Consider the following 228,213-nt stretch of genomic DNA (forward strand, 5'->3'; position numbering starts at 1 on the left):
TGACGTCCTTCGTCCTGCTGCTGACGGCCGTCGGCACCCCGTGGGCGGTCATCACCCTGATCGGCTTCGCCCGCTGCCGGGGCGTGTACGACGCGGACGCCCTCCAGGTCTTCAACCGCCGCGCGCGAGGCGGGATCTACTGGTACCGGTCCGGCTGGAACATCCCGGCGACCGTGTCCTGGGCCCTGGGCGCGGCGGTCGGCCTGCTCGCCGTGTCCCTGCCGTCGTACGAGGGTCCGCTGCTGTCCCTCACGGGCGGGGTGGACTGCAGTTTCCTGCTGTCGGGCCTGGTGGGCGGCGTGGCGTACGCGGTGCTGGAGCCTCGGGCCCAGGAGGCACCGTCTTCAGCCCGTCCGGCGCTTGAGGACAAGGCCGTTTAGGCCGAAAGCGGGGGCCCGGGGGCGGCAGCCCCCAGATCCCCGCCTCAGCGCCGAGCACAGGTCAGCCCAGGCGATGCATCCACCCGTGCCGGTCCACGGCGGTGCCCCGCTGGATGTCGAGAAGCGCCTGGCGAAGCTTCAGCGTGACCTCGCCGGGCTCCCCGTCGCCCTGCCGCCACGCGGCACCCGTGCGCTTGACGAAGCCGACCGGGGTGATGACGGCCGCGGTGCCGCAGGCGAAGACCTCGGTCAGGGTGCCGTTCTCGGAGTCGCGCTGCCACTGGTCGACGGAGACACGGCCCTCCTCGGCCTCGTAGCCCAGGTCGCGGGCGACCTGGAGGAGGGAGTCACGGGTGACGCCCTCCAGGATGGAGCCGGTGAGGGAGGGCGTGACGATCTTGTCGCCGTACACGAAGTACAGGTTCATGCCGCCGAGCTCCTCGACCCACTTGCGCTCCACCGCGTCGAGGTAGCAGACCTGGGCGCAGCCCTCGGCGGCCGCCTCGGCCTGGGCCAGCAGGGACGCGGCGTAGTTGCCGCCGGTCTTGGCGTCGCCCATGCCGCCCGGCACCGCGCGCACGTGGTCCTCGGAGACCCAGATGGACACGGGCTTCACGCCACCGGGGAAGTAGGCGCCGGCCGGGGAGGCGATGACGATGAAGAGGTACTCGCCGGCGGGCTTGACGCCCAGGCCGACCTCGGTGGCGAACATGAAGGGGCGCAGGTAGAGGGACTCCTCGCCGCCGTGCGCGGGCACCCAGCCCTCGTCCTGCGCGACCAGCGCGTCGCACGCCTCGATGAAGGTCTCGACCGGCAGCTCCGGCATGCCGAGCCGGCGGGCCGAGGCCTGGAAGCGCCGGGCGTTCTTCTCGGGACGGAAGGAGGCGACGGTGCCGTCGGGCTGGCGGTAGGCCTTGAGACCCTCGAAGATCTCCTGCGCGTAGTGCAGCACCATGGTGGCCGGGTCGAGGGAGAGCGGCGCGTACGGCACGAGCTCGCCGTCGTGCCAGCCGCGGCCCTCGGTCCACTTGATCGTCACCATGTGGTCGGTGAAGTGGCGGCCGAAACCGGGGTTGGCCAGTATCGCCTCGCGCTCTGCGGCGGCCAGCGGGCTGGCGGAGGGCTTGAGCTCGATCGTGGGCGTCGTCATGAGTAGGTGTCCTTCACCGGTGAGGTTGTGGCGGGCCGCGCTCACGCCAGTACTGCCCGTGGTCAGTGCTAGGACGTCCGAGCATTCCCTCATTCCGCGGCTCCGCGTTCGATTATCGCAAGCGGCAGCCGTGGAAGAAATCGGCGTGTTCGGCGTGATCGGCGAGAAATCGTGACCCGGGGGTCGATGGTGCCACCCGGCGGCGGACATGTGGAAGCCGCCGGGGGCGAAGTGACCCGGCGGCTTCGAAGCTTCGAACAGCGCGGCGGGTCAGCCGGCTACGCGTACGGCCAGCGCGTCGCCGATCTCCGACGTGCTGCGCGCGGGCCTGCCGGTGCGCTCGGCGAGGTCGGCCGAGACGGCGTCCTCGATGCGGGTGGCCTCGGCGTCGTGGCCGAGGTGGCGCAGGAGCAGGGCGACGGACAGGACCGTGGCGGTCGGGTCGGCCTTGCCCTGGCCGGCGATGTCCGGGGCCGAGCCGTGGACCGGCTCGAACATGGACGGGAACGCGCCGCCGGGGTTGATGTTCCCGCTCGCGGCGACGCCGATGCCGCCGGAGACGGCCGCGGCGAGGTCGGTGATGATGTCGCCGAAGAGGTTGTCGGTGACGACGACGTCGAAGCGCTCGGGCTGGGTGACCAGGTAGATCGTGGCCGCGTCGACGTGCATGTACTCGGTGGTGACCTCGGGGAACTCCTCGGCCACCTTGTTGAAGATGTCGGTCCACAGGTGACCGGCGAAGGTCAGCACGTTGTTCTTGTGGATCAGCGCCAGCTTCTTGCGCGGGCGGGCCTGGGCGCGGGCGAAGGCGTCCCGGACGACGCGCTCGACACCGTAGGCCGTGTTCACGGAGACCTCGGTGGCGACCTCGTGCTCGGTGCCCTTGCGGATGGTGCCGCCGTTGCCGGTGTACGGGCCCTCGGTGCCCTCGCGGACCACGACGAAGTCGATCTCGGGCTCGCCGGCGAGCGGGGTGGCGACACCCGGCAGGAGCTTCGAGGGACGCAGGTTGACGTGGTGGTCGAAGGCGAAGCGGAGCTTGAGCAGGAAGCCGCGCTCCAGTACGCCGGACGGGACCGACGGGTCGCCGATCGCGCCGAGCAGGATGGCGTCGTGCTGCTTCAGGGCTTCGAGGTCGGCGTCGGTGAGGGTCTCACCGGTGGCGTGGTAGCGCCGGGCGCCGAAGTCGTACTCCTTGGTCTCCAGCTTCACATCCTGCGGAAGGACGGCGGAGAGGACCTTCAGACCTTCGGTCACGACCTCCTGGCCGATGCCGTCACCGGGGATCACTGCGAGATTGAGGCTGCGAGACATGTCGGCACCCTACTCCTCGTCCCATGGAATGACATGCGGTGTCCGCCATGCGGACAGCCGGACGGGGGAAGGCTCCTGCGCTTCAACCGGCGTTCACCCGTATGCAGGGCGGGTGTTGGTCGCCGCTGGGAACTTTCCCCTCATGGACATCCCCGACTTCGGCATCCCTCCGCAGCTCGCCCGCCGTATGAGCATGGCGGAACAGCACGAGTACCTGCGCACCAAGCTGACCCGGCGCCGCACGCTGGTGACCGCGGGCGCGGTCGCGGGCGGGCTGCTGACGGGCTGCTCGGGGTCGGACAAGCCCGCGGGCACGGCCGGTACGCGGCCCTCCCCGTCCGTGTCCACCAAGGTGCCGGGCTCCGCGGTCGCCCCGTTCGGCCGCCATCTCGCCTTCGGCGCCGACCCGAAGTCGCAGATGCGGATCTCCTGGCAGGTACCGGCCGCGGTGCGGAAGCCGTTCGTCCGGATCGGCCTGCGCCCCGATGACCTGAGCCGCCGGATCGACGCCGAGATCCGCGACCTGTACACACCCGAACTGCAGGGCATCCGCGCGGCGTTGGAGCAGTACTACGTCCACGCGGCGCTGGACTCCCTGCGCCCCGGCACGACGTACTACTACGGCGTGGGCCATGACGGCTTCGACCCGGCGGCACCGAAGAACCGCGCGACGATCGCCTCCTTCCGCACGGCTCCCGCGAGCCCGGAGACCTTCACCTTCACGGCCTTCGGCGACCAGGGCGTCAGCGAGGCGGCCGCCACCAACGACAAACTCCTGCTGAGCCAGGATCCCGCCTTCCACCTGCACGCCGGCGACATCTGCTACGCCAACGTCAAGGGGTCGGGCGAGGAGTCGGACGCCTACGACCCCGGCTTCTGGGACGGTTACCTCAAGCAGACGGAGTCGGTGGCCAAGTCGGTGCCGTGGATGGTGACGACCGGCAACCACGACATGGAGGCCTGGTACTCGCCGGACGGCTACGGCGGCCAGCTGGCCCGCTGGTCCCTGCCGGACAGCGGCTTCGACGCCCGTACGGCCCCGGGCGTGTACTCCTTCGTCTACGGCAACGTCGGCTTCGTGGCGCTGGACGCGAACGACGTGTCGTACGAGATCCCCGCCAACCGGGGTCACACGGACGGCCGTCAGACCAAGTGGCTGGACGAGCGGCTCGGTGAGCTGCGGGCGGCCAAGGGCGTGGACTTCGTCGTCGTCTTCTTCCACCACTGCGCCTACTCGACGTCCTCGCACGCGTCCGACGGGGGTGTGCGGGCCGAGTGGGTGCCGCTGTTCGCCCGGCACCAGGTGGACCTGGTGATCAACGGGCACAACCACGTCTACGAGCGGACCGACGCCATCAAGAACGGCGAGGTCGGCAGGCAGGTGCCCATCGGCGCCTCGACGGACCCGACGCGGGACGGCCTCGTGTACGTCACGGCGGGCGGGGGCGGCAAGGAGCTGTACGGCTTCCCCGCGGGCGTGGAGGAGAGCTACGAGGGGCAGGTGACCGAGCGGGAGTCGGTCGACACCTTCAGGTGGACCAAGTCACGCAACACCAAGGCGGAGAGCGTGCAGTGGTCGCGGGTGCGCTATCGGGGCTTCTCGTTCCTCACCGTGGAGGCGGAGAGCGGAGCGAAGCCCCGGCTGAAGGTGTCGGCGCTGGCGCAGGACGGGCAGCGCATCGACCACTTCGAGGTGCGGCGCGGGGCGTGAGCCCGCACGCCGCACCTCGATCGGGTGCGGCTCCCGGCATGAGGGGTGCGCGGCGCCGGCCTGCTGCGGCTCAGGCCGCCTGGTGGCCGGTGATGCCGCCGTTGTCCCTGCGGTCGAGGGCGCGCTGGAGGGCGGCGGCCGCGTTCTTGCGGTCGGACTCGTTGGTACGGGAGATGTGACGGACTCGACGGCGGGCGGTCGTCTCGGCCATGGGAAATCGACTCCTTCGATAATCCGGGAGTGACACAAGGGGGTTTCGAGACGCCGGGTGGGGCGGGGAGCGGTGCCGCAGGGGTTGCCTGCACGGGGCCCGGCTCACGACCGCCATTCGCTTGATCGAGCGAGACGTTCGGCTCCTACAAAACTAAGGGAGGACGACGCGTCTGTCTCCACAATTACTCGGACTTCCTACTATCTGAGACGGCGGACTGGGTCACACCCCACTGACCTGGTCTTTCCGTCGTCGCCCCGTCAGAGCACGTCGCCGTCCCGCCAGTCGAAAACCAGCTCCGACGCGAGGTCGAGCGCACCGGCGAGCGCGGGCCGCACAAAGGTCGTGCCTTCCTCGTCCGGCAGATGCACGACGCCCTCGGGCCCCAGCGCGCAGACCCGCCCGCGCCACACCGCCCAGCCGCGGGCGGCGTACAGCGCGGCCCCCTCGTCGCTCGCGGACAGCATCCCCGCGTCGTAGGCCCGGTCGACCACCCGCTCCAGCTCGGCCATCACCCGGCCGCCCAGCCGGGTGCGCCGCGCGTCCGGCCGTACCGCGACCGCCTCGACGTACCCGACGCGCAGCCACCGCTCCCGGTGCCGCACCCGCCGCATCACCACCGACCCGTGCGCGACGAGCAGCCCGGCGTCGTCGTGCACCAGGGCGTGCATGCCGCCGAGGCCGTGCTCGAAGTCCTCGTCGGAGAAGTCGCCGTCGAAGGCGTCGTCCAACAGGGCACGGATCGCGCTCAGTTCGGCCGGGGTGAGGTCGGCGGTGTGCGCGGTGCGCGGCGTGCCCGCCGGTGCGTCGATGGTCATCGCACCAGTATCGGTATCGCCCACTCGGCTGATCCTCCGCGCCGCCCGGGAGACGGGGTCGCGTCGAGGGGAACGGTGAGGTCATGAACGACACGTCGAAAGTGTTCCTCCAGGGCGGCCCCGAGGACCTGCCCGAGCGGATCGTCGGGACCCCGTCCCCCGGTCCTGATGTGAAGATCAAGCTCCGCGGCGGATACGAGCACTTCAGGCCGACCTCGCGCCAGGAGAACACCCCTCAGGGCGCGCTGCCGGTCTACGAGTGGTGGGAGCGGACGGAGATCGCCGAGTAGATCGCCGAACAGCGCACGCTCCGCGCACGGCGAAGGGCCGGGTCCGTCAAGACCCGGCCCTTCGCGTTGGGTTGATGTGTCAGCCCATGTGCGGGTAGCCGTAGTCGGTCGGCGGGACCAGCGTCTCCTTGATGGCGCGGGTCAGCGTCCAGCGCATCAGGTTCTGCGGGGCGCCGGCCTTGTCGTTGGTGCCGGAGGCGCGGCCGCCGCCGAAGGGCTGCTGGCCGACGACGGCACCGGTCGACTTGTCGTTGATGTAGAAGTTGCCGGCCGCGTAGCGCAGCTTCTCCATCGTGTACGCGGTCGCGGCGCGGTCGGCGGAGATGACCGAGCCGGTCAGCGCGTAGGCCGACACCGACTCCATCTGGTCCAGCATCTCGTCGTACTTGTCGTCCTCGTAGACGTGCACGGCGAGCACCGGGCCGAAGTACTCGGTCGTGAAGACCTCGTTCTCCGGGTCGCTGCACTCGATGACGGTCGGGCGGACGAAGTAGCCGACCGAGTCGTCGTAGGAGCCGCCCGCGACGATCGTGCAGGAGTCGTCCTGCTTGGCGCGGTCGATGGCGGCCTTGTTCTTGGCGAAGGCACGCTCGTCGATGACGGCGCCGATGAAGTTGGACAGGTCGGTGACGTCACCCATGGTGATGTAGTCGACCTCGGCCGCGAACTCCTCCTTGAAGCCGGAGTTCCAGATCGACGCCGGGATGTACGCCCGGGAGGTCGCCGAGCACTTCTGGCCCTGGTACTCGAAGGCACCGCGGGTCAGGGCCGTCTTCAGGACCGCCTTGTCGGCGCTCGGGTGGGCGACGACGAAGTCCTTGCCGCCGGTCTCGCCGACGATGCGCGGGTAGGAGCGGTACTTCTCGATGTTGTTGCCGACCGTCTTCCACAGGTACTGGAAGGTCTTGGTCGAGCCGGTGAAGTGGATGCCGGCGAGGTCGCGGTGCTCGAGGGCGACCTTGGAGACCTCGATGCCGTCGCCGGTGACGAGGTTGATGACGCCCTTGGGCAGCCCGGCCTCCTCCAGGAGCTGCATCAGCAGCACGGCGGCGTGGGTCTGCGTCGGGGACGGCTTCCAGACGACGACGTTGCCCATGAGAGCCGGGGCGGTCGGCAGGTTGCCGGCGATGGCCGTGAAGTTGAACGGCGTGATCGCGTAGACGAAGCCCTCGAGCGGGCGGTGGTCGAGGCGGTTCCACACGCCCGGGGAGTTCGCCGGGGGCTGCTCGGCGAGCAGGTCACGGGCGTACTTGACGTTGAAGCGCCAGAAGTCGACGAGCTCGCAGGGGGTGTCGATCTCGGCCTGCTGGGCGGTCTTGGACTGACCCAGCATGGTGGAGGCGGCCAGCGTCTCGCGCCAGGGGCCGGCCAGCAGCTCGGCGGCGCGCAGGATGATCGCGGCGCGGTCGTCGAAGGACATCGCGCGCCAGCCCGGCGCGGCGGCCAGGGCCGCGTCGATGGCGTCCTGGGCGTCCTGCTGGGTGGCGGTGCCGTAGGTGCCGATGCGGGCCTTGTGGTTGTGCGGCTGCACGACGTCGACGCGCTCGCCGCCGCCCATCCGCTTCTCGCCGCCGATGGTCATCGGCAGGTCGATCGGGTTCTCGGCCAGCTCCTTGAGCTTGACCTCCAGGCGGGCGCGCTCGGGCGAGCCGGGGGCGTAGCCGTGCACCGGCTCGTTGACGGGGGTGGGGACCTGGGTCACAGCGTCCATGAGATCCGTAACTCCTTGAACTTGAGCGGGTGTTCGGGCTCAGCCCTTGCTGATCATCGAGCGGGCGAAACTGTGCTTTCCCGGGGGACGACCCCCGGACCCCCGGCAGAAAAACCTCTGCGTGTGCGACATTTCTCAACCTCGGGTGAGCATGCTGCGGGCGAAGAAGCGCAGGTTCGCGGGCTTCTCCGCGAGGCGCCGCATGAAGTAGCCGTACCAGTCGGTGCCGTACGCCGTGTAGACGCGCATGCGGTGGCCCTCGGCGGCGAGGCGCAGGTGCTCGTCGCTGCGGATGCCGTACAGCATCTGGAACTCGTACTCGTCCAGCTTGCGGCCGGCCGTGCGGGCCAGTTCCTGGGCGATGGAGATCAGGCGGGGGTCGTGGGAGCCGATCATCGGGTACCCGGCGCCCTCCATCAGAATCCGCAGGACCCGGACGTACGCCTTGTCGATCTCGTGTTTCTGCTGGTAGGCGACCTCGGCGGGCTCCTTGTAGGCGCCCTTGACGAGGCGGACGCGGCTGCCGCTGTCGGCGAGGCGGCGGGCGTCGGCCTCGGTGCGGAAGAGGTAGGCCTGGATGACGCAGCCGGTCTGCGGGAAGTCCTTCCGCAGCTCCTCGTGGATGGCGAACATCGAGTCGAGGGTGGTGTGGTCCTCGGCGTCGAGGGTGACGGTGGTGCCGATGGCGGCGGCGGCCTCGACGACGGGGCGGACATTGGCGAGCGCCAGCTCGTGGCCGCCGTCCAGCGCCTGTCCGAACATCGACAGCTTCACGGACATCTCGGCCCGGGTGCCCAGCTCCAGCTCCCCCAGCCGGTCGATGAGCGCCAGGTAGGCGTCCCGGGCGGCGGCGGCCTGCTCCGGGCGGGTGATGTCCTCGCCGACGACGTCCATCGTCAGCTCCAGACCCCGGCCGCTGAGGTCCTTGATGATCGGCACGATCTCGTCGACCGTCTCGCCCGGGATGAAGCGGTCGACGACCTGCTTGGTCACCGGGGCCGCCGAGATCAGGCGTCGCATCCGGTCGCTGCGCGACGCGGCAAGAATCACGGGACCCAGCACGGGGCACCTCCACAGGAGCAGAAAAGCAGCCGAATCCCAACCATTCGGGTACGGCACGGAGAACCACCGTGAAACCTAAGGATCCCTCCGATCCTCTGCCATCGACAGCTGTCACGCATCCGTGCCACAGATCTCAGACAGATGTATGAAGCGCCTCGAAAAATGCGGGAGAATGCCCGGGTGACGTCGGAATTCAAGGGTGACTACCAGGAGCTGGTCGACGAGATCTCGGAGCTCCTGGGCGCCCCCGCGACGCTGGAGAACCGCGACTTCGAGCTGATCGCCTTCGGTGCCTACGACAGCGAGGACGAGCTCGACGCGTCGGCCCTGGACCCCGTCCGTGCCCGCTCGATCCTGACCCGCCGCTCCACGTCGACCGTGCGGACCTGGTTCGAGGGCTTCGGCATCACGCGCGCCACGGGGCCGGTCCGGATCCCGCGCACCCCGGAGGCGGGGGTGCACCGCGGACGAATCTGCCTGCCGGTACGCCACCGGGGTGTCGTACGGGGTTACGTCTGGCTCCTGGACGACGATCCGGGACCCACGGACCAGCAGCTGGCGGCCGCGATGGAGGTGACCGCCCGGATCGGCGCGCTGCTCGCGGACGAGGCGCAGCACGGGGCGGACCTCAGCCGGGAGCTGCGGGCCGCGCTGACCGCCGAGCGGGGCTGGCAGGGCGACATGGCGATCGCGGAGCTGCGTACGGCCCTCGGTCCGCGCGCGGACGGCGTCCACACGGTCGTCTGCGTGGCGCCGTGGCCGTCGGCCGACCCCGACGACGCCCCGTCGGTGCGGACGGTGCCGCACGCGACCGCGCTGTGCACGCTGCCGTGGGGCCCGTCCGGGCAGAGCCTCGCCGTGCTCGTACGGCTGCGCTCGTCCGAGGTGCGCACGGCCGCCCAGGCGGCGGCGTCCCGGCTGCTGAAGGACGGTCCCGCCGCACGCGCGCCCAGGGCGGGCCGGGCCCGGGTCGCGGCCGGCCTCGGCGAACCACGTACCGGTCTCGCCGAGCTGGGCACGGTCTGGCAGGAGGCGTCGGCCGCGGCCCGCGCCGCGCTCGCCGAGCCCCGGCTCGGCCCGGTGGCCCAGTGGTCGCACATCGGCCCGTACCGTCTGCTGACCTCGCTCTCCCCGCAGACGGTCCACGACCCCGTGGTCGCCCCGCTCCTCTCCCCCGCCCAGCAGGAACTCGCCCGCACCGCCGAGGTCTACCTCGACTGCGCGGGCCAGGCCGGCCGCACCGCCGCCGAGCTGGGCATCCACCGCCAGACCCTGTACTACCGCCTCTCCCGCGTCGAGCAGCTCACGGGCCTGGACCTCGACGACGGCGAGGACCGGCTGCTGCTGCACATGGCGCTCAAGGGGGCGCGGCTGTAGTCCGCCGGGTCAGCGTGCGGTGACGGCGGCGAGGGCGTCGAACAGCGTGCCGTCGCCCGGCGGTCCGTCGCTCCAGCGGGCGGCGATGTGGCCGTCGGGGCGCACGAGCAGCGCTCCCCGCGGGGGCAGGTCCCACTGGTCGGTGTGCTCGGCGGGCAACGGCTCGACGCGCAGCGGCCAGGGCGGGGTACCGGGTGACTGCCAGTCGGCGGGGGCGGAGGTGAGCAGGGTGAACCACTCGCCGAACGCGTCGAGGGTGGAGCGGCCGTCGGTGAGCCACAGATGCGGCACCCGGTGGCCCGGTTCGGCCGTGGGGACGTACGTCGTGCCCGTCTCGGGCGGCATCGTGGACCTGCCGTCGCCGGTCAGGACGGCATCGGAGCGGTAGGCGACGCCGAGCACCAGGCCGAGTTGCGCGAAGTACTGTTCGGACCAGGGCGGTTCGACGTGCTCCGGCACCCGTGCCGCGCCCGCGCCGAGCTGCTCGCGGCGCACGTCCTGGACCTGGAACATCATCTTGGAGTTCTCCACCGCCTGGCCGAGCGTGCGGTGGGCGACGGGCCGCCGTTCCCTCTCGTAGCTGTCGAGCAGCGCGGGCCCGGCCCAGCCGCGCAGCACGCCCGCCAGTTTCCAGCAGAGGTTGTGCACATCGGCGACGCCGAGGTTCATGCCCAGTCCGCCGGCGGGCGGGATCGCGTGCGCGGCGTCGCCGGCCAGCAGGGTCCGGCCGTGCCGGAAGCGGTCGGCGACGAAGGCGTTCACCACCCAGTGCTGCACGCGCAGGACGTCGACCGTCGCCTCCGCCCCGAGGGAGCGCACCACGAGGCCGGGCCAGTCGGCGCCGTCGGGGTCCTCGGGCGTGGGCACGAACAGGGCCCAGCCGCCCTCGGGGTACAGCGGCAGGAACGATCCCTGCGAGGTGAGATAGACCCCGGCGGGCTGCCGGGCGGACCACGGTCCGAGGTCGGCGTCGAAGACGACGGTGGTGACGCGGCCGACCGCGCCGGGGCCCTCGGTGCCGATGCCCAGCAGGTCCCGGACGGTGGAGCCGGCGCCGTCGGCGGCCAGTACGTAGCGGGCGCGGACGCGTGTGCGCCGGCCGCTGCCGTGATCGGCGAGCAGGGCCACGACGCTGTCGGCCTCCTCGGCCAAGCCGACGAGTTCGACACCGAACCGCACCTCGGAGGCGGCCGCGCCGAGCAAGGTCGGCTCCAGCCGGTCCTGGGAGGTGACCGCGCCGGTCACCGGGCTCTCCGGCACCGGCCCGTTGACGCCGATCATCGCGGCCGAGGCGAAGTCGGGGGCGTACAGGGTGTCCCGGAAGCGGATCCGGCCGTACTCCGGAGCGAACGCGGCCGCCGTGATCCGTTCGGCGAGTTCGAGCTGCCGGAAGATCTCCATGGTGCGCACGTTGATCAGCCGGGACCGTGGGAACGGCGACAACTCGGTGTGCTTCTCGACCAGCAGGGTCCGCACGCCCCAGCGTTCGAGCAGGGCCCGGGCGGTGAGCCCGACGGGCCCGCCACCGACGATCAGTACCTCCGCCCCGGCCTGCGCCGCGGGCATCTCGGGCTGCATGGCTCCCATCATCCGCACCGAGCGCACGACCGCAACGACAGGCGGCGGCCGCGGCCCGTGAACCCGGCCCGGGTCATGCCCTCGTGGCCGCCTCGAACACCTGGCGCAACCCCTCGGTGAGCTGTTCCGCGCGCGGGGCGGTCTTCGGGTCGAAGTGCCACTGCGCGATGAGCCCCGTCATCAGGGTCACGTAGAACACGCCGAGGGTGTCCACGAGCTCCTCCGGGACGTCCTCCTCGCGTCCGCCCATGAGCAGCGGAATCAGTCCCCGCGCGGCCTCGCGCTGGGCCAGGGCCAGATGATCGCGGAGCTCGGGCATCCGGTCGCCCATGACGACGATCTCCATGCTGAGCCGCCACATCGAACCGGGCTCCTGCATGGTGGCGATGATGTTCGACCACACCTGCTGGAACCGTTCGAAGGAGCCCGGTGCGGCGGTGATCCCGGCGCCCCCGTCACCGTCGAAGGCGTCGCTCATCCCCTCGACCAGCGCCACGTACGCCTGCGCCAGCAGGGCGTCCTTCGAGCCGTAGTGGTAGCCGATCGAGGCGAGGTTGGTCCCCGACTCCTTGACGATGTCCCGCGCCGTCGTGCGCGCGAAGCCCTTGGCGAGCAGGCAGCGCTGGGCGCCCTCCAGCAGATCCTCACGGTGTCCCATGCGACCACCCTACCGCCGATCCATACAACCGTCCTATACAAACGTTCTAGACAAGCGTTTAAGACGCGCGTACATTCACCGTCATGACAACGAACCCGAGCACCGCCACCCCGCCGCCGGCCCGTGCCGGCCGCCGCGAATGGACCGCTCTCGGCGTGCTGATGCTGCCGCTGCTGCTGGTCTCCATGGACGTCTCGGTCCTCTACTTCGCGATCCCGGCGATCAGCGCGGACCTGGAGCCGAGCGGCACCCAGCAGCTGTGGATCTTCGACATCTACGCCTTCGTCCTGGCCGGCCTGCTGATGACGATGGGTTCGCTCGGCGACCGCATCGGCCACCGCCGGCTCCTGCTGATCGGCGCAGCGGCCTTCGGCGCCGCGTCACTGGCGGCGGCGTACGCGAACAGCGCAGAGATGCTGATCGCGGCCCGCGCGGTCCTCGGCATCGGCGGCGCGACCCTGATGCCGTCGACGATGGCCATGACCCGCACGATGTTCACCGACCCCGCCCAGCGCGCGAAGGCGATCGGCCTGTGGTCCGGCGTGATGACGGCCGGGATCGCACTCGGCTCGGTGATGAGCGGGCTGCTGGTCGAGTACTTCTGGTGGGGCTCGGTCTTCCTGGTCAACCTGCCCGCGATGGCGCTGCTGCTGGTCCTCGGCCCGCTCCTGCTCCCGGAGTGGCGCAACCCCGAGCCCGGCCGCTTCGACCGGCTGAGCGTCCCGCTGTCCATGGCGGCCGTGCTCCCCGTGATCTACGGCCTGAAGGAGATCCCCTCCGAGGGCTGGAACGTCCGCTACGTCGTCTCGATCACCGTCGGTCTGCTGTTCGCGGCCCTCTTCGTGCACCGCCAGCGCACGGCGGCCTCGCCGATGATCTCCCCGGCCCTGTTCCGCAGCCGCGGCTTCGCCCCCTCGGTCGCCCTGAACCTCGTCTCCGCGTTCGGCATCATGGGCTCGGCCTACTTCACCACGCAGTACCTCCAGTCGGTGCTCGGCAAGAGCGCCCTGGAAGCGGCCCTGTGGGCGCTGCTGCCCTCGGTGCCGATCGGTGCGGCGGCGCCGGTCGCGACCCAGCTGGTGCAGAAGGGCGTCAACCGGGCCTACGTGGTCACCGCGGGTTTCCTGATCGCCGCGTCCGGCTTCGGGCTGCTGTCCCTCGCGGGGACGGACTCGATGGTGCTGGTGCTGGTGGCGTGCGCGGTGCTGGCCGTCGGCGGTGTCGTGGTGATGTCCCAGATCATGGACCTGGCGATGGGCACGGCCCCGCTGGAGCGGGCGGGTTCCGCGTCCTCCCTGATGGAGACCGGCGCGGAGTTCGGCGGCGCGCTCGGCATGGCGGTGCTCGGCTCGATCGGCACGGCCATCTACCGCCACGAGATCCCGGACTCGGCCCCGGAGGCCGCCCGCGAGACGCTGGGCGGAGCGCTGGCGGTCGCCGACGGCACCCCGGGCCTGGCCACGGTCGCGCGGGAGGCGTTCACCAGCGGGATGCAGGGGGCGGCGATCGCGGGGGCGGTACTGCTGGCGGGGGCGGCGGTGCTGGCGGTGGTCACGCTTCGGCGGGTCGAGGTACGCGAGCAGACATGCGAAACGCCGGACGAGCCGAGTCACCTCAGCCCGTCCGGCGTTTGAGGACGAGGCCCGTTCAGGGCCTATGTGGGGGGTCCGGGGGCGGCAGCCCCCGGAAGGGGCGCGGGGAACTGCGCGACCAGCCCTCACGCACCCGCAGCCGAACGACGCCCTCAGGTCAGGTTCACCGCGCGAGCGGACGTCGCACCGATCTCCTCCGCCACCTCCGCCAGCACCCCGGCGGGCACCGTGTCGTCGACGGTGAGCACGGCCAGCGCCTCGCCACCGGCGACCGCACGCGAGACCTGCATGCCGGCGATGTTGATCCCGGCCTCGCCGAGAATCCGGCCGACGGTGCCGACGACACCGGGACGGTCCTCGTAGCGCAGCACGGCCATGTGCTCGGCCAGCGCGAGGTCCACGTCGTAGTCGCCGACCGCGACGATCTTCTGCAGGTGCTTGGGGCCGGCCAGCGTGCCGGAGACCGACACCTCCTCGCCGTTGCCGAGCGTGCCGCGCACGGTGACGACGTTGCGGTGGTCGGTCGCCTCCGAGCTGGTGGTCAGCCGCACCTCGACGCCGCGCTCCTGCGCGAACAGCGGGGCGTTGACGTACGACACCGTCTCGTCGACGACGTCCTCGAAGACACCCTTGAGGGCGCTGAGCTCCAGCACCTTCACGTCGTGCTGGGTGATCTCGCCGTACACCTCGACGTCGAGGCGGACCGCGACCTCGCCGGCGAGCGCCGTGAAGATACGGCCCAGGCGCTCGGCGAGCGGCAGCCCCGGCTTGACGTCCTCGGCGATGACGCCGCCCTGGACGTTCACCGCGTCCGGGACCAGCTCACCGGCGAGCGCGAGGCGCACCGAGCGGGCGACGGCGATACCGGCCTTCTCCTGCGCCTCGTCGGTGGAGGCACCGAGGTGCGGGGTGGCGACGACCTGGTCGAACTCGAACAGCGGGGAGTCCGTGCAGGGCTCCTTCGCGTACACGTCGAGGCCGGCACCGGCGACCCGACCCTCCTTGAGGGCGGAGTACAGCGCCTCCTCGTCGACGATCCCGCCGCGCGCGGCGTTGACGATGCGCACGCTCGGCTTGACCTTGCGCAGCGCCTCGTCGCCGATGAGGCCGACGGTCTCGGGGGTCTTGGGCAGGTGGACGGTGATGAAGTCGGAGACCTCGAGCAGCTCGTCCAGCGACAGCACCTTGACGCCCATCTGCGCGGCGCGCGCGGGCTGGATGTAGGGGTCGTAGGCGACGACCTTCATGCCGAAGCCGGACATCCGCTGGGCGACAAGGGCACCGATGCGGCCCAGACCCACGACACCGAGGGTCTTCTCGGCGAGCTCGACGCCCGTGTACTTGCTGCGCTTCCACTCGCCGTTCTTCAGCGCGGCGTTGGCCTGCGGGATGTGGCGGGCGGTGGCGACGAGCAGACCGCAGGCCAGCTCGGCGGCGGTCACGATGTTCGAGGTGGGGGCGTTGACGACCATCACGCCGGCCTTGGTGGCGGCGGAGACGTCGACGTTGTCCAGGCCGACGCCGGCTCGCGCGACGACCTTGAGCTTCTTGGCCGCGGCGATGGCCTCGGCGTCGACCTTGGTGGCGGAGCGGACCAGGATCGCGTCCACGTCGGCGATGGCGGGCAGCAGCTCGGCCCGGTCGGCGCCGTTGCAGTGCCGGATCTCGAAGTCCGGACCAAGGGCGTCCACGGTCGCGGGCGACAGCTCTTCAGCGATGAGTACGACGGGTTTCGAGCTCACGTGAGTCCTCACAAGTCCAATGCGGACGGCCGTCCCGACGGCCGCAGGCGGTGGAGGGTGTCGCGACCCGGAGGGCCGCTTGAGCCGCGTGGAAGACGCACGACGCTGTGGGCCTGACGCGTATGTAGTACGGCAGTGTAGTGGCGCTGCGGTAGTCGTCCTGCGCCTCTTCGGAAGGATCACCCGTCCGTGATGCGACGGGATGGACAACGGGACCGGAGCGCCATGCTCCGGTCCCGTCGGCCGAGGCTTACGCGTCCTCGTTGACCCAGCTCATGAGCTTGCGCAGCTCCTTGCCGGTGGTCTCCAGCAGGTGCTCGGAGTCCTGCTGCTTGTACTCGTTGTACTTCTTCAGACCGCCGTGGTACTCGTCCATCCAGGCCTGGGCGAACGTGCCGTCCTGGATCTCGGCGAGGACCTGCTTCATCTCGGCCTTGGTGGCGTCGGTGATGATCCGCGGGCCGGTGACGTAGTCGCCCCACTCGGCGGTCTCGGAGATCGACCAGCGCATCTTCTCCAGGCCGCCCTCGTACATGAGGTCCACGATCAGCTTCAGCTCGTGCAGGCACTCGAAGTACGCGATCTCCGGCTGGTAGCCGGCCTCGGTCAGCGTCTCGAAACCGGCCTTGACCAGGGCGGCCGTACCACCGCAGAGGACGGCCTGCTCACCGAACAGGTCGGTCTCGGTCTCCTCGGTGAAGGTCGTCTTGATGACGCCGGCGCGGGTGCCGCCGATGCCCTTGGCGTACGACAGGGCGAGCGCGAAGGCGTTGCCCGACGCGTCCTGCTCGACGGCCGCGATGCAGGGAACGCCGCGGCCCTCCTCGTACTGGCGGCGCACCAGGTGGCCCGGGCCCTTCGGGGCGACCATGCAGACGTCCACGCCGGCCGGGGGCTTGATGAAGCCGAAGCGGATGTTGAAGCCGTGCCCGAAGAACAGGGCGTCGCCGTCGTTCAGGTTCGGGGCGATGTGCTCCTCGTAGACCTGGCCCTGGATCGGGTCCGGCACCAGGATCATGATGACGTCGGCCTCGGCGGCGGCCTCCGACGGCGTCACCACGCGCAGGCCCTGCTCCTCGGCCTTGGCCTTGGACTTGGAGCCCTCGTGCAGACCGACACGCACGTCGACACCCGAGTCACGGAGCGACAGCGCGTGGGCGTGGCCCTGGCTGCCGTAACCGATGACCGCGACCTTGCGGCCCTGGATGATGGACAGGTCGGCGTCGGCGTCGTAGAACAGCTCGGCCACTTTGGGTTCTCTCCTTGTGTGCAGGTGTTGCGTCCCACCGTATGACGGCGGGGGGAAGGGAAGTTTCGGGGTCTCGCCATACGGGCGGGATCCGGACGGCCGGTGTCACCCGACCGTCCGAACGCGCCCTATGCCGAGCGGTCGAGCGCGCGCAGCGAGCGGTCCGTGATCGAGCGCGCGCCGCGGCCGATCGCGATGGTGCCGGACTGGACGAGCTCCTTGATGCCGAACGGCTCCAGCATCTTCAGCATGGCCTCCAGCTTGTCACTGGAGCCGGTGGCCTCGATGGTGACGGCCTCCGGGGAGACGTCGACGGTCTTGGCGCGGAACAGCTGGACGATCTCGATGATCTGGGAGCGCGTCTCGTTGTCGGCGCGCACCTTCACCAGGACGAGTTCGCGCTGAACGGCCGAGCCCGGCTCCAGCTCGACGATCTTCAGCACGTTGACGAGCTTGTTGAGCTGCTTCGTCACCTGCTCCAGCGGCAGGTCGGCGACGCTCACCACGATGGTGATGCGGGAGATGTCGGGGTGCTCGGTGACGCCCACCGCGAGCGAGTCGATGTTGAAGCCGCGGCGGGAGAACAGGGCGGCGATCCGGGCGAGGATGCCCGGCGTGTTCTCCACCAGGACGGAGAGCGTGTGCTTGGACATGGTCTTTTACGTCTCTCTCGCTCAGTCGTCTTCGTTGTCGCCGAAGTCGGGGCGCACGTCCCGGGCGGCCATGATCTCGTCGTTGGAGGTGCCGGCGGCGACCATCGGCCACACCATGGCGTCCTCATGGACGATGAAGTCGACGACGACCGGGCGGTCGTTGATGGAGTTCGCCTCTTCGATGACCTTGTCGAGGTCGGCGGGGCTCTCGCAGCGGATCGCGTAGCAGCCCATGGCCTCCGACAGCTTCACGAAGTCGGGGACGCGGGTGCCGGCGCTCGGCTGCTTGCCGTCGGCCTCGGGGCCGGAGTGCAGCACGGTGTTGGAGTAGCGCTGGTTGTAGAAGAGGGTCTGCCACTGGCGGACCATCCCGAGGGCGCCGTTGTTGATGATGGCGACCTTGATCGGGATGTTGTTCAGGGCGCAGGTGGTGAGTTCCTGATTGGTCATCTGGAAGCAGCCGTCGCCGTCGATCGCCCAGACCGCCCTGTCCGGCACGCCGGCCTTGGCGCCCATCGCGGCCGGGACCGCGTAGCCCATCGTCCCGGCGCCGCCGGAGTTGAGCCAGGTCGCGGGCCTGTCGTACTGGATGAAGTGCGCGGCCCACATCTGGTGCTGGCCGACGCCGGCCGCGAAGACCGTGCCCTCGGGGGCGAGTTGGCCGATGCGCTCGATCACCTGCTGCGGGGACAGCGAGCCGTCCTCGGGCTGGTCGTAGCCCAGCGGGTAGGTGTCCCGCCAGCGGCTGAGGTCCTTCCACCAGGCGCTGTAGTCGCCCTTGTGGCCCTCGGCGTGCTCCTTCTGGACGGCCTGGACGAGGTCGGCGATGACCTCGCGGGCGTCACCGACGATCGGCACGTCGGCGTCGCGGTTCTTGCCGATCTCGGCCGGGTCGATGTCGGCGTGGACGATCTTGGCGTACGGGGCGAAGCTGTCCAGCTTGCCGGTGACGCGGTCGTCGAAGCGGGCTCCGAGGGCGACGATCAGGTCGGCCTTCTGCAGCGCGGTGACGGCGGTGACCGCACCGTGCATGCCCGGCATTCCCACGTGCAGCGGGTGGCTGTCGGGGAATGCGCCGAGCGCCATCAGGGTGGTGGTGACGGGCGCTCCGGTGAGTTCCGCGAGGACCTTCAGCTCGGCGGTGGCGCCGGCCTTGATGACACCGCCGCCGACGTACAGCACCGGCCGCTTGGCCGCGGTGATCAGCTTGGCGGCCTCGCGGATCTGCTTGGCGTGCGGCTTGGTGACGGGCCGGTAGCCGGGCAGGTCCATGGTGGGCGGCCAGGAGAAGGTGGTCCGCGCCTGGAGGGCGTCCTTGGCGATGTCGACCAGGACCGGGCCCGGGCGGCCGGTGGAGGCGATGTGGAACGCCTGCGCGATCACCCGGGGGATGTCCTCGGCCTTGGTGACCAGGAAGTTGTGCTTGGTGATCGGCATGGTGATGCCGACGATGTCCGCCTCCTGGAAGGCGTCCGTGCCGATCGCCTTGGAGGCGACCTGCCCGGTGATCGCCACGAGCGGCACCGAGTCCATGTGCGCGTCGGCGATCGGCGTGACCAGGTTGGTGGCGCCCGGTCCGGAGGTCGCCATGCAGACGCCGACCCTGCCGGTGGCCTGCGCATAGCCGGTGGCGGCGTGACCGGCGCCCTGCTCGTGGCGGACCAGGACGTGGCGCACCCTGGTGGAGTCCATCAGGGGGTCGTACGCCGGAAGGATCGCACCACCGGGAATGCCGAATACCGTGTCGGCGCCGACCTCCTCGAGCGAACGGATGAGGGACTGCGCACCCGTGACGTGCTCAGGGGCGGACTGTCCTCCGGATCGGGGCCGCGGCTGCGGATGATGGGCCCCGGTGGCCTGCTCGGTCATCGGCATTCTCTTCTCGATGCTGAGGGTTTTTGCGAAGTTTGAGCGGAGTTTCGATGCTGCACGACTGGTGCCTGTGCAACAAAAAACCCCTCGTGCCGTAAGGCAAGCGAGGGGAGCGCGTCGGTGGTGGTCGCTGGGAGTTCCGGGTCTGTCCGGACGTCACCAGCTTCAGCCGACGCGCTTTCCAAGTACGAGAATTCGGGTGCGCATGGCACTGACCCTCTCCCCGGCGCGCACCCGGTGTCAAGTGGGTGGGACGGGAGTCTCATTATGTGAGCGTAGGGCACTGCCGCCGCCGAGAACAGCGGGCACACCACTGGTGTACACCCCCGCACCTCCTCCTGCGAACACCGGCTCCGCCGGCCCGTGCGGTACCGGATAGTGGCCGGAACTGAGCGCCCGCCGCAGCCGGTACTCGTCCAGTGGCCCGGAGAACGCCATGCCCTGCCCGTGCGTGCACCCCATCGCCCGCAGGGCCACGACCTGCTCGGGCAGGTCCACGCCGTCGGCCACGGACTGGAGCCCGAGGTCGCCGGCGATCCGCAGCAGCCCACTGGTGATCTTGTGCAGCCGAGCGGACTCGACGACTCCCTCCACCAGCCCGCGGTCGAGCCTGAGCATGTCGACGGGGAGCCTGCGCAGCGCGGTGATCGCCGCGTAACCGCTGCCGAAGCCGTCGAGGGCGACCCGGACGCCGAGTCTGCGCAGGCCGCTCAGGCGGCGCTCCAGATCGTCCAGCGAGATCCGGGGGTCGAGGTCGGACAGCTCGATGACCAGCGACCCCGACGGCAGCCCGTGCCGGGTCAGCAGTGCCTCGATCGAGCCGAGCGGCATCGACCGGTCCAGCAGCCTGCGCGCGCTCATCCGGACCCCGACGGGCACGGCGAGGCCGGTCGCGGTGCGCTCGGCGGCCTGCTCCACGGCCTCCTCCAGCATCCAGCGGCCCAGCTCGGCGGTCTTGTCGCTGTCCTCGGCCACCCGCAGGAACTCGGCGGGCGTGAACAGCACCCCTTGCGAGGACCGCCAGCGCGCCTGGGCGGCGACCGAGGTGATCCGGCCGTCCTCCAGGCACACCACCGGCTGGTGCAGCAGCGCGAACTCGCCGTCGTGCAGCGCGGCACGCAGGCGCGTGGCCAGCTCCGCCTTGCGGACGACGTCCTGCTGCATCTGCGGCTTGTAGAGCTCGACCCGGCCCTTGCCGCCCGCCTTCGCGCGGTACATGGCCAGGTCGGCGTTGCGCAGCAACTCCCCCGCGCCGAGGCCGGGTTCGGCGAAGGCGACGCCGATGGAGGCGTTGACCCGGACATCGTTGCCGTCGATGAGGTACGGCTGTGACAGGGTCACCCTGAGACGGTCGGCGAGCTCCAGGATGTGCCGTTCACGGGCCGTGCGGTCGCGGGTGGTGTCCCCGACGATCAGGGCCGCGAACTCGTCGCCGCCCAGCCGGGACGCGGTGTCGCCCTGCCGGACCGCCTCCTGGAGTCTGCGGGCGGCCTGGACCAGCAGTTCGTCGCCGGCCTGGTGCCCGATGGTGTCGTTGACGCCCTTGAAGCCGTCGAGGTCGATGAACAGGACGGCCGTGTTGCGCAGGGCAACACCCCGGTCGGAGGCCCGGCGGCCGGACAGGGCGTGCTGGACGCGCCTGGTGAACAGGGCGCGGTTGGGCAGGTCGGTGAGCGGGTCGTGCTCGGCGTTGTGCTGGAGCTGCGCCTGGAGGCGCACTCTTTCGGTCACGTCCCGGCTGTTGAAGATGAGGCCGCCGTGGTGCCGGTTGACGGTCGACTCGACGTTGAGCCAGCCTCCCCCGCTCTCGGCTTCGCTCGAACGGGAGGTGCCCCCATCGCCGGACCGGAACCGGCACTCGATGCGCGTAGTGGGTTCCTCAAGTGGGCTGGCGGCGAGGAAGCGGCGCACCTCGTGCACCACGCAGCCCAGGTCCTCCGGGTGGATGAGACTGGCCAGTTCCGAACCCACCAGGTCCTCGGCGGAGCGGCCGTAGACCCCGGCGGCGGCCGGGGAGACGTACCGGAGGATGCCGTTGGGCGCGGCGATCATGATGACGTCGCTGGAGCCCTGCACCAGGGAGCGGAAGTGGTTCTCCTTCTGCGCCAGTTCCTGGGTGAGGGTGATGTTGTCGAGCAGCATGATGCCCTGGCGCACCACGAGGGCCAGGACGACGGTGCCGCCGGTGAAGAGCACCACGCGGTCGACGCTGCGGCCGTTGAGGACGTTGTAGAGGATCCCCAGGGTGCACACCGCGGCGGCGAGGTACGGCGTGAGCGCGGCCAGCGAGCCCGCGATCGGCCGGGTGACCGGGTACCGGGTGTGATCACCTCCCGGCGCGGGGGTGTGGTGATGGCTCACGCCCCGCTGTCCGGGCAGGTGCTCGTGCACCACGCGTGTGTGCCCCGCCGAACCGTGCCGGTCGACGTCCTCCTGACTGCCCCGGGGCGCGGCCCAGGGGGCGTACGCGAGGAGCAGTGAACCGGCGAACCAGCCCGCGTCGAGCAGCTGGCCGGAGCGGTAGCTGTTGTGCAGCAGCGGCGAGGTGAACAGGGCGTCGCACATCACGGTCAGGGCGAGCGCGCCGATCGCGGTGTTGACCGCGGTGCGGTTGGCCGAGGAGCGCCGGAAGTGCAGCGCGAGCACCATGCTGACCAGGGCGATGTCGAGCAGCGGGTAGGCCAGCGAGAGCGCGGTGTGCGCCACGCTCGTCCCGCTGCCGGCGTCGATCTTGGCGGCCTGGGCCAGGGCCAGGCTCCACGCCAGCGTCAGCAGCGAGCCGCCGATCAGCCAGGCGTCCAGCCCCAGGCAGACCCAACCCGCCTTGGTCACCGGGCGCTTGGCGAGCACCAGGAGTCCCACGATGGCGGGCGGCGCGAAGCACAGGAAGAACCCGTCGGCGTACGAGGGGCTGGGCACGGGACGCTCCAGGACTACCTCGTACCACCCCCAGACCAGGTTGCCGAGGGCCGCCATGGCCGAGGAGAGGGCGAACAGCATCCATGCCGGTCGAAAGCGGATACGGCGGCTTCGGGCGTAGCGGAAGCAGGACACCGCGGCCGCTGCCGCCGCGGCCGCCAGCCCGAAGTCGCCCATGATCAGCGCCAGTTGCTGCGATCCCCAGCCGAGCGCGGAACCGACGGCGTATCCCGCGCACACCAGGGCCAGAGTCAGTTGCGGAAACAGTCCCGAGCCGTTGCCGCTCGACGAGGGACGAGGCAGCGTCACAGCCGACGGCCGCTGTGCCCGCAGCGCTCCGTCGAGCGTCGTCGTGGGGGGCGGTGGCGAGCTCACCGGTCCCTCCCGGTCCGTGCCGCTCGCGGGTCCCGAGGGTCCCGCCCCGCTGGATGCGCCTGCCGCCTGCGGCTGCTGTGCCTGCGCTGGTGATGGTTGTGACGGCAGCCGTGGGTGCCGTGGTGGCCGCGTCTGCGCGCGGCCGCTCGCCAGGGTCGCCGCCGCCGACCCCGTCGCGTCGGATCGCTCGTCCATAGGCCGTGCATCGCCCGTCGCCCCCCTCACAAATCTGAAATGTCCATCCCCGGCGCCCAAAGGTGCCCGGCGCTGCCCCTGTCGGGACGATACACCAGTCTCGTCACTCAGGGACATAGCACCTCTACGCTCCGTAACGACCAGCGCATATGCGAGTACGGACCGCTTCCGTGAGGTTGCGGACGGTACTCGAACCGGATTATGGGCCTGTTGCGCGCGACACGCGCGGCACCCGCGCGATACTCAACCCGTGAGCGTCACGCCTGCGTCGCGCCCGTCGTAAGGATCACGTTGCGCAACGGCTCCCGGTTCACGTAGCGGCTCAACTGGTCCACCAGCAGCCGCTTGGCGCGCGGCAGGAACGCGGATGTCGGACCGCCGACATGAGGGCTGATCAGCAGGCCCGGCGCGCGCCACAAGGGGTGCTCGCGGGGCAGTGGTTCGGGGTCGGTGACGTCCAGGGCCGCGGTGATGCGCCCGGTCTCCAGTTCGGCCAGCAGCGCCTTGCTGTCCACGACCCCGCCGCGGGCGACGTTGACGAGCAGCGCGCCGTCCTTCATGCGGGCGAGGAAGCCGGCGTCGACCAGGTGACGCGTGGTTTCCGTCAAGGGCGTGGACAGAATGACGACGTCGGCTTCCGGAAGCAGAGCGGGCAGTTCGGTGAGCGGATGCACTTCGCCGCGCGCCGTGGTGCGCTGCGAGCGCGCGACGCGCGCCACCCGCGCGACCTCGAACGGAGTGAGCCGGTCCTCGATGGCGGCACCGATCGAGCCGTATCCCACGATGAGGACGTTCTTGTCCGCCAGCGCGGGGCGGAAGCCGCCGAGCCACTCCCCTCGGTCCTGCGCCCGCACGAAGTCCGGGACGCCGCGCAGCGAGGCGAGGATCAGGGTGAGCGTGAGCTCGGCGGTGCTCGCCTCGTGCACCCCGCGCGCGTTGCACAGGCGTACGCCGGGACGCAGGTGCTTGAGGCCCGGCTCGACGTGGTCGGTGCCGGCGGAGAGCGTCTGCACGACCTCCAGGTGCGTCATCTGCGGCAGGGGACGCTGTCCGAGCCCGGGCGGCTTCATGTACGGGACGACGTAGAAGGCGCACCGGGCCGGGTCCGCGGGGAATTCCTCGGCGCCGTTCCAGAAGCGGTAGGCGGGGCCCTCGGGCAGACCTTCGATGTCTTCCGGCGGGATGGGGAGCCACACGTCAGCAGTCATGGTCAGGAGGCTAGAGCCTTCCGGCGGGTCAGGCCGAGGAAAGGTATCGGCACCCGATCGTCGCTGGTGAGCGGGACGGGGTGCCCACGGCCCCGGCTGCACCCGTCGGTCGGGCCCTAGGTCGGGCGAACCGGAGCGCAGAGGTTAGGTTGGGGTGCCGGAAGAGGGAGGGTCACGGCCAGGTGGAGCGCAGGACGATCGGCGCGGCGGCACTCGCGGTGGGAGCCGTCGGGCTCGGGTGCATGCCGATGAGCTGGGCCTACAGCTCGTCGCGGCAACGGGGCGAGGAGTCGGTCAGAGCGGTGCACCGGGCGCTCGATCTGGGCTCGACGCTGCTGGACACCGCCGACATGTACGGCCCGTTCACCAACGAGCTGCTGGTGGGGCGGGTGTTGAAGGAGCGCCGGCAGGACGCGTTCGTGTCGACCAAGGTCGGTCTCCTGGTCGGCGAACAGCACATCGTGGCCAACGGCCGCCCCGGCTATGTGAAGCGCGCCTGCGACGCCTCCCTGCGCCGCCTCCAGACGGACGTGATCGACCTCTACCAACTGCATCGCGCCGACCCCGAGGTCCCCGTCGAGGAGACCTGGGGCGCGATGGCGGAGCTCGTCCGGGCCGGCAAGGTAAGGGCGTTGGGGTTGTGCGCGGTGGGCGCGCGGGGCGGCCGCCGCCTCGGCTCGCGCCTGCACGACGCGACGATCCGGCAGCTGCAGCGGGTGCAGCAGGTCTTTCCGGTCAGCGCGGTGGAGGCCGAGCTGTCGGTGTGGTCGCCCGAGGCGCTGGAGGCGCTGCTGCCGTGGTGCGCGTCCCGCGGCATCGGCTTCCTGGCGGCGATGCCGCTGGGCAACGGCTTCCTCACCGGCACGCTCACCCCCGGCCAGGGCTTCGAACCGGACGACGTACGGGCCCGGCACCCCCGGTTCACCGCCGAGATGATGGCGTCGAACCAGTCGATCGTGGCCGGTCTGCGCCGGGTCGCGGCCCGGCACGGGGAGCAGGTCACGCCGGCGCAGGTGGCGCTGGCGTGGGTGCTCGCCCAGGGCCGGCACGTCGTCGCGATACCCGGCACCAAGCAGGAACGCTGGGTGACGCAGAACGCGGGCGCCGAGGCGCTGCGGCTGTCCCCGCAGGACCTGGCCGAGGTGGCGGAGCTGCCGGGAGCACAGGGATCCTGGGACTGAGGCCACGAGGGTTTCCACGGCCCCGGGTGGAACGGCCCGGGGCGATGCTGATTCAAGGTTCATGGATCGGGAACCTCTGAGGCGCGAGCGGTGTAAGAACAGTAGAACCCGCCGCATCGAAGGGACCGTGATCGTGCAACGTCGAGCTGTGTCGGCCGTATTGGCCGCGGCCGCACTCCTGCTGACGGCCGGCTGCTCCTCCGGCGACGGGGACACGCCGGGCAAGGGCGGAGACAAGGCACCGAGCAGGACCACGGCCTCACCCACCGGGCAGGCGGCCGAGACCCCACCCGCACAGGGCACGGTGAAGGTGCTGCGCACCGTCGCCGAGGGCCTGAACAGCCCCTGGGGCCTGGCGCCGCTCCCGGACGGCGACCTGCTGGTCTCCTCCCGTGACGACGCCACGATCACCCGCGTCGACGGGGAGAGCGGCAAGAAGACCGAGCTGGGCGAGGTGCCCGGGGTGTCACCGGCGGGCGAGGGCGGCCTGATGGGTCTGGCGCTCTCCCCGGACTTCGCCTCCGACCACATGATCTACGCGTACTTCACCTCGGCCTCGGACAACCGCATCGTCCGCGTCCTCTACGACGAGCAGCGGGCGGCCGGCGACCAGCTCGGCGCACCCGACACGATCTTCAAGGGCATCCCCAAGGGCTACATCCACAACGGCGGCCGGATCGCCTTCGGCCCGGACAGGATGCTGTACGCGGGTACCGGCGAGAGCGGCGACACGGGCCTGTCCCAGAAGAAGGAGTCCCTGGGCGGCAAGATCCTTCGTCTGACACCGGAGGGCGAGCCGGCGCCGGGCAACCCCTTCCCCGACTCCCCCGTGTACTCCTACGGCCATCGCAATGTGCAGGGCCTGGCCTGGGACTCCAAGCAGCGACTGTTCGCCTCCGAGTTCGGCCAGGACACCTGGGACGAGCTGAACGCGATCAAGTCGGGCGACAACTACGGCTGGCCCGAGGCCGAGGGCAAGTCGGACGACAGCGCCTATCGCAACCCGTTGGCCCAGTGGGGCACCGACGACGCCTCTCCCAGCGGCATCGCCTACGCCGAGGGCTCCGTCTGGATGGCCGGTCTGAAGGGCCAGCGCCTGTGGCGCATCCCCCTGGACGGCACGGAAGCCTCCGCGGACCCGCAGGCCTTCCTGGAAGGTGAGTACGGCCGGCTGCGGACGGTCGTCGCGGCGGGCGGCGACAAGCTGTGGCTGATGACCAGCAACACGGACGGACGGGGTGACCCCAAGGACGGCGACGACCGGATCCTGCAGCTCCAGGTGACCTGAGCGGGATCGGACGGCCGGCTAGTCCCCGCCGTCGCCCCTGTCCTCCCCGTCGCCCTCCTCGTGGGGCGGATCGGGCGGCCGTACGACGACCTTTCCGGACGCCAGATCTATCGGCCCGCGTCCGGGGTCGGCGTCGCCGACGTCCTCGCGGGTCAGTTCCAGGCGGTTCTGTTCGTCGCGGGTGTGCTTGCGGCCGGGCGCGAAGAGTTCCTCGAACGCGTTGAACACGGACCCTCCCAGAGCCGACGTCCCTTACAGCGTATGCCTCAGCCGCTCGTCCCGGAGGTGAGCGTCTCGGCCGGGAAGAGGCCCAGGCGATGCGCCACGGCGGCGGCCTCGCCCCGACCCGAGACACCGAGCTTGCCGAGGATGTTCGACACATGGACGCTGGCGGTCTTCGGGGAGATGAAGAGCTCCTCGGCTATCTGGCGGTTGGTGCGGCCGACGGAGACCAGACGCAGGACGTCCCGTTCGCGGGTGGTGAGGCCGAGGGAGTCGGCGGGGTCGGCCGTGGGCGGGGCCGCCGTGAGGCTGAGACGGGCCCGCTGGGCGAGCCGGGCCGCGGCGTCGGCCAGCGGGCGGGCGCGCAGGTGGGCCGCGGCGGCCCGGGTGAGGCGGAGCAGTTCGGTGGCGCGGGCGCGTTCGTCGTCGCCGCCGACGGCGAGCAGGGCCTCGGCCAGACGGTGGCGTACCCGGGCCAGGTCGTAGGGCCGCTCCAGGGCCTCGAAGGCCGTGACCACGTCCGACCAGGCGCCAGGGGCGGTCCGGCCGTCGGCCCGGTCGAGTTCGGCCCGGGTCCACTTCTCGTACGCCAGCCACAGGGGCGCACCCGTGGTCAGCTTGCGGACGGCCTCGAAGAGCCGTTGCAGGAAGGCGGCGCGGCCCTCCTCGGCGGTGGGCAGGGCCTGGGCGCGGGCGTCGGACTCGGCGACGGCGGCGGCCAGCAGCAGCGGCCAGGCATAGCGGTGGGTGCCGGGCGGGAAGCCGGCGTCCAGGGCCCGGTCGGCCTCCGCGCGGGCGTCGAGAAGGCGGCCCTCGGCGGCGGCTGTGCCGAGGGCGAGGAAGGACATCGGCAGGTTGTTCTGCGGCATCGGGTCATGGGTGCCGTAGGAGGCGCGGGCGGCGGCGAGGTGACGGGCGGCCTCGTCGAACTCACCGCGGGCGAGGGCGACATGGGCGAGCTGATTGGAGGCTCCGCCGCGCGGCTTGGCGGACTGGCCCGTGCGCTGGGCGTTGACCGCGGCGTCGGCGGCCTCGTCCCAGTGGCCGAGGGAGACCAGCGACTCGGCGAGGTTCGTCCACATCCACGCCTCGGAGTCGCGCAGGCCCCACTCCTGGGTGAGGCGCAGTCCCTCACGCAGGATGCCGACGGCGTCCTGCGAGCGGCCGATGCCTTCGAGCGAGGAGGGCAGGTTCACATGGCTGCGGCCCACCACCGTGGTGAGGCCGCGGGTCAGTACCTCCTGCTTGACCTCGTACATCTGGGCGAGTCCGGCGTCGATGTCGCCGGCGTCGACCATGAGTCCGCCGAGGGTGAGGCGCGCGTTGAGTTCGATGTCCTCGGCGCCCACCATGCGGGCGTACTCCACGGCCCGCTCGGCGGCCGACATGGCGTCGGGGCCGGGGGCGCGCAGCATCGACCAGTTGGCGGCGGTGGCCAGCACCTCGGCGTGCACCTCGGACGGCGGCAGGCCGCGCACCAGTTCCTGGGCGATGCCCAGTTCCTTCCAGCCGTCGCCGCGGGCCATGGCCTGCATCAGACGGGAGCGCTGGACCCAGAACCAGGCGGCGCGCAAGGGTTCGCCGTCCTCCTCCAGCAGGTGCAGGGCCCGCTTGGTGATCTTCAGGGCGCGTTCGCGTTCCCCGCAGCGCCGGCCGGCGACGGCGGCCTCGGCCATCAGGTCGAGATAGCGCAGGGGTGTGGTGGCGGGGTCGCGGCCGCTGGGGGTCCCCCCACGCCTTTCGGACAGTGGGGGAGGGTAGACCTCGGTGTAGTCGACGGGGCGCAGGGTGGCGCGGATGTCCTCCGGGGCGGAGTCCCACAGCTCCATCGCGCGTTCCAGCAGCCGCAGTTGCTCGGAGTGGGCGTGCCGGCGGCGGGCGGTGACGGAGGCGTCCAGGACGGCGGGCAGGGCCTTCGCCGGGTCGTGGGAGTGGTACCAGTAGCTGGCCAGTCGCATGACGCGCTCGCCGGCCGGGACGAGTGTCGGGTCGGCCTCCAGGGCCTCGGCGTAGCGGCGGTTGAGGCGGGAGCGCTCGCCGGGCAGCAGGTCGTCGCCGACGGCCTCGCGGACCAGGGAGTGCCGGAAGCGGTAGCCGTCGTCGCCGGGCGCGGCGATGAGGATGTTGGCGCCGACGGCGGCCCGCAGTGCCTCGATGAGGTCGTCCTCGGCGAGCTGGGCGACGGCGGCCAGCAGCCGGTACTCGACGGTGGAGCCGCCCTCGGCGACGATCCGGGCGACCCGCTGGGCGCTCTCGGGCAGTCTCTCGACGCGGACCAGGAGCAGGTCGCGCAGCGAGTCGGTGAGGCCGGTGCAGCTGCCCTCGTGGGCGGCGACGGCGAGTTCCTCGACGAAGAAGGCGTTGCCGTCGGAGCGTTCGAAGATCTCGTCGACCTGGGCCGGGTCGGGTTCGCAGGCCAGGATGCCGGCGATCTGACGGCCCACCTCGGCGCGGTTGAAGCGGCCGAGTTCCAGGCGGTGGACCGTGCGCAGCCGGTCGAGTTCGGCGAGGAGCGGGCGCAGCGGGTGGCGGCGGTGGATGTCGTCGGAGCGGTAGGTGGCGAGGACGATCAGGCGCCCGGTGCGCAGGGTGCGGAAGAGATAGGCGAGGAGGTGGCGGGTGGAGGCGTCGGCCCAGTGCAGGTCCTCCAGGGCCACGACGACCGTGCGGCCGGCGGCGACGCGTTCCAGGAGGCGGGCGGTGAGTTCGAAGAGGCGGGCCATGCCCTCCTCGTCGGAGCGGTCGGGTCCGCGGGAGGGGGCGTTCTCGCCCAACTCGGGAAGCAGCCGGGCCAGTTCCTCCTCCTGGCCGGCGGCCGCGGCGGCCACTTCGTCGGGCAGTTCGCGGCGCAGGGCGCGCAGGGCGGTGGAGAACGGGGCGAACGGCAGGCCGTCGGCGCCGATCTCCACGCAGCCGCCGAGCACGACGACGGCGCCCTCGCGGGCGGCGGCGGTGGCGAACTCCTCGACGAGACGGGTCTTGCCGACGCCGGCCTCACCGCCGATCACCCATGCCTGCGGCTCGCCCGCGGCGGCACGGGCGAGCGCGTCGTTCAGCGTCTGCAACTCGGCCGTACGGCCGACGAACACGGGACTTACGGACCTGCTCTCCACGGGGGCGAGCATGGCACGTGGCGCTGACAGTACGGCAGCGGTTTTCACCGGGGCCGGCACCGGACGAGCCGGCGCCGGCCACCCTGCACCGGCCGTCACGCGGCGCGTGGGTGCCGGTGCCGGCGGAGGCGGGACGTATGTGACTCCGTCTCCTCGGTGCCCTGGCCGGCACGTTGCGCGCGGCGGGCCGCGCGGCGGCCTCGGACGACCTCGCGGACCAGGCGCTCGTGCTCGGCCCTGCGGATCAGTTCGGCGGATCGGATGTGGTGGAGTTCGTACCCGTACATGGTCGGTTCCTCGATTTCCCTGGTGAGAGGTGGTTTCCGGCGTCGCTTTCCGCGATGCCTCAACCTTCCTCTCCCAGGGGGGTCCGCCACATCGGGAGAGTTCCGCATCTTCGCCCCGGGGCGGGGCCTTAGACAGGCGTAAGGGGCCTCAGGGCGCCGTCTAAGGTGCTTACGGCGGCTCTGAGACCCCTCGGGACCTGCGGCGACTCAGCCTGCCGAGGGCAGGCCGAGCAGCGCGTCGGTGTACTTGAGGACGGCGAGCAGGAGACCGATGACGCCGAGCGCGACACCGCCCCAGGCGACCGACTTGATCCACACGGCCTGCGGCTTGCCGGGCGTCCCGAACGCGGGACGGGCCAGCACCACGACGCCGACGATCAGCGCGGCCAGCGCGAACACGCCGGCCCACAGCGCGGAGGTCTGCCAGGCGTCGCCGTAGACCTCCTTGATCTGCTGGGCGACGCTCGCGTTGGACGCGGTCCCGAGCTGGCCGATGAGGGTCTCGCGCGCGGCGGCGACCGTCCCGATCCAGCCACCGGTAAGGGACACGACGCCGAGCGCCGCGGAGACGACCGCTGCGGCACCCTGGCCGACGCCGGTGGGCGCTGCTTCCGTCGCCTCGGCGGCCACCTCCTCGTCGGTCTCCTCGGTCTCCGCCGCCCGGTCGGCAGCGGTGGAGTCGGTGGTGTCGGCCGTCTTGGTGACGTCCACCTTCTCCTCGTCGTTCTTCGCCTCGGTGCCCGTCTCGGCTCCGGTCTCGTCCACTGTCTTCGTTCCCATGCCTCGCACCGTACGGACGCTGTCTGAGAGCTTTCTTAATGTTCCTTGTGAGCGGCACGCGCGCGTGCCTCACGCCACTCGGGGGCCAGGATCGACCACACCTCGAGGTCGTGCCGCACCCCACGATAGGGGTAGCTCTCCCTCCGCACGCCCTCACGGGTCAGGCCGAGCCGTCGTGCCACGTTCAGGCTCGGCGTGTTGCCGGCGGCGGCGATCCACTCGACGCGGTGGATGCCGCGCCGCTCGATCGCGAAGTCGATGAGCACGTGCATCGCGCGGGTCACGAGCCCGCGCCCGGTGCCGGCGGGTTCCAGCCAGCAGCCGACCTCGCAGTTGGCGTTGGCGGCGTCGAAGTTCAGGAACAGCACCCCGCCGACCAGTTTCCCGTCCAGCCACAGGCCGTGCAGGGAGCCGGTGTCGGCGGCGCGCATGTCGGCGTAGCGCTGCAGGGCCTCGCGCGCGGAGTCCACGTCGGTGGCCTGCGACCCGAAGGGGATGTACTGGTTGATGAACTCCCGTCCACGCTCCAGGTGGGCCAGGAACTCCTCGGCGTGCCAGGGCTCCAGGGGGCGCAGTTCGGCCCCGTCACCCAGCGATATCGCGTACATCCCGCTGTCGCTCCTCCTCGGCCAGCACGTCCGCCACCTCGGCGTCCGTCGCGGCGGCCAGCCTCTCATGGGCGGCGCGGGACTCGGGCGGCTCGATGCTGATGCGGGGCATGCGCCGGTCGAGCCAGCGCGGCAGCCACCAGTTGGCGCCGCCGAGCATGTGCATGAGGGCGGGGACGAGGAGGGTGCGCAGGACGAAGGCGTCCAGGGCGACGGCTGCGGCCAGCGCTATGCCGAACATCGCGATCACGCGGTCGCCGCTGAGGACGAAGGCGAGGAAGACCGAGATCATGATGACCGCGGCGGAGTTGATCACCCGGCTGGTCTCGGCGAGCCCGACCCGCACGGCGCGCCGGTTGTCGCCGGTCTCCAGCCACTCCTCGTACATCCGGCTGACCAGGAAGACCTGGTAGTCCATGGAGAGGCCGAACAGCACCGACACCATGATCACGGGGAGGAAGGGTTCGATCGGCCCGGCCCGGCCCAGTCCCAGCAGTTCGCTGCCCCAGCCCCACTGGAAGATCGCGACGACGACTCCGAAGGCGGCGGCGACGGCGGCCACGTTCATCGCGGCGGCCTTCAGCGGGATGCCGACGGACCGGAAGGCGAGCAGGAGCAGCAGACAGCCCAGGCCGATGACGACGCCGACGAACAGCGGCAGCTTGCCGACGATCACGTCGGCGAAGTCGTCGTAGCCGGCCGTCATGCCGCCGACGTGCACATCGAGCGAGGTGCCGGTCTCGGCGCGGGGCAGGACGTCGCCGCGCAGCCGGTCCACCAGGTCGCTGGTCTGCTGCGACTGCGGGGAGGACTCCGGTACGACGGTGAGGTACGCGGTGTCGCCGCCGGCGTTGTAGGTCACCGGGGTCACCGACGCGACACCCTCGGTGTTGCGCAGCGCGGTGTCGAGGTTGTCCAGGGCGAGCTTGTCGTCGCCGCCGTCGACCTGGGTGACCAGGGTGAGCGGGCCGTTCACGCCGGGCCCGAACCCGTCGGCGAGGAGGTCGTAGGCCTGCCGGGTGGTGGAGGTCTCCGGGCCGTTGCCCTGGTCCGAGGTGCCCAGGCGCAGGCCGAGGGTGGGCAGCGCGAGGACCGTGATCACGGCGAGGGCGATGGCGCCGAGCGCCTTGGGGTGGCGCTCCACGAACGCGGACCAGCGGGCGGCGAACCCGGTGGGCACCTCGGGTTCGGGGCCGTGCTCGGCCAGCCGGCGCCGTTCGCGGCGGCTGAGGGCGCGCATGCCGATGAACGACAGCAGGGCGGGCAGCAGGGTCACGGAGGCGGCGACCGTGAGGACCACGGTCAGCGAGGCGGCGATCGCGACGCCGTTGAGGAAGCTGAGCTGAAGGATCAGCATCCCGAGGAGGGCGATGCACACCGTCGCTCCCGCGAACACCACCGCTCGTCCGGTGGTCGCCACGGCGTTCGTGATCGACTCGGCGACGGGCAGCCCGCGTTTGAGCCCGCGCCGGTGTCTGGTGACGATGAACAGGGCGTAGTCGATGCCGACGCCGAGGCCGATGAGCATCCCGAGCATCGGCGCGAAGTCGGCCACCGTCATGGCGTGTCCGAGCAGGGCGATGCCGGCGTACGCGGTGCCGACACTGACCAGCGCGGTGGCGATGGGCAGCAGCGAGGCGGCGAGCGACCCGAAGGCGAGGAACAGCACGACCGCGGCGACGGCCACGCCGACGATCTCGGCGATGTGTCCGCCGCTCGACTCGGTGAGCCCGACGGCGCTGCCGCCCAGTTCCACCTGGAGCCCGTCGGCCTCGGCGTCCTTGGCCGCGTTCACGACCGCCTGCGCCTCGCCCTGGTCGATGTTCTCGGCGCTGTCGTCGAAGGTGACGACGGCGTACGCCGTGTGGCCGTCCTCGCTGATCTGGGCGGAGCCCGGCTTGTCGTAGGGGCTGCCGACGGCCGCGACGCCGGGCAGTTCGGCGATGTCGTCCAGGGTGCGCGTCATGGTCTGTTCGACGTCGGCGGCGCGGACGGTGCCGGACGCGGTGTGCCACACGACGGTGTCGCTGTCACCGCCCAGACCCGGGAAGCCGTCCTGCAGGAGCTGGGTGGCACGACCGGACTCGGTGCCCGGGACCTCGTAGTCGTTCGAGTACGCGGTGCCCGTCACGGCGGCGGCCGCGGTGACCCCGCCGAAGGCGAGGAGCCAGAGCAGTACGGCGACGAGGCGGCGTTGGACACACCAGCGTGCTAGAGCTGCCACGAACGTGCTCCCGGGGGACGATTTATGGATCTTTGACCGGGATCAGTCGTTCAGAAAGTGAACAGCCCGCAAAGAACGCATGAGCGATGTGAAGCAAACTCTCGCAGGCAGGGGAGATCGTTTGCCCCGTTCGTGGGCTTATTCACAGGAGTGGGAGGCAGATCACAGGACAGTAACGGTCACTCTGTCGTTGCCGAGTGGCGCCTGCCACATCAGTCGAACTGGTCTCCGAGCGCCATCACCATCACTCCGGCCACGAGCAGCCACAGCGCCCGCCGGGTGCGCCCCCGCGAGCCGAGGAACGCGGCGAGAGCGCAGAAGCCGGCACCGAAGGCATAGGCGGCCGGGACCAGGGCCGGGGCCGAGCCGGTGACCCGCAGCAGCGCGGCGGCCAGCCCGGCGAGGGCGAGCAGCGCACCGGCCCCGGCAGCCGTCCAGCGGGCCCGCCGCGCCACGTACTCCGGATCGTCGGGGTCCTCGAGATCCTCAAGGCCGTCGACGCCCTCGACGTCCCCCACGTTCTCGACGTCCTGGGCACTCTCGGTGTGCTGCTCCTCCCCCGTCCCGGATATCTCGGAATCACCGCGTCCACTCATGGCGGGCGAGCGTAGCGCGTCGCTCCGGGAAACCCGATGCGGGGCCCCGCGTCCCGCTGCCGGCGTCCGAAGGTCGACCACCCCGCGGCACACCGCCGCCGACCTGGGCAGGTGCATGGTTTGAGCGTCGGACCGAGCTCCTCCGTATCCTTTTCCGCCTCCCCGGACTCAAGGAGCCCGTACACCGATGCCGGACATCACCCCGAGGACCTCGGACGAGGATCTCGCCAAGCGGCTGACCCACCCCGGCCGCCCGCTCAGTAACGGCTACGACCCCCGCTGGGTCGTCGAGAACCAGATGGGCCCCAACGCCCTCTGGCTGCTGGAGTGGCTGGCCCCCGCCCTCGGGCTGGACGCCCTGCGCCCGTGCGCCCGCGTCCTGGACCTGGGCTGCGGCCGGGCGATGACCTCCGTCTTCCTGGCCAGGGAGTACGACGCCCAGGTCACCGCCGCCGACCTGTGGATCGCACCCGACGACAACGCCCGGCGCGTGGCGGAGGCCGGTTTCGCCGACCGGGTGCTGCCGGTGCGCGTCGAGGCGCACGACCTGCCGTTCGCCGACGGCGGCTTCGACACGATCGTGAGCGTCGACGCGTACCAGTACTTCGGCACGGACGACCTCTACCTGCCCACGCTCACCCGGCTGCTGAAGCCGGGCGGCCGGATCGGCGTCGTCGTGCCGGCGCTGCGCGAGGAGCCGGAGGGCGTGGAGCCGCCGGAGCACCTCGCGCCGTGGTGGGAGCCCGACTACTGGTGCTTCCACTCCGCCGGCTGGTGGCGCCGTCACTGGACCCGCAGCGGGGCCGTCGAGGTGGAGACGGCCGACTGGCTGGACGACGGCTGGCGGGACTGGCTGCTGTGGTGCGAGGTGGTCGCCGAGGAGAGCCCGGAGGAGTTCCATCGCACGATGGCCCGCCGGGTCGCCGAGATGCTGCGGCAGGACGAGGGCCGCGCGCTGGGCTTCGTACGGCTGGTGGGCCGCCGCCCGCGCTGACGCGCCGAGGGGGACGCATCACGGTCGATGCGTCCCCCTCGGGGTGTACGGCTACCGGCTCAGCCCTCGCTGACGCCGAGCTTCTCGAGGATCAGCTCCTTGACGCGGGCCGCGTCGGCCTGGCCGCGCGTGGCCTTCATGACCGCGCCGACCAGGGCACCGGCCGCGGCGACCTTGCCGGAGCGGATCTTGTCGGCGATGCCCGGGTTGCCGGCGATGGCCTCGTCGACGGCGGCACCCAGCGCGCCCTCGTCGGAGACGACCTTCAGACCGCGCTTGTCGACGACGTCGTCCGGGGTGCCCTCGCCCGCGAGGACGCCCTCGATGACCTGTCGGGCCAGCTTGTCGTTCAGGTCGCCCTTGGAGACCAGCTCCGAGACACGGGCCACCTCGACCGGGGTGATCGACAGCTCGTCCAGCGACTTGCCCGACTCGTTGGCGCTGCGCGCCAGTTCACCCATCCACCACTTGCGGGCGGAGGCGGCGTCGGCACCGGCGTCGATCGTGGCGACGATCGGGTCCAGGGCACCGGCGTTGAGGATCGCCTGCATGTCGAGGGCCGTGATGCCCCACTCCGCGAGGAGCCGGGTACGACGGGCCAGCGGCAGCTCGGGCAGGGCCGCCCGGATCTCCTCGACCCACTCGCGAGAGGGGGCCACCGGAACGAGGTCCGGCTCGGGGAAGTACCGGTAGTCCTCGGCCTCCTCCTTCACGCGGCCCGAGGTCGTCGACCCGGTGTCCTCGTGGAAGTGGCGGGTCTCCTGGATGATCGTGCCGCCGGACGACAGCACCGCCGCGTGCCGCTGGATCTCGAAGCGGGCCGCGCGCTCCACGGACCGCAGCGAGTTGACGTTCTTCGTCTCCGAGCGGGTACCGAACTTCTCGGTGCCGTTCGGGCGCAGCGACAGGTTCACGTCGCAGCGCATCTGGCCCATCTCCATACGGGCCTCGGAGACGCCGAGCGCCCGGATGAGCTCGCGCAGCTCACGGACGTACGCCTTCGCCACCTCGGGGGCACGCTCGCCCGCGCCCTCGATCGGCTTGGTGACGATCTCGATGAGCGGGATGCCGGCGCGGTTGTAGTCGAGCAGCGAGTGCGAGGCGCCGTGGATACGGCCCGTCGCGCCGCCGACGTGCGTCGACTTGCCGGTGTCCTCCTCCATGTGGGCGCGCTCGATCTCCACGCGGAAGGTCTCGCCGTCCTCCAGCTGCACGTCGAGGTAGCCGTTGAAGGCGATCGGCTCGTCGTACTGGGAGGTCTGGAAGTTCTTCGGCATGTCCGGATAGAAGTAGTTCTTCCGGGCGAAGCGGCACCACTCGGCGATCTCGCAGTTCAGCGCGAGACCGATCTTGATCGCCGACTCGACGCCGGTCGCGTTGACGACCGGGAGCGCGCCGGGCAGGCCGAGGCAGGTGGGGCAGGTCTGCGTGTTGGCGTCCTGACCGAGCTCGGTCGAACAGCCGCAGAACATCTTGGTCTTGGTGCCGAGTTCGACATGGACCTCGAGGCCCATGACGGGGTCGTACGACGCGAGAGCGTCCTCGTACGACACCAGGTCGGTCGTGGTGGTCACGGTGAAACTTCCCTCTCAGCCCAGCAGGACGTCGTCGTCGCCCAGCCGCTTCAGCTCGCGGTAGAGGATGGCGAGGCCGGTGGCGATGGCGGCGGCGGACACGGCGGCGTCGATCAGGCGCAGCGTGTCGCTCTCCACGCGGGCCTTCTTGGCCTGCTTGGCGACGCTGACCGCACCGAACGCGGTGGTGGCCATGGACAGGTACAGACCGGACTTGGACTTCTTGAAGTCCTTGGCCTTCGACAGCTTGCTCACAGCGACGGTGCCTCCTCCAGGAGCGGGTGCCCCCACTTTTCCACGAAGGCCGCCTCGACGGCCGCCCCGACCTTGTAAAGACGGTCGTCCTTCAACGCCGGGGCGATGATCTGGAGACCGACGGGGAGGTTGTCCTCCGGGGCGAGACCGCACGGCAGCGACATGGCCGCGTTGCCCGCGAGGTTGGTGGGGATGGTGCACAGGTCCGCGAGGTACATCGCCATCGGGTCGTCGGCGCGCTCGCCGATCGCGAAGGCGGTGGTCGGGGTCGTCGGGGAGACGATCACGTCGACCTGCTCGAAGGCCTTCTCGAAGTCGCGCGTGATGAGCGTGCGGACCTTCTGGGCGCTGCCGTAGTACGCGTCGTAGTACCCGCTGGAGAGCGCGTACGTGCCCAGCATGATGCGGCGCTTGACCTCGGGGCCGAAGCCCGCCTCACGGGTGAGGGAGGTGACCTCCTCCGCGGAGTGCGTGCCGTCGTCGCCGGTCCGCAGGCCGTAGCGCAGGCCGTCGAAGCGGGCGAGGTTGGAGGAGCACTCGGACGGCGCAATCAGGTAGTACGCCGACAGGGCGAGGTCGAAGGACGGGCAGTCCAGCTCGACGATCTCGGCGCCCAGTTCCTTCAGCACCTCGACGGACTCGTCGAAGCGCTGGATGACGCCGGCCTGGTAGCCCTCGCCGCGGAACTGCTTGACCACGCCGACGCGCATGCCCGCGACGCTGCCGTTGCGGGCGGCCTCGACGACCGGCGGGACCGGGGCGTCGATGGAGGTGGAGTCGAGCGGGTCGTGCCCGGCGATGACCTCGTGCAGCAGGGCCGCGTCCAGGACCGTACGGGCGCAGGGGCCGCCCTGGTCGAGGGAGGAGGAGAAGGCGACCATGCCGAAGCGGGAGACCGCGCCGTACGTCGGCTTCACGCCCACCGTGCCGGTGACGGCGGCCGGCTGGCGAATGGAACCGCCGGTGTCGGTGCCGATGGCGAGGGGGGCCTGGAAGGAGGCGAGCGCGGCGGAGGAGCCACCGCCCGAACCGCCGGGGATCTTGGTGAGGTCCCACGGGTTGCCGGTCGGGCCGTAGGCGCTGTTCTCGGTGGAGGACCCCATGGCGAACTCGTCCATGTTGGTCTTGCCGAGGATGACGACGTCGGCGGCCTTGAGGCGCTTGGTGAGCGTCGCGTCGTACGGCGGGATCCAGCCTTCGAGGATCTTCGAACCGACGGTCGTCGGAATGCCCTCGGTGGTGAAGATGTCCTTCAGCGCGAGCGGGACGCCGGCCAGCGGGCCGAGCTTCTCGCCCTTGGCGCGCTTGTCGTCGACGGCACGGGCCTGGGCGAGCGCGCCCTCGCGGTCGACGTGCAGGAAGGCGTGCACCTTCTCGTCGACGGCCTCGATGCGGGCCAGGTGGGCCTCGGTGACCTGGACGGCCGTGAGCTCGCCGGAGGCGATCTTCTCGGCGGTCTCGGCCGCGGTCAGCTTGATGATGTTGACGTTGTCCGTCATGGCGATTAGTCCTCCCCCAGGATCTGCGGCACCTTGAAACGCTGCTGCTCCTGGGCCGGGGCGCCGGAGAGCGCCTGCTCGGGGGTGAGCGACGGACGGACCTCGTCCGCCCGCATGACGTTCGTCAGCGGGAGCGGGTGCGAGGTCGGCGGTACGTCTTGGTCGGCGACCTCGCTGACGCGTGCGACCGCGCCGATGATGTCGTCCAGCTGTCCCGCGAAGTGCTCGAGCTCTTCGGGCTTCAGCTCCAGACGCGCCAGCCGGGCGAGGTGGGCGACCTCCTCGCGCGTGATGCCAGGCATGCAGCGATCCTCTGGGGTGAGTGTGTGTGGTTTGGGGCCAATCCTATGGGGCGGGGACGTGTGGCCGTGAAACGGTTTCCCCGCCCCCGCTCGTGGTCGCCGGCGGCGCCCGTCCCGGACCTCGCTCTTCATGACGTGGGGAACCGCGCGACGAAGGGCGGCATGTCGCGCACCCGCGGCGCGAGATCGGTGCGGTGCTCAGACGAGGAAGAGCAGGACGGCGCTGATGAGGACGACGACCGCCGTGGCGAAGTGGATCCCGAAGGCCACCGCCTTCGTGCCGCCGTGCCGCAGCACTATCAGCGTGTCGAAGAGCGGCACGAGCGCCACGGCGAGCATGAACCAGGCCTCCGCGCGGACGCCGGTGAAGAACAGCAGGGCCAGGCCCACCAGGCCGAAGGTGCCGTCCCGCAGGCCCTTGACGGCGAGATAGGCGCCGGCATCGCCCTCCGGCCGGGCCGGGACGCCGTAGCCGGTGGCGGCCGCGGCGGGCTGGAACAGGAACCGGTAGCCGAGGAACACGCAGAACAGATTGAGCACGACGGCCAGGGTGTACGCGGTCACGGTCATGACTTGACTCCTCGCTAGCATTGCTAGGGACAAGAGCGAAGCTAGCAGAGCATCGACAATCACGCTAGCACTGCTAGAATTCCTGCATGTCGATTCAGACGCGCAAGGAGCGCGAACGAGCGGAACGCGAGCGGCTGATCGTCACGGCCGCACGGGAACTGGCGGAGGCGGAGGGCTGGGACGCGGTGACGACCCGCCGGCTCGCGGCGGAGATCGAGTACAGCCAGCCGGTCCTCTACAGCCACTTCAAGGGCAAGGACGCGATCATGGCGGCGGTGGCGGTGCAGGGCTGCGCCGACCTGGCGGACGAACTGCGCGCGGCCCGTACGGCGGCGAAGGGCACGCGCGCGGCGCTCGCGGCGGTGGGCGAGACGTACACGGGGTTCGGCCGACGGCGACCGGCGCTCTACGACGCCATGTTCACGTACCGGGTGGACCTGCCGTTCGCCACGGAGGAGGCCCCGGAGCCCCTCAAGCGGGCCTTCGGGGAGATCGCGGCGGCGGTGGAGCCGATCGCCGGGGAGGGCGAGGACCTGGGGGTCCTGACGGAGACGTACTGGGCGGGCCTGCACGGTCTGGTGACCCTGATGCGCAGCGGACGGCTACCGGAGAGGGACCACGACCAGAGGCTGGCCCTCCTGATCGGACACTTCACAGCAGACGCGCCCCACTGAACCACTCAGATGCAGCGCGCCCGCCCCCCAGGGGGCGCGGGGAACTGCGCGACCAGCCACGACGACACCGCAACCGAACGACGGCACGTCACCCCTCGCGGCACCTGCCTACTCGGCCGCCGGCAACGCCGCCCGCGGGCGCTGCCACCCGCGCGACCCTCGCGCCAGCAGCCACGCCGTCGTCTCCTCCGGCGGCATGGCCGCGGCCACCAGCCACCCCTGCACGGCGTCGCAGCCCAGGTCGCGCAGCCGCTCCCAGGTCTCGTCGTCCTCGACGCCCTCGGCGACCACCAGCAGGCCCAGCGAGTGCGCCAGATCGACCGTGCAGCGCACGATCTCGGCGTCCTCGGTGTCCACCGCCAGTCGGGCCACGAACGACCGGTCGATCTTCAGCTCGCTCACCGGCAGCCGTCTGAGGTGCACCAGGGACGAGTAGCCGGTGCCGAAGTCGTCCAGCGACATCTTCACGCCGTGCCCGGTCAGCCCGGCCAGCGTGTCCGCGGCCCGCTGCGGGTCCTCCAGCAGGACGTGTTCCGTTATCTCCAGTTGGAGCGCTCCCGCCGGGACACCGTGCCGGGCCAGCCGCGCGGCGACCGAGCCCGCGAAGCCGGGGGTGTGGACGTCACGCGGCGAGACGTTGACGGCGACCGGCACGTGCAGCCCCTGGGCCCGCCACCGGGCGACCTGCCCGAGCGCCGTCTCCAGCACGTACTCCGTCAGATGCGGCATCAGCCCCGACGACTCGGCGATCGCTATGAACTCGTCCGGCGGCACCTTCCCACGCTCCGGGTGCACCCACCGGACCAGGGCCTCGAGCCCCGCGACCTGGCCGTCGAAGCGGACCTTGGGCTGGTAGTGCAGTTCGACCTCTTGGGCGTCGAGCGCTCGGCGCAGATCCCCCAGCAGGCCCAGCCGGTCGGGGGTGTTCGAGTCGCGCTTGGACTCGTAGACCTCGACGCCGGTGCGGTCCCGCTTGGCCTGGTACATCGCCACGTCCGCACGCCGCAGCAGTCCCTCGGCGTCGAGAGCGTGGTCCGGGAAGACGGCCACACCGGCGCTGGCTTCCAGGACCAGGGTGAGGCCGTCGAGGTCGAGCGGGGAGCTGAGGGCGGTCACGAGACCGCGGGCGACCCGGGTCGCGGACGTGGTGGAGTCGGCGACCGGCAGTAAGACGGCGAACTCGTCGCCGCCGAGCCGCGCGGCCTCCGCCCCGCGCGGCAGTGCCAGCCGCAGCCGGTCCGCTATCTGCAACAGCAAGCGGTCACCGGCCAGATGACCGAGTGTGTCGTTGACCGATCGGAACCGGTCGAGGTCGATCAGCATCAGGGCGGACCGGGCGCCGATGCGCTCGGCGTCGTCGAGCGCGGTCCAGATGCGTTCCAGCAGCCACTGCCGGTTGGGCAGCCCGGTCAGCGGATCGCGCAACTGCTCCTCCGCCCGGGCCCGGGCTATCCACAGGGTCGAGTCGAGGGCGACGAGCGGAATGGCGAACAGCGGCAGCAGCAGGGGCTTGGCGATGGCGACGACGCACACCAGCGGTGCGATGCCGAGCAGCGCGACCGCGACCAGGCCCTGCCGGACCAGCGCGGTGCGCTCCACGGTGGGCAGGCCGCCGCGCGGGGCCTGGAGGTACCACAGCAGGACCCGGGTGACCGCGAGATAGGCGGCGGCGACGAGCACCACGCCGGGGGCGGTGTAGAGCGTCCAGGTGTCCGGATTCCAGGGGTTCTCGACCGTGGGCACCCGGCCGAAGGCGGCCAGCACCACGGCGCCGGCGGCGATGCCGAGGATGTCCACCGCGCCGTGCAGGACGCCCTGACGCCAGCGGTTGCGGCGGGCCACCCCGACCAGGACGACGACGGTGAGGCTCACCATGCCGGCCGGCACCCAGCCGTACAGCATCAGCACGGCGAGGGTGAGGGCGGCGCCCGAGCCGGTGCCGCCCCACCAGCGGGCCCGGCCGAGGGCGACCAGATGGCCGACGATGACGCCGGTCAGCACGGCCAGCGACCAGCCGACCGTGCCCGACGGGAAGAGGGCGTGGTGGTCCGTGAACGCCCGGTAGAACCCGGCGCCGAGGACGAACCCGGCCGCCGCGACGACCGCCGCGGGCAGCGCGGGCCAGGACAGGTGGCGTTCGTGGTCGGGGTGCGCCGGCCCGGTGGTGGGCTCGACGCCGATCTGTACGGTGGTGCGGGCGTCCGGCACGGTGCGCGCCCCCGCGGCGCCCCCCGCGACTCTTTCCGCCCGCGAACGCTCCGCGGTCCGCACCGCCCACCCTCGCCATGCGCCGGTCAGCCGGCGCAACCGTGAGTGGGGGGCGGCGCTCTCGGTCGGTTCCATTCCCGTCCCTCTCACAGCCGGCGGTGCCCACGCCACGCGGCCCGATGCCCGAAATCGACCTTCAACGGCACCGCGTTGGAAAGCCCTTCCCCTCACCCTCCAAAGCCCTTCAAGAGCAAGGGGATGCCCCAACCGCAGCTGGGCACGGCAGGCGCACATCTCAACAGTAGGCCGCAGAAGGCTTCCACGGGCAGCGGTCGTCGACGGTTGCCCGAATGCGCCCCAGCCACCCGTATGCATCTGGTATGCGTCGATCGGGGCGCCTTCAACCGTTACTCCTCCACGGGGAGGGCAACTTCGGCCGCCGCGTCCGGCCCCTGCTCCAGCAGCACATTGAAGCCGTCCTCGTTCAGAACAGGCACCTTGAGCTGCATCGCCTTGTCGTACTTGGACCCGGGGTTGTCACCCACCACAACGAAAGATGTCTTTTTCGAAACGGAACCGGTTACCTTCGCTCCGCGGCTCTGGAGCGCGTCCTTGGCGCCGTCGCGCGTGAAGTGCTCCAGTGTGCCGGTGACGACGACCGTGAGCCCCTCCAGCGGACGCGGCCCCTCGTCCTCCCCGGAACCCTCCTCCTCCATGCGGACGCCGGCCGCCCGCCATTTGCGCAGGATCTCCTGGTGCCACTCCTCGGCGAACCACTCCTTGAGCGAGGCGGCGATGATCGCCCCGACGCCGTCGGTGTTCGCCAGCTCCTCCTCGCTCGCCTGCTCGATGCGCTCGATGGAGCGGAACTCACGGGCCAGCGCCTCGGCGGCGACCGGACCGACATGACGGATCGACAGACCGGTGAGGATCCGGGCCAGCGGGCGCTCCTTGGCGGCGGCGATGAACTCCAGCATCGAAACCGCGTTCTTCTTCAGCTCACCCTGCTGGTTGGCGAAGACCGTGGCGATCTTCTCCTCGCCGGTCTTCGGGTCGCGCTTGGGCAGGCCGCTGTCCTGGTCGAGGACGTACGCCTTGATGGGCAGCAGCTGCTCGGGGCTCAGGTCGAACAGGTCACCCTCGTCGACCAGCGGCGGATCGGCGGGCTCCAGCGGCTTGGTGAGCGCCGCCGCGGCGACGTAGCCGAAGTGCTCGATGTCCAGCGCCTTGCGGCCCGCGAGATAGAACAGCCGCTCACGCAACTGGGCCGGGCAGGAGCGGGCGTTCGGGCAGCGCAGGTCGACGTCGCCCTCCTTCATGGGCCTGAGCGCCGTACCGCACTCCGGGCACTCGGACGGCATCACGAACTCGCGCTCGCTGCCGTCGCGCAGGTCGACGACCGGTCCGAGGATCTCCGGGATGACGTCACCGGCCTTGCGCAGCACCACCGTGTCGCCGATCAGGACACCCTTGGCCTTGACCACGTCCTGGTTGTGCAGGGTGGCGAACTCGACCTCCGAGCCCGCGACCGTGATCGGCTCGACCTGCGCGTACGGCGTGACCCGGCCGGTGCGGCCGACACCCACGCGGATGTTGACGAGCTTGGTGTTGACCTCTTCCGGCGCGTACTTGTACGCGATGGCCCAGCGCGGGGCACGCGAGGTCGACCCCAGACGGCCCTGGAGCGGGATCTCGTCCAGCTTGACGACCACTCCGTCGATCTCGTGCTCCACGGAGTGGCGGTTCTCGCCGTAGTAGGCGATGAACTCGCGGACGCCGTCGAGGTCGTCGACGACCTTGTTGTGCGTGGAAGTGGGCAGGCCCCAGGACTTGAGCAGGTCGTACGCCCCGGAGAGGCGGGACAGGCCCTCGAAGCCCTCCAGGGCGCCGATGCCGTGGACGACCATGTGCAGCGGAAGGGTCGCGGTGACCTTCGGGTCCTTCTGCCGCAGCGAACCCGAGGCGGAGTTGCGCGGGTTGGCGTACGGCTTCTCGCCCGCCTTCACCCGGCGGGCGTTGAGCTCCGCGAAGGCCTCCATCGGGAAGTAGACCTCGCCGCGGATCTCGACCAGCCCCGGAACAGGGTCGCCGGTCAGGCGGTGCGGGATCTCCGCGATCGTCATCACATTGGGTGTGATGTCCTCACCGATCCGGCCCGTACCACGGGTGGCCGCGCGCGTGAGCCTGCCGTTCTCGTACGTCAGGTTCACCGCGAGGCCGTCGACCTTGAGTTCGCACAGGAAGTGGTACCCGGGGGTGCCGACGTCCTTGTGCACGCGCTCGGCCCAGGCGGCGAGCCCGGCGTCGTCGAACACGTTGTCGAGCGAGAGCATGCGCTCGCGGTGCTCGACCTCGGCCAGATCCGTCTCGAACTCGATGGACACCTTCTGCGTCGGCGAGTCCGGCGTGCGCAGCTCCGGATACTCGTCCTCCAGCGCCTCGAGGGTGCGCAGCAGCTCGTCGAACTCCGCGTCACTGACGACCGGAGCGTCCTTCACGTAGTACCGGAAGCGGTGCTCCTCGATCTGCTCAGCGAGCTTCGCGTGCTGCTCCCGTGCCTCGGTGGGCACCGTCGTCTCCGCTTGCTTGTCGCCGGCCACCGTGTTTCCTCCCGTTACTCTGGGTTGTCCGCGAGGGATCTCGCCGCCCGGACGCAGTGGGCGAGAGCCTTGCGCGCGTACTCGGGAGAGGCCCCCGCGAGTCCGCACGACGGCGTGAGCGTGACCGCCTCCGCGAGAAGCCCCGGAGCCAGCCCCAGCCTGCGCCACAGCGTCCTGACACCCATGACGCTACCGGCCGGGTCTGACAATGGGCCGTCCGTGCCGGGGACGACACCGGCGAAGAGCCGGGTGCCCGATTCCACCGCCTCGCCGATCGTGTCGTCGTCACGCTCGGTGAGAAGGGAGAAGTCGAAGGAGATCGCCGCCACGCCCGCCCGGCGCAGCAGGGCGAACGGGACGTCCGGTGCGCACGAGTGGACCACGACGGGGCCGCCGCCGTGAACCCCGACGACGTCGCGGAGCGTGGCCTCCACGATCTGCCGGTCCACGGCGCGGTATGTCCGGTATCCGCTGGCGGTCCTCACCTGCCCGCGCAGCACGGCGGTGAGGGAGGGCTCGTCGAGCTGCAGCACGACCCGGGCGCCGGGGATGCGGCGGCGGACCTCGGCGAGGTGCTGCCGCAGCCCCTCGGCGAGCGAGGCGGCGAGGTCGCGGCAGGCGCCGGGGTCGCCGAGCGCGGCCTCGCCGTTCCTCAGCTCCAGCGCGGCGGCCAGCGTCCACGGCCCCACGGCCTGCACCTTGAGCAGGCCCTCGTAGTCCTGGGTGAACTCCTCCAGCGCGTCGAGGTCCTCCCCCAGCCAGGACCGGGCCCGCCGGGTGTCCCGCCCCGGGCGGTCGCCGATCCGCCAGCCGCTGGGCTCCACGCGCGCGTACAGCTCGACGAGCATCCCGGCGGTCCGCCCGATCATGTCGGCGCCGGGCCCGCGGGCGGGCAGTTCGGCGAGGAACGGGAAGTCCTCGAAGGACCCGGTGACGGTCTTGGCGGCTTCCCTGGCGTCGCCGCCGGGCATGGAACCGATGCCGGTGGCGGGGGCGAAGGTGGGGTTTGCGTTCACGCCCAGAAGCCTATGTTTTCCGCCCCCGCCGCCCCTACCCGTCCCGTCCTTCCGGGGCTCCGCCCCGGACCCCGCTCCTCAGAAGTGGGAGGGGCTGAAAACGGCAGACGCCGGAGGGCTGAAAACAGCAGACGCGGGAGGGGCTGAGGCATTGAGCCCGTCCGGCGTTTGAGCACGAGGCCGTTCAGGCCGAAGCGGGGGGCGGCAGCCCCCGTGGATGGGACAGGTAGGGACGGTGGGGGCGGGAAGGTCAGCGGCCCGGGCGCACCGTCAGGTCGTTGACCTCGGCGTCCCGCGGCAGGTCAAGGGCCATCACGATCGTCGTCGCCACCGACTCGGGGTCGATCCACTGCGCGGCGTCGTACTCCTTGCCCTCCTGCTGGTGGACCTTGGCCTGCATGGGGCTCGCCGTACGGCCGGGGTAGACCGAGGTGACGCGGACGCCATTGCCGTGCTCCTCATGACGGAGCGAGTCCGCGAGAGCCTTCAGACCGTGCTTCGAGGCGGCGTAGGCGGACCAGTCGGCGTGGGCGTTGAGGCCGGCGCCGGAGTTGACGAAGATCACATGACCGCGGGTGGTGCGCAGCTGCGGCAGGAAGTGGCGGGTCAGCTCGGCCGGAGCGATCAGATTGACGTTGAGCTGGTGGCGCCATGACTTCGGGGTCAGGTCGCCGACCGGCCCGAGGTCCACGACGCCGGCGATGTGCAGCAGGGAGTCCACCCGGTCCGGCAGCGACTGGTGGGAGAAGGCCCAGGACAGCTTGTCCGGGTCCGCCAGGTCGCCGACCAGCGTCTTCGCGCCGGGGAACTGTGCCGCCAGTTCCTTCGCGCGGCCCGCGTCGCGCGCGTGGAGCACGAGTTCGTCCCCGCGCGCGTGCAGGCGGCGGGCGACGGCCGCGCCGATGCCGGAGCCGGCTCCGGTGATCACATGTGTAGCCATGCCCGCCATGCTCGCATCAGCGGAGGTTCACTCCACGCCCCGGCTCTCCTCCAGGTACGCCAGTGCCCCGACCGGCTCCTCGGCGAAGAACACCAGGTCGGTCAGCGGGCGGGGCAGGAAGCCCTCGTCCTCCATCCGGCGGAACTGCTCCTTCAGGCCGTCGTAGAAGCCCGCGGTGCTGAGCAGGACCACCGGCTTGTCCGTGTGGCCGTGCTTCTTCAGCTCCAGGATCTCGGTGGCCTCGTCGAGCGTGCCCGTGCCGCCGACCATGATCACCACGGCGTCGGCCTTCTCCAGCAGCAGGCGCTTGCGCTCGGCGAGGTCCTTGGCGATCACCATCTCGTCCACGCCCGGACGGACCTTGGCGGACAGGAACTCCACGGAGACCCCGACGAGCCGGCCACCCGCCTCCTGCACCCCGTCCGCGACGACCTTCATCAGCCCGACGTCGGAACCGCCCCAGACGAGCGTGTGACCGCCCTTGCCCAGCAGCTTCGCGAACTCGCGCGCGGGGCGGGTGTAACGGTCGTCGAGGTCGGCGGCGGAGAGGAAGACGCAGATTCGCATGCAGCCACCGTACGCGGGAAGAACCCGGCGCCCGCGCGCGCTATCCGGATATGGCTGATGGACACACGATCACGATCGAGCAGGCCACGCGACGCGTGCGGGCCGTTCACGGCGACCAGGTCCTCGCGGAGAGCGACCGCGCCCTGGTCCTGCGCGAGACGGGCTGTCCCGCGCGCTACTACATCCCCGCCGAGGACGTACGACTGGAGCTGCTGACGCCCTCCGAGACCCACACCTACTGCCCCTTCAAGGGCACGGCGTCCTACTGGTCGCTGCCGGACGCGGCGGACCTCGTCTGGTCCTACCCGGACCCGAAGCCGGACGTCACCGAGATCAAGGACCACCTCTGCTTCTACGAAGTCGAAGTGTCGTGAGCGATTAGTTCCGCGTCGTACGGCAATCTCCACAGACATGGATAAGAACACCAAGTCGGCCGACGGTACCTCCATCGCGTACGAGACCAGCGGTGACGGCCCGGCGGTGATCCTCGTCAGTGGGGCGATGTCCACCGGGGGCACGGTGGCGCCGCTGGCCGTGCCCCTGTCGGAGCACTTCGAAGTGGTCGTGTACGACCGGCGGGGACGCGGTCAGAGCGGTGAGGCGTCGCCGTACGCCGTGGAGCGCGAGGTCGAGGACCTCGCGGCGCTGATCGACGCGGTGGGCGGCGAGGCGGCGCTCTACGGCACCTCCTCGGGCGGCGCGCTCGTGCTCCACGCCGCGGCGAGCGGGCTGCCGGTGCGTCAGGTCGCGGTCTACGAGGTGCCGTTCGCGGTGTACGAGGGCGGGGCACGGGAACGCGCCGAGTACACCGAGCGGCTGACCGAGGCGCTGGGCGAGGGCCGCCGCGGGGATGCCGTCGAGCTGTTCCTGCGGCTGACCGGGATGGCCGAGCAGATGATCCAGGGCGCCCGTCAGTCCCCCATGTGGGCCGGGATGGAGACGATCGCGCCGAGCCTGGCCCACGACAACGCCGTGATGGGCGACGGTCTGGTGCCCCGGGACCGGCTCGCGTCGATCAGCGTGCCGGTGCTGGCCGTCGCGGGCAGCGCGAGCCCCACGTGGATGCACGAGGCGGCACGCGCGGTCGCAGAGACGGTGCCGGGCGGGTCGTACCGGAGCCTTGAGGGGCAGACCCACATGGTGGAGCCGGATGTGCTCGCGCCGGTGCTGACGGAGTTCTTCGCGAAGTGACCGGGCGGAACCACCGGGGCGCGACGTGAGCGGGCGGGACCGCCGGGCCGGAGTGAGCGGGTCGGACCACCGGGCGCGACGTGAGCGGGCGGGTCCGCAGTGTCGCGAGGTGACCGGGTGGAACCGGAGTGCCGCGAAATGACCGACCCGTGGGGACCGCAGCGCCGTGACGTGGGCGGGCGGTCCCGTCGGGGTCTCAGACGGTGGTCGGCGTCGCCCGCACCGTGGACGCGATCGTCGCCGAGCCCACCACGCGCGTGCCGTCGTACAGCACGATCGCCTGGCCGGGAGCCACGCCGCGGACCGGCTCGGTGAAGGTGACCTCCAGGGAGCCGTCGATCAGCTCGGCGGTCACCTCGGTCTCGCCGCCGTGGGCGCGCAGCTGGGCCGTGTAGGTGCCCGGGCCGGTCGGGGCCGCGCCGCACCAGCGGGGCTTGATCGCGGTCAGCCCGGTCACGTCCAGGGAGGCCGCCGGGCCGACCGTCACCGTGTTGTTCACGGGCGAGATGTCCAGGACGTAGCGCGGCTTGCCGTCGGCGGCCGGGGTGCCGATGCGCAGGCCCTTGCGCTGGCCGATGGTGTAGCCGTACGCGCCCTCGTGCGTGCCGAGCTTGGCTCCGGACTCGTCGACGATGTCGCCCTCGGCCTTGCCGAGGCGGTCGGCGAGGAAGCCCTGGGTGTCGCCGTCGGCGATGAAGCAGATGTCGTGCGAGTCGGGCTTCTTGGCGACCGCGAGGCCGCGGCGCTCGGCCTCGGCGCGGATCTCGTCCTTGGTCGTCAGGGTGTCGCCGAGCGGGAACATCGCGTGCGCGAGCTGCTTCTCGTCCAGGACGCCGAGGACGTACGACTGGTCCTTGGCCATGTCGGAGGCGCGGTGCAGCTCGCGGGTGCCGTCGTCGTTCAGCACGACGGTGGCGTAGTGGCCGGTGCACACGGCGTCGAAGCCGAGAGCGAGCGCCTTGTCGAGCAGGGCGGCGAACTTGATCTTCTCGTTGCAGCGCAGGCACGGGTTCGGGGTGCGGCCGGCCTCGTACTCGGCGATGAAGTCCTCGACGACGTCCTCGCGGAAGCGGTCGGCGAGGTCCCACACGTAGAACGGGATGCCGATGACGTCGGCGGCGCGGCGGGCGTCGCGGGAGTCCTCGATGGTGCAACAGCCCCGCGCGCCCGTGCGGAAGGATTGGGGGTTCGCCGAGAGCGCGAGGTGGACGCCGGTGACGTCGTGGCCCGCTTCGGCCGCGCGGGCGGCGGCGACGGCGGAGTCGACCCCGCCGGACATGGCGGCGAGGACGCGGAGGGGGCGGGAGGGCTGCGCGGTGTCAGTCATAACCCTTCCAGGGTACGGGGGCGCGGGAACCAGGGCTGCCGAGTATCCGTTGACGATCACATGGGACAGCGGAAGGCTCCGAAGGACGGCGACCGGAAGGTCGGGCGTCGTGCGTTGCTCATCGGCGGGACGGCGGCCGCGGTGGGCTCGGCCGTGCTGGCCCGCGACGAGCTGGCGCGCCTGTGGTGGCGGGTGCCGGGTGTGGAGAAGCCGCGCAAGGAGGGCGAGGTCGACTTCGCGGGCGCCCGCTGGGTGGCGGCGTCGGACGCGAACTGGCGGCGCGCGGACCGGCCCGACGACTACGGCATAGACATGGTGGTCATCCATGTCACCCAGGGCAGCTTCGACAGCGCGGTGAAAGTGTTCCAGGACCCGGAGCACGGGGCGGCCGCGCACTACATCGTGCGCAAGGACGGCCACATCACGCAGATGATCCGCGAACTGGACGTGGCGTACCACGCGGGTAACCGCGACTACAACGAGCGCAGTGTCGGCATCGAGCACGAGGGGTTCGTGGACCGGCCGCAGGACCTCACGGACGAGATGTACGAGGCGTCGGCGCGGCTGACGGCCCGGATATGCGCGCGCTACGACATCCCGGTCGACCGCGAGCACATCATCGGGCACGTGGAGGTGCCGGGGACCGACCACACGGACCCCGGCAAGCACTGGGACTGGGACCGGTACATGAAGCTGGTACGGGCGGCTCGTACGGCGAAGGCGTAGCCGCTTACGTCAGGCCGGCCGCCCTTGCCCGCTCCACCGCCGGGCCGATCGCCTTGGCGACCGCTTCGACGTCGGCCTCCGTGGAGGTGTGGCCGAGGGAGAAGCGCAGGGTGCCGCGGGCCAGGTCGGGGTCGGTGCCGGTGGCCAGCAGGACGTGGCTGGGCTGGGCGACGCCCGCGGTGCAGGCGGAGCCGGTGGAGCATTCGATGCCCTGGGCGTCCAGGAGCAGGAGCAGGGAGTCGCCCTCGCAGCCCGGGAAGGTGAAGTGGGCGTTGGCGGGGAGCCGGCCGCCGGGTTCCGGGTCGCCGCCGAGGATCGCGTCCGGGACCGCCGTACGGACCGCGTCGACCAAGGCGTCGCGCAGGGCGCCGATCTCGCGGGCGAACCACTCGCGCTGTTCGGCGGCGAGGCGGCCGGCGACCGCGAAGGAGGCGATGGCGGGGACGTCGAGGGTGCCGGAGCGGACGTGGCGTTCCTGGCCGCCGCCGTGCAGGACGGGGACGGGGGTCTGGTCACGGCCCAGCAGCAGGGCGCCGATGCCGTAGGGGCCGCCGACCTTGTGCCCGGAGACGGTCATAGCGGCGAGGCCGGACTCGGCGAAGTCGACGGGGACCTGACCGAATGCCTGGACGGCGTCGGCGTGCAGCGGGATGTCGAACTCCGCCGCCACGTCGGCCAGTTCGCGGATCGGCATGACGGTGCCGATCTCGTTGTTGGCCCACATCACGGTGGCCAGGGCGACGTCGTGGGGGTCGCGGGCGATGGCCTCGCGCAGGGCGTCGGGGTGGACGCGTCCGTGGGAGTCGACCGGCAGGTACTCGATCGTGGCGCCCTCGTGCTCGCCGAGCCAGTGGACGGCGTCGAGGACGGCGTGGTGTTCGACGGGGCTGGCCAGGACGCGGGTGCGGGTCCGCGCCGGGTCGGCGTCGCGGCGGGCCCAGTACAGGCCCTTGACCGCGAGGTTGTCGGCCTCGGTGCCGCCGGAGGTGAGGACGACCTCGCTGGGGCGGGCGCCGAGTGCTTCCGCGAGGGTCTCGCGGGCCTCCTCGACGGTGCGCCTCGCGCGGCGGCCGGACGCGTGAAGGGAGGAGGCGTTGCCCGTGACGCTCAGCTGGGCGGTCAGCGCCTCTGCCGCCTCCGGGAGCATGGGGGTCGTCGCGGCGTGGTCGAGGTAAGCCATGGTGGCCACGATTCTAAGGGGCGCCGGTAAGGGGCCTTGTGTCAAGGTTGGCCGGCCGCGGCCAGGGGTGCTCCCCAAGCCTTCCCCGCTGGAATCGGTGCCCTCGTCGACCTGTGCGACGACCGCCCTAGAAGCTCCAGGACAGCGTGCTGTCCATCTGCATGAACGCCAGCAGAACCAGCAGGTCGGCGACGCCCAGCCCCATGCCCAGGTACGCCCGGCCCTTGCGGCCGGTGCCACGCCACAGGGACGCGGCGGCCAGGACGATGGCGGTCGGGCCGAGGAAGAGGTTGAAGACCAGCAGGCCGAGCAGTCCGAGGATGAAGGACGCCACGGCCATGCCGTCGGCGTCGCGGGTGCGGCCGCGCGCGCCGGGGCGGGCGGTGGCCGGTGCGGTGAGGTGCATGAGTGTCAGCTCCTGGGATGTCGGTCGGATTCGGTCGGATCCGGTCGGTGAGGTGGGCCGGTGGGTCAGTTGCGGCGGGCGTGACGCTCGCGGGCGGCGAAGACGGCCAGCCAGACGGCGATCACACCGGCGGCGACGACGGTGAAGGCGAGCGGGGCGTGGGCGACGGCGCCCAGCACGACGCCCAGCAGCAGGAGCGCGGCGACGAGGAACAGCATGGGTCGGATCCCCCTCCGAGATCTCTTGTGGCGATCTCTCTCGTTACGTTTCGGTGAACAGTTGTAGTAACAGTTGTTCACTGACTCCAAGTCTAGCGCGCCCTGCGGCTTTTCAATTCCAGAGAACAGTTGTTAACTGCATGGTATGAGTCACACCCTCGGCCTTCGGCAGGCCCAGAAACAGAAGACCCGACAGGCGCTGCTGGACGCGGCGTTGGGACTGCTGGAGGAGCAGAGCCTGAGCAGCCTGGGCCTGCGTGAGGTAACCCGCGCCGTCGGCGTCGCGCCGACCGCCTTCTACCGGCACTTCCGCTCCACGGCCGACCTCGGCGTCGCCCTGGTCGAGGAGGCGCTGGGCAGTCTGCACCCCATGATCCGCACCATCGTCTCCTCGGTCGGCGACAGCGACCGACGCATAGAGAGGGCCGTCGAGTTGATCGCCGGCCATGTCGAGACGCATCCGGCCCATGTGCGCTTCATCGCGCGCGAGCGGCACGGCGGGGTGCAGTCCGTGCGGAAGGCGATCCAGGACCAACTGGCCCTGTTCGCCGAGGAGGTGAAGGAGGCGCTCGCCAAGGACCCGCTCTCCGAGGGCTGGAACGACGACGACCTGCTGATGCTCGCCCACCTCTACGTCGACCAGATGCTCATCACCGCCTCGCTGTTCCTGGACGCCCTGGATTCCCCGCAGGACGAGCGGCACCGCGTTGCCCAGGCCGCGACCCGGAGGATGCGGCTGATCAGCATCGGCCGGGAGCACTGGCTGGACTGAGCGCCGGCAGCACGAACAGGGCGGCACCCCCGGTCATCGGGAGTACCGCCCTTATCCGTGCAGTACCGCGTCGCGCGTCAGCCCTCGGTCGCGGAGGCCACCGCGCTCGGCGCACCGCTCGGGGCACCGCTGGGCGCGACCCCGCCGCCCTGGCCGCCACCGGGACCACCGCCGCAACCGCCGCCCGGTCCCCCACCGGGACCACCCTGACCCCCGCCCGGAGCACCACTCGGCGCACCGCTGGGAGCACCGCTCGGCGCCCCCGACGGCGCACCGGAGGCACCGGCCGCACCGGCCGCACCGGCCGAGGGCGCACCGGCCGAGGGCGCACCGCTCGGCATGCCGGAGGGCGCGCCCGACGACTGTTGGCACGACTGCTGCTGCCCGGAGCCGCCGCCGTTCGACGTCGACGACGAGTCGCCGGACCCGCAGGCCGCCAGGGCCAGGGGTGAGAGCGCCAGCAGGGCGACGACGGGGAGGAGACGCGCACGCTTCATGAGAGACCGCTCCATGGAAGATGAGAAAGTCCTGGAGCGGGAACTCAACCAACCCCGGTTAGGGCCCACTTGAGGATCCGCTGTCGGCGGCCTGTGCACCCGGCGGGCGGCCGCGATCGCGCGGGGCGCTTCAGCGCGCGAGCCGCACCCGGGCCAGCTGCCTCGACTGGGCCACCAGCCGGTCCGCGCTGTCCCAGACCTCGGCGTCCTCCTCCAGGAAGCCGCCCGCCAGGTTGCGGGTGGTGATCGACACCCGCAGCGGGCCGGGAGCCGGACGGCAGCGTATGTGGACGGTCAGTTCGACCGTGGGGACCCAGCCGGAGATGCCGATCTCGAAGGCGGTCGGGGGCAGCGCGTCCACGGCGAGGAGCAGGGAGAAGGGGTCGGCGTCACGGCCGTCGGCCAGGCCGAACCAGGCACGCATCTCGCCCTTGCCGGAGGGCTGCCCGAGCGCCCAGCCCAGGGTGGAGGGGTCGAGCTTGAGCATCAGCCGGTCGGCGATGGCCGAGCTGCCGTCGACGGGGGCGGGGCCGTCCTCGGGGCCGAAGCAGTGTTCCATCGGCGGGATGGCGGGCGGCCGGGCCGTCGTCCGGACGTCGTCGGGAAGGGCGTCCAGGTCGCCGTAGGAGGCGAGGACGCGGATCCGTTCGACCTCGCGGCCCTGCTCGTCGTACTGGAGGAGCGAGGCCTGCCCGGTCGACAGGGTCCGGCCCGTGCGCACCACGTCCGTGCGGACGACCGCCGGGCCCGGCTGGGAGGCGGTGAGGTAGTGCGCGGAGATCGTGAACGGGTCGGCGTGCGGCAGGGCGTCCGCGAGGGCGCGGCCCAGCACGGCCAGCAGATAACCGCCGTTGACGGCGCTGATGATGGTCCAGCCGGCGGAGAGGTCGATGTCGTAGACGCCGGGTTCGCGGCGGGTGAGCGCGGTGTCGCGGTCGAACTCGCTGTCGCCGATCGTGGCCCGCCGGGCCGTCGTGGCAGAGGCTGCTTCTGGCATGGATGAACGGTACAACAGCTAACTACTAAGCGGTAGCTTTGGAATCTGGTGAGATCCGGGCAACTTTTCGGCAAGTGTCCGGCTCGCCCGAAACCCGAGGCCCGATCTCCCCCTCTATCAGGACATGAGTCTCACCGGGACCCCGTTCCTCTACACGCTCGTCGTGCTGTGCGTCGTCGCCGTGGTGCTGCCGCTCGCCCTGTGGTCACGCGTGGGCGGACCCAGGGTCGTGCGGGCCGCCGCCCGGGTGCTGATGGTGCTGTTCGCGCAGGGCACGGCCGTCGCGCTGGTCTTCACGCTGGTCAACAACTCCAACCAGCTGTACGACAACTGGGGCGATCTGCTCGGCACCAGCGACCATGTGCACGAGGCCGCCGACCTCGGCGCCAGCGGCACCGGCGGGATCGCGCTGGAGAAGCTGCCCAAGGTCCGGCAGACCTTCAAGCAGGCCAAGGGGCCGGGCATGCGCGCGGAGGGCGGCGTGCTCGTCACCCACCTCAAGGGCCGGGTCTCGGGAGTGCACGCCGAGGTCAACGTCTGGCTGCCGCCGCAGTACCACGAGAGCGCCTACCGCGACCACAGGTTCCCGGTCGTCGAGGTCCTGCCGGGCTATCCCGGCTCGTCGAAGGCCTGGTACGGCACGATGGACGCGCCCCAGCAGCTCGCGCCGCTGATGCGCAGCGGGCAGATCGAGCCGTTCATCATCGTCTCGCCGCGCACCACCCTGCTGCCCGGCAAGGACACCGGCTGCGCGAACATCGCGGGCAAGGTCAACGCCGACAGCTGGCTCAGCGTCGACGTGCCGAAGATGGTCAGGGACAACTTCCGCGCCCAGGCCGCGCCGGACGGCTGGGCGGTGGCCGGGTACTCGGCGGGCGCGCACTGCGCGGCGAAGCTCGCCGTCGCCCACCCCGACCGCTACCGGGCCGCGGTCAGCATGTCCGGGTACAACGACCCCGCCGCGGTGCCCCAGTCGCTGGCCGGCAAGACCCCCGCGCTGCGGGCCGCGAACAACCCCTACGAACTGCTGAGGGCCGCCCCGGTCCCGCCGCGCGTCGCGCTGTACCTGTCGGGCCAGCCCAACGACGGCTACGAGGCGGCCATGGCCATCGAGCGGATCGCGAAGCCGCCCACGACCGTGAACGTGGTGTTCGTCCCGACCGACGCCGGCGGCCACACCATGGCGCTGTGGAAGCCGCAGGTCGTGCCCGCGTTCCGCTGGCTGTCCGAGGTGATGGGCGGCGAGCACCGGGCCCGAACGGCGCCCGGGACTACTCCTCTCGCACCGTCGACCGCCGGTTCCAGGCACGCGGAGCTCGCCAGTGGAAACGCATCGCCAGCAGACGCAGCACGAAGGCCGTGACGGCCGCGAGCGTGCTGGTGAACGGGGTCAGGGCGTCGTAGTGGATGCACAGGACCGTCATCGTGGCGCCGACGATCGCCGGGACCGCGTACAGGTCGCGGTCCCAGCGCAGCAGTGAGGGCACCTCGTTGGCCAGGACGTCGCGCAGCACACCGCCGCCCACGGCGGTCGCGAGGCCCAGGGCCACGGACGCGGTGAGGTTGAGGCCGTAGTCGTACGCCTTCGTCGTCCCGGCGACGCAGAACAGGCCGAGGCCCGCCGCGTCGAAGACGTTCACGCCGGTCTGGATGCGCTCCACGTGCGGGTGGAGGAAGAAGACCAGGAGCGCGGCGAGCAGCGGGGTGAGGAAGTACCCCAGGTCCGTGAACGCGGCGGGGGGCACCGCCCCGATGACCACGTCCCGGAACAGCCCGCCGCCCAGCGCCGTGACCTCGGCGAGGACGGCGATGCCGAAGACGTCGAAGTTCTTGCGGACGGCCAGCAGGGCGCCGGAGATCGCGAAGACGAAGATGCCGATCAGGTCGAGCGTGTGCTGGACGGACGGACTGAACAGTTGCTGGAGCACCCGTACATTCTCGCCCAGCACCGAGCCCCCGCCTTGCAAAGGAAGGCGGGGGCTCGTTTTGGGTTACTTCTCGGTGCTTTCGGAGGTCGAGTCTCCGGTCGCCTCGTCGGAGGTCGCCGCAGCCTCGCCGGCGGCCTCCTCGGACGCGGTCTCCGGGACCGGGTCCGGCTCCGGGACCGGGTCCGGCTCCGGCTGCGGCTGCGGCGCGGCCTCCTCGGGAGCGGCGCCGTCGGCCTCCGCCTCCGTCGCCTCCGGAGTGGTCTCCGTCGCCTCGGCCGCCACCGCCGCGACCGCCGCCGAAGTGGTGGCCGACTCCGCGAGCACCTCGTCGGCCACCAGCTCCGCCGCCTCCTTGGCGACGGACAGCAGGACGGTGTCCTGCGGCTGCTGGTCCTCGAAGCTCTCGGGGTGGTGGCACGCCACCCGCTGGCCGGGCTTCAGCTCCAGCAGCGGCGGCTCCGTCGTCCGGCAGACCTCCGTCGCCTTCCAGCACCGCGTGTGGAAGCGGCAGCCGCTCGGCGGGGAGATCGGCGAGGGCACGTCGCCGCGGAGCAGGATGCGCTCGCTCTTGACGCCCCGGCGCTTGGGGTCCGGGATCGGCACCGCCGACAGCAGGGCCTTGGTGTACGGGTGCATCGGCGCCTTGTACAGCGACTCGCGGTCGGCGAGCTCGACGATCTTGCCGAGGTACATCACCGCGATGCGGTCCGAGACGTGCCGGACGACCGACAGGTCGTGGGCGATGATCACGTACGTGAGGCCGAGCTCCTCCTGGAGGTCGTCCAGCAGGTTCACCACCTGCGCCTGGATCGACACGTCCAGCGCGGAGACGGGCTCGTCCGCCACGACCAGCTTCGGGTTGAGCGCGAGGGCGCGCGCGATGCCGATGCGCTGGCGCTGACCGCCGGAGAACTCGTGCGGGTAGCGGTTGTAGTGCTCGGGGTTCAGACCGACCACCGACAGCAGCCGCTGGACCTCCTTCTTCACCCCGCCCTCCGGCGTGACGCCCTGGAGCTTGAAGGGGGCGCCGACGATCGTGCCGATGGTGTGCCGGGGGTTCAGCGAGGAGTAGGGGTCCTGGAAGATCATCTGCACGTCACGGCGCATCGGGCGCATCTGCCCGACGCCGAGGTGCGTGATGTCGCGGCCCTCGAACTCCACCGAGCCGCCGGTCGGTTCGAGCAGCCGGGTGATGAGCCGGCCCATCGTCGACTTGCCGCAGCCCGACTCGCCGACGACGCCCAGCGTCTCGCCCTTGCGGACCTCGAAGTCGATGCCGTCGACCGCGCGCACCGCGCCGGTCTGCCGCTGCAGCAGCCCCTTGCGGATCGGGAAGTGCTTCTGAAGGCCCTTGACCCTCAGCAGGACATCGCCGTCGGCGCCGTCTTTCGTGAGGTTGTCCTTCTGCGCGGGGATCTTCACCGCTTTTTCGTCGCTCACAGCTTCGGCGCAATCTCTTCGGTCCAGATACGCTCCCGCTGCTCGGTGCTCATGTGGCAGGCGGCCCAGTGTGCGCCGCCGACCTCGGTCAGCTCGGGGCGGACCGTGCGGGTGACGTTGTCCTTCGGGATGTCCGCGTACGGGCAGCGCGGGTTGAAGGCGCAGCCGGACGGGATGTTGATCAGGGAGGGCGGGGACCCCTTGATCGGGATGAGGCGGTCCGTCTCCTCGCGGTCCAGCCGCGGCATCGAGCCGAGCAGGCCCCAGGTGTAGGGGTGGCGGGGCTCGGAGAAGACGGAGTCCGCGCGACCGCGCTCGACGGCCCGGCCGCCGTACATGACCAGCAGGTCGTCGGCCATCTCGGCGACGACACCGAGGTCGTGCGTGATCATGATGACCGCGGAGCCGAACTCCTTCTGCAGATCCCGGATCAGGTCGAGGATCTGCGCCTGCACGGTGACGTCCAGGGCGGTCGTCGGCTCGTCGGCGATGAGCAGCTCGGGGTTGTTCACCAGCGCCATGGCGATCATGGCGCGCTGGCGCATACCGCCGGAGAACTCGTGCGGGAAGCCGTCGACGCGCTTGTTCGGCTCGGGGATGCCCACCCGGTCCAGCATCTCGATGGCCCGCGTGCGGGCCACCTTCTTGCTGACCTTGTGGTGGACCCGGTACGCCTCGACGATCTGCTGCCCGACCGAGTAGTACGGGTGCATCGCCGACAGCGGGTCCTGGAAGATCATCGCCATCTTGCGGCCGCGCAACCGGCGTACGTCGTCGGGGTCGGCGGCGATCAGCTCCTGGCCGTCCAGCCAGACCTCGCCGGTGACCTTGGCGTTGGCCGAGCGGTGCAGGCCCATCACGCCGAGCGACGTGACGGACTTGCCGGAGCCGGACTCGCCGACGATGCCCAGGGTCCTGCCCCGCTGCACGTCGAAGCTGACGCCGTCGACGGACTTCACCAGACCGTCGTCCGTGTTGAAGTGGATACGCAGATCGCGTACCGAAAGGAAGGCGCCGTCCGTGTCGGACGGGGCGGCAGCGGCGGGTTCGCCGAGGGCCGCTTTCTCGAGCTTGCTCACGAGTACCTCACCCGGGGGTCGATGGCTGCGTACACCAGGTCGACGACGAGATTGCAGAAGACGATGAAGAACGCGGCGACCAGAGTCACGCCCATCACGATGGGCAGGTCGTTGTCCTTGATGGACTGGACCGCGTAGGCACCGATGCCCTGCAAGGAGAAGACGGTCTCGGTGAGTACGGCGGAGCCGACGAGGGTGCCGAAGTCCATGCCGAAGATGGTGACGATCGGGGTCAGCGCGGCGCGCAGGCCGTGCTTGGCGACGACCGTGGACTCCTTGAGGCCCTTGGCCCTTGCCGTTCTGATGTAGTCCTCGCCCATCGTCTCCAGCATGCCCGCCCGGGTGAGTCGGGCGTAGAGCGCGGAGAAGAGGAAGGCGAGGCTGACCCAGGGCAGGATCAGATGCCAGGCCCAGTCGGCCGGGTTCTCGGTGAACGGGACGTACTCGATGGCGTCCCAGATGGGGATCTCGTACACGAACAGGGCGTTGAGCACCTGGCCGGTGAAGAAGATCGGGAGGGAGACGCCGGCGAGGGCGATGAACATCGAGATGCGGTCGATGGGCTTGCCCTTGCGCAGCGCCGAGATGACGCCGGTCGTGACACCGAAGATCAGCCAGATCACGGCGGCACCGACGGCCAGCGAGAAGGAGACCGGGATCCGCTCCGTCAGCTGGGGCCACACCTCGACATGGCTCTTGAAGGAGTAGCCGAAGCAGGGGGCGTCGCAACGGGTGGCGTCGGGACCGAACTTGTAGTCCGCGCCCACCACGAGGCCCTTGATGTAGTCCCAGTACTGGACGGCGATGGGCTGGTCCAGCCCGAGGTTCCGTTTGATGGCGGCGACGGACTCGGGGTTGGCGTCCTTGCCGACATACTGAGTGGCCAGCTGGTCGGCGGTCTGGCCACCGAGCCGTGGCACGAGGAAGAAGATCGCGAAGGTGACTGCGCTGACCACCAGCAGCAACAGCACCGCGCCGAAGACGCGTCGGATGATGTACGCAGCCACAGCTGTACGGCTCCGGGCGGCCGGGGCGGGTTGTGCCCGCCCCGGCCGTCCGGTGCCTTCACCTGCCTTTCGGGGAATCCGGCCTGTCGGCCACTACTTGGTGGAGCTCAGCAGCGTGTAGTCGTACATGCCGAGGTAGGCCTGCGTGACCGTGACGTTGGCCGCGGACTCCGGACGGAACAGCAGGTTCTTGCGGTAGATCAGCGGGACGACGGACGCGTTGTCCATGACCATCTTGTCGATGTCGCCCCAGGCCTTGGTGCGGGCCGCGGAGTCGGTGTTGGCGATCGCGTCCGTGAGGGCCTTGTTGATCTTCGGGTCGTTCAGTTCCATCAGGTTGTTGCCGCCGGAGGGCTTGATGGCGGCACCGTTGATGATCTGGTCGAGGAAGCCGTAGCCGGTCGGCCAGTCAGCACCCCACGCCATGGAGAGCATGCCGAGCTTGTTGTCGTGGACGTAGCTCGGGACACCGGCGAAGTTGGAGAAGTACTTACCCGACGGGAACTGCTTGATCTCGACGTTGATGCCGACCTTCTTGAGCGAGGCCTGAACGGCCGTCGCCGAAGCAACCTCGGCGGGACGGTCGGAACGCGCGGTCAGGATCGTATCGAAGCCGTTCGGCTTGCCACACGCCTTCAGAGCTTCCTTGGCCTTGGCCACGTTGCCCTTGTTGCCGTCCGTCGCATAGGTGTCGAACTTGGTGTAGCCGTTGACCGACGGCGGCAGCAGCGTGCTGGCCACGTCACCCTTCGGCGAACCACCGATGGCGTCCTGCACCGACTTCTTGTCGACGGCCCACTGCACGGCCTTGCGGCAGTCGGCGTTGTCGAACGGCTTCACGTTCACGTTCAGCGCGATGTACTGCGTCGCACCGGCGTAGGCGGCGTCCGTCTGGGCGACGTTCTTGCCCGTCAGCACCTTCGGCTGGGTCGCCGGCTGGACACCGGTGCCCGCCGCGTCGACCGTGATCTTGTCGGAGAGCAGGTCGTTGTCGACCGTCACCGGGTTGACCTTGAACTTGATCGTGACCTTGTCCGGCAGCGCCTTGCGGATCGGGTCCGTCTTGGCGTCCCAGTTCTTGTTGCGCACGAGGGTGGCGCTGCGGCCCTCCTCGTAGGACTCGAACTGGTACGGGCCGGAGGACACGATGTTCTGGACGTACTTCGCGCCCGTGTCCTTGGCCTGCGGCACCGGGGCCGTCTGCGAGAACGTCGCCAGGTAGTCGAAGTCCGCGAAGGGCTGCTTCAACTTGAAGACGATCGTGCTGTCGTCCGGCGTCTCGATGGACTTGATGCCGTCCGCGGACTTGTCCTTGTAGGGGCCCTTGTACTTGTCGCCGCCCTCAAGGTACGCCTTGAAGTACGTCGGGCCGTTGGACAGCGCCTCGGGCGCGAAGTTGGAACGCTCGATGGCGTACTTCACGTCCTTGGACGTGATCGGCGTGCCGTCCTGGAACTTCACGCCCTGCCGGAGCTTGTACGTCCAGGTCTTGGCGTCCGCGCTCGGCTTGCCCAGGGACTCGGCCAGGTCGGGAACGACCTCGAGGCCCTCCTTGCCGGCGGCCGGCTTGAACGTCGTCAGCGCACGCGCATAGAGGCGGGAGAAGTTCTGCACCCAGCCGTAGTACGTGTTGCCCGGGTCCAGGGAGTCCGGAACGTCCGAGTGCTCGTACGTGACCGTCCCCCCCTTCTTCGTGGACGCGTTGACGATGGAGGACAGCGCGGCGTCCTTCTTGCCGTTGCCTCCGCCGTTGCCGTCACTGTCATCCCCGCCACCACATGCGGCAGCACCCAGCGAGAGCGCCAGGACCGACGCGATCGCGGCGGTCACCCTTCTCGTCTTCACCTGAGGAAAGCCCCCTCTATCGATGGATCACTTGCTGCGAGGGTCGAGGGCGTCACGCAGCCCGTCACCCAGCAGGTTGAAGGCCAGGACGGTGATGAAGATCGCCAATCCGGGCACGAACATGTACTGCGGATCTGCTGTGTACAGATCGACAGCGTTGCTGAGCATGCCGCCCCAGGAAGCCTGCGGCGGAGCGATGCCGACTCCGAGGAAGCTCAGCGCGGCCTCGAAGAGGATGTTCGTCGGGATGATCAGCGTCGAGTAGACGAGGATCGGCGCGACGAGATTGGGGAGCAACTCGCGGAACAGGATGTACGGACCGCGTGCGCCGAGGCTCGTGGAGGCCTCGATGAACTCACGCCTGCGCAGGGTCATGGTCTGCGCGCGCACGATGCGGCCGATGTACGGCCAGCTGAAGAAGCCGATCACGAAGATCAGCACGCAGATGCGCAGCGGAAGCCCTTCGAGCCCGAAGAAACCGTCCTGCACGGAGGCGGAGATGGAGATCGCGAACAGCAGCAGCGGGAAGGCCAGGAAGGTGTCCATCAGCCGGCTGATAACGCTGTCGATCCAGCCGCCGTAGTACCCGGCGACGACGCCGAGCACCGTGCCGATGGCCACGGAGAGGACCGTGGCGCCTCCCGCGACCAGCAGCGAGACCCAGGAGCCGTCGATGATGCGGGCGAGCATGTCGCGGCCGTACTGGGGGTCGACGCCCAGCGGGTGATCCCAACTCATTCCGCCCCAGCCGCCCTTGGGGGCGAGCAGGGCCGGGTCGATGAGGTCTTGGTTGAACTCGTTGGGGTCGAGGCCGAAGACCCACTGGATCGGCTTGGAGAGCACGGCCATCAGCACGAGGCAGAGGACGACAACCCCGCCGGCCATGGCGACCTTGTCCCGCTTGAAGCGCATCCAGGCGATCTGGGAGAGCGAACGCCCCTCGATCTGGCTCTTCTTGACTCCGGTGAGCACGGCCTCGGGCTGCGCTTCAGCCTCCGCTCCCGTTGTCTCGATCGGTGCGGTCACGGTGAGATTGACCCCTCTCGGCCGACGGTTGCCGACCCCATGGCTGCCGCTGTAGCGGTTGCATTTCTCGTACACAGGACCGACCGGCCCGTGTCTTGCGGGGAGTCTTCAACGCTTTGGCGATCTGTTGCCAGAGGTGACCGGGAAAGTATGCGCAACCGTGATGCTGTCTGGGGGGTTCCGTTATCCGAACACGGGGTAACGCCCGTCGGACGCGAGCCAGTTGGGGCGTATGAGGGCGGACCGGGACCTTCCGATCGCATCTACGCGCGGAGATTCGCCTATGAAACCGCAGTGAACGCCCCTGCGCACCTACGAAGTCGGGTTACCGACCGAACGGAAGGTGAGCGCGTTCCAAGATCAGTAACGACCCTGTGCCGGTGGGTAACCATAGCCGCCGGCGGGGGCCTGAGCGGGTGCGGCGTGCGCCTCGCGGTCGTAGAACGGACGGGCGCTCGCGCGCATCCACATGGCGATCGGATCGTCCTCGTCGGACATCGCCACGGTCGACACCGGCAGCCCGTCCGGGACCGCGCCGATCGACTGGAGCATCATCGAGCGCACCGAGTCCACCGCGGACGGGCTGGTGTCGTACACGTCCAGTCCGATGGCGAGATACGGCGCCCCGAGCGCCGGCTGCACCCAGGCGCGGCGCAGCGAGCGGACGGCCGGGGTGCGGTGGGCGTTCTGCGCGAGCAGGGCGTAGAACTGCGGGATCTCGATGCCGGGCTCCGACAGCCTGAGCGGACCGGCGGGCTGGCGGTCCAGGCCGGTGGCGATGCGCCGCAGGTCGAGCCACGGGATGCCGACGCCGCCGCCCGGGGCGTGCGGGTTCAGCCAGAGGCCGTAGTGGTCCGGGTAGAGGGTGCGGGCCACATCGACGCCGTCGACCACCTCGTAGCTGCGGTTCCAGCCGCTGGCGGACAGCTCCTGGGCGGAGGTGACGCACGGGGCGTAGCCGTACCCGTCGACGTCCATGTTTCCGTACTGGGCGTCCGGGGACCCGGACTGGCCGTGCCACAGCAGCATCCAGACCTGGCCGGTGGAAGGGGTGGCGAGGGCCCGCAGGAGGGCCTCGTAGGCGTCGTAGCGCCCGGGCGTCACCTGGCGCAGCATGTGCTCGACCTGTCCGGTCGAGGTTGTGCCGCTCGCGCTCACGATTTACCGCCCCTTCGGGAAACATGGCTTGTGAGCCCAGCTTAGGCGCTCCGCCGGGAGAGCCGTGGAGAGCTCGGGACTTGAGGTGGGTCTTCTGCCTGCGGGCCGGTGGGGGCTGGTCGCGCAGTTCCTCGCGCCCCCAGGTTCTCAGAGTTCGCGCGTGTAGAAGGGCCGTACCTTCGCGCGCATCCACTCGATCACCGGGTCCTGGGCCACGTCCAGGAGGACCAGGTTGACCTGCCAGGGGACCGGGGCGCGGCCCAGGGCCTGGGCGAGGGCGGTCGTGGGGGCGGCGCGCAGGTCGCCCTCCCAGTGCGTGAGTTCCACGCCTACGAACATCACGGGGGCGGCCGTCTCGATCGCCGCCAGGCAGCGGCGTGCCGTCGCGACCACGCCGGTCGCCGCGAACTCCGCCGACGCCGCGGCGAGGAAGTCGACCGGATCCTCCTGCCAGTCCGGCTCGTAGAGCTTGACCCGGCCGCCGGAGGCGGGGCCGTCCAGCTGAGTGCGGCCCGACCGGCACAGCTCGGCGACGGCCGCCGGGGGCAGCGGGACGCCGACCACGCCGTCGGGGTTCAGGGCGATGCCCACGTGCGGCGGCAGTCCGCGCGCGAACTCCACGGCCGGGGCGACGGTGAACGCCATGTGGGAGCCGACGACCTGGCGGAACTGCTCCTCGGAGGTGAAGACCGGGACGTACCCCTGGCCCCCGATCTCCATCGTGGGCAGGTCCAGCGGACCGCTGTGCGGGCCGCCGCCGTTGGGCAGGGGCACCCAGACGAAGCTGCGGCCCAGCACCTCGACGATGCGGGCGCCCGCCGAGGGCATGCCGAGGGAGGCGGAGAGCACCTCCTCCAGTTCGTTGCCGGGCCAGCCTCCGTGGGTGTGGAGGTGGGCCCGGGCCGAGAAGTCCGCGGGAAGATCCGCTGGGAAGTCCATCTGTCTGACCGCCTGCTGTGAACCACGTCTGAGGCCCAAAAGGCTAGCCGGTGTCCGCCCGGCACAGGTCTACGGGCGGTCCGCTCGCGCACGGCCGGGCCGGACCCCGCGGACCCGGCCCGGCCGCCGTACGCCCCCGGGTCAGCCCGTGAAGCCGATCCGGCGCAGGACGTCCGCCGCGTCCCGGTCGATCAGCACCGCCGAACCACAGCCCTGCGGCAGAACGCCCTTCGCCGCCGAGCGCAGCAGCCGGGAGGCCGCCGTGCGGTGCCGCAGGAAGGCGTACCGCGAGACGCCCCGGCCGCGCTCGCGCTGCCCCTCCAGGGCGGTGCCCGGCGTCACGTCGAGCAGCAGCAGGTGCAGGGTGCCGCCCCGGCGCCGGGCCGCGCGGGCCAGCCAGCCGCGCACCCAGGCCTGCGTGCCGCAGTCGTGCACGACGACGCCCTCGCCGCTGCGCAGCGCGCGCCGCAGCCCCGCGTAGTGCGCGAGGCGGACCAGGGGGCGGTAGACGGCGTAGGGGAGGAAGCGGGGCATGCGGGCGTCCCAGTGGTCCCGGGTGTCCTGGGAGTCGATGCGCAGGCCCTTCACCGTCCGCTTCATCAGCGTCGACTTGCCGCTGCCGGGCAGGCCGGTGATCACGACGAGGTCCTTGGGGCCGAAGAGCAGCGCGTGCGGGCTGTGCCCGGAGCGTTCTCGCAGATCGCGGACCACGGGCGCGGGGCACAGGGCGCGGGCTTCGACAGAGGGGGCCGTGGGCTGCTTGGGCAGCGCCAGGCCCGACGTCGTGGCGTACGCCGTGGTGCGGTTCACCGTCATCGTCCTCCTCCGGGGGTCAGGATTCCCCATCCCCACTGAGCGTAAAGAGAAGGTAATAGAGGATCTCTCGTATTTTCGTTCGCTTCCTGCCACAAGCCGGTTACAGACATGGCCCTGCCGCCGACGAGCCGGGCATGCAATGATGGCGGCGCCAACTGCATACCGGCCGTTTGAATCCGCGCGGGAGAGTCCCCAGCAGTGCATCGCTGGGGCGCCGAAGGAGCAAGTCCCTCCCTTGAATCTCTCAGGCCCCGTTACCGCGCGGGCGAGGCACATCTGAAAAGCGGGTCGCCGCGTGCGCGGTGGCTCCACCCAAGGTGCAAGCCATGATCACCGTCTCCGGGATCATGGCGAACCTCTCAGGTTCCGATGACAGATGGGGAGGAACGACCTCGCCCGTCATGCCTTTGGGAGACAACGGACCGATGAGCAGCACCGACCCCTCCGAGAAGCGCCGTACCGCGCTCGACGCCCTGCATCGCTCGCTCGGCGCGACCATGACCGACTTCGCCGGCTGGGACATGCCCCTGCGCTACGCCTCCGAGCGCGACGAGCACAACGCCGTACGCACCCGGGCCGGCCTGTTCGACCTCTCCCACATGGGCGAGATCACCGTGACCGGGCCGCAGGCGGCCGGGCTGCTGAACCACGCCCTCGTCGGCAACATCGCCTCCGTCGGCGTCGGCCGCGCCCGCTACACCATGATCTGCCAGGCCGACGGCGGCATCCTCGACGACCTGATCGTCTACCGGCTCACCGAGACCGAGTACATGGTCGTCGCCAACGCCTCCAACGCCCAGATCGTGCTCGACGCCCTGGTGGAACGATCCGCCGGCTTCGACGCCGAGGTCCGCGACGACCGCGACGCCTACGCGCTGCTGGCCGTCCAGGGCCCCGAGTCCCCCGGCATCCTGAAGTCGCTGACCGACGCCGACCTCGACGGCCTGAAGTACTACGCCGGCCTGCCCGGCACCGTCGCCGGCGTCCCCGCGCTCATCGCCCGCACGGGCTACACCGGCGAGGACGGCTTCGAGCTGTTCGTGAAGCCGGAGCACGCCGTGGAGCTCTGGCAGGCGCTGACCGAGGCCGGCGAGGGCGTCGGCCTGGTCCCCTGCGGGCTGTCCTGCCGGGACACGCTGCGCCTGGAGGCGGGCATGCCGCTGTACGGCAACGAGCTGAGCACCACCCTCACCCCCTTCGACGCCGGGCTCGGCCGGGTGGTGAAGTTCGAGAAGGAGGGCGACTTCGTCGGGCGCGAGGCGCTGACCGAGGCCGCCGAGCGTGCCGCCCAGAACCCGCCCCGCGTGCTCGTCGGCCTGATCGCCGAGGGGCGTCGCGTCCCGCGCGCCGGGTACCCGGTCGTCGCCGGCGGCGAGGTCATCGGCGAGGTCACCTCCGGTGCGCCCTCCCCCACCCTGGGCAAGCCCATCGCCATGGCGTACGTCGACGCGGCGCACGCGGCGCCGGGCACCGCCGGGGTCGGCGTGGACATCCGCGGCAGCCACGAGCCCTACGAGGTCGTGGCACTGCCGTTCTACAAGCGGCAGAAGTAACGCCACAAGAAGAGACTGACAGCGGCACGTGCGTGACCCTGCGCACATTTCCGCTGATCACACACGTATCCAGCCGTCCCCCATTCACCACCACTCCCGCGCGTACAGGAGAATTCAGGCCATGAGCAACCCCCAGCAGCTGCGCTACAGCAAGGAGCACGAGTGGCTGTCGACCGCCGAGGACGGCGTCTCGACGGTCGGCATCACGGAGTTCGCGGCCAACGCGCTCGGCGATGTCGTCTTCGCCCAGCTCCCCGAGGTCGGCTCGACCGTGACCGCGGGTGAGACCTGCGGTGAGCTGGAGTCGACCAAGTCCGTCTCCGACCTGTACTCCCCCGTCACCGGCGAGATCACCGAGATCAACGAGGACGTGGTGAACGACCCGTCGCTCGTGAACTCCGCCCCCTTCGAGGGCGGCTGGCTGTTCAAGGTACGCATCACGGAGGAGCCGGCCGACCTGCTCTCCGCCGACGAGTACGTCGCCCACACCGCCGGCTGAGGAGTCGTATCCCTTATGTCTGACACTTCTGACAAGTCGCTTCTGAACACCCCCCTGCATGAGCTGGACCCGGCGATCGCCGCGGCGCTGGACGCCGAGCTGGAGCGTCAGCAGTCGACGCTGGAGATGATCGCGTCGGAGAACTTCGCTCCGGTCGCGGTCATGGAGGCGCAGGGCTCGGTCGCCACGAACAAGTACGCCGAGGGCTACCCGGGCCGGCGCTACTACGGCGGCTGTGAGCACGTCGATGTCGCCGAGCAGATCGCGATCGACCGGGTCAAGGAGCTGTTCGGCGCGGAGTACGCCAATGTGCAGCCGCACTCGGGTGCCTCCGCCAACCAGGCGGCGCTGTTCGCGATCGCCCAGCCCGGCGACACGATCCTGGGCCTGGACCTCGCGCACGGCGGGCACCTCACCCACGGCATGCGACTGAACTTCTCCGGCAAGCAGTTCAACGTGGTCGCCTACCACGTCGAGAGCGACACCGGCCTGGTCGACATGGCCGAGGTCGAGCGCCTGGCCAAGGAGCACCGCCCCAAGGTGATCATCGCCGGCTGGTCGGCGTACCCGCGGCAGCTGGACTTCGCCGCGTTCCGCCGGATCGCCGACGAGGTCGGCGCCTACCTGTGGGTCGACATGGCGCACTTCGCCGGCCTGGTCGCGGCGGGCCTGCACCCCAACCCGGTCCCGCACGCCGACGTGGTCACCTCCACCACCCACAAGACCCTCGGCGGCCCGCGCGGCGGCATCATCCTGGCCCGCAGCAAGGAGTTCGCCAAGAAGCTGAACTCCTCGGTCTTCCCCGGCTTCCAGGGCGGCCCGCTGGAGCACGTGATCGCCGCGAAGGCGGTCTCCTTCAAGGTCGCCGCCTCCGAGGAGTTCAAGGAGCGCCAGCAGCGCACCATCGACGGCGCCCGCATCCTGGCGCAGCGGCTGACCGCGCCGGACGCCCGCGAGGCGGGGGTGAACGTGCTCACCGGCGGCACCGACGTGCACCTGATCCTGGTCGACCTGCGCGCCTCCGAGCTCGACGGGCAGCAGGCCGAGGACCGCCTCCACGAGGTCGGCATCACCGTCAACCGCAACGCCGTGCCCGACGACCCGCGCCCGCCCATGGTCACCTCCGGCCTGCGCATCGGCACCCCGGCCCTGGCCACCCGCGGCTTCACCGCGGAGGACTTCACCGAGGTCGCCGACGTCATCGCCGAAACCCTGAAGCCGGTCTACGACGCCGACGCGCTCAAGGCCCGGGTCAAGGCACTCACCGACAAGCACCCGCTCTACCCCGTTCTGAACAAGTAGTTCCTTTCCCCGGGGTGTCCCGCACACTGGTCAGTGAGCGGGCGGGGCACCCCGCGGAAGCCTTCTGCACCACCCCGTATTGAGGAGTCCCCGTGGCCATCTCGGTCTTCGACCTGTTCTCGATCGGCATCGGCCCGTCCAGCTCCCACACGGTCGGCCCGATGCGCGCGGCACGCATGTTCGCCCGCCGCCTGCACAACGACGGCGTCCTGCCCGCCGTCACCTCCATACGCGCCGAGCTCTACGGCTCGCTCGGCGCCACCGGCCACGGCCACGGCACCCCCAAGGCGGTGCTGCTCGGCCTGGAGGGCGACTCGCCCCGCACCGTCGACGTGGAGACCGCCGACGACCGGGTCGAGAAGATCAAGTCGTCGGGCCGCCTGAGGCTCCTCGACGAACACGAGGTCCCCTTCGACTTCGACAAGGACCTCGTGCTGCACCGCCGCAAGGCGCTGCCGTACCACGCGAACGGCATGACGCTGTGGGCGTTCGACGCCTCCGGCGAAGAGCTCATGTCCAAGACGTACTACTCCGTCGGCGGCGGCTTCGTCGTCGACGAGGACGCGGTCGGCGCGGACCGCATCAAGCTCGACGACACCGTCCTGAAGTACCCCTTCCGCACGGGCGACGAGCTGCTGCGCCTGACGCAGGAGACCGGGCTGTCGATCTCCGCGCTGATGCTGGAGAACGAGCGGGCCTGGCGCACCGAGGAGGAGATCCGCGAGGGCCTGCTGGAGATCTGGCGGGTGATGCAGGCGTGCGTGTCCCGCGGCATGGCGCGTGAAGGCATCCTGCCGGGCGGCCTGAAGGTCCGCCGCAGGGCCGCGAACACCGCCCGCAAGCTGCGCTCCGAGGGCGACCCGAAGGCCCTCGCCATGGAGTGGATCACGCTCTACGCGATGGCCGTGAACGAGGAGAACGCCGCCGGCGGCCGCGTCGTGACGGCCCCGACGAACGGCGCGGCGGGCATCATCCCCGCGGTCCTGCACTACTACATCAACTTCGTGCCGGGCGCCGACGAGGAGGGCGTGGTCCGCTTCCTCCTCGCCGCGGGCGCGATCGGCATGCTCTTCAAGGAGAACGCCTCCATCTCCGGGGCCGAGGTCGGCTGCCAGGGCGAGGTCGGCTCGGCCTGCTCGATGGCCGCGGGCGCGCTGGCGGAGGTGCTGGGCGGCAGCCCGGAGCAGGTGGAGAACGCCGCCGAGATCGGCATGGAGCACAACCTCGGTCTGACCTGCGACCCCGTCGGCGGACTCGTCCAGATCCCGTGCATCGAGCGCAACGGCATGGCCGCGGTCAAGGCCGTCACGGCGGCCCGGATGGCGATGCGCGGCGACGGCAGCCACAAGGTGTCCCTGGACAAGGTCATCAAGACCATGAAGGACACCGGCGCCGACATGTCCGTCAAGTACAAGGAGACGGCGCGAGGGGGGCTGGCGGTCAACATCATCGAATGTTGACAATTCCACGTCAGGAACGCGTCAGCCGTGCCACGGTGGGGCATACACCCAGTCCAACTCCTGTCCCCCCACCGGTACATCAGGGAGTCCCCCCATGCTGCGCGGCATCGACGTAAGCGCGTACCAGTCTTCCTCCTACGACACCGACGGCCTCTCCTTCGTCTTCATCAAGGCGACGGAGGGCCGTTCCTACATCAACCCCAAACTCGCCGCCCAGACCAAGCGCGCCCGGGACGCCGGCCTGGTCGTCGGCTTCTACCACTTCCTGTGGCCCGGCAACCTCTCCGCCCAGGCCGACTACTTCGTCAGCAAGGCCCCCGAGAAGGCGGGCGACATCCTCGCCGTCGACTGGGAAACCACCAGCGAGGGCACCCACGCCAGCAACGCGGAAAAAGACCTCTTCATCCGCAAACTCAAGGAGAAACGACCGAACAACCCGGTCATTCTCTACGCCAACCGGCATTACTGGCTGAATGTCGACAGGACCTCGTACGCCGGCGACGGCCTCTGGATCGCCGACTACGTCACGGCGGGCAAGCCCCGCATCCAGGCGAAATGGCGCTTCCACCAGTACACGGACGACCCGCTGGACAAGAACGTCGCGAACTTCTCCAGCAAGGCGGCACTTCGGGAGTGGGCCGAGAATGCCTGACGCTCATCCCCCGGCCGCGCCGATCGCCGCTCTGAGCCGCTTCGCGGGCGGATCAGCGAGATAGTCGTTCAGCAGGGCAAAGGTACGAAGCTCGAGCGGCAGGGCTTCGTACCAGGCGAGTCCGAGGAGATTGCAGTTGTTGCAGACGAGGCCGCGCACGCAGTCACCACAGCTTCCCTGCGCACAACACGCGTGATCGTGATCGAGATGCATGGCTTTCCCGCCGGTGTGGGCTCTGCGGCACACGGCACACCGATCCTGCTGAAATCGCGCGAGCAGGCTGACGAATTCCCTAGTCACCTTGTAGTTGTTGAGGCGCACCCGCTCGGAGTTGCAGGGTTTACAGTAGGGTCTCGGCGCACCGGAGGCGTTGACCGCCGAGAAGTCCGAGCGCGGTTTACCGAGGCCGCACCCCAGGCATTCGACGATTCCACGTTCGACCATCTCTCGGACGGCGCCGTTGGCCCTCTTCGGGCGCAGTGGCGAGAGCGGCTGCCCCTTGCTCCTCTGCTGATAGTGAGCCGTACAGAGCCCTCGGGCGGATACCGCTCTCCCGCACTCACCGAAGCCGCACATCCGGCTCTCCGCGGTAGCACGATAGGCATCGATAGGTGCCATGCCTCGACCCCTTCGGCTTTGCATGTAATGGGTCTTGCACAGCCCTTTCGTCAATGGGTACCTGTCGGACGACCGGCCGCATGCCCATGCGTCCCCGCCCGCTTTGCACACCTTCATCCAGTCCCTCAGCGCAGGATCGTCTTCGACACATCATCCGATCAACGAGCGCATCGAACGCAGGTCACGACGGGGCACACGGATACGACGCCCTGAGTGCGTCCGTGGCGGACACGGCAAAGGGGCGCTTTCCTCCGGAGGAGAGCGCCCCTTTGCTGGATCCCACTACTTGTTCAGGTACGCCCAGAACTCGTCGAAGGACAGGAGCTTGTCGCCGTTGAGGTCGCGGCTCTTGATGATCGCCTCGGCGACGGCCTCGGTGACGTTCCAGTCGCCGCCCTGCGCCAGGGCGGACTTGAACTCGGCGGCGGTGATGGTGCCGTCACCGTCCGCATCGATGCGCTCGAACTGCTTGCGTGCTTCCTCGATGTCGATGTGCGCCACCGGTCCGCCCCTTTACTCGCGTCTACTCGCGTCTGTCGTGTTTGTGCTGGCCTGCTGCCGCAGGTCACATTAGCCGCGGTCAGATTAACCGCCCACGCGCGCCTTCAGTGCGGCGACCACCCAGGCGAACTCCGCGCGGTACGCCGACTCGGGCCCGCGGCCCTTCACGACGGACAGCAACTCGCGGTAGCGGGCGACCTCGTCGCTCACGCTCGACGTCAGGCGTTCCAGCACCATGGCCGGATCGGCGTCTCCGATCAGGTCCCGCAGGATCCGCTCGGCCTCGGGCGACTCGGGCTCGACGCCCCGCCCGAGCGCCTCGGTGGCCAGGAGAACCAGCTTCCGTGAGAACCACATCGACGCCCCGGCGGGCGTCTCCGGCCCGCGCCCGGCCGCGTTGAACTCGGCCACCTTGCGCATCCGCGCCCGGAACCGCGGATCCTGGATCAGTTCGGCCAGCTCCACCCAGGCGTCCACCTGCTCGGACGTCGGGTCGTCCGGCAGGTCCACGGCCATCTCCCGCATCCGGTCGCGGACCACGGGGTCCGCCGTGTCCAGCCCATGGAACATCTCGTCCACGAACTCCTCCAGGACCCGCCGCCGCTCGGCGGCCGACAGTCGCGCCAGTCGATTCATCAAGGTCATCTCCTCGGTGGTCGAACCGCGTCGCGCCACGGTCGACAGCACCGCACGGGTCACCTTCAGGGAGCTGATCTGGGCGTCCAGGGCGGCGACATGCGTGGCCGCCACCGACGCCACGTCCTTCTCGCCGCTGACCACCTTCCGTACGTCGTTCAGGCCCAGCCCCAGTTCGCGCAGGGTGCGGATCAGCTCCAGGCGGGCGACGGACTCGGCGTCGTAGAGGCGATAGCCCCCGGAGGAGCGGGTGACCGGGTGCAGGACGCCCTCGTCGGACCAGTAGCGGATGGTCCGTACGGTCAGTCCGGTGGTCCGGGCCAGTTCGCCGATGGTGAAGAGGCCGGTGTCGTCGTGCGGGGGGTCTGGGGGGTGTCCCCCCGGATGGCGCAGCATGTCTGCGAGTGTGGGCCTTCCAGTGGGTGGAGGCTCAAGGAGCGGGACGGGAGACGGGGGCTGTGGTGGAAACCCTGCGGGAGATGCTCGACTCGGTGGCGCGGGGCGTCTTCCCGCCCGCGGACGGCCGTACGACGGTCCTCCCCCAGCCCTCTTCTCGCGACGCGGGCGTCCTCGCGTTCACCGCGCACTCCGTCGTCCTCATCGACGAGGACCCGGCGTGGGTGTACGACACCCTGCGCGAGGTGGACTGCGACGCGCTGGCAGCGCCGATGAACCCGCGCTTCCTGGCGGCCCTGATGGAGCGGACGGGGCGGGCGGCGGAGACCGTCGACGCGGTCCTGGTCGCGGCCCCGCTGCCGGGCGGGCCGCCCCTCGCGCTGCGGGAGATCGAGGACGCCGGTCACTCCCGCGTCGGCTATGCCCGACGGCGACGGGACGACGTGCGCGCGTGGGCGGCCGACGGCGGGGTGCTGGTGACGGGGCGCGGGGTCGCCGGGCGGCTGGAGGTGTCGGTAGAGGTGGACGAGGGGGTACGGCACCGGGGGCTGGGGCGCCTGCTGGTGACCGCGGCCCGGCATCTCGTCACGGAACCGCTGTGGGCGCAGGTCACGCCGGGGAACGCCCGCAGTGCGCGGACGTTCCAGGCGGCGGGCTATCGGCTGGTGGGTGCGGAGTTGCTGCTGCACACCCGGTAGGCGATGCCGGTCGGTGCGGGGCGGGCGTCCAACCGGCCGTGGGCTAGCGGAAGATGCCGGTGTGGCCGAGGGAGTAGCGCCCCGGCTGCGGGTACACGGCGAGGCCGTGCGGGCCCTCGCCCACCTGGATCCGGGCGAGTTCGGCACCGGTGCGGGTGTCGAGGGCGTACACCTCGGAGTCGTAGCGGCCGGACAGCCACAGCACCTTGCCGTCGGCGGAGACGCCGCCCATGTCGGGGCTGCCGCCCTCGGGGAGGTGCCATTTCCTGGTGAGCTCGTTCCGGGTGAAGTCGAAGACGGAGACGGTGCCTTCGCCGCGGTTGGAGACGTACATCTCGCGGGAGTCGCGGCTGACGTAGAGGCCGTGGGTGCCCTTGCCGGTGGGCAGCAGCGTGGGGGTGGAGAACGTGTCGCCGTCGAGCACCCACATGCCGTCGGCCATCATGTCGGCGATGTAGAACCGTCTGCCGTCCGGGGAGACCTTGACGTCCTGTGGCATGGCGCCGTCGAAGGGGAGTTTCTGCTGCCCGACGACCTTCATCTTCTCGGTGTCGACCTTCAGCAGTTCGCCGCTGAACTCGCAGGAGACGATGAAGTAGCGGCCGTCGAGGGAGAAGTCGGCGTGGTTGACGCCGTAGCAGGTGACCGGTTCGGTCTTGATCCGCTTCATGGTGTGGGGGTCGCGGAAGACGAGTTCGCGGTCGAGGGAGGCCATGACGACGGCGTACTTGCCGTTGGGTGTGAAGTAGAGGTTGTAGGGGTCGTGGACCTCCACCTCCTCGCCCGCCTTGCCGGTCTTCGGGTCGATGGGGGTGAGGGTGTGGCCGCGGTTGTTGTTGACCCAGAGGGTTTTCAGGTCCCAGGACGGGACGACGTGCTGGGGCTGGCGGCCGACGGGGATGGTCTCGATGACCTCGTACGTCTTCGGGTCGATGACGGAGACCGTGTCGGACTCGCTGTTGGGGACGTAGACGCGGGACGGGAAGTCCTTGACGACCGGGGAGAGCTTGTTCGGGCGGTCGGCGGCGTAGACGTCCTCGGGGTCGAGGACGGGCGGCATGCCGGGAAGGCCCTTGACGGTCTCCTCCTTCAGCGGGGCGGGGACGGCGGCCCGGGTGCCGTGGGGTGTCTCGGTGCGGTCCTCGCCCTCGGGTGAGTCGGTGCCGCAGGCGGCGAGCGCGAGGAGGGCCAGGCAGGCGAGGAGGGTGCGGTGGGTGTGGGTCATCGGCAGTTCTTCCGGTGCGGCGGGGCGAGGTGGGGACGCCGCACTATTTAATGAGGATTACGCCGGAAACCATGCGATTTACCCGATTGGCCCGATCACGGGTCGCCGTGACCTGACTGGGGGTCATATCGCCGGGGAGGCCCGCCCGCTAGCGGTCCGCCACCCTCATCTCGAACCAGGTCGTCTTGCCGCGCGGCAGCAGGTCCACGCCCCAGCGGTCGGCGAGCTTGTCGACGAGGAACAGACCCCGGCCGCTGATGTCCATCTCCTGAACGGGCATCAGACAGGGCAGGCCGCGGGACGGGTCTCGGACCTCGATACGGATCCAGCCCCGGCGGCGGCGCATCCGCAGACCGAAGACACGGGCGCCGGTGTGGCGGACGGCGTTGCCGACGAGTTCCGAGACGAGCAGGACCGCGTCCTCGGTCATCTTCGGGGTGAGGCCCCACTGGCGGAGAACCACCACTTGCGCGAGCCGGCGCGCCGTCGCGGCGGACTCCGGGCGGGAGGGGAGCGGAACCTCCGCCTCCGTAGGATTACCGAACAGTTCCAGCGCCTTTGAGGCAGCTTCGTCCTCGACCGCCGGCGACCAGCGTGCAGCAGTCACACGGCCGTTTCCCCGCGGGTGTTCGACACCCTCCAGCCCCGCCATGCCCCCATCATGGCCGCCCGCGGGGCCCTCCGGGGCCGTTCCGGAGGAATACACCCCCCGGAAGCGTTCATTCCGCACCGGTCGAACGGCATATGACAGTGGCAGTTCGGAGCTCTCCACAGCCCGTCCGACCTGCGACGAAGGGTCTGCTGGAGGCAATCGACGGGCTCCCTCGACAAGACACGCTTAAGGTTGCCTTAAGGCTGCCATAAACCGCCCCATCGAGGGACCCGGATCAGACACCCCGTCAATTGCAAGCCCTTCGGGCGAGTTTCAGGGGTGATGTTCCACGCCCGGGTGAGCGGCCGTCAGAGGAACTTGGCCTTGCCCGGGCCCTCCTCCACGAAGCTCCGCATGCCCCGCTCCCGGTCCTCCGTGGCGAACAGTCCGGCGAACCAGCCACGCTCCACGGCGAGGCCCGTCTCGATGTCCGTCTCCAGACCCGTGTCGATCGACTCCTTCGCCGCGCGCAGCGCGATCGCCGGGCCCTGCGCCAGCCTCGCGGCCCAGGCGTGCGCCTCGGTGTAGACCTGGTCGGGGGCGACGACACGGTCCACGAGGCCCAACTCCCGTGCCTCGTCGGCCTTGACCATACGGCCCGTGAAGATCAGGTCCTTCGCCTTGGAGGGGCCGATCAGCCGGGCCAGCCGCTGGGTGCCGCCGGCGCCCGGGATCAGGCCGAGCAGGATCTCCGGCTGGCCCAGCTTGGCGTTGTCGGCGGCGATGCGGAAGTCCGCGCACAGCGCCAACTCGCAGCCGCCGCCGAGCGCGTAGCCGGTCACGGCAGCCACCACCGGCTTCGGGATGCGGGCCACCGCGGTGAACGACTCCTGGAGGCCGCGGGCCCGCAGGACCATCGCCGTGTGGTCCATGGCCTGCATCTCCTTGATGTCCGCGCCCGCCGCGAACACCTTCTCCCCGCCGTAGATCACCACGGCCCGCACGTCGTCACGCCGGGTCGCCTCCTCGGCGAGCTCCTTGAGCCGGTCCTGGGTGGCGACGTCCAGCGCGTTCATGGGCGGGCGGTCGAGGCGGAGGGTACCGACACCTTCGGCGACTTCGAGATTCACGGTCATGCGAGCAGGTTAACGGGGACTAACGGCACGGTCCGGCGTGCGGTCGGTCACACACGGCCGGGGGTCTGGGGGTCGCCCCCAGACAGACACAGCACCGCGACCAACGGCACGGTCCGGCGTGCGGTCGGTCACACACGGCCGGGGGTCTGGGGGTCGCCCCCAGGCAGACACAGCACGGGGACCAACGGCACGGACCGGCGTGCGGTCGGTCACACACGGCCGGGGGTCTGGGGGTCGCCCCCAGGCAGACACAGCACCGCGACCAACGGAGGCGGCCCCGGTGCCGTACCTCACATGAGGCCGTGCACCGGGGCCGCGCGCCCGTGGGGAGGCCGTTACGCCTTCCACTTGTCCCAGGACATGTTCCAGCCGTTGAGGCCGTTCTCCGGCGCCACCGTGGCGTCGGCGGAGTTCTTCACGACCACCACGTCCCCGACCATTGAGTGGTTGAAGAACCAGGCGGCCGGGGTGCTCTTGTCCCACGCGCCCTTGACGTCGCGCAGGCCGATGCAGCCGTGGCTGGCGTTGTAGTTGCCGAAGGCGCCGCCGCCCCAGTAGTTGCCGTGGATGAAGGTGCCCGAGTCGGTCAGGCGGGTGGCGTGCGGGACGTCCTCGATGTCGTACTCGCCGTCGTAGCCGACCGTGTCGCCGTTCATCCGGGTCTCGACGAACTTCTCGGTCATGACCATCTGGCCGTTCCAGGTGTCGTACCCGGGCTTGCCGGTGGTGACGGGGATCGTCTTGACGACCTTGCCGTCCTGGGTGACCTTCATCTTCTTGGTCTTCACGTCGACGACCGAGACCTGGTTGCGGCCGATGGTGAAGGTGACCTTCTTGTCCTGCTCGCCGTAGACGCCGGGGCGGCCCTCGACGCCGTCGAGGTTGAGCTCGACGGTGACCTTCGTGCCGGACTTCCAGTACTTCTCGGGACGGAAGTCGAGGCGGTCGTTGCCGAACCAGTGGCCCGCGACCTCGACGGCCGGTTCGGTCTTGACGGTGATCGCCTTCTCCACGGCCTCGGGGCTGGTGATGCCCCGGTCGAAGCGCAGGGAGAACGGCATTCCGACGCCGACCTTCGAGCCGTCCTCCGGGGTGAACCGGCCCAGGAAGGTGTTCTTCGGCGTCAGGGTGGTGAAGTCGGCCTCCTTGGCGGCCTCCAGGCCGTCGGCGTCCTTGGCGACCGCGTGCACCGTGTACTTCGTGGCGGCGGCGAGGTGCGTGGACGGAGTCCACGTGCCGCCGTCGCCGGATATCTTCCCGTCTATCGCGTTGCCCTTGGCGTCCTTGACCTCGACGTCCGTGAGCTTGCCCTCGGCCGCGGTCACCTTCAGGGCTCCGCTGGTGTCGACGGACTTGGCGCCGTCGCCCGGCGCTATGGTCACGACAGCCCGGGACTTCTTGGACTCCGCCGTGCTGGAGTCCCCGCCCTTGCCGTCGCCGGCACCCGAGTCCGATCCGCCGCCCCCGCCGCACGCGGTGACGGCGACCAGCAGGACGCCGGCCAGTGCCGCAAGACCGGTGCGTCCGCGCCCTCCGCGCCCGTCAACCGACGCCCCCGATATCGGCCGCACGTTCAAGTCGTTCTCCCCTCCCCGGGCCTGGTCAGGCCCGCACCCCCGCGCGTCAGCCGCGCGCATCGGCGCATATTAACCACATGGCCGGTCGCGTCGGCGCTCCGCGTTTGTCACCGTTCCGTTCCAACATCGCCGGGCGGCCGACCGGTCGAGCGGCCCGGCGCAACTCACCCCCCTGTCCGATTACTTCACCGCACTCCCTGCCTTCCACTCCTTCCAGCCCATATTCCATCCTCCGAGGCCATTGTCGGGAGCGACCTTTTTGTCATTGCTGCGGACGACCTCGACGACGTCCCCGACCAGGCTGCGGTCGAAGAACCAGCCCGCGGGCGTCTCGGATCCGCCGCCCTTGACGTCCCTGAGGCCCACGCACCCGTGGCTGACGTTGCTGTGCCCGAAGATGGACGAGTCCGCCCAGTAGTTGCCGTGCAGGAAGGTGCCGGAGTCGGTCAGGCGCATGGCGTGGGGGACGTCGGGGATGTCGTACTCGCCCTTGCCGTTCTTCTTCTTGAAGCCGACCGTGGCGCCGTTCATGCGGGTGAGTTCGAACATCTCGGTGACCACCATCTTGCCGTTGTAGGTGGTCATCTTCGGGGCGCCGGCCGTGATGGGGACGGTGGCGAGCAGTGCGCCGTCGCGGCGGACCTCCATGGTGTGCTCGGCGGCGTCGACGAGGGAGACCTGATTGCGGCCGACGGTGAAGGAGAAGGTCTTGTGCTGGAGCCCGTACACCCCGGGCGCTCCCTCGACGTCCCGCAGCTTCAGGGCGACGGTGACCCGGGTGCCGGGCCGCCAGTAGTCCCGGGGGCGGAAGTCGAGGCGGGACTTGCCGAACCAGTGCGGGCGGATGTCCACGGCCGGCTCGGCGGTGACCTCGACGGCGCGTTCGACGGCCGCCCGGTTCTCGATCTCGCGGTTGAACTCCAGGGACACGATCATTCCGGTGCCGACGGTGGCGCGGTTCTCCGGGGCGACGTACCCGATGAACCGCTCGTCGGGGACGTACGTGGTGAAGGTCGTGTGCCGTGCGCTGCGGCGCCCGTGGCCGTCGAGGGCCACCGCGTCGATGGAGTACTCGGCGGCGAGCGCGAGCCGGGGGTCCTCGGGCTCCCAGCGCAGGCCGTCCTTGGAGATGTGCCCGGGCACCGGGGTCTCCTGGGCGTCCTGCGACTTGACGACCTTCACCGACTCCAGGCGTCCGCTGGGCACGCGGACGAGCAGTCTCTCGTCGGGGCGCGCGCCCTTGGAGCCGTCGTCGGGGGTGACCCGGATGACGTCCTCGGGCGCCGGTGCCTTGCCCAGCATCTGGTCCATGCCGCCGCCCGTGGTGCATCCGGCGGCCCCGGCCAGCAGCCCTGCCCATGTCAGTACGGCGGCCAATGCGGCCCCCGCGCGCCGCGCGCGCCCTTGTACGTGCCTCACGAAGACCCCAACGACCGGGGCGGCCCTTGGGAAACGTGAGTGCGAGCCACGCTGTGGGCAGAACATGTGGGAGGACGACGCGACGGGGAGCCGCGGTCAGGGACGACCGCGTGCTCTCCTTCCACGTCGTGTGGTCCGTGAGCCGTGGGAGGCCACAGGTGTCGAGCGCAGCCGAGCAGGAGGCGGTGGCCGGGGCGGTCGCCGCTGAGGAGGGGCGCCCGGCCGCCGTCGTGAACGGCGCCCGGCTCAAGGCCCCCGGGGTGCCCGTGTGGCCGGGCACTCCCGTGCCGCTGGGCGCCCGTTTCCGGGTCGGCCCGGACGGGGTGGCGGGCACCAACTTCGCGTTGTGGGCGGGCGGGGCGGAGGCGGTGGAGCTGTGTCTGTTCGACGAGCAGGGCCGGGAGACGCGGGCCCGGCTGAGCGAGCTGACGCACGAGATCTGGCACGGCTTCGTACCGGGGGTGATGCCCGGTCAGCGCTACGGCTACCGGGTGCACGGCCGCTGGGACCCGTGGACCGGCAGCCGCTGGAACCCGGCGAAGCTGCTCCTGGACCCGTACGCCCGGGCGGTGGACGGCGACTTCAGTCTGCCGCCGGAGGTGTACGGGCACGTCCGCGACTGGCCCCAGCAGCATGTCGCGGACACCGTGCGCGACGAGCGGGACTCGGCGCCGTACGTCCCGAAGGGGGTCGTCGTCCACGATGACGACGACTGGGCGGACGACCGCCGGCCGAAGACGCCGTGGGCCGACTCGGTGATCTACGAGCTGCATGTGCGGGGGTTCACGCAGCTGCACCCGGAGATCCCGCGGGAACTGCGGGGGACGTACGCCGGTCTCGCGCATCCGGCGGCGATCGAGCACCTGGTGAGGCTGGGCGTGACGGCGGTGGAACTGCTGCCGGTGCACCAGTTCGCGCACGAGGACCATCTGCTGCGCAAGGGACTGCGCAACTACTGGGGCTACAACTCCATCGGCTACTTCGCCCCGCACGCCGCCTACGCCGCCGCCGGTACCACGGGTGAGCAGGTCGGCGAGTTCAAGCGGATGGTCCGCGCGCTGCACGCCGCCGGCATCGAGGTCATCCTCGACGTGGTCTACAACCACACGGCGGAGGCGGGCGAGCTGGGGCCGACGCTGTCGCTGAAGGGCATCGACAACCGGGGCTACTACCGGTTGCAGTCGGACGCGCGCCGGTACGCGGACTACACCGGCTGCGGCAACACCCTCCACGTCGTCCAGCCGCACGTCCTGCGGCTCATCACCGACTCGCTGCGCTACTGGGTGACCGAGATGGGCGTGGACGGCTTCCGCTTCGACCTGGCCGCCGCGCTGGCCCGCTCCATGCACGACGTCGACATGCTCTCGCCGTTCCTCGCCGTCATCGCGCAGGATCCGGTGCTGCGGCGGGTGAAGCTGATCGCCGAGCCGTGGGACGTCGGCTCGGGCGGCTATCAGGTGGGGGCGTTCCCGTCGCTGTGGACCGAGTGGAACGACCGCTACCGCAACGCCGTACGGGACTTCTGGCGGGGCGCGCTGCCGGACGTACGGGATCTGGGGTACCGCCTGTCGGGGTCGAGCGACCTGTACGCGTGGGGCGGGCGCCGGCCGTACGCCTCGGTGAACTTCGTGACCGCGCACGACGGGTTCACGCTGCGGGACCTGGTGTCCTACGAGCGCAAGCACAACGAGGCGAACGGCGAGGGCAACCGGGACGGCTCGAACGACAACCGGGCCTGGAACTGCGGGTCCGAGGGCGAGACGGACGACGAGCGGGTACGGGCGCTCCGGCGGCGGCAGCTGCGGAACCTGCTGACCACGCTGCTGCTGTCGACGGGCGTGCCGATGCTGGTCGCGGGCGACGAGATGGGGCGCACGCAGCGCGGCAACAACAACGCCTACTGCCAGGACAACGAGATCAGCTGGCTGGACTGGAGCCTGCTCCAGGACCCCGGCTGGAAGGCCCTGTCCGAGCTGACCGCCCGGCTGATCGAGCTGCGGCACCGGCACCCGGTGCTGCGCCGCCGGGCGTTCTTCTCCGGGCGGGCGCACTCGGCGGACGGGCTGCGGGACCTGGCCTGGTTCACCCCGCGGGGCTCGGAGATGACGGAACGGGACTGGTACGCGCCCGCCGCCACGCTGGGCATGTATCTGTCGGGGCGGGACATCCCGGGCCGGGACGAGCGCGGGGCGCCGATCGTCGACGACAGTTTCCTCGCCGTCCTGCACGCCGGGGACCGGCCGGCGAGTTTCGTCCTGCCGGGGCCGCCGTGGGCCGAACGCTACGAGGTCGTCGTCGACACCTCACGGGAGGCGCAGGGCGAGGCGCCGGGCGAGCAGCACGGGGCGGGATCGGCGATCACGGTTCCGGGGCGGACGGTGCTGCTGCTGCGGGCCGTTCCGGGCGCCGTCCCGGTTCGTTGAGGGGGCGTTGCAAGGTCGTGAACTCCGCGGCGGATTCCTGGCCATGAGGCCGGTGCGCTGATCGACTGAGCCGCATGCCCGAGATATCCCGCCGTGCCTTCGGTGGTCTCGTCGGCGGTGGCGCCGTGACCACCGTCGCCGGTACGTCCACCGCCGCAGCGGCCCCCGCCGAGCGTCCCTCCGAACGGCCCTTCGAGGCCCGCCCCGGCTCCTCCGGCAGGCGGCCCAACTTCCTCGTCGTCCTCGGCGACGACCTCGGCTGGGCCGATCTGTCCTGCTACGGCGCCCCGCACATCAGGACCCCCCACCTGGACCGGCTGGCCCGGCAGGGCGTGCGGTTCACCGACGCGTACTCCGGCTCGGCGACCTGCTCGCCGACGCGGTTCAGCCTGTACACGGGGCGGTATCCGGGCCGTACGCGGGGCGGGCTCGCCGAGCCCGTCGGCAACCGGACCCAGGGCCTCGACCCGAACCACCCCACCCTCGCCTCCCTGCTGAAGAAGGCGGGCTACGACACCGCGCTGATCGGCAAGTGGCACTGCGGCTGGCTGCCCGATTTCAGCCCCACCAGGTCGGGCTGGGACGAGTTCTTCGGCAACTTCGGCGGCGTGCTGGAGTACTTCTCCAAGCTCGGCCAGCTGGGCGAGTACGACCTGTACGAGGGGGACGCCGAGTACAAGGACCTGCGGTACTACACGACCGTGGTGACCGAGCGGGCCGTGGAGTACGTCGGCCGGAAGCACGACAGGCCCTGGCTCCTCAACCTCAACTTCACCACCCCGCACTGGCCGTGGCTCGCGGAGGGCGACGCGGAGACCGGAGCCGGGATCGCCGCGAGGATCCGCTCCGCGACGTCCCAGGGAGAGGTCGTCGCCGCGCTCAACCACTACGACGGCGGCTCCGTCGAGAAGTACACGGAGATGGTGCAGAGCCTGGACGCGGCCGTCGGCGAGGTGCTCGACGCGCTGCGCCGCTCCGGTCAGGAGGAGAACACCCTGGTGCTGTTCGCCAGCGACAACGGCGGCGAGCGCTACTCCTACAACTGGCCCCTCAGCGGCGAGAAGTTCGTGCTCCTGGAGGGCGGCATCCGGGTCCCGGCGATCGTGCGCTGGCCGGCCCGCGTCGACGGCCGGCAGGTCAGTCACGAGCCCCACTTCTCCCCGGACTGGACGGCGACCCTGCTGGAGCTCGGCGGCGCCCGCCCCGACCCGGCGTACCCGCTGGACGGGACCAGTCTCGCCGGGTATCTGCTGCGCGGCGAGGCCCTTCCGGAGCGGGATCTGTTCTGGCGGGTGCGGGCCAACCGGGCCCTGCGGCGCGGCGACTGGAAGTACTACCGCGACGCGGACGGCGTGGACCATCTCTACGACCTCGGCGCCGACCTGCGGGAGCAGGCGGACCGTGCTCGGGACGAGCCGGAGCTGCTGGCGGAACTCAGGGCGTCCTGGGAGAGGACCGCTTCCGGGCTGCTCCCGTACCCGGCCTAGCCCAGGATCCGTCGCTCGTACGCCGTCGCGACCGCCGCCGCGCGGTCGTTGACGCCGAGTTTGGCGTACAGGTGGGTGAGGTGGGTCTTCACGGTCGCCTCGCTGATGAAGAGTTCGCGGGCGATCTCGCGGTTGGAGGTGCCTTTGGCGACCAGGGCGAGGACCTCCCGTTCGCGGGCGGAGAGCGGCTCGTTGCCGGGGGCTCTCGGGGTGCGTACGGCGGAGACGAGGCGGGAGGCGACGGCCGGGGAGAGGACGGTGCGGCCGTCGGCGGCGGCCCGGACCGCGGTGAACAGTTCGTCGCGCGGGGCGTCCTTCAGGAGGTAGCCCGTCGCGCCCGCCTCGATGGCGGGCAGTGTGTCGGAGTCGGTGTCGTACGTGGTGAGCACGAGGACCTTGGCGCGGGCTCCGGTGCGGGTGAGGTGGGCGATGGCCGCGACCCCGCCGCCGCCCGGCATGCGCAGGTCCATCAGGATCACGTCGGGGTCGAGGGCGGCGGCACGCTCCAGGGCCTCCTCGCCGCTCGCCGCCTCGCCGAGCACGACGAAGCCCGGCGCGGACTCGAACATGCCGCGCAGACCGTCCCGTACGACGGGGTGGTCGTCGACGATCAGCAGGGAGATGGACGAGGCGTCGCTACTCATGGCGCACCAACGGTACGCGAGCCGACAGGGCGGTGCCGCGCCCCGGCTCGGACTCCACGGCGAGGCAGCCGGCCATGCGTTCGGCGCGGGCACGCATGCCGGGCAGGCCGAAGCCGCCGGTGCGGCTGCGCTCGGGCAGGGCGAGCGGGTCGAAGCCCGCGCCGTCGTCGCGGATGTCGAGGATGACCTCGTCGCCGAGGAAGGACAGGGTGACGCCGACGCGGGTGGCGCGGGCGTGCCGGGCGGCGTTGGACAGGGCTTCCTGGGCGATCCTCAGCAGGGTCGCGGAGACCTCGTCGTGGAGCTGTTCCGCGGTGCCGGTGACGGTGAAGTCGGCCCGTACGCCGGTGCGTTCGGACCATTGCGCGACGGTGCTCTTCAGGGCCTGCGGCAGCCCGTCGTTCTCCAGGGCCACGGGTGCGAGGTTGTGCACCGAGCGGCGGGCCTCGCCGAGGCTGTCGCGGGCGAGGGCGGCGGCGCGGTCGAGGTGGGAGCGCGCGGTGGGCAGGTCGGGGGCGTTCGCGACGACCTGGAGCTGGGCGATGATGCCGGTCAGCCCCTGGGCGATGGTGTCGTGGATCTCGGCGGCGAGCCTGCGGCGCTCGTCGGCGACGCCGGCCTCGCGGGCCTGGACGAGAAGCTGGGCGTGCAGGGCGGCGTTCTCCTCGAGGGCCTGGTGCAGGGCCGTGTTGGTGCGTTCGAGCTCGGCGATGGTCTCGGCGCGGGCGCGGGAGCGTTCCTCCTGCTGGCTGGTGAGATGACCGACGACCGTGAGGATGACGTTGTTCACCACCAGGAGCCCCGCGAACACCGCCCACTGCGCCGGCTCGTGGAACGGCAGTCCGCCGGCCTGCGAGCCCGAGACGGCGATCGAGCAGGCGAACGGGCCGAGCAGACGCAGCCGCCGGTGCGCGATGAGCTCGTCGGCGTCGAAGTAGCCGGTGACGGCGTAGAACGCGAAGAACGGGTTCAGCCAGGTCAGCACGAAGCCCAGGGCCCAGCGCAGCGTGTAGTAGACGGTGCCGGCGGTGGAGGGGCCCGGGCGGGTGCGGCTCGCCCGGCCCCACCACAGCTGGAGCGCGAATCCGGCGCCGACCAGGACCGCGACGGCGGTCCGCTCCGCCTGGCCGGGCGTCAGTTCGGCGGTGGCGACCGAGAGCAGGGTGGCGACCGCGAGCAGCCCGTAGGGCCCCTTGCTGCGGATGAGTTCCCAGCGCCGCTCGATGTCTGCGTCCGCCGCGGTCATGCCTCCAGTCTGCACGGCCGGCCGCCTACTCCCAGCGGAACCAGCGCGCGGCCGCCGCCGACAGCGCGACCGTCCAGACCGCCATGACGCCGAGGTGGGACCAGCCGGGCCAGTCGCCCGTCATGGCCGCGTTCAGGGCCTGCGCGGCCGCGCCGAACGGGGTGAACCCGATGATGTCGGCCATCGGATCGGGCATGGCTTGCACCGGCAGCCACACCCCGGCGCAGAACAGCATCGGGAAGAACACCGCCGTCCCCACGGCCCCGGCGATCTTCACCGTGCCGGACACCGCCGAGATCACCGAGCCCAGGGCGAGCGCCACGAGGACCGCGAGGACCAGCGCGAGGAGGTAGCCGTACGGCTGTCCGGGCAGTCGTACGTCGTAGGCGAGCCGTCCGACCGCGAGGGCCAGCAGCGCGGAGAGCAGCGCGGCCAGGGCGTGCACCAGCATCTGCGCGGACAGCAGCGCCGCCGGCCGGACCGGCGTGGTGGACATCCGGCGCAGGATGCCCTGTTCCCGGTAGCCGGTCAGGCCCACCGGCATCGACTGCACCCCGGCGACGATCATGCCGACCAGGACGGTCACGGGCACGTAGGTGTCGACGACGCGCAGGCCGCCGAGGTCTTCCTGGTGCTCGCGGAAGGCGGGGACGGCTCCGAGGATCGCCAGCAGCAGGGGCGGGAAGGCCAGGATCCAGAAGAGGCTGCCCGGTTCGCGCGCGAGCAGCCGGGCCTCGGTGCGCAGTACGGCGGTGTTCATGGCGTGCGCTCCGTCATGGGGGTCTCCGTCATGGGGGTCTCCGTCAGGTCCAGGAAGGCGTCGTCCAGCGTGGCGTCGCTGACGCGCAGTTGGCGGGCGGTGATGCGGTGGCGGGCGAGCAGCGTGATCACGGCGTTGACGGTCTCGTCGCTGCCGGTCAGGGTGATCCGGCCGTCCCGGTGCTCGACGGAGGCGAGCGCGGGCAGCGCGCCGAGCTCGGACTCGTCCAGCGGCTCGGACGGTGTGAAGGTGATGACGGTGGCGCGGGCGGAGCGGCGGATCAGTCCGGCCGGGGTGTCCAGGGCGGCCACCCGGCCCTGGTCGATCACGGCGATCCGGTCGCACAGCCGCTGCGCCTCCTCCATGAAGTGGGTGACGAGCAGGACGGTGACGCCGTTCGCGCGGACGTCCTCGATGAGCTGCCAGGTGTCGCGGCGGGCCCGTGGGTCGAGGCCGGTCGTCAGCTCGTCCAGCACGACGATGCGGGGGTTGCCGACCAGGGCGAGCGCGATGAACAGGCGCTGCTTCTGTCCGCCGGAGAGCTTGCCGAACCGGGTGCCGAGCCGGTCGGTCAGACCGAGGCCTTCGGCGAGCGGACGCCAGTCGGCGGGGGCCGGGTGGAAGGAGGCGTACAGCTGGAGCGCCTCGCGCACGGTCAGTTTCTCCTGGAGGCGGCCCTCCTGGAGCTGGGCGCCCAGGACGTGGGAGACCCGGTCGTGGTCGGCGACGGGATCGAGGCCGGTGACCCGCACCCGGCCCGCGTCGGGGACCCGCAGGCCCTCGACGCACTCGACGGTGGTGGTCTTGCCGGCTCCGTTGGGGCCGAGGACGCCGAAGATCTCGCCCTCCTCGACGGCGAAGGAGACACCGTCGACGACCGTGCGGCCGCCGTAGGACTTGCGCAGGTCGGTGACTTCGATGACGGACATGGCACCAGGGTCCCGGCGGGGCGCGGGGCGCGGCATCGGCCGTCGCGCTCGAACGGACATCCTCCGATCGGTCGATGGCGGCCGTACGACCCGTCGCACTTCCCCAGGTCGTAGGACCAGCGACCGATCGCGACCCGGCCAAAACTCGGTGGGCAGTGTCAGTGGCGATCCGTAGGCTCGCTGCTGATGGTGACGACACGTGCAACCGCCGAGGACACATCCGAACGATCCGCCGTACGTACGCTGCTGCGCCTGTGGCCGTACGTGCGGCCGGTCCGCGTGCGGCTGTTCACGGCCGCGGGCGTGGCGGTCGTCGCCTCGTGTCTGTCGCTGGTCATCCCGCTCGTCCTGAAGTGGATGGTGGACGGGCCGGTCGCCGACCGGGATCCGGCGGGGGTGTGGCTCGGCGCGCTGTTCCTGCTGCTGCTCGGGTTCGGGGAGGCGTTGCTGTTCGGGCTGCGGCGCTGGCTGGTGGCCCGGCCGCTGGCGGGCGTCGAGGCGGGGATGCGGGCGGATCTGTACGGGCGGCTGCAGCGGCTGCCGGTGGCGTTCCACGACCGGTGGGCGTCGGGGCAGTTGCTGTCGCGGGGCACCACGGATCTGATGCTGGTGCGGATGTTCCTCGCCTTCCCGCTGACGTTCCTGCTGGTCAACAGTGTGACGATCCTCGTCGGCGTGATCATCATGCTGCTCCAGGACTGGACCCTGGGACTGGTGATCCTGATCCCCGCCGTGCCGGTGATGATCACCTGCGTGATCTTCGAGAAGCGGTACGCCGAGGTGGCGCGGCGCGCTCAGGACCAGGTCGGCGATCTCACGACGGTCGTCGAGGAGAGCGTGCTCGGGATCCGGATCATCAAGGGCTTCGGGCGGCATCGCAGTCAGGCGCGGGCGTTCCGGGAGCTCTCGCGGACGCTGCGCGGCACGGAACTGCGCAAGGCCCGGCTGCTGGCGACGATCTGGGGCGTCATCGTGACGCTGCCGGAGGTGGCCATCGGGGCGGCGCTGGTGCTGGGTGCCGTGCAGGTGGCGGACGGGGAGCTGTCGGCGGGCACCCTGGTGGCGTTCCTGTCGACCGCGCTCGCGCTCCGGTGGCCCGTGGACTCGATCGGGTTCCTGCTGGCGATGAGCCAGGAGGCGGCGACGGCGACGGAGCGGTATTTCGAGGTCATGGACGAGGAGCCGGAGAGCCACGCAGTCACGAAGGCGACGGAGGACCGCGGGGACCTCGGACTGCGGTTCCACGACGTGCGGTTCCGCTACCCCGACGCGCCCGTGGACTCACTGCCCGTCCTCGACCACATCGACCTGCACATCCGCCCCGGCGAGTCCATGGCCCTGGTCGGCACGACGGGCAGCGGCAAGACGACCCTGACCGCCCTCGTCCCCCGCCTGCACGAGCTGACATCCGGCCGCATCACCCTCGACGGTGCGGACATCACCGCGATGACCCGCGAGGAGCTGCGCTCCCTGGTCGCCGTCGCCTTCGAGGAGCCCACGCTCTTCTCGGCCAGCGTGGCGGACAACGTTCTCATGGGGGCCGCGCAGGACGCCGGCGAGCCCGATCTGGAGCGGGCGCTCGGGGTCGCGCAGGCCGCGTTCGTGCACGACCTGCCGCACGGGACGCAGACCCAGGTCGGCGAGCAGGGCCTCAGTCTCTCCGGCGGCCAGCGGCAGCGCCTCGCGCTCGCCCGCGCGGTCGTCGGCCGGCCCCGGTTCCTCGTCCTGGACGATCCGCTGTCCGCCCTGGACGTGCACACCGAGGCCGCCGTCGAGGCGGCCCTGCGGGACGTGCTCGCGCAGACCACCGCCCTGATCGTCGCCCACCGCCCGTCCACGGTGCTGCTGGCCGACCGCGTCGCCCTGCTCTCCGGCGGCCGCATCACGGCCGTGGGCACCCACCACGAACTGCTGCGCGACAACGCGGAGTACGCCCATCTGATGGCGGGGGCGGGCGACGCCGACACCCAGGTGAACCGGGCCGGCCGCGCGGACGGCCTCAGCCCGGCGGACGAAGCGACCGGAGCACACGAGGAGGCCCGTCGATGACCGCGCCCGCCACCACCACCGCTCCGGCCGGGACCGGCCCCGGCGGTCGGCCCGACGGCGCGGCCGTGGACCCCTTCGACCACGACGTCCTGCCCACTCCCCCGGGCGCCACCGGTGCGCTCCTGCGCTCGCTGCTCGCCCCGATGAAGGCCCGTGTCGCCCTGACCACGCTGCTGCTGTTGCTCCAGCAGGCGGCGGTGCAGGCAGGTCCGTTGCTGGTGGCGTACGCCATCGACTCGGCGGTGCCGGCGTTCCGGCGGGACGACCTCGGACCGCTGATCGCGGTCGGCGTCGGCTATCTGCTGTGCGCGGTCGTGTCCGGCACCCTCCAGTACGCGTTCATCCTGGTCTCCGCCCGCGTCAACCAGGACGTGCTGCTCGACCTGCGCGGCCGCATCTTCCGGCACGCCCAGGCCCTGAGCGTCGACTTCCACGAGCGCTACACCTCGGGACGGCTCATCTCCCGCTCCACCACGGACGTGGAGTCCCTGCGCGAGCTCCTCGACGAGGGCCTGCAGGAACTCGTCACCGTGATCCTCTCCTTCGTCTACATCTCGGCGATGCTGCTGTGGCTGGACCTCGGCCTCGGGGCGGTCGCCGTGGCCTCCTTCGTGCCGCTGTATCTGCTCGTACGGCTCTACCGGCGGCGTGCCGCCCGCGTGTACACGCTGCGGTCCACCGCCATCGCGTCCGTGATCGTCAAGTTCGTCGAGACGATGAACGGCATCCGCCCGGTGCGCGCGTTCCGGCGCGAGGCCGCCAACGACGCCGACTTCCGCGTCCTGAACACCCGGCACGAGCGCACGAACGGCGACGCCCTGCTGGAGATGGCCCGCTATGTCGTCGGTTCCCGGCTCGTCGCCAACACGGCCGTCGCGGGGATCGTGCTGTGGGGCGCCTACCGGGTCGCGGGCGGCACGCTCGCCCTCGGTGTGCTGGCGGCCGCCGTGCTGTACCTGCGCCGGCTGTACGACCCGATCGACCGGCTCGGCATGTTCCTGAACTCGTACCAGTCGGCGGCCGCGTCGCTGGAGAAGATCGCCGGGCTGCTCGCGCAGACGCCGTCGGTCCCCGAGCCGTCCACGCCCCGCCGCCTCCCCGCGCCGCCCTCCGAGCACCCGGGCCGCGAGGTCGTCTTCGACGACGTCCGGTTCGGCTACCGCACCGGCGGCGAGGTGCTGCCCCGCTTCGACCTCACGCTGCCGGCCGGGCAGACGGTCGCGGTCGTCGGCTCCACCGGCGCCGGCAAGTCGACGCTGGCGAAGCTGCTCGCCCGGTTCTACGACCCCTCCGCGGGCCGGGTCCTGCTGGACGGCGTCGACCTGCGCGAGCTGCCCGTGGCCGAACTGCGGCGCGGGGTGGTGATGGTGACGCAGGAGGCGTTCCTGTTCTCCGGCACGATCGCCGAGAACATCGCCATCGGCCGCCCGGACGCCACCCGCGAGGAGATCGAGCAGGCCGCGAAGGCCATCGGCGCGCACGACTTCATCAGCTGTCTGCCGGACGGCTACGACACCGACGTACGCAAGCGCGGTGGCCGTATCTCCGCCGGTCAGCGCCAGCTCGTCGCGTTCGCGCGGGCATTGCTCGCGGACCCGGCCGTGCTGATCCTCGACGAGGCGACCAGTTCCCTCGACATCCCGGGCGAACGGGCCGTGCAGCGCGCGATGACGACGGTCCTGCACGGCCGCACGGCCGTCGTCATCGCCCACCGCCTGTCCACGGTCGAGATCGCCGACCGGGTGCTGGTCATGGAGCACGGGCGGATCGTCGAGGACGGCACACCGGCCGAACTCGTCGCCGGGACGGGCAGGTTCGCGGATCTGCACCGGGCGTGGCGCGACAGCCTGGCGTAGCAGAGCGGCGAGCAGGACGACGAACGGGGCACGGGGACGATGATCGACGCGTACGAGGATCCGGGCGAGCCCGACTGTCGCGGCGGCGCACGCTATCTGTGGTGGCTGGTGACCCGGCAGGCGGGACGCTCCGCGCTCGGATCCCTGATCTCCGCCGTGTGGATGGTGCTGCTGGCGGCGGCGCCGTATCTGCTCTCGCGCGCGGTGGACGAAGGGCTCGCGCCGGGTGATCCGGCGGCGCTGGTGGCGTGGACCGGTGCCCTGGCCGTGGTGCATGTGTTCAACGCCTGGCTGAGCATCATGCGGCACCGCACGATGACACGGGTCCGGATGGACGCCCTCTTCCGCACGATCAAGGTCCTGGTCGGGCAGTCGGCGCGGCTGGGCGCCGCGCTGCCGCGCCGGATCGGGGCCGGGGAGGTCGTCACGATCGGCGTGGGCGACGTGCAGACCATCAGCGTCGCCCTGACCGTCATCGGGCCGGGGTTCGGCGCGATCGTCGCCTATCTGACGGTCGCGGTGCTGCTGGTGTCGGTGTCGGTGCCGATCGCGGTGACCGTGCTGCTTGGTATGCCGGCCATCGCCGTGCTCGTCGGGCCGCTGCTCGGCCGGTTGCAGGGCGCGGAGACGGAGTACCGGGAGCGGCAGGGCGTCCTGACCGCGCGGATCGCCGACCTCGCGGGCGGACTGCGGGTCCTCAACGGCCTCGGCGGCAAGGACCTGGTCGCCGACGCCTTCCACCGTGACTCGCAGCGGCTGCGCGCCCAGGGGTACCGGGTGGGCGCGGTGACCAGTTGGGTGCAGGCCCTCGGGCTGGGGCTGCCGACGCTGTTCCTGGCGGTGGTGACCTGGCTGGCGGCCCAGGGCGTCATCACGGTGGGCGAGTTGGTGTCCGTCTACGGCTATGTCGCGGTCCTCGTCCGCCCGGTGGCCTTCTTCGTCGAGTTCGTCTACATGGCGTCCCGCGGGGTGGTGGCGGCGCGTCGGGTCGTGGGGTTCCTGCGGCTGGAGCCGATGACCGACACCGGCACCCGTGACGCGCCCGCGGAGCCTTCCGTACTGCACGACCCGGAGTCGGGGGTACGGGTGGCGCCCGGCCGTCTGACCGCGCTGGCGGGGGCGTCGCCGGCGGACACCACGGCCGTCGTGGACCGTCTCGGCCGCTACACCCCCTCGACGGCGACGTGGGGCGCGGTGCCCCTGACCGAGATCGCGTTACCGCAGATCAGACAGCGCATCCTGGTCGCCGACCACGAGGCCGACCTGTTCGCGGACACCCTCCGGGAGCTGATCTCGGGTTCCGCCGACCGGGACGAACCGGCGATCGCGCAGGCCGTGCGGACGGCGGTCGCCGAGGACATCGTGCGCGCTCTCCCCGACGGCCTGGACAGCCCGATCGACGCCCAGGGCCGCAACCTCTCCGGCGGGCAGCGCCAGCGCGTCCGCCTGGTCCGCGCCCTGCTGGCCGACCCCGAGGTGTTGCTGGCCATCGAGCCGACCTCGGCCCTGGACGCGCACACGGAGGCACGGGTCGCCGAACGCCTGCACGCGGAACGCCAGGGCCGCACGACGCTGGTGACGACGACGTCCCCGCTGGTCCTGGACCGCGCGGACACCGTCCACTTCCTGGTCGACGGCAAGGTCACGGCTACGGGCACGCACCGCGAACTGCTGGACGAGGAGCCGGCGTACCGAGCGCTGGTGGCCCGGGACGAGGATGCCGAGGAGATCGTGAAGTGACGGATCGTCAACGCCGCTCCTCGGGGGCTCGGGGAACTGCGCGACAAGCCCCGACGCACCGGCCCCCGGCAGCCGAACGCAAGCCCCGGACTCTGCCCCGTACCACCCTCCCCATCGCAACGCCCAAGGACGTCCGCCGGGCCACGATCCGCCTCGTCCGAGCCGACGCCAGGGCCTTCACCGCCGTACTCGCCCTGAACTCCCTCGCAGCGGTCGCCGGCCTCGCCGCGCCCTGGCTGGTCGGCCGCATCATCGACGAGGTCCGCGCCGGCCACGGCGTCGCGGCCGTGGACAGACTGGCCCTGGCGATCCTGCTCGCGGCCGGGGCCCAGCTGCTGCTGGCCCGCTGGGCCCGCTACGTCGGCCACCGCTTCGGCGAGCGCACCCTGGCCCGCATCCGCGAGGACTTCGTCGACCGCACCCTCGCCCTGCCCGCGAACGTCGTGGAGCGCGCCGGCGCCGGCGACCTCACCGCGCGGGGCACCGCGGACGTCGCCCTGGTCGGCACGACCCTGCGCGACGCCGGCCCGGAGTTGCTCATCAGCTCTGTGCAGGCGGTGTTCCTGCTCGCCGCGGTCATCACCCTGGACCCGCTGCTCGGGCTCTGCGGAGTGCTCGGCTTCGGCGGTATCTGGTGGGCGCTGCGCTGGTACCTGCGCCGGGCGCGCGACGGCTATCTCGCGGAGGGCGCGGCCACCTCGGACATCGCGGAGATCGTCGCGTCGACGGCGACCGGTGCCCGCACCATCGAGGCCCTGCGCCTCGAACGGCGCCGGGTGGCCGCGAGCCGCGACGCGCTGGAGACGTCCCGGCGCACCCGCCTGTACACCCTGTTCCTGCGCACGGTGTTCTTCCCGGCCGTCGAGGTGTCGTACCTGGTCCCCGTGGTGACGGTCCTGCTGCTCGGCGGCGTGCTGCTGGAGCGCGGCGCGCTGAGTCTGGGCTCGGTGGTGGCGGCGGCCCTGTATCTGCAGCGGCTGGCCGAGCCGCTGGACGAGATCCTCATGCGGATCGAGCAACTCCAGAGCAGCGGCGCCTCGTTCGCCCGCGTGGAGGGTCTCGCGCGGGCTCCGCGGGCGAGGGAGACCGAGTCCCCCGCCCCCGCCGACGACCGGATCGACGTCACCGGCGTGCGCTACGCCTACGACCGCGGCGGCGAGGTCCTCAGCGATGTCGACCTGACCGTGCGGCCCGGGGAACGCCTCGCGGTGGTCGGTCCGTCCGGCGCCGGGAAGACGACCCTGAGCCGGCTGCTCGCGGGTGTGGACGCGCCGACCGCCGGCTCGGTGACGGTCGGCGGTGTGCCGGTCGTCGCGCTCGGCCCGGAGCAGCTGCGCCGCCAGGTCGTGCTGGTCACCCAGGAGCACCACGTCTTCCTCGGCACGGTCCGCGACAACCTCCGGATCGCCGAGCCGTCCGCCACGGACGACGACCTGTGGGCCGCGCTGACCGCGGTCGGCGCCGACTCCTGGGTACGGCGGCTGCCCGACGGCCTGGACACGGCGCTGGGCGACGGCGGCCGTGCCACGGACGGCTCGCAGGCACAGCAGCTCGCGCTCGCCCGGGTGGTGCTGGCCGACCCGCACACCCTGATCCTCGACGAGGCGACGGCGCTGCTCGACCCGACGACCGCCCGGCACACCGAGCGCGCGCTGGCCGCCGTGCTTCAGGGCCGGACCGTCATCGCCATCGCCCATCGGCTGCACACCGCCAGCGACGCGGACCGTGTGGCCGTGATGGAGAACGGCCGGCTCACCGAGCTCGGCACCCATGACGAGCTGGTCGCGGCGGACGGGGCGTACGCGGCGCTGTGGCGGTCCTGGCACGGGGAGCGGTCCGCCTGAACAGGCGATCTATGCTCGTTGCCGTAGGAGATCCCTGGCACGCTGAAGCAAGCCACAGTAGAAAGCCGCAGTGCATTGAACTTCTGGTCGCTCTACCAGCACGGCTTCGCGCGGGTCGCCGCGTGTACGGGCCACACCGTCATCGCCGACCCGCTCGCCAACGCGGAGGCGGTGCTGCGGCAGGCGCAGGCGTGCGCGCGGGACGGCGTCGCGGTCGCCGTCTTCCCCGAGCTGGGCCTGACCGGCTACTCGATCGAGGACCTGCTGCTGCAGGACGCGGTGCTCGACGACGTGGAGCAGGCTCTCGGCGCGGTGGTGGCCGGGTCGGCGGACCTGCTGCCGGTGCTGGTCGTGGGCGCGCCGCTGCGGCATCGCCACCGGATCTACAACTGCGCGGTGATCGTGCACCGCGGCCGGATCCTCGGTGTGGCGCCGAAGTCGTACCCGCCGAACTACCGCGAGTTCTACGAGCAGCGGCAGATCGCGTCCGGTCACGACGAGCGCGGCGGCACGATCCGGGTCGGCGGCGCGGAGGTGCCGTTCGGGGTGGATCTGCTCTTCGAGGCGCAGGACGTCCCGGGACTGGTGCTGCACGCGGAGATCTGCGAGGACATGTGGGTGCCGGTGCCGCCGAGCGCGGAGGCGGCACTGGCCGGCGCGACCGTGCTCGCGAACCTCTCCGGCAGCCCGATCACGGTCGGCCGGGCCGAGGACCGCCGGCTGCTGTGCCGGTCGGCGTCCTCGCGCTGCCTGGCGGCGTACGTGTACTCGGCGGCGGGTCTGGGCGAGTCGACGACGGACCTGTCGTGGGACGGCCAGACCATGATCTACGAGAACGGCCTGCTGCTGGCCGAGACGGACCGCTTCGCGCTCGGCGACCAGTACGCCGTCGCCGATGTCGACCTGGACCTGCTGCGGCAGGAGCGTCAGCGGATGGGCACGTTCGACGACAACCGGCGCACGCACGCCGGGCGCACCGGTGATTTCCGGCGGGTGGCGTTCCGGCTCGACGCGCCGACGGCGGACCTGGGGCTGAAGCGCCGGGTGGAGCGCTTCCCGTTCGTGCCGGCCGACGCGGACCGGCTCGCGCTGGACTGCTACGAGGCGTACAACATCCAGGTCGCGGGCCTGCAGCAGCGGCTGGGCGCGATCGGCGGTCCGAAGGTCGTCATCGGGGTGTCGGGCGGGCTGGACTCCACGCACGCGCTGATCGTCGCCGCCCGCGCGATGGACCGGGCCGGGCGTCCGCGCAGCGACATCCTGGCGTTCACCCTGCCGGGCTTCGCAACCAGCGACCACACCAAGGACAACGCCCACAAGCTGATGAACTCGCTCGGCGTGACCGCGGCCGAGCTGGACATCACGCCGACCGCGCGGCTGATGCTGAAGGAGATGGGCCACCCCTTCGCGGCCGGTGAGCCGGTGTACGACGTCACCTTCGAGAACGTCCAGGCGGGCCTGCGCACCGACTACCTGTTCCGGCTCGCGAACCAGCGCGGTGGCATCGTGCTGGGCACCGGCGACCTGTCGGAGCTGGCGCTGGGCTGGTCCACGTACGGCGTGGGCGACCAGATGAGCCACTACAACGTCAACTCCGGTGTGCCGAAGACGCTGATCCAGCATCTGATCCGCTGGGTCATCGGCAGCGAGCAGTTCGACGAGGAGACCGGCAGGACCCTGGCCGCGATCCTCGACACCGAGATCAGCCCCGAGCTGGTGCCGGGCGAGGAGATGCAGTCCACCGAGTCGAAGATCGGGCCGTACGCCCTGCACGACTTCACGCTCTTCCACGTCCTGCGGTACGGCTTCCGGCCGTCGAAGATCGCGTTCCTGGCGTGGCACGCCTGGCACGAGGCGGACGCGGGCGCCTGGCCTCCGGGGTTCCCCGAGGCGAAGCGGGTGGCGTACGACCTGGCCGAGATCCGGCACTGGCTGGAGGTCTTCTGCCGTCGCTTCTTCGCGTTCGCACAGTTCAAGCGCTCGGCGATGCCGAACGGTCCGAAGGTCTCGGCCGGCGGTTCGCTCTCTCCGCGCGGCGACTGGCGGGCACCCTCCGACGGCAACGCGGCCGCGTGGCTGCGCGATCTCGGCCGTATCGACGCCTGAGTCAACAGGTCCGTTTATCGAACGTGAACTCCCGGACAACGAACGATTTCCGGCCAACTTCCTGACGCGGTCCTGACAGAAACCGCAGTCACCTGCCACTCTTCCCACGGCCGCGACACAGCAACCCCACAGCACCGTCACACGGCGGTGTCCGCGGCCAGCTCCCGCACGCGCACGTCGTTCTGCGTACCACCCGATCTGCCCGGACGGCCCACCCGCCGACCGGTCTCCCCTGGCCGCGTGATCCGCGGCCGCGCAGAAGGAGTCAGTGTTGAGAGACAGTTCCTCCCACAGACGCACCCCCCACACGACGCACCGCCGGGCCGCCGCTGTCGCCCTGGTCGGCGTCTCCGCCCTGATCGCCGCGGCCGTCCAGACGGGCGCCGCCACCGCAGCCCCGGAGAAGGCACCGTCGGCCGCGGGCAAGGTCATACCGGGCGCCGAGGCCGTCAAGCTGTCCCCCGCCCAGCGCGCCGAGCTGATACGCGACGCCAACGCCACCAAGGCGGACACCGCCAAGGACCTGGGCCTGGGCGCCAAGGAGAAGCTGGTCGTCCGTGACGTCGTCAAGGACGGCAACGGCACGGTCCACACCCGCTACGAGCGGACCTACGACGGCCTGCCCGTCCTGGGCGGCGACCTCGTCGTCGAGACCACGAAGTCCGGCGCCACCAAGGACGTCGTGAAGGCGACCCGCGCCGCCATCGCGCCGGCGACCACGACCGCCGCCGTCCCCGCCGCCAAGGCCGAGAAGCAGGCGCTGGCCGCGGCGAAGGCCGAGGACGCCAAGAGCCCGGACGTCAACAAGGCGCCGCGCAAGGTGATCTGGGCCGCGAAGGGCACGCCGACCCTGGCCTACGAGACCGTCGTCGGCGGCCTCCAGGAGGACGGCACCCCGAGCGAGCTGCACGTCGTCACCGACGCCGCCACCGGCGCCAAGCTGTACGAGTACCAGGCCATCGAGACCGGTACCGGCAACACGATGTACAGCGGCACGGTGACGCTCGGCACCACGCAGTCCGGGTCGACGTACAACCTGACCGACGGCGCGCGCGGCGGCCACAAGACGTACAACCTCAACCGCGGCACCTCCGGCACCGGCACCCTCTTCTCGGGTCCCGACGACGTGTGGGGCAACGGCACCGCGTCCAACCTGGAGACCGCGGGCGCCGACGCGCACTACGGTGCCGCGCTGACGTGGGACTACTACAAGAACGTGCACGGCCGCAGCGGCATCCGGGGTGACGGCGTCGGCGCCTACTCCCGCGTCCACTACGGCAACAACTACGTGAACGCGTTCTGGTCCGACAGCTGCTTCTGCATGACGTACGGCGACGGCTCGGGCAACGCCAACCCGCTGACGTCGATCGACGTGGCCGGCCACGAGATGACCCACGGCGTCACCTCCAACACCGCGGGCCTCATCTACAGCGGCGAGTCCGGCGGCCTGAACGAGGCGACCTCCGACATCTTCGGTTCGACCGTCGAGTTCTACGCCAACAACTCCTCCGACGTCGGTGACTACCTCATCGGCGAGGAGATCAACATCAACGGCGACGGCACCCCGCTGCGCTACATGGACAAGCCGAGCAAGGACGGCGCGTCCAAGGACGCCTGGTACTCGGGCATCGGCTCGATCGACGTGCACTACTCCTCGGGCCCCGCGAACCACTTCTTCTACCTGCTGAGCGAGGGCAGCGGCACCAAGACCATCAACGGTGTCACCTACAACTCGCCCACCTCGGACGGCCTTCCGGTCACCGGCATCGGCCGCGACAAGGCGGAGAAGATCTGGTTCCGCGCCCTGACCACCAAGTTCACGTCGAACACCAACTACGCGGGCGCCCGCACCGGCACCCTCGCGGCGGCCGGTGAGCTGTACGGCACCACCAGCGCCGAGTACGCGGCGGTGCAGCACGCCTGGGCCGGCGTCGCGGTGGGCTCGCGTCCCGGCGGCGGTGGCGGTACCTCCTTCGAGAACACCGCCGACGTGGCGATCCCGGACCGGGGCGCGGCGGTCACGTCGCCGATCACCGTCTCCGGGCGGACCGGCAACGCGCCCTCCAACCTCCAGGTCGCCGTGGACATCGTCCACACCTACATCGGTGACCTCAAGGTGGATCTGCTGGCCCCCGACGGCACGGTGTACACGCTGAAGGCGTACGGCACCGGCGGGAGCGCGGACAACATCAACACCACCTACACGGTGAACGCCTCCTCGGAGGTCGCCAACGGCGTCTGGACGCTGCGCGTCCAGGACAACGCGGCCATCGACACCGGCTACATCAACAGCTGGAAGCTCACCTTCCCGTAGGCCCGATGACGGTCCGCCACTGACAGGGCGTCGTCTCGGTGGGTTCAACTCCCGCCGGGACGACGCCCGTTCACGTTTCTGAAACATTCACCCTTCAGTCAAATCTTGGCCAACATCACCGAGCACTCCTGACATGTACGCGTCCCAGGTGACACGCTTCCCCCACCCGCCGCACCAGCACCAATGCACCTCCCCCACAAAAGGAGCTCGTGTGACCCCCCTCTACGCGCGTCGCAAGCGCACCACCCTGGCCATCGCCACCTCCGTGGCCGCCGGGGCCCTCCTCGCCACCGCCCTGACCACCGGTGGTTCGGCCGCCGCGGCCCCCGCCGGCACGCAGGCCACCCCGCTCGCCGTACCGGTCGCGCTCGCCCCGGCCGCGCGCACCACGCTCATCCAGGACCGCCAGGCGAAGGCGGCCGACACCGCCGACGAGATAGGCCTCGGCGCCCAGGAGAAGCTGGTCGTCAAGGACGTCGTCAAGGACGCCGACGGCAGCGTCCACACCCGCTACGAGCGCACCTACGCGGGCCTGCCGGTCCTCGGCGGCGACCTGGTCGTCCACGAGTCGGCGTCGGGCGCGAGAAGGGGCGTGACCAAGGCGACGTCGGCCACCATCAAGGTCGCCTCGCTGAAGCCGGCCATCACCGCGGCCAAGGCCGAGGGCCAGGCGGTCTCGCTCGCCAAGTCGGCCGGTTCGAAGAAGACCGAGGCGGACAAGGCGCCCCGCAAGGTGATCTGGGCGGCGAACGGCAAGCCGACCCTCGCGTTCGAGACGGTCGTCGGCGGTCTCCAGGACGACGGCACCCCGAACGAGCTGCACGTCATCACCGACGCCGCCACCGGCAAGAAGCTCTTCGAGTACCAGGGCATCGAGACCGGCACCGGCAAGAGCCTGTACTCGGGCACGGTCACCCTCGGCACCACCAAGTCGGGCTCGACGTACCAGCTCTACGACACCACGCGCGGCGGCCACAAGACGTACAACCTGGCCCGCAGGACGTCCGGCACCGGAACGCTGTTCACCGACGCGGACGACACCTGGGGCACCGGCACGGCCTCCAGCTCCTCCACCGACCAGACGGCCGCCGTCGACGCGGCCTACGGCGCCCAGGAGACCTGGGACTTCTACAAGAACACCTTCGGCCGCAACGGCATCAAGAACGACGGCAAGGGCGCCTACTCCCGCGTCCACTACGGCAACGCCTACGTCAACGCCTTCTGGGACGACAGCTGCTTCTGCATGACGTACGGCGACGGCGAGGGCAACACCAACCCGCTGACCTCGCTGGACGTGGCCGGCCACGAGATGACCCACGGCGTCACCTCCAACACCGCGGGCCTGAACTACAGCGGAGAGTCGGGCGGCCTGAACGAGGCCACGTCCGACATCTTCGGCACGGCGGTCGAGTTCTACGCCAAGAACTCCTCCGACGTCGGTGACTACCTCATCGGCGAGGAGATCGACATCAACGGCGACGGCACCCCGCTGCGCTACATGGACAAGCCGAGCAAGGACGGCGCGTCCAAGGACAGCTGGTCCTCGTCGCTGGGCGGCCTGGACGTGCACTACTCCTCGGGCCCGGCGAACCACTTCTTCTACCTCCTGTCGGAGGGCAGCGGCGCGAAGACGATCAACGGGGTGAGCTACAACTCCCCGACGTCCAACGGCTCGACGGTCACCGGGATCGGCCGGGACAAGGCCGCCGCGATCTGGTACAAGGCGCTGACCGAGTACATGACCTCGACCACCAACTACAAGGCCGCCCGCACGGCGACGCTGAGCGCGGCGTCCGCCCTGTACGGCGCCACCAGCACGGAGTACAAGACGGTGGCGGCCGCCTGGTCGGCCATCAACGTGAGCTGACGCGCACGTAGTCGCACGGGCGGCACCCGGGACGAAGGCATCCCCGGGTGCCGCCCTACTCTTGGGACCCATGTCCTTCACCTACGAAGACGTCGGCGCGACCCGGGAGAACGGCTTCTGCCCGCCCGGCTTCCACCCCCTGCACGTGCGCACCCGCATCGGCGAGGGCGAGGACGTCTTCCGCAGAGCCGCCGAGGCGGTCATGACCTGGGAGATGCACCGCGAGCTGGGCGTGGGCATCGAGGTCTCGGCGGAGCGCGCGGCCCCCGACGTGGACGTCACGGTCACCCTCGCCGGCGTCATCAAAGCCCCGTGCCGGGTGGTCTGGACGGCGGACGAGCACCGCCGCGTCGGCCTCGCCTACGGCACCCTCGCCGGCCACCCCGAGTGCGGCGAGGAGGCCTTCCTCGTCGAACGCACCGGCGACGGCACGGTCTGGCTCACGGTCCGCGCCTTCAGCCGCCCGGCCAAGTGGTACACCCGCGCGGGCGGTCCGGCCGCACGGGGGTTGCAGCATGCCTATGCGCGGCGGTGCGGCCATGTGCTGCGGCAGCTGTGCGAGCGCGAGGTCAAGGAGTACTGAGGAGGCACCCGGTCCTCCCGGGGCCTCGCGCCCGCGACGGCGTCACCGCATCAGCAGCCCCGCGCCCTCCCCCAGGTCCTCGGCGGGCACCGCCACCAGCCCCAGCTCCGCGCTCGACGCCAGCAGACGGTGGGCCGGCAGGATGCGGACGGTGTAGCCGTAGGGTCCCGTGCGGTCCAGGGACAGGGGGCCCTCGTAGGTCCAGCGGCCCTCGATGTCGGGGCCGCCCGTCGGTTTCAGGGGCACCGTCGAGGCGTCCGCGATGCGGTCCTCCGGGTCGACGCGGCCGGAGACCGCCTGGACCTCCACGTCGTCCGGGGCGAGGTCGCCCAGGCCGACGCGGACGTGCAGGGTGAGGGTCGAGCCGAGTTCGGCCGTCGCCGTCACCGTGGACACGGACGTCTCCACGTGGTCGACGCTGACGTCGTGCCAGGCGGAGCGCACCCGCGCCTTCCACACGGCGAGTTCACGCGCCGCGTCCGCGGTCATCGCGCGGTGCGCGTGCGCGGCCGGCGTGTAGAGGCGCTCCACGTACTCGCGGACCATCCTGCCCGCCAGGACCTTCGGGCCGAGCAGGGTGAGGGTCTGGCGGACCATCTCGATCCAGCGGTCGGGCAGGCCGCTCTGGCCGCGCTCGTAGAAGCGGGGCGTGACGCGCTGTTCCAGCAGGTCGTACAGCGCCGCGGCCTCTATGTCGTCCCGGCGGTCCGGGTCCGTGCCGGTGCCGTCCGCGGTGGGGATCGCCCAGCCGAAGTCGGGCTGGAACCACTCGTCCCACCAGCCGTCCAGGACCGACAGGTTGAGGCAGCCGTTCAGGGCGGCCTTCATGCCGGAGGTGCCGCAGGCCTCCAGCGGCCGGAGCGGGTTGTTCAGCCAGATGTCGCAGCCGGGGTAGAGCTTCTGGGCCATCGCCATGCCGTAGTCCGGCAGGAAGACGATGCGGTGGCGCACCCGCGGGTCGTCCGCGAAGCGCACCAGCTCCTGCACCAGGCGCTTCCCGCCGTCGTCGGCAGGGTGCGCCTTGCCCGCCACCACGATCTGGATGGGCCGCTCGGGATGCAGGAGCAGGTCCATCAGCCGGTCACGGTCGCGGAGCATCAGGGTGAGGCGTTTGTACGAGGGAACCCTGCGCGCGAATCCGATGGTGAGGACGTCGGGGTCGAGGACACCGTCGATCCAGCCCAGCTCGGCCGTCCCCGCCCCCCGTTGGCGCCAGGACGCGCGCAGCCGCTCCCGCACCTCCGTCACCAGCTGCTCGCGCAGCACCCGCCGCAGTTCCCAGACGTCCTGGTCCGGGATCTCCCCGACCGCGTCCCAGCGGTCCGAGCCGCCCACCGTCAGCGCGTCCTCGGTGCGCTGGACGCCGATCTGGCGGGCGCCGAGGCGGAAGACCTCGGGGGCGACCCAGGTCGGGGCGTGGACGCCGTTGGTGACCGAGGTGATCGGCACCTCGTCGGGGTCGAACCCCGGCCACAGGCCCGAGAACATCTCGCGGCTGACGTTGCCGTGCAGCAGCGAGACCCCGTTGGCCCGCTGCCCCAGGCGCAGGCCCATCACGGCCATGTTGAAGAGGTTCGGCTCGCCGCCGGGGTAGGTCTCCATGCCGAGCTGGAGGATCCGCTCGACGTCGATGCCGGGGAGCTCGGCGTCGGGGCCGAAGTGGTGGGCGACCAGCTCACGGTCGAAGCGGTCGATGCCGGCCGGGACGGGGGTGTGGGTGGTGAAGACCGTGCCCGCGCGGACGGCCTCCAGCGCGGGCTCGAAGTCCAGCCCGCCGGCGGCCAGCTCGGCGATGCGCTCCAGACCGAGGAAGCCGGCGTGTCCCTCGTTGGTGTGGAACACCTCGGGCTCGGGGTGACCGGTCAGCCGGCAGTACGTCCGCACCGCCCGTACCCCTCCTATGCCCAGCAGCATCTCCTGGAGCAGCCGGTGCTCACTGCCGCCGCCGTAGAGCCGGTCGGTCACCCCGCGCTCGCCGGGGTCGTTGTCCTCGACGTCGGAGTCGAGCATCAGCAGCGGCACCCGGCCGACCTGGGCCAGCCAGACGCGGGCGTGCAGCGACCTGCCGCCGGGCAGGGCGAGGGAGACCTGGGTGGGGGTGCCGTCGGGCTCCTTCAGAAGCGCCAGCGGCAGCTCGTTGGGGTCCAGGACGGGGTAGTGCTCCTGCTGCCAGCCGTCCCGGGACAGCGTCTGGCGGAAGTAGCCGTGCCGGTACAGCAGCCCGACTCCGATGAGCGGCACACCGAGGTCGCTGGCCGCCTTGAGGTGGTCCCCGGCGAGGATGCCGAGGCCGCCGGAGTACTGCGGCAGAGCCGCCGTGACGCCGAATTCGGGTGAGAAGTAGGCGACGGCGGCGGGGAGTTCGGCGGACTGGTCCTGGTACCAGCGTCCACCGGTGACGTAGTCGTTGAGGTCGCCGGCGACCACGGTCAGCCGGCGCAGGAAGCGGCGGTCCTCCGCCAGTTCCGCGAGGCGTGCGGGCGAGACGCTGCCCAGCAGCCGTACGGGGTCGTTGCCCGTGGCGGCCCAGCACTCGGGGTCCACGGACTGGAAGAGGTCGCGGGTCTCCGCATGCCAGGACCAGCGCAGATTGCGCGCCAGGTCGCTGAGGGGCCGGAGGGGTTCGGGGAGGACAGGTCGGACGGTGAATCGACGGATCGCCTTCACGGTTCACCTCGGGCAGCACGTGGCAGGGGACACACGGCGGTGTGGGTCCCGTCATCGCCCCCGACGGTATCGGTATGCGGGGCTTCGTCACCACAGGGCGTTTTTGCGGCTGTCAAGCGAAGAGGGGTGAGCACCTCCGTCCGAAATCGAGCGCAACCTTTACGGATCCCCCATAGACGATATGGCCGATTCCGCCCCCGTAGGCGTCCTTGTGGCGACTTCTCACCTCACGAGAGGGTGACAGTGGCGCACCGGCCGGGCCGGGTGCACCCGGTGATTCCCGGCCGCCGCGCGCCGAGTTGAGGAGGGGAACTCACACCATGGCACGGACGCGTACACGGCGTCTGCGCCGGGCGGGTGGTCTGACCGCGGTGACCTGTGTCGTCGCGCTTTCGGCCGCCACCATGCCCGCGCACGCCGTACCGGAGGGGCAGATACTCGGCGCCGGGGACCCCGGCTCCGTCAGCGGCAGTTACGTGGTGACACTCAAGGGGGAGACGAAGGCACCGTCGGCGGCCGGAAAGAGCCTCGCCGAAAAGTACGGGGCGAAAATAAGCCACACCTACGGCACGGTTCTCAACGGCTACGCCGTCCGGGCCGACGAGAGACAGGCCAAGCGGCTCGCGGCCGACCCCGCGGTCGCCTCCGTCGTCCAGGACACCCGGGTGACCTTGGAGCACACGCAGAAGAACCCGCCGTCCTGGGGTCTCGACCGCATCGATCAGGCCAATCTTCCGCTGAACAAGCGGTACACCTGGCCCGAGTCCGCGGGCGCCGGGGTGAAGGTCTACGTCATCGACACCGGCATCCGCATCTCGCACAAGGACTTCGGGGGCCGGGCGAGCTACGGCTGGGACTTCGTCGGCAACGACAAGGGGGCCGGCGACGGCAACGGCCACGGCACGCATGTCGCCGCCACCATCGCGGGCCGGCAGTACGGCGTGGCCAAGAAGGCCGAGGTCGTGGCCGTACGCGTCCTGGACAACGCGGGCGGCGGCACGACGGCACAGGTCATCGCGGGCATCGACTGGGTGACCAGGCACGCGAGGAAGCCGGCGGTCGCCAACGTCAGCCTCGGGGGCGGCCGCAACGCGCAGCTGGACGCCGCCGTTCGCAACTCCATCGCCGCCGGTGTCACCTACACCGTGGCCGCGGGCAACGACGGGCTGCCGGCGGGGCTGTACTCCCCCGCGGGGGTGCGGGAGGCCATCACGGTCGGGGCCACCGACAAGAAGGACGCACGGGCCGGTTTCTCCAACATCGGGCCGGCGCTGGATGTGTTCGCCCCGGGCGTGTCGATCACCTCGGCGTCCCACGCGAGCGACACCGGGCGGGCCACCTACTCCGGTACGTCGATGGCATCACCGCACGTGGCGGGGGTGGCCGCGCTCTATCTCGCGGACCATCGCAAGGCGTCGCCGGCCCAGGTCTCCAAGGCCCTTGTGACACAGGCCGTTTCCGGCAAGGTATCCGGCCGCGGGCTCGGCTCGCCGAACAAACTCCTGCAGGTACCGGGCTCGTAGCGGCCACTTCACGGCGAAGTGCGGACACCGGCCCCGTTCCTGAGGAACGGGGCCGGTCTTGTGCGTAGACATACGCGTGAGTAGTTAACAAAGTGCCGGATTGCCCACACGAATAGGGTGGGAAGGCTCCTCCGGTACACCCCACCGTGCGCCCCCGGGCGTACACCCCCACGCGGCCCCGGCCGCACAGCGACACAGTCACCACGCAGGACCCACCTCCCCACAGCCATCCGCCCACCAACGTTGACGCGGACAGGAGCGGTCATGCCCGCCATGCACCACCAGTCGTCCACACCCCCGACGCCTCGCGCCGCAGCACCACCAGTCCCCCGCGCCACCGCCGCCGAGACCGGACCGCCGGCTCCGGAGCGACCCTCCACGACCGACCCGGCCGGCGGTGTCGGGCGCATACCGGTTCTCGACGTCCGCCCGGTCGTCCAGCAAGGACGCAGGCCCGCGAAGTCCGTCGTGGGCGAGACCTTCGAGATCTCGGCGACCGTGTTCCGCGAGGGACACGACGCCGTGGCCGCCAATGTCGTACTGACCGATCCGGACGGCCGACCCGGCCCCTGGACCCCGATGCGTGAACTCGCCCCCGGCACCGACCGCTGGGGCGCCGACGTCACCGCCGGCGAGCCGGGCAACTGGACCTACCGTGTGGAGGCATGGGGCGACCCCATCAGCACCTGGCGGCACCACGCCGAGATCAAGATCCCCGCCGGGATGGACACGGACCTGGTGCTCGAGGAGGGCGCCCGGCTGTACGAGCGGGCCGCCGCCGGGGTGCCCGAGGGCGAGGGGCGGCCGGTGATCCTCGCGGCCGCCGAGGCCCTGCGGGACGAAAGCCGCCCGGCGGCCTGGCGGTTGGCGGCCTCCCTGACGCCCGAGGTCGACGCGGTGCTGGGGCGTCATCCGTTGCGGGATCTGGTGACGTCGTCGGATCCGTTGCCGCTGCTGGTGGAGCGGGAGCGGGCGCTGTACGGGTCCTGGTACGAGTTCTTCCCGCGTTCCGAGGGCACCGCGGAACGCCCGCACGGCACGTTCGAGTCGGCCGCCGGCCGGTTGCCGCAGATCGCGGCGATGGGGTTCGACGTGGTCTATCTGCCGCCGATCCATCCGATCGGCACGACGTTCCGCAAGGGCCCCAACAACACGCTGTCGGCGGGGGCCGGCGATGTCGGGGTGCCGTGGGCGATCGGTTCGCCCGAGGGCGGTCATGACGCGGTCCATCCGGACCTGGGCACGATCGAGGACTTCGACCGGTTCGTGGCGCGTGCCGGGGAGCTGGGTCTGGAGGTGGCGCTGGACTTCGCGCTGCAGTGTTCGCCGGATCATCCGTGGGTGGACAAGCATCCGGAGTGGTTCCATCACCGTGCGGACGGCACGATCGCGTATGCGGAGAACCCGCCGAAGAAGTACCAGGACATCTATCCGGTCGCGTTCGACGCGGACATGGACGGTCTGGTCGCCGAGACGCTGCGGGTGCTGCGGCACTGGATGGACCACGGGGTGCGGATCTTCCGGGTGGACAATCCGCACACCAAGCCGGTGGTGTTCTGGCAGCGGGTGATCGCGGACGTGGGCCGTACCGACCCGGACGTGATCTTCCTGGCGGAGGCGTTCACCCGGCCGGCGATGATGCACACGCTGGCGCAGATCGGGTTCCAGCAGTCGTACACGTACTTCACCTGGCGCAACAGCAAGCAGGAGCTGACGCAGTACCTGACGGAGCTGTCCGGGGAGGCGGCCGCCTACATGCGGCCGAACTTCTTCGCCAACACCCCCGACATCCTGCACGCCTACCTGCAGGACGGCGGCCGGCCCGCCTTCGAGGTCCGCGCGGTCCTCGCCGCGACCCTGTCACCGACCTGGGGCATCTACAGCGGCTACGAACTGTGCGAGAACACCCCGCTGCGCAAGGGCAGCGAGGAGTACCTCGACTCGGAGAAGTACCAGCTGCGCCCGCGCGACTGGGCCGCCGCCGAACGCGAGGGCCGCACCATCACCCCCCTGCTCACCCGCCTCAACGCCATCCGGCGCGAGAATCCGGCCCTGCGGCAGCTGCGCGACCTCCACTTCCACCAGGCGGACCAGGAAGCGGTGATCGCGTACTCCAAGCGGCAGGGCTCGAACACGGTTCTGGTGGTCGCCAACCTCGACCCTCACCACACCCAGGAGGCCACGGTCTCGTTGGACATGCCGCAACTCGGCCTGGACTGGCACGAGTCGGTGCCGGTGCGCGACGAGCTCACCGGCGAGACCTATCACTGGGGCAGGGCCAACTATGTGCGCCTTCTGCCTGGCGGCGCGCATGTGCTCGTCGTCGGCCGGGGGTCCGGGGGTTATCCCCCGGATGGGCACAGCCGTGTTCTGCGACCGTCCACCCCGCAGATCGGAGGGTCACCCACAAAATGATCGTCAACGAGCCCGTTCAGGACACCTTCGAGGACACCCCTGCCAAGGATCGTGACCCCGACTGGTTCAAACGCGCGGTCTTCTACGAGGTCCTGGTCCGCTCCTTCCAGGACAGCAACGGCGACGGCGTCGGCGACCTCAAGGGCCTGACCGCCAAACTCGACTACCTGCAATGGCTCGGCGTCGACTGCCTGTGGCTGCCGCCCTTCTTCAAATCACCGCTCCGCGACGGCGGCTACGACGTCTCCGACTACACCGCCGTCCTGCCGGAATTCGGCGACCTCGCCGACTTCGTGGATTTCGTGGACTCCGCCCACCAGCGCGGCATGCGGGTCATCATCGACTTCGTCATGAACCACACCAGCGACCAGCACCCGTGGTTCCAGGAGTCCAGAAAGGACCCCGACGGCCCCTACGGCGACTACTACGTCTGGGCCGACGACGACAAGGCCTATTCCGACGCCCGGATCATCTTCGTCGACACCGAGGCCTCCAACTGGACCTTCGACCCGGTCCGCAAGCAGTACTTCTTCCACCGCTTCTTCTCCCACCAGCCGGACCTGAACTACGAGAACCCGGCCGTGGTGGAGGAGATCCTCTCGGCCCTGAAGTTCTGGCTGGACCTCGGGATCGACGGCTTCCGCCTCGACGCCGTGCCCTACCTCTACGCCGAGGAAGGCACGAACTGCGAAAACCTTCCGGCGACGCACGAGCTGCTCAAACGGGTGCGCAAGGAGATCGACGCGCACTACCCGGACACGGTGCTGCTGGCGGAGGCCAACCAGTGGCCGGAGGACGTCGTCGACTACTTCGGCGACTACAGCAGTGGCGGCGACGAATGCCACATGGCCTTCCACTTCCCCGTCATGCCCCGCATCTTCATGGCCGTGCGGCGGGAGTCCCGCTACCCCGTCTCGGAAATCCTCGCCAAGACGCCGGCCATTCCCTCCCGCTGCCAGTGGGGCATCTTCCTGCGCAACCACGACGAGCTGACCCTCGAAATGGTCACCGACGAGGAACGCGACTACATGTGGGCGGAATACGCCAAGGACCCCCGCATGCGCGCCAACATCGGCATCCGGCGCAGGCTGGCGCCCCTGCTGGACAACGACCGCAACCAGATCGAGCTGTTCACCGCGCTGCTGCTGTCGCTGCCCGGCTCGCCGATCCTGTACTACGGCGACGAGATCGGCATGGGCGACAACATCTGGCTCGGCGACCGCGACGCCGTGCGCACGCCCATGCAGTGGACCCCGGACCGCAACGCGGGCTTCTCCTCCTGCGATCCGGGGCGGCTGTATCTGCCGACCATCATGGACCCGGTCCACGGCTACCAGGTGACGAACGTCGAGGCGTCCATGGCCTCGCCGTCCTCGCTGCTGCACTGGACCCGCCGCATGATCGAGATCCGCAAGCAGAACCCGGCGTTCGGACTCGGCACCTACACCGAACTGCAGTCGTCGAACCCGGCGGTCCTCGCCTTCCTGCGCGAGTACGAGGACGACCTGGTGCTGTGCGTGCACAACTTCTCGCGGTTCGCGCAGCCGACGGAGCTGGATCTGCGACCGTTCAACGGCCGACATCCCGTCGAGCTGTTCGGCGGGGTGCGATTCCCGGCCATCGGTGAGCTCCCGTACTTGCTGACGCTCGGGGGCCACGGCTTCTACTGGTTCCGGCTGCGCAAGGACGCCGCCTGAGAGCCCGGGCGGGGCGGTTTCCGCCGCCCCGCCCGGGGCACGCAGAAGTAACACCCCGACCCCCCGGGGAAAGGACGCGACGCCATGTCGGAAGCCGTCACACGTACCGTCACCACTTCGCCCGGCCTCCTTGCGTCACTTGATCCACTGCTGCGGGAGTGGCTGCCACGACAGCGGTGGTTCGCGGGCAAGGGGCGTCCGGTCACCGGGTTCTCGCTGGTCGCCGCCACCGAACTGCTGCCGCCCGGCGCCAAGCTGGGCCTGTACCACCTGCTGGTGCGCGCTCATCAGCCGCTCGTGCCGGTGCCGGGCGCACCCGAGCAGCCCGCCGACTGCTACCAGCTCCTCATAGGGGACCGCGAGGCACTGCCGCCGCGGCTCGCGCCCGCGCTGATCGGGCACGTGACCGAGGGCCCGCTCGCCGGACGGACGGTCTACGACGCCCTGTGCGACGCCCGCCCCGCCGAACTGCTCCTGGAGGCCCTGCGCACCGGGGCCCGGATCGGCGCGCTGCGCTTCGAACGGGACGACGGCCAGGAGATCCGGTCGGCTCTGGTGCCGCGCCTGGTCACCTCGGAGCAGTCGAACTCGTCGGTCGTCTACGGCGATACGTTCATCCTGAAGCTGTTGCGCCGGGTCGTGCCCGGCGTCAATCCCGACCTGGAACTTCCGCTCGCGCTGGCCCGCGAGGGCTGCGACCGGGTGCCCGCGCCGACGGCGTGGTTCTGCTCGGAGCTGGCCGGCGAGTCGTACGTACTGGGCGTGCTCCAGCCCTTCGTGCAGGGCGCGGCGGACGGGTGGGAGCTGGCGTTGCGTGAGCTGGCCAAGAGCGAGGACTTCGCCGCCGAGGCGCGGGCGCTGGGCCAGGCGACCGCCGAGGTGCACACCGCGCTCGCCCGCACCCTGCCGACGGTGACGCTGGGGCACACGCAGGTGCAGCAGCTGGTCGACGGCATGGTCGAGCGGCTCGACGCGGCCGCGCAGGCGGTGCCGGCCCTGCGGCCGTACGCGCCGGCGCTGCGCTCCGCCTTCGAGGCGCTGGCCGACCTCGCCGCCGAGGGCTGCACCTGGACCGCCCAGCGCATCCACGGCGATCTGCACCTCGGGCAGTGCCTGCGTTCGCCCGGCGGCCGGTGGTGGCTCATCGACTTCGAGGGCGAGCCGTCGAAGCCGCTGGCCGAGCGGCGCATACCGCAGCCCCCGGTCCGGGACGTCGCGGGCATGCTGCGCTCGTTCGACTACGCGGCCCACTCGGCCGACCTGCCGGTACCGGGCTGGGCCGAGGCCTGCCGGGCCGCCTACTGCTCCGGGTACGCGCAGGTCAGCGGCACCGACCCGCGGACTGATCCGGTGCTGCTGCGGGCGTACGAGACCGACAAGGCGATCTACGAGGTCGTCTACGAGGCCCGCCATCGCCCCGACTGGCTCCCGGTACCGCTGTCCGCCATAGGCCGCCTCGCCGCGGACTCCACCACCCCGTCCCCTCTGTCCAGCCCTTCATCTCCACCCTCGCCTAGGAGGCCCCGCCCGTGACCCCCCGCACCACTCCCTCCAGCGGTTCGGAAGCCGAGAGCACGGCCGCGCAGCCGGCCGAGAAGACCAACGTCGCCAAGAGGGCGACGACCAAGGCCGCCGAGGCAGCGGAGGCCGTGAAGAAGGGGACGGCGAAGAAGGCGACGAAGGCCGCCGGGCAGAAGAAGGCGGCCGCGAAGAAGACGGCCGGCAAGAAGGCCGAGGCGAAGAAGCCGGCCGCCAAGAAGGCCGCCGCGAAGAAGGCGGTGACGAAGAAGGCCACCGCGAAGACCACGGCGGCGAAGAGCACGGCCGCGAAGAGCACGCCGTCGGCCAAGAGCACCGCCCCGAAGAAGGCCGCCAAGAAGATCCCCGCGCAGAAGGCGGCGCAGAAGAGGATTCCCGCACAGAAGGCGGTCCCGAAGCCGGCCGAGCCGGTGGAGATCGCCGTCTCCCCCGCGCTCGACGCCGTCGACCGGGACCGTCTGCTCACCGGCACCCACCACGCCCCGCACTCCGTGCTCGGCGCGCACCCGGTGCCCGGCGGTGTCGCCTTCCGCGCGTTCAAGCCGTTCGCCCTGTCGGTGACCGTCGTCGCGGGGAACCTGCGGGCCGAACTGCATGACGACGGGGAGGGGTTCTTCTCTGGGCTGCTGCCGCTGCTGGAGGTCCCGGCGGCCTACCGGCTGCTCGTGACGTACGAGGGGTCGGTGCAGGAGACCGAGGACGCCTACCGTTTCCTGCCCGCGCTGGGCGAGCTCGATCTGCATCTGATCGGCGAGGGCCGGCACGAGGAGCTGTGGCGGGCGCTCGGCGCCGAGCCCATGACGCATCAGGGCGTGACCGGCACCCGCTTCACGGTGTGGGCGCCGAACGCGCGTGGCGTGTCCCTGGCCGGCACGTTCAACTTCTGGGACGGCACGGGCTATCCGCTGCGCTCCCTCGGCGGCACCGGGGTCTGGGAGCTGTTCGTGCCCGGCATCGGCGAGGGCGAGCTGTACAAGTTCGAGATCACCCGGCCCGACGGCTCGAAGACGCTGCGCGCGGACCCGATGGCCCGCCGGACCGAGGCCCCGCCCCACACGTCCTCCATCGTGCACGCCTCACAGCACGAGTGGGGCGACGCGGCGTGGCTGGAGCGGCGCGGTTCGGTGCCGGCGCACGAGGCGCCGTTCTCGGTGTACGAGGTCCACCTGGCGTCCTGGCGGCCGGGGCTGACGTACCGGCAACTCGCCGAGCAGCTGCCCGCGTACGTCAAGGATCTGGGGTTCACCCATGTCGAGCTGATGCCGGTCGCCGAGCACCCGTTCGGCGGTTCCTGGGGCTATCAGGTCACCGGCTTCTACGCGCCCACGGCCCGCCTGGGCACGCCCGACGACTTCAAGTACCTGGTCGACCGTCTGCACCAGGCCGGGATCGGCGTGCTGATGGACTGGGTGCCGGCGCACTTCCCGCGCGACGACTGGGCGCTGGCAGAGTTCGACGGGCGCCCGCTGTACGAGCACGAGGATCCGTTGCGCTCCGCCCACCCGGACTGGGGCACCCTGGAGTTCGACTTCGGGCGGCGCGAGGTGCGCAACTTCCTGGTCGCCAACGCCCTTTACTGGTGCGAGGAGTTCCACATCGACGGGCTCCGGGTGGACGCGGTGGCGTCCATGCTCTACCTGGACTACTCGCGCGAGCCGGGCCAGTGGGTGCCGAACGAGCACGGCGGGCGGGAGAACCTGGACGCGGTGGCGTTCCTGCAGGAGATGAACGCGACGGTGTACCGGCGCGTGCCGGGGGTCGTGACGATCGCGGAGGAGTCGACGGCCTGGGACGGCGTGACCCGTCCGACGCATGTGTCGGGTCCCGGCGGTTTCGGTGGCCTGGGGTTCGGCCTGAAGTGGAACATGGGCTGGATGCACGACTCGCTGGAGTACATGGCGAAGGAGCCGGTGCACCGCAGGTACCACCACAACGAGATGACGTTCTCGATGGTGTACGCGTACAGCGAGAACTACGTGCTGCCGATCTCCCACGACGAGGTGGTGCACGGCAAGCGGTCGCTGGTGTCGAAGATGCCGGGCGACTGGTGGCAGCAGCGGGCCAACCACCGTGCCTACCTGGGCTTCATGTGGGCGCACCCGGGCAAGCAACTGCTGTTCATGGGGCAGGAGTTCGCACAGGGTGCCGAGTGGTCGGAGGCGCACGGGCCGGACTGGTGGCTGCTGGACCCGGCGTACGGGGCGGAGCCCGACCACCGCGGGGTGCGGGACCTGCTCCGCGACCTGAACACGGTCTACCGGCACACGCCGGCGCTGTGGCAGCGCGACACCGATCCGTCGGGTTTCCAGTGGGTGGTGGGGGACGCCGCCGACGACAACGTCTTCGCGTTCCTGCGCTACGACGCGGAGGGCGTCCCGCTGCTGGCGGTGTCGAACATGTCGCCGGTCGTCCGCGACGAGTACCGCCTGGGCGTCCCGGACGACGTCCCGGCCTGGCACGAGACGCTGAACACCGACGCGGCAAGGTACGGCGGCAGCGACGTCACCAACCCCGACCCCGTCAAGCCGGAGCCGCAGAGCTGGCACGGCCGCCCGGCGAGCATCCGCCTGACGCTGCCACCACTGGCCACGGTCTGGCTGCGGCCGGCCTAGACGGCAGCGCCCTCCAGGGGCGCGGGGAACTGCGCGACCAGCCCCCGGCGGGGGTTGGTCGCGCAGTCAGCCCGCCCCGCCACGGCGCGGGCGCATCCCTGGCGTCACCCCGAAACGCCCTCGGCCAGCGCCTGCGGCAGCCGCCCCGTGTGCAGCACCCCCAGCCGCTGTGTCGCCCGGGTGAGCGCCACGTACAGGTCGCTCGTGCCGTACAGCCCCGGCTCCACCACCAGCACCGAGTCGAACTCCAGGCCCTTGGACTGCCGGGGGTCGAGGAGTACGACGCCGCGCGTCAGGTCGGGCTCGGCGCCCGCGGTGATGCCGTCCAGCTGCGCCGCCAGCTTGCGGTGCAGATGGCGCGGGGCGATGACCGCGAGCCGGCCCTCGGCCGGGGTGAGCTCCTCGACGGCCTTCGCCACCGCGCCGGGCAGGTCGTCGGTGGCGCGCACCCAGGGACGCACACCGGTGGACCGTACGGAACTCGGCGGTTCGAAGTCCGGGTTCTCCGCCCTGACGACCGCCGCCGCGAGGTCCATGATCTCGGCGGGCGTGCGGTAGTTGACGCCGAGGCGGGTGTGCTCCCAGCGGTCCTCGACGTACGGCTGGAGGATCTTCCGCCACGAGCCGACGCCCGCCGCCTCCGCCGTCTGGGCCGGGTCGCCGACCAGGGTCATCGAGCGGGTCGGGCTGCGCCGCATCAGCAGCCGCCAGGCCATCGGCGACAGTTCCTGCGCCTCGTCGACGATGATGTGCCCGAACGCCCAGGTCCGGTCGGCCGCCGCGCGCTCGGCGGCGCTGCGGTGGTCGTCCTCCTCGTGGCGCTCGGCGAACCGTTCGGCGTCGATGATGTCGTGCGCGGACAGGACCTCGGAGTCGTCCTCGTGCTTGTCCTCGAACTCGTAGGTGCGCGAGGCGTACGAGACGTCCAGCACGCCCTGTGCGTAGGCGACCTGCGTCTCCCGCTCCCGCTCGGCCAGCGCCCGCTTCACCCGCTCGTCCTCGCCGAGCAGTTCGGCCGCCTCGTCGAGCAGGGGTACGTCGGCCACCGTCCACGCCCGGGTCACGGGCCGGCGGATCGCGGCGACGTCCTCGTCGGGAAGGTGGCCCACGGGGTCGGCGAGGAAGTCCGCGACCAGGCGCTGCGGGGTCAGCCGGGGCCACAACTGGTCGATGGCCGCCCAGACCTCGGGGTTCTCGGCGATCTCGTCACGGATCTGCGTGATGTCGCTCGGGTCCAGCAGATTCGTACCGTCGAAGGGGTCCGTTCCGACCCGCTCGGCGTAGAGCTCGGTGAGCGTGTTGAGGATGTGGCCCTCGAAGTGCTCACGGGCCACGTTGTGCGGCAGCCGGGCGGCCCGGGTGCGCTCGCGGGCCACCTTGACGAGGCCGTCGTCGAGCATCAGGATCTCGCGGTCGTGCTCGATGGCGATCACCGGGTCGGGCAGCGCCTGCCAGTCCCGTACGGCCTCGGCGAGCACGTCCGCCATGTCGGCGCGGCCCTTCACCGCGGCCGCCTCGCGGGTGTCGGTCGCGGTCGCCCGCACGCCGGGGAAGAGTTCACCGACGGTGGCCAGCAGCACGCCCGTCTCGCCCAGCGCGGGCAGCACCTCGCCGATGTAACCGAGGAAGGCGGGGTTGGGGCCGACGATCAGGACCGCGCGCTTGGCGAGCAGTTCCCGGTGTTCGTAGAGGAGGTAGGCGGCGCGGTGCAGGGCGACGGCCGTCTTGCCGGTTCCCGGGCCGCCCTCCACGACCAGCACCCCGCGGTGCGGCGCGCGGATGATCTCGTCCTGCTCGGCCTGGATGGTCTGGACGATGTCGTTCATCCGGCCGGTGCGCGCGGTGTTCAGCGCGGCGAGCAGGACCGCGTCGCCGGTCGGGTCCTCGTGGCCGGTGCGCTCCCGGTCGCCGAGGTCGAGGATCTCGTCGTGCAGGGCGGTGACCGTACGGCCGCTGGTGGTGATGTGCCGCCGGCGCCGGAGCCCCATCGGGGTGTGACCGGTGGCCAGGTAGAAGGGCCGGGCGACGTCGGCCCGCCAGTCGACGAGGATCGGGGTGCGCTCCGCGTCGTCGGTGCGCAGGCCGATGCGGCCGATGTGGTGGGTGACGCCGGAGGAGAGGTCGATCCGGCCGAAGCAGAGCGAGCCGTCCACGGCGTTCAGCGCGGCGAGCAGTCCCGAGCGCTCGGCGACCAGGATGTCCCGCTCCAGCCGGGCCTGCATGGGCGTGTTGCCCTGGGCGAGCGCGTCCGTGACCAGGGTCTCGGTGTCACCGCGCAGCGCGTCCACGCGCGCGTACAGGTCGTCGATGAATTCCTGCTCGCGTCGCATTTCACCGTCTTGAAATTCGGTGTTTGACAATTCTGCTCCCGCCCGGATATACTGTGCTCACTGAACTTCACCGCGACCGAATTCACGCGAAGTCGCGAACCATTGAATATACGCAAAGAAATCCCCCGAGCGCAATTGCTCGGGGGATTTCTTGTGTTCCGGGGAGAATCACAGCACCTCGGCGAGCTCCTCCAGCAGTCGCCGCTTGGGCCGCGCCCCCACCATCGACTTCACCGGTTCACCGCCCCGGAAGACCATGAAGGTCGGCATCGACAGCACCCTGTACGCGTTCGTGGTGTCCGGGTTGGTGTCCACGTCCAGCTGCACCACCTTCAGGCGCTGCTCCTCCTCCGCGGCCAGGGCCGTGAGCACCGGCCCCATCTGCCGGCAGGGCGGGCACCAGTCCGCGGTGAACTCCACCAGCACCGGCAGTTCCGCCCCGATCACCTCCGTCTCGAAGTCCGCGTCCGTCACCTCGGCCACACCCGCCGCCCTGATCACAGCTCCTGCCCTCCCAGTTCGCACAACGGTGGTTCCCCCTCGGCCATCGACAGCCGCAGGCCGATCTCGGCCCGCACGGCCTGCAACTCGCCGATCAGCTCGTCGAGCTCGCCCAGCTTGCGCCGGTAGACCTCCAGCGAGGCGGGACACGAGTCGCCCTCCGGGTGCCCGGCCCGCAGACACTCCACGAAGGGCCGGGTCTCCTCCAGGTCGAACCCGAAGTCCTGCAACGTCCTGATCTGCCGCAGCAGCTTCAGGTCGGCCTCGTCGTAGGTCCGATAGCCGTTGCCGCCGCGTCGCGCGGGCAGCAGCCCACGCGACTCGTAGTAGCGCAAGGTGCGCGTCGTGGTCCCGGCCCGCGCGGCCAGCTCGCCGATTCGCATGCCTACGAACGTAATCCTTGACGCCGACGTCAGGGCAACCGCGGCAGGAGCGGCTTTCGCGGCAGCGGGGAGGACAGCACGATCGACGTGGTGGTCCGGCCCAGCGCCGAGGTCAGTTCGAGGATCTCCTCCAGATGGACGGTGTCCTCGACGGCGACCTTGAGGATCCAGCAGTCCTCCCCGACGACGTGGTGGACCTCGACGATCTCCGGGCGGTCCATCAGCTCCAGGGTGCGCGGGTGGCGCAGGGTGTACCCGCCGTGCGGGTTGACCCGGATGAACGCCTGGATGCCGTAGCCCAGCCGGGCCGGGGCGACCTGCGCGCCGTATCCCGTGATCGCGCCCGCCGTCTCCAGGCGCCGCACCCGCTCGGTGACGGCCGCGGGGCTGAGCCGCACCCGCCGGCCCAGCTCGCTGAGCTTGATCCGGCCGTCGGTCTGGAGCAGTTCCAGGATCTGCCGGTCCAGCGCGTCGAAGGCCACCGATGTTTCGACGGCGGACGGTCGCGGATGCCGTGGTTCTTTTGGCGCGGTGGCCGGATCTCCCATGTCTTCCCCTTCAGGACGCGGTGCGGGGCCAGGAGAATTATGGTCATGCGAAAGGCACGAGAGGTACTCGTCATCGGCGGCAGCCGCTATTTCGGCAAGCGGTTGATCGCCCGGCTGCTGGCCGCCGGGGACCGGGTGACGGTTCTCAATCGCGGTTCGTCGCCGCCGCCGCCCGGAGCGGTCCACCTCGTCGCCGACCGGGACGACGAGAAGTCCCTGACGGCGGCGCTCGGTTCGCGGACCTTCGACGCCGTGGTCGACCAGGTCTGCTACACCCCGCGCCAGGCGGCGATCGCCCGCCGGGTGTTCGCCGGCCGCACCCGCCGCTACGTGCTGACGTCGACGGTGGAGGTGTACGAGTACGAGGACTCGATCGCCCCCGTGCGCGAGACCGACGTGGACCCGGAAGCCGTACCCGTCGACCTCGAACTGCCCTGGGCGGACCCCGAGTTCCTCGACACCCACTACGGCGAGGGCAAGCGGCAGGCGGAGGCCGTGTTCGCCGCCGGCCCGGAGTTCCCTTTCACGGCGGTGCGGGTCGCCCATGTGCTGGGCGGGGAGGACGACTTCACGGGCCGCACCGAGCACTACGCGAGCCGGATCCGCGCCGGGACGCCGATCGCCGTACCGGTGGTGAACCATCCGGCGACGTACATCCATGTCGAGGAGATCGCCGACTTCCTGTTCTGGGCGGTGGGCGAGGACTTCACCGGGCCGGTCAACGCCGCCTCGCACGGCCTGCTCACCACCGAGGAACTGTGCGCCGAGATCGCCGCGCACTTCCCGGACGGCCGCACCGTCTTGCGGCCCGTGGAGGTCGGCCAGGTGTCCCCCTTCTCCTTCACCCGCGCCTACGGCATGGACAACTCCCGCGCCACCCGGCTCGGTTTCCGCTTCACCCACGCCCGGCAGTGGCTGCCGAAGGCCGTCGCCGAGACCCTCGGAAAGGACGGCGGCTGACATGCGCCACCGCACGCTCGGCTCCCTGCGCGTGAGCGCGATCGGCCTCGGCGCGATGCCGCTGTCCATCGAGGGCCGCCCCGACGAACGGCGTGCCCTGGCCACCGTGCACGCCGCCCTCGACGCGGGGGTGACGCTGCTGGACACGGCGGACTCGTACCATCTGCCGGGCGCGGAGCCGGGGCACAACGAACTCCTCGTGGCCCGCGCGCTGGCCGCGTACGGCGGCGACACGGCGGACGTGCTGGTGGCCACCAAGGGCGGCCGCGGCCGGCCCTCCGACGGCGGCTGGACCGTGCACGGCGACCCACGCCACCTGAAGTCCGCCGCCGAGGCGTCGCTGCGGCGGCTCGGCGGCGAGGCGATCGGGCTCTACCAGCTCCACAAGCCCGATCCGGCCGTTCCGTTCGAGGAGTCGGTCGGCGCGCTGCGCGACCTGCTCGACGAGGGCAAGATCCGCCTGGCCGGTGTCTCCAACACGGACGTGGACCAGATCCGCGCGGCCCACCGGATCCTCGGCGACCGGCTGGTGTCGGTGCAGAACCGGTACTCGCCCGCCGTACGGGACAGCGAGGCCGAGCTCCGCCTGTGCGCGGAACTCGGGCTCGCCTTCCTGCCGTGGAGCCCGCTCGGCGGCATCTCACGCAGCTCGCTGGACGGGCCGTCGCGGCAGGAGGACACGCGCCTCGGCGCCTTCCACGACGTGGCGCGGACCCACGCCGTCAGCCCGCAGCGGGTGGCCCTGGCCTGGCTGCTCGCACGGTCTCCGGCGGTGATCCCGATCCCGGGCGCGAGCCGTCCGCGGACCGTCCGGGACTCGGCGGGCGCGGCCGACCTGGTGCTGAGCGCGCGGGAACTGGAGCGGCTGAGCAGCGCGGCCGTGCCGGTCGGTGGAGGCGCGCGGGCGGTCAGTCGTACGGCGGTGGAGCCGGCCCCGGGTCCCCCGCCTCCCCGTCCTCGCCCCGCACGCCGAGCAGTCGGCGGGTGAGGTGGTCCTGGTCGGAGAGGAGTTCGTCGAGGGCGGCACGGACGTCGTCCGGCTCGGTGCGAGGGGACTCGCGCTCGGCCGCGATCAGCACGGAGCGCCGTACCAGTTCCTTGGTGAAGGAGGCCGTCGTGCCCTCCGTGCGCGCCACCACCTCGTCCTTGACGTCCTTGCCGAGGCCGAGTCCGGCGCCGTAGAGGTCGAACAGCCGGGCGCGGCCCTCCCCGTCGGGCAGGGGGATCTCCATGGCGAGGTCGATCCGGCCGGGGCGCTGGGCCAGGGCCGGCTCCAGCAGGTCGGCGCGGTTGGTGGTGAGGAGGAAGGCGACGTCGGCGTCGTCCCCGAGACCGTCCATCTCGTTCAGGACCTGGAAGAGCAGGGGCTGATCGCCGCCGCGGTAGTCGCGGGCCTCGGCGATCAGGTCGCAGTCCTCCAGGACGACGAGCGCCGGCTGGAGCATGCGGGCCAGCGCGCACGCGGGACCGATGGCCGAGATGCTCGTGCCGGCGAGGATCACCACGGTGAACTGCGGGAGGTGGGAGAGCAGATAGCGGATCGTGTGGGTCTTGCCGGTGCCGGGCGGGCCGTACAGGAGCAGTCCGCGGCGCAGGTGCTGGCCCGCCGCGAGAAGCTGCTCGCGGCGCCGCGCGACGCCCATGACCTGGCGTTCCAGGCGTTCCAGCAGACCGGTGGGCAGCACGATGTCGGAGCGGGTGAGGTCGGGGCGGCGGTGGAAGCGGAACGGTCCGAGTCCGTGCCCGAACTCCGAGCCCTCGAAGGAGAGGACCTGGCCGCGGAAGACGTTCTCCTCGCGTACGAGGGTGTCGAACTCGGCGAGCAGCCGGTCCCCGAACTCCTTGTCCCGCGCGAGGACCTCGACCTCGACCTTGTTGCGCCCGTACTCGTCCTGCGGGCCGCGCAGCAGCACCGCGAACCGTTCGTCGCCCTCACGGCCGAGGTAGAACCCGCAGGAGACGCAGGCCAGTTCGGTGTCCGGCGCGATGGGCAGATGGGCGTAGTCGACGGCGCCGATGACGAACCGGTCGAAGCGGTCGGACGCGTCGAGGATGTCGCCGAGGGTGAGGTCACCGCGGTGCTGGGCCCCGCGCAGGCCGATCAGCTCGTAGGAGCGGTCGGGTCCGGCGAACCAGCGCTCCAGGGCGAGGTGGACGTTGGGCAGTTCGTACGGCGGGTACGCCGCCTTGACCACGGGGCGGTCGGTGGGCGCGGAGCCGAGGTGGGCCACCAGCCGGGTGCTGAGGTTGCGGCCGTCCTCCCGCTCGCCGCGCGAGGTGCGGGCGACCGCCGAGAGGAACTCCTCGAACAGCTCGCTGACGTGGTCCAGTGACTGAGGTGCCCGCACCTGCACCTGTGATCCGGGTGCCGCCTCTTCCGTCATACCCGCCTCCCGGTCCTGGTGGACGGTCCGCATCGAGGCTTCCCAGCGTGCGGCCGAAGGGGCGGCGGGTCAAAGCATTTGCGGCCCGGCGCAACGGCCGGACGCCCGGCCCCGGTTCAGGCGGGGCCGGACGTCCGGAGTGGTGTAGGGGCCGATGGCCCCTCAGGGACGCGGGGAACTGCGCGACCAGCCACGGACCACCCGCAGCCGACGGACCTCAGCTCCCCCGCGCAGTTTCCCGGCTCTCCCAGCGGAGCGCCTACGCCTTGGCGAGCTCCTTCTCGCCGCCCTGCTCCGGCACCTCGGCCGGCTCGGCGTCGTGGTCGTCCAGGAGGGTCTTCTCGTCGAACGGGATCTCACCGGCGAGCACCTGGTCGACCCGGCCGCGGTCGATCTCCTTCGTCCAGGTGCCGATCAGCACCGTGGCGACGGCGTTGCCCGCGAAGTTCGTCAGGGCGCGGGCCTCGCTCATGAAGCGGTCGATGCCGACGATGAGGCCGATGCCGTCCACCAGGGCCGGCTTGTGCGACTGGAGGCCACCGGCCAGGGTCGCGAGGCCGGCGCCGGTGACACCCGCGGCGCCCTTGGAGGCGACCAGCAGGAAGAGCAGCAGCGGGATCTGCTCGCCGACCGACATCGGCGTACCCATCGCGTCGGCGATGAACAGGGACGCCATGGTCATGTAGATCATGGTGCCGTCGAGGTTGAAGGAGTAGCCGGTCGGGACGGTGATGCCGACGACCGGCTTGCTGACGCCGAGGTGCTCCATCTTCGCGATGAGGCGCGGCAGCGCCGACTCGGAGGAGGAGGTCGACAGGATCAGCAGGAACTCACGGCCCAGGTACTTGAAGAACGTGAGGATGTTCAGGCCCGCGACGATCCGCAGCAGCGTGCCGAGCACGATGAAGACGAAGAGGAAGCAGGTGACGTAGAAGCCGAGCATCAGCACCGCGAGGCTCTTGAGCGCGTCCAGACCGGCGGAACCGGTCACGGCGGCGATGGCGCCGAAGGCACCGATCGGCGCGGCCCACATCACCATGGCGAGGATGCGGAAGACGAGGCGCTGGATGTGCTGCACCCCCCGCAGGATCGGCTCCCCGGCCGAGCCCATGGCCTGGAGCGCGAAGCCGGCGAGCAGCGCGACGAGCAGGGTCTGCAGGACCGACTCCGAGGTGAAGGCGGAGACGATCGTGGTCGGGATGATGCCGAGCAGGAACTCGGTGGTGTCCTTGGCCTCGGCGTCGACCTGCGCGTGACCGGCGTCCTTCACGGCGTCCGTGACGGCGAGGCCGGTACCCGGCTCCAGGATGTTGCCCACGACGAGGCCGATGGCGAGCGCGACCAGCGACATCGCGAGGAAGTAGACCAGCGCGATACCGCCGACGGCGCCGACCTTGGCCGCCTTGCGCACCGAGCCGATGCCCAGGACGATCGTGCAGAAGATGATCGGCGAGATCATCATCTTGATGAGCGCGACGAAGCCGGTACCGATGGGCTTCAGCTCGACCGCGAAGTCGGGGGCGGCGAGGCCCACGGCGATACCGAGGGCGACCGCGATGATCACCGCGATGTAGAGGTAGTGCGTGCGGTCCCGTTTGGCGACGGGTGCGGCTGGTGCCGTATCGGGGGAACTGGCGGCGGCCACGGCTGCCCTCCTTGACGTCTTCGTCGGTTGTCACCGGCGTGCGGCTCACGTCCGGGGTGGGGGGTCGCTGATCGGCTGGCGAGCCCCCGGGGGGACGGGGGTCGTACTCAGCGATGCGGTGACTATCTCCCGCCGTGTGAGGGCGGTCACCCTTCCGTTCATTTAGTTCACCATCGGCCAGGGAGGCAGACTGACGACATGCGCATCCCCGTCCCGAGCCCCCGCAGCCTGGCCGGCCAGCTCTTCGCGATGCAGGCGGTGCTCATAGCGGTGCTCGTCGCCGGGTACGCGGTGTTCACCTACCTCAGCGACACCGGCCAGGCCGAGGACGCCGCGGGGCGCCAGGCCAAGGCCGTGGCCCAGTCGATCGCGGACGCCCCGTCCGTGCGGGAGGCGATCCGTACCGCCGATCCGACGGCCGAGCTGCAGCCGTACGCCCTGCGGGTCCAGCACGACGCCGAGGTCGACTTCGTCACGATCATGAACACCGAGGGCATCCGCTGGACGCACCCGGACGTGGCGCAGATAGGCCAGCACTTCCGCGGTCACACCGAGCGGGCGCTGCGCGGGGAGCCCTTCACCGAGACGTACACCGGCACGCTGGGGCCGTCCGTGCGGGCGGTCGTGCCGATCTACGACGGGGGACGGGACCCGGAGCACATCGTGGGGATGGTCAGCGCGGGCATCCGGGTCGAGGCGATCAGCAAGCGGGTCCAGGACCAGCTGACGGCGCTGATCGGGGTGGCGGCGGGCGCGCTCACGCTGGGCGCGATCGGTACGTACGTCATCAACGCGCGGCTGCGCCGGCACACCCATGGCATGAACGCGGCCGAGCTGAGCCGGATGCACGACTATCACCAGGCCGCGTTGCACGCGGTGCGTGAGGGGCTGCTGATGCTGGACGGGCAGTTCCGGGTGGCGTTGATCAACGACGGCGGGCGGGAGCTGCTCGGGGTGGCGGGCGATGTGGTGGGGCGGTCGGTCGCGGAGCTCGGGCTGCCGGCGCCGCTGACCGGGGCGCTGCTGGCATCGGGGCCCCGGGTGGACGAGGTGTATCTGACGGCGGAGCGGGTGCTGGTGGTGAACACCTCGCCGGTGTCGGGCGGTGAGCGGCGCGGCACGGTGGTGACGTTGCGGGACGTCACCGAACTGCAGTCCCTGATGGGCGAGTTGGACTCCGAGCGGGGCTTCACCCAGGCCCTGCGGTCGCAGGCGCACGAGGCGGCGAACCGGCTGCACACGGTGGTCTCGCTGATCGAGCTGGGCCGCGCCGAGGAGGCGGTGGAGTTCGCGACGGCCGAGCTGGAGCTGGCGCAGGCGCTGACGGACCAGGTCGTCGCGGCGGTCAGCGAGCCGGTGCTGGCCGCGCTGCTGCTGGGCAAGACGGCGCAGGCCAACGAGCGGGGCGTGGAGCTGGTGGTGTCGGAGGACAGCCGCCTCGACGACGGTCTGCTGCCGGACACCCTGCCCGCCCGGGACCTGGTGACGATACTGGGCAACCTGATCGACAACGCGGTGGACGCGGCGCAGGGAAGCGTGGGGGCACGGGTGACGGTGACGGCGTACGCCGAGGGCGGCGAACTGGTGCTCCGGGTGTCGGACACCGGCGCCGGGGTGGATCCCGCGCTCGGTGAGACGGTGTTCCAGCGCGGGTTCTCCACGAAGCCGGCCGGGCCGGGCGGACGGGGGCTGGGCCTGGCACTGGTCCGGCAGGCCGTGAGCCGGCACCGGGGCGTGCTGTCGGTGGCGGAGGCCGACGGAGGCGGGGCGGTGTTCGAGGTGCGGATGCCGTTGGTGGACGGAGCGGGCTCGACGGACGAGGGCGGCGCGGCAGGAGAGAGCGGCTCGGCAGGAGAGAGCGGCGCGGCAGGAGAGAGCGGCTCGGCAGGAGAGAGCGGCGCGGCGGAAGAGAGCGGCTCGGCGGGAGGCGCCGGCCCGCCGGAAGGGACGGCCCCGGCGCAGGGGACGGCCCTCCCGGCGGGCGCGTCCGGCGCGGGTGCCGCGCCGGTGGAGAGGCCCGCCTCCCGGGGCTCGGCGGTTGCGAGAGGTGACGTATGACGGCGGCCGAGCAGGCGATTCGCGTCCTGGTCGTGGAGGACGACCCGGTGGCGGCGGACGCGCACATGATGTACGTCGGGCGGGTGCCCGGTTTCGTCGCGGTCGGAAAGGCGCACACGGGCGCGGAGGCGCGGCGCGCACTGGAGCGTACGCCGGTGGACCTGCTGCTGCTCGACCTGCACCTGCCCGATGTGCACGGGCTGCAACTGGCGCGCTCGCTCAGGGCGGCGGGACATCACGCGGACGTGATCGCGGTGACGTCGGCACGGGATCTCGCCGTGGTGCGCGAGGGGGTGTCGCTGGGGGTCGTGCAGTACGTGCTGAAACCGTTCACGTTCGCAACTCTGCGGGACCGCCTCGTGCGCTACGCCGAGTTCCACGCGGCCGTCGGGGAGGCGAGCGGGCAGGACGAGGTGGACCGGGCGCTGGGGGCGTTGCGCGCACCGGGACCGGCGGCGCTGCCCAAGGGTCTGAGCGCGCCGACGCTGGAGCGGGTGACCGGCGCGGTGCGGGACGCCGGCGAGGGGCTCACGGCGGCGGGAGTGGCCGAGGAGGTCGGGATCTCCCGGATCACGGCACGGCGGTATCTGGAACATCTGGTGGAGGCCGGAAGGGCCGAGCGCAAGCCGGTCTACGGGCAGGTGGGACGACCGGAGCTGGTGTACCGGTGGGTGCCGGGCCGGTGACGTGCCGGAGCCGCAACACCCAACCTCCGCACAGGCATTGACCTGACTAGACCACTCAACCTACGTTCACCGGGCAGCCATCCCCGCGCCACGACGAAGTGCGCTTGCAGGAGGTCATGCCCGTGCGCCCCACCGCCTCCCTCCCCACACTCCTCGCCCTGACTCTCGCCGCCGCCGGCACGCTCACCGCGTGCGGCGGCGGCTCCGGCAGTGACCCGGACACCGTCAAGGTCTCCTTCAAACAGTCCACGGACAACTCCATCAAGGTGATGGACACCTATCTCGCGGACATCAAGAAGCAGTTCGAGAAGGCGAACCCCGGCAAGAAGGTCGAGTTCGTCCCCATCAAGGCCCCGGACTCGGAGTACTACACCAAGCTCCAGCAGATGCTCCGCTCCCCGAAGACCGCGCCCGACCTGGTCTACGAGGACACCTTCCTCATCAACTCGGACATCACCAGCGGGTACTTGAAGCCTCTCGACCCCTACCTCGCCAAGTGGCGGGACTGGAACCAGTTCATCGACACGGCGCAGGCCGCGGCCAAGGGCGAGGACGGCAAGACGTACGGCGTCCCGGACGGCACCGACACCCGGGGGCTGTGGTTCAGCAAGGACGTCTTCAAGAAGGCCGGTCTGCCCGCCGACTGGCAGCCGAAGACCTGGAACGACGTCCTGGACGCCGCCCGCACCGTCAAGGAGAAGGTCCCGGGCGTCATCCCGCTCAACGTGTACACGGGCAAGCCCGTCGGCGAGGCCGCCACCATGCAGACCTTCGAGATGCTGCTGTACGGCACCAACGACGGCACGACGGACCCGCTGTACGACAAGTCCACCAAGAAGTGGGTGGCCGGCGGCGAGGGCTTCAAGGACTCCCTGTCGTTCGTCGAGACCGTCTACAAGGAGAAGCTCGGCCCGGAGGTCTCCGACGCCCTCGACCCCAACGTCGGCACCCGTGTGCGCGGCGAGTGGCTGCCGAAGGGCAAGCTCGCCATCGCCCTGGACGGCTCCTGGCTCCCGCAGGACTGGCTGCCCGGCAGCGGTCACGAGTGGCCCGAGTGGTCCGAGGAGCTGGGGCTCGCGGCCATGCCCACCCAGAACGGCCAGGCGCCCGGCAAGGTGAGCATGTCCGGCGGCTGGACCTGGTCCATCCCGGCCAAGGCGGGCAATCCCGACCTCGCCTTCGAATTCATCAAGACGATGCAGACCAAGGCGAACGCCCAGAAGTGGTACATCGCCAACTCCGGCATCGCCGTGCGCAAGGACGTCGCGGACGACCCGGCGTACACCGACGCCCAGCCCGGCATCAAGTTCTTCACGGACCTGGTCGCCAGCACCCACTACCGCCCGGCGTTCCCGGCGTATCCGAAGGTCTCCACCGCGGTCCAGGAGGCGATGGAGGGCGTGACGACGGGCGACATGTCGGTGGACGAGGCGGCCAAGGGGTACGACGAGGAGCTGAAATCGGCGACGGATGACCAGGTGATCCAGAAGTGAGGGACGGCGAGGACCACCGCCCATGACCGCCGAAGCACCGCTCGCGGCGACGGGCCCGGCGACGGGCAAGACCCCGTCGGGCCCGCCGGGTTCGAGTCCGTCCGCCCCCGCCTCGGCCCCGCTGCTGCGCGGCCTCGTGCGGGCCCTGCCCGTCTCCCCCGCCGTCGTCCTGCTGCTCCTCTTCCTCGCCGGCCCGATCGCCTACTGCGCCTTCATCGCGTTCACCGACCTCCAGCTCACCGGCCAGGCCGAGGAGTCGTTCGTCGGGTTCGACAACTTCCGTACGGCCTTCGGTGACGAGGCGTTCCTCAACGCGGTCTGGCTGACCCTCGTCTTCACCGTCCTCTCGGCCCTGATCGGCCAGAACACCCTGGGCCTGGCCCTGGCCGCGCTGATGCAGCGCGCGTCGAGGCCGGTCCGCACCCTGGTGGGCGGCATCGTCGTCACGGCGTGGGTGCTGCCGGAGGTCGTCGCAGGGTTCCTGCTGTACGCCTTCTTCCGTCGCGAGGGCACCCTGAACGCCATTCTGGACTGGCTCCAACTGCCCACCCAGAACTGGCTGTTCACGCTGCCGATCCTGGCGGTGTCCTTCGCGAACGTGTGGCGGGGCACGGCGTTCTCGATGCTGGTCTACTCGGCGGCGCTGAACGAGATCCCGAAGGAGATCACGGAGGCGGCGCAGGTCGACGGCGCCGGCGGCTGGCGCCGGATGTGGCACATCACGCTCCCGATGATCCGCCGTTCCATCGGCACCAACCTGATGCTCATCACCCTTCAGACGCTGTCCGTCTTCGGGCTGATCTGGGTGATGACCAGGGGCGGCCCGGGCGGCAAGAGCCAGACCCTGCCGCTGTTCATGTACGAGGAGGCGTTCCAGAAGAGCATGATCGGCTACGGCACCGCGGTCGCCCTGCTCCTGCTGGTGGTGGGCTCGCTGTTCTCGGTGGTCTACCTGCGTCTGCTGCGGACGGAGGTCTGACGCCGATGGCCCGTTCCCTCTCCTCCCGCCGGAGCACGCACCGCCTGGCCGCCGACGCCGGGCTGCTGGTGGTGGCCGCCGCTTTCGTGCTGCCGCTGGTCTGGGTGGTCCTGTCGTCCCTGGACACCGGCGCCGACCTCCGGGTGAAGGTCCCGGAGGGCATCACCCTCGACAACTTCGACGCGGTCCTGACTCCGGAGATCACGTTCACGCCGCTGCTCAACAGCCTGCTGCTGTGCGGCGGCGGTACGGCCCTGACGGTGGTGTGCGCGGCGCTCGCCGCCTACCCGCTGTCCCGGTTCCGCTCGCGCTTCAACCGCCCGTTCCTGCTCACGATCCTGTTCGCGACGAGCCTGCCCATCACGGCGATCATGGTGCCGGTGTACGCCCTGTTCGTGCGGGTGAACCTGATCGACACCATGCAGGGCACGATCTTCTTCTTCGCCGCCTCCCAACTGCCGTTCGCCATCTGGCTGATGAAGAACTTCATGGACGGGGTGCCCAAGGAGCTGGAGGAGGCGGCCTGGACGGACGGCGCGTCCTCGCTCCAGTCGCTCGTGCGGATCGTGCTGCCCCTCATGGGCCCCGGAGTGGCCGTGGTGACGGTCTTCTCCTTCGTCATGATGTGGGGCAACTTCTTCGTGCCGTTCATGCTGCTGCTGACCCCGGACCAGATGCCGGCGTCGGTGAGCATCAACGACTTCTTCGGCAACCGCGGGATGGTGGCGTACGGCCAGCTCGCGGCCTTCTCCATCGTCTACTCGACGCCGGTGATCCTGCTGTACGTCCTGATCTCACGCCGGCTGGGCAGCGGGTTCGCGCTGGGCGGGGCGGTCAAGGGGTGACGTCGGGCAGCACGCCGGCCCGGAACGCCTCCACGCCCACGACCCGGCGCACCCGCAGCGGCTGGATCAGCAGCATCACGCGCCGTTCCCCGGGCAGCAGCCAGGGATAGCGTTCCTCGCCGATGTACTTCCGCGCGAGCCGGTCCATGGCACGCTCCGCCTCGTCCCCCTCCACGAACCGGACGACCCGCCCCCGGATCTCGGCCCGGTCGTAGGGGTTCTCCGGGTCGTGGTGGGACAGGGAAACGTTGGGATTGAGCCGCAGGTTGTCCACCTTCACCCGCCCCATGGACGTGTTGACCATGACGTACTCGTCTTCGATGTCCGCCCACATGGGCGAAACCTGTGGCATCCCGTCGGGGCCCACCGTCGCGAGGTGCCAGAAGTTCGGCGCGAGGAGACGCTCGCGAATATGCCCGTTGAGCTTGCCGTTCACCGGCGGTCACCACCTTCCGGGGCCGCCACGGTGACGCCCCGGCGCCATCCTGACCGCCACCCCGTCGCGTTGACAGACGATCTTCGGCCAGCGGCGAACCCACCAGTAGCCGTAGCTTCCTACAATCCGTGATCCTGGCCGAACAGACCGTAGTCACCCCACCTCCGCGGCCCTACGTTGTGGCGCGTGCGTCGACCCCCAGCCCAGCCGAACCAGCCCTACAACCGCTCCAGCCACCGCAATCCGCCCACTCCCCCGTTCAACGCCCCCGCCGCCCGAAGACTCCGCGCCGCCCTGAGCATGGGCCCCGGACATGTCGCCTACGGCATGCGCGTCTCGTACGGCCTTCCCTATGTCACCGAGGACCTCGTCATCGCCTGGGAACGCGAACTCGCGGCTCCCACCAGCAACGAGCTCACCGCCCTGGCCGGCGTGCTGTGGTGCTCGCCCGGTGAACTGCTCGGCAAGCCGCGGACCCTGCGCGAGCACCGCATCGCCCGCGGTCTCGCGCCGGAGGACGTGGCCCGTGCCGTCGGGCACGAGGTCGTCACGTATCTGCGCATGGAGGAGAACGACGACTGGCGTGGCACCGACCGCCAGTCCGCCGCCCTCGCCGAGGTCCTCGGCCTGACGATCCCCGACTTCATCACCGTCACGGGCCGCGAGGCCCGGCTCGCCGAGCTGCTGCGCAGTGCGGTGACGACGCGCTGGCAGGCGTATGTGCGCCCGGTCGGCAAGATGGTGCCCCTGGACCGGCGCCTGCTGGAGACCACGCTCCAGGAACTGCACCAGCACTACCAGGGGCAGATGACCGCGACCCTCAGCTGGGGCGGCGGCAGCGGTGACTCCAGCGCGGCCGGCCGTGCGTTCATGGAGGGGATCGTGGAGCGCTTCTGGACGATGGTCCAGGAGAACAGCGCCTGATCTCAGTGGTCGTTCTCCAGATGCAGCCTCAGCAGATCCACGCCGTAGTCGCCCGCGTTGGGCGTGCGCACGATGGTGTGGATGTGCTGCTGCGTCGGCGTCCCACCGGGGCCGCCCATGCCGCCGCCCTCACCGCTCGACTTGTTCCCGTACGCCAGCGGTGACTGGGCGTCGTACTCGATCAGTACGACGGGGCTGTGCACCCGGTAGTAGAAGGCGGAGCTGTCCTTCGTGCCGCCGATCCAGTGGAAGTACGTGCTGTCGAGGTGCTCCTCGACCTCGCGCATCCTCACCTCGGCGTGCGCGTCCGCCATGGTGCCGACGTACACCCGCACCAGGTCGAGCAGCCGGTCGCGCTGGGCGTCGGTGAAGTCGGCGGCCGCCAGGCCCTGGTACGCGAGCCGGAGGTTGTCCTGCCCGGCTCCGGCCCTCAGGTTGTCCCCGGCCTTCTGCTCCGAGGAGATCACCTTCGCGCGCTGGGCGTCGGTCAGGGAGCGCAGCAGCGTCAGGCCCGCCGTGGTCTCCTCCCCGAACAGCGTGATCTTCTCGCCCTGGTAGGTCGCGGACGTCGGCTCCGAGCCCATGAACGTCGGCGTCATGACGACCTGGTCGCCCAGGACGAAGTAGTTGATCGCCAGGTGGTGGCCCTCGTACTGGAAGCCCCAGGGCTTCGTGGTCGAGGGCGTGCCCATGAAGGTGAAGTAGTAGTGGCCCTCGGTGAGGGTCTCGCGGCCGCCGCCGTTGTACTCCCCCAGGTAGGCGTTGAGCTTCATGATGTTGCGCGACCGGGTGAGGCCGTCGGCGGACAGGGCCGCGCCGAGCAGGGCGAAGCCGAGCTCGCGCTGCGTGTCGGTGAGGTCGCCCATCCGCACGCCCTTGCGGGCGTAGCCGTCGACGTTGCTCCAGGCCAGCCACTCGTCGTCCTGGACGTCGTACTGCGCGGAGCGCTTCTCGGTGCTGGAGAGGCCGTCCAGGAAGGACTGCGCGGCCTTGACGAGCGCGGCGGTGGAGACGCCGGTGGAGTGGATCGCGTACAGGTCGTCCCTGACCTTGCCGTCGGTGGTGACGCCCACGAAGTCGGCGTACCGGACCTCGGTGGCGCCGGGCCCCATGCCTCCTCCGCCGCCGGGCATCGCGGAGGGGGCGCCCGAGGGCGCCGCGGTGGAGGCACCGGAGGCGCCGTCGGAGCAGCCGCTCACCCCGGTCATGGTCGCCATCGCGGCGGCCCCGCCGAGCAGCAGCGACCTGTTCATGAACCAGCGGCGGGTGCGCTCCGCCCCGGGGGTGCGTGGTCTGTGGTGGTGATGTCCGTGTCCGTGCATGGACACCAAGGTCCAGGCCGGACCTGAAGCGCCGCTGGGCGCAGCCTGTGACGGGAGGAGGTGCGACTAGAAGACGGACTCCGCCTCGTCCATCCGGTCCTTGGGCACCCTCTTGAGCTCGGTGACCGCCTCGGCCAGCGGCACCATCACGATGTCCGTGCCGCGCAGCGCGGTCATCTTTCCGAACTCGCCCTGGTGGGCGGCCTCCACCGCGTGCCAGCCGAAGCGCGTGGCGAGCACCCGGTCGTACGCGGTCGGCGTGCCGCCGCGCTGGACGTGGCCGAGGATGACCGGCTTGGCCTCCTTGCCGAGGCGGCGCTCCAGCTCGAAGGCGAGCGCGGTGCCGATGCCCTGGAAGCGCTCGTGACCGTACTGGTCGATCTCGCCCTTGCCGTAGTCCATGGAGCGGTCGGCGGGGTGGGCGCCCTCGGCGACGCAGATCACCGCGAACTTCTTGCCGCGCGAGAAGCGCTCCTCGACCATCTTCACGAGGTCGGCGGGGTCGAACGGGCGCTCCGGCAGACAGATGCCGTGCGCGCCGGCGGCCATGCCGGACTCCAGCGCGATCCAGCCCGCGTGGCGGCCCATGACCTCGACGACCATCACGCGCTGGTGCGACTCCGCGGTGGTCTTCAGGCGGTCCATGGCCTCGGTGGCGACGCCGACGGCGGTGTCGAAGCCGAACGTCCGGTCCGTGGAGGAGATGTCGTTGTCGATCGTCTTGGGCACACCGACGACCGGCAGCCCGGCGTCGGAGAGCATGCGTGCCGCGGTCAGCGTGCCCTCGCCGCCGATCGGGATCAGGGCGTCGATGCCGAAGTCGCGGGCGATGTCGGGGGCGCTCTCGCACGCCTCGCGCAGCCGGTTGCGCTCCAGTCGCGACGAGCCGAGAATCGTGCCGCCACGGGCCAGGATGCCGCTGACGGCCTCCAGGTCGAGATGGCGGTAGTGGCCGTCCAGCAGACCCGCGAACCCGTCCTCGAAGCCGATCACCTCGTCGCCGTACTGCGCGACGGCGCGGTGCACGACCGACCGGATCACGGCGTTCAGGCCGGGGCAGTCGCCGCCTGCGGTGAGAACTCCGATACGCATCGTGCTGTGTCTCCTGCTCGCTGTTGATACCGGTGAGCCAGTCCGATTGTTTCATGTCCCCGAGGGCACCGTCCGACCCGGCAACCTGACGGGCGCCTTATCCACCGCCACAGGTATTGTCAAGAGGGTTTCGCTCATCTCACTGGGCGATTTTGCGACCCTGGAACAGGCCCCGGGGACCCGTATCCGGAACACCGCACGAGGAGAGGGAGACCACGCGTGACGCGCAGCGTGTACGTGACCGGCATCGACCGCGGCGACGGCCGGCAGGTCGTCGAACTGGGAGTCATGGAGCTCCTGACCCGGCAGGTCGACCGGGTGGGAGTGTTCCGGCCGCTGGTGCATCACTCCCCGGACCGGCTGTTCGAGCTGTTGCGTGCCCGCTATCGCCTCTCACAGGACCCGGCGACGGTCTACGGCATGGACTACCACGAGGCGTCCGCCCTCCAGGCCGAGCGCGGCACGGACGAGCTGGTCTCCACGCTCGTCGACCGGTTCCACGCGGTCGCCCGCGACTACGACGTCGTCCTCGTCCTCGGCACCGACTACGCCGACACCCAGCTCCCGGACGAGCTGTCCCTGAACGCCCGGCTCGCCAACGAGTTCGGCGCCTCCGTGATATCCGTCGTGGGCGGGCGCAAGCAGACCACCGAGTCCGTGCTCGCCGAGACGCGCAACGCCTACCGGGCGTACGAGAACCTGGGCTGCGACGTGCTCGCCATGGTGACCAACCGGGTCGCCCGCGCCGACCGGGACGAGATCGCCCGGCTGCTGGAGTCCCGGCTGCCGGTGCCCTGCTACGTCGTCCCCGACGAGCCCGCCCTGTCCGCGCCGACGGTGGCGCAGATCGCCCAGTCCCTCGAAGCGAAGGTCCTGCTCGGCGACGACTCGGGGCTCGCGCGCGACGCCCTGGACTTCGTGTTCGGCGGCGCGATGCTGCCGAACTTCCTGAGCGCCCTGACCCCGGGCTGTCTGGTCGTCACCCCCGGCGACCGCGCCGACCTGGTCGTCGGCTCACTGGCCGCGCACAGCGCCGGCACCCCGCCGATCGCCGGTGTGCTGCTCACCCTGGACGAGCGCCCCGGCGACGCGATCCTCACCCTCGCCTCGCGCCTGGCCCCCGGCACGCCGGTGCTGTCGGTGCCCGGCTACAGCTTCCCCACCGCCGAGCAACTCTTCTCCCTGGAGGGGAAGCTGAACGCGGCGACCCCGCGCAAGGCGGAGACCGCGCTCGGCCTGTTCGAGCGGTACGTCGACACCGGCGAGCTGCTGAAGCGGGTCTCGGCGCCCAACTCGGACCGGGTCACGCCGATGATGTTCGAGCACAAGCTGCTGGAGCAGGCCCGCTCGCACATCCGCCGCATCGTGCTGCCCGAGGGCACCGAACCGCGGGTGCTGCACGCCGCGGAGGTGCTGCTGCGGCGCGGGGTGTGCGACCTGACGCTGCTCGGGCCGGTCGACCAGATCCGCAAGCGGGCCGCCGACCTCGGCATCGACCTCGGCGGCACCCAGCTGATCGACCCGGCCACCAGCGACCTGCGCGACTCCTTCGCCGAGAAGTACGCCCAGCTGCGCGCCCACAAGGGCGTCACCGTCGAGCTGGCCTACGACGTCGTCTCCGACGTGAACTACTTCGGGACCCTGATGGTCGAGGAAGGGCTGGCCGACGGCATGGTCTCGGGGTCCGTCCACTCGACCGCGGCGACCATCCGGCCCGCCTTCGAGATCATCAAGACCAGGCCGGACGCCGGCATCGTCTCGTCGGTCTTCTTCATGTGCCTCGCCGACAAGGTGCTCGTGTACGGCGACTGCGCGGTGAACCCGGACCCGAACGCCGAGCAGCTGGCCGACATCGCCATCCAGTCGGCGGCCACCGCCGAGGGGTTCGGCGTTCAGCCGCGCATCGCGATGCTGTCGTACTCGACGGGTACGTCGGGTTCGGGCGCCGACGTCGACAAGGTGCGTGAGGCGACCGAGCTGGTGCGCCGGCTGCGGCCGGACCTGAGCATCGAGGGGCCCATCCAGTACGACGCGGCCGTGGAGCCGTCCGTGGCGGCGACCAAGCTGCCGGAGTCCGAAGTGGCCGGACAGGCAACGGTTCTGATCTTCCCTGACCTCAATACAGGCAACAACACCTACAAGGCCGTGCAGCGCTCGGCCGGCGCCATCGCCGTCGGCCCGGTGCTCCAGGGCCTGCGCAAGCCGGTCAACGACCTGTCCCGGGGCGCCCTCGTCCAGGACATCGTCACGACCGTCGCCATCACGGCGATCCAGTCCCAGCCCCAGTCCACCGCCCCGTCCCTCCACGAGAAGGCCACCGTCCAGTGACCGCGTCCCGCGTCCTCGTCCTCAACTCCGGCTCCTCGTCGGTGAAGTACCAGCTGCTGGACATGCGTGACAGCAGCCGGCTGGCCGTGGGCCTCGTCGAGCGCATCGGCGAGCAGCTCTCCCGGCTCAAGCACACCCCGCTGGCGGCCGGCGGCGAGAGCCGCGAGTGGACGGGGCCCATCGCCGACCACGACGCCGCCCTGAAGGCCGTGGCGGCAGAGCTGGCCAAGGACGGCCTCGGGCTCGACTCCCCCGAGCTGGCCGCGATCGGTCACCGGGTGGTGCACGGCGGCAAGCACTTCACCGAGCCCACCGTCGTCGACGGCGCCGTGCTCGCCGAGATCGAGCGGCTGATCCCGGTGGCCCCGCTGCACAACCCGGCCAACCTCACCGGCATCCGCACGGCACAGGCGCTGCGCCCCGACCTGCCCCAGGTCGCCGTCTTCGACACGGCGTTCCACACGACGATGCCGGAGTCCGCCGCCCGCTACGCCATCGACGTGGAGACCGCCGACCGGCACCGCATACGCCGGTACGGCTTCCACGGCACGTCGCACGCGTATGTCTCCCGGGCCACCGCGAAGCTGCTGGGCAAGGCTCCGCAGGACGTGAACGTCATCGTGCTGCACCTCGGCAACGGCGCCTCCGCGTCGGCGGTGCGGGGCGGCCGGTGCGTGGACACCTCCATGGGGCTGACACCCTTGGAGGGGCTCGTGATGGGTACGCGATCGGGTGACATGGATCCCGCCGTCATCTTCCATTTGGCGCGTGTTGGCGATATGTCCATCGCGGAAATCGACACTCTTCTCAACAAGAAGAGCGGATTGATCGGCCTGTGCGGGGACAACGACATGCGGGAGATCCGCCGCCGGATCGACGAAGGTGACGAGCGGGCCCAATTGGCCTTCGACATCTACATTCACCGACTGAAGAAGTACATCGGCGCCTATTACGCCGTGCTCGGCCGGGTGGACGCGATCGCGTTCACGGCCGGCGTCGGCGAGAACGCGGCACCGGTGCGGGAAGCCGCCATGGCGGGCCTGGACCAGCTGGGCCTCGCGGTGGACGCGGAACTGAACGCCGTACGCGGTGACGAGCCGCGGCTGATCTCGCCCGCGGGCGCGAGGGTGGCGGTCGCCGTGGTGCCGACGGACGAGGAACTGGAGATTGCGACACAGACCTACGCACTGGTCGGCAGCACCGATATGCGGCCGCGCCGCGAGGGCAACGACTGAGTAACACGGCTGAGCAAAGCGCAGCTCATTTGTATCTTCCACCAGACGGAATATTCCGCGGCGAAACAAACCGATAGGATCGTCCCATGCGCCGTTCGAAAATCGTTTGTACTCTCGGCCCCGCGGTCGACTCCCATGAACAGCTCGTCGCGTTGATCGAGGCGGGCATGAACGTGGCCCGTTTCAACTTCAGCCACGGCACGCACGAGGACCACCAGGGGCGGTACGAGCGCCTGCGGGCCGCCGCCGCGGAGACCGGGCGCGCCATCGGCGTGCTCGCCGACCTCCAGGGGCCGAAGATCCGCCTGGAGACCTTCGCCGAGGGCCCGGTGGAGCTGGAGCGCGGTGACGAGTTCGTCATCACGACCGAGGACGTCCCCGGCGACAAGCACATCTGCGGGACGACCTACAAGGGCCTGCCCGGTGACGTGGGCAAGGGCGACCAGATCCTCATCAACGACGGCAACGTCGAGCTGAAGGTCACCGAGGTCGAGGGCCCCCGGGTCAAGACGATCGTCATCGAGGGCGGTGTCGTCTCCGACCACAAGGGCATCAACCTGCCCGGCGCGGCCGTGAACGTGCCGGCGCTGTCCGAGAAGGACGTCGAGGACCTGCGGTTCGCGCTGCGCATGGGCTGCGACATGGTCGCCCTGTCCTTCGTGCGGGACGCGAACGACGTGCAGGACGTGCACAAGGTCATGGACGAGGTCGGCCGCCGCGTCCCGGTCATCGCCAAGGTGGAGAAGCCGCAGGCGGTCGCCAACATGGAGGACGTCGTGCTGGCGTTCGACGCCGTGATGGTCGCGCGTGGCGACCTGGCCGTCGAGTACCCGCTCGAGAAGGTCCCGATGGTGCAGAAGCGGCTCATCGAGCTGTGCCGCCGCAACGCCAAGCCGGTGATCGTGGCGACCCAGATGATGGAGTCGATGATCACCAACTCCCGTCCGACCCGCGCCGAGGCCTCCGACGTGGCCAACGCGATCCTGGACGGCGCCGACGCGGTCATGCTGTCCGCCGAGTCGAGCGTGGGCGCGTACCCGATCGAGACCGTCAGGACGATGTCGAAGATCGTCACCGCGGCCGAGCAGGAGCTGCTCGCCAAGGGCCTCCAGCCGCTCGTGCCGGGCAAGAAGCCCCGTACGCAGGGTGGTTCGGTGGCCCGTGCCGCCTGCGAGATCGCCGACTTCCTCGGCGGCAAGGGCCTGGTCGCCTTCACCCAGTCCGGCGACACCGCGCGCCGGCTGAGCCGCTATCGCGCCGCCCAGCAGATCATCGCGTTCACCACGGACGAGTCCACGCGCAACCAGATGACGCTCAGCTGGGGCGTCGAGCCGCACGTGGTGCCGTTCGTCAACAGCACCGACGAGATGGTCGACCTGGTGGACCAGGAGATCGTCAAGCTCGGTCTGTTCAACGAGGGCGACATCGTGGTCATCACGGCCGGCTCCCCGCCCGGCGTCCCCGGCACCACCAACATGGTCCGGGTGCACCACCTCGGCGGCGCCGCCCGGGACTGACCCCGCAGACGCCCGTAAGGGCCGTGAACGACGCCGAGGGCGCCTCCTGTGACACAGGGGGCGCCCTCGGCGCTTGTGCGGCTCCCGAACGGGCTTGTGGAGGCGTCCGCTGGAGACGCCCGGCTCAGTCGGTGGTGAAGTTGTGCAGCCCCGGCACGTGCAGGGTGCCGCCGAACTGACCGGCCTGGGTGACCTTCACCTTCGTGAAGTAGATCAGCGGGATGTTCAGCGGCGGCGGGTGCTCCGGGTCGAACGTGACCGGGATCAGACCGAGCAGGTTCCCGGAGATGCTCTCCGTGTACATCACGGTCTTGCCGTTGCGGATGGTCGAGGTCGAACCCTCGGCCGCCTGCACGTGGTAGGTCTTGCCGGACTGCTTGTCCTGCACCGTCTGGTGCAGGTCACCGATGTCGGCGCCGTCGGAGATGACGTACTTCAGCACCTTCTTCTTGGTGCCGTTGGCCGTCTTCACCTCGACGATGCCCTGGTAGTCGGCGCCCTTCAGCAGCAGCGAGCTGGCGTTCAGGTACCACGGGTCGTCGGGCAGCGGCAGGGTGTTGTCGACACCGCCCTCCTCGTCCGTGGCGGCCGGGCAGTCGTCCGGGTCCGTGGTGGAGCTCGCGGAGGGGCTCGGCGTGGCGGTGGCCTCGTCGGCAGCCTCCTCGGCGGCCTCGGTGGCGTCCTCCGCCGCCTCGGACGCCTTGTCGGTCACGTCCCCGACGGTGTCCTCGACCGTGTCGGTGACCTTGTCGGTGGTCTCCTTCACCGGGTCGGACGCCTCGGACGTCTCCTTGCCGGACGCGTCGGAGGAGTCCGCGGAGTCCGAGGAACCGGACGCCGCCTCTTCGCTCGCGCTCGCGGACGGCGTCGCCGACGGGCTCGCGCTCTCCTCGGCCGAACCGCCGGTGAAGATGCCCTCGATGGCGTCGCCGATGCCCTCCAGCAGGCCGCCGCCGCTCTCGGACGGCGAGGGGGACGCCGTGGCCGTGTCGCCGGACTGGGCCTCGCTCGACTGGCTCGCGGAGGGCGAGGGCGTGGGCTCGGCCGCGTCGTCGGAACCTGAATCCGACGAAGAGGAGTCGCCCGCGGAGTCCGACGAACCCGAGGAGTCCGAGGAGTCGGAGGAGTCCGCGGAGTCCTGGCCGTCGGTGGCCGACGGAGTGGGCTCCGCCGTCTCGTCCTTGTCCGTGGACTCACTGGGGCTCGGGGAGGCCGACGCCGAGGCGTCGTCCTCCAGTGCCGCCACGCAGTCCTTGTACTCGTCCGCCGTGAGGCTGTTGGACGTCGGCTTCGTCGCGTCGCTGTCGGCCTGGGCGAGGGTCGGTGTGAACCCCATGCCCATGAGAACGGCCGTCGGCATCGCCGCCAGGGCTATCGCCTTGCCGGCAGGCATCTGGAACCTGGTGAACAGCGGCTTCTTGGGCGCCGCGTGACGCGGCCCGGTTCTCACACGGGACTTGTCCACCTCAGTCCCGTGGGTCACCTCGTCAGCCGGCACTGTGCCTCCCGTTCGCCCCGTTCGCCGGGCTCGTTCCTGACAGATCGTTCGGCTCGCCCACCACGGGCTTGAGGATGGTGGTGTCGGGGTCGGTGGCACCCTCGGGTGCACCGCCCTCACCCGTCGTGTCCGTCTGCGCCGGCGTTGCGTCGGCGTCCCCGCCGGGCACCCATGCCACGGCCATCGCCCCGCCCACGAGGGCGAAGAGGAAGCCGATGAGGAAGCCGCCGAGGTTGGACAGCGGGATGGACACCAGTGCCAGCAGGATCGCCGCGATGCCCGCGAAGGTGCGCACGTGCTTCTGGAACCAGAGCGTGAAGCCGAGGACCACGAGCAGCACACCGATGATCAGGGAGCTGGAGCCCCCCGCGGTCTGCATCGCCAGCGTCAGGTGGCCGATCTGGAGGTTCGCGTAAGGGAAGTAGGCGATGGGGAGTCCGCCGAGCATGACGAACAGACCGGCCCAGAACGGCCGTGTACCGCGCCAGGCACGGAAGTTCCGCCGAAAGACCCGGAGGTAGTGCTCGTCATGGCCGGGCGCGGCAGGAGTCTCGGCGCTCATCGAAAACAGCTCCCTGGTACGGCATTGCTGTGGTGGTGGTGCGATGGTGATGCGGTGATGTGTCGCGGCCTTGTGACCACTTGTGAAGAAAGCGGGCGGAGAGTGGACGGGGGGGGGCGCCAAAGGCTCCCCCGCCCGTCAGAGAGTGCTTAGTAGCACTCCTTGACACCCGTCGACAGCGACATCTTCAGACCGCTGAGCTTGAAGGTTCCGGCGGTGGTCGCCCACGCCGTCTGCTTCACGCCGGACAGCGTGGCCTTGTCGGCCTGCTGCGCGAACCCGAAGGGGTTGGCCTGCTCGCCGCCACCCTTCATGCCCGGACCCTTGTTGGCGTCCTTGGCGGCAACACCGATGTCGATGTTCTCGAACGTCGCGTCGGCCTCGAGGTCGGCGACGTCGATGTAGAGGTTCTTGGCCTCGACCGGCTTGTTCGGGTCTTCACCGGCCCGCAGGATCAGGCTGACGTTCCCGAGGATCGGGATGTCGGGCGTGACCACGGACTGGCACATGTTGCTGATGGTCGCGGACTTGAAACCCGAGACGGCGACGGGGTGAACCGTCTTCTTGCCGGAGAGCGTGTAGCCCTCGTCAAGAGCGCCGTACTGCGAGAAGCCCGTGCCGACCAGCTTGTCGGTCGTGACCTTGAACGACTGGCCGGAGACACTGAACGAAGCGGCGAGAGCGCCCTGCGCGAGGGCGACACCTATCGCAGCCGTGGCGGCGACGCTGGGCACCATGACCACAGCGAACCGCTTCCATCTGGTCCCGCCACGCACCTGGGACTCCATATTTCCTCCTTCTCGGACGTACATCTCCTGACACGGGCTGCCACTGTCGGCTCGACGGTTCAGCCGGTCAGGGATGGGAGAAGTGCTACGTCCTCGGGAAGGAGAGCGCCTGCGCTCGGCGGCACGAATCGCGCCCGAACTACCGGCGATCACCCCCGAGCGACAACCACTGGTCGCGCCTGACACGCATCACGCACAACCTTGCCGGACAGGCTTCGCCGGGTGGGCGAAGACCCCCCTGTCCAAGAGCCGGCGCCACTGCCGCCGACTCTGCTCGGTGGGGACCCAGGAACTCCCGCGACCCAACCGGCTGTCGGGGTACGGGAACGGACCGAGCGTGGCCGATCGTGGTGCATTCTCGCCGCCCGCACAAGGGGCTTCGTTACTCAGTAGTAACGGCCGGATAACCGAACAACGACCCGCCGGTCTCGGACGACGACGCAGGGTGGCTTCCAGTGACCGGACAAATCCGGGAATCGACAGACAGAAACCGACAGAACGACGCCTGCGACTTACCCGCAGTAACTGCGGCCGCGATTACCAAGATTTGGTAAAGCGCGGCCGCTCTGATGCTCTGTCGACAAATCTTTCACTCGCGCAACATGCGCCCGTGCGTTTAGTGACTGGTCAGAACGGGGCCGCCGCCCCGCTCACGCGACCGTCAGAACAGCGCACGCGCCAAGGCCCTGCGGGCCGCCGCGACCCGCGGGTCGTCCCCGCCCACGACCTCGAAGAGCTCCAGCAGCCGAAGTCGTACGGTGTCCCGCTCGTCACCGGCCGTGCGCTGCACGGTCTCGATGAGCCGGCCGAAGGCGTCCTCGACATGACCGCCCACCAGATCCAGGTCGGCGGCGGCGATCTGCGCCCGGGCGTCGGCGGGCCGGTCGGCGGCCTCCTTGCGCACCTGCTGCGGGTCGGCACCCTGCACGCGCTGGAGCAACTCGGCCTGGGCGAGTCCGAGTTTGGCCTCCGAGTTCGCCGGGTCCTGGCTCAGTACGTTCTGGTAGGCCTGGACGGCACCGCCCAAGTCCCCCGCGTCGAGCGCCTGTACGGCCGCTTCCAGCAGGGCGTCGTAGGGACCGACCGGCACGGTGGGAGCGCTCTGGGCGCCCCCCGGCTCGGCCTCCGGGTCGACCGTCAGACCGGTCAGGCCGAAGCGCTGCTCGGCTACGGCGACGAGCTGGTCGAGCGTCTCGCGGATCTGGGCCTCGCCGGCCGCGCCCTGGAAGAGGGGCAGGGCCTGCCCGGCGACGACGGCGAAGACGGCGGGGATGCCCTGCACGCCGAACTGCTGCATCAGCATCTGGTTGGCGTCGACGTCGATCTTGGCGAGGAGGAGGCGGCCGTTGTACTCGACGGTGAGCCGCTCCAGGAGCGGGCTCAGCTGCTTGCAGGGCTCGCACCACTCGGCCCAGAAGTCGATGACGACGGGTACCTCGGCGGACCGCTGCAGGACCTCGCGCTCGAACCCCGCCTCATCCACATCGATCACGAGGTCGGCGGGGGAAACGGCACCCGCCCCGCCCTGCCGGGCGGACTCGGCACGCGCCTGCTCCGCCTTCGCCTTGGCCTCCTGGGCCGCCTTCACCGCGGCGAGGTCGACGACTCCGCTCATGGACATGTTCCGTGGCTGCATGCGTCTATCCTCCCCCGTTCGGCGCGCACTGTGAAAAGCGGTCTGAAAGCCGGGCCCGGCAGGTGCTGTTCGGCGCCGGGTCCCCACCCCACGCCTGTGGTCGTCGCTTTCGCTACGAGTCGTAGCGTAATGGCATCGAGGGCCTCCGGAACACCACCTTCCCGTGATCTCCCTCACGACCGCACACGAACCCCCCGGTTATGGTCAGGGGATGCAGAGCCGCACCGCCGCCGCCCGTCCCGGACGCCCACGCAGCGCCGCCGCCGACGCCGCGATCCTGGCGGCGACGCGGGAGGCGCTGGTCGAGCTGGGGTGGTCCAAGCTCACTCTCGGAGACGTGGCCACGCGCGCGGGGGTTGCAAAGACGACCCTGTACCGCCGCTGGTCGGGGAAGAACGAACTGGTGGTGGACGCCGTCGCCGAGCTCTTCGACGAACTCCGACTGCCTGACCTGGGCAGTCTCGCCGCGGACATCGAGGGCGTGGTGCTGCAGTTCGCGGCGATCCTGGCCCGGCCGGAGGCGAAGAGTGGCTTGATGGCGGTGGTCGCGGAGTCGACCCGGGACGACGCGCTGCGCGAGCGCATCCGCGCGTCCATCGTGGACCGTCAGAAGCGCCTGGTGGTGGAGGGCCGCGCCCGTGCCCAGCGCCGGGGCGAACTGCCGCCGGAGACGGACACCGCGGAGTCCGCGCGCACGGTCGATCTCATCTTCGACATGGTCGCGGGCGCGGTGGTCCACCGCACGCTGGTCAGCAGCCACCCGGCGGACGAGGAGTGGGTACGCGGCTTCACCCAGGTGCTGCTGCTGGGCCTGACGGGCGCCGCCGCGGAGTCCGCCGGGGAATGAGAGAAGGAGGGCGGCCGGGCCGCCCTCCTCCCGCCGGATGGCCTCAGAAGCCCGCCGGCTCGGTGTACACGCCCCATTCGTCCCGCAGGGCGTCGCAGATCTCGCCGAGGGTCGCCTCGGCGCGCACGGCCCGAAGCATCGGCTCGATCATGTTGGCGCCGCTGCGGGCGGCGGCCAGCATGCCGTCGAGCGCGGTGCGCACCGCGGCGTCGTCACGGGCCGCCTTGCGGGTGGCCAGCGCCCGGACCTGCTCGCGCTCCACCTCGTGGCTGACGCGGAGGATCTCCAGGTCACCGGTGACCGACCCGTGGTGGACGTTGACGCCGACGACGCGCTTGTCGCCCTTCTCCAGGGACCGCTGGTACTGGAAGGCGGACTCGGCGATCTCGCCGGTGAACCAGCCGTCCTCGATCCCGCGCAGGATGCCGGAGGTGATCGGCCCGATGGGGTGCTGCCCGTCGGGGTGGGCGCGCAGCCCGCGTTCCTTTATCTGCTCGAAGATCTTCTCGGCGTCGGCCTCGATCCGGTCGGTGAGCTGCTCGACGTACCAGGAACCGCCCAGCGGGTCGGCCACGTTGGCGACGCCGGTCTCCTCCATGAGGACCTGCTGGGTGCGCAGCGCGATCTCGGCGGCCTGCTCGGAGGGGAGCGCGAGGGTCTCGTCGAGGGCGTTGGTGTGCAGCGAGTTCGTCCCGCCGAGCACGGCCGCGAGCGCCTCCACGGCCGTACGCACCACGTTGTTGTACGGCTGCTGCGCGGTCAGCGAGACACCGGCGGTCTGGGTGTGGAAGCGCAGCCACTGCGCCTTGTCGCTCTTCGCCCCGTACACGTCGCGCATCCAGCGCGCCCAGATGCGGCGGGCGGCACGGAACTTGGCGATCTCCTCGAAGAAGTCGACGTGCGCGTCGAAGAAGAAGGACAGGCCGGGGGCGAAGACGTCCACGTCCAGTCCGCGCGACAGACCCAGCTCGACGTACCCGAACCCGTCGGCCAGCGTGTACGCCAGCTCCTGCGCGGCCGTCGCTCCGGCCTCGCGGATGTGGTAGCCGGAGACGGACAGCGGCTTGTAGGCGGGGATGCCGGCCGCGCAGTGCTCCATGAGGTCGCCGATGAGGCGAAGGTGCGGCTCGGGCTGGAAGAGCCACTCCTTCTGGGCGATGTACTCCTTGAAGATGTCGGTCTGGAGCGTGCCGTTGAGGACGCCCGGGTCGACGCCCTGGCGCTCGGCCGCGACGAGGTACATGCAGAAGACGGGCACGGCCGGTCCGCTGATGGTCATGGACGTCGTCACGTCGCCCAGCGGGATGTCCTTGAACAGGACCTCCATGTCGGCGGCCGAGTCGATGGCGACCCCGCAGTGCCCGACCTCGCCGAGCGAGCGCCGGTCGTCGGAGTCGCGGCCCATGAGCGTCGGCATGTCGAAGGCGACGGAGAGACCGCCTCCGCCGTTGCCGAGGATCATCTTGTAGCGCTCGTTGGTCTGCTCGGCGTTCCCGAACCCGGCGAACTGCCGGATCGTCCACGTCCGCCCTCGGTAGCCGGTCGGATACAGCCCGCGGGTGTAGGGGTACTCCCCGGGCCATCCGATCCGCTCGAAGCCCTCGTACTCGTCTCCCGGCCGGGGCCCGTACACCGGCTCCACGGGGTCCCCGGAGAGCGTGGTGAAGTCAGCGTCGCGCTTGCGCGCGGCGTCGTACCGGGCCTGCCAGCGGCGGCGGCCCTCCTCGATGGCGTCAGCGTCCATACCCTCGAATTTACTAGGACGTCCTAGTAAATGTCGATGGGGGACCGCCGTACGCGTGCGTACGGCGGTGCGGTCAGGCCTTGGCGACGGCCGGGGCAGGCTCTCCGACCAGGGGTTCCACGCTGCGTGTGACCTTGCGCTCGACGAAGAAGGCGGCCAGCGGGATCGTCCCCGAGAGCAGCACCCACAGCAGCTTGCCGAACGGCCACTTCGCCTTGGAGCCGAGGTCGAAGGCGAAGATCAGGTAGATGATGTAGAGGAAGCCGTGGACCTGGGAGACGGCGAAAGTGACGTCCTCGCCCATGTCGAAGCCGTACTTGAACACCATGCAGGTGCACAGCACGAGCAGCATGACGGCGGTGACGTAGGCCATCACCCGGTAGCGGGTCAGGACGCTCTTCTTCATGCGCAAGAGCGTAACCACCCGTTCCGGGAGATCTTGCCCGGGGTCCCGGGTCAGCTCTCGTCGAAGTCGTGCGCCGAGATCCTGAGCGGGCGCAGCATCGCGAAGATCTCCGCGCACTCCTCGGCGTCGTACACCCCGAGCCCGAAGTCCATCGCCATCAGGTCGCGGGTGGCCGCCTCGACCACCTCGCGGCCCTTGGCGGTGATGGAGGCGAGCGTGCCGCGCCCGTCGTTGGGGTTGGGCCGCTTGTCCACCAGTCCCGACTTCACCAGCCGGTCCACGGTGTTCGTCACGGACGTGGGGTGCACCATGAGCCGCTCGCCGATCTTGGACATCGGCAGCTCGCCGGCCTTGGAGAAGTTGAGCAGCACCAGCGCCTCGTACCGCGCGAACGTCAGGCCGTAGGGCTTGACCACCGAGTCGACCTCGGCGAGCAGGATCTGCTGGGCGCGCATGATCGAGGTGATGGCGGCCATCGAGGGCACGTTGCCCCAGCGCTGCTTCCAGAGCTCGTCGGCTCGGGCGATGGGATCGAAGGGAAGGCTGAGCGGCTTCGGCACGCGACCGACCTTACCGGCCGGTCACATGCTGGTCAGCCCTGTCTCGCCTTTCGGTCGGCATCGGCACCGCCCGGTGCCGTCGTTCACCGCGCGGCCATCTCCTTCACCTGGAAGACCCCCGTCCAGCGGTCGTCGTGCAGACAGGCGTTCATCGGCTCGACCAGATTCCGGTGGGCGTCGGCGGAGCGCCAGCGGCCGATGGCGTCGAGGTCGGCCCACTCACTGGTGAGCAGCCACTGGTCCGGGTCGTCCACGGAACGGCACAGCTGTTCGCCGAGGTGCCCGGGGAACTGCTCCGCCCCCGCACGCACGTCCTGGTAGGACCGGACGAACTCCGCCTCCATCCCGTCGCGCACCCGCAGCAGCCGGATCACCCGGACCCGCGCCGGGGCCGAGGTCTGCGCGGTCATGACGGGTCGAGGACGACGGGCAGCTCGGCCAGTCCGCGGAAGGCGGGGAACGGCACGGTCATCCAGCGCGCGTCCTCGGGGGCGCCGACGAGGGCCACGCGGGGGTGCCGGGCGAAGAGCGTGCCGAGGGCGATCTGCATCTCCAGCCGGGCCAGGGGCGCGCCGACGCAGTAGTGCGGGCCGTAGCCGAAGGCGAGGTGGGTGGCCTGGACGTTCGGGCGCCGGACGTCCAGCTCGTTCGGCGCGCTGAACATCTCCGGGTCGCGGTTGGCCCCGGTGATCGAGATCTGGACGAGCGCGCCCTTGGGAATGAGGGTGTCCCGGATGACGACGTCTTCCTTGGCGTGCCGGAACGTGGAGTTCTCCACCGAGGTCTCGAAGCGGAAGATCTCCTCGATGGCCGCGTTCATCGAACTCGCGTCCCGCAGTGCCAGCTCCTTCTGGTCCGGCCGGCTGAGCAGGTGGTAGACCGCGTTCCCGATCTGGTACGCCGTCGACTTGTGGCCCGCGAAGAGCAGCACCCACGCCGTCGAGACGAGTTCGTGGTCGGTGAGCGAGCCCTCCTGGTCCTGGGCGGTGACGAGCGCGCTGAGCAGACCGCCGTCCGGCTCCCTGCGCTTGCGCGCGCACAGGTCCACCAGATAGTCGCGCAGATTTCCCTCGGCGATCTCCAGTTTCGCGCGCGCCTCCGGACCGAATCCGGTCTGTGCGACGGTGGCGGACCATTCCTGCGCCTGTTTCCGCTCGTTCTCCGGAACGCCCAGGAGTTCACAGATCACCTGCAGCGGCAGCGGGAAACAGAATTCCGGGAGCAGATTCACCGGCCCGGTCGTCGGGCACCGGTCGAGCAGTTCGTCGGTGATCTGCTGCACGCGCGACCGCAGCGATTCCACCCGCTTCGGAGTGAACGTGTTCCCGACGATCCGACGCAGCCTGGTGTGCTTCGGCGGGTCCGAGAAGAGCATGTTGTCGTCCAGCGCGATCGACGAGTCACCGAAGATGCGGTGGTAGGCGTCGATGGCGCCGTACATGTCCTTGCTCAGCCGGGGGTCGGCGAGCGCGGCGCGGGCGTCGTCATAACGCGTGATCAGGTACGTCTGCACCCCGTGCGGCGGCGACAGCGGGCACACGGGCGCGGTCTCGCGCAGCGCGGCGTAGACGGGATGCGGGTTGGCGCGGAACTCCCGGCTGCACGACGAGGCCGCGGCCGCGGCCTCTTCGGACGACAGTGCCTCGGATTCCTCGGATGCGAACGCTTGCGTCATGACTGGTCCCCGGGTCGGCGTGAATTCGGTCGGTTTCAGAGCCACCGTTTCCCGGGCCGTACCGCGCCGCAAACGGCGCTGCGCCATATGGGTCGGCTCGCCACAACACGTGTGTGTCGCAGTTCGACTTGGTAAACATCGACCTCGTGAGCGGACACCAAGCGGAATCTGTACCAGTTCTCATCGTCGGCGGATCCCTGGTGGGTCTTTCCACTTCGGTTTTCCTGGGCCGCCTCGGTATCGAGCACATGCTCGTGGAACGCCATGCCGCGACATCGACGCATCCGCGTGGCCGCGGCAACAACGTGCGCACCATGGAGATCTACCGGACCGCCGGCCTGGAATCCCGTATCCGGGACGCCGCCCGCGTCCTCGCCGGCAACGACGGCATCCTCCAGGTGGACACCCTCACCGGGGAGCAGCGGCGCTGGATCATCGGCGACATCTCCGGCGGCATGGACATCTCCCGGGTGAGTTCCTCGGACTGGTGCCTGTGCAGTCAGAACGACCTGGAACCGGTGCTGCTCGACTACACCCGCGAACAGGGCGCCGACATCCGCTTCCACTCGGAGCTGCTCTCCTTCACCGAGCACGGCGACGGCGTCGAGGCCCGGATCAGGAACCGCGACACCGGCGAGACCTACACGGTGAACGCCGAGTACCTGGTGGCCGCCGACGGCCCTCGCAGCCCCATCCGCAATCACCTGGGGATCGGTCAGTCGGGACCGGGCGAGCTGTTCCACAACGTGAGTGTCACGTTCCGCAGCAGGGCCCTGAAGGACCACGTCGGAGAGAAACGATTCGTCGTCTGCTACGTCACCGACCCCCAGGGCGAGGGCGCCCTGCTGCCGGTGGACAACGAGGAGCGCTGGGTGATCCATGTGCCCTGGCGCCCCGACCGGCGTGAGGAGCTGGAGGACTTCACCGACGAGCGGCTCGCGGCGCACATCCGCGCCGCCGTCGGCGTGCCCGGCATCGACGTCGAGATCACCGGCAGGGCGCCCTGGCACGCCTCGAAGCGGGTCGCCGACCGCTATGGCGAGGGCCGTGTCTTCCTGGCCGGCGACTCCGCCCACGAGATGCCGCCGACCGGGGCGTTCGGCTCCAACACCGGTATCCAGGACGGTCACAACCTCGCCTGGAAGCTGGCCGCGGTGCTGCGCGGCTGGGCCTGCCCGTCACTGCTCGACACCTACGAACTCGAACGCCGGCCCGTCGCCCTCGCGACCGGCACACGCGCGTGCGTGCAGGCGGCCGACGAGCAGCACCCGGGCTTCAGTCCCGGCGCCGGGCGCAACGACGATCCGGGGGACCTGATGACGGTCGCCCTGTGCTACCGGTACGCGTCGAACGCGGTGGTGGGTGCCCCGCCGGAGCGGCCGGTCGTCCCCGACGTCTTCCAGCTCGGCGGCGAGCCGGGAAGCCGCGCGCCGCACATGTGGGTGATGCGCGGGGACACCAGGATCTCCACCCTCGACCTGTACGAGCGTTCCTTCGTGCTGCTCGCCGGCTCCGGAGGGCAGAAGTGGCGGGCCGCCGTGGAGCGGGCCTCCACCAACCTCGGCGTGCCCATCGAGGCGTACCTGGTGGGTACGGGCCCCGATCACGATCTGTCCCCCGACCGGGACGCCGACTGGGCGGAGCTGCACGGCACGGCCGAGGACGGTGCGGTCCTCGTACGCCCCGACGGCTTCGTCGCCTGGCGCGCGGACGCGGCGATGCCGGACGCCGACCGCGTCCTGACGAACGTGATGCAGGGCGTGCTCTGCCGGGACTGAGCCGGCGCCCCTGAGTTCTTCCCCCTTCTGGACCCCCACCCCGAGGACGTTGTTATGAGCCTTGCCGGACGCATCGACGTCCACCATCACTTCACCGCCCCGGCCTGGCTGGACTGGGCCGAGGCGCGAGGTGCCGTCAGCCGCGAGAAGCTGCCCTGGTGGACCCGCTGGGACGTGAACGCGGCACTGGAGGTCATGGACAAGACGGGGATCGGTACCTCCGTCATGACCGTCGCGATGCTGGGACGGCTCCGTGAGCGCGCCGAGCGCCAGGAGAGCGCCCGGGTCGCCCTGGGGGCGGCGGCCGACGTCGTCGAGGCCCACCCCGGCCGGTTCGCCTTCTTCACGCCCGTCTTCCTCGATGACCTGGAGCTCTCCTCCTGGAGCCTGCGGCACGGTCTCGACGAGCTCGGCGCCATCGGGGTGAGCACGCGCACCAGCATGGACGGCGTCTTCCTCGGCGACGAGTCGCACGACCGGCTGCTGCGGGAGCTGAACGAGCGGTCCGCGGTCATCAGCACGCACCCCATGGACGTGCCGGCCGGAGGGAAGGACGGCGCGGCGGGGATGCCGGGGATGCCGCCCTTCGTGTGCGACTTCCTGCTGGACACCACGCGCGCGGCGATCAACCTCATCCGCAACGGCACCCTGGACCGCTACCCCGACCTCAGCTTCATCCTTCCGCACGGCGGCGGCTTCCTGCCCTACATGGCCACCCGCCTGGACCTGTTCGGCGGGCGGATCACACCCCCGGTCGAGCCCGGCCGGGTCCGCGACTACCTGCACCGCTTCTACTTCGACACCGCGGGCCCGATGTCCCCCTCGGCCACGCCCACCCTGCTGGCGACGGTCGACCCGGACCGCATCCTCTTCGGCACGGACTGGCCGCCCACCCCCGCCCACGTCATCGTCGACAGCGTGACGCCCGCTCTGGACGGCGACCCCTGCCTCTCGCAGGAGCTGCTCCAGGGCATCAACCGGGAGAACGCGCTGCGGCTGATGCCGGCGCTCGCGCGGTCGTAGCCCGACGACCGAAGGAGGCCGCCGCCCGGAACCCGGGCGGCGGCCTCCTTCGGTCGGTCAGTGCTTCTCCCAGTGGTAGAAGCAGCGCGCCATCGCGTCCTTGGGGCTGCGCCAGGTCTCCGGGTCGTACGGGCTGACGAACGCTTCGAGCCGCTTGCTGATGCCGACGAACTCGGGGTGCCCGGCCACCTTCGCGATGGCGGGACCCGGGTCCTGATCGGCCTCGATGAAGTGCATGTACACATCGCCGAACTGGAACAGGGAGCGCTGCCGCACGCCCACGAGGTGCGGGAGTTCACCGCTGTCGGAGTCCGCGAAGACACCGGCGATGTCCTTGGCCGAGTGCGGGGACATCCGGGCGACGATCAGGCCGTGGTGCATGCCGCCTCCACACGGTCGCGGATGAGGGCCATCTGGATGGGCGAGTTGCGGTTGATGATCTCCGTCATCCCGTCGTCGTCGACCGGGGCCTCGGGCTTCATGGCGAAGTCCTGCGTCCAGTGCATCCGGGTGCCGGCCGGCGTCTCCTCGTACTCCCACACGATGTTCATGTAGGCGAAGGGTCCGGTCTCGACCCGGCGGGCCCGCACGACGCGCTTCTCGCGGTCGGCGACCCGCTCCGAGACCCAGCTCCACACCTTGCCGTTCTCGTCGGGGTGCATGGTCAGTCGGAAGGTCACCGTGTCGCCCTCGCGGGAGAGCACCTCACAGGAGGCGTACTCGCTGAACAGCTGCGGCCAGCGCTCCAGATCGTTCGTCATGTCCCAGACGAGGTCGAGGGGAGCGTTGATGGTGATCTCGTTCTCGGTGTGTCCGGGCACTTCAGGCTCCTGTCGTGAGGGCGCCGTTGACGAGGTCGAGGAAGGCGCGGGGGCTCTTGCAGCGCTCGGCGTCGGTGGGCAGCGCCCGGCCGTGCCGGTTCTCCAGTTCGCCGACGATGCCGAGCAGGCCGAGCGAGTCCAGTCCGAACTCGCCGAAGGGGTCGTCCGCCCGGCTCTCCAATTCGCGCGGGTCGACGGTCACGCCGGCGCCCTTCTTCATCAGCGCGGCCAGGTCTGCGAAGGTCACTTGGTTCACTTCGGTGGTCATCAGGGTTCTCCTTGTCTTTCTAGGCGTCCTGCGCCGGGCCCCGGCGCAGGACCAGTGCCGCGTTGGAGCCCATGAGTCCCCGGCTGAGGACCAGGGCCGTGCGCAGCTCGGCCGGGCGCGCCGTGGCGGTCACCAGGTCGATGTCGTGGCAGATGTCGAAGACGCCCGGCGTCGGCGGGATCTGCCCGTGCTCCATGGCCTGCACCGCGGCCACGATGTCCAGCAGGGGCGCGCCGCAGTACGACCGCCCGATGCCGGCCTTGGGGGCCGTGACCGGCACGCGGGTGCCGTGCGGGCCGAGGGCGTCGGCCAGGGCGAGCGCCTCGGCGCGGTCCGCCTCGGGGACACCCATCGCGTCGGCGAAGACCACGTCGATCTCCTCCGGCGCGCAGCCGGCCTCGTCGAGGGCGCCGCGGATGGCGTGCGCGAGCCCCTCCCGCGACCGGTCCCAGCGCGAGGCGCCGGTGAAGGTGGCGGTGTGTCCGGCCACGGTGGCGCGGACGGCCGTGCCCCGGCGCCGGGCCCGCTCCAGGTCCTCCACGACCAGCACGGCACCGCCCTCGGCGGGTACGAAGCCGCAGGCCGCCGAGGTGAAGGGGCGGTAGGCGCGGGCCGGGTCCTCGACGGTGCTGAGCTCGCGGTAGCCGAGCTGGCAGACCCCCGAGTACGGGGCGAGCGGGGCCTCGGCGGCGCCGACCACGACGACGTCCGTGCCGCGGCCGACGGCCCGGGCGGCGTGCGCGACGGCGTCCAGGCCGCCGGCCTCGTCGCTGGCCACCACGCCACAGGGGCCCTTGAAGCCCTTGCGGATGGATATCTGGCCGGTGCTGGCCGCGTAGAACCAGGCGATGGACTGGTAGGGCCCGACGAACCGGGAGCCCTGCCCCCACAGCTTCTGGAGTTCACGCTGGCCGAACTCACCGCCGCCGGACCCGGCCGCGGTGACGACGCCCACGGAGTACGGGGCGTCCGCCCAGGCTGCCTCGCCGAGGCCCGCGTCCTTCAGGGCGGCGTCGGCGGCCGCGAGCGCGAAGTGGGTGAACTTGTCGGTCTGGACGAGGAAGGTCTCCTCGATCAGCGCCGTCGGGTCGAATCCGCGTACCTCGCCGGCGACGCGGAGCGGCAGGTGCTCGCAGCCCTCCCGGGTGACCCGGTCGAGGACGCTCGCGCCCTCCTTGACGTTCTTCCAGTAGGTGTCGGCGTGCAGGCCGTTGGGCGCGACCACGCCGAGGCCCGTGACGGCGGTCTGCCGGGCGCGTGGACCACTCATCGTCGGCTCCTCCCATTCGGCCCCGTCAGGAGTACCGCGGACTGGAACCCGCCGAAGCCGCTGCCCACGGAGAGCACGTTGTCGAGCCGGCGGGAGCGTGCGGTGCGCGGGACGTAGTCCAGGTCGCACTCGGGGTCCGGGGTCTCGTAGTTGGCCGTCGGCGGCACCACCTGCCGGGCCAGCGCCAGGACACAGGCCACGACCTCGATCGCGCCGATCGCGCCCAGCGAGTGGCCCACCATGGACTTGATGGAGCTCATGGGCGTCTCGTAGGCGTGCGAACCCAGGGACTTCTTCACGGCGGCGGTCTCGTGCCGGTCGTTCTGGCGGGTGCCGGACCCGTGCGCGTTGACGTAGTCGATCTCCGTGGGGTCCACGCGCGCGTGGTCGAGGGTCTCGTCGATGGCCCTCGCCATCTCCAGGCCCTCACTGGTCAGACCGGTCATGTGGTAGGCGTTGCCGAAGGTGGCGTAGCCGGCGATCTCGCAGTAGACGTGCGCGCCGCGCGCGCGGGCGTGCTCCAGGTCCTCCAGCACGAGGACGGCGGCGCCCTCCCCCATCACGAACCCGTCGCGGTGCGCGTCGAAGGGCCGGGAGGCGTGCTCCGGGTCGTCGTTGTTGGGCGACGTGGCCTTGATGGCGTCGAAGCAGGCCATGGTGATCGGGGAGATCGGGGAGTCCGACGCCCCGGCGAGGCAGATGTCGGCGCGGCCCTCCTCGATGGTGTGGAAGGCGTAGCCCACGGCGTCGAGGCCGGAGGTGCAGCCGGTGGACACGGTCTGCACCGGGCCCTGGGCGCCGAACCGTTCGGCGACGTCGGCCGCCAGCGTGCTGGGCGAGAACGCCCGGTGCAGCTGCGGCTCGGCGGCGCGATGGTCGACGTCCCAGCGCTGTCCGCCGGCGCTGACCAGGACGTAGTCGTGCTCCAGCCGGGTGGTGCCGCCCACCGCGCTGCCCAGGGACACGGCCACGCGCCAGGGGTCCTCCGCGGCGAAGTCGACCCCGCTGTCGGTCACGGCCTCCTGGGCCGCGGCCAGGGCGAACTGTATGTACCGGTCGGCCCGTTCGACGATGTTCGCGTCGAGGCCGTGCGCGAGCGGGTCGAAGTCGCACTCGGCGGCTATCCGCGAGCGCAGTCCCTCGGGGTCGAAGAGGGTGATGCCACGGGTCGCCGTACGGCCGTTGGACAGCAGGTCCCAGAACGCGGGGACCCCGATCCCGCCGGGGGCGACCACGCCTATGCCGGTGACCGCCACGCGCCGGGTCATGACAGCACCCCTGGGCGTTCCGGCTGCGCGCCCTCCGCCTGGACGAGCGGGTAGGGCTTGACGTCGTCGCTGATCTCCGGGGCCTCGGTGTCCACGTGGCCGAGTTTCGGGTTGGGTGCCAGCGGGCCCAGGTGGAAGACCATCCGGGCCTCCTCGTCACCGACGTTGCGGAAGCGGTGCCGCATGTCGATGGGGATCATGAGGCCCTGGTCGGCCCGGAGAGGAAACGTTTCGCCATCCAGGTCCACCTCCAGCCGGCCCTCGACGACGTAGATGAACTCCTCGGAGTACGGGTGGTAGTGCTCGCTGATGCGTTCGCCGGGCCGCATGATGGCCAGACCCATGAAGCCGCTCGTCGCACCCACCGTGACGGGGGTGAGCAGGGTGCGCAGGTCGCCGCCGCGCTTGCGGTTGGGCTCGATCTCGTTGACGTCCACGACGCGCGGGCGCATCTTGTCCATGGTCTTGTCTCCAGGTCGTTCGATGAGGTGTCGGTCCCCGCGCCTCAGGACTGCGCGGCCCTGCGGTCGGTGATCAGCGCCATGTCGGCGTGCGCGAGGAGGCGGTTGGCGTCCCGTGCGCCGGTCAGCGGTCCGGTGACGCCGAGCGCCTCGCCGTCCAGCAGACGGGCCAGGACGGCGGCCTTCCTGGGGCCGTGGATGCCGAGCGCCATCACCGGATCGGTCTCGGGGTCGCCCTGCACGTCGATGAGGCGCACGACGATGTCCTCGCGCTGGAAGACGGTGCTGCGGTGCACGGGGGACGCGGGGTCGGCCGCGGCCGCCTCGTCCTGCCGGGCGAGCAGCTTCGCCAGCGCCGTCCCGCAGCCCTGTCTGGCCGGGTAGTACAGGGCCTTGCGCCTGAGGTCGCCGGGTTCCGGGCCGCCGCGCGCCACGTGGTGGACGGGCGGGGTGGCGGCACGGATGAAGAAGTTCCGCGCGGACTCGGGATCGGTCAGGTCCCGGTCCTGCTCCAGATACGGGTTGATGGCCTCCTCGACGGCCCGCACCTCGGGCTGGCGGGAGACGTGGCGCAGCGCCGCGGTCAGGTCGCCCTCCACCTCGACGGTGCGCACCACCCGGTTGCCGTGCATGAACAGGGTGGTGCGGCGCAGCCGCGTGGTGGCGTCGACGCGGGCCTCGGGCGGCGCGTAGCCGGCGAGGATCTCGGCGACCTTGGACTCGGAGCCGGGCTTGACGGTGAAGGTCAGGGCATGGCGGATCACGCCGTCGCCCACACGCGGGGCCGACTGGAGCACACCGGCCTTCGGGCGGTCGCCGCCGGTCTCGCGGACGATGCCGTAGCGCATCGAGCGCAGCTCGCGGACGCAGCTCTGCAACGGCCGGACCGTCTCGAGGTGCTCGTCGCTGTTCACCCAGGCGAGGTAGGGCGGGGCGGTCTCCCATTCGCTCGTGATGACCCACTGGGAGGGGTTCTCCACGGACTGGCACAACTGGTCACCGAGATGACCGGGCACCGAGGCGACACGGTCACGCATCTGCTCGTACGCGTCCAGGAACTGTTGCTGGGCACCCTCGTGGAGGTCGACGAGCAGGAGGACGCGCATCCTGGAGCCGTCGAACGCCGACTGGGACGTGTAGGGCGAAGTGGTCATCCGGCGGACCCTTCCTTCGCGGGAGCAAGCGGCGGCCGTCCCTGTCCACCAGCGCGAACGCGGGTTTCGGCCCTTGAGCCTTCATCGTGGGTCAGGGCCTTGGGGTCCGCGAGCCACGCGGGCCAATTGAGGGAACTGCCCGTCGGGCAGGCCGGGATGTGTTCGCACGAGCACAGCCGGATGACGCGGGACGCCTGTTCCGGCCCGGCCCCGGAAACGCCGAAGTCCCCGCTCATGGCGGGGACTTGGGGACATGCACGGGCCGCGGGGCCGCCGGGCGGCTCCCGCGCCCTGTTACTCGGCGAGGTGGCGTTCGACCGTCTCCACCTTGGAGGTGAGGCCGTCCGTCACGCCCGGGCGGATGTCCGCCTTGAGGACCAGGGACACCCGCGGCGCCCGCGCCTCGACGGCGGCGACCGCACGCCGGACGACGTCCATGACCTCGTCCCAGTCGCCCTCGATCGAGGTGAACATCGCGTCGGTGCGGTTCGGCAGACCCGACTCGCGGACCACGCGGACGGCGTCGGCGACGTACTCCCCCACGTCCTCGCCGACACCGAGCGGCGTCACGGAAAACGCGACGATCATGCGCCCACGACCCCTTCCTTGCGGGCGCGGGAGGCGATGACCGCGTCCTCGGCCTCACGCCGGAGCCTGCGGTCGGCGAAGAAGCCGCCGGTCGGCAGGACGGACAGCACGAAGTAGAGGGCCGCGGTCCTCAGCGGCCACTTGGCGCGGTTCCAGGCGTCCGCCCAGAAGATCACGTACAGGACGAAGAGCACGCCGTGGACCATGCCCATCACGGGCACCGCATTGAAGTCCGTGGTCCGCTTCAGCACCGAGCAGACGAGCAGGAGCAGGAACGACACCGCCTCGGGGGCCGAGACGAGGCGGAGGCGGCGGAGGGCGGTGGCGGTCTTGATGTCCACGGGTCACCTTCGGTGGAGGGGGTGGGAGAGACGTCGGTCGGCTCGGGCTCAGCTTGTGAACGCAAGCACAAACGCTCGTCCATTGTGGCAAACCCCGGGGGGTGCTCCGGGCCCGGGGTCGGGGTCGGGGTCGGGTGGGACCCTGAGGGTGCCGTCAGGGGTGAAGTCCACCTACGGGATCTGTCGGCGGCAGGCCCCGGCGGTTACCTTCGCTGCGTGGCGATGTTCCGACTCCAGGGCAGCAAGGTGCTCGCCGTCGACATGACCGGGGACGCCGTGAAGGCGAAGAACGGCTCGATGGTCGCGTACGACGGGCAGATGGCCTTCAAGAAGATGAGCGGCGGCGGTGAGGGTCTGCGCGGCATGGTGACCCGGCGCCTGACCGGTGAGCAGATGACGGTGATGGAGGTGAAGGGGCACGGGACGTGCTGGTTCGCGGACCGCGCCTCCGAGATCAACCTCGTGAACCTCCAGGGCGACAAGCTGTACGTCGAGTCGAGCAACCTGCTCGCGACCGACGCGGGGCTGCGCACCGGCACCACCTTCACGGGTCTGCGCGGCGCCTCCCAGGGCAACGGCCTGTTCACCACCACCGTCGAAGGACACGGACAGGCGGCGATCATGTCGGACGGACCGGCCGTGGTGCTGCGGGTCAGCGGGCAGTACCCCCTGACCGTCGACCCCGGGGCCTACGTGGCCCACCAGGGGAATCTGCGGCAGTCCTTCCAGTCCGGTGTGACGTTCCGCACCCTCATGGGCGAGGGCGGCGGTGAGGCGTTCCAGATCCGGTTCGAGGGGGACGGGCTGGTGTACGTACAGCCGAGCGAGCGGAACACGATCGCGGGGGACGTGTGAGATGGCCTTCCGTGAGATCAACTCCAAGATGGTCGAGGTGACCGTCGCCCCCGGCCAGAAGCTGTACAGCCAGCGCGGCGCGATGCTCGCCTACAAGGGCGAGGTGTCCTTCACCCCCAACATGGCGGGCGGCCGGGGCGGGATCATGTCGATGATCGGGCGCCGGGTGGCGAACGAGGACACCCCGCTGATGACCGTCGAGGGCAGCGGCACCGTGCTCTTCGGGCACGGCGGCCACCATGTGCAGGTCATCCACCTCGCCGGCGACACCCTGTGCGTCGAGGCGGACCGCCTCCTCGCCTTCGAGGGCACCCTCCAGCAGGGCACGATGTTCCTCGGCTCACAGGGCGGGGTCATGGGCATGGTCCGCGGCCAGGTCTCGGGGCAGGGGCTGTTCACCACCACCCTCAAGGGGCACGGCGCGGTGGCGGTCATGGCGCACGGCGGCGTCTTCGAGATCCCGATCACCCCGCAGCGCCCGGTCCACGTCGACCCCCAGGCCTATGTCGCCCACCACGGCGACGTGCGCAACAAGCTGTCCACCGCGCTCGGCTGGCGCGACATGGTGGGCCGCGGCTCCGGCGAGGCGTTCCAGCTGGAGCTCAGCGGCAGCGGGGCCGTCTACGTCCAGGCGTCGGAGGAAAAGCTGTGAGCACCTACGGAACCCCCGGCGGCCCCACGGTCCTCGACCCGGCCTCGCTGCCCTGCGACGACAACGTCAACGCCTACACCTTCTGCGTGGAACTCAAGGGAAGCCAGTGGTTCCTGCAGAAGGGGAAGATGATCGCCTACTACGGCTCGATCGACTTCAACGGCGTCGGGCACGGCCGACTCGACCGACTTGTCCGTACGTCCTTCCATTCGCCACTGCACGCGAGCGACTGGGTCGTGGCGGACGGCTCCGGGAAGATGCTGCTGGCCGACCGGGCCTTCGACGTGAATTCGTTCGACCTCGAAGACGGCAACCTGACCATTCGCTCGGGCAACCTGCTCGCTTTTCAGCCAACTCTTGCACTCAAGCAATCGATCGTGCCGGGTTTTCTGACACTCATCGGAACCGGAAAGTTCGTGGCTGCATCTAACGGGCCGGTGGTGTTCATGGAACCCCCGATCCGGGTGGACCCGCAGGCGCTCGTCGGCTGGGCCGACTGCCCCTCGCCGTGCCACCACTACGACCATGGCTACATGACCGGCGTGATGGGCGGTCTACGTGCACTGACGGGCCTCGGAGGGGCCTCCGGGGAGGAGCATCAGTTCGAGTTCGTCGGGGCCGGCACCGTCCTGCTCCAGTCGACCGAGACCCTCATGGCCGAGCAGGCCACGGGGGCGGTCCCACCGGACGCCGGAGTACCCGGTGGCGGGGGGTCGCACACAGGCCCTTCACAATCGGCCGGGACACCGCGCCTTCCCGGACAGCTGGGGGACCTCCAGCGTCGCTTCGGGCTGTGAGCGGTAGTCTGCGGAGTGTGACATCGAACGTGTGCGCACACGTTCGTGCCACAAAAACCCTCACTAGTTCGCCTTTCAACTTCTTAGGTAGACTTCATTCATGGAGACCGAGACGGCCACTCGCTGGCTGACCGATGCGGAGCAGTGCGCCTGGCGCACCCACCTGGAGGTCAACAGGCTGTTGACGTACCAGCTCGAGAAGGACCTGCAGCCGTTCGGCCTGACAATGAACGACTACGAGATCCTGGTGAACCTCTCCGAGTCGGACGACGTACGGATGCGGATGAGCGACCTCGCCTCCGCCACCCTGCAGTCCAAGAGCCGGCTCTCCCACCAGATCACCAGGATGGAGAACGCGAACCTGGTCCGGCGTGAGAACTGTGAGTCCGACCGGCGCGGGCTCTACGCCGTCCTCACCGATCACGGCATGGAGACGATGCAGAAGGTCGCGCCGCACCACGTGGCGTCCGTCCGCCGGCACTTCATCGACCTGCTCTCCCCCGACTCCCTGGCAGAACTCGACAAGGCCCTCAAGCCGATCGCGGAGCACCTGCGCGGCCAGCGGGGACGTCCGTGACCCGGGCGCACCCCGACGGCTCCGGCGACCCCGGCGCCTACTGAGCCTGCGGCAGGCGGAGTTCGAACAGGGCTCCGCCCGCCGGCGCCCGGCCCACGGTGAGCGTGCCCCCGTGCCGTACGGCCACGTCACGGGCGATGGCCAGCCCCAGCCCGGCCCCGCCGTCGTCCCGGCTGCGGGCCTCGTCGAGCCGGACGAACCGCTCGAAGATCCGCTCCCGGTCGGCCTCGGCCACCCCGTCCCCGTCGTCGGCCACCGCCACGACGACCCACTCCCCGTCCGCGCGCACGGTCACGGTGACGGCCGAGTGCGCATGCCGCCGGGCGTTGTCCAGCAGGTTGGTGAGCACCCTGCCCACCTGCCCACGTGACCCGGCCACCTGCGCGGACCGCGCCTCGACCGTCACGTCCGCCCGCCCCTCGGCCTGCTCACGGGCCAGCGCACCGAGGTCGAACCGCGCGTCGCCGGGCCGCTCCCCCGCGTCCAGACGGGCGAGCAGCAGCAGGTCGGCGGCCAGTCCCTGCAGCCGTACGGTGTCCACGACCGCGCCGTCGAGGTCGAGCAGCTCCGGGTGGGCGACGCCCACCTCCAGCTGGGTGCGCAGCGACGCGATGGGGCTGCGCAGCTCGTGCGAGGCGTCGGCGACGAAGCGGCGCTGGCGCTCCACCGAGGTCTGGAGGGCCGCCAGGGTCTCGTTCGTGGTGAGCGCGAGGCGGGCGACCTCGTCGTGCGTGTCCGGCACCGGCACTCGCCGCGCGAGGTCCTCGGACGCGGTGATCGCCGCCATCTCGCCCCGGATGCCCTCGACGGGACGCAGGGCGCGCCCGGTGACCAGCCAGGTGACGCCGGCGACGACAGCGAGCAGCAGCGGGAAACCGATGAGCATGACGGTGAGCGCGGTGTTCACGGCACTCTGCTCGGCGTCCAGCGACCCCCCGGCGTAGACGGTCAGCTTCCCCCGCTCGCCGGCCTCCACGGGCACGGCGGCGAAGCGGTAGTCGGCGCTCTCGCCGTCGATGGTCGCGGAGCCGTCGCTGAACTCGGTGCCCTCCCCGATCTCACCGGCCTCGTCGCGAGCGCTGTCGTCGGCGTCGTCATCGTCGTCGACACCGCTCGTGCCCGTGGCAGCCGGCTGCGGCTTCACCGCGTCGGTGGCCGTGCCGCTGATCCGTTCCAGCTCGTCACTGGCCGCGACCAGGGTGCCGTTCGCGTCGACGACCTGGACCGGGCTCTCGTCGTCCAGGTCCAGCTGGTCGTAGGTCTTCCCGGCGGCGATCTGGGCGACGACGTTCTGCGCGGTGCGCTGCGCCTCGTTGCCCGCCTGCTCCATCAGGTTGGAGCGCAGCGACAGCAGCACCGCCGCCCCGGCCGCGACCAGCGCCACGGCGACGACGAGGGTGGCGCCGAGCGTGGCCCTGGAGCGGACCGAGCCGAAGATCCTTCTCATCGCTCTGTCTCCAGCCGGTAGCCGGCGCCGCGCACCGTCCGGATCAGCCCGGGGCGCAGCTTGCGCCGCAGGGTGCTGACGTACACCTCGACGATGTTGGGATCGCCCTCGTACGCGAAGTCCCAGACGTGCTCCAGGATCCCGGCCTTGGAGACCACCTCGCCGGCCCGCGTCACCAGCTGCTCCAGGACGGCGAACTCCTTGGTGGTGAGGGTCACTTCGGCCTCGCCGAGGAAGACCCGGCGGGCGGCGGTGTCGACCTTGAGGTCGCCATGGACGTGCACGGGCGAGGCACCGGCGCCCTGCCCCCCGCGCCGCAGCAGCGCCTTCACCCGGGCCACGAGGACGACGTAGGAGAACGGCTTGGTGAGGTAGTCGTCGGCGCCGGTGTCCAGCCCCTCCGCCTCGTCGTACTCGCCGTCCTTGGCGGTGAGCATCAGGATCGGCACCTCGTGGCCGGCGGCCCGCAGGGCGGCGCAGACGCGGTAGCCGTTCATGCCGGGCAGCATGATGTCGAGGATCACGAGGTCGTACGACCCCTCGGAGGCCCGGTACAGCCCTTCCCGACCGTCATGGACGACGTCCACGGCGTAGCCCTCGGCCGCGAGGCCCTTGGCGAGCGACAGGGCCAGCCGCTTCTCGTCCTCCACGATCAACAGTCGAAAGGGGCGACGCGAAGCGTCTCGAGCAGGGTGGTGGTGGGTGACGGGCGGGCGCATGCGTAAAGGTTCGCAAAGCCAAGCTGAAGATCTCTTCAGGGTCCTTCAGGTTCCCCTCAGCGTCGGTTCGGCAGATTGGGCGATGTCGAAACGACAACGACTCGGGAGGAACCGGAATGAAGCGCAACATCGTCATCGCCACCGTCGCCGCAGCGGCCCTGATCGGGGGCGGCACCGTCGCGGCCTACGCCGCGGCCGGTGACGACGGCGGCTCGGCCACGCAGCGGCAGTCGAACGTCCGCCTCGCCGACGACGACCGGGACGACAGCGCGGACGACACCGCCGAGGACCGGAGCGACGACCGGGACGACGACGGCACCGAGGTCCGTTCGGCCGCCGCCGCGAAGGTCACCGCCGCCGACGCCATCGCCGCGGCGCTGAAGCACACGCCGGGCACGGCCGTCGGCGCCGACCTGGACGACGACGGCTCCCGGGCGTGGGAGGTGAGCGTCGTCAAGGGCGACGGCACCGAACACGACGTCCGGGTCTCCGCGAACGACGGCAAGGTCCTGGGCACCCACCGCGACGACGATGACGACGACGCCCGCGAGGACCTGGCCGCGCTGAAGGGCGCCGACGTCGACGCCCGCGAGGCCGCCGTCGCCGCGGCCGCCAAGGGCACCGTCACCGACCTCGACCTCGACGACGACGGCCCCGCCGCCTGGAGCGTGGAGACCACCAAGGGCGAGTGGAAGGTCGACCTGAGGACGGGCAAGGTCACCCAGGACCTCGACGACTGACGCCGAGCGCCTCACGTCATCGCGTGACCTCAGGGGTACGGGACATCCCGTACCCCTTCTCGCGTCCCGTCGCCCCCCGCGCCACGGCCGGCGCCGTCAGCAGCATCACGCCCCCGGTCACCGCGAAGCACACGCCCGCCGGCAGCCATCCGACCAGCACGCCGGCCGCCGCGGCACCGGCCGTACCGCCCGCGTTGACGGCCGTGTTGACCCAGGCGCCGGCCTGGACCCGGGCCTCGGGCGCGGCGGTCTCGTCGGCGATGAGGTACGCCGTGGTGATCAGCGGCGACACGAAGACCCCGGCGACCGCGACCGCCACGGCGAGGGTGCCCAGTCCTTGTGCCAGTGCGGCACCGCACAGGGCCAGCCCGAGTCCGGCCGTCTGCGCGGCCAGCCGCGTCCCGGCGGCGGAGCGCCATGCGACGGCCCCGTTGAGCAGCCCGCCGACGGCGCTTCCGGCGGACAGGGCGGCGAGCACCCAGGCGGCGCCGCCCGCGCCGTGGCCGCTGCCCTCGGCGAAGGCGACGACCAGCAGATCGAGCACGCCCAGGGCCAGGCCGACGCCCGCGGCGGCGAGCACCGGCCGTCCGAGGCCCCGCAGCACGCGCCGCCCGCCTGCACCGGATCCCGCCCCGCGCCGGCCGGCCGGCACCGCGCGCACCACCGGCGACGACACGAACCCGGCCGTCCCCACCACCATCAGGCCCGCCCCGAGGAGCACTCCGGCCGCGGGCGGGGCGAACCCGACGAGCACGCCCACCAGCAGCGGCCCCGAGACGAAGAGCAGCTCCTCCGCGACGGCGTCGAGGCTGTAGGCCCGCTGCATCAGCGCCCGGTCCGGGGCCAGCCGCCCCCACACGGCCCGCATGGTGGGCCCGAGCGGCGGAGTGCAGGCGCCGGCGAAGGCGGTGACCACGCCGAGCAGGTAGGGCGAGGTGACCCCCGGCCGCCACACGAGCGCCGCGAGCAGGACGAGCAGCGCCGAGTGGACCGCGACCATCGGCACGAGCGCCCGGCGCGGCCCGTGCCGGTCGATCAGGGCCGCCCGTGCGGGCGACAGGAAGACGCTGGTACCGGAGAACAGCGCCATGACGACACCGGCCACCGCGTACGACCCGGAGGCCCGGGTCACGGCGAGCATCACGGACAGCGGGGCGACACCGTAGGACAGGCGGCCGAGCAGGGCGGCGGCGAAGGTGCGGCGGGCATGGGGGATCCGGAGGACGGCGGCATACGAAGGCCGCGCCACAGAGGTGGAAGACACGGGGATTCCTCGACTCGAGGCGGAAAAGGGGACGCCGATGCGCCACGCCGGTCACGACCGAGGGGGTCGTGCACCGTACGCGGGCGGGCGTGCCCTATGCCAAGAGGAGGTACATGCGGATCAACCTAACAGCGCAACCCCGGAGTTGACCACGCCCTCAGGGGCGCGGGGAACTGCGCGACCAGCCACGACGGACCGGCGGACGAACGCCGGCGCATCGCGGCACCCCCAACAGCTCTCAGGCCTGAGTGAGCCCCGCCACCAACTCGTCCGCCGCACGATAGGGGTCCAGCTCACCGGCGGTGATCTTCTCCGCCAGGGCACCGAGGCGGCGGTCGCCGTGCAGGTCGGCGATCCGCTCGCGCAGGGCCGTGACGGCGATCGTCTCGACCTCGCGGGCGGCGCGGGCGCGGCGGCGCTCGGCGAGGACGCCGCGCTCCTCCATCCAGGCCCGGTGCTTCTCCAGGGCCTCCACGACCTCGTCGACGCCCTCGGCGCGCGCGGCGACCGTCTTCACGATCGGCGGACGCCAGTCGCCGGGGCCGCGGGACTCGCCGAGGCCGAGCATGTGGTTGAGCTCGCGCGCGGTGGCGTCGGCCCCGTCGCGGTCGGCCTTGTTGACGACGTACACGTCGCCGATCTCCAGGATTCCGGCCTTCGCCGCCTGGATGCCGTCACCCATGCCGGGGGCGAGCAGGACGACGGAGGTGTCGGCCTGGGAGGCGATCTCCACCTCCGACTGGCCGACGCCGACCGTCTCGACCAGGATCACGTCGCAGCCGGCCGCGTCCAGGACGCGGATCGCCTGCGGGGCGGCCCAGGCGAGGCCGCCGAGGTGGCCCCGGGTCGCCATCGAGCGGATGTAGACGCCGGGGTCGGAGGCGTGGTCCGACATCCGGACGCGGTCACCGAGCAGGGCCCCGCCCGAGAAGGGCGAGGACGGGTCGACGGCCAGGACGCCGACCCGCTTTCCCTGCTTGCGGTACGCGGTCACCAGGGCGGAGGTGGACGTCGACTTGCCGACACCCGGGGAGCCGGTCAGGCCCACCACGTAGGCGTTGCCCGTCAGCGGGGCCAGTGCCGCCATGACCTCCCGCAGCTGCGGGGACGCCCCCTCCACCAGGGAGATCAGCCGGGCCACGGCCCGCGGCCGGCCTTCCCTGGCCTGGGCCACCAGGGTGGAGACGTCCTGCATCACAGCTCCGTTCACAAAGAGGTCCTACAAAAGGAGAACTCAGGCCTTGGGTACCCGCACGATCAGCGCGTCACCCTGACCGCCGCCGCCGCACAGCGCGGCCGCGCCGACGCCGCCGCCCCGCCGCTTGAGCTCCAGGGCCAGGTGCAGGACGAGCCGCGCACCCGACATACCGATCGGGTGACCGAGGGCGATGGCTCCGCCGTTGACGTTCACCCTTTCCGTGGACACGCCGAGGTCCTTCATTGACTGCACGGCCACCGCGGCGAAGGCCTCGTTGATCTCGACGAGGTCGAGGTCGGAGACCTCCAGGCCCTCCTTCTTCAGGGCGTGCTGGATGGCGTTGGAGGGCTGGGACTGCAGAGAGTTGTCCGGGCCCGCGACATTGCCGTGCGCGCCGATCTCGGCGATCCAGTCCAGGCCGAGCTCCTGCGCCTTGGCCTTGCTCATGACGACGACCGCGGCGGCGCCGTCGGAGATCTGCGAGCTGGAACCGGCGGTGATCGTGCCGTCCTTCGAGAACGCCGGGCGCAGCTTGCCGAGCGACTCCGCCGTGGTGTCGCCCCGGATGCCCTCGTCCTTGCTGAACAGGACCGGGTCGCCCTTGCGCTGCGGGATCTCGATGGGGGTGATCTCCGCCTCGAAGATGCCGTTCTTCTGGGCGGCGGCGGCGCGCTGGTGGGACAGGGCGGCGATCTCGTCCTGCTCGGGGCGCCGGATGCCGAGGCGGGTGTTGTGCTTCTCCGTGGACTCGCCCATGGCGATGTTCTCGAAGGAGTCGGTCAGGCCGTCGTGGGCCATCGCGTCGATCATCTGCACCGCGCCGTACTTGAAGCCCTCGCGGGACTTCGGCAGCAGGTGCGGGGCGTTGGTCATGGACTCCTGACCGCCGGCGACGATCACGTCGAACTCGCCGGCGCGGATGAGCTGGTCCGCGAGCGCGATGGCGTCGAGGCCGGACAGGCAGACCTTGTTGATGGTCAGCGCCGGGACGTTCATCGGGATGCCGGCCTTGACCGCGGCCTGGCGCGCCGGGATCTGCCCCGCCCCGGCCTGGAGCACCTGGCCCATGATCACGTACTGCACCTGGTCGCCACCGATCCCCGCACGGTCGAGGGCGGCCTTGATCGCGAAGCCGCCGAGGTCGGCTCCGGAGAAGGACTTCAGTGAGCCGAGCAGCCGTCCCATCGGGGTACGGGCACCCGCGACGATCACGGAGGTCGTGCCGTTTCCAGAAGACATGAGGTGCGATCCCCTTCCAGCTTGTGCAGCCGAGGAGTGAACGAGGGTTTACTTCGAATGTACTGAGTGGCACTCCGTGCCGTCACCGGGCCGTCGGTGTGATCGCTGGCACGTTGCGTAACCCCCGCGGGAGCGCTGCACTGAATTCCATGCTGACGCGAATCGACCACATCGGGATCGCCTGCTTCGACCTCGACAAGACTGTCGAGTTCTACCGGGCCACGTACGGCTTCGAGGTGTACCACTCGGAGGTCAACGAGGAGCAGGGCGTCCGCGAGGCCATGCTCAAGATCAACGACACCTCCGACGGCGGCGCCTCCTACCTGCAGCTTCTCGAGCCCACGCGCCCGGACTCCACCGTCGCCAAGTGGCTCGACAAGAACGGCGAGGGGGTGCACCACATCGCTTTCGGTACGGCGGACGTCGACACGGACGCCGACGACATCCGCTCCAAGGGCGTACGCGTTCTGTACGAAGAGCCCCGACGCGGCTCCATGGGGTCACGAATCACCTTCCTGCACCCGAAGGATTGCCACGGAGTACTGACAGAACTGGTCACTTCGGCGCCTGTTGAGTCACCTGAGCACTGACCCTCGTACATATGGGCCGGTAGGGTTGGGGGCGGTCGCTCCTCGACACGGGGTGGCCGCATGCCGGGGTCCGGGTTTCGGGGGGCGAGCGTCGGGGCAGCAGCCCATGCTCTGCCGATGATCTGACACCATTCCCCGGGGGCCCCGTTCGGCGGACGGACGGGACCCGTTTGGCCAGACTTGCGACCAGGGGACGGATGGGACCGCGCAGTGCGGGGCTACGAACGCCAGGAGCGAGAGCCGGCGGCTGACGTCGACCACCTCTCTCGGTTCGAGGCCGAGATGGATCGGCTGAAGACCGAGCGGGAGAAGGCGATCCAGCACGCCGAGGACCTCGGCTACCAGGTCGAGGTGCTGCGCGCCAAGCTGCACGAGGCGCGGCGGACCATCATGTCCCGGCCCTCTTTCGACGGCGGGGACATCGGCTATCAGGCCGAGCAGTTGCTGCGCAACGCCCAGGTGCAGGCGGACCAGCTGCGCCAGGACGCCGAGCGCGAGCTCAGCCAGGTCCGGGCGCAGACGCAGCGCATGCTTCAGGAGCACGCCGAGCAAGCGGCCCGGCTCCAGGCCGAGCTGCACCAGGAGGCGGTCACCCGCCGCCAGCAGCTGGACCAGGAGCTCGCCGAGCGCCGCCAGACCGTCGAGTCGCACGTCAACGAGAACGTGGCGTGGGCCGAGCAGCTGCGCGCCCGCAGCGAGTCGCAGGCCCGCCGGCTTCTCGACGAGTCGCGAGCCGAGGCCGACCAGGCCATGGCGGCCGCCCGCGCCGAGGCCGAACGGCTCACCAGTGAGGCACGCCAGCGCCTCACGGGCGCGGCCGAGGAGGCCCGCGCCGAGGCCGAGCAGATCCTGCTCCGGGCCCGGACGGACGCCGAGCGGCTGCTGAACGCCGCCTCGACGCAGGCCCAGGAGGCCACGGACCACGCCGAGCAGCTGCGTACGTCCACCGTCTCGGAGTCGGACGCCGCCCGCCGGCAGGCCACCGAGCTCAGCCGGGCCGCCGAGCAGCGCATGTCGGAGGCCGAGGAGGCGCTGCGCAAGGCGCAGTCCGAGGCCGAGAAGCTGGTGGCCGAGGCCACGGCGGCCGCCGAGAAGGCGCTCACGAACGCCGAGTCGGCCAACGAGCAGCGCATGCGGACCGCCAAGGAGCAGGTCGCGCGGCTGGTCAGCGAGGCCACCAAGGACGCCGAGTCCACCAAGGCGGACGCCGAGCAGGTCGTCGCGGACGCCCGCGCCGAGGCCGAGAAGATCGTCGCCGAGGCCGCCGAGAAGGCCCGCACGATCACCGCCGAGGAGAGCGCGACCCAGCTCTCGAAGGCGGCCAAGACCGCCGAGGACGTCCTCAACAAGGCGCAGGAGGACGCGCAGAACACCACCAAGGCCGCGGCCGAGGAGGCCGAGCGGATCCGCACCGAGGCCGAGGCCGAGGCGGACCGGCTGCGTGCCGAGGCGCACGACATCGCCGAGCAGCTCAAGGGCTCGGCGAAGGACGACACCAAGGAGTACCGCGCCAAGACGGTCGAGCTCCAGGAGGAGGCGCGCCGGCTGCGCGGCGAGGCCGAGCAGCTGCGCTCCGAGGCGGTCGCCGAGGGCGAGAAGATCCGCGCGGAGGCCCGCAAGGAGGCCGTCCAGCAGATCGAGGAGGCGGCCAAGACCGCCGAGGAGCTGCTGTCCAAGGCCCGGCAGGACGCGGACGACCTGCGCCAGAAGGCCACGACGGACAGCGAGAAGGTCCGCACCGAAGCCATCGAGCGCGCCACCACGCTGCGCCGGCAGGCCGAGGAGACCCTGCAGCGCACCCGCCAGGAGGCCGAACGCCACCGCGACGAGGTCGTCGAGCAGGCCGAGGGCATCAAGGCGGACGCCGAGCGGGCCGCCCGTGAGCTGCGCGAGGAGACCGAGCGCGGCGTCGAGGCCCGCCGGGAGGAGGCGGCCGAGGAGCTGACGCGCCTTCACGCCGACGCCGAGCAGCGCCTCGCGGCCGCCGAGCAGGCGCTGACCGACGCCCGCGAGGAGGCCGCGCGCATCCGCCGCGAGGCGGCCGAGGAGACCGACCGGCTGCGCACCGAGGCCGCCGAGCGGATCCGCACGCTCCAGCAGCAGGCCGAGGAGGAGGCCGACCGGCTGCGCACCGAGGCCGCGTCGGACGCGTCCGCGTCCCGTGCCGAGGGCGAGGCCATCGCCGTACGCCTGAGGTCGGAGGCCGCCGCCGAGGCCGAGCGGCTGAAGTCGGAGGCGCAGGACACCGCCGACCGGGTGCGGGCCGAGGCGCAGGCCGCCGCCGAGCGGCTCGCCACCGAGGCGTCCGAGACGCTGGCCGCCGCCCAGGAGGAGGCCGCCCGGCGCCGCCGCGAGGCCGAGGAACTCCTCGGCTCCGCCCGCCAGGAGGCCGACCAGGAGCGCGAGCGGGCCCGCGAGCAGAGCGAGGAGCTGCTGGCCTCCGCGCGCAACCGCGTGGAGGAGGCGCAGGCCGAGGCGGTACGGCTGGTCGAGGAGGCCGACCGGCGCGCCACCGAGATGGTGTCGGCGGCCGAGCAGCACGCCCAGCAGGTCCGCGACTCCGTCACCGGGCTGCACGAGCAGGCGCAGGAGGAGATCACCGGGCTGCGCAGTGCCGCCGAGCACGCGGCGGACCGTACGCGCCGGGAGGCCGAGGAGGAGGCGGACCGGGTCCGCGCCGACGCCTACTCCGAGCGGGAGCGGGCCGGCGAGGACGCGGGCCGGATGCGGCGCGAGGCGAACGAGGAGGCCGCGGCCGCCAAGTCCCTCGCCGAGCGCACCGTCGGGGAGGCCATCGCCGAGGCGGAGCGGCTGCGGTCGGAGGCATCCGAGCACGCCCAGCGCCTCCGCACCGAGGCCTCCGACAAGATCGCCGAGGCCGACCAGGCCGCGTCCCGCACCCGCGCGGACGCCCGCGAGGACGCCAACCGGATCCGGTCGGACGCGGCGACGCAGGCCGACACCCTCATCACCGAGGCGCGTTCGGAGGCGGAGCGACTCCAGTCGGAGACGATCACCGAGGCCGACCGGGTGCGCGCCGACGCGCTCTCCAAGGCCGAGAAGCTGGTCGGGGACGCCACGTCGGAGGCGGAGCGGCTGCGCGCCGAGGCCGCCGAGACGGTGGGGTCGGCCCAGCAGCACGCCGAGCGGGTCCGCCGCGACTCCGAGCGTCTCAAGGCCGAGGCGGCCGCGGAGGCGGAGCGCCTGCTCAACGCGGCCCGCGAGGAGGCCGAGCGCACCCTCGACGAGGTCCGCAAGGACGCCAGCAAGCGGCGCCAGGACGTGGCCGAGCAGGTCGACAAGCTCATCACGGAGACCACGGCCGAGGCGGACAAGCTGCTCACCGAGGCGCAGCAGCAGGCCCACAAGACGACCGCGGACGCCGAGGCGCAGGCCGACACCATGGTGGGCGCGGCCCGCAAGGAGGCCGACCGGCTGGTCTCCGAGGCGACGGTTGACGGCAACTCGATGGTGGAGAAGGCACGTACGGACGCGGACGAGCTGCTCGTCGGCGCCCGCCGGGACGCCACGTCGATAAGGGAGCGCGCGGAGGAGCTGCGCGACCGCATCACGCGTGAGATCGAGGACCTGCACGAGCGGGCCCGCCGTGAGGCCGCCGAGACGATGAAGTCGACCGGCGACCGCTGCGACGCCCTCATCAAGGCCTCCGAGGAACAGCTCGCCAAGGCCCAGGCGAAGGCCAAGGAGCTGGTGTCGGAGGCGAACTCCGAGGCCGGCAAGGTCCGAATCGCCGCCGTGAAGAAGGCCGAGGGGCTGCTGAAGGAGGCCGAGCAGAAACGCTCGTCGCTCGTCAAGGAGGCCGAGGAGCTCAAGGCCGAGGCGATCCGCGAGGCCAAGCGCACGGTCGAGGAGGGCAAGCGCGAGCTGGAGGTCCTGGTGCGCCGGCGCGAGGACATCAACGCCGAGATCTCACGGGTCCAGGACGTCCTGGAGGCGTTGGAGTCCTTCGAGGCGCCGGGCGGCGGCAAGGACGGCGGGGTCAAGGCGGGTGCGACAGTCGGAGCACCACGAACGGGTGGCAAGTCGTCAGACGGCTAGCGCGTCGGGCGGGTTCCGGTGTCTCCTGGGGGCCTTTGACCCGGTTTTTGGCAAGCCGTCCGACGGTTAGCCACTCAAAAGGGGTCTCATTCTCCAGATCAAACACGTATCCGCTCGATGACACACCGCTTCGGCCCCTAGGATTCCACTTATCACCTCACCGGTCTCTTTCGACAGGAACCCCATGAGCGACACTTCCCCCTACGGCTTCGAGCTTGTGCGGCGTGGGTACGACCGCGCTCAGGTGGACGAACGGATCTCCAAGCTCGTCTCCGACCGTGACAGCGCTCTCACCCGCATCACCGCTCTGGAAAAGCGCATCGAGGAGCTCCACCTCGAGACGCAGAACGCCCAGGCCCAGGTGACCGACGCAGAGCCGTCGTACGCCGGCCTCGGCGCGCGTGTCGAGAAGATCCTCCGCCTCGCCGAGGAGGAGGCCAAGGATCTGCGCGAGGAGGCCCGCCGCGCCGCCGAGCAGCACCGCGAGCTCGCCGAGTCGGCGGCCCAGCAGGTGCGCAACGACGCAGAATCGTTCGCTGCGGAGCGCAAGTCCAAGGCCGAGGACGAAGGCGTCCGGATCGTCGAGAAGGCCAAGAGCGACGCCTCCCAGCTGCGTGCCGAGGCGCAGAAGGACGCGCAGTCCAAGCGTGAGGAGGCCGACGCTCTCTTCGAGGAGACCCGTGCCAAGGCCGCTCAGGCCGCCGCCGACTTCGAGACGAACCTCGCCAAGCGCCGCGAGCAGTCCGAGCGCGACCTGGCCTCCCGTCAGGCCAAGGCCGAGAAGCGTCTCGCGGAGATCGAGCACCGCGCCGAGCAGCTGCGCCTGGAGGCCGAGAAGCTGCGCACCGACGCCGAGCGCCGTGCCCGTCAGACGGTGGAGACGGCTCAGCGTCAGGCCGAGGACATCGTGGCCGACGCCAACGCCAAGGCCGACCGGATCCGTTCGGAATCGGAGCGCGAGCTCGCGGCTCTCACCAACCGCCGCGACAGCATCAACGCTCAGCTGACGAACGTCCGCGAGATGCTGGCGACGCTGACCGGTGCCGCGGTCGCCGCGACCGGTGCGCCGGCCGCCGAGGACGAGCCGATCACGCGTGGGGTGCCCGCCCAGCAGTCCCGGTAACGATCCGGCACACGACTGCTGAATTTTCGCAAAGCCCTCTGCCACTGGGGTGGCAGAGGGCTTTGTCCCGTTTTAGCGTGGGCGGCATGATCGAGCTCGAGGGGCTGACGAAGCGGTACGGCGAGAAGGTGGCGGTCAACAACCTGACGTTCACGGTGAGACCGGGCATCGTCACGGGGTTCCTCGGTCCCAACGGCGCGGGCAAGTCGACCACCATGCGGATGATCCTGGGCCTCGACCGGCCGACCGCCGGCGACGTCCGTATCGACGGCCGACACTACGACCAGCTCAAGGACCCGCTCACCGCCATCGGCGCCCTGCTGGAGGCCAAGGCCTGGCACCCCGGGCGCAGCGCCTACAACCATCTGCTGTGCCTCGCGCAGAGCAACGGCATCCCGAACACCCGGGTGCGCGAGGTGCTGGAGACGGTCGGGCTGACCGCGGTCGCCAAGAAGAAGACCAAGGGCTTCTCTATGGGTATGGGCCAGCGGCTCGGCATCGCGGCCGCGCTGCTCGGCGATCCCCGGATCCTGATGTTCGACGAGCCGGTCAACGGCCTCGACCCCGAGGGCATCCACTGGATCCGGAACATGATGAAGTCGCTGGCCGCGCAGGGCCGGACCGTCTTCGTCTCCTCCCATCTGATGAGCGAGATGGCCCTGACCGCCGACCACCTGGTCGTCATCGGACAGGGCCGGCTGCTCGCCGACACCTCCATGCCCGAGTTCATCGCGCGCAACTCACGGGCCTACGTCCGTATCCGCACGCCGCAGCGCGAGCGGCTGCTCGACCTGCTCCAGCAGGCCGGGATCACCGCCGTGCAGAACGGCAACGGCACCCTGGAGGTGGACGGCGGCAAGTCCGAGCAGATCGGCGAGCTGGCGGCGCGCCACCAGGTCGTGCTGCACGAGCTGAGTCCGCAACAGGCCTCCCTGGAGGAGGCGTTCATGCAGCTGACCGCGGAGTCGGTGGAGTACCACGCGCACGCCGAGGCGCCGCCCCGGCCGCAACCGCAACCGCAGCAGTGGGGCGCCGACTGGAGGAGGAGCTGAGCATGGTGGTCACCCAGGTCGTCCGCTCCGAATGGACCAAGATCCGGTCCGTCGCCTCCACCGTGTGGACGCTGTCCCTCGCCGTGGTGGTCACCGTGGCCCTCGGCATGCTGATCTCGGCCCTGTCGAAGAACGAGTTCGGCGACCTGAGCCGCGACGACCAGCTCTCCTTCGACCCGACCTTCATCAGCTTCGCCGGGATGGGCCTCGGGCAGCTCGCGCTGATCGTGTTCGGTGTGCTCGTCGTCTCGAACGAGTACAGCACCGGCATGATCCGCACCTCGCTTGCGGCCGTGCCGCAGCGCGGCACCTTCCTGTTCAGCAAGATCGCGGTGGCGGCCGGGCTCTCCCTGGTCGTCGGCCTGGTCACCAGCTTCGTCGCCTTCTTCCTCGGGCAGGCGATGCTCGGCGAGTACCGGGCCCACCTCGGTGACCCGGGCGTGCTGCGGGCGGTCATCGGCGGTGGCCTCTACATGGCCCTCATCGCGATGTTCTCGATGGGCGTCGCCGCGATGCTGCGCTCGCCGATGCTGTCGCTGGGGATCCTGATGCCGTTCTTCTTCCTGATCTCCAACATCCTCGGGAACGTCTCGGCCACCGAGAAGATCGGCCGCTATCTGCCCGACCAGGCCGGCAGCAAGATCATGCAGGTGGTCACCCCGGTCGACAACGACACGCCCTACGGTCCGTGGGGCGGGCTCGGGATCATGGTGCTGTGGGTGATCGCCGCGCTCGCCGGCGGCTACGCCACGCTCAAGAAACGGGACGCGTAGGGGCTCCGCGCCCCTTCGCGGCACACCCGGACCCGCGTCGGCGAGGGTCCGCGCGCGAGGTTTTACTCGCTCTTGAGTGGAACCGTCAGCGCCTCGGTATCCTCCTAACCCTTACGGGGGGCGTGTGCCCCGCTGTCCTGAACCTTTCGATGGGTGCGGAGCATGATCGAGGCAGTCGGCCTGACCAAGCGCTACGGCGACAAGACCGCTGTGTACAACTTGTCCTTCCAGGTGCGGCCCGGAGCCGTCACCGGCTTCCTGGGCCCGAACGGCTCGGGCAAGTCGACGACGATGCGCATGATCCTGGGCCTGGACAACCCGACGGCGGGGCACGTCACGATCGGCGGCTATCCGTACCGCAGGCTCCCCAACGCCCCGCGCCAGGTCGGCGCCCTGCTGGACGCCAAGGCGGTGCACGGCGGACGCGCCGCGCGCAACCATCTGCTGAGCCTCGCCCAGCTCTCCGGCATCCCCGCCCGGCGGGTGGACGAGGTGCTGGGCGTGGTCGGCCTCCAGGACGTGGCGAGACGGCGCTCCAAGGGCTTCTCGCTCGGCATGGGCCAGCGCCTCGGCATCGCCGCCGCGCTGCTCGGCGACCCCCAGGTGCTGCTGTTCGACGAGCCGGTCAACGGCCTCGACCCCGAGGGCATCCTCTGGGTGCGGAACCTGATGAAGTCGCTGGCGGCCGAGGGCCGGACCGTCTTCGTCTCCTCCCACCTGATGAGCGAGATGGCCCTGACCGCCGACCACCTGATCGTCATCGGGCGCGGTCAGCTGCTGGCCGACATGAGCGTCCAGGACTTCATCGCCGCGAACTCCGCGGGCTTCGCCCGGGTCCGTACGCCCGACACCGAGCCGCAGCTGCGCGAGAAGCTGGCCGGCGCGCTCACCGAGGCGGGCGGGCACGTGCTGCCCGAGCAGGACGGCGCGCTCCGGGTGACCGGACTGGCGCTCCCCCGCATCAGCGACATCGCGCACGACTCCGACGTACGCCTGTGGGAGCTGTCGCCGCACCAGGCCTCGCTGGAGGAGGCGTACATGCGGATGACGCAGGGCGCGGTCGACTACCGCTCCACCATCGACCAGCGCGAAGGGCTCCAGCAGCCGCTTCCGCCGGGCGCGCAGCCGCCGATGCCGGTTCCCGGTCAGGGCCAGCCGGGCTGGTACGCCCCGCCGCCGCCCCCGCAGGGCGGGCAGCCGTACGCCGCGCAGCCGGGGCAGCCCGGCCCGTACGGCGCACCGGCGGCTCCGGGTGCCGGGACGCCGAACCCGTACGCGCAGACGGCCCCCCAGGCGCCTCAGGCGGCCCCGGGGCAGGCTCCGGCGCAGCCCGCGCCGCCCGCCGCGCACACCCCCGCCCAGGCGCCCGCGAGCCCGCCTGCCGCCGCGCCCGCGCCGGCCCTCGCCAAGCCGCCCGTGGCCCCGTCCGCCCCCGCCACCACCGCCCCGACCGAGTCCGAGGACGCCCGATGAGCACGCCCCAGCCCCCGATGCCGCAGACCGCCGCACCGAACTGGCAGGCGGCGCCCGGATCTCCGTACCCCACGTACACCTCGCCGATCCCGGTGGTGCGCACGCACCTCGGGCACGCGCTCGCCTCGGAGTGGACGAAGATCCGCTCGGTGCGCTCCACGATGTGGACGCTCGGGGTGTTCGTGCTCCTCGTCGTCGGCATCGGCCTGGCCGCCGCGGCGCTGGTCTCCTCCAACTCCTCCGAGGAGGGCCTCGCCGGCGAGAGCCCGCTGTCGTTCGGCTTCTTCGGGCTGCTGCTCGGCAGCATGTGCATCATCACGCTCGGGGTGCTGACCACTGCCTCGGAGTACGGCACCGGCATGATCCGCACCACGATGACCGCGTGCCCGAGCCGCGGCCGGGTGCTGGCGGCCAAGGCGATCGTGTTCTTCGTCGTCGCGTTCGTGGTGACGCTGACGTCGGCCGTGCTGGTCGCCCTCGCCGACGTGGCCATGCTGGAGGGCTCCCGGGAGCCGACCGGTCAGGAGTGGCTGAAGGGCACGGTCGGCATCTCGTTCTACATCGCGCTGCTCGGCCTGCTCTCGCTGGTCGTCGGCTCGATCATGCGGCACTCGGCGGGCGCGATCACGATCATGATCGGTGTCGTGCTGGCCCCGCTGGTCATCGCGCTGTTCATGTTCTCGGAGTCGCTCCAGGACCTCCAGCAGGCCCTGTTCGAGTACTCCATCCCGAACCAGCTCAGCGTCTTCTACGCCCAGTCCCTGTCCGACTCGGGCCCGTCCGGCTGGGACCCGCTGTGGATCATGCTCGGTGTCACGGCGGCCGCGTTCGCCGGTGCCTTCGCGCTGCTGGAGAAGCGGGACGTGTGAGCCTGCCCCCTCAGAACCTCGGCTAGAACCTCGGCGCGTTCCTGGACCGCTGCACCCGTGTGGTGCGGCGGTCCTTCGCGTTCCAGCACGCCTTGTGCCAGTGCCGGCGGTCGTCCACGCCCGCGTGGTCGGGCCAGGCGACGACGTGCGGGACGCCGTCCGGGATCATCTGCTCGCAGCCCGGGCACCGGTACGCCTTGCCCTGCGCGCTCGCGCCCGCCACGTGCCGTACGTTCCAGTCCTCGCCGTCCCAGCTCTCCGAGGACTGCCAGCCGCCGTAGCGGCCGGGACGGTCGTCCTCGGCGCTGTGGCCGGACGAGCCGGAATCCTTGGGTCGGTTGCGACGCGGGGACACGGAACACCTCACGGGGCTATACAGGATGCACGGGTCGTGTCCAGCCTACGTGGCACGGACAGGGGTAGTCGTACGGCACCAATCCCCACAAGTCCCTCACGCCGGCCATTGATTCTGCAGACAATCCGCAAATCTCTTCGCCAGGCCGTGTCCTCGGCACGTGTCAGACGGTTATGCCGGGTGGGGGAGCTCCGCGTCGGAGCCAAGGAAGCAGGAAAAAGCAATGCGCGTAGGAAGTTTCGTACTGGCCGCCCGGTTCCCGGGCCAGGGCGATGGGGAGGCGCTGCACCGCGCGGTCCGCTCCGCCGAGGTCGCCGAGGAGGCGGGGCTCGACTCGGTCTGGCTGGCCGAGCACCACTTCGTGCCGTACGGCACCTGTCCGTCCGCGATCACCCTGGCCGCCCTGCTGCTCGGCCGCACCAGCCGGCTGCGCGTCGGCACCGCCGTCAGCGTACTGCCCACCGCCCACCCGGTGGCCCTGGGCGAGCAGGCGGCGCTGCTGCACGTCGCCTCGGGCGGGCGGTTCTCACTGGGTGTGGGGCGCGGCGGCCCCTGGGTGGACCTGGAGGTGTTCGGGCAGGGCCTGAAGGCGTACGAGGAGGGGTTCCCGGAATCACTCGATCTGCTGGTGCGCTGGCTGCGCGAGCCCTCGGTGGCCGCGCAGGGCGAGCGGTTCGGCTTCCGCGAGGTCGCCGTCGTACCGAGGCCGTCGGAGTGCCTCACGGACGTCGAGGGCCCCGAGGTCGTCGTGGCGTGCACCTCGCCGCGCAGCGTGCGGCTCGCGGCCGAGCGCGGGCTGCCGATGCTGCTCGGGATGCACGTGGGCGACGAGGAGAAGGCCGAGATGGTCGCCCTGTGGCGGGAGCACGCCCGCGCGGTCGGACGGCCGATGGACGAGATCCGCGGTACGGGCCATGTGTCGGCCGGGGTCTGCCAGATCGCGGACCGGCGCACGGACGCGGTGGAGACCCTCACCAAGGCGATGCCGGGCTGGCTGCGGCAGGGCCTGGAGGCCCATGTGACGGTCGACGGCCGCCACCGCTCGATGCGCGACCCGCTGGCGTACACCGAACTGCTCTGCGGGCTGCACCCGGTGGGCACTCCGCGCCTGTGCGCCGACCGGCTGGCGGCGACCAGCGAGCGGACCGGGATCTCCCGCTTCGCCCTGCTGGTCGAGGGTTCCGGCGACCTGGCGGCGACCGAGGAGAACGTACGACGGCTGGGTGCCGAAGTGCTGCCGCACCTCGGCTGAGCCGGCCGGTGCGCACCGAACGCCCCGGACCGCCAGTGGGCTTGCCGCCCCAGTACTGAATGCACCTCCCGCGTATGGAGCGGCAAGCAAGCGACTCAGTGCGTCAGCAGTCCCTGAACTCCGGGGACTGGTTCAGCACCTGGCTGCGCACCGAGGTGAAGCGGGACAGCGTCTCGTCGACCGAGGAGTCAAGCGGGAACACCGCCACCCGGTGGCAGTTCTGGAATGCCAGTCGCACCCCGAAGTGCCGCTGCAGCGCGCCGCGTATCGCGTCACTCGCAAGCGCACGCAGCAGCTGGCCACGTGCCTGCTCGTCCGGCGGGGGCGTCTGGTTGTCGGCGAACGAACCGCCGTCGACCTTCAGCTGGGCCACCAGGGAGCTGATCATCTCCCATGCATAGGGCAGGGAGGTCCGGACGCAGTCGACGAAGGCGGCTTCGTCGACCTCGCCTCGCTCGGCCTGTTCGAGTAGGGCCGGTGAGACGTCGAGCGACATGGGTTCTCCTCTCGCACCCCCGCCGCAGCAGGGGTTGCCGGACAGATGAGGGAGTTCGCGATACCGGACACTCTGTGTACACGCCTCGCGACCTCCCGTTTAATACGGTAGGCAACAGACGGTGACGGCACCAGGAGAATGCGTACATGGGCGGGCCCCGTTGGGCTCACAATCGGCCAGAAATGAACAGGGGCAGTCCGGGGTCTTACGGACTCCCCCAGGGCGAATCGCGTCGACACCGGCCCGTCGAGTAGCGTTGCCGACCATGCGTCTCGTCATTGCCCGTTGCTCCGTCGACTACGCGGGCCGGCTCACCGCCCATCTGCCCTCGGCGCCCCGTCTGATCCTGGTCAAGGCGGACGGCAGCGTCTCGATCCACGCGGACGACCGGGCCTACAAGCCCCTCAACTGGATGTCGCCGCCCTGCACGCTGAAGGAGGGCGACGGCGAGCAGCAGGACGTCTGGACGGTCACCAACAAAGCGGGCGAGAAGCTGATCATCACGATGGAGGAAATCCTCCACGATTCGTCCCACGAACTCGGTGTGGACCCCGGCCTGATCAAGGACGGCGTGGAAGCGCACCTCCAGGAACTCCTCGCCGACCGCATCGAGACGCTGGGCGAGGGGTACACGCTCATCCGCCGCGAGTACATGACGGCCATCGGCCCGGTCGACATCCTGTGCCGCGACGCGGAGGGCCGTACCGTCGCGGTCGAGATCAAGCGGCGCGGCGAGATCGACGGCGTGGAACAGCTCACGCGCTACCTCGAGTTGCTCAACCGCGACCCGCATCTCGCACCGGTGCACGGCATCTTCGCGGCCCAGGAGATCAAGCCCCAGGCCCGGGTCCTCGCCACGGACCGCGGCATCGGCTGCCAGGTCCTGGACTACGACGCGATGCGCGGCATCGAGGACGACAAGCTGCGCCTGTTCTAGGACCGCGGTCCGTCAGCGCGCCCCTTCCCCGCCGCAACGGCGCTCACCCTCCCCCTGACGCTGTCCGGCTGTGCCGAGCCGCCCCGAGGCCGGTTGGCACCGCCGAAACACGCCATAGGAGCTGAGCACCGCCGCGGCGGCGAAGTTTTGGCCGGGGACACGTGCCGAAGCCCCAACGAATCGCCCCGCCCGGGCGACCGGCCGCCACTCGGACACTCACCGCCACCTGGGACATGGACCGACGGCCGATCCCGGGCGGTGGACCGGATCACTTGCCACCGCTCGGGGCATCGGCCGTGGGTCAGATCAGCGAGTTCGCTCCCGTGGTCGGGGTGTCCGCGCCCGTCGACGTCGGGGCGCTTGCCGTATTGGTCTCCGCCGGGCTGGAGGAGGCCGGGCCGCTCGCCGAGGTCGAGGAGGTCGGGGTCTCCGTCGGAGAAGTCGTCGGCTCCTCGGTCGGCTCCTCGGTCGGCTCTTCCGTCGGCTCCTCAGTCGTGGGTTCCTCCGTCGGCGACGACGGCGGCCTCGTAGGGGAGGACGGCGGCTTGGTCGGGGACGACGGCGGCTTCGTCGGCGAGTGCGTGGAGCCGCCGCTCGAACCCTGCGTCCCCGTGGGGTCGTCCGACGGGTCCGTCGGATCGTCCGTGGGGGTCGGGTCGTCCGACGTGCCGAGCGTGCCGTCGGGACCCGGATCCGTCGGCCGGCTGGTCGCCGTACCGGTGTCGCCGGCGCCCTTGTCGTCGTTGCTCTCCACCTTGTCCGCGCCCAGGCTGTCGTCACCGGGGCCCTGACTGGCGGACGGGTTGACGCCGACCTGGTTGGACGGGGCGTTGGGGTCGTTGTCGGAGGTGGCGCCGAGCGTCACCACCGTGCCGAGCACCGCCACGAGCAGTGCGCCCGCGCCGGCCGCGACGAGGTTGCGGCGCGCGAAGTTCCGGATGCCGCCGCGGCCCTTGTGCGAGGCCACCGGGGACAACGGCACGGACGACCGGTGGGTGACCAGCGTCCCGGTGTCGCCGACGGGCGGGAACGCGGCCGGCACGCCACCGGGAGGCGACAGCGACTCCTCGTGACGCGCGTCCGGCACCTCCTCCCCCGCCATCGCGGAGAACGCGACCAGTCCGGGCGCCGTACCGGAGCGGTCCGAGACCAGCGCGAGGGCACGGCGCCCGGCGACGGTCCCGCGCTTGTCGGCGAGGGCGCCGCGCAGGCCCGTGGACGTCTCCAGCTCGGTGCGGGCCCGGTCCAGCTGGCCGCCGCAGAGCGCGAGGATGCCCAACTCATGGTGGAAGTAGGCCTGTTCGGACACGTCACCGGCCAGGCGGGCGGCCTCGGCACCGGCGCGCAGCGCCCGTTCCCAGGCGCTCCAGTGCAGCCCCGCCGCGAACGCGGGCGCCGCCGTGCGGGCCAGCTGTACGGCCGGGCTCTCCTCGCCCTCGGCGGGCGGTGTCGTGGCCGGCACGAGCACGCCCAGCGCGGCGAGCACGGCGTCGGCCTCGGCGGACACCCTCTCCGGCGTCACCGAGGGATGCCCGGCCCACCAGGTGTAGTGCTGGACGGCGGTCCGGGCGTCTTCCCGGGCGTCGTCGGCGTACCCGGCGGCCTCCAGCTGGACCTGTACGCCGGCGGCGAGCCGGTAGCGGGAGCCGACCGGTGAGACCAGGCCGCAGTCGGCCAGTTCGCCCAGTGCGGCGTCCGCGTGGGTGTCGCCGACGAGCGCGGGCAGATGCGCCTGGTGCGGCACCTCGCCGCCGAGCGCGACGGCGAACCTCAGGGTCGTGCGGGCGGAGGCGCTGAGCCGCGAGGCGAGCAGCCGTGCCGGTCCCGCGGCCTCGCCGAGCGACGGCAGGGGTGTCTCCTCGCCGCCGCCCTCGGTGTCCACGGGAGTGTCGAAGGGCGCGTCGGAGGGCGGGACGTCCTCGAAGACGCCGTACTCGTCGACGGCGTCCGCTCCGGCCCGCAGCAGGTCCCGCTGCCGCAGCAGCGCCCCGGCCTGGACGAACCTGAGCGGCAGGCCCTCGGACTCGAACCACAGGTCGCCGGCCCAGTTCGCCTCGTCCTCGGTGAGGTCCCGGCCGATGCCGCGCTCCAGCAGCTCCACGCTCGCGGCGCGGTCGAGCCCGTCGAGGGTGACCTCCTCCACGCCGGAATCGGCGGACGGCGCGGGCACGTCGGGCGTGGCGCCGAGCAGGAAGGCGCACTCGGGGGTCGCGTCGAGCAGCTCGTCGAGCGCGGCGCCCCCGAACTCGATGTCGTCCAGGACGACGACCGCGCCGATCTCACGCACGCAGGAGAGCAGTTCGTCGTGCTCGGGGCGGTACAGGGGCGCGCTGTACACGGCGGAGAAGAGGTCGTACAGCAGATCGGTGGGCGTGCGGTGGAAGCCGTTGAGGCGGACCACGCCGTCGGGCGCGAGGTCCTCGCAGTCCTCGGCGACGAGGTCGAGCAGGCTGGTGCGGCCCGCGCCACGGGCGCCGACCAGACGTACGGAGCGGCCGCGGGCGAGCATCCGGACCAGTTGTTCGCGCTCGTCCTGGCGGGCCAGGAGCGGCTGTGCGGGACGGGTCGGACCGGGCGGGACCGGCGGCCTGGCGGCTCGGTCGGCCTCGGCACGTTCGGCCGTGGTCAGCTTCTCGGGCCGCCCCGGACGCTCCGCCGGCGGGCAGATCTCGATCTCGCTGCCGTCGACGGGGTTGACGGTGAGCAGGAAGTCGCCGGAGACCAGTTGCACCGTGCGGGCGAGTGCCGGCGAGTGCTGGCCGAAATCGGGTGTGAGGGGATCCCTGGGCGGGCGCGGGCGCGACGACTGGCCGTCAGCGTCATGGCCGTACTCCTCGGGTCCCCGGTTGTTCGGGTCCATAGGTTTCAAGCCCCCCAAAAGCGTCGTGTGCAGTTTGCGGCCCCTCCCGGCCTTTGCACACCGCGCTGTCGCTTCTGGTCCGGGCCCGCTCGAAGGGGTTTGTCTAGGCAGCGGGCAGCCGAACCCTAAACCTTCGCACAGTATCTACGACAGGTCGGGGTACCGCGCCGTCCGAGACATCACAGTCTCGTGAGGATTGTGCGCGACGTGCGCTTCGCAACCGGAACGCCCTACTGTCCCGCCCCACCCGTGCCGGGTGTCACACCCGAGGCAGGGACTCCACCCCGATGCCGCCCTCGATCGCCAGGATCCGGTGCAGCCGGGTTGCCACCAGCAGGCGCTGCATCTGCGGCGGCACGCCGCGCAGCACCAGGCGCCGGCCGCAGCGGCCTGCCCGCCGGTGGGCCCCCATGATCACCCCGAGTCCGGTGGCGTCCCAGAACTCAAGCTCGGACAGGTCGAGCACCAGATCGCCGACTCCGTCGTCGACGGCCGAGTGCAGGACCGTACGGGCGTCCGCCGCGCTGCGGACGTCGAGGCGGCCCCCGACGACCAGTTCGGCGTGGTCGCCCCTGATGTGCATATCGCTCCCCTAAGCGTGCGTTCGTGCTCCGCGTGTGTGGTCTGCGTAGGTGCCTGTGTCTGTGTTTGCTATGAGTCTTCGCTGTGGCCGGTGATGCAACCTCTGACTGCGTTGAGCGGCCAGAGGTTGCCGTCTGTAAGCGAACCGATACCGAATTCACCCCATCGCGTGATGCGTGCATGGGCTGTGCGGTGGTCTACGAAACCTCAGTAGCTGTAAAAGCCTTGCCCGCTCTTGCGGCCGATGTCACCCGCGTCCACCATCCGGCGCATCAGCTCCGGCGGGGCGAACTTCTCGTCCTGGGACTCGGTGTAGATGTTGCCGGTGGCGTGCAGCAGGATGTCGACGCCGGTGAGGTCGGCCGTGGCGAGCGGGCCCATGGCGTGACCGAAGCCCAGCTTGCAGGCGAGGTCGATGTCCTCGGCGGTGGCGACACCCGACTCGTAGAGCTTGGTGGCCTCGACGACGAGCGCCGAGATCAGCCGGGTGGTGACGAAGCCGGCGACGTCGCGGTTCACGACGATGCAGGTCTTGCCGACGGACTCGGCGAACTCGCGCGCGGTGGCGAGGGTTTCGTCGCTCGTCTTGTAGCCGCGGACGAGCTCGACGAGCTGCATCATCGGCACCGGCGAGAAGAAGTGCACGCCGACGACCCGCTCGGGGTGCGCGGTGGCCGCCGCGATCTTGGTGATCGGGATGGCTGAGGTGTTGGAGGCGAGCACGGCGTCCTCGCGCACGATCTTGTCGAGCGCGCGGAAGATCTCGTGCTTGACCTCGAGCTTCTCGAAGACGGCCTCGACGACGACGTCCGCGTCGGCGACCGCGTCCAGGTCGGTGGTGGCGGTGATGCGGGCGAGGGCCGCGTCGGCGTCGTGCGCCTCCAGCTTGCCCTTGCTCACGAACTTGTCGTACGACGCCTTGATGCCGTCGGTGCCACGCTGGAGGGCCTCGTCGGTGACGTCGCGCAGGACCACGTCCCAACCCGCCTGAGCAGAGACCTGGGCGATACCGGAACCCATGAGACCGGCTCCGATGACGGCGAGCTTGCGTGCCACTGACGACTCCCCTTTGAATCACGGCAGCATTACTGCGAGTGTGCGCTTACACGCTGCTTACGATTGGCTTCTGCGGCGGACCTTAGCGCTCGTCGGGGACTGTGTGACCGGTTAGTAACGCGAGTCACGTCTCATCTGACGGACATCACACCGGCGCCGGTCATTCCGCGCCTCGGACGGCGTAGTTGAGCACGTTCGCGCTCAACAGCTCCTCGATGTCGTCGAGAAGCACGAGTACCTCCCGTGACACTTTGCCCGGATTGCGCCCGGCCACCATCTCCCGTCCGATGTGGACGAACACCGTCTGATGGATCCAGGCGATCTGACCGGCGATCAGCCCCGGCAGCGGGTCGGCGGCGTCCGCGCCGGCCTCCTCGCGCAGGGTGGCCTCCAGGTGGTCGTGGATCTCCTGCTGCAGGCTCCACAGGCGGGAGCGCAGCGGCGGCGCCTCGTGGATGCAGCGCATGAAGCGGTCGTAGCCCTCGATGAGCCCCACCTTGGGTGAGACCGCCTCCACTTCGGCGCGCAGTTCGCGCAGCACGGCCCCGGCCGCCGACTCCCCCTTCGCCCGACCTCGCACCCAGCGCGAGAGCTGCTCGACGACGCCGGCGGAACGGTCGAAGAAGAGGTCCTCCTTCGCCGGGAAGTAGTTGTAGACCGTGTTCACGGAGACGTCGGCGGCCTCCGCCACCTCCGCGATCGTCACGGTCAGGAAGCCGTGCTCCAGGAACAGCCCGGTGGCGATGTCCGAGATCCGCTGTCTCGTCTCGCGCTTCTTCCGCTCCCTGAGCCCTTCCGCCATGGTCCTCATCCTAACTTCAGTGGGCTCCCTTAAATTTTGGGGTCATTGCAAAATTTAAGAGACTCTGTTTTTCTGTGGTCATGACCATCATCAGTACGGCCGGACTGGCCCGTACCTTCCGGACGAAACTCGGCCCGGTGGAGGCCGTCCGCGGTATCGACCTGACCGTGCGCGAGGGCGAGATCCTCGGTTTCCTCGGCCCCAACGGCGCCGGCAAGACGACGACCCTGCGGATGCTCACGACCCTTCTGGCGCCCACCGGCGGCGCGGCCACCGTCGCCGGCCACGACCTCGCGACCGACGCCGCGGGGGTGCGCCGGGCGTGCGGGTACGTGGCGCAGTCGGGCGGGGTGGACCCGCAGATCACCGTGCGGGAGGAGCTCGTCACCCAGGGCCGCCTGTACCGCCTGACCAGGACGCAGGCAGCCGCACGGGCCGAGGAGTTGGCCCACGACCTGGGTCTGACCGACCTCCTGGACCGCAAGGCGGGCACGCTCTCCGGCGGCCGGCGGCGCCGCCTCGACATCGCGCTCGCGCTCACGCACCGCCCGAAGGTGCTGTTCCTGGACGAGCCGACGACGGGATTGGACCCCGGCAGCCGGGCCGACCTGTGGGACCTGATCCGGCGCCTGCGCGACGAACACCGCACCACGGTGTTCCTGACCACCCACTACCTCGACGAGGCCGACGCCCTCTCCGACCGGCTGGTCGTCGTGGACAAGGGCGTGGTCGTCGCCGAGGGCACGCCGAGCGCGCTGAAGCTGCGCCACGGCGGCTCGATCGACGCCTCGCTCCAGGACACCTTCCTCGCCATCACCGGCCGCAGCGCCACCCCGGCCGACGCCGACCCCGTAGCCGTATAGGAATCCCAGAAGATGCTGCTGCACGACACGGCCCTCATCTACGGCCGCTATCTCCGCCAGTCCCTGCGCTCCCGGTTCGCCCTGCTCTTCGGCGTGCTGATGCCGCTGGTGTACCTGCTGTTCTTCGGTCCGCTGCTGACCGATCTGCCGCTGGGCGGACAGGGCAGCTCCTGGCAGGTGCTGGTGCCCGGGCTGCTGCTCCAACTCGGCTTGTTCGGGGCGTCGTTCGCCGGGTTCTCGATCATCATCGAGAAGGGCCAGGGGGTGGTGGAGCGGATGCGCGTGACGCCGGTCAGCCGCCTGGCCCTGCTGCTGGGGCGTGTGCTGCGGGACGCCACGGTGTTCGTCTTCCAGGCGGTGCTGCTGGTTCTGGCCTCGGTGACGACGGGCCTGCGAGCTCCGCTCCCGGGCGTCCTGATCGGCTTCGCGTTCGTCGCGCTGCTGACGGTGTCGCTGGCCTCGCTGTCGTACGCGCTCGCCATGAAGGTCCGCACCCCGCAGGAGTTCGGGCCGGCGATCAACGCGATGACGATGCCGATGATGCTGCTGTCGGGCCTGATGCTCCCGATGACGCTGGGACCGAGGTGGCTGGACGTCCTGTCCCACTTCGTACCGTTCCGCTATCTGGTGGACGCGGTGCGGGACGCGTACGTCGGCTCCTACGCCACGGCGCACATGCTGTACGGCGTCCTGGTCGCCGTCGCCTTCGCCGCGCTGGCCGTGACGGTCGGCACACGCGTCTTCCGAACGGCCGGGGCGTAACTAGGCTGACCTCATGGTCAATCTGACACGCATCTACACCAGGACCGGCGACCAGGGCACCACCGCCCTCGGCGACATGAGCCGGGTCGCCAAGACCGACCTGCGGATCTCGGCGTACGCCGACGCCAACGAGGCGAACGCGGTGATCGGCACGGCGATCGCGCTGGGCGGCCTGGCCGAGGAGGTCGTCAAGGTCCTCACCCGCGTCCAGAACGACCTGTTCGACGTGGGTGCGGACCTGTCGACGCCGGTGGTGGAGAACCCGGAGTTCCCGCCGCTGCGCGTCGAGCAGTTCTATATCGACAAGCTGGAGGCGGACTGCGACCGCTTCAACGAGGAGCTGGAGAAGCTGCGCTCCTTCATCCTCCCCGGCGGCACCCCGGGCGCGGCCCTGCTGCACCAGGCCTGCACGGTCGTCCGCCGGGCCGAGCGCTCGACCTGGTCGGCCCTGGAGGCCCACGGCGAGACGATGAACCCCCTGACCGCGACCTACCTCAACCGCCTGTCCGACCTCCTGTTCATCCTGGCACGGACGGCGAACAAGGAGGTCGGGGACGTGCTGTGGGTGCCGGGCGGGGAACGCTAGACGGCCCGACGCGGACGCGCCCCGAAAGGGGCGCGGGGAACTGCGCTACCAGCCACGACGGGCCCGCGGACGACCGACGATTTATCCGGCCCGCTCCTTCGACGTGACGACCCGGTCGGCAGGCCCGGACTCGGCCCCGCCCTTCGGCTGCTTGGGCCAGATGAGGTAGGTCAGCGCGATCAGCCCGTGGATGCCCACGGCGCGCAGTGCCACCCACTGGAACGACCGCAGGGACGAGGTGTCGCCGTCTGCGACGTACCAGACGGCGCCCTGGAGGAGGGCACAGGCCACCGCCGCCGCGAGGACCGTACGAAGCCACAGGTGGCCCTCGTGCCGGGCCCGTGCCATGCCGTACCGCGCAGGTGTGCGCGGGCGCGGGCCGCCGGCCAGGCGGTGCGCGGCATGGCCGTCCAGCCAGCGGATCGTGTAGTGGCCGTACGCCACGGTGTAGCCGATGTAGAGCGCGGCCAGGCCGTGCTCCCAGCCCGGCTCCGCGCCGTTCTTCAGGTCCACCGCCGTGGCCACGAAGAGCACCAGCTCCAGCAGCGGCTCGCACAGCAGCAGCACCACGCTCGTACGGCGCCACTTGAGCAGGTAGCGGACGGCGAGGCCCAGCGCCAGCAGCACCCAGAAGCCGACCTCGCAGGCGATGATGAGCGCGACGATCACAACGTGCTCCCTTCGGTCACCCTTCCAGGCTCCCGTCCGGGCCGGCCGCTTTCGTCGTCGCCACTGACGAACCGGCGGTACATCGAAAGATGCAGTCCAGGACCCTTCCCCGGAATCACGCGTGGGCCGTGCGCACCGTGTTGGATGGAGCCATGGTCCTTCCCCGCCCGCACCGCTTCGACGTCTACGTCGCTGTGGGCGGGCTGCTCGGCGGCCTGCTGCTGGTGGCCTTCGGCCTGGCCACCCGGCCCGCCAAGGACCCCATCACGCTCTTCGACGGCCCCTGGCCGATCCTGCTGCCGCTCACCGTGATGGCCGGTTGCGAGCTGCTGCGCCGGACGACCCCGCGCACGGCCCTGCTGATCGGCACCGTCGCGATCTGCGCGGACGTCTTCACCCAGGGCAATCTGGCCACGGTCCTGATGTTCACCGACATCGTCTACGCGGCCGTGCTGTACGGCCCGCTCGCCTCGGCCCGCCGTATCCAGTGGATCACCGGCCTGCTCACGGTGGCCGCGACCCTGGTGCCGTTCGCGGTGTGGCGCACCCCGGAGGCGCTGCTGATCGGCGTGGTCGTCGGCATCGTGGCGTACGGCCCCGCCGGCACGGGCTGGGTCGTGCGCAACCACCGTGACGCCGCCGAGGCCGCCCGGCTGAGGGCCGAACAGACCGCGCTGCTCGCCGAGATGGACCGCTCGCAGGCCGTCGCCGGGGAGCGCGCCCGCATGGCACGCGAGCTGCACGACATGGTCGCCAACCATCTCTCCGCGATCGCCATCCACTCCACGGCCGCGCTCTCCATCGACGACCCGAAGACCTCCCAGGAGGCCCTGTCGGTCATCCGCGAGAACAGCGTCGAGGGGCTCGCGGAGATGCGCCGGCTCATCGGCATCCTGCGGGACGCCGGCGGCGAGACCGAGCCGGCGGCCGCCCCCACGCTCGACGGCCTCGACGCCCTGGCGGAGGGTGCCCGCACCAACGGCCTCGACGTCCACCTCGATTCCGTGCCCGGCACCGTCCCCGCCCCTGTCGAGCTCGCGGCCTACCGCATCGTCCAGGAGTCCCTGACCAACGCCCTCAAGCACGCCTCCCCCGGCCGGGTCGCCGTCGCGCTCGCCCAGCGGGACGGCTGTCTGACCGTCGCCGTGACCAGTCCGTTCGGCGACCGCGACGGGCCGCGGGCGCCCGGTTCCGGCGCCGGTCTGGTGGGGATGCGGGAGCGGGTCGCACTGCTGGGCGGCGAGTTCGAGGCCGGGCCCGAGGACTCCGCCGACGGCAAGATGTGGGTCGTACGCGCCAGGCTTCCGCTGACCGAAGGAGACTCCGCATGATCCGTGTGCTCGTCGCCGAGGACCAGTCGGCCGTCCGCGCCGGACTGGTCCTCATCCTGCGCAGCGCGCCCGACATCGAGGTGGTCGGCGAGGCGGCGGACGGTGAGCAGGCGGTGGAGCGGGCCCGGGAGCTGCGGCCCGACCTGGTGCTGATGGACATTCAGATGCCGCGTCTGGACGGGGTGTCGGCGACCCGGAAGGTCGTGGCGGAGCGGCTGGCGGACGTGCTCGTGCTGACCACCTTCGACCTCGACGAGTACGTCTTCGGGGCGCTGCGGGCGGGGGCCTCCGGTTTCCTGCTCAAGAACACCGACGCCCGCGACCTGCTGGAGGCCGTGCGCACGGTGGCGCGCGGCGAGGGCCTGATCGCCCCGGCCGTCACCCGGCGTCTGATCGCCGAGTTCGCGGCCAAGCCCGTACGGGAGCCGACGGTCGACCCGTCCGTCCTGGACTGCCTCACCCGACGGGAGCGCGAGGTGCTCTCCTGCCTCGGCGAGGGCCTGTCGAACGCCGGCATCGCGGACCGGCTCGACATGGCCGAGGCGACGGTGAAGACACACGTCAGCCGTCTGCTGGGGAAGCTGGAGCTGCGCAGCCGGGTCCAAGCGGCCGTACTGGCACAGGAGTTGGGGATCTAGCGGGGCGGATCCGGGACGAAAGGTCAACTGGTCCAGACCTATTGACCTGTGGTCCAGACCTTTCTATTCTCACCGCACCATGAGTGGGCGTGAGGCTCAGTCATGCCCCCTGACTTCCCAACAAGGAGGCGCAGCATGCGCTTCAGACACAGAGCCGTGGCGGGTTTCGCGACCCTGCTGCTCCCGCTGGCGGGCCTGGTCGGCCTCGCGAGCCCGGCCGAAGCCGCGACATCCGCCACCGCCACCTACGCCAAGACCCAGGACTGGGGCTCCGGCTTCGAGGGCAAGTGGACGGTGAAGAACACCGGCACGACATCACTCAGCTCCTGGACCGTCGAATGGGACTTCCCCTCCGGCACCTCCGTCACCTCCGCCTGGGACGCCGACGTCACCTCCTCCGGCACCCACTGGACCGCCAAGAACAAGTCCTGGAACGGCACCCTCGCCCCCGGCGCCTCCGTCTCCTTCGGCTTCAACGGCGCCGGCTCCGGCTCCCCCGCCAACTGCAAGCTGAACGGCGGCAGTTGTGACGGCGGCACCACGGAGCCCGGCGACAGCGCCCCGAGCGCCCCCGGCACGCCGAGCGCCTCCGACATCACCAACACCTCGGTGAAGCTGTCCTGGAGCGCCGCCACCGACGACAAGGGCATCAAGAACTACGACGTGCTGCGCGACGGCGCCAAGGTCGCCACCGTCACGACGACGTCCTACTCGGACACCGGCCTGACCGCCGGCACCGACTACTCGTACACCGTCCAGGCCCGCGACACCGCCGACCAGACCGGTCCGGTCAGCGGCGCCCGCGCGGTGCGCACCACCGGCGGCACCACCGACCCGCCGCCCACCGGCGACAAGGTCAAGCTCGGTTACTTCACCGAGTGGGGCGTCTACGGCCGCAACTACCACGTCAAGAACCTGGTGACCTCCGGCTCCGCGTCGAAGATCACGCACATCAACTACGCGTTCGGCAACGTCAAGAACGGTCAGTGCACCGTCGACGACACCTACGCCGCCTACGACAAGGCCTACACCGCCGACCAGTCCGTCAGCGGCACCGCCGACACCTGGGACCAGCCGCTGCGCGGCAACTTCAACCAGCTGCGGCAGCTGAAGGCCAAGTACCCGCACATCAAGATCCTCTACTCCTTCGGCGGCTGGACCTACTCCGGCGGCTTCGGCCAGGCGGCACAGAACGCGGCCGCGTTCGCCAAGTCCTGCAAGTCCGTGGTCGAGGACCCGCGCTGGGCCGATGTCTTCGACGGCATCGACATCGACTGGGAGTACCCCAACGCCTGCGGCCTGACCTGCGACACCTCCGGCCCCGCGGCCTTCAAGAACCTGATGTCCGCGCTGCGCACGGAGTTCGGCCCGAACTACCTGGTCACCGCGGCCATCACCGCCGACGGCTCCTCCGGCGGCAAGATCGACGCGGCGGACTACGGCGGCGCCTCGCAGTACCTCGACTGGTACAACGTGATGACGTACGACTACTTCGGTGCCTTCAACGCGCAGGGCCCGACCGCGCCGCACTCGCCGCTCACCTCCTACACCGGCATCCCGCAGGCCGGCTTCAACTCGGCGGACGCCATCGCCAAGCTGAAGTCGAAGGGCGTGCCGTCGGCCAAGCTGCTGCTCGGCATCGGCTTCTACGGCCGTGGCTGGACCGGCGTCACCCAGGCCGCCCCCGGCGGCACGGCGACCGGCGCGGCTCCCGGTACCTACGAGGCCGGCATCGAGGACTACAAGGTCCTGAAGAACTCCTGCCCGGCGAACGGCACCATCGCCGGCACGGCATACGCCTACTGCGGCAACAACTGGTGGTCCTACGACACCCCGTCGACGATCGCCGGGAAGATGTCCTGGGCCAAGAACCAGGGCCTCGGCGGTGCGTTCTTCTGGGAGTTCAGCGGCGACACCGGCAACGGTGAGCTGGTGACCGCCATCAACAACGGGCTGCAGTAGCCCTCCGGCAGTACCGTCAGAGCGCCACGGACAGGCCCCGGCCTGTCCGTGGCGTCTTTTGCACGCCCCGGGCACGTCGGCCGGGAACACAAGGAATCTCCAGCCGGTCGGCGGAGATTCACATCACTGCGGTGATATCGGTCAGGCGACGTTGACGCGCTGTCCGGGCGGGGCCGCCTCGAGCCACGCGAGGAAACCGGTCAGCGCGTCCTCGCTCATGGCGAGTTCGAGACGCGTGCCCCGGTGCAGACAGGTGAGGATCACGGCGTCGGAGAGCAGCGCCAGTTCCTCCTCGCCGTCGGGCAGCCGACGGCCGGCCACCTCGATCGCGGAGCGCTCCAGGATGCGGCGCGGGCGGTAGGCGTAGGAGAAGACGCGGTACCACTCGATGCGGTCGCCGTTGTAGCGGGCGACACCGTAGCTCCAGCCCTTGCCGCTGGTGTCGGTCTTCTCCGGCACGTCCCAGCGCAGCGAACAGTCGAAAGTGCCGCCCGAGCGCTGGATGAGTCTGCGGCGCAGGCCGAAGACGAACAACCCCAGCACCACAAGGGCGACGACGATTCCGCACACAGTCAGAGCGAGGACCATCGGCACCGACCTCCTCGTCTCCTAGGTAACGGAACGGAAAAAACTTCCATATCTGCCTCAGCCGCGACCGGCACCGGATTGCTCCGGTCCCAGCCGCGGCTGAGTGACGTCATCGCGTGCGCTCCCCCAGAGCCTAGACGGCCCGGCAGGTGACCCCGTGGGTCAGCGCGCCGTCGCCGCCCGCAGGCGGACCTCCGCGCGGCGCTCGGCGGAGGCGTCGTCGTCCGACTTCGCGCGCTCCAGCGCGCGCTCCGCGCGCTGGACGTCGATCTCGTCCGACAGTTCGGCGATCTCGGCCAGCAGCGACAGCTTGTCGTCCGCGAACGAGATGAAACCGCCGTGCACTGCGGCGATGACGGTCCCGCCATCACTCGTACGGATGGTCACCGGGCCCGACTCCAGCACACCGAGCAGCGGCTGGTGACCGGGCATGACGCCGATGTCGCCGGACGTGGTGCGCGCGACGACCAGGGTGGCCTGGCCCGACCAGACCTCACGGTCGGCGGCGACCAGCGCGACGTGCAGCTCAGCAGCCAAGGTGGCTCCTCGGGTCACCACCCGGCGGTTCTGCCGGGTGTTGGTTACAAGTCTAATAGGCATGGAAGAGGGGGCGGGACGTGCCCCGCCCCCTCACCAAGAGCTCAATGGCTCACGAAGACCGGTGCGTCAGGAGACGCCCAGCTCCTTCGCGTTCTTCTTGAGGTCCTCGAGACCACCGCACATGAAGAACGCCTGCTCCGGGAAGTGGTCGAACTCACCGTCGCAGATCGCGTTGAACGCGGTGATCGACTCGTCCAGCGGCACGTCCGAGCCGTCCACACCGGTGAACTGCTTGGCGACGTGCGTGTTCTGGGACAGGAAGCGCTCGACGCGGCGGGCACGCTGGACGACCAGCTTGTCCTCCTCGCTGAGCTCGTCGATACCGAGGATCGCGATGATGTCCTGGAGGTCCTTGTACTTCTGCAGGATCCCCTTGACGCGCATGGCGGTGTTGTAGTGGTCCTGCGCGATGTAGCGCGGGTCCAGGATCCGGGACGTGGAGTCCAGCGGGTCCACGGCCGGGTAGATGCCCTTCTCGGAGATCGGACGGGAGAGAACCGTCGTCGCGTCGAGGTGGGCGAAGGTGGTGGCCGGGGCCGGGTCGGTCAGGTCGTCCGCGGGGACGTAGATCGCCTGCATCGAGGTGATCGAGTGACCACGGGTCGAGGTGATGCGCTCCTGGAGGAGACCCATCTCGTCGGCCAGGTTCGGCTGGTAACCCACCGCGGAGGGCATACGGCCGAGCAGGGTCGACACCTCGGAACCGGCCTGCGTGAAGCGGAAGATGTTGTCGATGAAGAACAGCACGTCCTGCTTCTGCACATCGCGGAAGTACTCCGCCATGGTCAGACCGGCCAGCGCCACGCGCAGACGGGTGCCCGGGGGCTCGTCCATCTGACCGAAGACCAGAGCGGTCTTGTCGATGACGCCCGACTCGCTCATCTCGTCGATGAGGTCGTTGCCCTCACGGGTGCGCTCACCGACACCGGCGAACACCGACACACCGTCGTGGTTGTTGGCGACGCGGTAGATCATCTCCTGGATGAGCACCGTCTTGCCGACGCCGGCACCGCCGAACAGACCGATCTTTCCACCCTTGACGTACGGGGTGAGAAGGTCGATGACCTTGACGCCGGTCTCGAACATCTCGGTCTTCGACTCGAGCTCGTCGAAGTTCGGGGCCTTGCGGTGGATGGACCAGCGCTCGCCGTCGTACTTCTCGTCGACGTTCAGCACCTCACCGAGGGTGTTGAACACCTTGCCCTTGGTGAAGTCGCCGACCGGGACGGTGATGCCCGCGCCCGTGTCGGTGACCGCGGCCTGGCGGACCAGACCGTCGGTGGGCTGCATGGAGATCGTGCGCACCAGGCCGTCACCCAGGTGCTGGGCGACCTCCAGGGTCAGGATCTTCTTCTCGCCGGCGTTGGCCGGGTCGGCCACCTCGACGTGAAGGGCGTTGTAGATGTCCGGCATCGCGTCGACGGGGAACTCCACGTCGACGACCGGGCCGATGACCCGGGCGACGCGGCCCGTGGCCGTCGCGGTCTCAACAGTGGTGGTCATTAGCGGTCACTCCCCGCGGTCGCGTCGGCGAGGGCTGCAGAGCCACCGACGATCTCGCTGATTTCCTGGGTGATTTCGGCCTGGCGGGCCGCGTTGGCAAGACGGGAGAGCGTCTCGATGAGCTCGCCCGCGTTGTCGGTCGCCGACTTCATCGCGCGCCGCGTGGCGGCGTGCTTCGAAGCGGCCGACTGGAGGAGCGCGTTGTAGATACGGCTCTCCACATAGCGCGGCAGCAGGGCGTCGAGGACGTCCTCCGCCGAGGGCTCGAAGTCGAACAGCGGGAGGATCTCACCCTTGGTGTGGGTGTCCTCCGCGACTTCCTCGAGGCTGAGCGGCAGCAGCTGGGCGTCCAGCGCCTGCTGCGTCATCATCGAGACGAACTCGGTGTAGACGATGTGGAGCTCGTCCACGCCGCCCTCCGCCGTCTCCGTCTCGATGGCCTCGATCAGCGGGGCCGCGACCTTCTTGGCGTCCGCGTACGTGGGCTCGTCGGTGAAACCGCTCCACGACTCCGAGATCTTGCGCTCACGGAAGTTGTAGTGCGCCACACCACGGCGGCCGACGATGTAGGTGTCGACCTCCTTGCCCTCGCGCTCCAGACGCTCGGTCAGCTGCTCCGCCGCCTTGATGGCGTTGGAGTTGAAGGCGCCGGCCAGACCGCGGTCGCTGGTCAGGAGCAGCACCGCGGACCGCGTGACCGTCTCGGCCTGCGTGGTCAGCGGGTGCTTGGTGTTCGAGCCGGTGCCGACCGCCGTGACCGCGCGGGTGAGCTCGGTCGCGTAGGGCGTGGAGGCCGCCACCTTGCGCTGCGCCTTGACGACGCGCGAGGCGGCGATCATCTCCATCGCCTTCGTGATCTTCTTGGTCGCGGTGACGGATCGGATGCGACGCTTGTAGACCCGGAGCTGGGCTCCCATGAGTCAGGTCCCTTCCTTACGTCACTTGGAGGCGCTGGTCGCCTTCGGGGCGGCCGGAGCGTCCTCGCCGAGCAGCTTGCCGTCCGCGGTCTCGAACTGCTTCTTGAACTCCGCGATGGCGTCGGCGACGGCGGTGAGCGTGTCGTCCGACATCTTGCCGCCCTCCTTGATGGAGGTCATGAGGCCCTGCTCCTTGCGGTGCAGGTACTCCAGGAGCTCCTTCTCGAAGCGGCGGATGTCGTTGACCGGCACGTCGTCCATCTTGCCGGTGGTGCCGGCCCACACGGAGACGACCTGGTCCTCGGTGGACATCGGCTCGTACTGGGCCTGCTTCAGCAGCTCGACCATGCGCTGACCGCGCTCCAGCTGCGCCTTCGACGCGGCGTCCAGGTCGGAACCGAAGGCGGCGAACGCCTCCAGCTCACGGAACTGGGCGAGGTCCACGCGCAGACGGCCGGAAACCTGCTTCATCGCCTTGTGCTGCGCGGAACCACCGACTCGGGAGACGGAGATACCGACGTTCAGCGCGGGGCGCTGACCGGCGTTGAACAGGTCCGACTCCAGGAAGCACTGGCCGTCGGTGATGGAGATGACGTTGGTCGGGATGAACGCCGAGACGTCGTTGGCCTTGGTCTCGACGATCGGCAGACCCGTCATCGAACCGGCGCCCATGTCGTCGGAGAGCTTCGCGCAGCGCTCCAGCAGACGGGAGTGCAGGTAGAAGACGTCACCCGGGTAGGCCTCGCGGCCCGGCGGGCGGCGCAGCAGCAGGGACACGGCGCGGTAGGCGTCGGCCTGCTTCGAGAGGTCGTCGAAGATGATGAGGACGTGCTTGCCCTCGTACATCCACTGCTGACCGATGGCCGAACCGGTGTACGGCGCCAGGTACTTGAAGCCGGCCGGGTCGGACGCCGGGGCGGCGACGATGGTCGTGTACTCCAGCGCGCCGTTCTCCTCCAGGGCACCGCGCACGGACGCGATGGTGGAGCCCTTCTGGCCGATGGCGACGTAGATGCAGCGAACCTGCTTCTTCGGGTCGCCCGAGCGCCAGTTGTCACGCTGGTTGATGATCGTGTCGACGGCCAGCGCGGTCTTGCCGGTCTGGCGGTCGCCGATGATCAGCTGACGCTGACCACGGCCGATCGGGGTCATCGCGTCGACGGCCTTGTAGCCGGTCTCCATCGGCTCGTGCACCGACTTGCGCTGCATGACCGTGGGGGCCTGCAGCTCGAGGGCGCGGCGGCCGGACGTCTCGATCTCGCCGAGGCCGTCGATCGGGTTGCCGAGCGGGTCGACGACACGGCCGAGGTAGCCCTCGCCGACGGCCACGGAGAGAACCTCACCGGTGCGCTGCACCGGCTGCCCCTCCTCGATGCCGCTGAACTCACCGAGGACGATGGCGCCGATCTCGCGCTCTTCCAGGTTGAGCGCGAGGCCGAGGGTGCCGTCCTCGAACTTCAGCAGTTCGTTGGCCATGGCCGAGGGAAGACCCTCGACCTTCGCGATGCCGTCGCCGGCAAGGGTGACCGTACCGACCTCCTCGCGCGAGGCCGCGTCCGGCTTGTACGACTGGACGAAGTTCTCCAGCGCGTCCCGGATCTCCTCCGGCCGGATCGTGAGCTCCGCCATCTGGGTTCCCTGCTCTCCTTGTTGGGCCCGAAGTTTCACTTTGGGGGGATGGGGACTCCCCCCTGAACGAGGTGAATCCTCTGCACGGCCCAACATGGGCCGTCGTAAGTACGTACTGCTATGAAGTTGCTGCTAGCTCGCCAGTCGGCGGCCGGCGTCCTCGATGCGGTCCGCGAGGGAGCCGTTGATGACCTCGTCACCGACCTGCACCCGGATACCGCCGACGACCTCGGGGTCCACGTCGATGTTCAGGTGCATCGTGTGGCCGTAGAGCTTGCCGAGAGCGGCGCCGAGGCGTCGCTTCTGCGTGTCGCTCAGCGGCACCGCCGTGGTCACGACGGCCACCAGGCGCTCGCGGCGCTCGGCGGCGAGCTTGGACAGGGACTCCAGTCCCGACTCCAGGCTACGTCCACGCGGCGCGGTCACAAGACGCGTCACCAGACGCTCGGTGGTCGCCTTGGCCCGGCCGCCGAGCAGGCTGCGCAGCAGCTGGCCCTTGGCCGAGGTGGTGGCGGCGCGGTCGGTGAGCGCGGCGCGCAGCTCGGTGTTCGAGGAGACGATCCGGCCGAACCGGAACAGCTCGTCCTCGACGTCGTCGAGCGTGCCCGCCTTCTGCGCGGCGGTGAGGTCGGCGGTGGCCGCCAGCTCCTCCAGCGCGTCCACCAGGTCGCGGGACTGCGACCAGCGGGAGCGCACCATGCCGGCCAGCAGGTCAGCGGTCTCCCCGCCGACCTGGCCGCCGAGCAGGCGCTGGGCCAGCTCGGCCTTGGCCTCGCCGGCCTGCGCCGGGTCGGTCAGGACCCGACGCAGCGACACCTCGCGGTCGAGCAGCGCGGTGACGGCGGCCAGCTCGTCGGCGAGCCGTCCGGCGTCCACGGACGTGTTGTCCGTCAGCGCGTCGAGTCGCTCGCGTGCGGCTGCCAGGGCCTCGCGGCTCGCTCCGTTCATCGTCCCGCCTCGGCCTTCTCCTCGAGCTCGTCGAGGAAGCGGTCGATGACGCGGCTCTGCCGGGCGTGGTCCTCGAGGGACTCGCCGACGAGCTTGCCGGCCAGGTCGGTGGCAAGCTTGCCGACGTCCTGGCGCAGCGCGGACGCGGCGGCCTTGCGGTCGGCCTCGATCTGGGCGTGACCGGCGGCGACGATCTCCTCGCGCTGCCGCTGGCCTTCCGCGCGCATCTCGGCGATGAGCGTGGCGCCCTGCTCCTGTGCCTCCTGGCGCAGACGCGCGGCCTCGTGCCGGGCCTCGGCGAGCTGGGCCTTGTACTGCTCCAGAACGCTCTGTGCCTCGGTCTGGGCGGCCTCGGCCTTCTCGATACCGCCCTCGATGGCCTCGCGGCGCTCTTCCAGAACCTTGTTGATGTTCGGGAGGAGCTTCTTGGCGAGGAAGCCGAAGACGATGACGAAGGCGAGGAGACCAATGACAAGCTCAGGGACCGGCGGGATGAGGGGGTTCTCCCCCTCGCTCGCCGCGATGAGCAGCTGGCTCATGTGGGTGCCTTTCGTCTAGTCGGCTGGACTGGTGTGGTGGATCAGTAGCCGTAGACGAACGGCATGACCAGACCGATCAGCGCGAGCGCCTCACAGAAGGCGAAGCCGAGGATCTGGTTGGCACGGATCAGGCCGGCGGCCTCGGGCTGACGGGCAAGCGCCTGGGTGCCGTTACCGAAGATGATGCCGACGCCGACGCCGGGGCCGATCGCGGCGAGGCCGTAACCGATGGAGCCGAGGGAGCCTTCGACAGCAGCAAGGGTCTGGGACATGCCAGTTCTTCCTTTTCTTTACGGACCGGTGGGGGTTGGCCACCGGACGAATTGTGGAGGTGAAAGAGGGGCGGTGGCTCAGTGGTGCTCGGCGAGAGCGCCCTGGATGTAGGTGCACGTCAGCAGGACGAACACGTACGCCTGCAGGGCCTGGATGAACAGCTCGAAGGCAGTCATCACGATGACCATCACGAACGAGACACCCGCGTAGGCGATACCGAAGCCGTTCAGCATGTACCAGCTGGCGATCGTGAAGAGCAGCAGCAGGGTGTGACCGGCGAACATGTTCGCGAAGAGTCGCACGGCGTGGGTGAACGGCCGGATCAGCAGGTTCGAGAAGAGCTCGATCAGCATGGCCAGCGGGAGCACCGCACCGAGCGACTTGTCGTAGCCGGTGACGTTCTTCCAGAAGCCGACGAAACCGTGCCGCTTGAAGGTCAGGGAGACCCACAGGACATAGACGATCAGCGCCAGGACCAGCGGGTACGAGATGATCGCGGTGACCGGGAACTGGGCGATCGGGATGATCGACCAGAGGTTCAGCATCCAGACGAAGAAGAAGAGCGAGACGACGAGCGGTACGTACTTCTCGCCTTCCTTCTTGCCGATGGTCTCGTAGACGACACCGCGCCGGATGAAGTCGTATCCCGCCTCGGCGACCATCTGGAGCTTGCCCGGGACCACCTGCGGCCTGCGGAACGCGGCCCAGAAGAAGCCCACGATGATGATCGAGCCGAGCAGCGCCAGCAGCATCGTCTTGTTGAAGTACAGGTTGCTGTCGCCGTCACCCCACAGGGGCTGGAACATGAACGAGTGCAGGCCAGGCGAGACTTCGGCGAAGCCACACCCGTCGAAAAGGTGGCAGTCGGTCTCGAAGGCGAGCACCTGCGTCGGGTCAGCACTCACCGCGGGCTCCTTCAGCGTGGCGCATAGGTACGGCAACCTCGTTGTGTCGGCGCGGCGCGCAGCCGCGGTTCGGCACGGGACTGGTGTTACGGATGTGGGGGCGGCAGTGGGGCATCTCGCCTCGCGATTGAGCAGGCGTCAGCTCGGATGCCCGCGCCCGCGATGCCGCAGTTGGCACCGGACGATAGCAGGACTTCTTCCGCCCCTTTATCCCGCCCCTACCTCTCACGACGAGTGCCCCGTCTTTTCGGACTTGCCGTCCTTCGAGGAGGCGTCCGAATCGGGTTCGACGTAGAGGATCTTGGCCTTCATGTGGGCCCGCGTCTGCATGGCGATCCACACGAGGGTGGTGCCGAGCAGCGTGAACGCGAAGACCCGGGGGTTGAACAGCGTCGTGTTCTTGAACGCGGCCATGAAGATGAACAGCAGCAGGATCTGCGCGGCGTACAGCATCAGGCCCATGGCCTGGAACAGATGCGGAAGCGATTTGGCAGTGCGCTGGAGAACGTAGAGACCGAGCCCCATGAACAGGATCACGACCACCGTCGCGACGACGGCCCCGATCGCGCCCTTGCCACCGGCGACCACACCACTGACGACGGCGGCAACGGCGCCGGCGACGGCTGTGGGCACAGCGGCCTGAAGCAGGATCCGGGCGTCATTGGACGGCATGGCGGCAACTCCGCTTTCACGGTGGGGGCAGGGTGTCGTCATGGACGAGCGTAGTCCCGGGCTGAGAGAGAACCTCACGCCGGGTGGACCGTCGCACTTCGGTCCTTCGGCTCTGTCCCGGGTTCTCGTGAACCGTATCACAAACTATTTGATGAGGTCTTTACCTGGAGAGTGTGCCCACTGTCACACATGAGAGTGAAGGCGCGCGTCTGTGCAGGAACGTTGCCGACTTGTCTGGTATTGGGATGCTTCGCTCCCCCATGAGTTGGCAATGCTCTAGTCAGATTCTTACCTTGCGGCTTCTCTTACCTTGACCGTCAGCGCGACGTTCCGGCTTTACGCCTGTCCAGGGTCCGCGAACGGGCGCCGATCGCGGTCGCCCCGTTGACGTGGGGGACGCCTGCGGCGACCGGTGTGCGCGGCTGCTCCTCGGACTCGGCCGGTGCCTCGGCGTCCGCGGTCTGCGGTGTCGTGGCGGAGGGCTCGGTGACGGCCGCCCCCCGGCGGTAGCGCGGCGGCACGAAGGCCTCCGCCCAGCGGGGGGTACGCGGCGTGAAGCGCGGCAGGAGCAGCAGGACGAGGCCGATGAAGCTGAGGAACACCACGCCCAGCACGATCCACATCGACGCCGAGTTCACCGAGTAGGCGAGCGCGCCGAAGGCGATCAGCGCCGACCAGAAGTACATGATCAGCACCGCGCGGCTGTGGGAGTGGCCGATCTCCAGCAGCCGGTGGTGCAGATGCCCCCGGTCCGCGGCGAACGGCGACTGCCCGCGCCAGGTGCGGCGCACGATCGCCAGCACCAGGTCGGCGGCCGGGATGGCGATGATCGTCAGCGGCAGCAGCAGCGGGATGTAGACCGGCACCGTCTGGTGCACGGCCGCCTTCTCGGAGCCGGCGAACAGCTTCAGCGCGTCCGGGTCGACCTGACCGGTGATGGAGATGGCGCCCGCGGCGAGGACCAGGCCGATCAGCATCGAGCCGGAGTCGCCCATGAAGATGCGCGCGGGGTGCATGTTGTGCGGCAGGAAGCCCAGGCACATGCCCATCAGGATCGCCGAGAACAGCGTGGCCGGGGCGGCGGCCTCGATGCCGTACGAGACCCAGACGCGGTAGGCGTAGAGGAAGAACGCGACGGACGCGATGCAGACCATGCCGGCCGCGAGGCCGTCGAGGCCGTCGACGAAGTTGACCGCGTTGATGGTGATGACGACCAGGGCGACGGTGAGCAGGGTGCCCTGCCACTGGGTCAGCGCGACGTTGCCGACGCTCGGGATGGGCAGCCACAGGATCGTCAGACCCTGCATGACCATGACGCCGGCGGCGATCATCTGGCCGCCCAGCTTGATCAGGGCGTCGATCTCGAACTTGTCGTCCAGGACACCGATCAGCCAGATGAGCGCCGCTCCGGAGAGCAGCGCCCGCGGCTCGTTGGACTTCTCGAAGACGGCGCTGAGGTTCGTGAGGTGGTCGGCGACCAGCAGGCCCGCGCACAGGCCGAAGAACATGGCGATACCGCCGAGCCGCGGAGTCGGTTCGCGGTGCACGTCGCGTGCCCGGATCTCCGGCATCGCTCCGGCCACGATCGCGAACTTACGTACCGGCCCTGTCAGCAGATACGTCACCGCGGCCGTGATGCAGAGCGTCAGCAGGTATTCACGCACGGGCTTCCCCACAAGTCTCGCTGGCCATCTCAGCCCCACACCCTAGCGACGTACGCATACGCGACGCATATGTGTGGGGACTTCCGGGTAGCGACGATGGTTGCACGTGTGGCTGTGTGCTCCGGCGCGTCTACCCCGCCTCACCGGGGATACGGCGGAAATCTACCGGTGAGCTCCCGCACTTCTTCACGGGCCCTGTGACTTTCGGTACTCCCTCTCAGCACGCCCGCCAGCAGCGCGGCGAGCCACACCATCTCCTCCTCCCCCATGCCCTGGGTGGTCACGGCCGCGGTACCGAGGCGCAGGCCGCGGGCGTCGCCGTGCGGCAGCGCGCAGCAGTCCAGGACCATCCCGGCCGCCGCGAGCCGGCCGCGCGCCTCGCGGCCGTCGACGCCGAGCGGCGCAGGGTCGGCGGTGATGAGGTGGGTGTCGGTCCCGCCCGTGGTGACGACGAGGCCCTCCTCCGCGAGGTGGGCGGCCAGGGTGCGCGCGTTGGCCACCACCTGATGGGCGTACACGGCGAACGCCGGCGTTGCCGCCTCGCCGAAGGCGACGGCCTTCGCGGCGATGGTGTGCATCTGGGCGCCGCCCTGCGTGAACGGGAAGACGGCGCGATCCACGCGCTCGGCGAGGTCCGCCCCGCACAGGAGCATCCCGCCGCGCGGGCCGCGCAGCACCTTGTGGGTGGTGGCGCACACCACGTCGGCGTACGGCACCGGACTGGGTGCCGCTCCGCCGGCGACGAGGCCCATGGGGTGGGCGGCGTCGGCGATGAGATAGGCGCCCACCTCGTCGGCGATGTCACGGAAGACGGCGTAGTCGATGTGGCGCGGATAGGCGATGGAGCCGCACACCACGGCCTTGGGCCGGTGGGTGCGGGCGAGGGTGCGCACCTGGTCGTGGTCGATGAGCCCGGTCTCGGCGTCGACCCCGTAGCCGACGAAGTCGAACCAGCGGCCCGAGAAGTTCGCGGGCGAGCCGTGGGTGAGGTGTCCGCCGTACGGCAGGCCGAGGGCGAGGACGGTGTCGCCGGGGCGCAGCAGGGCGGCGTACGCGGCGAGGACGGCCGAAGACCCGGAGTGGGACTGGACGTTGGCGTGCTCGGCCCCGAACAGGGCCCTGGCCCGCTCCACGGCGAGCCGCTCGGCGGCGTCGGCCATCTCGCATCCGCCGTGGTACCGGTCGCCCGGGTAGCCCTCGGCGTACTTGTTGGCCAGCGGCGATCCGAGGGCCGCCAGCACGGCGGGCGACGTGAAGTTCTCCGCTGCGATGAGCTGGAGCGTCGTCGACTGCCGGTCGAGCTCCCCGAGCAGGACGTCGGCGAGCTGGGGGTCCTGACGGCGCAGGACATCGGCCTCGAGGACAGGGGTGACCGACATGGTGGGCTCCGGGCGTGCGTCGGCGGTGACGTACGTCCAATGTAGGCCCGGGGCGCCCGGGGCGCCCGGCTGTCACGTCCTCGCGGGTACTCCGGTGAGCGCGGTGACGACCGGATCCAGTGCCTCGTGTATCTCGTCCCCCACCGACCGGAAGAACGTCAGCGGTGCCCCGTACGGGTCGTACACCTCGTCCGCCTCCGCCGTCGGCGCCAGGAGCCACCCGCGTAGAGCGGCCGCCGCACGGACCAGGGCGCGTGCGCGGACGACCACGCCGTCCTCCAGGGGAGGCAGGGTCGCGGGGTCTATGGCGCGGACCAGGCGGGTGAACTCCTTCAGGGTGAAGGTGCGCAGGCCCGCCGAATGGCCCATGGAGATGACCTGGGCGCGGTGGTCGCGGGTGGCCGTGAGGACCAGGTCGGCCATGATGACGTGCTCGTCGAGGAGCTCGCGGCCGACGAAGCCGGAGGCGTCCGCGCCGAAGTCGGCGAGGACCGTCTCCGCGTTGGACTCCATGGAGGCGCCCTCATGGCCCCAGGTCCCCGCGCTCTCCACGATCAGCGAGCCGCCCAGCACACCGAGCCGCTGCGTCACGAAATGACGGGTCAGCCGCTCGGTGATCGGCGAGCGGCACACGTTTCCGGTGCTGACGTGGAGGATGCGGAAGCTGTCGCGCGGAAGTCCCACGAAGGTCGTCGTGATCTCCGCCGCGCTTTCCCCGTTGCCTATGCCACGCCCCGCCTCAGGGGCTGTCAATTCGCCACCTCGAGGTCGGGTACGACCTTCCGCAGTTCCTCCGCCGACAGCGCGCCCGCGCGCAGCAGCAGCGGCACCTCGCGCGTGACATCGACGATCGACGACGGGACGTTGCCCGGGGTCGGACCGCCGTCCAGGTACACGGAGACGGAGTCGCCGAGCATCTCCTGCGCGGCGTCGCAGTCCTCCGGCGCCGGGTGCCCGGTGAGGTTCGCCGAGGAGACGGCCATCGGGCCGACCTCCGTCAGCAGCTCGATGGCGACCGGGTGCAGTGGCATGCGCACGGCAACCGTGCCGCGGGTGTCACCGAGGTCCCACTGCAGGGACGGCTGGTGCTTGGCGACCAGCGTGAGCGCGCCCGGCCAGAAGGCGTCGACCAGTTCCCAGGCCAGCTCGGAGAAGTCGGTGACGAGACCGTGGAGCGTGTTCGGGGAGCCGATCAGGACCGGGGTGGGCATGTTGCGGCCCCGCCCCTTGGCCTCCAGCAGATCGCCGACGGCCTCCTTGGTGAACGCGTCGGCGCCGATGCCGTACACCGTGTCGGTCGGAAGGACCACGAGCTCACCACGGCGGACGGCGGACGCGGCCTCACGCAGACCGGTCGTGCGGTCGGTCGCGTCGTTGGTGTCGTATCGCCGTGCCATATCTAGCGGGCCTCCTCGTACACGAAGTACACGTACTTCCGGGAAACAGTCTTCGGGACGGTCACGGCAGCGCCTTGCGCGCGGTCGCGAACCGGGGGCGGTTGTTGAGGTCGGGGTGGTCGGCCGCGTCGGCCCAGCCCCGCTCCTCGGTGAAGATCCACGGCACCTGCCCGCCCTGGGTGTCGGCGTGCTCGATGACGACGACGCCGCCGGGCCGCAGCAGACGGTGTGCCGTCCGTTCCAGGCCGCGGATGAGATCGAGGCCGTCCTCGCCGGAGAACAGGGCGAGATCGGGATCGTAGTCCCGCGCCTCGGGAGCGACGTACTCCCATTCCGTGAGCGGGATGTAGGGCGGGTTGGAGATGACCAGGTCGACCTGGCCGTCGAGGTCGGGGAAGGCGTCCAGGGCGTTGCCCTGCCGCAGCTCGACGCGCGAGCCCTCCACGTTCTTGCGCGTCCACACCAGGGCGTCCTCGGACAGCTCCACGGCGTGCACGCGCGAGCGCGGGACCTCCTGGGCGAGGGCGAGCGCGATGGCGCCCGAGCCGGTGCACAGGTCGACGATGCAGGGCTCGACGACGTCCATCGCGCGCACCGCGTCTATGGCCCAGCCGACCACCGACTCGGTCTCGGGCCGCGGCACGAACACGCCTGGCCCGACTTGGAGTTCGAGATAGCGGAAGTACGCCCGCCCGGTGATGTGCTGGAGCGGCTCGCGCTGCTCACGGCGCGCGATGACCTCCCAGTACCGGGCGTCGAAGTCCGCGTCCTTCACGGAGTGCAGCTCGCCGCGCTTCACGCCGTGCACGAACGCGGCGAGCTCCTCCGCGTCGTTGCGCGGCGAGGGCACGCCGGCGTCCGCCAGCCGCTGGGTGGCCTGTGCCACCTCCGCGAGCAGCACGCTGCGAGGGCTTGGGGTCCGCCCCCCGATGAATTGCTGCACGCAAGTCCTCCGTGTCGTACTCGTACGTGCGTACGTCCGTCCCTACGCCCTTACGCCGCCGCCAGCTTCGCCGCCGAGTCCGCGTCGACGCACGCCTGGATCACCGCGTCGAGGTCGCCGTCCAGGACCTGGTCCAGGTTGTACGCCTTGAAGCCCACGCGGTGGTCCGAGAGGCGATTCTCCGGGAAGTTGTAGGTTCGGATCTTCTCGGAGCGGTCGACGGTGCGGACCTGGCTGCGGCGGGCGTCGGCGGCCTCCTTCTCGGCCTCCTCCTGCGCCGCGGCGAGCAGCCTGGAGCGCAGGATACGCATCGCCTGCTCCTTGTTCTGCAGCTGGCTCTTCTCGTTCTGGCAGGAGGCGACGACTCCGGTCGGAATGTGCGTGATGCGCACGGCGGAGTCGGTGGTGTTGACGGACTGGCCACCCGGGCCGGACGACCGGTACACGTCGATGCGCAGGTCGTTCGGGTTGATCTCGACGTCGATCTCCTCGGCCTCGGGCGTGACGAGCACACCGGCCGCGGAGGTGTGGATGCGGCCCTGCGACTCGGTCGCCGGCACCCGCTGCACGCGGTGCACACCGCCCTCGTACTTCAGCCGGGCCCAGACGCCCTGGCCGGGCTCGGTCGCGCCCTGTCCGCCCTTGGTCTTCACCGCGACCTGGACGTCCTTGTAGCCGCCCAGCTCGGACTCGGTGGCGTCGATGATCTCGGTCTTCCAGCCGACGCGCTCGGCGTACCGCAGGTACATGCGCAGCAGGTCGCCCGCGAACAGCGCGGACTCGTCACCGCCGGCGCCCGCCTTGATCTCCAGAATGACGTCCTTGTCGTCACTCGGGTCACGCGGGACGAGCAGCAGGCGCAGCTTCTCGGTCAGCTCCTCGCGCTGCTTGTCCAGCTCCTTGACCTCGGCCGCGAAGTCCGGGTCGTCGGCGGCGAGTTCACGCGCGGTCTCGATGTCGTCGCCGGTCTGCTTCCAGGAGCGGTACGTGGCGACGATCGGGGTGAGCTCGGCGTAGCGCTTGTTCAGCTTGCGCGCGTTGGCCTGGTCGGCGTGCACCGAAGGGTCGGCGAGCTTCTTCTCCAGGTCGGCGTGCTCAGCGACCAGTTCCTCGACGGCCTCGAACATCTTGGGGCTCCTGAAATGCGTACGTGTGGGAAGGCGGACGACCAAAAACGCCGGTCCCGGCGCGCCTGGTGGGGGCGCGGCCGTGGACCGGCGGATTGGGGCTCGCTACTTCTTGGAGCCGGCGGCCTTGCCGAAGCGGGCCTCGAAGCGGGCCACACGGCCACCGGTGTCGAGGATCTTCTGCTTGCCCGTGTAGAACGGGTGGCACTCGGAGCAGACCTCGGCACGGATGGCGCCGCTGGAGATCGTGCTACGGGTGGTGAACGACGCGCCACAGGTGCAGCTGACCTGCGTCTCGACGTACTCGGGGTGGATGTCGCGCTTCAAGGTGTCTCCTAGTTTCGGGAGGGCGCCGGGTCGCCACCGCGGGATGCGGAAACGTGAACCGGAGCCGACGTACCAGTCTGCCAGGACTGGGGCCATCCCCCAAAACCGGGGGTTGCCGTCATTTGTTCCCCGCGGGCCGGTGCGGGCCTGTCACGCGGTTCCCCGCGCCCCTCAAGGGGCGCTGACCACGCCGTTCGCGTCGCCCTTCGCCGCGTCTTCCGTGGCCGACTTCGGAATCGGCCTGTCGTTCTTCAGGGCGTCCCAGACCAGCTGGGCCTTCGCCTTCTGCACGATCACGCGGTTCGGGTCCGCCGGGTCGTACTGGACCGGCATCGTGACCATGTTCATGTTCTTGGAGCTGATGCCCTTGAGGCCGTTGGTGAAGGACATGAGCTTGTTGACCGAGGCCAGGTCGGAGTCGGTGGTGACGGTCTTGGTGGCGGTGTTGGCCAGGTCGTACAGCCGCTTGGGGTTGCCGAACAGGTTGATGTCCTTGACCTGCTCGAGCAGTGCCTTGATGAAGGCCTGCTGCAGCTGGATGCGGCCGAGGTCCGAGCCGTCGCCGACGCCGTGGCGGGTGCGGACCAGGCCGAGGGCCTGCTTGCCGTCGAGCCGGTGGGTGCCGGCCTTGAGATCGAGGTGGCTGTCGGGGTCCTTGATGTCGTTGGTGGTGGTGACCTCGACACCGCCGAGCTCGTCGATCAGCTTCTGGAAACCGGAGAAGTCGACTTCCAGGTAGTGATCCATGCGGATGCCGGTGACGGACTCGACGGTCTTCACCGTGCAGGCGGCGCCGCCCGTGGAGTACGCCTCGTTGAACATCACGCCGGACGCCGCGTCGTGCGTGGTGCCGTCGGTGTCGGTGCACTCGGGGCGGTCGATGAGGGTGTCGCGCGGGATCGAGACCACGCTGGCCTTCTTGTGGCCCTCGTAGACGTGCAGGATCATCGCCGTGTCCGAGCGGGCGCTGCCGTCGTCGGCGCCCCCGCCGAGCTTCTTGTTGCTGCCGGAGCGGGTGTCCGAGCCGAGGACGAGGATGTTCTCCGAGCCGTTGTCGACCTTCTGCGGCCGGTCGGTGCCGAGGGCCTGGTCGATGTCGACGCTCTTGAGGTTGCCGTTGAGCTTGAAGTACAGGTAGCCGGCGCCGGTCCCGCCCAGGACCACGATCCCGGCGGCCGTCCAGGCCATGATCCGCAGGCCCTTCCGCTTCTCGCGGGGCTTGCGGCGACGGCCCTTGCCGCGCTGGCGTGGGCCGTTGGTCCCGTTGTCGCCCGGTATTCCGGGCTCTGGCGTGCTCTCGGCGGACACTCTGCTCCTCGGTTCTCGTCCCGGTCGGTTACCCCCTGTTTGCAGGGTCAGGCATGGCCCAAAAGGCCCTTACCGCACCATCGTCACCCCGTCCGGTCAGACGGGGAAACCCGGGAAAGGGTTGCACAACGGACTGCGCCCACCGCCTGTGAGGCGATGGGCACAGTCCGTGGTCGGCGAGCCCGGTATGCCGGGCTCACCTGCGCTTTCAGCCGAAGATGTCGTACTGCTTGAAATCGGTGCCGACGGACTTCGGTGTGGCAAAGATCTCGCTCGTGGCCTTTCCGGTGCCCGGGTACAGATAGAGCGTGCCGGAGGAGTTGCGGGCCAGGAAGTCGGCCTTGCCGTCGCCGGTGACGTCACCGACGGCGTCGAAGCCGGTGTAGGTCGCCCACGTGCGCACCTTGATCCGGGTGGAGAAGGCGCCCGTGCCGGACTTGCCGGTGCCCTTGAACAGGTAGATGTACCCGCCGGAGGAGCTGCGCGCGATCAGGTCGGCCTTGCCGTCGCCGGTGAAGTCACCGTGCCCACGCAGGGAGTTGTACGCGGTGAAGCCCGTGCCGGACTTCACCGGGCTGGCGAACGTGCCGTTGCCCTGGCCCGGGTAGATCCACAGGGCGCCCGCGGAGTCGACCGAGATCAGGTCGGGCTTGTAGTCCCCGGTGACGTCACCGGGCGCGACGATGCGCAGACGGGTCTTCCAGTTGCTGAAGATCGTCTTGGTCGCCCAGGACTCGGTGGACGGCACGAAGTGGTACCAGAACATCGCCCCGTCGGAGCTGCGCCGGACCACCAGGTCCTGGTAGCCGTCCCGGTCGAGGTCGGTCTGCAGCACCAGGTTCACACCGCTCCAGTCGCCCCAGGACTCGCGTGCGGCGAACGTGGTGCCGTTGGAGGTCTTCGAGTAACCGGTCCTGGTGGAGGCGTTGCGCAGCCACATGTCGGCGCGGTGGTCACCGTTGATGTTGGTGTCCTCGATGCGCGGGTAGGCGGCACCGACGTAGGAGGTCACCTTGGCGAACACGCTGTAGGCACCCTTGGCGACGCAGTCCTGCACGCCCCAGGAGACGACACCCGCGATACGGCCGTTCACCACGAGCGGGCCGCCGGAGTCGCCGTTGCAGGCGGAGACCGTGCCGGTGTCGCTGCCGGTGGCCGGCTTGCCGGCGCAGACCATGTGGCCCTTGACGAAGTCGCCGCCGTAGTAGCCCGCGCACGTGGTGTCGGACTGGATGGGCAGCGTCGCCGACTTCAGCGACTGCGAGATGTCCTGGCTGGTGGAGCTGGTGCGGCCCCAGCCGTAGACCTTGGCGTTCGTCCCCGCGGCGTAGGAGGCGGTGTCGCCGGACGTCGTCATGCGGATCGGCGCCGCCTTGACCGGGCTGGCCAGCGTGATCACGGCGATGTCGTTGTCGATCGTCGTCGCGCTGTACGACGGGTGGTTCCACTGCCGGTACGGCAGCGAGACGGTGCCGCCGTGCAGGTCGCTGTTGCCGGCCTCGTCGGTCGTGGGCAGCTGGTTGGTGCCGGTGACGACGGCGCCGTAGTTGTACCAGTCGTAGCCCTTGACGCAGTGCGCGGCGGTGAGGATCTTCGTCGGCGCGACGACGGCGCCGCCGCAGAAGAAGCCCGTGTCGTCGGCCTCGTCGGTGGTGCCCTGGTCGTCGTAGTACCAGAGCTGCGCCATCCAGGGCGCCGAGGTGATGCTGGTGGTGGTGCCACCGATGACCATCGGGCTCACGGTGGAGTCACCGGAGCCGTCGGTCGTGCTCGCGCCGTACGACGACTTCTTCGCCGTCTCCCCCGCGGTGTCGTCGCCTTCCACGGCACCCGCGACGCGCCGCTCCAGCTCGGCGGGCGAGGCCGAGGCGGTGGCGGGCTTGACGGTGGGCTTGGGCAGCGCGGTCGCGGCCCCCGCGGACGTGGTCAGCAGCGCTCCGGCGACGGCCGCGGCGAGACCTGCGGCGGCGACGGGCAGTGCGAGGCGTATCCGACGTCTGTGACGGCCGGCTCCGGGCATGGATGTGCCCACTGAGTCCCCCCTCGGGACGGAAAGTTGATATGCGGACCACGATCGAATGCGGGTCCGAAGAGCGAGATAGTACACCCGTCACAGAAACGGCAAAGGGCCGCTCCCTCAACGGGAGCGGCCCTTCAGCAGGCGTGGTCTCAGTCGCCGTTGCCGGGGGTCGGCGTCGTCTTCTGAATCTGCATCAGGAACTCGGCGTTCGACTTCGTCTGCTTCATCTTGTCGAGGAGGAGTTCGACCGCCTGCTGCTGGTCGAGGGCGTGCAGCACCCGGCGCAGCTTCCAGACGATGGCGAGCTCGTCGGGGGCGAGCAGGATCTCTTCCTTACGGGTACCGGACGCGTCGACGTCCACCGCCGGGAAGATGCGCTTGTCGGCGAGCTTCCGGTCGAGCTTGAGCTCGGCGTTGCCGGTGCCCTTGAACTCCTCGAAGATCACCTCGTCCATGCGGGACCCGGTGTCCACCAGAGCGGTGGCGAGGATGGTCAGCGAGCCGCCGTCCTCGATGTTGCGGGCCGCACCGAAGAAGCGCTTCGGCGGGTACAGGGCGGTGGAGTCGACACCACCGGACAGGATGCGGCCGGAGGCCGGGGCGGCGAGGTTGTACGCACGGCCCAGACGCGTGATGGAGTCGAGCAGCACGACGACGTCGTGACCCAGCTCCACCAGACGCTTGGCACGCTCGATGGCGAGCTCGGCGACCGTGGTGTGGTCCTCGGCCGGACGGTCGAAGGTCGAGGAGATGACCTCGCCCTTGACCGACCGCTGCATGTCGGTGACCTCTTCCGGACGCTCGTCGACCAGGACGACCATCAGGTGGCACTCGGGGTTGTTGTGCGTGATCGCGTTGGCGATCGCCTGCATGATCATGGTCTTGCCGGTCTTCGGCGGGGCCACGATCAGACCGCGCTGGCCCTTACCGATCGGCGACACCAGGTCGATGATGCGCGTGGTGAGGACGCCCGGGTCCGTCTCCAGGCGGAGGCGGTCCTGCGGGTAGAGCGGGGTGAGCTTGTTGAACTCCGGGCGGCCGCGGCCGTGTTCGGGCGCCATGCCGTTGACGGAGTCCAGGCGGACCAGCGCGTTGAACTTCTCGCGCCGCTCGCCTTCCTTCGGCTGACGGACCGCACCGGTGATGTGGTCGCCCTTGCGCAGGCCGTTCTTGCGGACCTGGGCGAGGGAGACGTACACGTCGTTCGGGCCCGGCAGGTAGCCCGACGTACGGATGAAGGCGTAGTTGTCGAGGATGTCCAGGATGCCCGCGACCGGGATCAGGACGTCGTCCTCGGTGATCTGCGGCTCCTGCACGTCGTCACGGCCACGACGGCCACGGCGGTCGCGGTAGCGGCCCCGACGGCCACGACGGCCGCCCTCGAAGTCGTCGTCGTCCTGCGGGCCGTTGTCGCGCTGGCGGTCCTGACGGCCACCGCCCTGCTGCTGGCCCTGCTGGCGGTCCTGACGGCCGCCGCCCTGCTGGTCGTCGCCCTTGCGACGGTCGCCGCGGTCGCCGCGGTCACGGTCGCGGCCGCGCTCACGACGGTCACGACGACGGCCCTCGCCGCCGTCCGCGTCGCTCTTGGCGTCGCCCTGCGACTGCGCGGGCGTCTCCGCCTTCGGCTCGTTCTTCGCCTCGGCGGCGACGGTCTCGGGCGCGGCGGAGGGGCTGCCCGCGTCCGCGGTGGCGCGACGACGACGGCGCTCGGCGGGGGCGTCCTCGTTCCCGTCGCGGGAGGGGCCGCCGGCCGGCTGGCCGGGAATCTCGATCTGCTGCTGGGCCACGGCCTTCTCGGCGGGGGCCTCAGCCGCCTTGTCCGCCTTCTTCTCGGCGTCCTCGCCGGTACGAGCCTTGGAGGTGGCGCGGCGCTTGGGCTTGGTCTCGCCGGCGGCCTCCGCCTTCGGAGCCGCGGCACCTCCCCCGGCCTGCGCCTCCTTGATGACCTCGATCAGCTGGCTCTTGCGCATGCGCGCCGTGCCCCTGATGCCGAGGCCGGATGCGACCTGCTGAAGCTCGGCCAGCACCATGCCCTCGAGGCCGGTACCGCGGCGCCGCCGGGAGCCGGCACCGCTGGCAGGCGCGGAGGCGTCCGTGGCGGGCGCGGCAGCGGTCTCCTCGACACGTGCGCCCATCAGATCGGTGGTGTCGCTCACGAAGGGTCCTTCCCTGGAGCGGACGTCGGCCTGTCTGGCTCGGCGACCGGTTGTGCTGTCCGGCTTAGGTCCTTGGTGTGTGGACCGCGCCGGGGCGGTGGTCCGCCCAAAACGGCGGAGAAATTTCTGGTGATGGCGGTTCCCAGGGCCGTGGCACTGAGTGTCGGTGTCACTCGGCCCGGTCGCGCCGGTTCCGGAGCGTGCCCGGCGAGTCGCTCAGTGCTCGTGTACGAGGTACTGCCCGCGTACGTCGTACGGAACACCGTGCGGCTTGGGAGGCTCCCGGAAGAATGTCTGTCCCGGACGGGGACAACAAGCACCTCGCCATGGTGGGGTCGGGTGCAGACTTGAGGTTAACACTACCGGATCCAACAAACATTCCCCCTCTCGAAATCCGGCAACCGTGTGTCAGGTCGCAAGCGGCAGCACGCTCGCTCCCTGGGCGTCGAGGTCGAGCCGGTTCGCGGCCCACCCCTCGCCTGCCAGATGGGCGACCTTGTCGGCGCTGTCCTCGTCGGCCAGTGCCAGCACTGTGGGCCCCGCGCCCGAGATGACCGCCGGCACTCCGTCGCCGCGCAGCCGCTCCACCAGCGCGGCGCTCTCCGGCATCGCCGGTGCGCGGTACTCCTGGTGGAGGCGGTCCTCGGTGGCGGGCAGCAGCAGCTCGGGGCGCCGGGTGAGGGCCTCGACGAGCAGTGCGGCACGGCCCGCGTTGGTGGCGGCGTCGACGTGCGGGACGGTGCGCGGCAGCAGGCCGCGCGCGGTCTCCGTCAGGACGGGCTTACCGGGCACGAAAACCACCGGAACGATGGAATCGGCGGGCTCCATCCTGATGGCGCGGGCGGCGCCGGCCTCCATCCAGGACAGCGTGAATCCGCCGAGCAGACAGGCCGCGACGTTGTCGGGGTGCCCCTCGATCTCGGTGGCGAGTTCGAGCAGGGCCGTGTCGTCGAGCCTGGCCTCGCCGCCTATGGTCACGGCGCGCGCCGCGACGATGCCGGCGCAGATGGCGGCGGACGACGAGCCGAGGCCGCGGCCGTGCGGGATGCGGTTGGCGCAGACGATCTCCAGCCCGCGCGGCTGGCCGCCCAGCAGATCGAAGGCGGTGCGCAGGGAACGTACGAGCAGGTGGTTCTCGTCGCGCGGCAGCGTCTCGCTGCCCTCACCCGCGATGTCGATGTGCAGCCCGGAGTCGGCCACCCGGACGACCACGTCGTCGTAGAGCCCCAGCGACAGGCCGAGGGCGTCGAAGCCCGGGCCGAGGTTGGCACTGGTGGCGGGGACGCGCACCCGGACGGCGGCGGCGCGGAAGGCTGGACCGGCCATCGCTCGATGACTCTCCTTGAGCTGCGGTGATTGTCGATTGTCGAAGACATTCGATGACGTACGAGAACCTCTGGGACCGCTTCCGGGCCGCGGAGACGGCGCGGCACCGCACCTATGCGGAGGCATATGCGGCGGGCGGGTTCGGTACAGCGTATCGAAGGTAGGTTCTGTGGCGACATAGGGCGCACAGGAGGCGCACGATGCGTGTCGTATGCCCCCCGTGCACCCCTTGTGGGGAAGTTCCCCAGGTGAGCGCCTCGTGGTCGCGTGCGCGAGCCTGCTGCGACGGAGCGTGGCCCGCTTACGCCAGCCCGAGCCGCTCGGCCGCCGTCGCCGCGTCGACCGGGACGGTGACGGGCTGCGGGGCGCCGGCGACGGCCCAGTCCGGGTCCTTGAGGCCATTGCCGGTCACGGTGCACACGATGCGCTGGCCCGGGTCGACCTTGCCCTGCTCGGCGGCCTTCAGCAGACCGGCGACCGACGCGGCCGACGCGGGCTCGACGAAGACGCCCTCCTGAGCCGCCAACAGGCGGTAGGCGCGCAGGATTTCACGGTCCGTCACCTCGTCGATGAACCCGCCCGACTCGTCCCGGGCGTCGATGGCGTACTGCCAGGAGGCCGGGTTGCCGATGCGGATCGCGGTGGCGATGGTCGACGGGTCCTTGACGACCTCGCCGCGCACGATGGGCGCGGAGCCGGAGGCCTGGAAGCCCCACATGCGCGGGGTCTGCTTCGAGACACCGTCGGCGGCGTACTCCTTGTACCCCTTCCAGTACGCGGTGATGTTGCCCGCGTTGCCCACCGGGAGGACGTGGATGTCGGGGGCGTCGCCCAGCATGTCCACGATCTCGAAGGCGGCCGTCTTCTGCCCCTCGATCCGCACCGGGTTGACCGAATTCACCAGCGCCACGGGGTAGTTGTCGCTCAGGTCGCGGGCGAGGGTGAGGCAGTCGTCGAAGTTGCCGTCGACCTGGAGGATCTTCGCGCCGTGCACGAGGGCCTGGCCCATCTTGCCGAGCGCGATCTTGCCCTGCGGGACGAGGACGGCCGAGACCATCCCCGCGCGCACGGCGTACGCGGCGGCGGAGGCCGAGGTGTTGCCGGTGGAGGCGCAGATGACGGCCTTGGCCCCCTCCTCCTTGGCCCGCGTGATGGCCATGGTCATGCCGCGGTCCTTGAAGGACCCGGTGGGGTTGGCGCCTTCCACCTTGAGGTGGACCTCGCAGCCCGTGCGCTCGGAGAGCACCTGCGCGGGCACGAGGGGCGTGCCGCCCTCGCGGAGCGTCACGACCGGCGTGGTGTCGGAGACGGGCAGCCGGTCCCGGTACTCCTCGATGATTCCGCGCCACTGGTGGGTCATTGCTGGTTACTCTCCTTCAACCCGCATGATGCTGGCGACACCCCGCACGGTGTCGAGCTTGCGCAGCGCCTCGACGGTCCCGACGAGGGCCGCGTCGGACGCACGGTGGGTGACGACGACGAGGGAGGCCTCGCCGCCTCCGTCCTGCCGTCCTTGCTGGCGCACCGTATCGATCGACACTCCGTGCTCCGCGAACACGGTCGCCACCTGGGCGAGAACGCCCGGTTTGTCGGCGACGTCGAGGCTGATGTGGTAGCGCGTGACGACGTCGCCCATGGGCGACACGGGCAGGGCGGCGTACGCCGACTCGCCGGGCCCCGTTGCCCCGCTGAGCCGGTTGCGGCAGACGGCGACGAGGTCGCCGAGCACGGCCGAGGCGGTCGGGGAGCCACCCGCGCCGGGGCCGTAGAACATGAGCTGGCCGGACGCGTCCGACTCCACGAACACGGCGTTGTAGGCGCCACGCACGGAGGCGAGCGGGTGGGTCAGCGGGATCATCGCGGGGTGCACGCGCGCGGTGACGGACCCGCCGTCCGCGGCCCGCTCGCAGATGGCGAGCAGCTTGATGGTGCAGCCCATCTCCTTGGCGGAGGCGAAGTCGGCCGCGGTCACCTCGGTCATGCCCTCGCGGTAGACGTCGTCGAGGCGCACACGCGTGTGGAAGGCGATACCGGCGAGGATGGCGGCCTTGGCGGCGGCGTCGAAGCCCTCGACGTCGGCGGTGGGGTCGGCCTCGGCGTACCCGAGCGCGGTGGCCTCGTCGAGGGCCTCCTGGTAGCCGGCCCCGGTCGAGTCCATCTTGTCGAGGATGAAGTTGGTCGTCCCGTTGACGATGCCGAGCACGCGATTGACCTTGTCACCCGCGAGGGACTCCCGCAGCGGCCGGATCAGCGGGATGGCACCGGCGACGGCGGCCTCGTAGTAGAGGTCCTTGCCGTTGGCCTCGGCCGCGGCGTGCAGGGCGGCGCCGTCCTGCGCGAGGAGCGCCTTGTTGGCGGAGACGACGGAGGCGCCGTGCTCGAAGGCGGTGGTGATGAGCGTACGGGCGGGCTCGATGCCCCCGATGACCTCGACCACGACGTCGATGTCGCCGCGTTTGACGAGGGCGGTGGCGTCGGTGGTGATCAGCGCGGGGTCGATGCCCTCACGGACCTTGGAGGGCCGCCGTACGGCCACGCCCGCGAGCTCGACGGGGGCGCCGATCCGGGCGGCGAGGTCGTCGGCGTGCGTCGTCATGATGCGCGCCACCTCTGAGCCGACAACCCCACAGCCCAGCAGCGCCACCTTCAGCGGACGCGTACGCATCATCCGACCTCGTTTCCTCATACCGTCTACGGTTGCACCAGTCTCACTCACCGGACGGGAGTTTCTGCCCTTCGTCCGGATCGTGAGACATCTATTTCATTTGTACCGGGGTGGAAGACAGGAGATCTTCCACCCCGCTGTGTTTCCTGCTCAGCCGACATCGAGACGAAGAAGGTCCTCTTCGGTCTCGCGCCGGACGATCACCCGGGACTCGCCCTCGTGCACGGCGACGACCGGGGGCCGCAGCACGTGGTTGTAGTTGCTGGCCATGGACCGGCAGTAGGCGCCCGTCGCCGGTACGGCGATGAGGTCACCCGGTGCCAGGTCGGCCGGCAGGAACGCGTCCTTCACCACGATGTCCCCGCTCTCGCAGTGCTTGCCGACGACCCGCGCGAGCATCGGCTCGGCATCGGAGGTCCGGGACACGAGCGCGACGCTGTACTCGGCGTCGTACAGCGCCGTACGGATGTTGTCGGACATGCCGCCGTCGACGGAGACGTAGGTACGGAGGTTGTCGAGGGGCTTGATGGTGCCGACCTCGTAGAGCGTGAACGCGGTGGGCCCGACGATGGCCCGCCCCGGCTCCACGGAGATGCGCGGTGTGCGCAGCTTGGCGCCCTCGCACTCCCGGGTGACGATCTCGGTCAGCGCCTTGGCGATCTCGTGGGGTTCGCGGGGATCGTCGTCACTCGTGTACGCGATCCCGAGCCCGCCGCCGAGGTCGATCTCAGGCAGTTCGACGCCGTGCTCGTCACGGATGTCCTTCAGCAGCCCGACCACCCGGTGCGCGGCGACCTCGAAGCCGGACATGTCGAAGATCTGCGACCCGATGTGGCTGTGGATCCCGATGAGCTCCAGCCCGTCGAGCTTCAGCGCCCGCCGCACGGCCTCGGCGGCCTGCCCCCCGGCGAGAGGAATGCCGAACTTCTGGTCCTCGTGCGCGGTGGCGATGAACTCGTGCGTGTGCGCCTCGACGCCGACGGTGATACGGATCTGCACCCGCTGCCGCTTGCCCAGCCCGTGCGCGATGTGGGCTACGCGCACGATCTCCTGGAAGGAGTCGAGAACGATCCGCCCCACTCCGGCTTCCACGGCCCGGGTGATCTCCTCGACGGACTTGTTGTTGCCGTGGAAGGCGATCCGCTCGGCGGGCATCCCGGCCGAGAGGGCGGTGGCGAGCTCGCCCCCGGAGCAGACGTCCAGGTTGAGCCCTTCCTCGTGCAGCCACCGCACGACGGCGCGGGAGAGGAACGCCTTGCCCGCGTAGAACACGTCGGCCTCGCTGCCGAAGGCGCTGCGCCAGGCGCGGGCACGGGCACGGAAGTCGGCCTCGTCGATGAAGTAGGCGGGGGTGCCGTGCTGTTCGGCGAGCGTCTTCACGTCGAGACCGCCGACGGTCACCACACCGTCGGCGTCACGGCCGACGGTCTGGGCCCAGACCTTCGTGTCGAGGGCGTTGAGGTCGGTGGGCGGCGCGGAGTAGTGCCCCTCGGGCAGGACATCGGCGTGACGGGGCCCGGCAGGGTGTGCGGAACGGCTCATGACTGTCGTGGGCTCTCTCAGAGATGTTCGGGTGCGTCGATGCCGAGCAGGGACAGGCCACCGGCCAGCACCGTCCCGGCGGCTTCGGCAAGGGCGAGCCGGGCACGGTGGGCGGCCGAGGGTTTCTCCGCACCCCGCGGCAGAACGGCGGGCAGCAACGGCAGAACGGCATCGGCGACGGCGACGAGATGCCGCGCAAGACGATCGGGCGCACGGTGCGATGCCGCTCGGGCCAGAACTCGGGGGTGGTCGGCGAGGAGGGTGGGGAGGGGGTGGGGGGTGAGGGTGGGGGGCGTTGGGTGGGGGGACGCCGGGGGCTGAGGGGTGGAGGGCACCGGCCGGGGGGGTGCCGAGGACTGAGGAGTGGCGGGCACCGGCCGGGGGGTCAAGGGCTCAGGGGTGGGGGGTGCTGGGAGGGGGGTCGCCGAGGACTGAGGGGCGGGGTGCGCCGTGGCGGGTTCTACGGGTCCCGGCTCAGCGGTGAATCCCAGGTCGGCGGCGTTGCGGGTGAGGGCCCGGGTGCGGGCGTAGGCGTAGCGGACGCGGAAGAGAGGGTTGCTCTCACGCTGGACGAGGTGCTCGTCGGTGACACGGGGCCGGTCGTGCTCGGCGGGGTGGAGCAGGGCCCAGCGGGCCGCGTCGCGTCCAAGGGGAAGGGGATCGGCCGGGGCGGGTACCGGACGGACGGTGTAGTAGGGCGTGGCGGGGTGCGGCCTCACGGCACCCGCGTCTGCGCCGCCATAGTCCCGCCGGCCGGGCGCGTTTGTCCCGCCGCCGACCGTGTCCACCTGTACGCCCAGGATCTCGATCCACTCCGCGGCGGGCTCGGCCTCGCAGTGGGTGCGTACGGCAGCGCCTTGGGAGCGCAGGATCCGGGCGACGGCGTCCATCACGACGACGGCACGGACCTCGCGGGGGCAGGACAGCGGTACGAAGTCCCCGGAGGGACCGTGGGCGTACCCATACCTCTCGCCGCGCCGCAGGATCTCCTCGACGAGGGCGACGGAGGCGGTGCCGCCGAGGCGGATGTTCAGGAACCCGGGCCCGGTGACGACGACGTCGGCGACACCGTCCGCCCCCGCGAGGTGCGGCCGCAGAATCTCGGCGACGCGCAGGGCGGGTTGCCCGGCCGGACGGGCGAGCTGCAGAGCGATGTTGGTGGCGTAGTCCCCGCACCCGCCGGGTCCCGGCAGGGTGACGGCGGCCCTCTCGGGCACGACGACGGCCAGTTCCCCCAGGTCGACAGCACGACGCACCGCGCGCAGCACGGAACGGGAGAGCTCGACGGGGGTCACGGGACAAGCGTATGGGAGGAGGGGGGTGGGTATGCGAACGGGTTTGGGGTGGGTCCCGGGATGTGGACGGGGTGGGAATCGGGCGGGGTAAGGGATGCGGCGGGGTGATGGATGCTGCGGGGTGCGTGGATGGGGCGGGTGAGGAGTCGGTAGGCGCGGCTGCTCCCGGCGAGTAGGCGACGCGGAGGCCGAGTAGGCCATGGGGAAGGCGAGTAGGCGACGCGGAGCCCGAGTAGGCCATGCGGAAGGCGAGTAGGCCACGCGGAAGGCGGGCGCGGTCTGCTGAGCCGGTGGGACGGGACGTGGTCGCCTGGGGTTGATCGGGTGGGCGACGCCGCGGTCGGCGGACGTCGGTCGGGGCCGCTCGGTCGGGGCCGGGCCGGGCCGGGCCGATGGAACGCTGCCGTCAGCGGAACCGGGCCGGTCCGATGGGATGCCGTCATCCGCACAGCTGGGCAAGAGCTGGTCCGAACGATGCCGCGGTCAGCGGGATTCGGCCGGAGGTGGGCCGAGCGATGAAGTGGTCGGCAGGTCGGATCGATCGGGATCGGTCGGGATCGGTCGGGGTCGGTCGGGGTCGGTCGGGGTCGGTCGGATTGACCGGGCAGCCCGCACGGGCCGACCGGGCCTGCTCCCGCCCCCTACCTGCTGCCCCTACCCTCAGCCTCCGGTCCGCCCGGCGGCCTCGCCGGCACCCAGGACGCCGTCGAACACGGCATCGTCGGCACCTCCGTCCTCGGCTTCCCCGCTGCGCCCCCGCTCGATCAACCGCCGTACGAGGTTGACGAGTTCGGTGGGCTCGAAGGGCTTGGCGAGGAAGGCGTCGACGCCGACATCGAGGCCATGGTCAACCTCGTACTGGGTGCAGGCGCTGATGATGGCGACGGGGAGGTCACGGGTACGGGGGTCGGCACGCAGTGTCGCGGCGGTGCGTAGCCCGTCCAGCCGAGGCATGACCACGTCCAGGGTGATCACATCGGGCCGCACCTGATGCACGACATCAAGACACTCGGCACCATCGGCCGCGGTCACCACCTCGAGCCCCTCCAGCTCGAGATTGACCCTGATCAGCTGCCGGATGACCTTGTTGTCGTCCACAACAAGGACCCGGCCGGAAGCGCCTGGCACAACTCGAGAGTAGGTCCGGACCGGCCACCGCGTCCGGGTTTTCCCGACTTCCACCCCCTGCGGGCGAGCCACCCCAGGTCGCACCCGGTGCCGGGCCCCCGAAACCCGTTCATGAACACCCCACCGAAGCTGGTAGGGTTCTACCCGTCGCCGCCAAGCAAGGCGCCCGACACGCCCCCGTAGCTCAGGGGATAGAGCAACGGCCTCCGGAGCCGTGTGCGCAGGTTCGAATCCTGCCGGGGGCACTTCGGTTGAAGTGCCTAAAGACCCCGCCATCAGCGCGTTAGCTGAGTGCGGGGTCTTCGCGTATGTGCAGGCGGATGCCACCGAAGGCAGCCGTTTGCCAGTGATCACGATGTAATAGCGTGTTGATCTTGAAGGGCTGCGCCGCAGGTCAGCGACCGCCTCAGCGTAGCCCTGCGGACCAACCGTCCGCAGGGCCTTCAAAGCTGATCAGACGTTGTCACCCTCGGGGTGGAGGACGGCCTCCGCGATCTCGCGCACGCGGTCCTGAGTGACGCCAGTGCGCTGCTCAACGGCGAGGGGATGGTCGGTCGGCTCCAGCTCGATGAAGGGGCGCTGACCGAGCGGCCGGGTATGGGCATTCGTCTTCAGGTTGAGCGTGCTGGGCGAGTACAGACTCAGCTCGGTAGTCAGCCAACCGAAGTACGGTTTCTCAGCTTCGCGACCGGGGGTGTTCCACATCTCCAAAGCTCGGGCGAAGTTGTCTCGGCTCAAGGAGACCCAAACACCCCAGGAGAAGGTGTCTTCCCTGCCGATCACCGGTATCTCGATCAGACCCTTGATGAAGTAATGCTGGCCTTTGATGATGCACTGATCGGAGGAGAGCATGCTGTCGGGATCGTCCGCGAAGCTCTGGTCCCACACGTCAGGGGCCGTGGTGGAGTAGCCCATCGGAAGCTCTGCGTGGTACTCCCCGCAGCATGAGCAGGTATAGCCGAGATCGTTCGCCATGCCCGGGAGCTTAGCCAGCCGGGGATCACACACGGCTGTCTGCACGTAAGTGGACAGACTGGAGCCCCGGAGCCGACGGCCCAGGGCTCCCGTTCGGCGGAGGTGGTTGTGTCAGTCCGTGAGGTCGGCCCCCCCCAGCCCTGCATGATCCGGTCGTTCATCTCCTGCTCCTGGCCGTCGATGCACTTGGCGTAGATCTTCAGAAGGACGTCAACCGAGTGGCCGGCGCAAGCGGCGACCTCCGGGGCGGCACTCCCGAGTTGAGCCACTGGGAGACGCCCGCATGCCGGAAGGCGAGGACCGAGGACACCTGGTCCGGGACGAGCGCCCGTTCCGGGGCCCGCTTCCACGCTCGGGAGTACGACGAGGCGGCGATCACGTTGCCCCGCTCGCTGGAGAACAGTCGGCCGTCCTCCGCCGTGCCGAACTCGTTCAGGTGGTCGAGGAGCAGCCGCACCAGCGGAGGCTGAATCGGCACGGTGCGTACCTCTCCCTGGGCGCCCGCTGCTCCAGTCCTCGCCGATCGTGTGCCTCACCGGCGTCGGTCCACGCTTTACCGGCCGTCGGGCGGGTCTCCGCCAACTCGATGCGGCCCCAGCCCTGTGCCGGAAGCGTGCAGTCGGAGCGGCGGAGGCCGAGTGCCTCGCCCGGCCGCATGGCCGCGTAGTACAGGCATCCGAAGAAGGCCCGCAGCCGCCGGCCGCTCGCCCGCTCGTAGCCGCCCACGTAGGTGAGTGCGGTGAGCAGCTCTCGGGCCTGCCGCGGGTTGACCACCACCCGGCGGTCGACTTCCTGCACCGCCCGCTTGCCCCGCTTGCGCCGGACGCTGCTCAGCGGGTTGGAGGTGAGGTGCTCCAGCTCCACCGCGTATTCCAGCGCGTTGAAGACGACGGCCCGTCGGCGCCGGTAGGTCTGGGTGGCCGCGGGCGTGCCGTCCAGCCTCCGGCTCAGCCCGTCGATCAGCTCGTGCACACGGCTGATCTCCTGTAGCTCCCCCACCGGAAGCGAAGCCCTTTCGATCCACCGCACGGCAGAGGCGATCTCCTCCGGGCGCTCCCGCTCCCTGCGTGGCACGGGCAGGAGGTACGAGCGTAGGGCCCGGCGCAACACTTTTGGCCGACGCCTCCGCCCAGCGGGCATCGACGTACTTGGTCGCCAGGTCGAGGAAGGACAGCGCCGCCTTGCCGCCACGCAGGGAGTCGAGCAGTCCGGTCACCGTGTCGAACGGCTCGCCCTTGTCGAGCGCCCGCACGAGCTTGGCGCGGAAGCGGTCGGCCAGTGCCTTGGTCTTGTGCGACTCGCTGAAGGGCTGTCCGTCGACCACCCAGCGCACGAGGTAGATCGGTTTCTTGGTGGTCTTGTTGACCGAGAGCTTCCACACGGAAGCCTTGTAGGACTTCACGACGCCGCCCCCTCCGCCCGCTCCTCCAACCAGTCGTCGAGCACGTCACGCCGGTCCCAGAGCTCACCGTTCGGCAGACGGATACAGGTCGGCGGGAGACGCAGCTCCCGCCAGCGGTAGAAGGTGCGCCGGGAGATGTCGCCCAGTTCGTCGAGCACCTGGCGCACGGTGAGCAGTTCAGCCGCCGCCGAGCGGGTGTCACGCGCCAAGGGAAGCACCGCCCTCCCGCACCGAGGCGGCGAGGAGCGCCGCTTCCGGCGAGTAGCCGCGCCCCGCGTAGCGCCACCGGCCGACCGTGACGGTCGGGTGGCCGACCAGGCCGAGGAAGGCCCGTTGCTGTTCCGCCCGATGGTCGGTACGCGCCTGCCGGAGGGCGGTCAACGTGGTCGAGTAGCGGCGGGACTTGGTGGAGAAGTGGCCGCCGTATCCGAGCATGTGGGCCCAGCGGCGCAGACCGAGCGGCGCGAACTCCGGTAAGCCGCCGAGCCACCAGCACGTGCCGATCATGCGGAGCACGTGCGCGCGTACCGGCAGCATGACCATGTCCCGCGCGTGATGGATGCGACCGTCCACCGCGCCGGCGGACTCGGCTCCCTTGGTGGCGTACTTGGCGATGTAGCCCGCCACGGAGGCAGGGAAAGCGGGCCTCTCCCCCGCGTCCCGCCGGTACGAGGTGACCGGACGTACGTCGACCTGGGCGCCGAAGCGCAGTGCCGGCGGGCCGATGACGGCCGCGCCGGGGGCGTTCAGCCCCACGCGTCCGACCACCGCCCGCACGGAGTCGACCAGGAGCGGCGCGGTTGCCCAGCAGGGCGGATGCGAGCCGGGTCCGTTCGGCCCGTCGAGGCGGATCACCGCATGGAAGTGGACCAGGCCTCGCCGTTGGTACTCGGCGACTTTCGCGTACGAGAGTCGGGCGGTGATGCAGAAAACGTAGAAAAGGTTCCCATTTGGAGTCAGAAAGTGGCAAGCCTCAAGATTCGCTCAGGTAGGGCGACTTCGACGTTCGCGGCGTGATTGGATCATGTTGCGCGTCGGTGCTGCGGCCCGGGGGCCACCGGGCCGCAGCTGGTTCGGCGCGCACCACCCCCCCAAGGAGGAAGCATGCGCCGGAGCACGACTATAGGGCGACGGGCAATAGTTATGTTCACCGCAGGTGCCGCATCGCTCGCTTTGCTGGCGCCCGTGGCGTCCGCATCTGACATGCCCACGTCCAAGCTCACCCACGCCAGCCCGTCGGACCAAGGTACCGAACTTACCCCGGCTGAGTACCGTCGATACCTTCAGAGCCTCAACAACGCCGAGGCCGATGAGGTCCGGAGCGAGTTCGACGCTCTGTCGGCCGATGACCAAACTAAGTTCGTCAACTACCTGCAGGATGACCAGGTTTATAGGGCCTTCATCGACACGGCTTCGAGTGGTGTGAACGCGTCGACCTCGAGCCACACCGATACCCGGTACAACGCTGACGTCACCTTCTCTCGCGATGTCGAGAGAAGTCGTCCGGCTGCTTCGACGCGCCTGGCACACTGGGACGAAAAGGCGACCTACACCGACAAAACGAAGATCCTTGGTGTCACGGTCACGACACTCCAAGTGTGGGTTCGGTACCAGTGCACGCGAGGAGAAGTGACCAAGGTCTACAACAGTGGATCCGGGGTGAAGAACTTCAACGCCGCAGTTTCGATCGACGGGACCGATGCCCGGCCTTGGACGGCTGGCGGCAAGGCCCACGCCGAGACGGTGTGGAAGGGCAGCATCATTTACAAGGGCTTCGGTGTCCGGATCGACAAGAAGCAGTCTTTGGTGGCCTCATGGGACGGTCATTGGAAGGGCAGTGTGAAGAACGTCTAGACCGAGGGGCTCGCGTTCGGTCGATGTTGGACCTTCTCGATAGGTTGGGCTGACGCTTCGGCCGCTGGGTGCCCGTCGTTAATCGACGGGCACCGTCTACATCCACGCTCATCAGAGGAAGGACGCTGAAGGTTATGTCGCCTACTGGCTTGCCACCCATGAGGCTATGGCGTCGGCGGACAGTTTCTGCCGTTGTGTTGGCGATGTTTGCCTTCATGTGGCTGGTCATGCAGCTCATCGCTCGTGCCGCCACAGCTACACCACCGGTCTTCTGCGGGCTCGCCGTGCTCGTTGCATGGTGGGCGAGTAAGGGCGACCCTGAGGCCCGGGGGGTCCACCGTCTGACCGTGTGGGCTTGCCTGGCAATCCTGATTGTCAGCGCTGCGTTCTCCGTCGCTCTGCTTGCCTCGACCAGTACTTCCGAAGTGACGATCACTCCAGGTGGCTGAGTCTGGTCGTTGCAGTCATGGCCGCGAACACTAGCTATAGGGACGCCGGCACCAGCCGCTGACGAACCCGACTGCACTGCCTGCACCGCGTCTCCCTCGGCTGTCCCAAGGGGCGGCTTAAAAGGGCGCCCAGTCTCGGCGAGAACTACCCGAGCGCAGGCTCTCCACCCGCTTCTCAACTTCCTCGGCCGCGCGCGGGTTGGTGCCAGCGTTCTGCGAGAGCCACGTAACCATCAGCAGTTCGCGAATGCTCCGGAGAACGGTGTAGCCGGACCATTCCCGCACGTTGACCCCGTACCCGGCGACGAATTCGGCGTACTCAGCTTCTGTGTGCCAACCGAAGCTGTCGTAGTACATGGCGGTCTGCATGAGATCCCACTCTCGGGGGCCCGTGACGAACCCGTCCAGGTCGATGACCTTTGGACGGCCGGCCCCGTCACGCAGGACGTTGCCGACGTTGGAGCCGCCATGCAGGTGCCCCGCAGGAAGCGCGGCCGGAGACGGCCGTACTCGGCTGCCAAATCGTCGGCCATGGATCGGAGAAATGTGCGGGTGGCGTCCGGAATGGCGGCACGATTCAAACGCTGCGCGACCTTGTCAAAGGGTTGAAGAGGCGGAAGCGTAAAAGGCGGTGGCTCCAATTCGTGAAGCCGCCGTAGCAGTTCGCCCATTTCTCCCGTACTCGCGTATGTGTCTCCGTCGGCGAGACCTTCCCAGAACGTCACTGGGTGGCCCTGAATGACGACCGGCTGTTCGGCCGCCGTGACGAGTCGCACTGCCGGATAGCACTCGACCGCGAGCCATTCAGCTACGGCCACTTCCCTGCGGACGGAGTTGAGCCGATCGGAACTCCGGCCGACCCGGGAGACGATGCGGCCGCCGTCCACGCGGAACACCGCATGGTCGCCGAACCGCAGCATCTCGATTCCGTCCGGGTCCACGTCCGCGCCCCCGCAGGCCTTTCGCAGGATGGCGCCGGCCGCGTCAGCGTCGAACTCAGTTCGTTCGGTCGTCGTCATGCCGTCCGAGTCCCCCGTACAACCGGCAACGCACGTACTTCCCGCCCTCGCGCCGTACCCTTGGCGATGAGTCCTTGTCCCTCCATCTGCGCGATGGCGGACCGGACGGCCGTCCGCGACGCTCCGAACCGCTCGCACAGCTCCTTCTCAGTGGGGAAACTGTCCCCCTGTTCGTTGTCCGGGCCCGTGCCCAGTGCGCTGTTGGGCGCCCCCGTGCACCACGAGTGCGTGAGCAGTGCGTGACCTTCAGGGCTTCGCCGGGACTCTCCGACTGCTCCGCAGGTCAGACCGTAATCGATCCCGTGGTGTGCACGCTCTCCGGGGCCGTGTGCGCAGGTTCGAATCCTCCCGGGGACACTTCGTAGGAAGTGCCTAAAGACCCCGCCATCAGCGAGTCAGCTGAGTGCGGGGTCTTGCTGTTTGTGTATAGGGGTGCCAGCGAAAGCAGTCACTGGGCGCTGGGTACATTGAAGAAGCATGTTGATCTTGGCGCTCGACCCAGCAGCCTCCGGCACGCAGGACACGGACACCGACCCCACAACCCGGTGCTGGCTCCGGTGCCCGAGCACGCACGCCTCCTACCGCCCGCCACCCCCATACCCCCGCTGTCCACCCCAGACCTCCGCGCTCCCCTCCGGCAGGAGCTCTGCGGCTTTGTGTTGGGTGTGTGCGGCTGCTATCTGGGCTTCCGTTACCGCGTCTCCGCGTTCGCGTACCAAGTCTTCATAGATGGGGAGGTGATCGTTCTCGGTGGGGGTGCGGGTCATTGGGGGTTCCTTGCGCTGGGGATGGGCGTCAGGCGCGGTTCAGGCGGGCGGCAATTCCGTGCCCGAGGAGCAAATAGAGGGCTGCGGGGAGGCCGTAATTGAGGACGACTCGTAGGCCCTCTGTGTCCATGGTGAAAATGTCGCGTGCCCATCCGGAGAGGAAGTCGGCGGCGGCGTGGACGAACTCGACGAAGGCGTTGGCCTGGTTCGCGTCGAGGAGGTACAGAGCGATCCACAGGACGAGGAGACCGGCCGTGACGTCGGCGATCGTGCAGAGGGTGAGCGCGGCTCTGCGGGCGGTGGCCTGGTTGCGCGCGGTGCGGTCCTGGGCCGGGTGCTGGTCGTACGTCTGGTATCCGGATACCGGGTCGGTGTTCACGAGAAATCCGATCTGACGCGTTGGTGTGCCGGCTGGCCACCGCGGCTCGTCGGGATTCTTCCTTTGCGCGGTGACTTCTTTCGCCTAGTTCTGCGTCGGATCATCGCGACCGCGTTACACCACTGCGAAGACGCTGCCAAGACGTCCCAAATATGGCGGCCTATTCGGTCACTTGCCCACATGTTCGCGTGCGGGCGCACATTTGCGGATGCAGCGCCGGGGCCGGGAACAGCCGGAGTCAGCAGCTCTCGGTCGTCGGGAGCATCGCCCAGACCGTCTTTCCCATCGGGTGCCGTCGGGTCCAGCCCCAGTGCTCGGACAGGCTGTCGATGATGCGCAGACCGCGGCCATGCCCGTCGAACGGGTCGCTGGCGTGCGGGTACACCGGCGGATGGTCGCTCGGGTCCGTGACCGCGCAGACCAGGTGGGCCGGGCGGCGGACGCTGAGCCTGAGCCAGATGCCGGGGTCGGCCGAGGGGTGGGCCGCGGAGTGGGGTGCGGCGTGCAGTACGGCGTTGGCGAGCAGTTCGGTGACCACGATCAGGGCGTCGGGGCCGCACTGCTCGAGCTCCCAGCCGGTCAGGGTGCGACGGACGAAGTCGCGGGCCTCGGCGCAGCCCCGTTCGGCGCCGACGAGGCGCAGGACGGCGGAGCGGGGTGCGGTGCGCGGAGATTCAGACGCGGCGAGCCGGCGCGGGCCCGGAGGGCCGCTGTGCGCTGACGGTGTCGCCCTCAGCGCCTCGTGTGACGTGGCACCACGGGGCAGTCGGAGCGCTTCGTACGCAGGTAACGACACAACGTCTCCCCTGATACACGGTCAGGACCAGGCGTCCGCGCTGCACTTGACGCCACGGGCTATTATCCACGCCGAAGGCGTCTCCGTGCAATTTCACGGGAAATTTCGC

The 228,213-nt window shown here is 70.5% G+C and carries 199 protein-coding genes, 1 tRNA gene, 3 pseudogenes and 1 riboswitch (1 of these 204 cut by a window edge); of the genes and pseudogenes, 71 read left to right on the forward strand and 132 right to left on the reverse strand.

All coding sequences use genetic code 11. The annotated features are described in order from the left end of the window. Positions 1-380 carry the 3' portion of a cytosine permease gene (locus ACGFW6_RS18225; protein ID WP_393510262.1) on the forward strand. Its footprint begins 1,048 nt before the window's first position, so the window shows 380 of its 1,428 coding nt (coding positions 1,049-1,428); its start codon lies off the left edge, out of view; it ends in the stop codon at positions 378-380. A gap of 61 nt (positions 381-441) precedes the next feature. Here ACGFW6_RS18225 and ACGFW6_RS18230 read toward each other — a convergent pair whose 3' ends face one another. Continuing rightward, positions 442-1,530, reverse strand: coding sequence for a branched-chain amino acid aminotransferase (locus tag ACGFW6_RS18230; RefSeq protein WP_393510265.1), 1,089 nt, complete (start codon positions 1,528-1,530; stop codon positions 442-444). Between the two features lie 270 nt (positions 1,531-1,800). Next, positions 1,801-2,844 carry a 3-isopropylmalate dehydrogenase gene (locus ACGFW6_RS18235; protein WP_393510268.1) on the reverse strand — a complete coding sequence of 348 codons (1,044 nt, stop codon included), beginning with the start codon at positions 2,842-2,844 and terminating at the stop codon, positions 1,801-1,803. A gap of 142 nt (positions 2,845-2,986) precedes the next feature. Here ACGFW6_RS18235 and ACGFW6_RS18240 point away from each other — a divergent pair, with 142 nt between their 5' ends. Continuing rightward, positions 2,987-4,555, forward strand: a complete 1,569-nt coding sequence (locus ACGFW6_RS18240) for a purple acid phosphatase family protein (RefSeq protein ID WP_393510271.1) — start codon at positions 2,987-2,989, stop codon at positions 4,553-4,555. A gap of 70 nt (positions 4,556-4,625) precedes the next feature. Here ACGFW6_RS18240 and ACGFW6_RS18245 read toward each other — a convergent pair whose 3' ends face one another. Both ACGFW6_RS18245 and ACGFW6_RS18250 read right to left on the reverse strand, forming a co-directional pair. After that, positions 4,626-4,766, reverse strand: coding sequence for a hypothetical protein (locus ACGFW6_RS18245; RefSeq protein ID WP_393510274.1), 141 nt, complete (start codon positions 4,764-4,766; stop codon positions 4,626-4,628). Positions 4,767-5,026: 260 nt separating this feature from the next. After that, positions 5,027-5,584, reverse strand: coding sequence for a GNAT family N-acetyltransferase (locus ACGFW6_RS18250; protein WP_393510277.1), 558 nt, complete (start codon positions 5,582-5,584; stop codon positions 5,027-5,029). 83 nt (positions 5,585-5,667) lie between these two features. Between ACGFW6_RS18250 and ACGFW6_RS18255 the strand changes: the two genes are divergently transcribed. Beyond that, positions 5,668-5,874 carry a DUF5988 family protein gene (locus tag ACGFW6_RS18255; RefSeq protein ID WP_393510280.1) on the forward strand — a complete coding sequence of 69 codons (207 nt, stop codon included), beginning with the start codon at positions 5,668-5,670 and terminating at the stop codon, positions 5,872-5,874. Between the two features lie 79 nt (positions 5,875-5,953). Here the strand turns inward: ACGFW6_RS18255 and pruA are convergent, their stop codons facing one another. Beyond that, complete coding sequence (gene pruA, locus ACGFW6_RS18260) at positions 5,954-7,585, reverse strand: L-glutamate gamma-semialdehyde dehydrogenase (RefSeq protein WP_393510283.1); 1,632 nt, start codon at positions 7,583-7,585, stop codon at positions 5,954-5,956. A gap of 135 nt (positions 7,586-7,720) precedes the next feature. Further along, positions 7,721-8,647 (reverse strand): proline dehydrogenase family protein, encoded by a 927-nt coding sequence (locus tag ACGFW6_RS18265; RefSeq protein ID WP_393510286.1) that lies wholly within the window; start codon positions 8,645-8,647, stop codon positions 7,721-7,723. Positions 8,648-8,827: 180 nt separating this feature from the next. Here ACGFW6_RS18265 and ACGFW6_RS18270 point away from each other — a divergent pair, with 180 nt between their 5' ends. Next, positions 8,828-10,024 carry a PucR family transcriptional regulator gene (locus tag ACGFW6_RS18270; protein WP_393510289.1) on the forward strand — a complete coding sequence of 399 codons (1,197 nt, stop codon included), beginning with the start codon at positions 8,828-8,830 and terminating at the stop codon, positions 10,022-10,024. Positions 10,025-10,033: 9 nt separating this feature from the next. On the opposite strand, the gene ACGFW6_RS18275 is transcribed toward ACGFW6_RS18270, so the two are convergent. Together ACGFW6_RS18275 and ACGFW6_RS18280 are read right to left on the reverse strand one after the other, a co-directional pair. Continuing rightward, positions 10,034-11,602, reverse strand: a complete 1,569-nt coding sequence (locus ACGFW6_RS18275) for an FAD-dependent monooxygenase (protein WP_393510292.1) — start codon at positions 11,600-11,602, stop codon at positions 10,034-10,036. Positions 11,603-11,675: 73 nt separating this feature from the next. Continuing rightward, positions 11,676-12,260, reverse strand: a complete 585-nt coding sequence (locus ACGFW6_RS18280; RefSeq protein ID WP_393510295.1) for a TetR/AcrR family transcriptional regulator — start codon at positions 12,258-12,260, stop codon at positions 11,676-11,678. A gap of 83 nt (positions 12,261-12,343) precedes the next feature. Here ACGFW6_RS18280 and ACGFW6_RS18285 point away from each other — a divergent pair, with 83 nt between their 5' ends. After that, complete coding sequence (locus tag ACGFW6_RS18285) at positions 12,344-13,894, forward strand: MFS transporter (protein ID WP_393510302.1); 1,551 nt, start codon at positions 12,344-12,346, stop codon at positions 13,892-13,894. A 110-nt stretch (positions 13,895-14,004) separates the two neighbouring features. Here the strand turns inward: ACGFW6_RS18285 and serA are convergent, their stop codons facing one another. The 6 genes from serA to ACGFW6_RS18315 all read right to left on the reverse strand — a co-directional run bounded on the left by serA (position 14,005) and on the right by ACGFW6_RS18315 (position 24,065). Then, complete coding sequence (gene serA, locus ACGFW6_RS18290) at positions 14,005-15,594, reverse strand: phosphoglycerate dehydrogenase (RefSeq protein ID WP_393510305.1); 1,590 nt, start codon at positions 15,592-15,594, stop codon at positions 14,005-14,007. Positions 15,595-15,844: 250 nt separating this feature from the next. Beyond that, the gene (ilvC, locus tag ACGFW6_RS18295; protein WP_125524358.1) at positions 15,845-16,843 is read right to left on the reverse strand and encodes a ketol-acid reductoisomerase; all 999 of its coding nucleotides are present in this window, start codon (positions 16,841-16,843) and stop codon (positions 15,845-15,847) included. Positions 16,844-16,971: 128 nt separating this feature from the next. Then, the gene (gene ilvN / locus ACGFW6_RS18300; protein ID WP_030051183.1) at positions 16,972-17,496 is read right to left on the reverse strand and encodes an acetolactate synthase small subunit; all 525 of its coding nucleotides are present in this window, start codon (positions 17,494-17,496) and stop codon (positions 16,972-16,974) included. A gap of 21 nt (positions 17,497-17,517) precedes the next feature. Next, the gene (locus ACGFW6_RS18305) at positions 17,518-19,371 is read right to left on the reverse strand and encodes an acetolactate synthase large subunit (RefSeq protein ID WP_393510310.1); all 1,854 of its coding nucleotides are present in this window, start codon (positions 19,369-19,371) and stop codon (positions 17,518-17,520) included. Between the two features lie 237 nt (positions 19,372-19,608). Beyond that, on the reverse strand, positions 19,609-22,662 hold the full coding sequence (locus tag ACGFW6_RS18310) for a putative bifunctional diguanylate cyclase/phosphodiesterase (RefSeq protein ID WP_393510313.1): 3,054 nt from the start codon (positions 22,660-22,662) through the stop codon (positions 19,609-19,611). A gap of 452 nt (positions 22,663-23,114) precedes the next feature. After that, positions 23,115-24,065: a 2-hydroxyacid dehydrogenase gene (locus tag ACGFW6_RS18315; RefSeq protein ID WP_393510316.1), complete on the reverse strand. Its 951-nt coding sequence runs from the start codon at positions 24,063-24,065 to the stop codon at positions 23,115-23,117. Between the two features lie 182 nt (positions 24,066-24,247). On the opposite strand from ACGFW6_RS18315, the gene ACGFW6_RS18320 reads away from it, so the two are divergent. Together ACGFW6_RS18320 and ACGFW6_RS18325 are read left to right on the forward strand one after the other, a co-directional pair. Next, positions 24,248-25,246 (forward strand): aldo/keto reductase, encoded by a 999-nt coding sequence (locus ACGFW6_RS18320; RefSeq protein WP_393510318.1) that lies wholly within the window; start codon positions 24,248-24,250, stop codon positions 25,244-25,246. Positions 25,247-25,373: 127 nt separating this feature from the next. After that, a complete protein-coding gene (locus tag ACGFW6_RS18325; protein ID WP_393510321.1) occupies positions 25,374-26,534 on the forward strand; it encodes a PQQ-dependent sugar dehydrogenase in 1,161 nt (386 codons plus the stop codon). A gap of 18 nt (positions 26,535-26,552) precedes the next feature. On the opposite strand, the gene ACGFW6_RS18330 is transcribed toward ACGFW6_RS18325, so the two are convergent. The 7 genes from ACGFW6_RS18330 to ACGFW6_RS18360 all read right to left on the reverse strand — a co-directional run bounded on the left by ACGFW6_RS18330 (position 26,553) and on the right by ACGFW6_RS18360 (position 34,364). Continuing rightward, the gene (locus ACGFW6_RS18330; protein ID WP_393510324.1) at positions 26,553-26,762 is read right to left on the reverse strand and encodes a DUF6191 domain-containing protein; all 210 of its coding nucleotides are present in this window, start codon (positions 26,760-26,762) and stop codon (positions 26,553-26,555) included. A gap of 38 nt (positions 26,763-26,800) precedes the next feature. Then, complete coding sequence (locus ACGFW6_RS18335) at positions 26,801-29,881, reverse strand: AAA family ATPase (RefSeq protein WP_393510327.1); 3,081 nt, start codon at positions 29,879-29,881, stop codon at positions 26,801-26,803. Positions 29,882-29,964: 83 nt separating this feature from the next. Beyond that, positions 29,965-30,156, reverse strand: a complete 192-nt coding sequence (locus ACGFW6_RS18340; RefSeq protein WP_393510330.1) for a hypothetical protein — start codon at positions 30,154-30,156, stop codon at positions 29,965-29,967. Positions 30,157-30,363: 207 nt separating this feature from the next. Then, positions 30,364-30,936 carry a hypothetical protein gene (locus tag ACGFW6_RS18345; RefSeq protein WP_393510333.1) on the reverse strand — a complete coding sequence of 191 codons (573 nt, stop codon included), beginning with the start codon at positions 30,934-30,936 and terminating at the stop codon, positions 30,364-30,366. A 35-nt stretch (positions 30,937-30,971) separates the two neighbouring features. After that, positions 30,972-31,544, reverse strand: a complete 573-nt coding sequence (locus tag ACGFW6_RS18350) for a GNAT family N-acetyltransferase (RefSeq protein WP_393510336.1) — start codon at positions 31,542-31,544, stop codon at positions 30,972-30,974. Further along, positions 31,522-33,768 carry an MMPL family transporter gene (locus ACGFW6_RS18355; protein WP_393510339.1) on the reverse strand — a complete coding sequence of 749 codons (2,247 nt, stop codon included), beginning with the start codon at positions 33,766-33,768 and terminating at the stop codon, positions 31,522-31,524. Before ACGFW6_RS18355 ends, ACGFW6_RS18350 begins: the two co-directional genes overlap by 23 nt. 212 nt (positions 33,769-33,980) lie before the next feature. Then, positions 33,981-34,364: a hypothetical protein gene (locus ACGFW6_RS18360; protein WP_393510342.1), complete on the reverse strand. Its 384-nt coding sequence runs from the start codon at positions 34,362-34,364 to the stop codon at positions 33,981-33,983. Positions 34,365-34,551: 187 nt separating this feature from the next. On the opposite strand from ACGFW6_RS18360, the gene ACGFW6_RS18365 reads away from it, so the two are divergent. Further along, entirely contained in the window at positions 34,552-35,358 is an 807-nt protein-coding gene (locus ACGFW6_RS18365) for an SAM-dependent methyltransferase (RefSeq protein WP_393510345.1), read from the forward strand. Positions 35,359-35,417: 59 nt separating this feature from the next. Here ACGFW6_RS18365 and gatB read toward each other — a convergent pair whose 3' ends face one another. The 5 genes from gatB to ACGFW6_RS18390 form a co-directional block, all read right to left on the reverse strand. Further along, complete coding sequence (gatB, locus tag ACGFW6_RS18370) at positions 35,418-36,932, reverse strand: Asp-tRNA(Asn)/Glu-tRNA(Gln) amidotransferase subunit GatB (RefSeq protein ID WP_393510348.1); 1,515 nt, start codon at positions 36,930-36,932, stop codon at positions 35,418-35,420. A 15-nt stretch (positions 36,933-36,947) separates the two neighbouring features. Next, positions 36,948-37,187, reverse strand: a complete 240-nt coding sequence (locus tag ACGFW6_RS18375; RefSeq protein ID WP_147993895.1) for a hypothetical protein — start codon at positions 37,185-37,187, stop codon at positions 36,948-36,950. Beyond that, positions 37,184-38,686: an Asp-tRNA(Asn)/Glu-tRNA(Gln) amidotransferase subunit GatA gene (gene gatA / locus ACGFW6_RS18380; protein ID WP_393510351.1), complete on the reverse strand. Its 1,503-nt coding sequence runs from the start codon at positions 38,684-38,686 to the stop codon at positions 37,184-37,186. Before gatA ends, ACGFW6_RS18375 begins: the two co-directional genes overlap by 4 nt. 5 nt (positions 38,687-38,691) lie before the next feature. Then, a complete protein-coding gene (gene gatC / locus ACGFW6_RS18385) occupies positions 38,692-38,988 on the reverse strand; it encodes an Asp-tRNA(Asn)/Glu-tRNA(Gln) amidotransferase subunit GatC (RefSeq protein WP_007384860.1) in 297 nt (98 codons plus the stop codon). A 198-nt stretch (positions 38,989-39,186) separates the two neighbouring features. Further along, positions 39,187-39,558, reverse strand: coding sequence for a DUF4267 domain-containing protein (locus tag ACGFW6_RS18390; protein WP_393510354.1), 372 nt, complete (start codon positions 39,556-39,558; stop codon positions 39,187-39,189). 86 nt (positions 39,559-39,644) lie between these two features. On the opposite strand from ACGFW6_RS18390, the gene ACGFW6_RS18395 reads away from it, so the two are divergent. After that, positions 39,645-40,232 (forward strand): TetR/AcrR family transcriptional regulator, encoded by a 588-nt coding sequence (locus tag ACGFW6_RS18395; RefSeq protein WP_393510357.1) that lies wholly within the window; start codon positions 39,645-39,647, stop codon positions 40,230-40,232. A gap of 108 nt (positions 40,233-40,340) precedes the next feature. On the opposite strand, the gene ACGFW6_RS18400 is transcribed toward ACGFW6_RS18395, so the two are convergent. From ACGFW6_RS18400 to ACGFW6_RS18420, 5 genes are all read right to left on the reverse strand, one after another. After that, the gene (locus ACGFW6_RS18400; RefSeq protein WP_393510360.1) at positions 40,341-42,575 is read right to left on the reverse strand and encodes a putative bifunctional diguanylate cyclase/phosphodiesterase; all 2,235 of its coding nucleotides are present in this window, start codon (positions 42,573-42,575) and stop codon (positions 40,341-40,343) included. Positions 42,576-42,847: 272 nt separating this feature from the next. Next, on the reverse strand, positions 42,848-45,040 hold the full coding sequence (ligA, locus tag ACGFW6_RS18405; protein WP_393510363.1) for an NAD-dependent DNA ligase LigA: 2,193 nt from the start codon (positions 45,038-45,040) through the stop codon (positions 42,848-42,850). A gap of 14 nt (positions 45,041-45,054) precedes the next feature. After that, entirely contained in the window at positions 45,055-46,011 is a 957-nt protein-coding gene (locus tag ACGFW6_RS18410) for a methionine synthase (protein ID WP_393510847.1), read from the reverse strand. 295 nt (positions 46,012-46,306) lie between these two features. After that, the gene (locus ACGFW6_RS18415; protein WP_393510366.1) at positions 46,307-47,005 is read right to left on the reverse strand and encodes an SDR family oxidoreductase; all 699 of its coding nucleotides are present in this window, start codon (positions 47,003-47,005) and stop codon (positions 46,307-46,309) included. Between the two features lie 18 nt (positions 47,006-47,023). After that, complete coding sequence (locus ACGFW6_RS18420) at positions 47,024-47,563, reverse strand: TIGR00730 family Rossman fold protein (RefSeq protein WP_393510369.1); 540 nt, start codon at positions 47,561-47,563, stop codon at positions 47,024-47,026. A gap of 50 nt (positions 47,564-47,613) precedes the next feature. Here ACGFW6_RS18420 and ACGFW6_RS18425 point away from each other — a divergent pair, with 50 nt between their 5' ends. Both ACGFW6_RS18425 and ACGFW6_RS18430 read left to right on the forward strand, forming a co-directional pair. Continuing rightward, positions 47,614-47,937, forward strand: coding sequence for a DUF427 domain-containing protein (locus tag ACGFW6_RS18425; RefSeq protein WP_393510372.1), 324 nt, complete (start codon positions 47,614-47,616; stop codon positions 47,935-47,937). 37 nt (positions 47,938-47,974) lie between these two features. Further along, positions 47,975-48,754: an alpha/beta fold hydrolase gene (locus tag ACGFW6_RS18430; RefSeq protein WP_393510375.1), complete on the forward strand. Its 780-nt coding sequence runs from the start codon at positions 47,975-47,977 to the stop codon at positions 48,752-48,754. 196 nt (positions 48,755-48,950) lie between these two features. Here the strand turns inward: ACGFW6_RS18430 and mnmA are convergent, their stop codons facing one another. After that, a complete protein-coding gene (gene mnmA / locus ACGFW6_RS18435; RefSeq protein WP_393510378.1) occupies positions 48,951-50,081 on the reverse strand; it encodes a tRNA 2-thiouridine(34) synthase MnmA in 1,131 nt (376 codons plus the stop codon). Positions 50,082-50,141: 60 nt separating this feature from the next. Between mnmA and ACGFW6_RS18440 the strand changes: the two genes are divergently transcribed. Then, positions 50,142-50,807, forward strand: coding sequence for an N-acetylmuramoyl-L-alanine amidase (locus tag ACGFW6_RS18440; protein ID WP_393510381.1), 666 nt, complete (start codon positions 50,142-50,144; stop codon positions 50,805-50,807). Between the two features lie 4 nt (positions 50,808-50,811). Here ACGFW6_RS18440 and ACGFW6_RS18445 read toward each other — a convergent pair whose 3' ends face one another. From ACGFW6_RS18445 to ACGFW6_RS18455, 3 genes are all read right to left on the reverse strand, one after another. Then, complete coding sequence (locus tag ACGFW6_RS18445; RefSeq protein ID WP_393510384.1) at positions 50,812-51,987, reverse strand: cysteine desulfurase family protein; 1,176 nt, start codon at positions 51,985-51,987, stop codon at positions 50,812-50,814. Positions 51,988-52,114: 127 nt separating this feature from the next. Continuing rightward, entirely contained in the window at positions 52,115-52,393 is a 279-nt protein-coding gene (locus ACGFW6_RS18450; protein ID WP_393510387.1) for a DUF4190 domain-containing protein, read from the reverse strand. Between the two features lie 65 nt (positions 52,394-52,458). Next, on the reverse strand, positions 52,459-52,611 hold the full coding sequence (locus ACGFW6_RS18455) for a hypothetical protein (RefSeq protein WP_030963311.1): 153 nt from the start codon (positions 52,609-52,611) through the stop codon (positions 52,459-52,461). Between the two features lie 145 nt (positions 52,612-52,756). Here ACGFW6_RS18455 and ACGFW6_RS18460 point away from each other — a divergent pair, with 145 nt between their 5' ends. Continuing rightward, complete coding sequence (locus ACGFW6_RS18460; protein WP_393510390.1) at positions 52,757-53,383, forward strand: TetR family transcriptional regulator; 627 nt, start codon at positions 52,757-52,759, stop codon at positions 53,381-53,383. A gap of 77 nt (positions 53,384-53,460) precedes the next feature. Here the strand turns inward: ACGFW6_RS18460 and ACGFW6_RS18465 are convergent, their stop codons facing one another. Both ACGFW6_RS18465 and ACGFW6_RS18470 read right to left on the reverse strand, forming a co-directional pair. Next, complete coding sequence (locus ACGFW6_RS18465; protein WP_393510393.1) at positions 53,461-53,880, reverse strand: hypothetical protein; 420 nt, start codon at positions 53,878-53,880, stop codon at positions 53,461-53,463. 130 nt (positions 53,881-54,010) lie between these two features. Further along, positions 54,011-54,877 (reverse strand): thioesterase family protein, encoded by an 867-nt coding sequence (locus tag ACGFW6_RS18470; RefSeq protein ID WP_393510396.1) that lies wholly within the window; start codon positions 54,875-54,877, stop codon positions 54,011-54,013. Between the two features lie 124 nt (positions 54,878-55,001). On the opposite strand from ACGFW6_RS18470, the gene ACGFW6_RS18475 reads away from it, so the two are divergent. After that, on the forward strand, positions 55,002-56,240 hold the full coding sequence (locus ACGFW6_RS18475) for an alpha/beta hydrolase (RefSeq protein ID WP_393510399.1): 1,239 nt from the start codon (positions 55,002-55,004) through the stop codon (positions 56,238-56,240). On the opposite strand, the gene ACGFW6_RS18480 is transcribed toward ACGFW6_RS18475, so the two are convergent. The 9 genes from ACGFW6_RS18480 to ACGFW6_RS18520 form a co-directional block, all read right to left on the reverse strand. Further along, positions 56,149-56,805: a trimeric intracellular cation channel family protein gene (locus ACGFW6_RS18480; RefSeq protein ID WP_393510850.1), complete on the reverse strand. Its 657-nt coding sequence runs from the start codon at positions 56,803-56,805 to the stop codon at positions 56,149-56,151. The genes ACGFW6_RS18475 and ACGFW6_RS18480 overlap by 92 nt on opposite strands. Positions 56,806-56,868: 63 nt before the next feature. Next, positions 56,869-58,245 (reverse strand): ABC transporter ATP-binding protein, encoded by a 1,377-nt coding sequence (locus tag ACGFW6_RS18485; RefSeq protein WP_393510402.1) that lies wholly within the window; start codon positions 58,243-58,245, stop codon positions 56,869-56,871. Continuing rightward, the gene (locus ACGFW6_RS18490; protein ID WP_393510405.1) at positions 58,242-59,324 is read right to left on the reverse strand and encodes an ABC transporter ATP-binding protein; all 1,083 of its coding nucleotides are present in this window, start codon (positions 59,322-59,324) and stop codon (positions 58,242-58,244) included. Before ACGFW6_RS18490 ends, ACGFW6_RS18485 begins: the two co-directional genes overlap by 4 nt. Beyond that, the gene (locus tag ACGFW6_RS18495; protein ID WP_393510408.1) at positions 59,321-60,331 is read right to left on the reverse strand and encodes an ABC transporter permease; all 1,011 of its coding nucleotides are present in this window, start codon (positions 60,329-60,331) and stop codon (positions 59,321-59,323) included. The genes ACGFW6_RS18490 and ACGFW6_RS18495 overlap by 4 nt, the downstream gene beginning before the upstream one ends. 93 nt (positions 60,332-60,424) lie before the next feature. After that, positions 60,425-62,161 (reverse strand): ABC transporter substrate-binding protein, encoded by a 1,737-nt coding sequence (locus tag ACGFW6_RS18500; RefSeq protein ID WP_393510853.1) that lies wholly within the window; start codon positions 62,159-62,161, stop codon positions 60,425-60,427. A 42-nt stretch (positions 62,162-62,203) separates the two neighbouring features. Then, positions 62,204-63,202, reverse strand: coding sequence for an ABC transporter permease (locus ACGFW6_RS18505; RefSeq protein ID WP_393510411.1), 999 nt, complete (start codon positions 63,200-63,202; stop codon positions 62,204-62,206). A gap of 360 nt (positions 63,203-63,562) precedes the next feature. Next, positions 63,563-64,360 (reverse strand): enhanced serine sensitivity protein SseB C-terminal domain-containing protein, encoded by a 798-nt coding sequence (locus ACGFW6_RS18510; RefSeq protein WP_393510414.1) that lies wholly within the window; start codon positions 64,358-64,360, stop codon positions 63,563-63,565. Between the two features lie 147 nt (positions 64,361-64,507). Continuing rightward, positions 64,508-65,299, reverse strand: coding sequence for an enhanced serine sensitivity protein SseB (locus tag ACGFW6_RS18515; protein WP_393510417.1), 792 nt, complete (start codon positions 65,297-65,299; stop codon positions 64,508-64,510). Positions 65,300-65,440: 141 nt separating this feature from the next. Then, the gene (locus ACGFW6_RS18520) at positions 65,441-66,115 is read right to left on the reverse strand and encodes an AAA family ATPase (RefSeq protein WP_393510420.1); all 675 of its coding nucleotides are present in this window, start codon (positions 66,113-66,115) and stop codon (positions 65,441-65,443) included. Between the two features lie 171 nt (positions 66,116-66,286). Beyond that, positions 66,287-66,385, forward strand: a riboswitch (glycine riboswitch). A gap of 155 nt (positions 66,386-66,540) precedes the next feature. Between ACGFW6_RS18520 and gcvT the strand changes: the two genes are divergently transcribed. The 5 genes from gcvT (at position 66,541) to ACGFW6_RS18545 (ending at position 71,581) form a co-directional block, all read left to right on the forward strand. Continuing rightward, entirely contained in the window at positions 66,541-67,668 is a 1,128-nt protein-coding gene (gcvT, locus tag ACGFW6_RS18525; RefSeq protein WP_393510423.1) for a glycine cleavage system aminomethyltransferase GcvT, read from the forward strand. Between the two features lie 121 nt (positions 67,669-67,789). Continuing rightward, entirely contained in the window at positions 67,790-68,167 is a 378-nt protein-coding gene (gene gcvH, locus ACGFW6_RS18530; protein ID WP_393510425.1) for a glycine cleavage system protein GcvH, read from the forward strand. Between the two features lie 15 nt (positions 68,168-68,182). Beyond that, a complete protein-coding gene (glyA, locus tag ACGFW6_RS18535) occupies positions 68,183-69,469 on the forward strand; it encodes a serine hydroxymethyltransferase (RefSeq protein ID WP_393510428.1) in 1,287 nt (428 codons plus the stop codon). Between the two features lie 92 nt (positions 69,470-69,561). Next, complete coding sequence (locus tag ACGFW6_RS18540) at positions 69,562-70,929, forward strand: L-serine ammonia-lyase (protein ID WP_393510431.1); 1,368 nt, start codon at positions 69,562-69,564, stop codon at positions 70,927-70,929. Positions 70,930-71,023: 94 nt separating this feature from the next. Then, a complete protein-coding gene (locus tag ACGFW6_RS18545; RefSeq protein ID WP_393510434.1) occupies positions 71,024-71,581 on the forward strand; it encodes a glycoside hydrolase family 25 protein in 558 nt (185 codons plus the stop codon). Positions 71,582-71,584: 3 nt separating this feature from the next. Here the strand turns inward: ACGFW6_RS18545 and ACGFW6_RS18550 are convergent, their stop codons facing one another. The 3 genes from ACGFW6_RS18550 to ACGFW6_RS18560 form a co-directional block, all read right to left on the reverse strand. Further along, positions 71,585-72,025: an endonuclease domain-containing protein gene (locus tag ACGFW6_RS18550; protein WP_393510436.1), complete on the reverse strand. Its 441-nt coding sequence runs from the start codon at positions 72,023-72,025 to the stop codon at positions 71,585-71,587. Positions 72,026-72,481: 456 nt separating this feature from the next. Continuing rightward, positions 72,482-72,700 carry an EF-hand domain-containing protein gene (locus tag ACGFW6_RS18555; protein ID WP_393510438.1) on the reverse strand — a complete coding sequence of 73 codons (219 nt, stop codon included), beginning with the start codon at positions 72,698-72,700 and terminating at the stop codon, positions 72,482-72,484. Between the two features lie 84 nt (positions 72,701-72,784). Continuing rightward, a complete protein-coding gene (locus ACGFW6_RS18560) occupies positions 72,785-73,732 on the reverse strand; it encodes a MerR family transcriptional regulator (RefSeq protein ID WP_393510441.1) in 948 nt (315 codons plus the stop codon). A 65-nt stretch (positions 73,733-73,797) separates the two neighbouring features. On the opposite strand from ACGFW6_RS18560, the gene ACGFW6_RS18565 reads away from it, so the two are divergent. Further along, entirely contained in the window at positions 73,798-74,430 is a 633-nt protein-coding gene (locus ACGFW6_RS18565; RefSeq protein ID WP_393510856.1) for a GNAT family N-acetyltransferase, read from the forward strand. Positions 74,431-74,473: 43 nt separating this feature from the next. On the opposite strand, the gene ACGFW6_RS18570 is transcribed toward ACGFW6_RS18565, so the two are convergent. From ACGFW6_RS18570 to ACGFW6_RS18590, 5 genes are all read right to left on the reverse strand, one after another. After that, positions 74,474-75,655: a YncE family protein gene (locus ACGFW6_RS18570; protein WP_393510443.1), complete on the reverse strand. Its 1,182-nt coding sequence runs from the start codon at positions 75,653-75,655 to the stop codon at positions 74,474-74,476. Positions 75,656-75,803: 148 nt separating this feature from the next. Beyond that, a complete protein-coding gene (locus ACGFW6_RS18575; protein ID WP_380855243.1) occupies positions 75,804-76,307 on the reverse strand; it encodes an ATP-binding protein in 504 nt (167 codons plus the stop codon). A gap of 308 nt (positions 76,308-76,615) precedes the next feature. Then, positions 76,616-77,383 (reverse strand): enoyl-CoA hydratase/isomerase family protein, encoded by a 768-nt coding sequence (locus tag ACGFW6_RS18580; protein WP_393510446.1) that lies wholly within the window; start codon positions 77,381-77,383, stop codon positions 76,616-76,618. A 335-nt stretch (positions 77,384-77,718) separates the two neighbouring features. Next, positions 77,719-78,960 (reverse strand): Ig-like domain-containing protein, encoded by a 1,242-nt coding sequence (locus tag ACGFW6_RS18585; protein ID WP_393510449.1) that lies wholly within the window; start codon positions 78,958-78,960, stop codon positions 77,719-77,721. A 180-nt stretch (positions 78,961-79,140) separates the two neighbouring features. Further along, positions 79,141-80,379 carry an Ig-like domain-containing protein gene (locus ACGFW6_RS18590; RefSeq protein WP_393510452.1) on the reverse strand — a complete coding sequence of 413 codons (1,239 nt, stop codon included), beginning with the start codon at positions 80,377-80,379 and terminating at the stop codon, positions 79,141-79,143. Positions 80,380-80,537: 158 nt separating this feature from the next. Here ACGFW6_RS18590 and glgX point away from each other — a divergent pair, with 158 nt between their 5' ends. Both glgX and ACGFW6_RS18600 read left to right on the forward strand, forming a co-directional pair. Further along, positions 80,538-82,802 carry a glycogen debranching protein GlgX gene (gene glgX, locus ACGFW6_RS18595; RefSeq protein WP_393510455.1) on the forward strand — a complete coding sequence of 755 codons (2,265 nt, stop codon included), beginning with the start codon at positions 80,538-80,540 and terminating at the stop codon, positions 82,800-82,802. Between the two features lie 74 nt (positions 82,803-82,876). Further along, positions 82,877-84,289 carry a sulfatase gene (locus ACGFW6_RS18600; protein WP_393510458.1) on the forward strand — a complete coding sequence of 471 codons (1,413 nt, stop codon included), beginning with the start codon at positions 82,877-82,879 and terminating at the stop codon, positions 84,287-84,289. Here ACGFW6_RS18600 and ACGFW6_RS18605 read toward each other — a convergent pair. Genes ACGFW6_RS18605 through ACGFW6_RS18620 form a run of 4 tightly spaced genes read right to left on the reverse strand, consistent with a single transcriptional unit; the run spans position 84,286 to position 87,868 of the window. Beyond that, positions 84,286-84,933, reverse strand: a complete 648-nt coding sequence (locus ACGFW6_RS18605) for a response regulator (RefSeq protein ID WP_393510461.1) — start codon at positions 84,931-84,933, stop codon at positions 84,286-84,288. The genes ACGFW6_RS18600 and ACGFW6_RS18605 overlap by 4 nt on opposite strands. Next, entirely contained in the window at positions 84,926-86,179 is a 1,254-nt protein-coding gene (locus ACGFW6_RS18610; protein WP_393510464.1) for a sensor histidine kinase, read from the reverse strand. Before ACGFW6_RS18610 ends, ACGFW6_RS18605 begins: the two co-directional genes overlap by 8 nt. Before the next feature lie 25 nt (positions 86,180-86,204). Then, complete coding sequence (locus ACGFW6_RS18615; protein ID WP_393510467.1) at positions 86,205-86,939, reverse strand: ABC transporter permease; 735 nt, start codon at positions 86,937-86,939, stop codon at positions 86,205-86,207. After that, on the reverse strand, positions 86,936-87,868 hold the full coding sequence (locus tag ACGFW6_RS18620) for an ATP-binding cassette domain-containing protein (protein ID WP_393510470.1): 933 nt from the start codon (positions 87,866-87,868) through the stop codon (positions 86,936-86,938). The genes ACGFW6_RS18615 and ACGFW6_RS18620 overlap by 4 nt, the downstream gene beginning before the upstream one ends. A 186-nt stretch (positions 87,869-88,054) precedes the next feature. On the opposite strand from ACGFW6_RS18620, the gene ACGFW6_RS18625 reads away from it, so the two are divergent. The 8 genes from ACGFW6_RS18625 to ACGFW6_RS18660 all read left to right on the forward strand — a co-directional run bounded on the left by ACGFW6_RS18625 (position 88,055) and on the right by ACGFW6_RS18660 (position 102,227). Further along, positions 88,055-89,917 carry an ABC transporter ATP-binding protein gene (locus ACGFW6_RS18625; protein WP_393510473.1) on the forward strand — a complete coding sequence of 621 codons (1,863 nt, stop codon included), beginning with the start codon at positions 88,055-88,057 and terminating at the stop codon, positions 89,915-89,917. Further along, positions 89,914-91,773: an ABC transporter ATP-binding protein gene (locus ACGFW6_RS18630; RefSeq protein WP_393510476.1), complete on the forward strand. Its 1,860-nt coding sequence runs from the start codon at positions 89,914-89,916 to the stop codon at positions 91,771-91,773. The genes ACGFW6_RS18625 and ACGFW6_RS18630 overlap by 4 nt, the downstream gene beginning before the upstream one ends. A gap of 39 nt (positions 91,774-91,812) precedes the next feature. Then, positions 91,813-93,513: an ABC transporter ATP-binding protein gene (locus ACGFW6_RS18635; RefSeq protein WP_393510479.1), complete on the forward strand. Its 1,701-nt coding sequence runs from the start codon at positions 91,813-91,815 to the stop codon at positions 93,511-93,513. Between the two features lie 92 nt (positions 93,514-93,605). Then, positions 93,606-95,357, forward strand: coding sequence for an ABC transporter ATP-binding protein (locus tag ACGFW6_RS18640; RefSeq protein ID WP_393510858.1), 1,752 nt, complete (start codon positions 93,606-93,608; stop codon positions 95,355-95,357). Positions 95,358-95,432: 75 nt separating this feature from the next. Next, positions 95,433-97,463: an NAD(+) synthase gene (locus tag ACGFW6_RS18645; protein ID WP_393510482.1), complete on the forward strand. Its 2,031-nt coding sequence runs from the start codon at positions 95,433-95,435 to the stop codon at positions 97,461-97,463. 271 nt (positions 97,464-97,734) lie between these two features. Then, positions 97,735-99,777 (forward strand): M4 family metallopeptidase, encoded by a 2,043-nt coding sequence (locus ACGFW6_RS18650; RefSeq protein ID WP_393510485.1) that lies wholly within the window; start codon positions 97,735-97,737, stop codon positions 99,775-99,777. A 211-nt stretch (positions 99,778-99,988) separates the two neighbouring features. After that, positions 99,989-101,644 carry a M4 family metallopeptidase gene (locus ACGFW6_RS18655; protein WP_393510488.1) on the forward strand — a complete coding sequence of 552 codons (1,656 nt, stop codon included), beginning with the start codon at positions 99,989-99,991 and terminating at the stop codon, positions 101,642-101,644. 70 nt (positions 101,645-101,714) lie between these two features. Beyond that, positions 101,715-102,227, forward strand: a complete 513-nt coding sequence (locus ACGFW6_RS18660) for a DUF1990 family protein (protein ID WP_393510491.1) — start codon at positions 101,715-101,717, stop codon at positions 102,225-102,227. Positions 102,228-102,269: 42 nt separating this feature from the next. On the opposite strand, the gene ACGFW6_RS18665 is transcribed toward ACGFW6_RS18660, so the two are convergent. Next, positions 102,270-104,894: a glycosyltransferase family 1 protein gene (locus tag ACGFW6_RS18665; RefSeq protein WP_393510494.1), complete on the reverse strand. Its 2,625-nt coding sequence runs from the start codon at positions 104,892-104,894 to the stop codon at positions 102,270-102,272. A 320-nt stretch (positions 104,895-105,214) separates the two neighbouring features. On the opposite strand from ACGFW6_RS18665, the gene ACGFW6_RS18670 reads away from it, so the two are divergent. The 5 genes from ACGFW6_RS18670 to glgB all read left to right on the forward strand — a co-directional run bounded on the left by ACGFW6_RS18670 (position 105,215) and on the right by glgB (position 114,680). Further along, a complete protein-coding gene (locus ACGFW6_RS18670; RefSeq protein WP_393510497.1) occupies positions 105,215-106,417 on the forward strand; it encodes a S8 family peptidase in 1,203 nt (400 codons plus the stop codon). A 264-nt stretch (positions 106,418-106,681) separates the two neighbouring features. Next, positions 106,682-108,832 carry an alpha-1,4-glucan--maltose-1-phosphate maltosyltransferase gene (locus tag ACGFW6_RS18675; protein WP_393510500.1) on the forward strand — a complete coding sequence of 717 codons (2,151 nt, stop codon included), beginning with the start codon at positions 106,682-106,684 and terminating at the stop codon, positions 108,830-108,832. Next, complete coding sequence (gene treS / locus ACGFW6_RS18680) at positions 108,829-110,529, forward strand: maltose alpha-D-glucosyltransferase (protein ID WP_393510503.1); 1,701 nt, start codon at positions 108,829-108,831, stop codon at positions 110,527-110,529. The genes ACGFW6_RS18675 and treS overlap by 4 nt, the downstream gene beginning before the upstream one ends. Before the next feature lie 84 nt (positions 110,530-110,613). Further along, positions 110,614-112,062 carry a maltokinase gene (locus ACGFW6_RS18685; protein ID WP_393510506.1) on the forward strand — a complete coding sequence of 483 codons (1,449 nt, stop codon included), beginning with the start codon at positions 110,614-110,616 and terminating at the stop codon, positions 112,060-112,062. Next, a complete protein-coding gene (gene glgB, locus ACGFW6_RS18690; protein WP_393510509.1) occupies positions 112,059-114,680 on the forward strand; it encodes a 1,4-alpha-glucan branching enzyme in 2,622 nt (873 codons plus the stop codon). The genes ACGFW6_RS18685 and glgB overlap by 4 nt, the downstream gene beginning before the upstream one ends. Positions 114,681-114,784: 104 nt before the next feature. Here glgB and ACGFW6_RS18695 read toward each other — a convergent pair whose 3' ends face one another. From ACGFW6_RS18695 to ACGFW6_RS18710, 4 genes are all read right to left on the reverse strand, one after another. Continuing rightward, positions 114,785-117,010, reverse strand: a complete 2,226-nt coding sequence (locus ACGFW6_RS18695; RefSeq protein ID WP_393510512.1) for a HelD family protein — start codon at positions 117,008-117,010, stop codon at positions 114,785-114,787. Between the two features lie 168 nt (positions 117,011-117,178). After that, positions 117,179-117,511 (reverse strand): thioredoxin family protein, encoded by a 333-nt coding sequence (locus tag ACGFW6_RS18700; RefSeq protein WP_393510515.1) that lies wholly within the window; start codon positions 117,509-117,511, stop codon positions 117,179-117,181. After that, a complete protein-coding gene (locus ACGFW6_RS18705; protein ID WP_393510518.1) occupies positions 117,508-117,894 on the reverse strand; it encodes a MerR family transcriptional regulator in 387 nt (128 codons plus the stop codon). Before ACGFW6_RS18705 ends, ACGFW6_RS18700 begins: the two co-directional genes overlap by 4 nt. Positions 117,895-117,923: 29 nt before the next feature. After that, on the reverse strand, positions 117,924-118,442 hold the full coding sequence (locus ACGFW6_RS18710) for an Lrp/AsnC family transcriptional regulator (RefSeq protein WP_393510521.1): 519 nt from the start codon (positions 118,440-118,442) through the stop codon (positions 117,924-117,926). 45 nt (positions 118,443-118,487) lie between these two features. Here ACGFW6_RS18710 and ACGFW6_RS18715 point away from each other — a divergent pair, with 45 nt between their 5' ends. Further along, complete coding sequence (locus ACGFW6_RS18715) at positions 118,488-119,402, forward strand: NAD-dependent epimerase/dehydratase family protein (protein ID WP_393510524.1); 915 nt, start codon at positions 118,488-118,490, stop codon at positions 119,400-119,402. A 1-nt stretch (position 119,403) separates the two neighbouring features. Beyond that, a complete protein-coding gene (locus tag ACGFW6_RS18720; RefSeq protein ID WP_393510527.1) occupies positions 119,404-120,390 on the forward strand; it encodes an aldo/keto reductase in 987 nt (328 codons plus the stop codon). On the opposite strand, the gene ACGFW6_RS18725 is transcribed toward ACGFW6_RS18720, so the two are convergent. Both ACGFW6_RS18725 and ACGFW6_RS18730 read right to left on the reverse strand, forming a co-directional pair. Further along, positions 120,311-121,819, reverse strand: a complete 1,509-nt coding sequence (locus ACGFW6_RS18725) for an AAA family ATPase (RefSeq protein ID WP_393510530.1) — start codon at positions 121,817-121,819, stop codon at positions 120,311-120,313. The genes ACGFW6_RS18720 and ACGFW6_RS18725 overlap by 80 nt on opposite strands. 226 nt (positions 121,820-122,045) lie before the next feature. Next, the gene (locus ACGFW6_RS18730) at positions 122,046-123,431 is read right to left on the reverse strand and encodes a cation:dicarboxylate symporter family transporter (RefSeq protein ID WP_393510533.1); all 1,386 of its coding nucleotides are present in this window, start codon (positions 123,429-123,431) and stop codon (positions 122,046-122,048) included. 198 nt (positions 123,432-123,629) lie between these two features. Here ACGFW6_RS18730 and ACGFW6_RS18735 point away from each other — a divergent pair, with 198 nt between their 5' ends. From ACGFW6_RS18735 to ACGFW6_RS18755, 5 genes are all read left to right on the forward strand, one after another. Further along, entirely contained in the window at positions 123,630-125,489 is a 1,860-nt protein-coding gene (locus tag ACGFW6_RS18735) for an ATP-binding protein (RefSeq protein ID WP_393510536.1), read from the forward strand. Next, the gene (locus tag ACGFW6_RS18740; protein ID WP_393510538.1) at positions 125,486-126,175 is read left to right on the forward strand and encodes a response regulator; all 690 of its coding nucleotides are present in this window, start codon (positions 125,486-125,488) and stop codon (positions 126,173-126,175) included. The genes ACGFW6_RS18735 and ACGFW6_RS18740 overlap by 4 nt, the downstream gene beginning before the upstream one ends. Before the next feature lie 116 nt (positions 126,176-126,291). Further along, positions 126,292-127,668 (forward strand): extracellular solute-binding protein, encoded by a 1,377-nt coding sequence (locus ACGFW6_RS18745; protein WP_393510541.1) that lies wholly within the window; start codon positions 126,292-126,294, stop codon positions 127,666-127,668. 22 nt (positions 127,669-127,690) lie between these two features. Next, positions 127,691-128,647, forward strand: coding sequence for a carbohydrate ABC transporter permease (locus tag ACGFW6_RS18750; protein ID WP_393510544.1), 957 nt, complete (start codon positions 127,691-127,693; stop codon positions 128,645-128,647). A gap of 5 nt (positions 128,648-128,652) precedes the next feature. Then, positions 128,653-129,492: a carbohydrate ABC transporter permease gene (locus ACGFW6_RS18755; protein ID WP_393510547.1), complete on the forward strand. Its 840-nt coding sequence runs from the start codon at positions 128,653-128,655 to the stop codon at positions 129,490-129,492. Here the strand turns inward: ACGFW6_RS18755 and ACGFW6_RS18760 are convergent. After that, entirely contained in the window at positions 129,482-129,928 is a 447-nt protein-coding gene (locus ACGFW6_RS18760) for a PPOX class F420-dependent oxidoreductase (RefSeq protein WP_393510550.1), read from the reverse strand. The two genes, ACGFW6_RS18755 and ACGFW6_RS18760, sit on opposite strands and share 11 nt — an antisense overlap. 177 nt (positions 129,929-130,105) lie before the next feature. Between ACGFW6_RS18760 and ACGFW6_RS18765 the strand changes: the two genes are divergently transcribed. Beyond that, positions 130,106-130,852, forward strand: a complete 747-nt coding sequence (locus ACGFW6_RS18765; protein ID WP_393510553.1) for a helix-turn-helix domain-containing protein — start codon at positions 130,106-130,108, stop codon at positions 130,850-130,852. A gap of 2 nt (positions 130,853-130,854) precedes the next feature. Here the strand turns inward: ACGFW6_RS18765 and ACGFW6_RS18770 are convergent, their stop codons facing one another. Together ACGFW6_RS18770 and ACGFW6_RS18775 are read right to left on the reverse strand one after the other, a co-directional pair. Beyond that, on the reverse strand, positions 130,855-132,174 hold the full coding sequence (locus ACGFW6_RS18770) for a DUF3500 domain-containing protein (RefSeq protein ID WP_393510556.1): 1,320 nt from the start codon (positions 132,172-132,174) through the stop codon (positions 130,855-130,857). Between the two features lie 66 nt (positions 132,175-132,240). Continuing rightward, positions 132,241-133,266, reverse strand: a complete 1,026-nt coding sequence (locus tag ACGFW6_RS18775) for an ATP-dependent 6-phosphofructokinase (RefSeq protein ID WP_393510559.1) — start codon at positions 133,264-133,266, stop codon at positions 132,241-132,243. 219 nt (positions 133,267-133,485) lie between these two features. Here ACGFW6_RS18775 and pta point away from each other — a divergent pair, with 219 nt between their 5' ends. From pta to pyk, 3 genes are all read left to right on the forward strand, one after another. Then, positions 133,486-135,594, forward strand: coding sequence for a phosphate acetyltransferase (gene pta / locus ACGFW6_RS18780; RefSeq protein ID WP_393510562.1), 2,109 nt, complete (start codon positions 133,486-133,488; stop codon positions 135,592-135,594). Beyond that, positions 135,591-136,829 carry an acetate kinase gene (locus tag ACGFW6_RS18785; protein WP_393510564.1) on the forward strand — a complete coding sequence of 413 codons (1,239 nt, stop codon included), beginning with the start codon at positions 135,591-135,593 and terminating at the stop codon, positions 136,827-136,829. The genes pta and ACGFW6_RS18785 overlap by 4 nt, the downstream gene beginning before the upstream one ends. Before the next feature lie 86 nt (positions 136,830-136,915). After that, entirely contained in the window at positions 136,916-138,346 is a 1,431-nt protein-coding gene (gene pyk / locus ACGFW6_RS18790; RefSeq protein WP_393510568.1) for a pyruvate kinase, read from the forward strand. A gap of 124 nt (positions 138,347-138,470) precedes the next feature. On the opposite strand, the gene ACGFW6_RS18795 is transcribed toward pyk, so the two are convergent. The 4 genes from ACGFW6_RS18795 to ACGFW6_RS18810 form a co-directional block, all read right to left on the reverse strand. Then, on the reverse strand, positions 138,471-139,844 hold the full coding sequence (locus ACGFW6_RS18795) for a hypothetical protein (protein ID WP_393510571.1): 1,374 nt from the start codon (positions 139,842-139,844) through the stop codon (positions 138,471-138,473). Beyond that, positions 139,834-140,406, reverse strand: coding sequence for a DUF6114 domain-containing protein (locus ACGFW6_RS18800; protein ID WP_393510574.1), 573 nt, complete (start codon positions 140,404-140,406; stop codon positions 139,834-139,836). The genes ACGFW6_RS18795 and ACGFW6_RS18800 overlap by 11 nt, the downstream gene beginning before the upstream one ends. Positions 140,407-140,555: 149 nt before the next feature. Continuing rightward, positions 140,556-141,194: a DUF6230 family protein gene (locus ACGFW6_RS18805; protein WP_107902683.1), complete on the reverse strand. Its 639-nt coding sequence runs from the start codon at positions 141,192-141,194 to the stop codon at positions 140,556-140,558. Between the two features lie 661 nt (positions 141,195-141,855). Further along, on the reverse strand, positions 141,856-142,830 hold the full coding sequence (locus ACGFW6_RS18810; RefSeq protein WP_393510578.1) for a tetratricopeptide repeat protein: 975 nt from the start codon (positions 142,828-142,830) through the stop codon (positions 141,856-141,858). A gap of 211 nt (positions 142,831-143,041) precedes the next feature. Between ACGFW6_RS18810 and ACGFW6_RS18815 the strand changes: the two genes are divergently transcribed. Then, positions 143,042-143,677: a TetR/AcrR family transcriptional regulator gene (locus ACGFW6_RS18815; RefSeq protein WP_393510581.1), complete on the forward strand. Its 636-nt coding sequence runs from the start codon at positions 143,042-143,044 to the stop codon at positions 143,675-143,677. Positions 143,678-143,720: 43 nt separating this feature from the next. Here ACGFW6_RS18815 and ACGFW6_RS18820 read toward each other — a convergent pair whose 3' ends face one another. The 5 genes from ACGFW6_RS18820 to ACGFW6_RS18840 form a co-directional block, all read right to left on the reverse strand. After that, complete coding sequence (locus tag ACGFW6_RS18820; protein WP_393510584.1) at positions 143,721-145,421, reverse strand: methylmalonyl-CoA mutase; 1,701 nt, start codon at positions 145,419-145,421, stop codon at positions 143,721-143,723. 73 nt (positions 145,422-145,494) lie between these two features. Further along, the gene (locus ACGFW6_RS18825) at positions 145,495-145,827 is read right to left on the reverse strand and encodes a DUF3817 domain-containing protein (RefSeq protein ID WP_393510587.1); all 333 of its coding nucleotides are present in this window, start codon (positions 145,825-145,827) and stop codon (positions 145,495-145,497) included. A 50-nt stretch (positions 145,828-145,877) separates the two neighbouring features. Next, complete coding sequence (locus ACGFW6_RS18830) at positions 145,878-146,387, reverse strand: MarR family winged helix-turn-helix transcriptional regulator (RefSeq protein ID WP_393510590.1); 510 nt, start codon at positions 146,385-146,387, stop codon at positions 145,878-145,880. A gap of 83 nt (positions 146,388-146,470) precedes the next feature. Then, positions 146,471-146,797, reverse strand: a complete 327-nt coding sequence (locus ACGFW6_RS18835; protein WP_393510592.1) for an antibiotic biosynthesis monooxygenase family protein — start codon at positions 146,795-146,797, stop codon at positions 146,471-146,473. Next, positions 146,794-148,062, reverse strand: coding sequence for a cytochrome P450 (locus ACGFW6_RS18840; protein ID WP_393510595.1), 1,269 nt, complete (start codon positions 148,060-148,062; stop codon positions 146,794-146,796). The genes ACGFW6_RS18835 and ACGFW6_RS18840 overlap by 4 nt, the downstream gene beginning before the upstream one ends. A gap of 146 nt (positions 148,063-148,208) precedes the next feature. On the opposite strand from ACGFW6_RS18840, the gene ACGFW6_RS18845 reads away from it, so the two are divergent. Further along, entirely contained in the window at positions 148,209-149,840 is a 1,632-nt protein-coding gene (locus ACGFW6_RS18845) for an FAD-dependent oxidoreductase (RefSeq protein ID WP_393510598.1), read from the forward strand. Positions 149,841-149,894: 54 nt separating this feature from the next. Next, entirely contained in the window at positions 149,895-150,863 is a 969-nt protein-coding gene (locus ACGFW6_RS18850; RefSeq protein ID WP_393510601.1) for an amidohydrolase family protein, read from the forward strand. Positions 150,864-150,920: 57 nt separating this feature from the next. On the opposite strand, the gene ACGFW6_RS18855 is transcribed toward ACGFW6_RS18850, so the two are convergent. The 9 genes from ACGFW6_RS18855 to ACGFW6_RS18895 form a co-directional block, all read right to left on the reverse strand. After that, positions 150,921-151,244, reverse strand: a complete 324-nt coding sequence (locus ACGFW6_RS18855) for a TcmI family type II polyketide cyclase (protein WP_393510604.1) — start codon at positions 151,242-151,244, stop codon at positions 150,921-150,923. Further along, a complete protein-coding gene (locus ACGFW6_RS18860; RefSeq protein WP_393510607.1) occupies positions 151,229-151,684 on the reverse strand; it encodes an SRPBCC family protein in 456 nt (151 codons plus the stop codon). Before ACGFW6_RS18860 ends, ACGFW6_RS18855 begins: the two co-directional genes overlap by 16 nt. A gap of 1 nt (position 151,685) precedes the next feature. Then, the gene (locus tag ACGFW6_RS18865) at positions 151,686-151,952 is read right to left on the reverse strand and encodes an acyl carrier protein (protein WP_393510610.1); all 267 of its coding nucleotides are present in this window, start codon (positions 151,950-151,952) and stop codon (positions 151,686-151,688) included. 19 nt (positions 151,953-151,971) lie between these two features. Then, the gene (locus ACGFW6_RS18870) at positions 151,972-153,222 is read right to left on the reverse strand and encodes a ketosynthase chain-length factor (protein ID WP_393510613.1); all 1,251 of its coding nucleotides are present in this window, start codon (positions 153,220-153,222) and stop codon (positions 151,972-151,974) included. Then, positions 153,219-154,490 carry a beta-ketoacyl-[acyl-carrier-protein] synthase family protein gene (locus tag ACGFW6_RS18875; protein ID WP_393510616.1) on the reverse strand — a complete coding sequence of 424 codons (1,272 nt, stop codon included), beginning with the start codon at positions 154,488-154,490 and terminating at the stop codon, positions 153,219-153,221. The genes ACGFW6_RS18870 and ACGFW6_RS18875 overlap by 4 nt, the downstream gene beginning before the upstream one ends. After that, a complete protein-coding gene (locus tag ACGFW6_RS18880; RefSeq protein ID WP_393510619.1) occupies positions 154,487-154,951 on the reverse strand; it encodes a cupin domain-containing protein in 465 nt (154 codons plus the stop codon). The genes ACGFW6_RS18875 and ACGFW6_RS18880 overlap by 4 nt, the downstream gene beginning before the upstream one ends. A gap of 44 nt (positions 154,952-154,995) precedes the next feature. Continuing rightward, positions 154,996-156,105, reverse strand: a complete 1,110-nt coding sequence (locus tag ACGFW6_RS18885; RefSeq protein WP_393510622.1) for a SchA/CurD-like domain-containing protein — start codon at positions 156,103-156,105, stop codon at positions 154,996-154,998. A gap of 294 nt (positions 156,106-156,399) precedes the next feature. After that, positions 156,400-156,693 (reverse strand): MTH1187 family thiamine-binding protein, encoded by a 294-nt coding sequence (locus tag ACGFW6_RS18890; protein ID WP_125524876.1) that lies wholly within the window; start codon positions 156,691-156,693, stop codon positions 156,400-156,402. Next, on the reverse strand, positions 156,690-157,034 hold the full coding sequence (locus tag ACGFW6_RS18895; protein ID WP_126899586.1) for a DUF3817 domain-containing protein: 345 nt from the start codon (positions 157,032-157,034) through the stop codon (positions 156,690-156,692). Before ACGFW6_RS18895 ends, ACGFW6_RS18890 begins: the two co-directional genes overlap by 4 nt. 222 nt (positions 157,035-157,256) lie before the next feature. Here ACGFW6_RS18895 and ACGFW6_RS18900 point away from each other — a divergent pair, with 222 nt between their 5' ends. The 4 genes from ACGFW6_RS18900 to ACGFW6_RS18915 all read left to right on the forward strand — a co-directional run bounded on the left by ACGFW6_RS18900 (position 157,257) and on the right by ACGFW6_RS18915 (position 159,915). Beyond that, positions 157,257-157,889 carry an AIM24 family protein gene (locus tag ACGFW6_RS18900; RefSeq protein ID WP_393510861.1) on the forward strand — a complete coding sequence of 211 codons (633 nt, stop codon included), beginning with the start codon at positions 157,257-157,259 and terminating at the stop codon, positions 157,887-157,889. A 1-nt stretch (position 157,890) separates the two neighbouring features. After that, a complete protein-coding gene (locus tag ACGFW6_RS18905) occupies positions 157,891-158,541 on the forward strand; it encodes an AIM24 family protein (protein ID WP_393510626.1) in 651 nt (216 codons plus the stop codon). Next, a complete protein-coding gene (locus ACGFW6_RS18910; protein WP_393510628.1) occupies positions 158,538-159,338 on the forward strand; it encodes an AIM24 family protein in 801 nt (266 codons plus the stop codon). The genes ACGFW6_RS18905 and ACGFW6_RS18910 overlap by 4 nt, the downstream gene beginning before the upstream one ends. Before the next feature lie 100 nt (positions 159,339-159,438). Next, complete coding sequence (locus tag ACGFW6_RS18915) at positions 159,439-159,915, forward strand: MarR family winged helix-turn-helix transcriptional regulator (protein WP_393510631.1); 477 nt, start codon at positions 159,439-159,441, stop codon at positions 159,913-159,915. A gap of 37 nt (positions 159,916-159,952) precedes the next feature. On the opposite strand, the gene ACGFW6_RS18920 is transcribed toward ACGFW6_RS18915, so the two are convergent. Together ACGFW6_RS18920 and ACGFW6_RS18925 are read right to left on the reverse strand one after the other, a co-directional pair. After that, positions 159,953-161,362, reverse strand: a complete 1,410-nt coding sequence (locus tag ACGFW6_RS18920; protein WP_393510634.1) for an ATP-binding protein — start codon at positions 161,360-161,362, stop codon at positions 159,953-159,955. Next, a complete protein-coding gene (locus tag ACGFW6_RS18925) occupies positions 161,359-162,081 on the reverse strand; it encodes a response regulator transcription factor (RefSeq protein WP_393510637.1) in 723 nt (240 codons plus the stop codon). Before ACGFW6_RS18925 ends, ACGFW6_RS18920 begins: the two co-directional genes overlap by 4 nt. A 116-nt stretch (positions 162,082-162,197) precedes the next feature. Between ACGFW6_RS18925 and ACGFW6_RS18930 the strand changes: the two genes are divergently transcribed. Beyond that, on the forward strand, positions 162,198-162,821 hold the full coding sequence (locus tag ACGFW6_RS18930; protein WP_393510640.1) for a PepSY domain-containing protein: 624 nt from the start codon (positions 162,198-162,200) through the stop codon (positions 162,819-162,821). Positions 162,822-162,837: 16 nt separating this feature from the next. Here ACGFW6_RS18930 and ACGFW6_RS18935 read toward each other — a convergent pair whose 3' ends face one another. From ACGFW6_RS18935 to ACGFW6_RS18945, 3 genes are all read right to left on the reverse strand, one after another. Continuing rightward, the gene (locus ACGFW6_RS18935; RefSeq protein WP_393510643.1) at positions 162,838-164,085 is read right to left on the reverse strand and encodes an MFS transporter; all 1,248 of its coding nucleotides are present in this window, start codon (positions 164,083-164,085) and stop codon (positions 162,838-162,840) included. Between the two features lie 238 nt (positions 164,086-164,323). Continuing rightward, a complete protein-coding gene (gene meaB / locus ACGFW6_RS18940) occupies positions 164,324-165,280 on the reverse strand; it encodes a methylmalonyl Co-A mutase-associated GTPase MeaB (protein WP_093747303.1) in 957 nt (318 codons plus the stop codon). A gap of 39 nt (positions 165,281-165,319) precedes the next feature. Further along, entirely contained in the window at positions 165,320-166,522 is a 1,203-nt protein-coding gene (locus ACGFW6_RS18945) for an acetyl-CoA C-acetyltransferase (RefSeq protein ID WP_393510646.1), read from the reverse strand. A gap of 149 nt (positions 166,523-166,671) precedes the next feature. On the opposite strand from ACGFW6_RS18945, the gene mce reads away from it, so the two are divergent. The 7 genes from mce to ACGFW6_RS18980 all read left to right on the forward strand — a co-directional run bounded on the left by mce (position 166,672) and on the right by ACGFW6_RS18980 (position 176,461). Next, positions 166,672-167,112: a methylmalonyl-CoA epimerase gene (mce, locus tag ACGFW6_RS18950; protein ID WP_030957920.1), complete on the forward strand. Its 441-nt coding sequence runs from the start codon at positions 166,672-166,674 to the stop codon at positions 167,110-167,112. 210 nt (positions 167,113-167,322) lie between these two features. Continuing rightward, on the forward strand, positions 167,323-171,171 hold the full coding sequence (gene scy, locus ACGFW6_RS18955; protein WP_393510651.1) for a polarized growth protein Scy: 3,849 nt from the start codon (positions 167,323-167,325) through the stop codon (positions 171,169-171,171). Positions 171,172-171,355: 184 nt separating this feature from the next. Continuing rightward, entirely contained in the window at positions 171,356-172,294 is a 939-nt protein-coding gene (locus ACGFW6_RS18960) for a cellulose-binding protein (protein ID WP_030954674.1), read from the forward strand. Between the two features lie 86 nt (positions 172,295-172,380). Then, positions 172,381-173,346, forward strand: coding sequence for an ABC transporter ATP-binding protein (locus tag ACGFW6_RS18965; protein ID WP_393510654.1), 966 nt, complete (start codon positions 172,381-172,383; stop codon positions 173,344-173,346). Positions 173,347-173,348: 2 nt separating this feature from the next. Continuing rightward, positions 173,349-174,119 carry an ABC transporter permease gene (locus ACGFW6_RS18970; protein ID WP_393510657.1) on the forward strand — a complete coding sequence of 257 codons (771 nt, stop codon included), beginning with the start codon at positions 173,349-173,351 and terminating at the stop codon, positions 174,117-174,119. 162 nt (positions 174,120-174,281) lie between these two features. Next, entirely contained in the window at positions 174,282-175,592 is a 1,311-nt protein-coding gene (locus tag ACGFW6_RS18975; protein ID WP_393510660.1) for an ABC transporter ATP-binding protein, read from the forward strand. After that, positions 175,589-176,461 carry an ABC transporter permease subunit gene (locus ACGFW6_RS18980; RefSeq protein ID WP_393510663.1) on the forward strand — a complete coding sequence of 291 codons (873 nt, stop codon included), beginning with the start codon at positions 175,589-175,591 and terminating at the stop codon, positions 176,459-176,461. Before ACGFW6_RS18975 ends, ACGFW6_RS18980 begins: the two co-directional genes overlap by 4 nt. Positions 176,462-176,483: 22 nt before the next feature. Here the strand turns inward: ACGFW6_RS18980 and ACGFW6_RS18985 are convergent, their stop codons facing one another. Beyond that, positions 176,484-176,816, reverse strand: a complete 333-nt coding sequence (locus ACGFW6_RS18985) for an ATP/GTP-binding protein (RefSeq protein WP_393510666.1) — start codon at positions 176,814-176,816, stop codon at positions 176,484-176,486. A 223-nt stretch (positions 176,817-177,039) separates the two neighbouring features. Between ACGFW6_RS18985 and ACGFW6_RS18990 the strand changes: the two genes are divergently transcribed. Next, positions 177,040-178,068, forward strand: coding sequence for an LLM class flavin-dependent oxidoreductase (locus ACGFW6_RS18990; RefSeq protein ID WP_393510669.1), 1,029 nt, complete (start codon positions 177,040-177,042; stop codon positions 178,066-178,068). 103 nt (positions 178,069-178,171) lie between these two features. Here the strand turns inward: ACGFW6_RS18990 and ACGFW6_RS18995 are convergent, their stop codons facing one another. After that, positions 178,172-178,564, reverse strand: a complete 393-nt coding sequence (locus ACGFW6_RS18995) for an SCO5389 family protein (protein ID WP_030959211.1) — start codon at positions 178,562-178,564, stop codon at positions 178,172-178,174. Between the two features lie 265 nt (positions 178,565-178,829). Between ACGFW6_RS18995 and nucS the strand changes: the two genes are divergently transcribed. After that, a complete protein-coding gene (gene nucS / locus ACGFW6_RS19000) occupies positions 178,830-179,501 on the forward strand; it encodes an endonuclease NucS (protein ID WP_380844550.1) in 672 nt (223 codons plus the stop codon). A gap of 301 nt (positions 179,502-179,802) precedes the next feature. Here the strand turns inward: nucS and ACGFW6_RS19005 are convergent, their stop codons facing one another. The 4 genes from ACGFW6_RS19005 to ACGFW6_RS19020 all read right to left on the reverse strand — a co-directional run bounded on the left by ACGFW6_RS19005 (position 179,803) and on the right by ACGFW6_RS19020 (position 184,801). Next, a complete protein-coding gene (locus tag ACGFW6_RS19005) occupies positions 179,803-182,361 on the reverse strand; it encodes an ATP-binding protein (protein WP_393510674.1) in 2,559 nt (852 codons plus the stop codon). A 259-nt stretch (positions 182,362-182,620) separates the two neighbouring features. Continuing rightward, on the reverse strand, positions 182,621-182,944 hold the full coding sequence (locus tag ACGFW6_RS19010) for an STAS domain-containing protein (RefSeq protein ID WP_019760944.1): 324 nt from the start codon (positions 182,942-182,944) through the stop codon (positions 182,621-182,623). Positions 182,945-183,150: 206 nt separating this feature from the next. Then, positions 183,151-183,999, reverse strand: a complete 849-nt coding sequence (locus tag ACGFW6_RS19015; protein ID WP_393510677.1) for a 3-hydroxyacyl-CoA dehydrogenase family protein — start codon at positions 183,997-183,999, stop codon at positions 183,151-183,153. Positions 184,000-184,159: 160 nt separating this feature from the next. Beyond that, positions 184,160-184,801 carry a TetR/AcrR family transcriptional regulator gene (locus tag ACGFW6_RS19020; protein ID WP_393510680.1) on the reverse strand — a complete coding sequence of 214 codons (642 nt, stop codon included), beginning with the start codon at positions 184,799-184,801 and terminating at the stop codon, positions 184,160-184,162. Between the two features lie 80 nt (positions 184,802-184,881). Here ACGFW6_RS19020 and ACGFW6_RS19025 point away from each other — a divergent pair, with 80 nt between their 5' ends. Genes ACGFW6_RS19025 through ACGFW6_RS19035 form a run of 3 tightly spaced genes read left to right on the forward strand, consistent with a single transcriptional unit; the run spans position 184,882 to position 187,012 of the window. Continuing rightward, complete coding sequence (locus tag ACGFW6_RS19025; protein WP_393510683.1) at positions 184,882-185,664, forward strand: ABC transporter ATP-binding protein; 783 nt, start codon at positions 184,882-184,884, stop codon at positions 185,662-185,664. 12 nt (positions 185,665-185,676) lie between these two features. Next, positions 185,677-186,426: an ABC transporter permease gene (locus tag ACGFW6_RS19030; protein ID WP_393510685.1), complete on the forward strand. Its 750-nt coding sequence runs from the start codon at positions 185,677-185,679 to the stop codon at positions 186,424-186,426. A 13-nt stretch (positions 186,427-186,439) separates the two neighbouring features. Beyond that, entirely contained in the window at positions 186,440-187,012 is a 573-nt protein-coding gene (locus ACGFW6_RS19035; protein ID WP_393510687.1) for a cob(I)yrinic acid a,c-diamide adenosyltransferase, read from the forward strand. 81 nt (positions 187,013-187,093) lie between these two features. Here the strand turns inward: ACGFW6_RS19035 and ACGFW6_RS19040 are convergent, their stop codons facing one another. Continuing rightward, a complete protein-coding gene (locus ACGFW6_RS19040; RefSeq protein WP_393510690.1) occupies positions 187,094-187,681 on the reverse strand; it encodes a hypothetical protein in 588 nt (195 codons plus the stop codon). A 152-nt stretch (positions 187,682-187,833) separates the two neighbouring features. On the opposite strand from ACGFW6_RS19040, the gene ACGFW6_RS19045 reads away from it, so the two are divergent. The 3 genes from ACGFW6_RS19045 to ACGFW6_RS19055 all read left to right on the forward strand — a co-directional run bounded on the left by ACGFW6_RS19045 (position 187,834) and on the right by ACGFW6_RS19055 (position 191,612). After that, on the forward strand, positions 187,834-189,012 hold the full coding sequence (locus ACGFW6_RS19045; protein WP_393510693.1) for a sensor histidine kinase: 1,179 nt from the start codon (positions 187,834-187,836) through the stop codon (positions 189,010-189,012). After that, positions 189,009-189,650: a response regulator gene (locus ACGFW6_RS19050; RefSeq protein WP_393510696.1), complete on the forward strand. Its 642-nt coding sequence runs from the start codon at positions 189,009-189,011 to the stop codon at positions 189,648-189,650. The genes ACGFW6_RS19045 and ACGFW6_RS19050 overlap by 4 nt, the downstream gene beginning before the upstream one ends. A 135-nt stretch (positions 189,651-189,785) precedes the next feature. Beyond that, entirely contained in the window at positions 189,786-191,612 is a 1,827-nt protein-coding gene (locus tag ACGFW6_RS19055) for a glycosyl hydrolase family 18 protein (protein ID WP_393510699.1), read from the forward strand. Positions 191,613-191,753: 141 nt separating this feature from the next. On the opposite strand, the gene ACGFW6_RS19060 is transcribed toward ACGFW6_RS19055, so the two are convergent. From ACGFW6_RS19060 to ACGFW6_RS19185, 26 genes are all read right to left on the reverse strand, one after another. Continuing rightward, positions 191,754-192,200: a DUF2550 domain-containing protein gene (locus ACGFW6_RS19060; RefSeq protein WP_380844583.1), complete on the reverse strand. Its 447-nt coding sequence runs from the start codon at positions 192,198-192,200 to the stop codon at positions 191,754-191,756. 162 nt (positions 192,201-192,362) lie between these two features. Beyond that, positions 192,363-192,737 (reverse strand): F0F1 ATP synthase subunit epsilon, encoded by a 375-nt coding sequence (locus ACGFW6_RS19065; RefSeq protein ID WP_194040551.1) that lies wholly within the window; start codon positions 192,735-192,737, stop codon positions 192,363-192,365. Positions 192,738-192,866: 129 nt separating this feature from the next. Beyond that, complete coding sequence (gene atpD / locus ACGFW6_RS19070; protein WP_393510703.1) at positions 192,867-194,303, reverse strand: F0F1 ATP synthase subunit beta; 1,437 nt, start codon at positions 194,301-194,303, stop codon at positions 192,867-192,869. Next, a complete protein-coding gene (locus tag ACGFW6_RS19075; protein WP_393510706.1) occupies positions 194,303-195,220 on the reverse strand; it encodes a F0F1 ATP synthase subunit gamma in 918 nt (305 codons plus the stop codon). Before ACGFW6_RS19075 ends, atpD begins: the two co-directional genes overlap by 1 nt. A gap of 21 nt (positions 195,221-195,241) precedes the next feature. Beyond that, on the reverse strand, positions 195,242-196,849 hold the full coding sequence (atpA, locus tag ACGFW6_RS19080; protein ID WP_393510709.1) for a F0F1 ATP synthase subunit alpha: 1,608 nt from the start codon (positions 196,847-196,849) through the stop codon (positions 195,242-195,244). Between the two features lie 132 nt (positions 196,850-196,981). Further along, a complete protein-coding gene (locus tag ACGFW6_RS19085) occupies positions 196,982-197,797 on the reverse strand; it encodes a F0F1 ATP synthase subunit delta (protein WP_393510712.1) in 816 nt (271 codons plus the stop codon). Continuing rightward, entirely contained in the window at positions 197,794-198,336 is a 543-nt protein-coding gene (locus ACGFW6_RS19090) for a F0F1 ATP synthase subunit B (RefSeq protein ID WP_030944978.1), read from the reverse strand. Before ACGFW6_RS19090 ends, ACGFW6_RS19085 begins: the two co-directional genes overlap by 4 nt. A 41-nt stretch (positions 198,337-198,377) precedes the next feature. Next, positions 198,378-198,608, reverse strand: a complete 231-nt coding sequence (atpE, locus tag ACGFW6_RS19095; protein ID WP_009321656.1) for an ATP synthase F0 subunit C — start codon at positions 198,606-198,608, stop codon at positions 198,378-198,380. Positions 198,609-198,686: 78 nt separating this feature from the next. Beyond that, on the reverse strand, positions 198,687-199,514 hold the full coding sequence (atpB, locus tag ACGFW6_RS19100; protein WP_107902772.1) for a F0F1 ATP synthase subunit A: 828 nt from the start codon (positions 199,512-199,514) through the stop codon (positions 198,687-198,689). Between the two features lie 225 nt (positions 199,515-199,739). Continuing rightward, on the reverse strand, positions 199,740-200,186 hold the full coding sequence (locus ACGFW6_RS19105) for a hypothetical protein (protein ID WP_393510864.1): 447 nt from the start codon (positions 200,184-200,186) through the stop codon (positions 199,740-199,742). Between the two features lie 317 nt (positions 200,187-200,503). Then, positions 200,504-201,850 (reverse strand): MraY family glycosyltransferase, encoded by a 1,347-nt coding sequence (locus tag ACGFW6_RS19110; RefSeq protein WP_393510717.1) that lies wholly within the window; start codon positions 201,848-201,850, stop codon positions 200,504-200,506. A 140-nt stretch (positions 201,851-201,990) separates the two neighbouring features. Beyond that, complete coding sequence (gene glyA / locus ACGFW6_RS19115) at positions 201,991-203,229, reverse strand: serine hydroxymethyltransferase (RefSeq protein ID WP_393510720.1); 1,239 nt, start codon at positions 203,227-203,229, stop codon at positions 201,991-201,993. A 72-nt stretch (positions 203,230-203,301) separates the two neighbouring features. After that, positions 203,302-203,982, reverse strand: a complete 681-nt coding sequence (locus tag ACGFW6_RS19120; protein ID WP_393510723.1) for a protein-tyrosine-phosphatase — start codon at positions 203,980-203,982, stop codon at positions 203,302-203,304. Then, positions 203,979-204,626, reverse strand: a complete 648-nt coding sequence (locus tag ACGFW6_RS19125) for an L-threonylcarbamoyladenylate synthase (protein WP_393510726.1) — start codon at positions 204,624-204,626, stop codon at positions 203,979-203,981. Before ACGFW6_RS19125 ends, ACGFW6_RS19120 begins: the two co-directional genes overlap by 4 nt. A 61-nt stretch (positions 204,627-204,687) precedes the next feature. Then, positions 204,688-205,527: a peptide chain release factor N(5)-glutamine methyltransferase gene (gene prmC, locus ACGFW6_RS19130; RefSeq protein WP_393510867.1), complete on the reverse strand. Its 840-nt coding sequence runs from the start codon at positions 205,525-205,527 to the stop codon at positions 204,688-204,690. 92 nt (positions 205,528-205,619) lie between these two features. Then, positions 205,620-206,696, reverse strand: a complete 1,077-nt coding sequence (prfA, locus tag ACGFW6_RS19135; protein ID WP_393510729.1) for a peptide chain release factor 1 — start codon at positions 206,694-206,696, stop codon at positions 205,620-205,622. Between the two features lie 105 nt (positions 206,697-206,801). Beyond that, a complete protein-coding gene (rpmE, locus tag ACGFW6_RS19140) occupies positions 206,802-207,023 on the reverse strand; it encodes a 50S ribosomal protein L31 (RefSeq protein WP_145867232.1) in 222 nt (73 codons plus the stop codon). Positions 207,024-207,194: 171 nt separating this feature from the next. Further along, positions 207,195-208,331, reverse strand: a complete 1,137-nt coding sequence (locus ACGFW6_RS19145) for an LCP family protein (RefSeq protein ID WP_393510733.1) — start codon at positions 208,329-208,331, stop codon at positions 207,195-207,197. Between the two features lie 208 nt (positions 208,332-208,539). Continuing rightward, positions 208,540-210,351 carry a trypsin-like serine protease gene (locus ACGFW6_RS19150; RefSeq protein WP_393510870.1) on the reverse strand — a complete coding sequence of 604 codons (1,812 nt, stop codon included), beginning with the start codon at positions 210,349-210,351 and terminating at the stop codon, positions 208,540-208,542. Positions 210,352-210,500: 149 nt separating this feature from the next. Continuing rightward, a complete protein-coding gene (rho, locus tag ACGFW6_RS19155) occupies positions 210,501-212,507 on the reverse strand; it encodes a transcription termination factor Rho (protein ID WP_393510736.1) in 2,007 nt (668 codons plus the stop codon). A 408-nt stretch (positions 212,508-212,915) separates the two neighbouring features. Further along, a complete protein-coding gene (thrB, locus tag ACGFW6_RS19160; RefSeq protein WP_393510739.1) occupies positions 212,916-213,833 on the reverse strand; it encodes a homoserine kinase in 918 nt (305 codons plus the stop codon). A gap of 301 nt (positions 213,834-214,134) precedes the next feature. Continuing rightward, the gene (thrC, locus tag ACGFW6_RS19165; RefSeq protein ID WP_381642507.1) at positions 214,135-215,193 is read right to left on the reverse strand and encodes a threonine synthase; all 1,059 of its coding nucleotides are present in this window, start codon (positions 215,191-215,193) and stop codon (positions 214,135-214,137) included. A 6-nt stretch (positions 215,194-215,199) separates the two neighbouring features. Further along, positions 215,200-216,498 carry a homoserine dehydrogenase gene (locus ACGFW6_RS19170; RefSeq protein WP_393510873.1) on the reverse strand — a complete coding sequence of 433 codons (1,299 nt, stop codon included), beginning with the start codon at positions 216,496-216,498 and terminating at the stop codon, positions 215,200-215,202. Between the two features lie 150 nt (positions 216,499-216,648). After that, entirely contained in the window at positions 216,649-218,040 is a 1,392-nt protein-coding gene (lysA, locus tag ACGFW6_RS19175) for a diaminopimelate decarboxylase (RefSeq protein ID WP_393510744.1), read from the reverse strand. Positions 218,041-218,057: 17 nt separating this feature from the next. Continuing rightward, positions 218,058-219,335: an ArgS-related anticodon-binding protein NrtL gene (gene nrtL / locus ACGFW6_RS19180; protein WP_393510746.1), complete on the reverse strand. Its 1,278-nt coding sequence runs from the start codon at positions 219,333-219,335 to the stop codon at positions 218,058-218,060. Positions 219,336-219,995: 660 nt separating this feature from the next. Next, entirely contained in the window at positions 219,996-220,463 is a 468-nt protein-coding gene (locus ACGFW6_RS19185; protein WP_393510749.1) for a response regulator, read from the reverse strand. A gap of 173 nt (positions 220,464-220,636) precedes the next feature. Here ACGFW6_RS19185 and ACGFW6_RS19190 point away from each other — a divergent pair. Then, a tRNA-Arg gene (locus ACGFW6_RS19190) sits at positions 220,637-220,708 on the forward strand. Positions 220,709-220,916: 208 nt separating this feature from the next. Here the strand turns inward: ACGFW6_RS19190 and ACGFW6_RS19195 are convergent. The 4 genes and pseudogenes from ACGFW6_RS19195 to ACGFW6_RS19210 form a co-directional block, all read right to left on the reverse strand. Then, positions 220,917-221,378, reverse strand: coding sequence for a DUF2199 domain-containing protein (locus ACGFW6_RS19195; protein WP_393510751.1), 462 nt, complete (start codon positions 221,376-221,378; stop codon positions 220,917-220,919). Positions 221,379-221,560: 182 nt separating this feature from the next. Continuing rightward, positions 221,561-222,840: pseudogene (locus ACGFW6_RS19200) on the reverse strand (tyrosine-type recombinase/integrase); the annotation flags it as partial. Next, on the reverse strand, positions 222,837-223,049 hold the full coding sequence (locus tag ACGFW6_RS19205; RefSeq protein WP_393510754.1) for a helix-turn-helix transcriptional regulator: 213 nt from the start codon (positions 223,047-223,049) through the stop codon (positions 222,837-222,839). The pseudogene ACGFW6_RS19200 and the gene ACGFW6_RS19205, both read right to left, overlap by 4 nt. Further along, positions 223,039-223,758, reverse strand: a pseudogene (locus tag ACGFW6_RS19210) (replication initiator); the annotation flags it as partial. The pseudogene ACGFW6_RS19210 and the gene ACGFW6_RS19205, both read right to left, overlap by 11 nt. A 186-nt stretch (positions 223,759-223,944) precedes the next feature. Between ACGFW6_RS19210 and ACGFW6_RS19215 the strand changes: the two are divergent. Further along, entirely contained in the window at positions 223,945-224,694 is a 750-nt protein-coding gene (locus ACGFW6_RS19215) for a hypothetical protein (RefSeq protein ID WP_393510757.1), read from the forward strand. A gap of 566 nt (positions 224,695-225,260) precedes the next feature. Here the strand turns inward: ACGFW6_RS19215 and ACGFW6_RS19220 are convergent. From ACGFW6_RS19220 to ACGFW6_RS19235, 4 genes and pseudogenes are all read right to left on the reverse strand, one after another. Beyond that, positions 225,261-225,689 carry a phosphotransferase gene (locus ACGFW6_RS19220; RefSeq protein WP_393510876.1) on the reverse strand — a complete coding sequence of 143 codons (429 nt, stop codon included), beginning with the start codon at positions 225,687-225,689 and terminating at the stop codon, positions 225,261-225,263. 469 nt (positions 225,690-226,158) lie between these two features. Then, positions 226,159-226,329, reverse strand: a pseudogene (locus ACGFW6_RS19225) (GntR family transcriptional regulator); the annotation flags it as partial. Between the two features lie 628 nt (positions 226,330-226,957). After that, on the reverse strand, positions 226,958-227,308 hold the full coding sequence (locus tag ACGFW6_RS19230) for a hypothetical protein (RefSeq protein WP_393510760.1): 351 nt from the start codon (positions 227,306-227,308) through the stop codon (positions 226,958-226,960). Between the two features lie 238 nt (positions 227,309-227,546). Beyond that, positions 227,547-228,104, reverse strand: coding sequence for an ATP-binding protein (locus ACGFW6_RS19235; RefSeq protein WP_393510763.1), 558 nt, complete (start codon positions 228,102-228,104; stop codon positions 227,547-227,549). Positions 228,105-228,213: the final 109 nt, after the last annotated feature.

It is taken from the genome of Streptomyces sp. Y7 (assembly GCF_043195415.1).
In the GTDB taxonomy this organism is placed as follows: domain Bacteria; phylum Actinomycetota; class Actinomycetes; order Streptomycetales; family Streptomycetaceae; genus Streptomyces.

Coding starts and splice junctions, on each gene's coding strand:
- ACGFW6_RS18770 (WP_393510556.1), bottom strand. CDS start 132,174: ATGCACGGACACGGACATCACCACCACAGACCACGCACCCCCGGGGCG.
- atpE (WP_009321656.1), bottom strand. CDS start 198,608: ATGTCCCAGACCCTTGCTGCTGTCGAAGGCTCCCTCGGCTCCATCGGT.
- ACGFW6_RS18410 (WP_393510847.1), bottom strand. CDS start 46,011: ATGCCCGGCGGCGACGCCAGGGAAGCCGCCAAGACCGTCACCGGGTCC.
- ACGFW6_RS18255 (WP_393510280.1), top strand. CDS start 5,668: ATGAACGACACGTCGAAAGTGTTCCTCCAGGGCGGCCCCGAGGACCTG.
- ACGFW6_RS18980 (WP_393510663.1), top strand. CDS start 175,589: ATGAGCACGCCCCAGCCCCCGATGCCGCAGACCGCCGCACCGAACTGG.
- ACGFW6_RS19005 (WP_393510674.1), bottom strand. CDS start 182,361: ATGGACCCGAACAACCGGGGACCCGAGGAGTACGGCCATGACGCTGAC.
- ACGFW6_RS18855 (WP_393510604.1), bottom strand. CDS start 151,244: ATGCACCACGGCCTGATCGTCGCCCGGATGTCCCCGCACTCGGCCAAG.
- ACGFW6_RS18740 (WP_393510538.1), top strand. CDS start 125,486: ATGACGGCGGCCGAGCAGGCGATTCGCGTCCTGGTCGTGGAGGACGAC.
- gcvH (WP_393510425.1), top strand. CDS start 67,790: ATGAGCAACCCCCAGCAGCTGCGCTACAGCAAGGAGCACGAGTGGCTG.
- ACGFW6_RS18390 (WP_393510354.1), bottom strand. CDS start 39,558: ATGACCGTGACCGCGTACACCCTGGCCGTCGTGCTCAATCTGTTCTGC.
- thrB (WP_393510739.1), bottom strand. CDS start 213,833: ATGGCCGGTCCAGCCTTCCGCGCCGCCGCCGTCCGGGTGCGCGTCCCC.
- ACGFW6_RS18630 (WP_393510476.1), top strand. CDS start 89,914: ATGACCGCGCCCGCCACCACCACCGCTCCGGCCGGGACCGGCCCCGGC.
- ACGFW6_RS18280 (WP_393510295.1), bottom strand. CDS start 12,260: ATGGGACACCGTGAGGATCTGCTGGAGGGCGCCCAGCGCTGCCTGCTC.
- ACGFW6_RS18930 (WP_393510640.1), top strand. CDS start 162,198: ATGAAGCGCAACATCGTCATCGCCACCGTCGCCGCAGCGGCCCTGATC.
- ACGFW6_RS19060 (WP_380844583.1), bottom strand. CDS start 192,200: ATGGTCCTCGCTCTGACTGTGTGCGGAATCGTCGTCGCCCTTGTGGTG.
- ACGFW6_RS18970 (WP_393510657.1), top strand. CDS start 173,349: ATGGTGGTCACCCAGGTCGTCCGCTCCGAATGGACCAAGATCCGGTCC.
- ACGFW6_RS19075 (WP_393510706.1), bottom strand. CDS start 195,220: ATGGGAGCCCAGCTCCGGGTCTACAAGCGTCGCATCCGATCCGTCACC.
- thrC (WP_381642507.1), bottom strand. CDS start 215,193: ATGACCCACCAGTGGCGCGGAATCATCGAGGAGTACCGGGACCGGCTG.
- ACGFW6_RS18695 (WP_393510512.1), bottom strand. CDS start 117,010: ATGCGACGCGAGCAGGAATTCATCGACGACCTGTACGCGCGCGTGGAC.
- ACGFW6_RS19150 (WP_393510870.1), bottom strand. CDS start 210,351: ATGCCCGGAGCCGGCCGTCACAGACGTCGGATACGCCTCGCACTGCCC.
- ACGFW6_RS18430 (WP_393510375.1), top strand. CDS start 47,975: ATGGATAAGAACACCAAGTCGGCCGACGGTACCTCCATCGCGTACGAG.
- ACGFW6_RS18725 (WP_393510530.1), bottom strand. CDS start 121,819: ATGCGGACCGTCCACCAGGACCGGGAGGCGGGTATGACGGAAGAGGCG.
- lysA (WP_393510744.1), bottom strand. CDS start 218,040: ATGAGCCGTTCCGCACACCCTGCCGGGCCCCGTCACGCCGATGTCCTG.
- ACGFW6_RS18870 (WP_393510613.1), bottom strand. CDS start 153,222: ATGAGTGGTCCACGCGCCCGGCAGACCGCCGTCACGGGCCTCGGCGTG.
- ACGFW6_RS19085 (WP_393510712.1), bottom strand. CDS start 197,797: ATGAACGGAGCGAGCCGCGAGGCCCTGGCAGCCGCACGCGAGCGACTC.
- ACGFW6_RS18865 (WP_393510610.1), bottom strand. CDS start 151,952: ATGACCACCGAAGTGAACCAAGTGACCTTCGCAGACCTGGCCGCGCTG.
- ACGFW6_RS18605 (WP_393510461.1), bottom strand. CDS start 84,933: ATGAGTAGCGACGCCTCGTCCATCTCCCTGCTGATCGTCGACGACCAC.
- glyA (WP_393510428.1), top strand. CDS start 68,183: ATGTCTGACACTTCTGACAAGTCGCTTCTGAACACCCCCCTGCATGAG.
- ACGFW6_RS18685 (WP_393510506.1), top strand. CDS start 110,614: ATGTCGGAAGCCGTCACACGTACCGTCACCACTTCGCCCGGCCTCCTT.
- treS (WP_393510503.1), top strand. CDS start 108,829: ATGATCGTCAACGAGCCCGTTCAGGACACCTTCGAGGACACCCCTGCC.
- ACGFW6_RS18635 (WP_393510479.1), top strand. CDS start 91,813: ATGATCGACGCGTACGAGGATCCGGGCGAGCCCGACTGTCGCGGCGGC.
- ACGFW6_RS18550 (WP_393510436.1), bottom strand. CDS start 72,025: ATGGTCGAACGTGGAATCGTCGAATGCCTGGGGTGCGGCCTCGGTAAA.
- ACGFW6_RS18705 (WP_393510518.1), bottom strand. CDS start 117,894: ATGCGAATCGGCGAGCTGGCCGCGCGGGCCGGGACCACGACGCGCACC.
- glyA (WP_393510720.1), bottom strand. CDS start 203,229: ATGTCGGTCACCCCTGTCCTCGAGGCCGATGTCCTGCGCCGTCAGGAC.
- ACGFW6_RS18835 (WP_393510592.1), bottom strand. CDS start 146,797: ATGACCGCGCAGACCTCGGCCCCGGCGCGGGTCCGGGTGATCCGGCTG.
- ACGFW6_RS18745 (WP_393510541.1), top strand. CDS start 126,292: ATGCCCGTGCGCCCCACCGCCTCCCTCCCCACACTCCTCGCCCTGACT.
- ACGFW6_RS19025 (WP_393510683.1), top strand. CDS start 184,882: ATGACCATCATCAGTACGGCCGGACTGGCCCGTACCTTCCGGACGAAA.
- ACGFW6_RS18945 (WP_393510646.1), bottom strand. CDS start 166,522: ATGTCTTCTGGAAACGGCACGACCTCCGTGATCGTCGCGGGTGCCCGT.
- ACGFW6_RS19045 (WP_393510693.1), top strand. CDS start 187,834: ATGGTCCTTCCCCGCCCGCACCGCTTCGACGTCTACGTCGCTGTGGGC.
- ACGFW6_RS18245 (WP_393510274.1), bottom strand. CDS start 4,766: ATGGCCGAGACGACCGCCCGCCGTCGAGTCCGTCACATCTCCCGTACC.
- ACGFW6_RS18345 (WP_393510333.1), bottom strand. CDS start 30,936: ATGGGAACGAAGACAGTGGACGAGACCGGAGCCGAGACGGGCACCGAG.
- ACGFW6_RS18850 (WP_393510601.1), top strand. CDS start 149,895: ATGAGCCTTGCCGGACGCATCGACGTCCACCATCACTTCACCGCCCCG.
- ACGFW6_RS19010 (WP_019760944.1), bottom strand. CDS start 182,944: ATGCACATCAGGGGCGACCACGCCGAACTGGTCGTCGGGGGCCGCCTC.
- ACGFW6_RS18615 (WP_393510467.1), bottom strand. CDS start 86,939: ATGAACACCGCCGTACTGCGCACCGAGGCCCGGCTGCTCGCGCGCGAA.
- ACGFW6_RS18900 (WP_393510861.1), top strand. CDS start 157,257: ATGTTCCGACTCCAGGGCAGCAAGGTGCTCGCCGTCGACATGACCGGG.
- ACGFW6_RS18315 (WP_393510316.1), bottom strand. CDS start 24,065: ATGACTGCTGACGTGTGGCTCCCCATCCCGCCGGAAGACATCGAAGGT.
- ACGFW6_RS18995 (WP_030959211.1), bottom strand. CDS start 178,564: ATGTCGCTCGACGTCTCACCGGCCCTACTCGAACAGGCCGAGCGAGGC.
- ACGFW6_RS18460 (WP_393510390.1), top strand. CDS start 52,757: ATGAGTCACACCCTCGGCCTTCGGCAGGCCCAGAAACAGAAGACCCGA.
- ACGFW6_RS18815 (WP_393510581.1), top strand. CDS start 143,042: ATGCAGAGCCGCACCGCCGCCGCCCGTCCCGGACGCCCACGCAGCGCC.
- pruA (WP_393510283.1), bottom strand. CDS start 7,585: ATGGACGCTGTGACCCAGGTCCCCACCCCCGTCAACGAGCCGGTGCAC.
- ACGFW6_RS19035 (WP_393510687.1), top strand. CDS start 186,440: ATGGTCAATCTGACACGCATCTACACCAGGACCGGCGACCAGGGCACC.
- ACGFW6_RS19050 (WP_393510696.1), top strand. CDS start 189,009: ATGATCCGTGTGCTCGTCGCCGAGGACCAGTCGGCCGTCCGCGCCGGA.
- ACGFW6_RS18810 (WP_393510578.1), bottom strand. CDS start 142,830: ATGCAGCCACGGAACATGTCCATGAGCGGAGTCGTCGACCTCGCCGCG.
- ACGFW6_RS18395 (WP_393510357.1), top strand. CDS start 39,645: ATGTCGATTCAGACGCGCAAGGAGCGCGAACGAGCGGAACGCGAGCGG.
- gatA (WP_393510351.1), bottom strand. CDS start 38,686: ATGACGGACAACGTCAACATCATCAAGCTGACCGCGGCCGAGACCGCC.
- nucS (WP_380844550.1), top strand. CDS start 178,830: ATGCGTCTCGTCATTGCCCGTTGCTCCGTCGACTACGCGGGCCGGCTC.
- ACGFW6_RS18250 (WP_393510277.1), bottom strand. CDS start 5,584: ATGACCATCGACGCACCGGCGGGCACGCCGCGCACCGCGCACACCGCC.
- ACGFW6_RS18340 (WP_393510330.1), bottom strand. CDS start 30,156: ATGTACGGGTACGAACTCCACCACATCCGATCCGCCGAACTGATCCGC.
- ACGFW6_RS18820 (WP_393510584.1), bottom strand. CDS start 145,421: ATGGACGCTGACGCCATCGAGGAGGGCCGCCGCCGCTGGCAGGCCCGG.
- atpD (WP_393510703.1), bottom strand. CDS start 194,303: ATGACCACCACTGTTGAGACCGCGACGGCCACGGGCCGCGTCGCCCGG.
- atpA (WP_393510709.1), bottom strand. CDS start 196,849: ATGGCGGAGCTCACGATCCGGCCGGAGGAGATCCGGGACGCGCTGGAG.
- ACGFW6_RS18800 (WP_393510574.1), bottom strand. CDS start 140,406: ATGAGCGCCGAGACTCCTGCCGCGCCCGGCCATGACGAGCACTACCTC.
- ACGFW6_RS18350 (WP_393510336.1), bottom strand. CDS start 31,544: ATGTACGCGATATCGCTGGGTGACGGGGCCGAACTGCGCCCCCTGGAG.
- ACGFW6_RS18775 (WP_393510559.1), bottom strand. CDS start 133,266: ATGCGTATCGGAGTTCTCACCGCAGGCGGCGACTGCCCCGGCCTGAAC.
- pyk (WP_393510568.1), top strand. CDS start 136,916: ATGCGCCGTTCGAAAATCGTTTGTACTCTCGGCCCCGCGGTCGACTCC.
- ACGFW6_RS18915 (WP_393510631.1), top strand. CDS start 159,439: ATGGAGACCGAGACGGCCACTCGCTGGCTGACCGATGCGGAGCAGTGC.
- mce (WP_030957920.1), top strand. CDS start 166,672: ATGCTGACGCGAATCGACCACATCGGGATCGCCTGCTTCGACCTCGAC.
- ACGFW6_RS19195 (WP_393510751.1), bottom strand. CDS start 221,378: ATGGGCTACTCCACCACGGCCCCTGACGTGTGGGACCAGAGCTTCGCG.
- ACGFW6_RS18470 (WP_393510396.1), bottom strand. CDS start 54,877: ATGCCAGAAGCAGCCTCTGCCACGACGGCCCGGCGGGCCACGATCGGC.
- ACGFW6_RS18440 (WP_393510381.1), top strand. CDS start 50,142: ATGGGACAGCGGAAGGCTCCGAAGGACGGCGACCGGAAGGTCGGGCGT.
- ACGFW6_RS18475 (WP_393510399.1), top strand. CDS start 55,002: ATGAGTCTCACCGGGACCCCGTTCCTCTACACGCTCGTCGTGCTGTGC.
- ACGFW6_RS18450 (WP_393510387.1), bottom strand. CDS start 52,393: ATGCACCTCACCGCACCGGCCACCGCCCGCCCCGGCGCGCGCGGCCGC.
- ACGFW6_RS18965 (WP_393510654.1), top strand. CDS start 172,381: ATGATCGAGCTCGAGGGGCTGACGAAGCGGTACGGCGAGAAGGTGGCG.
- ACGFW6_RS18455 (WP_030963311.1), bottom strand. CDS start 52,611: ATGCTGTTCCTCGTCGCCGCGCTCCTGCTGCTGGGCGTCGTGCTGGGC.
- ACGFW6_RS18620 (WP_393510470.1), bottom strand. CDS start 87,868: ATGTCCGTCATCGAAGTCACCGACCTGCGCAAGTCCTACGGCGGCCGC.
- ACGFW6_RS18825 (WP_393510587.1), bottom strand. CDS start 145,827: ATGAAGAAGAGCGTCCTGACCCGCTACCGGGTGATGGCCTACGTCACC.
- ACGFW6_RS18675 (WP_393510500.1), top strand. CDS start 106,682: ATGCCCGCCATGCACCACCAGTCGTCCACACCCCCGACGCCTCGCGCC.
- ACGFW6_RS18365 (WP_393510345.1), top strand. CDS start 34,552: ATGCCGGACATCACCCCGAGGACCTCGGACGAGGATCTCGCCAAGCGG.
- ACGFW6_RS18805 (WP_107902683.1), bottom strand. CDS start 141,194: ATGGAGTCCCAGGTGCGTGGCGGGACCAGATGGAAGCGGTTCGCTGTG.
- ACGFW6_RS18875 (WP_393510616.1), bottom strand. CDS start 154,490: ATGACCCGGCGCGTGGCGGTCACCGGCATAGGCGTGGTCGCCCCCGGC.
- ACGFW6_RS18735 (WP_393510536.1), top strand. CDS start 123,630: ATGCGCATCCCCGTCCCGAGCCCCCGCAGCCTGGCCGGCCAGCTCTTC.
- meaB (WP_093747303.1), bottom strand. CDS start 165,280: ATGCAGGACGTCTCCACCCTGGTGGCCCAGGCCAGGGAAGGCCGGCCG.
- ACGFW6_RS18465 (WP_393510393.1), bottom strand. CDS start 53,880: ATGAAGCGTGCGCGTCTCCTCCCCGTCGTCGCCCTGCTGGCGCTCTCA.
- ACGFW6_RS18905 (WP_393510626.1), top strand. CDS start 157,891: ATGGCCTTCCGTGAGATCAACTCCAAGATGGTCGAGGTGACCGTCGCC.
- ACGFW6_RS19170 (WP_393510873.1), bottom strand. CDS start 216,498: ATGCGTACGCGTCCGCTGAAGGTGGCGCTGCTGGGCTGTGGGGTTGTC.
- ACGFW6_RS18545 (WP_393510434.1), top strand. CDS start 71,024: ATGCTGCGCGGCATCGACGTAAGCGCGTACCAGTCTTCCTCCTACGAC.
- mnmA (WP_393510378.1), bottom strand. CDS start 50,081: ATGACTGACACCGCGCAGCCCTCCCGCCCCCTCCGCGTCCTCGCCGCC.
- ACGFW6_RS18400 (WP_393510360.1), bottom strand. CDS start 42,575: ATGGAACCGACCGAGAGCGCCGCCCCCCACTCACGGTTGCGCCGGCTG.
- ACGFW6_RS18755 (WP_393510547.1), top strand. CDS start 128,653: ATGGCCCGTTCCCTCTCCTCCCGCCGGAGCACGCACCGCCTGGCCGCC.
- ACGFW6_RS18275 (WP_393510292.1), bottom strand. CDS start 11,602: ATGCAGCCCGAGATGCCCGCGGCGCAGGCCGGGGCGGAGGTACTGATC.
- ACGFW6_RS18230 (WP_393510265.1), bottom strand. CDS start 1,530: ATGACGACGCCCACGATCGAGCTCAAGCCCTCCGCCAGCCCGCTGGCC.
- ACGFW6_RS18720 (WP_393510527.1), top strand. CDS start 119,404: ATGCGCCACCGCACGCTCGGCTCCCTGCGCGTGAGCGCGATCGGCCTC.
- ACGFW6_RS18885 (WP_393510622.1), bottom strand. CDS start 156,105: ATGACCACTTCGCCCTACACGTCCCAGTCGGCGTTCGACGGCTCCAGG.
- ACGFW6_RS19125 (WP_393510726.1), bottom strand. CDS start 204,626: ATGGCACGGCGATACGACACCAACGACGCGACCGACCGCACGACCGGT.
- ACGFW6_RS19020 (WP_393510680.1), bottom strand. CDS start 184,801: ATGGCGGAAGGGCTCAGGGAGCGGAAGAAGCGCGAGACGAGACAGCGG.
- ACGFW6_RS18660 (WP_393510491.1), top strand. CDS start 101,715: ATGTCCTTCACCTACGAAGACGTCGGCGCGACCCGGGAGAACGGCTTC.
- ACGFW6_RS18360 (WP_393510342.1), bottom strand. CDS start 34,364: ATGAGTGGACGCGGTGATTCCGAGATATCCGGGACGGGGGAGGAGCAG.
- ACGFW6_RS19090 (WP_030944978.1), bottom strand. CDS start 198,336: ATGAGCCAGCTGCTCATCGCGGCGAGCGAGGGGGAGAACCCCCTCATC.
- ACGFW6_RS18305 (WP_393510310.1), bottom strand. CDS start 19,371: ATGCCGATGACCGAGCAGGCCACCGGGGCCCATCATCCGCAGCCGCGG.
- ACGFW6_RS18520 (WP_393510420.1), bottom strand. CDS start 66,115: ATGACGGTGAACCGCACCACGGCGTACGCCACGACGTCGGGCCTGGCG.
- ACGFW6_RS18960 (WP_030954674.1), top strand. CDS start 171,356: ATGAGCGACACTTCCCCCTACGGCTTCGAGCTTGTGCGGCGTGGGTAC.
- ACGFW6_RS18575 (WP_380855243.1), bottom strand. CDS start 76,307: ATGGCGGGGCTGGAGGGTGTCGAACACCCGCGGGGAAACGGCCGTGTG.
- ACGFW6_RS18610 (WP_393510464.1), bottom strand. CDS start 86,179: ATGACCGCGGCGGACGCAGACATCGAGCGGCGCTGGGAACTCATCCGC.
- gcvT (WP_393510423.1), top strand. CDS start 66,541: ATGAGCAGCACCGACCCCTCCGAGAAGCGCCGTACCGCGCTCGACGCC.
- ACGFW6_RS18240 (WP_393510271.1), top strand. CDS start 2,987: ATGGACATCCCCGACTTCGGCATCCCTCCGCAGCTCGCCCGCCGTATG.
- ACGFW6_RS18715 (WP_393510524.1), top strand. CDS start 118,488: ATGCGAAAGGCACGAGAGGTACTCGTCATCGGCGGCAGCCGCTATTTC.
- ACGFW6_RS18750 (WP_393510544.1), top strand. CDS start 127,691: ATGACCGCCGAAGCACCGCTCGCGGCGACGGGCCCGGCGACGGGCAAG.
- ACGFW6_RS18560 (WP_393510441.1), bottom strand. CDS start 73,732: ATGCTGCGCCATCCGGGGGGACACCCCCCAGACCCCCCGCACGACGAC.
- ACGFW6_RS18425 (WP_393510372.1), top strand. CDS start 47,614: ATGGCTGATGGACACACGATCACGATCGAGCAGGCCACGCGACGCGTG.
- ACGFW6_RS18235 (WP_393510268.1), bottom strand. CDS start 2,844: ATGTCTCGCAGCCTCAATCTCGCAGTGATCCCCGGTGACGGCATCGGC.
- ACGFW6_RS18420 (WP_393510369.1), bottom strand. CDS start 47,563: ATGCGAATCTGCGTCTTCCTCTCCGCCGCCGACCTCGACGACCGTTAC.
- ACGFW6_RS19055 (WP_393510699.1), top strand. CDS start 189,786: ATGCGCTTCAGACACAGAGCCGTGGCGGGTTTCGCGACCCTGCTGCTC.
- ACGFW6_RS18625 (WP_393510473.1), top strand. CDS start 88,055: ATGGTGACGACACGTGCAACCGCCGAGGACACATCCGAACGATCCGCC.
- ACGFW6_RS18335 (WP_393510327.1), bottom strand. CDS start 29,881: ATGCTCGCCCCCGTGGAGAGCAGGTCCGTAAGTCCCGTGTTCGTCGGC.
- ACGFW6_RS18840 (WP_393510595.1), bottom strand. CDS start 148,062: ATGACGCAAGCGTTCGCATCCGAGGAATCCGAGGCACTGTCGTCCGAA.
- ACGFW6_RS18285 (WP_393510302.1), top strand. CDS start 12,344: ATGACAACGAACCCGAGCACCGCCACCCCGCCGCCGGCCCGTGCCGGC.
- ACGFW6_RS18570 (WP_393510443.1), bottom strand. CDS start 75,655: ATGACCCACACCCACCGCACCCTCCTCGCCTGCCTGGCCCTCCTCGCG.
- ilvN (WP_030051183.1), bottom strand. CDS start 17,496: ATGTCCAAGCACACGCTCTCCGTCCTGGTGGAGAACACGCCGGGCATC.
- ACGFW6_RS18990 (WP_393510669.1), top strand. CDS start 177,040: ATGCGCGTAGGAAGTTTCGTACTGGCCGCCCGGTTCCCGGGCCAGGGC.
- ACGFW6_RS18925 (WP_393510637.1), bottom strand. CDS start 162,081: ATGCGCCCGCCCGTCACCCACCACCACCCTGCTCGAGACGCTTCGCGT.
- prfA (WP_393510729.1), bottom strand. CDS start 206,696: ATGTTCGAGGCCGTCGAGGAACTGGTCGCTGAGCACGCCGACCTGGAG.
- ACGFW6_RS19030 (WP_393510685.1), top strand. CDS start 185,677: ATGCTGCTGCACGACACGGCCCTCATCTACGGCCGCTATCTCCGCCAG.
- gatC (WP_007384860.1), bottom strand. CDS start 38,988: ATGCCTGGCATCACGCGCGAGGAGGTCGCCCACCTCGCCCGGCTGGCG.
- ACGFW6_RS19215 (WP_393510757.1), top strand. CDS start 223,945: ATGCGCCGGAGCACGACTATAGGGCGACGGGCAATAGTTATGTTCACC.
- ACGFW6_RS18445 (WP_393510384.1), bottom strand. CDS start 51,987: ATGGCTTACCTCGACCACGCCGCGACGACCCCCATGCTCCCGGAGGCG.
- ACGFW6_RS18920 (WP_393510634.1), bottom strand. CDS start 161,362: ATGAGAAGGATCTTCGGCTCGGTCCGCTCCAGGGCCACGCTCGGCGCC.
- ACGFW6_RS18710 (WP_393510521.1), bottom strand. CDS start 118,442: ATGGGAGATCCGGCCACCGCGCCAAAAGAACCACGGCATCCGCGACCG.
- ACGFW6_RS18515 (WP_393510417.1), bottom strand. CDS start 65,299: ATGGACTTCCCAGCGGATCTTCCCGCGGACTTCTCGGCCCGGGCCCAC.
- ACGFW6_RS18670 (WP_393510497.1), top strand. CDS start 105,215: ATGGCACGGACGCGTACACGGCGTCTGCGCCGGGCGGGTGGTCTGACC.
- ACGFW6_RS18880 (WP_393510619.1), bottom strand. CDS start 154,951: ATGGACAAGATGCGCCCGCGCGTCGTGGACGTCAACGAGATCGAGCCC.
- ACGFW6_RS18600 (WP_393510458.1), top strand. CDS start 82,877: ATGCCCGAGATATCCCGCCGTGCCTTCGGTGGTCTCGTCGGCGGTGGC.
- ACGFW6_RS19105 (WP_393510864.1), bottom strand. CDS start 200,186: ATGCCGTCCAATGACGCCCGGATCCTGCTTCAGGCCGCTGTGCCCACA.
- ACGFW6_RS18415 (WP_393510366.1), bottom strand. CDS start 47,005: ATGGCGGGCATGGCTACACATGTGATCACCGGAGCCGGCTCCGGCATC.
- ACGFW6_RS18890 (WP_125524876.1), bottom strand. CDS start 156,693: ATGATCGTCGCGTTTTCCGTGACGCCGCTCGGTGTCGGCGAGGACGTG.
- ACGFW6_RS18580 (WP_393510446.1), bottom strand. CDS start 77,383: ATGACCGTGAATCTCGAAGTCGCCGAAGGTGTCGGTACCCTCCGCCTC.
- ACGFW6_RS18975 (WP_393510660.1), top strand. CDS start 174,282: ATGATCGAGGCAGTCGGCCTGACCAAGCGCTACGGCGACAAGACCGCT.